Origin of the sequence: Bradyrhizobium sp. LMG 9283, assembly GCF_045571415.1 — a bacterium.
GTDB lineage: Bacteria > Pseudomonadota > Alphaproteobacteria > Rhizobiales > Xanthobacteraceae > Bradyrhizobium.
Genome location: NZ_CP120691.1, coordinates 2,277,649 through 2,507,340, shown reverse-complemented (window position 1 = coordinate 2,507,340; position 229,692 = coordinate 2,277,649). Strand labels below are relative to the sequence as shown.

The following is a 229,692-nucleotide window of genomic DNA, read 5'->3' as shown; positions in this document are numbered from 1 at the left end:
AATTGCGGTCCGAACGGACGCTGTAGAGCTGCACGGCAAGCAGCCAGCCGCGATCGAAATCGCCGCCGAAGGCGCGCTCCGGCGCCACGATCATCGGCACCTCTTCGGTCACACCCCCGGCATCTGTCAGCGTCAGGCGGTGATAGCCGAGTGGCAGGCCGGCGGGCCAGGCAATGACAGGCTCGCGCGTCTCGCCCCGGGCGATCACATTGCCGTTGCCGAAGATTTTCCATTGGAGCGGTGGCGCGCCGATAGAAGCCAATTCCGTGCGCGGATGTCCCAGCGCACGCACCACGACCGGCCCGCTGGCGAAGCGGTAAATCCGCTTCTCCGGCAGTGCCTCGAGGATGGATTTGAGCGCCTCGGGCGCGGTGACCCGCAGCTTGCCGAGGGCGTCGATGAATTCGGATTGAACGCCCTTGATCCGGGCTTGAGCTAAAAGATCCATTCGGCACGCAGCTTGCAGGCCATTGTTTGGCCAGGGGCATCGATTTTAACGAGGGCGCGGAAGAGGTTAGTCAATGGTAACTCGCGAACTGCGCTTGCCGTTCCCAGGGGAACCAATGACACACAAGCGGCTTTCTATCATGGTACCAAGCGTGGGTTCCCGACAAGGGAAACGGGCTCCTGCTTTCTTGTCAATGGCATCACCGTGAACAAGACAATTCAAACTGTCGAAAGTGCCGCAGTCGGCAGCGCTTTCCTGATCGAGGACGTCTATCCCTTGATCGACGGCGGTCGCTTCGCCGTGAAGCGGATCGCGGGCGAACCGGTCGAGATCTGGGCCGACATCTACCGCGACGGCGACGCCGTGATCGCGGCCGCGCTGATCTGGCGAGGAGAGCAGGACCGCGAATGGCGCAGCGAGCCGATGACCCATCACGGCAATGACCGCTGGTGCGGCGCGTTCACGCCCGTTGAGCCCGGCCAATATGTCTACGCGATCGAAGCCTGGACCGACGAGTTCGCCACCTGGTCGCACGCGGTCGCGCGCAAGCGGCGCACCGGGGCCGATGTCAGCCTCGATGCGATCGAGGGCGCCGGCCTTTTGACCAAGGCGCATGGCGCGCGGCAGGACGCAGCAGCGGTCATCATCAGGCAGTGCGAGGACTATCTGAGGAACGGCGACGTCGCCTCGCTGCTCGCAGCCGAGCTAGGCACAGCCATGGCCGAGAGCCAGTCGCGGCCCGACCTTACCCGCTCGCCACTCTTCCCGCTGAGCATAGACCGCGACAAGGCGCGCTTTAGCGCCTGGTATCAGATGATGCCGCGCAGCCAGAGCGCATTACCAGGCCGGCATGGCACGCTGCGCGACTGCATCGCGCGCGTGCCTGACATCGCTGCCATGGGCTTTGACGTGCTCTACTTCACGCCGATCCACCCGATCGGTCACACAAGCCGCAAGGGCCGCAACGACGCGCCGGTGGCAAATGAGGGCGAGCCCGGCTCGCCCTATGCGATCGGCTCGGCTGAGGGCGGCCACGATGCGCTGCATCCCGAGCTCGGCACAATCGAGGACTTTCGCGCGCTGGTCGCCACATGTCTTGAGTACGGGCTCGAACTCGCGCTGGATTTCGCGGTACAGTGCTCACCGGACCATCCCTGGCTGACGCAGCATCCGGAATGGTTCAAATGGCGGCCGGACCGCTCGGTACGGACGGCGGACGGCCCTTATTCCGACATCGTCATCCCCGATTTCGCCTCGGTGGATCGCGCCGGCCTGTGGAATGCGTTTCGCGATGCCATGCTGTTCTGGATCGACCATGGTGTCACCATCTTCGCGATCGACAATCACGATACCGCGCCGCTTCCGTTCTGGGAGTGGCTGATCCGCGACATCCGCCGCCAGCATCCGGAGGTGATCCTGTTCTCCAAGACCTATGCACGGCCGAAGCTGATGAAAGGCCTCGCCAAGCTCGGCTTTGCGCAGTCGTTCACCTATTTCCCCTGGCGCACGGAAAGGTGGGAGCTGGAGCAATATCTCGGCGAGCTGACGCGCTATCCCGAGCGCGATTTCTATCGTCCGAACCTGTTCGTCAACACGGCCGACCTGCTGCCCTATCATCTCCAGAGCGGAGAGGCCTGGGCATTCAAGTCGCGCATCGCGCTGGCGGCGACGCTCTCGGGCAATTACGGCATCTTTGGCGGATTCGAGCTCCTCGAGCATGACGCAATTCCAGGCCGCGAAGAATATCTGGATTCCGAAAAGTATCAGATCAAGCAGCGCGACTGGGACAAGCCCGGCAACATCAAGACCTACATCGCCGCACTCAATCGCATCCGCACCGAGAACGCGGCGCTCCGGCAGACTGTCAATTTGCGCTTTCTCGGCGTCGAGGATGGCGAAACCATTGCCTTCGTGAAGCAGACGGACGAGCCCGCCAATGCCGTCATCATCGTGATCGCGCTGTCGCGCCACGTGCGCGAATTCTGGCTGCCGCTCGGCGACGTCACCATTGACGGCGGCGGGCAGCGACACCATGTGACGACACTCGAGAATCTCCTCACCGGAGAACGGTCCCGCATCGAATGGGGCGGAATCAGATTGCGTATCGATCCAGAGCGCGATCCGGCGCTTCTGTTCCGCGGCCTGGCGTAAGGGTTCACGCCATGAATGTCCTGTCTTCCGTCGATGCCAAAAAAGCCGAGGCTGCCGAGGTCGTGGATGAGCTCTGGTACAAGGACGCCATTATCTACCAGCTCCACGTCAAGGCCTTTGCCGACAGCAACAATGACGGCATCGGCGACTTCGCCGGGCTGACCGAGAAGCTGCCCTATCTCCAGGAGCTCGGCGTCACCGCGCTGTGGCTGCTGCCGTTCTATCCCTCGCCCGGCCGCGACGATGGCTACGACATCGCCGACTACGGTTCGGTCAACCCCGATTTCGGGACGATGAAGGATTTCAAGCGCTTCATCCAGGAGGCGCAGAAGCGCGGCCTGCGCGTCATCACCGAGCTCGTCGTCAACCACACGTCGGACCAGCACAAATGGTTCAAGCGTGCGCGGCGCAGCCATCCTGGCTCCAGCGCGCGCAACTGGTACGTCTGGAGCGACACCGACCAGAAGTACCAGGGCACCCGCATCATCTTCACCGACACCGAGAAGTCGAACTGGACCTGGGATCCCGAGGCCGGCGCGTTCTACTGGCACCGCTTCTTCTCGCACCAGCCCGACCTGAATTTCGACAATCCGCGCGTGGTGAGCGCCATCATCCAGGTGATGAAGCGCTGGCTGGATGCCGGCGTCGACGGCTTCCGGCTCGACGCCATTCCCTATCTCTGCGAGCGCGAGGGCACCTCGAACGAGAACCTGCCGGAGACGCATGCGGTCATCAAGCGCCTGCGCCAGGAGCTCGACGCGTATTCGAAGGGCAAGCTGCTGCTGGCCGAGGCCAATCAATGGCCGGAGGACGTGCAGGAATATTTCGGCCGCGGCGACGAGTGCCACATGGCCTACCATTTTCCGCTGATGCCGCGCATCTACATGGCGATCGCTCAGGAGGATCGCTTCCCGATCACCGACATCCTGCGCCAGACGCCGGACATCCCGGCGAGCTGCCAATGGGCGCTGTTCCTGCGTAACCACGACGAGCTCACGCTGGAGATGGTCACCGACGTCGAGCGCGACTATCTCTGGACCACTTACGCCAACGATCCCCGCGCCCGCATCAATGTCGGGATCCGCCGGCGCCTTGCGCCGCTGATGGACAACGACCGCCGCAAGATCGAGCTGATGAACTCGCTGCTGCTGTCGTTCCCCGGCACGCCGATCATCTATTACGGCGACGAAATCGGGATGGGCGATAACATCTATCTCGGCGATCGCAACGGCGTCCGCACGCCGATGCAATGGAGCCCCGACCGCAATGGCGGTTTCTCGCGCTGCGACCCGGCCCGTCTCTACGCGCCGCTGATCATGGATCCGGTCTACGGCTATGAATCCGTGAACGTGGAGGCGCAATCGCGCAGCCTGTCCTCGCTGCTCAGTGCCACCAAGCGGCTGATCTCGGTGCGCAAGTCGACGCTCGCCTTCGGCCGCGGCACCATGACCTTCATCCGCCCGGCCAACCGCGCCGTGCTCGCCTATGTCCGGCAGTACCGTGACGAGGTGATCCTCTGCGTCGCCAATCTCTCGCGTGCCGCGCAGGCGACCGAGCTCGACCTGTCGCCCTGGAAGGACCGTCTCCCGCAGGAGATGCTCGGCCGCACCCGCTTCCCCGCGATCGGCGAGCTGCCTTACATGATCACGCTGGGGCCCTATGGCTTCTACTGGTTCCAGCTTCTGGAGCGCGACAAGTCCGAGCCGGTGAAGCCGCGCGCGGTGCCGGAATTCGAGACGCTGGTGGTGCCGGTGAACTCGAATTGGGTGTCGCTTGCCCGCGAGCGCGGCGTGTTCGAGCGCGACGTGCTGCCGGGATTTTTGTCACGGACGCGGTGGTTCCCCGAGCACAATCCCAAGCAGATCAAGACCGCGCTGACCTCGGCGGTACCGTTCTGCGACATCGGCGACAATCGCCCCTGGATCGCGTTCTTCGAGACCAAGCAGGGAGACGCCACCACCCGCTACGTAATGCCGCTACAAATCGAGTGGGTGCGTTTCGACCGCGAGCGCTTCAACCCGAAAGCGCTGGCCGCCGTGCGCCAGGGCGCGCGCGAAGGCACGCTGCTCGATGTCGCGACCGAGCAGATCTTCATCGGCCTGTTCCTGCGCAATCTGTCGCAGAATCTCGTGGTGGAAGAGAACAATCTGCGGCTGGAGTTCAAGCCCACCAGCCGCTTCGCCGACTACACCATCAAGGAGCCCGGGCGCATCCGCGCGATCGAGCAGTCGAACAGCACCGCGCTGGTCGACAACCAGTACGTCGCCAAGATCTATCGTCGGCTCGAAAGCGGCATCAGCCCCGAGCTCGAGATCGGCCACTATCTCACCGAGGTCGCGCGCTTCGCCAACACACCGGCGCTGCTCGGCAGCGTCGAGCTGGTCGACGGTGACCAGCGCAGCGCGCTCGGCGTGCTGCATGCCTTTGTCGAGAACCAGGGCGACGGTTGGACTGTGACCACGGGCTATCTTGATCGTTATATCGACGAGCAGCGCGTGGCGCCGGCCGATAAGATGCCACGCGAAACCCAGGAGCAGGCGCCGTATCTACATTTCATCGCGCAGATCGGCCGGCGGCTCGCCGAGCTGCATGTCGCACTCGCCGCGGCAAAACCGGACGAGCTCGCTCCTGAGCCGATCGATTCCGCATACATCGCGCGCCTCGTATCCGACCTCAAGGCTCGCGCCGAGCAGGTTTTCCAACGGCTGGCCGACAGCCGCCACGGCCTGCCGGAGGCGGAACGGCCGCTGATCGATCAGCTTACGGAGACGCGTGCGAGCCTGTCCGACCGGCTGAATGCGCTATTGCCTTCCGGGACCTGTGGGTTGAACATCCGTCATCATGGCGACTTCCGCCTCGGGCAAACTCTGATCGTGAAGGACGACATCTTCATCATCGATTTCGACGGCGATCCGCGTGTGCCACTGGTCGACAAGCGGCGCAAGGCTCCGGCCGCCCGCGACGTCGCGGGCCTGATCCACTCGATTGATGGTTCGGTTAGCGCGGCCCTCAGTCGTGCGCTCACGGGCGCCTCCGACGAACAGGGCCGGCTCGCGGCCGCGCTCGAGGAATGGCGCGAGCGCGCCACTGCGACCTTCCTGTCCGCCTACCGCGAAGCCATGACCGATCGGAGGCTGTGGCCGGAAGATCGGCAATCCACGGAAGGCCTGTTAAGGTTTTTCCTGCTTGATCAAGCATTCGATGAAGTAGAGTACGAGCTGTCCCACCGGCCTGAAGGGCTCCATGCGCCGCTGACCGGACTGCTTCGCATTCTGTCCAGTGCCGAGAGCGAAGCCCATGCCTAAACTGCCTGCCGAGGCCTATGCGATCATTGAGGGCCGCCACTCCGATCCCTTCCACTATCTCGGGCTGCATCCCGAGGGCGGCAAAAGCGTGGTGCGCGCGTTTGTGCCCGAGGCCACCAACGTCGAGGCGGTCGGCGAGCATGGCGAGGTCGCTCCGCTCGACCGCGTACACGATTCCGGCCTGTTCATCGGCGCCCTGCCCAATGGCTCGAAGAACTACCAACTGCGCGCAACCTTCGGCAACAGCGTCGTCGAGTTCGAGGATGCCTACCGCTTTCCGCCGATCCTGACCGATTTCGATCTCTACCTGCTCGGCGAAGGCACCCACCAGCGCCTCTATGACAAGCTCGGCGCGCATCCGATGCGGCTCGAGGGCATCGACGGCATCGGCTTCGTGGTGCTGGCGCCAAATGCACGGCGCGTATCGGTGGTCGGTGACTTCAACTTCTGGGATGGACGGCGTCACCCGATGCGGGTGCGCGGCAGCGGCTATTGGGAATTATTCATTCCGCATGCGAAGGCCGGCGATCACTACAAGTTCGAAATCATCGGCCCGCACGGCCATCTGCTGCCGCTGAAATCCGATCCGCTGGCATTTGCCAGCGAGCTGCGGCCGAAGACGGCTTCGATCGTGTTCGACGAGGCGCGTCTGCCGCGGCCGCGGCCGGCGCCAGACGGCATCAATGCCCTGTCGGCGCCGATGTCGATCTATGAGGTCCATCTCGGCTCGTGGCGGCGCAAGGGCAACAATGAATGGCTGACCTATCGCGAGCTGGCCGAGCAGCTGCCGGCCTACGCCCGCGACATGGGATTCACCCATCTCGAATTCTTGCCCGTGAGCGAGCATCCGTTCGACGGCTCCTGGGGCTACCAGCCGACCGGCCTCTACGCGCCAACCAGCCGCTTCGGCACACCCGACGATTTTGCGGCACTGGTCGATGCCTGCCACCGCGAAGGCCTCGGCGTGCTGCTGGACTGGGTGCCGGGTCATTTCCCTGACGATCCGCACGGGCTCGGCCATTTCGACGGCACCTCGCTCTACGAGCACGCCAATCCGCTGCAGGGGCGCCACCTCGACTGGGGCACGCTGATCTACAATTACGGCCGCACCGAAGTGACGAACTTCCTGGTGTCGAATGCGCTGTTCTGGATGGAGCGTTACGCGATCGACGGCCTGCGCGTCGACGCGGTGGCGTCCATGCTCTATCTCGACTACAGCCGGCCGCCCGACGCGTGGATTCCGAACCAGTATGGCGGGCGGGAGAACATCGAAGCGATCAACTTCCTGCGCCGTTTCAACACGGAAGTGTTCGCGCGCTTCCCGCAGGCGACCACGGCGGCCGAGGAGTCCACTGCCTGGCCTCAGGTCTCACGCCCGGTCGAATTCGGCGGGCTCGGCTTCGGCTACAAATGGAACATGGGCTGGATGCACGACACGCTGAGCTACATCAGCAAGGATCCGATCTACCGCAAGCACCACCACGGCGAGATCCTGTTCGGCCTGCACTACGCGTTCTCGGAGAACTTCATCCTGCCGCTGTCGCATGACGAGGTCGTGCACGGCAAACGTTCGATCCTCGGCCGCATGCCCGGCGACGAGTGGCAGCGCTTCGCCAATTTGCGCGCCTATTACAGCTTCATGTTCGGCCATCCCGGCAAGAAGCTGCTGTTCATGGGCGGGGAATTCGCGCAGAGCAGCGAATGGAATCACGACCAGTCGCTCGACTGGCACCTGCTCGAATACAAGGTCCATTCCGGCGTCCAGGCGCTGATCCGTGATCTCAACCGGCTCTATCGCGCGGTGCCGGCGCTACATCAGATGGATTGCGACCAGGCCGGCTTCGAATGGCTGATCACCGATGATGCCAACCGCAACGTGTTCGCCTGGTTGCGCAAGGGATTCGACGAGAACGCACGGTGTCTCGTCATCGTCAACTTCTCGCCGAACGTTTACCAGAACTATCGCGTTCGCGTTCCCTTCGGCGGCAAGTGGAAGGAAGTGCTGAACTCGGACTCCGCCCACTATGGCGGCAGCAACGTCGGCAACATCGGCGAAGTTCATGCCGAGCGCGGCGAGCTCCGCCTCACCATTCCGCCGCTCGCGGCGATCTTCCTCGTTCCGGAAAGCTGATCGATGCGCCTGACCGCCGGATCGCCCGCACGGCTCGGCGCAAGCTGGGACGGACGCGGCACCAATTTCGCGCTGTTCTCCGCCAACGCGCAGAAGGTCGAGCTCTGCCTGTTCGACGCGCAAGGCCGCCGCGAGCTCGAGCGTATCGAGCTGCCTGAGAAGACCGAGGATGTCTGGCACGGCTATCTCAATGACGTCTCGCCCGGCCAGCTCTACGGCTATCGCGTGCACGGCCCCTACGAGCCCGAGCACGGCCATCGCTTTAACGCCAACAAGCTGCTGCTCGACCCCTATGCCAAGCGGCTCGCCGGGCGGCTGGTCTGGAGCGATGCGCATTTTGCCTATCGCACCGGCTCACCGCGCGAAGACCTGTCCTTTGACCGGCGCGACAATGCGCGCGGCATGCCGAAGGCCGTCGTGGTCGACGAGACCTTCAACTGGGGCCGCCGCGAGATCCGTCCCAACATCTCCTGGGAGGACACCATCATCTACGAGGCCCACGTCAAGGGTCTGACCCAGAAGCGCGACGACGTGCCGCCGAATTTGCGCGGCACCTATGGCGGCCTGTCCTCGCCGGCGATGATCGAGCACCTGAAGAGGCTCGGCGTCACCACGGTCGAGCTGTTGCCGATCCACAGCTTCGTCGACGACCGCATCCTGGTCGAAAAGAAGCTCGCCAATTACTGGGGCTACAACACGCTGTCCTTCTTCGCGCCCGAGCCGCGCTACGCCCAGGACAATGCGCTCGATTCCTTCCGCACCACGATAGCGCGGCTGCACGATGCCGGCATCGAGGTGATGCTCGACGTCGTCTACAACCATACCGCCGAGGGCAACCATCTCGGGCCGACGCTGTGCTATCGCGGTATCGACAACGCCTCCTATTACTGGCTGAACCGCGAGAACCCGCGCTATTACGACGACTTCACCGGCTGCGGCTCGTCGGTGAACCTCACCCACCCGCGTGTGCTGCAGATGGTGATGGATTCCCTGCGCTACTGGGTCGAGGTCTGCCACGTCGACGGCTTCCGTTTCGACCTCGCCACCACGCTGGCACGCGGGCCAAACGGCTTTGATCGCGGCAGCTCGTTCCTGACCGCGGTCCGGCAGGACCCGGTGCTCGCGGCCGTCAAGCTCGTCGCCGAGCCGTGGGACCTCGGCCTCGGCGGCTACCAGGTCGGCGCCTTCCCTTCGCAATGGTCGGAATGGAATGACCGCTATCGCAGCGCCATGCGCCGCTACTGGAGCGGCGAAGGCAGCCTGATCGGCGATATCTCCAGCCGTATGACTGCGTCGTCCGACCTGTTCAACCACGACGGACGGCGGCCGCGCGCCAGCATCAACCACATCACCGTCCACGACGGCTTCACGCTCGCCGACCTCTTCAGCTACAACGAGAAGCACAACGAGGCCAATGGCGAGGACAATCGCGACGGCTCCAACGACAATCACAGCAACAATTGCGGTGTCGAGGGGCCGACCGACGATCCCAACATCATCAGCCTGCGCCGGCAGTTGCGCAAGAACGTGCTGGCCTGCCTGATGCTGGCGCAGGGCGTTCCGCTGATCCTCGCCGGCGACGAGGTCGGCAACTCGCAATCCGGCAATAACAACGCCTATTGCCAGGACAACGAAGTCGGCTGGGTCGGCTGGGACAATCTCGGCAAGGAGGGCGACGACATGGTCGATTTCGTCGCCTATCTCGCCGATATCCGCCGCCGGTTCGCGCAGCTGCGCAGCCATCGCTGGCTTGATGGCCGGCCCAAAGATGGCGTCTCCTACGGTGCGCTGTGGCTAACGCCTGCCGGCGACGAGATGACGGAGAGCGACTGGAATTTTCCGGAAGGCAGATTCCTCTCCTATGTGATGGGCCCGATGGAACCGGGCGGGGCTGCGATCTTTATCGTCCTGAACGCCGCCCCCGAAGAGATCGCATTCAAATTGCCCAGAATGGCCGAATACAAGAGCTGGCAGCAGATCCTGAACACGACCGATGCCAAGCTGAATACGATCGACTTCCTGCCCGGGAGCGACAGCAAGGCGCCGCCGCGCTCCGTGCTCGCCTTCGCGGGTGCGCTATGAGGGCATCCTTCGGGGCGAGGCCAACGAAGGACGGCGTGTCGTTCCGGCTATGGGCGCCCGCCGCGCGCCGTGTCGACCTCTTGCTCGACCGCAGGCGCGCGATGCAGCGCCGGCAGGATGGCTGGTACGTCGCCGACATCGCCGGCCTCACCGCCGGCAGCCCCTACAAGTTCAGGATCGACGACGAGATCGACGTGCCGGATCCTGCTTCGGCTTTCCAGCCCGAGGACGTGTTCGGCCCGAGCGAGGTGATCGATCACGACGCCTTCGTGTGGCGCGCACGCGAATGGCGAGGCCGTCCGTGGGAAGAGACGGTGCTGATCGAGACCCATGTCGGCACCTTCACAGCCGAAGGCACCTACCGCGCCATGATCGACAAGCTCGATCATCTCACGGCGACCGGCATCACTGCGCTGGAATTGATGCCGCTGGCCGATTTCGCAGGACGCCGCGGCTGGGGCTATGACGGCGTGCTGTGGTATGCGCCCGACAGCACCTATGGCCGACCCGAAGACCTGAAGACGCTGATCGACGAGGCCCATCTGCGCGGGCTGATGGTGTTCCTCGACGTGGTCTACAATCATTTCGGCCCCGAAGGAAATTATCTCGGCCGCTATGCGCCGACCTTCTTCACCGATGCGCACACGCCATGGGGCAGCGCGATCGATTATCGCGTGCCGCAGGTGCGCGCGTTTGCGGTCGAGAACGCGCTGTCCTGGCTCAGCGACTACCGCTTCGACGGCCTCAGGCTCGATGCCGCCAACCACATCATGGCTGTCCCGGGCGAGCAGTCCATGCTGCAAGACCTTAGCGTCGCCGCCGGCGAGCTCGCCAAGGCCACGGGACGCCACATCCATCTCGTGCTGGAGAACGGCGACAACCGCGCCAGCCTGCTCGACGCTGCGCAGGACCCGCCGAACGGCAAATATCGCGGACAGTGGAACGACGATTATCATCACGTCTGGCACGTGATGCTGACGGGCGAGCATGCCGGCTACTATGGCGATTACCAGACGCCGCGCATGGATCTTGCGCGCGCGCTGGCCTCCGGCTTCGTCTACCAGGGCGAGATCTCAGAGTTCTGGGGCAAGAAGCCGCGCGGCGAGCCGAGCGGCACGCTGCCGCCGGCGACGTTCGTCAATTTCCTGCAGAACCACGACCAGATCGGCAACCGTCCGCTTGGCGAGCGGCTGGAAAGCCTGGCATCGCCGAAACAGATCGAGGCCGCGCTCGCGGTCACCCTGCTCGCGCCGATGGTGCCGATGCTGTTTCAGGGTGAGGAATGGGGCTCCACGGTCCCCTTCCCGTTCTTCTGCGATTTCCAGGGCGGACTGGCCGATGCCGTGCGCAAGGGGCGCCATCAGGAATATGCCTGGGCTTACGAAAAATACGGCGACGAGGTGCCCGATCCGCTCGATCCGGCAACGCTGCAATCGGCCGTGCTCGACTGGACCGGCCGCACGCCGCAGCAGGCCGAGCGGCTTGCGCTGGTGAAGGACCTGCTCGCGCTCCGTCATAAGGAGATCATGCCGCGGCTGAAGGGCGCGAGCTTCGGTGACGCCGAGGCGGCCGACAACGGCCTGCTCACCGCGCATTGGCGCATGGGCGACGGCACGACGTTGCGCCTCGTCGCCAATCTCTCGGACCACGAGATCACCTCCACCGTCAGTACGGGCGCGCCGATCTGGGGCGGCGCGGCCGGCGATCGGCTTCCGCCCTGGTCGGTAGTCTGGCGTCTCGGAGGTTGACATGCCTCCCGCCATTCCGCTCGCGACCTACCGGCTTCAGCTCACGGCGGATTTCGACTTCGACAAGGCTGCCGCGGTCGTGCCTTACCTGAAAGCGTTGGGGATCACGCATCTCTACGCCTCGCCGGTGATGAAGGCGCGAAAGGGCTCGACCCATGGCTACGACACGGTCGATCACAGCCAGTTCAATCCGGAGCTGGGCGGCGAGGCCGGCTTTGCGCGGCTGAGCGAGGTGCTTCAGCAGCACGATCTCGGGCTGATCATCGATTTCGTGCCCAACCATGTCGGCGTGCACTTTGCCGACAATCCCTGGTGGCTCGACGTGCTCGAATGGGGCCAGGCCTCGCCGCACGCGGCCTCATTCGACATCGACTGGGAGCAACTGGCCTACCGCGCCCGCGGCGGCGTGCTGCTGCCGATCCTCGGCACATCCTACGGCGAGGCGCTGGAGCGCGGCGACATCGAGCTGCGCTACGATCCGGACGAGGGAAGTCTCTCCGCCTGGTATTTCGAGCATCGCCTACCCGTCGCCCCGGAGCGTTATGGCGAGCTGCTGCGGGTGGTCGTCAAGGAGGCGGACGCGGCGGAGACGGAGCCGGGCAAGCGCCTGCTCGCGCTCGCGGCGCGCTACACCGGACTGCGCCGCCCCAATCGCAAGGAAGCTCCCACCTTCAAGACCGAACTCAAGGAGATCGCAGGCGCCGCCGACATCATTACTGGCGGCCTTGCCGCCTATCGCGCCGGCAAGGACCGCCCGGCACAGACGCTGACGCTGCATCATCTCCTGGAGCGCCAGCACTATAAGCTCGGGCACTGGCGGCTTGCCTCCAGCGACATCAACTATCGTCGCTTCTTCGACATCAATGGCCTCGCCGGCCTTCGCGTCGAGGACGCGAGCACATTTGCCGCCACGCATAGGCTGGTGAAGCAACTCATCGCCGAGGACAAATTACAGGGGATCCGGCTCGATCACATCGATGGCCTGCGTGACCCCGCACAATATTGCCAGCGGCTGCGCCGGCTGGTGCGCGACGCCCAAGGTAACGCAAAGCCGTTCTATACGGTGATCGAGAAGATCCTGTGCGAGCACGAGCGTCTGCCGCATTTCGCGGGCATCCAGGGCACCACCGGCTACGAGTGGATGAACGTCATTACCCATGTGCTGGTCGATCCCAAAGGCCTGGAAGCGCTCGACGAGACCTGGCGGCAGATCAGCAACCGGCCGCCGCGGCTTGCGCCCTACGTCAAGGAGGCGAAGCGTCGGGTGCTGGAGACCTTGCTCACCAGCGAGTTCACCGTGCTGACGCGCCTGCTCGCGCGCATCGCCAACGGGCATTATTCGACACGCGACTTCTCAGCCGACAGCCTACGACAGGCGCTCGAGCTTTATGTGCTGCATTTCCCGGTCTATCGCACCTACCTGACGCACAGCGGCCCTACCGCGCACGACCGCAAGCTGATCGAGGACACCATCGCACACGCCCGCCGGGAGTGGTTTGCCGCCGACGACGGCATTTTCGACTTCCTGCGCGATGCCTTGACCATGGACCTGCTCAAGCCCGGCCGTCCCCGGCACAGCGCCCCGCGCGTGCGCCGCTTCGCGCTGAAGGTGCAGCAGTTCACCGGGCCGATGATGGCGAAGTCGCTGGAGGACACGGCGTTCTATCAATTCCACCGGCTGCTTGCGCTGAACGAGGTCGGCGGCGATCCCGCGAGCACCGGCCTCACCATTCCCGCCTTCCACCAGGCCATGCAGGCGCGCGCCAGGGAGTGGCCGCAAGGCATGACTGCGACGGCCACCCACGACACCAAGCGCGGTGAGGATGCCCGCACGCGCATTGCGGCGCTGAGCGAGATTCCCGGCGAATGGACCAGCGCGGTGGCGCGCTGGAAAGTGTTCAACGCGCCGCATCTCACACTGCACGGCAATTTCCGCGCACCGTCAGCGACGTTCGAGTACATGCTCTACCAGACCTTGCTCGGCGCCTGGCCGCTGCAAGAGTCGATCGATGCCGCCTTCGTCGAGCGCATCCAGGCCTATGCCCTCAAGGCCGCACGCGAGGGCAAGGAGGAGACGAGCTGGCTCAATCCGCATGAAGCGTATGAGAACGGCATCCGCGACTTCATCGGGAAGATCCTCGACCCCGCTCAATCCGGAGAATTCCTGGAGGCGTTGCAAACGCTGGCTCGCCGCGTCGCACTGCTCGGCACGTTGAACTCGCTGGGCCAGCTCACGCTCAAGGCGACGCTGCCGGGCGTGCCGGACTTCTACCAAGGCACCGAATTTTGGGACCTGTCGCTGGTCGATCCCGACAACCGCCGCCCCGTCGACTTCGCCGCGCGCCACGCGGCGCTGACATCATTGGAAGCGCCGGACTGGAACGGCCTGATCGAGAGCTGGCCGGACGGCCGGCTCAAGCTGGCCTGGACGCGGCATCTCCTCAAGGTGCGGAACGAGCTCGCCGACGTCTTCGCGCAAGGCGACTACCAGCCGCTGGAAGTACGGGGCGCACATGCCGACCATGTCATCGCCTTCGCCCGGCGCCACGGCCGCGCAGCCGCGATTGTCGTGGTCGGGCGTCAGTTCGCGCCGTTCACGCAAGCGGGCCGGGAATGGCCCGCAATGGAGGAGATTGACGCGACGATCGACATCACAGGCTATACCGTGCCCAGCCTTGCGGGGAACGATTTGCCGCTCGCACAGGCTTTCCGCGACTTTCCTGCTTCAGCCATCGCGGCCCGAACGGCGAACGCCATCAGGCCCTCGCGGCAACGCGTGCACGCCTGAAGTTACTTTCCCCCGTCTTTGGTCAACAGCAATTGGCCGCGCTTCCTGATCGTCGCCTGCGCCATCTCGGCAAAGCGCTGCAACAGCCAGGGCAGCACCACCTCGACCCGGACCTGATCGTCGGCCACGTCGATCTGACCGGTCGCGACCTGCCCCAGCGCACGGATGCGGAAGTTCATGCTGTCGCCGCTCCAGCGTTCCTCCTCGACCTGCATCACGGGAATGCTTGCTGCGGCGCGGCCAAGCCCGGCCTTGAGCCGGCGCACCGCCTCCTCGCGGCCGAGACGATGCGGAATTGAGACGACAAGCGGCGCTGACATGGTCCTAACCCTGCTGACTGATCCTCACCTACTCATGGCCGACGGAAAGGCAAAGGTTCCATGCGAGTTGATCCTGTGACCGCCCTTTCGTAGCCGGAACTATAAAACCTGCGGCAAGTTGCTCTCGCACGAGGGGACAGGTGCAAACGACCCTTTCATCAAAGGGCTGAGGAGATTCGCATGTCAATCGGCACGATCATTCTGATCATTCTGGTCATCGCCCTGCTGGGCGGCTTCAGCGGCATCGGCGGCGGTCCGTTCTATGGCACCGGCTATTATGGCGGCGGCGGCCTCGGACTTCTCATCATCATTCTGCTGATCCTGCTGCTGATGGGGCGGATCTAATCGGGGCGTCATTCCGGGGCGCGCACGCGCGAACCCGGAATCTCGCGCCACAAACCTCTGGATTCCGGGTCTGCGCTTCGCGCAACCCGGAATGACGTTTGGAAAGCACCTACCTCACCTTCGCCGCCAGCTTCTTCATCGCCGCTTTGATCGACGCGGCGGCATCGTCATAACCCTCCCATGCTTTCGATCTCGGCAGCAGGCCCGGCACGGTCCGCAGCGTATACTTCTTCGGATCGAGATCGCTCTTCACCTGCGTCCAGGTCAGCGGCATCGACACCGTGGCCCCGACGCGTGCCCGCGGCGAGAGCGGGGCAACCGCGGTCGACATGCGATCGTTGCGGAGATAATCCAGGAAGATCTTTCTCTTGCGCAGCTTCTTCGACATGTTGAGCAGATAGCGTTCGGGATCGTCATTGGCCATCCACTGGCAGACGCCTTGTGCAAATGCCTTGGCTTCCTTCCAGCTCACCTTGTCGCGGGCGCCGTGGAGCAGCGGCACCACCACGTGGAGGCCCTTGCCGCCCGTGGTCTTGCAGAAGCTGTCCATGCCGACATCGCTCAGCCGCTGCCGCATCTCCTTGGCCGCCTCGACGACGTCGGCGAAGTCCACGTCGGGCGCGGGATCGAGATCGAACACCAGCCGGCCCGGCGTGTCGTAGGCATAAGGCGCGCAGTTCCAGGGATGCAGCTCGACGCCGCCGATCTGCGCCACCGCGGCGAGCCCCTCGATCCGATCGATCTGAAGATACGGCTTGCGGTCGCCGGAGACTCGCGCGAGCTCCAGAAGGTTCGACTGCCCCTGCATGGCGTGGCGCTGGAAGAAGCATTCGCCCTTGATGCCGTCGGGAGCACGGATCAGCGAACACGGCCGGCCCTTGAGGTGCACGATCATCCATTCGCCGACGGCTTCGAGATAGCGGGCAAGATCCAATTTGGTGACGGGCTCGCCATTGCCGTCGTCGGGCCAGAGCTCCTTGTCCGGCTTGGAGATGACGACACCCATGACCTCGGCATTTTGAGCGGCCTGCTTCGATTGTCCGCCCGCCTTCGCGCGCGCCGGCTTCTTGGCCGAGGGTTCGGCGAGCTCGGTGTCGACCGGCGTCTCCGCCTCGACCTCCTCGGCCGGCTTATCCTGCCGCAATCCCTTGAATGCCGCCTGGCGGATATTGCCGTCGGCGGTAAAGCCGGCGAACTCGATCTCGGCGACGAGCTCCGGCTTCAGCCAGTGCATGTCGCGGGTCTTCTTCGGAGCGTTCTTGCCGCCGAAGGGGCTTTCCTTCGCCGCCATCGCCTTCAGTGCAGGCATGATGCGCTTGACCTTGTCCGCGCCAAAGCCGGTGCCGACCATGCCGACGAAGGCAAGATGATCGCCACGCTGCACGCCAGCCATGAGCGAGCGGAGTTTGCCGTTGGTGGTCTTGTAGCCGCCGATCACCACCTCGTGGCCGGCGCGACATTTCGACTTGACCCAGCTCTCGGTGCGGCCGGAACGATACGTGGCATCCAGCTTCTTCGACACCACGCCTTCGAGCTCGAGCTTGCAGGCAGATTTCAGCACGGCATCGCCGCCACTCTCGAAATGCTCGACATAGCGGATCTGGCTCGATTTCCGCTTGCGCGACTCCAGCAGCTCCCTCAGCCGGGCCTTGCGTTCGCCGAGCGGCAGACGGCGGTAATCCTGATGCTCCGCGAAAAGCAGGTCGAAGGCAAAGAAGATCAGCTCGTCGGTCTTGCCATCGGACAGCGCAGCTTGCAGCGAGGAAAAGTTCGGCGCGCCGTTGTGGTCGAGCGCGACGATCTCGCCGTCGATCATCACGTCCGGCAGCGCTGCCGCTTCCTTGGCAATGGAGGCGAACTTGCCGGTCCAGTCGAGACCCTTGCGTGTCTTCAGCGTCGCCTCGCCGTCCTCGACCCGGAGCTGCACCCGGTAGCCGTCGAACTTGATCTCATGGCACCAGCCCTCGCCGGCCGGCGGCCGCTCGACCAGCGTGCAGAGCTGCGGCGGAACGAAGTCCGGCATCTCCGCAACCTTCTTGGCGTTCGTCGCAGTCGTGGCGCTCTTCTTCGCCGCTTTGCCGCCTTTCAACGCCGTTCGCGGCGCCGGCTTCACCGTGCGCCCCTTCGTCTCCTCGGCACGGTTGGACTGCCAGACTGCATCGGCCTTGCCCTTGAGGCCCTTGGCCAGCATGAACGGCTTGGGCGCGCGGCCTTTGCCTTCGGCGATCTGCTCCATCGCGCGGCCGGAGGCGACGGACTTGTCCTGCTCGAGAATGTCGTTGTCCGCGCCTTCGCGGACATATTCGTCGCGATGCTTGATCAGGAGCCAGTTGGTGCGCTTCTCGCCGCCGCGGTTGCGCATGCGCACCAGGACCCAACTGCCATGCAGCTTGTCGCCGTGGAGCGTGAACTTGAGGTCACCCTTCTTGAAGCCGGCCTCCGGATCGTCCGATTCCCAATAGCCTCGATCCCACAGCATCACGGTGCCGCCGCCATATTGGCCTTCGGGAATCGTGCCCTCGAAATCACCATAGTCGAGCGGATGATCCTCGACCTCGACCGCGAGGCGCTTGTCGTGCGGATCGAGCGAGGGCCCTTTCGTCACCGCCCAGGACTTGAACACGCCGTCGAGTTCGAGCCGGAGATCGTAATGCAGGCGCGTCGCGTCGTGCTTCTGGATCACGAAGCGCCGTTGTTTCGAGGGGGCCACTGCGGTCTTGCCCGATGGCTCGGGCGTCTTCTCGAAGTCACGCTTCTGTCGGTAAGTGGAGAGTTTTTGCAGCACGACCGGTCCCGCTTCTCTTTCGGCGTTCAAGCCTATCACGGCCAAAGTCCCGCCCGGAACCAAAACCCTATCGAACGGTTGGGGTTCCAAAACACCTTGAAAACGCTGGAGAATGGAATGGCCCCGCGCGCCTATTGGAAGGGAACGCTGAAACTGTCGCTGGTGAGCTGTCCGGTGGTGCTCTACCCGGCGGCAACCGCCGCGGAGAAGACGCGGTTTCATCTCATCAACCGCGAGACCGGGAACCGGCTCAAGCAGCAGATGATCGATTCCGAGACCGGCGACGTCGTCGAGAGCGATCAGAAGGGGCGTGGTTACGAGCTGAGCAAGGGCAAATATGTCGAGATCGAACCGGAGGAGCTCGAGGCGGTCCAGATCGAGAGCAATCACACCATCGACATCGAGAGCTTCGTGCCTCGCGAGGAGATCGACAAGCGCTACCTCAACCACCCCTACTACATCGCACCCGACGGCAAGGCCGCGGTCGACGCCTTCGCGGTGATCCGCGACGCCATGAAGGATGAGGACCGCGTGGCGCTGGCCAAGATCGTTCTCACCAATCGCGAGCATGTCATGGCAATCGAGCCGCTCGGCAAGGGCCTTCTCGGCACCACGCTGCGCTTCCCTTACGAGCTGCGCGACGAGGACCAGTTCTTCGACGACATCAAGAGCCCGAAGATCACCAAGGACATGATCGAGCTCGCCGGTCACATCCTGCAGACAAAGGCGGCTCATTTCGACCCCAGCAAATTCAAGGACGAATACGAGGACGCGCTGAAGGCACTGGTGAAGCGCAAGGCCAGCGGCAAGAAGATCGAACTGCCGGAGCCCGAGGAGCGACCGAGCAACGTCATCAGCCTAATGGACGCGCTGAAGCAGAGCCTGAAGGGACGCGGCGGCAAGAAGACGGCGGCGAAGTCACATGCGCGGCGTGCGACGGGACGGCACCGAGCCGCGAAGAAGACGCACCGGACAGCGGCGAGGCACAGGAAGGCCGGCTGACTCACTCCGTCATTGCGAGCGTAGCGAAGATTCCATGGGGAGTGGATAGCGACCGGGTCTGAGGCCAGACTGAGGTTGCTGAAGAACTCAACCTGGAGACAACGATGTTGCTCGATCATCTTTCCGACGGACTGGCCGCTATCCGGACGCAGATTGGCGCAATTTTTGTGTCATTGGAACTGAGCCGTTCGACATGGCTGGTTACATCGCTGTCGCCCGGCAAGGGCGAGAAGATGTCCAAACACAGCGTGAAGGCCGGCGCTATTGCGGAGCTTTTGAAGCTCTTTGCAGCGCTGAAGCGTAAGGCCCAGGCGCGAACGGGCGAGAGTTATCCGATCATCACCATCCAGGAGGCGGGGCTGGATGGGTTCTGGCTTCACCGCACTCTGCAGTCGGAGGGCGTCGAGAGCTACGTGGTCGATCCGGCCTCGATCGCGACGCCGCGCCGACGCCGGCGGGCCAAGACGGACCGGTTGGACGGCGAGACGCTGTTGCGGTCGCTTCTGGCCTACAAGCGCGGCGAGCCACGGGTCTGCGCGATGGTCGTTGCCCCCTCTCCGGAAGAAGAGGACCGCCGCAGGCTTTGCCGGGAGCGGCGGACCTTGATCGCGGAGCGGATCGTGCATGTGAACCGGATCAAGGGTGTTCTGTTTGCGCAAGGGATATTCGACTACGTGCCGCTGCGGCGCGATCGACGGACGCGGCTCGAGGCCTTGCGCACGGGGGACGGGCGGCTGCTGCCGGCGCATTTGAAGGCGCAGATCAGCCGCGAGCTCGACCGGCTCGAACTTCTGCTCGACCAGATCGCGGCGGTAGAGCGCGAGCAGGATGCATTGCTGGCTGCAAGCCGACCAGCAGGCGAGAAGGCTGCATCGAACCCGGTCGCGATGCTGCTCGACTTGAAGGGCCTGGGCCCGAACTTTGCTGCCATTCTCTGGTCGGAGGCCTTCCACCGTCAGTTCACCAACCGCCGCCAGGTTGCGTCCTATGCCGGTCTTGCGGCCACGCCATGGCGCAGTGGCGGCATTGAGCGTGAGCAGGGCGTGTCGAAGGCCGGCAATCCGCGCCTGAGAACCACGATGATCCAGCTCGCCTGGCTGTGGATACGTCACCAGCCTCAATCGGCTCTGACCCAGTGGTTCAAGGCCAACAGCCAGCGCGGCCGCAAGCGCACAATCGTGGCGCTGGCGCGCAAGCTGCTCGTGGCCCTGTGGAAATACGTGACCGCCGGCGTCGTGATCGAGGGAGCCGTGGTGAAGCCCGGCGCCTGACACCACGCCTCTCAGCCTCAAAACCAATCCGCCGAGGTTGATCAGCCTCGGCCGATCCGGGTGGACGAACCGATGGATTGCATGGCTTCAAACGCCGTAACGAAGAAGGGTCTCGTCCTCTCGAGCCTGCCCGCCGCAAGCGGAATGTTGGTGCAGTCGCCACCGCGCAACGACCGAATGTGAGTTTGATCTGGCATGCAAACCAGATTGCCAAAACCGGCTCGACCCTTGGATCGCCAACCATAGGAGTAGTTCACGCCGCACTTCCCGACCTAACGAGCCTGAAGGCGTGCTCGCTCAGGTCAAGACCAAGCCGCTTCGCGGCGGCCCTCACGGGCCGGTCTTGACCTGATCTGCGCGCGCCATCCGAAAAGTTCCGCGGTCGGGACGAAGAGCTGGCCTGCAATCGAACAAAGAGCTGACCATAAACCTTGACACATCAAATCCCCATGTGAGCAATCCAGAATCTTTCCGCGGAGAGACTCTGGATTGCTCCGCTACGCTCGCAATGACGATATGGTACAGGATCACGACAACGATAGTCGTCGTAGCAACCATTTTGCGCTCTCCGGATCGCCAGAATCTGGCATGATGACGCCGGGCTCGCGTCCGTCAAGGCGTGGCCTGGCGGCAGATCGGGTGGGGTTGAGGCGAGCGACGGCTGCGTCAGCCCACGATGGCGCGATGCGTACGGCAATCGGGAGTGAAATTGACCATCGCTGCCTACGAGGCAAGCAACCGGGCTCGCGCCGCGGTCACGATGCCCGATTGAGGCCAGCTATCCCGCGGAAAAGGCCTGCCCGATCTGGCGCAGTTTCATGGAACCGTGTAGAGCGGTTTCATGAGCACCAGCAACGTCAACGTCGTCGCCCATCCCCTGGTCCAGCACAAGCTCTCCCTGATGCGGGAGAAGGACCGCTCGACCAAGAGCTTTCGCGAGATCCTGAACGAGATCGGGATGCTGCTCTGCTACGAGGTGACGCGTGACCTGCCGCTGGAGCTGGTCGAGATCGAAACGCCGATCGCGCCGATGCAGGCGCCGAAGATCGCCGGCAAGAAGCTCACGCTGGCGCCGATCCTGCGCGCCGGCGTCGGCTTCCTCGACGGCATGCTCGCCTTGATGCCTTCCGCGCGCATCGCCCATATCGGGCTCTACCGCGACCCCGAGACGTTGCAGGCCGTGGAATATTACTTCAAGGCGCCGCAGGACCTGTCCGACCGCACCGTGATCCTGATGGACCCGATGCTCGCGACCGGCAACTCGGCCTGCGCCGGCGCCTCCCTGCTCAAGGCGCGCGGCGCCCGCGACATCCGCTTCGTCTGCCTTCTGGCCGCGCCCGAGGGCATCGCCCAGTTCCAGAGCGAGCATCCCGACGTGCCGATCTGGACCGCCGCGATCGACGAGCGGCTCAACGACCATGGCTACATCGTGCCGGGTCTCGGCGATGCCGGCGACCGGATGTTCGGCACCAAGTAGACAGGTTTGCGCGAGCGCGTTACTCCAGTTGGCATGAGCGCCAACGCTTTTTCGCTGCAAACGCTGATCCGGATCGAGACCGCCGCCGATCCTGCCTTCGTATTCGGCGGCACGCCCGTCTCTCGCGCGGAATTCTCGGCAAAGATCGAGCAGACCGCCGCCTGGCTTGCCGCGCAGGGCATCGGCAAGGGCGACGTGGTCGCGGTCTGGCTGGTCAACCGGGTCGAATGGCTCGCGCTGCTGTTCGCCGCCGCACGGCTCGGCGCAGTCGTCGCCGCCGTCAATACGCGCTACCGCAGCGCGGAAGTCGCGCATCTGCTTCGCGTGTCCGGTGCGAAGCTCATGGTGGTCGAGGCCGCATTCCGCTCGATCGATTTTGCCGCCATCCTCGCCGACGTCGCCAAGGCCGAGGTGCCTGCACTGCAACAGCTTGCCGTGGTCGGCGCGGATGCGATCCCGGCACACTGGACCTGCGTGCGGTTCGATGCGTTTGAGAAGCCCTATCCACCGGCTCCGCCGACTCAGGGTGACGTCGACTTGCCGGTGCTGCTCTACACGACGTCAGGTACGACCAAAGGGCCGAAGCTGGTTGCGCATTCGCAGCGGACGCTGGTCACGCACGCGGCCTCAGTCGCCAAGGCGCTGAAACTCTCAACGCAGCATCATTCATTGCTGGCCATGCTGCCGTTCTGCGGCACGTTTGGCATGACGAGTCTGCTCGGCTTCATCGCAGCCGGCGCGACCATCCATGTGCTCGACGCCTTCGAAGCGGCGCCGGCCCTGAGGATTCTCAACGCGTGCAGGATCACGCATTCTTTCGGTTCCGACGAGATGTTCCGCCGTATCCTTGCGCTCACCGATGCGCCACGCCCATTTCCGCATCTCGAAGTCTGCGGCTTCGCAGCGTTCCAGCCCGGCTGGCGCGAGCTGGCAGTGGAGGCAGAGGCGCGCGGCATGAAGCTGTTCGGCCTCTACGGTTCGAGCGAGGTGCAGGCGCTGTTCTCGATCGGCCGCACCAGTGATGCCTTTGCCGATCGCATCGAGGGCGGCGGCTGGCCGATGTCGCCTGACGCGAAAGTCCGCGTGCGCGATGTCGAGACCGGCGAGCTTGCGCCCCAAGGCGTCTCCGGCGAGATCGAGATCAGCGCGCCATCGCGCTTTCTCGGCTATTTCAACAATCCCGCGGCAACGCGTGAAGCGATCACCGCCGACGGGTTCTTCCGCACCGGCGACATCGGCCGGCTGCGCGGCGACGGCTCGTTCGTCTACGAGACGCGCGCCGGCGATGCGATGCGGCTCGGCGGCTTCCTGGTTGCGCCCGGCGAAATCGAGGACGAGCTCAAATCCTGCACCGGTGTCGCCGACGCCCAGGTCGTCGCGGTCGATCTCAAGGGTCAGGCACGTTGCGTCGCCTTCGTGATCCCGACTGGAGAGCCACCGCGACAGGAGGCGCTGACCGCTCATCTGCGCGAACGGCTCGCCGGCTACAAGGTGCCGGCGCGGATCTATGTGGTGGACGCCTTCCCCGTCACCGACAGCGCCAACGGCGTCAAGATCCAACGCGCCAGGCTTCGTGCCATGGCGATGGAACGGATCGCCGCCGAATAGGCAGCTTATTTGGTTTGCGCCACAAGACTCGTTCAGTAGGACTTCGCGAGCCCCAGCACCTTTTCCGCGATGAAGCTGAGCGCGAGCTGCGGGCTGACTGGCGCTATGCGCGGGATCAGCACCTCGCGCAAATAGCGCTCGACGTGGAATTCCTTGGCGTAGCCGAAGCCGCCATGGGTCATCACCGCCTGCTCGCAGGCCGAGAAGCCCGCTTCGCCCGCCAGATATTTTGCGGCATTGGCCGCGGCGCCGCACGGCATGCCCTTGTCGTACTGCCAGGCCGCCGACATTACCATCAGCCAGGCCGCCTCGAGCTCGACCCAGTTCACCGCGAGCGGATGCTGGATGCCCTGGTTCTTGCCGATCGGGCGGTTGAACACGGTGCGCGTCTTGGCGTATTCGGTCGCGCGCGATAGCGCGAGCTTGCCGAGGCCGACGGCTTCCGCCGCGATCAGGATGCGCTCCGGATTCATGCCTTCGAGGATGTACTGGAAGCCCTTGCCCTCCTCGCCGATCCGATCCTCCATCGGAATTTCAAAATCCTCGAAGAACAACTCGTTGGAATCGACGATCTTGCGGCCCATTTTTTCGATCTCGTGGACCTTGATCCTGTTGCGATCGAAATCGGTGTAGAACAGGCTTAGACCGTGGGTTGGCGAACGCACCTCTTCCAGAGGCGTGGTGCGCGCCAGCAACAGGATCTTGTGCGCGACCTGCGCGGTCGAGATCCACACCTTCTGGCCATTGACGATATAGCGGTCGTTCTTGGCCACCGCGCGCGTCTTGAGCTGCGTGGTGTTGAGACCGGTATTCGGCTCGGTGACAGCAAAGCACGCCTTCTCGCGTCCCTGGACCATCGGCGGCAGCATCCGCCTGCGCTGCTCCTTGGTGCCGAACACGACGACGGGATTGAGGCCGAACACGTTGATGTGCACGGCGGAGGCGCCGGACATGCCGGCGCCGGACTCCGCGATGGTGCGCATCATGATCGCAGCTTCGGTGATGCCGAGGCCGGAGCCGCCATATTCTTCGGGCACGCAGATGCCGAGCCAGCCGGCGTCTGCCAGCGCCTTGTGGAAGTCGTGCGGGAAGCCGCCGTCGTGGTCCTTCTTCAGCCAGTAGGCATCCGGAAAGCCTTCGCAGATCTTGGCGATGGCGTCGCGAATGGCTTCCTGCTGATCGGTGAGCGCGAAATCCATGTGCCTGATCTCCTCCTTGGGAGCCGCGACCGCGCCATCTCCCTTCCCTTCGCGTTCCCCACGCAAAGGCCGTCGCCGCTTGCTGCGTCCGGACGTGCCCTCGCCCGCGTTCTTAGCTCGAAAAACCGCGCACAGATACGTGAATTTGTCCGCGAAGTGTGTCTACCATGCATAGGGTCATGCGGCGCGACGGTGCGAGCGCGCCGTTATTTCGCAGGGAGGAAACCGCGATGGCCGGACTTTATTTCGAGGACTTTTCCGTAGGCCAGGAGTTCAGGCACCCTCTGACACGGACCGTCACGGAGATGGACAACACCATGTTCAGCCTGCTGACGCTCAATCCGCAGCCGCTGCACATCGACGCGCATTTCGCTGAAAAGACCGAGTTCGGCCAGCGCATTTTCAACAGCCTTTACACCCTCGGCATCATGATCGGCATGACGGTCTATGATACGACGCTGGGAACCACCGTTGCCAATCTCGGCATGACCGACGTCACCTTTCCAAAGCCGGTCTTCCATGGCGACACGTTGCGGGCCACGACAAAGGTGCTCTCGGTGCGGGAATCCAAATCGCGGCCCAAGGCCGGCATCGTCGAGTTCGAGCACCACGCCTTGAACCAGAACGACGAGATCGTCGGCAAATGCCGCCGCATGGCGATGATGCACAAGAGGCCGGTCTGATGCGTTCGATGCTGTTCGTGCCGGGCGATTCCCCGCGCAAATTCGAGAAGGCGAGCGAAGGCAAGGCCGACGCGCTGATCATCGACCTCGAGGACTCCGTCGTCACCGAGAAAAAGGCGGACGCGCGCGGGCTGACACTTGCGATGCTGAAGAGCCGTCCCGGCCCACACCAGCTCTACGTCCGCGTCAATGCGCTGGATACCGGCATGACGCTGGCCGATCTCGCGGCGGTGATGCCGGGCAGGCCCGATGGCATCGTGCTGCCGAAATCGCAAGGCGGCGATGACGTGCGGCAGGTCGCGACCTGGCTCGAAGCGCTCGAGGCGGCAGCCGGCATCGAGGTTGGCGCGACCCGCATCGTCTGCGTGGCGACCGAAACGGCCAGTTCGATCTTCGGGCTCGGCAGTTACAAGGGCTGCTCCCCTCGCCTCGCCGGGCTGATGTGGGGCGCGGAGGATCTTTCAGCCTCGCTCGGCGCCACCGAGAAAGCCTCCGGCGGCGTGTTCCACAGTCCCTATCGCCTCGCGCGCGATCTCTGCCTGATGGCCGCCGCCGCGGCCGAGATCGCGCCGATCGACACGGTCTACACCGACATCGACAATCTGGCCGGCCTCGAGCAGGAAACGCGCGCCGCGCGGCGCGACGGCTTTTCGGCCAAGGCGCTGATCCATCCCAAGCACGTCGACATCGTCAACGCGGCTTTCGAGCCGACGGATGCCGAACGCAGATGGGCGGAGAAGGTGATCGCGGCGTTCGCGAGCAATCCGAATTCCGGCACGCTGCGGCTCGATGGCCAGATGATCGACAAGCCGCACCTTCGCGCCGCGAAGAAGATTCTCGGCCAGCTCTAGATCGGGACTCAAGCCTTGCCAGTTCAGGCCCCAGCTTGAAGCTGTCAGCCGCTAGTCGAATCCCTGAACGGGCGGCGTCGAGGTCTGCGCCGGGACGGCAGGCGCGGCTTGAACCGGCGGGGCCGGATTGCCGGCAGCTCGCATCTGGCCGTTGGCTGCCATCGCCTCGCGCGTGCGCGACGGGCCGCCGGTCGCGGCGGCGCGGCGCGGCGGCTGCCGGTGCCTTGCCGAATGCGAACCTCTCATGCCCCAGGAGCGGGCGATCGAAGGTCCGGCCGTGTAGCCGATCAAGGCTCCGGCGACCGCACCGACGGGGCCCAGCACGACCGCGCCCGATACCGCGCCGAGCGCCGCATCGCCCGCGCGCTCCTGCGCAACGGCGCTCGCGGGCACGCAGGCCAGCATTGCGATAGCAGTGATCAGAGCTTTGTTCATCGGAGCGCCTCCCTCACGGGAATTCACTCGTTCTCAAATATGGCCGCACGAGGTTCACTTACCGGCCAACAAAAGGCAATCGACCCGCGGAACCCGGCCATGGCAGGGCTCCGCCACTGGCGGTTGCGGCAGCGGCGTGGCAACTACACGATCTTGATCGACATGTCGGGCAGGCCCTCAAGCTTGCAGAGCAGCACGTCGCCCTTCACCACGGGGCCGACATTCTCCGGCGTGCCGGAATAGATGATGTCGCCGGCTTTCAGCTCGAACGCTTCCGACAACTTCGCGATCTGCTCGGCCACGCTCCAGATCATTTTGCTGAGATCCGAGTTCTGCCGCACCGTGCCGTTGACGGCCAGCGAGATCGCACCCTTCTCGAAATGACCAGTCTTGCTCGCCGGGTGGATCGGGCCGAGCACAGCAGCATGATCAAAGCTCTTGCCGATCTCCCAAGGCTTCTTCTCCGCGGCCATGCCGTTCTGGAGATCGCGCCGGGTCATGTCGAGGCCGAGGGCGTAACCATAGACGTGGTCGAGCGCCTTATCGACCGGGATATTGGTGCCGCCGGACTTCAGCGCGGCGACCAGCTCGACCTCGTGATGATAGTTCTTGGTCAGCGACGGATAGGGATGATCGGCGACCTCGCCGATCGCGACGTTCTGGATCGCGTCGGTCGGCTTCTGGAAGAAGAACGGCGGCTCGCGGTTCGGATCCGAGCCGCGCTCGATCGCATGTGCCGCATAGTTGCGCCCGATGCAGTAGATGCGGCGGACCTGAAACACCTGGCTCTCGCCGACGATCGGGATCGTGACCATCGGCACCGGGAAGATCGGCTTCGGTCCGGCCTGCGCTGCGGCCGGTGCGACCTCGGCCAGCGAAGCTGCGGTGGCTGCCGCCGCGGTTGCAAGCAGGTCCCGTCGCGTCGGTGAGATCGTTCTCATGTCAGGTGCTTCCTTCCTTGTCCTTGGGTAGCGTCAAGCGCTCCGATCTGGCTGATAGTCGATCTTCAGCCTGCCAGCAACAAGGACGGGCGCGGCACGGGCTTCGAACATCTTGACACCGTCCACCCGCCGCATATTTTTTTGCCGAGAAGAGACTTTCTCACCCTCGGAAAAAAGGACTTAACGCGACCGTCTGGAGAGACGATGATGCTCGATGAGAATCTGGCCCGCATTCGTGCGCACCGCAACAACATCCACCGTTACCGGCGCCTGCTGAAGACCAGCCTGTCGCAGCTCGAGCGCCATTTCATCGAGAGACGCCTCGCAGAAGAGCAATCGGCGCTCGATGGCCTGACCGCAGCGACCTTTCCTGTCAGCTTCCGCGCCTCCAGAGCGCCGGCCGATGCCACGGGGGTGGCGCAATGAACAGTCAGCGAGACCTGCTCATTCGAGGCAGCGAGAAGGTCATCGGCCATTACGAGCTGCTTCTTGCCAGCGCGAAGAACGAGCATGAGCGCGAGCTCTATCGCCAACGCATCGAACGCGAGCGGCGGCTGATCCGGGACCTGCAAGGCGGGCTGGATCACCGCGCGGCCTGAGCCGGATAGTCATGCGGTCTGCAACAATTGCAGGGACGCCCCACGCTTCCGCGGATCGCCCTGCATTCGGTTCAGCGAACGAGGCGATTGGGGCCAGCGAGCGCACTGCTCGGTTCGCTCGCCGGCGCTACTCTCACATTGGCAGTGAATGGGGCACCGTTGCGCAGCAGAGTGAGCTTCACATCCTCGCCGACGCGCGCAAGGCCGATCGTGTTGCGGAGCTGGGCGGCGGTGCGTATCGGGCGGTCGTCGGCTCCGGTCACGATATCACCCTTGCGCAAGCCGGCCTTCTCTGCGGGCGAATCCGCGGCGATCTCGGCGATGACGGCGCCTTGATTCAATCCCTTGTTGACTGACGGATGCAGATCCTTGAGCGAAATGCCGATGCGACCGCGCTCGACGCGCCCCCTGGCGATGATCTGCTCCATCACCTTGCGCGCCATATTGACCGGAATGGCAAAGCCGATGCCGACATTGCCGCCGGCAGGTGAGATGATAGCCGAGTTGATGCCGACGAGTTCGCCGCGCAGGCTGACCAGCGCCCCACCGGAATTGCCGGGATTGATCGCCGCATCGGTCTGGATGAAATCCTCATAGCCCTGCTTGCCGAGGCCGGTGCGTCCCAGCGCGCTGACGAGCCCTGATGTCACGGTCTGGCCGAGGCCGAAAGGATTGCCGATCGCAAGCACGAAATCACCGACCTCGAGCCCGTCGCTGTCCCCCAAGGGAAGCGCTTTGAGCCCGGCCGGGCTCTGGACCTGGAGCACCGCGACATCCGTGGACGGATCACGGCCGATGACCTTGGCGGAAAACTGCCGGCCGTCCTTGGTCGTGATCTGAACGGCGGAGGTGCCTTCGACCACGTGATTGTTGGTCAGCACATAGCCGCGCTGGGCGTCGACGATGACCCCGGAGCCGGTCGCATTGACCTCCTTCTCGATCTGCCGGGGAACGTCGAAGAATTCGCGGAACAGCGGATCGCGATAGAGCGGGTTGTCCTCGCGCACGCGGCCATGCACGGAAATGTTGACCACGGCGGGCGTGACCTGACGCACCAGCGGCGCCAGGGTCGGCACCGAGCCACCGGTCTTCAGATCCGGAATCTGGCCGGCGGCAGGCTGCGACGCTGTGAGCGTCAGCACCAGCAAGGCCACGAAAAGCAGACGCACAGCATTCATCATCGTCACCCTGCCGCTTTGTGTTGTGTGGATATTCGAGACCTTGGTGGCTTCAGCCTTCGTCGCGTGGCGCGACGATCCAGCCCTGCAAGGCTAGATACGGAACGGCCCAGGCTGCCGAGGATTGGCCGAGCAGCACGAGTCCGAGAACGGTGGGCGTGAACATCATGCGGCCCGCCTTTCAGCGGCGGCCCATGGCCGCCGCAGCCGCATCGGCACGCCGCCGCCCCGCGGCGGCTCGTCATTGTCATTGTCACCGTCGAGCTTGCGCAGGGCGGTCAGAATATCGACGAGCCGGACGGTGTGGCTCATGCCGGGGATCTCGCGCAGGGCCGGACAGGATTCGACCGCGTACATGTCGGATGCCCAGGACGACAGGATGATGCGCTTCTCCGGGGTGGAGAGCTCTTCGGCATCCAGGACTTCGGCAGGCGAGTTGTAATGGGCCGCGGGGTGAAACAGCGGATTGAGAGTGCCGACATTGGTATTCACGTTGGTCATTGGCGGTGCCTCCCTCAAACTCCTTTCCAAAGGGACGGGGTTGTTGACTACGGAACGGCGGCGCCAATCGCCGCCGTCCCGCTTGACACTATTGCGTATTGATCGCGATGCGCTTGACGCCTTCGCGCGCCTTCTCCGATTTCGGCAGCGACACGGTCAGGACGCCGTTCTTGAACGACGCCTCGGCCTTGTCCTCCTCGACGCCCTCCAGCGGGATCTGCCGCTCGAAGGCGCCGTAATAGCGCTCGGTGAAGTACCTGCCTTCGCCGTTGCGCTCCGACTTCTTCTCGCCGCGGACGGTCAGGACGCCATTGGCGATCTCGACCTGGACGTCCTTCTCCGTCAGGCCGGGAAGCTCGGCCGAGACCGTCAGCGTCTTGTCGGTCTCGCTGAGCTCGACCTTCGGCCAGCCGAAACGTCCTTCCATCAGCGGCGACAGGCTGGTCCCGCCGAAGCCACGGAAGACGTCCTCGAACAGGCGGTTCATCTCGCGGTGAAGCGTCAGGAAGGGATCGAAAGTATCGCGCACCGGCGCAAGCTCCTGGTTTCTCGACCAGGGAATGAGATCACGAAAAGCCATGGTTCTCTCCTTCATGCATCGGGAGCGCGGCCCGCGCATCCGCGCGCCGCGTTCCGCCATTGGATCGATCGAGCGCTCAGGCTGCCTTCTTCTGCTCGATCTGCGATGCCGCAGGAGCGCCGCCCGCAATGGGAATCCGGCGCGGCTTCATGGTTTCCGGAACCTCGCGGACGAGGTCGATGATCAGGAGCCCGTCCTGGAACGAGGCCTGCTTCACCTGGACGTAATCGGCGAGGTTGAACACACGCCGGAACGGACGTGCGGCGATGCCCTGGTACAGGTATTCGCGTGCAGCGGTCTCGGGCTTCTTGCCCTCGATGGTGAGCGCGTTCTGCTCGGCGGTCACAGTGATATCGCTGGCGCCGAAGCCTGCCACCGCAAGGCTGATCCGGTAGTGGTCTTCGCCGGAGCGCTCGATGTTGTAGGGGGGATAGTGGTCCTCGGTCGCCTGGCGCAGCGTGCTGTCGACGAGGTCGGCCAGATGATCGAAGCCGATGGTGGAGCGCCACAGGGGCGCGAAGTCGAAACTGGTCCTCATAACCAAGTCCTCCTAAGAGCAAGATGGATACGAAGGAGCGCAAGGCGGGGATTCAGACGGGTCCGAAAGACCAGCCCGGCGCCCGTGCCGGACCCGGTTTTGGCATCCGGCACACCGCTCTCGCGGCGAAAAACGACATAGAAAACCGGTGATTGGTTTCAAGAGGGGCTGCTGAAATTTTTTTGTCCCTACCCGGGTTAATGGTGTGCCCCCGCTACGGCGGCCGGCTCCTGAGGCGGCACCGGCGGCGGGTGGTCCGGCGGCGTCCATGATGGGGTAAAATACAGATAGTTTTGTCGATCTGGATAAAGGCCAGGGTTGCCACTATGCATCTGGACCGGCGGCGCATGACGAAACACCCGGCCACACACGAGAGGCTGGGATCCCGAACGCGTCGGGCCGATCGCGTGGCGCGCATGACGACGATCGCGCTGCTCGCGACCGCAACGATGTGCGCGGCGCACGCCGGCGACATTGCCATCTCGCCCACCGATCTGAAAGCGATCGCAACGATCGACGCACGCTTTCAATCCTACAATATCGAGATGGTGGAGGTGACCGGCGGACGGTTCTGGAAGCCTTATCCGCCAACGGGACGTGCTTTCGACGAACGGGATCGTTACAGCGCGAGACCGCCGATCGATCTTGCCAATCCGCGACTGCGCCTGCTCGCCGCGGCGTTGTCGCCGGCCTATCTGCGCGTGAGCGGCACCTGGGCCAATGCAACGTTCTTTGCCGAGGCGCCGGGAAAGCCGCCGCCTGGGTTCAACTCGGTGCTCAGCCGTGCGCAGTGGCGCGGCGTCGTGGAGTTCGCGCGTGCGGTCGATGCGGAGATTGTCACCTCCTTTGCGATCAGTCCCGGCAGCCGCGATGCCAACGGCCTATGGAAGCCGGATCAAGCGCAGCAGCTGGTCGACACCACGCGCGCGCTGGGTGGCCGTATCGCCGCCGCCGAATTCATGAATGAGCCGACGCTTGCAGCGACGGGCGGCGCGCCGGCGGGATATGATGCGACCGCCTATGGCCGCGACTTCAAGATCTTTCGCGACTGGATGCGGCGCGCCGCACCTGAGACGCTGATCCTCGGTCCCGGCTCGGTCGGCGACGCACCATCGCCATCCGGCTCAGGCATCACCACACGCGACCTGCTTGCCGCCTCCGGTCCCGGCGTCGATCGTTTCTCCTATCACCATTACAACACGATCTCGCCGCGCTGCGGTGGGCACGAAGATCCGGCGCAGGCCCTTTCGGAGGACTGGCTGGCGCGCACGGATGCGACACTCAGGACCTACCAGGCCCAGCGCGACGCATTCGAGCCAGGCAAGCCGATCTGGCTGACCGAGACGGCTGATGCAGCCTGCGGCGGCGGCCGATGGGACCAGACCTTTCTCGACAGCTTCCGCTATCTCGACCAGCTCGGACGCTTGGCCAAGGCCGGCGTCCAGGTGGTGATGCACAACACGCTGGCCGCCAGCGATTACGGCCTGCTTGACGAGACAACGTTCCGGCCGCGGCCGAGCTATTGGGCCGCGCTGCTCTGGCGCCGGCTGATGGGAACGATTGTGCTCGACGCAGGCAAGGCTGCTCCGCGCGACCTCCATCTCTATGCGCATTGCCATCCAGCCATTGCAGGTGCGGTGTCGCTGCTCGCCATCAATACGTCGTACCGCACGTCACACGCGCTGACGCTGTCGGGATCCGCCGAACGGTACACTCTGCACGCGGCGCGGTTGCAGGGCACGATTGTGTGGTTGAACGGCAAGAGGCTCGCGCTGGCCACCGATGGCCAGCTGCCCCGGCTCGAGGCACGCGCAACACCACCGGGACCAATTCGGCTTGCTCCGGCGACCATCACCTTCCTGGTGTCTCCGAACGCCGCAAACCCCGCTTGCTTGTCCCGGCGCTCAGGATCTTAACGAGTCCCGCGCCGTCTCCGGCGCCATCAGGGTCGCGATGATCGTGACGATCGACAGCGCGACGATGTAGACCGACACCGCCCAGTACGAGCCGGCCCATGCCAGTAGCGCAGCCGCGATCAGCGGCGAGAAGCCGCCGCTCAGCGCCGCCGCGACATTGGCGCCGAGCGAAGCGCCGCTGTAGCGCACCTGGGTGCGGAACAGCTCCGGCATGAACGCGGCCTTCGGCCCGAACAGCAGCGCATGGGTGAGCGTCATCGTGACGACGAGCGCGAGCCTGATCAGCGCCGGCTCCTTGGTGTCGAGGAACCAGAACAGCGGAAAGGCGAGCGCCACCGAGAACACGCCGCCGGCGAGATACAGCGCCTTGCGTCCGAAGATGTCGGACAGCCAGCCGGCAAGCGGCAAGGTCGCGAACTCGACGATCGCAGCATACACCACGGCATCCAGGATCACCTGCCGCGGCAGACCGAGCTTTGTCGTCGCGTAAACCACTGTGAACACGGTGAGGAGATAAGCGAGCCCGACCTCCGACACCGTGATGCCGATCGCGAGCAGAAAGCTGCCCCAGTCGCGGCGCAACACCTCGAGGGCCGGCTGCGCCAGCACCTCCTTGCGTTCGACGATCTCCTTGAAGTGAGGCGTCTCCTCGAGCTTGAGCCGCACGATAAAGCCGACGCCGACCAGCAGAATGCTGATCAGGAACGGTACGCGCCAGCCCCAGCTGAGGAAGTCCGCCTCGGGCAGCTTCGTCATCAGGCCGAAGATGCCGGTCGATGCGGCGACGCCGACGGGGAAGCCAACCTGCACCAGGCTGCCGTAGAAGCCGCGGCGATTGCCGGCGTGCTCGATCACCATCACGACCGCGCCGCTCCACTCGCCCCCCAGCCCAATGCCCTGAACGAAACGAAGGATAACGAGCAGGATCGGGGCCCAGACGCCGATCTGATTGTAGGTCGGCAGGCAGCCGATCAGGAACGTGCCGAGTCCCATCGCGATCATGGTCGCAACCAGCATGGTCTTGCGGCCGAGCCGGTCGCCGTAATGCCCGATGATCGCGCCGCCGATCGGCCGCGCGACGAAGCCGACCGCGTAGGTCGAGAACGCCGCCAGCGTGCCGACGAAGGGATCGAAACTCGGGAAGAACAGCTTGTTGAAGACCAGTGCTGCCGCCGTGCCGTAGATCAGGAAATCGTACCACTCGATGGCGGTGCCGAGCGCGCTCGCCCACACCACATGCGTCGTCGTCGACTTCCCCGCGGCCGCGGAGACCCCCGTTGCTGTCGTCATGCCCTGCCCCACAGATTCCGGAGAACATCATGGCCAATCGCGCCCGGGCTTGCAACCTGCAGGCGTACCGACGCTGCGGACTACGTTGCGAGATTTTCGCGCCGATGCCTCAACACCCATCATTGCGAGGAGCCCTTGCGACGAAGCAATTCAGAATGCCGCCGCGGAGGGATTCTGGATTGCTTCGCTTCGCTCGCAATGACGGGTGTTGAGGCATTTGCGCTACTTACGCGGCATCGCCCAACGATCGTGGAACCCATTCCGCCCCTTATTAGCCATTGACAAACTGATTCGCTATTATCTAATTACCCCAACTTAACAATCGCCGCACAAAACGGCCAACGAGAGAGGGAACGACAATGAAAGGGCTTTTGGCCTGCGCCATGCTCACGGCCATGACTTCGGCAGCCATGAGTTCGGCAGCGACCGCACAAGTCTCCGACGACGTGGTGCGGATCGGCGTGCTGACGGATCTGTCGAGCTGGGGCCGCGACAATAGCGGGCCGGGCTCGGTCGAGGCGGCCAAGATGGCCGTGGAGGAATTCGGGCCGACCGTGCTCGGCAAGCCGATCGAGATCATCAGCGCCGACCATCAGATGAAGACCGATGTCGGCGTTCAGATCGTCCGCGGCTGGTTCGACAACGGCAAGGTCGATGCCGTCGTGGACATCCCCAATTCCGGTATCGCCATCGCCGTGCACAACATGGTGCGCGAGCGCAATAAGATCGCCCTGCTCTCGGGCCCCGGCGCGAGCTCGCTGACCGACGAGCTGTGCAGCCCCAACACCGTGCATTTCACCTACGACACCTATGCGCTGTCGAAGGTGACGGCCTCGGCCGTCATCAAGGAAGGCGGCAAGTCCTGGTACTTCATCACGGCAGACTATGCCTTCGGCCAGCAGCTCGAGAAGGATGCCACGCGCTTCATCAACGAGATGGGCGGCAAGGTGCTCGGCGGCGTCAAGCACCCGACCAACACCGCCGACTTCTCCTCCTTCGCGCTGCAGGCCCAGAGCTCGAAATCCGACGTCGTCGCCTTCGCCAACGCGGGCCAGGACACCGACAACGCCATCAAGCAGTCCGGCGAGTTCGGCCTCGTCCAGGGCGGCCAAAAGCTCGTCGGCCTCTTGATGTTCGACACCGACGTGCACGCGATCGGGCTGAAGGCCGCGCAGGGCACCTACATGACCACGGCATCGTATTGGAACATGGACGAGGCCACCCGCGCCTGGTCGAAGAAGTTCTACGAGCGCACCAAGGTGATGCCGACCATGATCCAGACCGGCGTCTACGGCTCGGTGCTGCATTACCTGAAAGGCATCAAGGCCGCCGGCACCGATGATCCGGCCAAGGTGATGGCCAAGATGCGCGAGCTGCCGATCGAGGATATCTTCGTCCATGGCGGCAAGTTGCGCGAGGACGGCCGCGTCATCCGCGACATGTATCTCGCCAAGGTGAAGAAGCCCGAGCAGTCCAAGGCGCCGTGGGACTATCTGGACATCGTCAAGACCGTGAAGGGCGAAGACGCCTTCCGCCCGGTCTCCGAATCCAAATGTCCGCTGCTGAAGAAGTGAGGTGAGCGATGACCGGCACCGAGCACAGCGCAATTGAGACTTACGAGTGCGATGTGCTCGTGGCCGGATCGGGTTGCTCCGGCATGTCGGCCGCGATCACCGCGCGCTACCGCGGGCTCGATGTGCTGATCGTCGAGAAGGAGCCGCGCTTCGGCGGCACCACCGCGCGCTCCGGCGGCTGGCTCTGGATTCCCGGCACCTCGCTGGCGCGGGCCTACGGCATCGCGGAGACGCCGGAGCAGGCCCGTACCTATCTTCGCCACGAGGCCGGCAACAATTATGACGCCGCGCGAGTCGATGCCTTCCTGAGCGCCGGCCCCGAGGCGATCGATTTCTTCACCACCAAGACGGCGCTGCGCTTCGACATGCCGCTGGTGTTTCCCGATTATCACGCCGAAGCGCCCGGCGGCGCGCAGGGCGGCCGCTCCATGGTGACGCGCCCGTTCGACGGCCGCGAGCTCGGCGACCTCATCGAGACCCTCGGCATGCCGCTGCCCGAGCTGACCGTGTTCGGCATGATGCTGGGAAGCGGCAAGGAAATCATTCACTTCATGCGGGTGACGAAGTCGCTGACCTCGGCAGCGTATGTCGCCAAGCGGCTGTCACGGCATCTGATGGACGTACTGCGCTACGGCCGCGGCATGACGCTGACCAACGGCAATGCGCTCGCAGGACGGCTCGCGAAATCCGCGCTCGACCTCAAGATTCCGATGTGGCTGTCCTCACCGGTGCGCGAGCTGACGGTCGAGAACGGCGCGGTGACTGGCGCGATCGTTTCGCGCGAGGGGCGCGAAGTGCGCGTTCGTGCAAGGCAAGGCGTCGTGCTCGCCTGCGGCGGTTTTCCGCACGATCTGGAGCGGCGCAAGAAGATGTTCCCGCACGCCCTGACCGGCAATGAGCACTATTCGCCCGGGCCCGCGGGCAATACCGGCGATGGCCTGCGCCTTGCGGAAAGCGCCGGTGGGCGCATCGAGGATCGCCTGCCGAATGCGGCAGCCTGGGTGCCGGTCTCGCTGACCACGCACAAGGACGGCTCGAAGGGCGTGATGCCGCATTTCATCGACCGCGCCAAGCCCGGCGTGATTGCGGTGATGCGCGACGGCAAGCGTTTTGCCAATGAAGGCAATTCCTATCACGACTTCGTCCAGGCCATGGTGAAGGCGGCCAAGCCCGGCGAGGAGATCGCCGCCTTCCTGGTCTGCGACCACAAGACGCTGCGGAAGTATGGCCTCGGCTGCGTGCCGCCTTTCCCGATGCCGCTGGGTCATCATTTGAAGACCGGCTATCTCATGCGCGGCGATACGCTGGAAGCGCTGGCGGCGAAAGCCGGCATCGACGCCAAGGCATTCGCCGAAACGATCAAGCAGTTCAATGCGGCCGCGCCGCTGGGACACGACGCCGCCTTCGGCAAGGGCTCAAAAGCCTATAACCGCTACCAGGGCGATGCGCTGCACGGCCCAAATCCCTGCGTCGCACCGATCGAGAACGGTCCGTTCTACGCCATCAAGATGGTGATCGGCGATCTCGGCACCTATGCCGGCATCGTCACCGACGAGAACGCGCGGGCGCTGGACGCCGAAGGCCGGGTGATTCCCGGCCTCTATGCCGCCGGCAACGACATGGCAAGCATCATGGGCGGCGCCTATCCCGGGGCCGGCATCACCCTTGGGCCGGCGCTGACCTTCGGCTACATTGCCGGACGACATCTTGCCGACAGCGCGGCCAAGCGCGACGCGGCGTAAGCAAAACGCCAGGAGGCGCATGAAGAGAGAGAGCCGCGGCATCCAGTCGATCGAGGTCGGCGGAGAATTGCTCCGCGCGCTCGCCAGGAGCGGCGAGCCGATGATGCTGCGCGATCTCGCCCGCGAGGCCGGCATGACCCCGGCCAAGGCGCATCCCTATCTCGCCAGTTTTTCACGCATCGGACTGATCGAGCAGGACGAGACCACCGGTCGCTACGAAATCGGCGCGCTGGCGCTTGAGCTCGGCCTGATCAGCCTGCGGCGGCTGTCCGGCGTGCGCATCGCACGTCCGAAGATCGCTGGCCTCGCGAGCCAGATCGGCCACGCCGTCTCGCTCGCGGTCTGGGGCACGCACGGCCCGACCGTGGTGCAGCTCGAAGAGCCGGCCCAGCCGGTGCACATCGTGATGCGCGTCGGCTCGGTGATGGCGCTGCTGGAGACTGCAACCGGCCGCGCGTTCGCGGCGTTCCTGCCGGAGAAGACAATCAGCGCCGCACTCGAAAGCGGCCTCGACCGTCACGGCGTCGGCTACAATCCAAAGCGCGCCGTGAAAGGCGCGAAGGTCGCCGAGATGCTCGCCGAGGTGCGCAAGCACGGCCTCGCCCGCGCGCTCGGCGATCCCCTGCCCGGCGTCAATGCGTTCTCCGCGCCGGTGTTCGATCATTCCGGCCACGTCGCGCTGGTCATCACCGCGATGGGGCCGGAAGGAACATTCGACGCACGCTGGGACAGCCCGATCGCGCATGCGCTGCGCGACTGCGCCAGCGGCATCTCGAAGCGGCTCGGCCACGGGATGACGGTTGCGGCGGAGTGATTGGCAGACTGCCCGCACAAACAGCGCTGTCATGCCCCGCAAAGGCGGGGCATCCAGTACGCCGCGGCGGATGTGGCGGGAGCGAGCTCTTTAGCGCCGGCCTCTGGAATACTGGATCGCCCGCCTTCGCGGGCCATGACAGGGGAGTGTGGGACGACGTTCCGCCCCCTACTTCTCCTTCACCGGCACCGTGTAATTCAGGATCAATCGGCCGCCATCCGGATAGATCGTCTGTCCGGTGATGTAGGACGCATCGTCGCTGGCAAGGAACGCCACCACGGACGCCACCTCGCTCGGCTCACCGCCGCGGCCCGCCGGCGTGCGTGACATCACGGTCTTGCGGGCCTCCTCCGAAGTGTAGATGGACGACGCCACCATGTCGGTCAGGATCGTGCCCGGCCCGACGGCGACGACGCGGATGTTGTGCGGGGCCAGTGCAACGGCCGCGACGGAGGTGAGCTGCTTCATGCCGCCCTTGGAGATGGCATAGGTCGCAAGCGTCGGGATCGCCAGCAGCGCGTTCACCGAGGACATGTTGATGATGACCCCGCCGCCGCCTTGCGCGATCATCTGCCTGGCCGCCGCCTGGACGCCGAAGAACGCGCCTTTCAGGTTGATGCCGATGATCTCATCGAATTCCTCCTCGGTAATCTCGAGGATGTCCCGGTTTCGGGCGACGCCGGCGTTATTGACCATGATGTCGAGCCGGCCGAACTCCTTCACGGCGGTGGCGACGAGCTGATCGACATCGGCGCGCCTGGCGACGTTGCCGGCGACGATGCGCAAGGCATCCGGCCGGCCAAGTTCGGCGGCCGTGGCAGCGAGGCCGTCGGCATCGACGTCCGAGATGACGACCTTGACGCCGTCATCGAGCAGCCGCTTTGCGCACGCCTTGCCGATGCCACGCGCCGCGCCGGTGATGGCGGCGACCTTGCCGGATAATTTCATCGGTTCACTCCGGAGTTGGATCCTCTCGCGTCCTGTTCACGCAAAGACGCGCGGGCGCAGTCCAGCATGAAACCAGGTGATCATGGAATAGATGTCGTAGACCGGCAAGCCAACCTCAGCCTGCAAGGCCGCGGCATAGGGCGGCATGTTGGTGCATTCGAGCACGATAGCGCCGACATCCGGATTCTTGGCGACGAGCTCCTTGCCGGCCTCGACCACGTCGCGCTCGGCTTGCGCGATGTCCATGTCGTCCTTCTCGGCCTTGATCAGGACACGAAAGAACTCCTTGCCGTTCTCGGTGCCGACCAGCGGCGTGTCGAGCGGCACGCCGGCGCCTTCGAGATGGGCCGGCGTCAGCGTCGAGCCCGACACAGTGACGAGACCAACGCGCTTGCCCGGCGGCAGGGTCGCCTGCACCCACGGCACCTGCATCAGCGAGGAGGTCGCGACGGGAACGCCGACAGCCGCCGCGATCTCCTTCTGGAACAACGAGAGAAAGCCGCAATTGGTGGTGATGGCCTCGGCCCCCAACCACACCAGGTCCTTCGCCGCGTCGATGAAGTCGGGCAGCAGGCCGGCCGCGCCCTTCAGCACCACTTTCTCGGGCGAAGCGCCGCTCACCACGCGATAGAGCACGGGGAATGGCCAGGTCGTGCCGTTGCCCATGTCACCGGGAATGCGGGGAAAGCGTGCTTCCAGCATCAGGATGCCGAGCGGCGCGCCGTAGACGGCCTTGCCGCCGCGGGCGATGCGGGAGGACGAATTGACTGAACTGGTCATGCTGCGACCTCAGAGGAAACGTTCGGGTGCGAAGGGGCCGAGCGGAATCTCGGGCGTCTTGCCGCTGACAAGCTGGGCCACGAGCCGGCCGGTACGGGCCGAGCCGACCAGGCCGACATGCCCGTGGCCGAAAGCATAGACGATGTCGCGGGAGGCGCGCGCATAGCCGATGCAGGGACGTCCGTCCGGCATGCTCGGGCGATGGCCGAACCAGGTTTTGATGCGCGAGGCCGGGATGTCCTTCGGCAGCTTCGGGAACATCCCGAGCAGGTGGTTGCGCAGGATCTCGGCCCGCTTCCAGTTCGGTGCGGCCTCGAGGCCGGCGATCTCGACCGTGCCGGCGGCGCGCAGGCCCTTGTTGGTCCAGTTCACCACCATCTTGGCGTCGGATGCCATCATCGAGCTGCGCGGACCTACTTCGGGATTCTCAATCATGACGTGATAGCCGCGCTCGGTCTCGAGCGGGAGGGAATCGCCGACCGATGCGGTGAGCTGCTTCGAGCGGGCACCAGCCGCGACCACCGCAGCATCGCAGGCAATCTCGCCGGTCTCGGTGAGAACAGCTTCGAGCTTGTCGCCGGACAGCTTCAGACCGGTCGCGTTGGCCCGCACGTGCTTCGCGCCACTGGCAATCGCATGATTGGCGAGCGCGGCAACGTAAGCCCCGGGATCGCGGCAGCGCCCGGCCTCCTCCACCACCACGCCAAAGGTGTAGCGCGGATGCAGGTCCGGCTCGCGCTGGCGCATCTCGTCGGCGTTGAGCTCCAGCCATTCGACACCGACCTTCTTGCGCAGGCGCCAGCCGAGATCATTGTCGAAATTGCCGCGCGAGGTGAACACATGCATCACGCCGTTGCGCTCGATCAGTTCGGGCACGCCGGCTTCTTCCGCGAGCTTGCGGTGCAGCAGCGGCGCGTCCTTGAGGAGGCCGCGCAGCGCAAACGCCGTCGTCTCGACCCGCGCCTCGGTCCAGCCGGACAGCAGGTACTTGACCAGCCAGGGCAGCGCCTTCGGCAAATACGACCAGCGGATCGCGAGCGGGCCGAGCGGGTCCATCAGATAACCCGGCACCTTCTTCCAGACGCCGGGCTCCGCCGGCGGGATCACCGAATGCGAGGACAGCCAGCCGGCATTGCCATAGCTCGCCGCCTGTTCGCCGCCGGGCTCGCCCGGATCGATCAGCGTGACGCGATGGCCCTCGCGCAACGCCTCGATGGCGCTGATCACGCCGACCGCGCCGGCTCCGATGATCGCAACGTGGCGACCGGCCGCCATCGCTTTAAGCCTTCACCGCCGGCGTGAAATCCTTGCCGACCGAGATCGCGCGCGGATCGATGATGCAGTGGAGGATCGACGGCTTGCCCGAAGCCAGCGCGCGCTCGAAGGCGGGTGCGAACTCCTCGGTGCGCTCGACACGTTCGCCATGGCCGCCGAACGCTTTCGCATACATCGCGAAATCCGGGTTCTTGAGCTGGGTGCCGACGACGCGGCCGGGATAGTCGCGCTCCTGGTGCATGCGGATGGTGCCATACTGCGAATTGTCGATGATGATGACGATCAGCGGCGCGTCATATTGCACGGCGGTGGCGAATTCCTGGCCGTTCATCAGGAAGCAGCCGTCACCGGCAAAGGCGACGACAACACGATCCGGATATTGCCGCTTGGCGAGCACGCCAGCGGGCACGCCGTAACCCATCGAGCCCGAGGTCGGCGCGAGCTGGGCGGCAAAGCTGTGGAAGCGGTGATGGCGATGGATCCAGCCGGCATAATTGCCGGCGCCGTTGCAGACGATCGCGTCCTTCGGCAGGCGGTCGCGCAGCCAGGTCATCACCTGGCCGTACTGGAACGAGCCCGGCAGCTCGCGCGCCTTCTCGGTCCAGGCCAGGTAATCGGCATGCGCCTTGGCCGCCTCGCCCTTCCAGGCCACGGTTCCAGCCGGCTTCAGCGTCTCGACGGCGGCGGCGAAGGCAGTCGGCGTCGCCTGGATCGCCAGCGCCGGCTGATAGACGCGGCCGAGCTCTTCCGCGCCCGGATGCACGTGGATCAGCTTCTGCCGCGGAGTGGGAATGTCGAGCAGCGTATAGGACGAGGACGGCATCTCCGACATGCGGCCGCCGATGAGCAGGATGACATCGGCCCCCTCGATGCGCGCCTTCAGACCCGGGCTCGGCCCGATGCCGAGGTCGCCGGCATAGTGCGAATGGTCGGCGTCGATCAGCGAGGCCCGGCGGAACGAGGTCGCAACCGGCAGGTCGAACCGCTCGGCGAAGCGCGCGATGCTCTTGGTCGCCTCATCGGTCCAGCGCGAGCCGCCGAGAATGACGAGCGGCGTCTTGGCGCTCGCAAGCATCGCACCAACGCGTTCGATGTCGGCAGGCGCCGGCCAGCTCACGGCGGGCTCGATGCGCATGGCATCGGCAACGGCGGCGGTCTCGGTCAGCATGTTCTCCGGCAGCGCGATCACCACGGGACCGGGGCGGCCCTGCATGGCTACGCGGAAAGCGCGCGCGACCAGCTCCGGAATGCGGTCGGGGCGATCGATCTCGACCGCCCATTTCGCCATGGAGCCGAACACCGCTTTGTAGTCGAGCTCCTGGAACGCCTCGCGCTCGCGCATGCCGGTGTCGACCTGGCCGACGAACAGGATCATCGGCGTCGAATCCTGCATCGCGATGTGCACGCCGTGGCTGGAATTGGTGGCGCCGGGGCCGCGGGTGACGAAGCAGATTCCGGGCCGCCCCGTGAGCTTGCCATAGGCCTCCGCCATCATCGCAGCGCCGCCTTCGGCACGGCAGATCACGACATCGATCGGGCTGTCATGCAGCGCATCGAGGGCCGCCAGATAGCTCTCACCCGGCACGCAGGTGACGCGCTCGACGCCTTGGGCGACGAGCTGATCGATCAGGATCTGGCCCCCGGTGCGGGTGTTGCGAATGGTCATATCGGCTCCCTCAAGGCTTTGGCGATGCGCGTTATTCGGGCAATGGGGTAGGACAGGCCGAAAGGTCGCGCAAGATCGAAAGGCCGCTCGCAGCCTGCGCAGGCGTCATGCCGGTCCGTGCCGTTTGCACTACCGCCCGTGCGGCCACCGCCGCCCGGACCGGACCAGTGGATAGATGCTGAAGAGCTTCAAGATCGTCGTGATGGCGAGCTTCGACGTCTTCCACTACGATCGGTCAAATTGACTTGCCTGGAGCACCGGAATGCAAACCATCGGTCTGATCGGGGGCATGAGCTGGGAGAGCACCGCGCTCTACTACAAGCTCATCAATGAGCGGGTGCGCGACCGCATCGGAAAGCTGCATTCCGCCCCGCTGCTGATGTATTCCTACGATTTCCAGGGGATCAAGGACATGCAGTACGCCGGCCGCTGGCAGGAGGCGGCGGCCAGCCTGGCGGAGGTGGCCCGGCGCCTCGAAAGCGCCGGGGCGCGAGCGATCGTGCTGTGCACGAATACGATGCACAAATTGGCCCCCGAGATTATCTCGAGCGTGACCGTGCCGTTCATTCACATCGGCGACGCGACGGCGCAGCGGATTCGGGCCAAGGGATACCGGCGGGTCGGGCTGCTCGGCACCAAGTTCACGATGGAGGAAGACTTCTACATCGACCGGCTGCGCGCACACGATCTCGACGTCCTGATTCCGCCCGCGGACGAGCGCGCCGAGGTGAACCGCATCATTTATGACGAGCTGTGCCTCGGGATTGTCGCCGCGCCATCGCGCCGTCGCTACCAGGAGGTGATGGCGGCGCTCGTCGCCGCCAGCGCGGAGTGCATCATCCTCGGCTGCACCGAGATCACGATGCTGGTCGGCTCGGACGACACATCGGTCGAAACGTTCGACACCACGGCAATTCACGCCGAGACGGCGGCTGATTTCGCGATCGGATGATTTGGCCTCCCGGTTCAGCCCGTTGCCGGGATCGAGGTCCCCGGTAACGCGGGCTATCCTCACCCGCTCCGCTTCTGCCGTGTGCTTGCCAGCAGCACCAGCATGAAGGAGGCCGCCGTCATCAGCGTCGAGATCGCGGCGATGGTCGGGTCAATCTCGTCGCGGAGCGCGGTGAACATGCGCTTGGTCAGCGGCTGGTACTGTCCGCCGGAGATGAACAGCGCGACGATGGTCTCGTCCATCGCCGAGATGAAGGCGAAGATGCCGCCGGCGATCACGCTGGATTTGATTTGCGGCAGCGTCACCGCGAAGAAGCTGCGCAGGCGGTTCATGCCGAGACTGCGCGCCACCATCTCCTGCGCGGGGTCGAAGCTCTGCAGGCCCGCCAGCACGGAGATGACGACATAGGGCAAGCCCAGCATCACATTGGCGAGCACGAGGCCGGACATGGTCGCGACCAGGCCGATCTTTGCGTAGACGAAGAAGATGCCGACCGCGGTGATGATGATCGGCACCACCAGCGGCAGCAGCAGCGCCATGTGGACGATGCGCATGATGCGCAGCCTGGATTGGCTGATGGCATAGGCGGCGGCTACCCCAAGCGGGGTCGCAATCACGACGGTCAGCAGCGCGACCGTCAGCGTCACCCGCGTCGCCTGCATCCAGGCGGCGTTTGAGAAATATTGCTGGTACCAGCGCAGCGAGAAGGACGGCGGCGGGAAGGTCAGGAACCGCGCGCTGGAGAACGAGATCGGCGCGATGATCAGGACGGGCAGGATCAGATAGACCGGCACCAGCGCGCTGATCACGTAGAGAGCCATCCGGGCGGGCGAGGTGCGCATCATTTCTGCCCCAACACACGATCGAGCGAGATGAAGCGGCTGACGACGAAGAAGATCAGGAGCACGCTCAGGAGCAGCACCACCGCGACCGCGCTGGCGGCCCCGAACTGGTTGTAGAGCTCGACATTGCGGCTCACCAGCATGGACACCATCACGGTGCGTCCGCCGCCGAGCAATTCTGGGGTGATATAGAAGCCGAGGCAGAGCACGAACACCATGGTGCACCCGGCGAGCACGCCCGGCAGCGACAGCGGCAGGAACACGCGAAAGAATGTCAGCGATGGGCTCGCACCCAGGCTGGCGCCGGCCTGCATGAGATCGCCGGGAATCTTCTGCATGGTGGCATAGAGCGGCAGCACCATGAAGGGCAGCAGGATGTGCACGGTCGCGACCACCGTGCCGAACGTATTATGGACCAGCGCGAGCGGCTCGGAGATCACATCCAGATAGCGCAGGAACTGGTTGATCACGCCGGTGCGCTGCAGCAGCGCCAGCCAGGCATAGGCGCGCACCAGCACGCTGGTCCAGAACGGCAGCACGACCAGCGACAGGATGAGGATACTCCACCCCTTCGGCACCGAATTGGCGAGATAGGCCACGGGATAGCCGAGCAGCAGCGCGATCAGAGTGACCGCGAGGCTGATCTCGAAGGTCAGTGCAAAGCTGCGCCAGTAGACATCTTCGGTGAAGACGCGGCGATAGTTCTCCAGCGTGAAGCCGTCATGATAAATCGACTGCCAGGCGAGCCAGCCGACCGGCAGCACGATCAGGGCCAGGATCACCAGCAGCGCCGGCGACACCAATGCCAGCATCAGGCCGTGCTCGCGGCGCTGATGCTTTTGGGAGGGATCTGGCAGGGATGTCGTCAACGCTGCCTCGCTCACTTCTGCATGAACGACGCCCAGCGCTTCTCGGCGGCTTCTCCGGCCGGCGAGGACCACCAGGCGTAGGACATCAGCGCCTGCTTGGCCGCATTGGCCGGCTCGCTTGGCAATTGCGCGGCGCGCTCGGGCTTGATCACGTTGGTCTCGAACGCCTTGGGGTTACCCGGACCGTAGTCGATGTGCAGCGGCAGGTTGGCCTGGTGCGCGGGATCGACGGCTTCGTTGAGGAACTTCACCGCGGTTTCCAGATTCGGCGCGCCCTTGAGGATGCACAGCGAGGTGCTCTGCAGAATGCCCTGGTTGTAGGTGTAAGCGACCTTGGCGCCCTCCTTGGCGACCGCGCTGACGCGGCCGTTCCAGGCCATCTCCATGTCGACCTCACCGTCATTGAGGAGCTGCGCCGATTGCGCGCCCGAGGTCCACCACACCGTGATGTGCGGCTTGATCTCTTCCAGCTTCTTGAAAGCGCGGTCGACATCGAGCGGATAGAGCTTGTCGGGCGCGACGCCGTCGGCCATCAGCGCCGCTTCGAGCGTGGCGATCGGGTGGTTCCGCAGCGCCCGGCGCCCGGGGAATTTCTTGACGTCCCAGAAATCCGCCCAGCTGTTCGGCGCGTCCTTCGGGAACGTCTTCTGGCTGTAGGCCAGCACGCTGGAATAGAATTCGTAGGACACCGAATAGGGGCTGCGATACGCCTCGGGCATCGCCGCAGCGTTGGGGATCTTCGAGAAGTCGAGCTTCTCGATCAGCCCCTGCTCGCCGCCGCGCAGGCAATAGCCGGTCGGGGTGTCGACGACATCCCAGATCGGCTTGCCGCTGCCGACCTGGGTCTTGATCGCGGGCCAGGCATCGGGAATGGAGTCCTGGTTGATGGTGATGCCGAGCTTCTTGGCGGAAGGATCGAGGATCGCCACCGTCTGTGCCTGCTGATAGGCGCCGCCCTGCGAGACGAAGGTGATCTGCTCGGCGGCATCAGCCGCGCTGGTCAATCCGATTGCGCCCAGCAGCGCGCAGCTCAGTCCAAAATTGCGCTTCATATTCATCCTCGCCTCCTCCATCGCCAATTGATCTCACCGACCGATCGCATCGAGAAACTGGTACCAGCCAGCAACCAGGCGCACGGCGGGCTCACGCAGCGGATAGAACGGAATGGATTTCATGCGCCTGACATCGAGCAGGCCGACGTCGGGCGTCTCGCCGCGCACGAAGGCGGCGAGATAGCGGCCCATCAGGCTCGACATCGCAACGCCGGCGCCGTTGTAGCCAAGTGAAACCAGCGTGCGGTCGTCGAGCCGGCCGACATGCGGCACCGAGTCCAGCGTCATCGCGACGAGGCCCGACCATTTGTAAGCGAGCGGGATATCGGCCAAGTCAGGGAAGATACCGACCATTGCCTTGCGCAACGCGTCGAATGCCGCTTGCGAATCCTGCTTGCCGAAGGCGCCGCGGCCACCGAAGATGACGCGGTTCTCGACCATGCGGAACCAGCGCATCATGCGCTTGGTCTCGGTATAGGTGCGCCCCGTCGGCATCAGTCTTCCCGCGAGATTGCCGGGGAGCCGATCCGTCGCGACCATTGCGCTGCGGAACGGGATCAGCGTGCGCTGCAGATGCGCGGTCGCACTGGTCAGATCCGAATAGCTGTTGGTGGCGATGATCGCCTGTTTTGCGCGCACCGCGCCTTGCGGCGTCTCGGCGACGATGCCGTCCTTCTCGCGCCGAAGCTTGACGACCGGCGACTGTTGGAAGACGGGCACGCCGCGACGCGCGACGCCATCGGCAAGCCCACGCAGATAGTTCAGCGGATGGATGCCGCCCGAGCCGGGATTGAGCACACCGCCGACGAAGATGTCGGAGCCGGTCTCGTCACGCACTTGGCCCTTGTCGAGAATACGGACCTCGGCGGAGCCCATCTCGCGCGTCATCCAGTTGGCTTCGTCGATCGCGGCCTTCAGCGTCGTCTCGTTGTGGGCAGCCTTGACCTGACCGGTGCGTGTGAGGTTTGCGCTGGTGATGCCGAACTCGGAGACGAGCTCCTCGACCATGTCGGTCGATTCATGCGCGATCTCGTACATGCGCCGCGCCATGGCGCGGCCATGCGCGGCGTCGATCTCGCGGAACGACAGACGGAATTTCGCGGTGATCACCCCGCCATTGCGCCCGCTCGCGCCCCAGCCGGGACGGTTCGCTTCGAGCACGACGGGGCTGAGCCCGCTCTTGGCGATGTGGTGCGCGGCGGAGAGGCCCGTATAGCCGGCCCCGATGATCACCACATCCGCCTGTTGCTCGCCCGATAGCACGGGATAGTCGCGCGCCGGCACCGCCGTGGCTTCCCACAGCGAATTGGCCGATGGCAGCGCGCTCCAGTCCCGTGTCATGCCGCCGCTCCTCCGTTACACCGCCGGGCCGATCGCGGCGTCGGCGAGCGCTTTCAGCGTCGGATAGTGGAAGTCCGGCTTGGTCAGCGTCTCCACGGCGGGCGTGCCGCCGAAGCCGGCGATGCCCTGGCGACGCTCGATCCAGCACACCTTGTAGCCGAGCTTCCGCGCGATCCCGATGTCGTGGTACTGGCTCTGCGCCACGTGCAGGATGTCGGACTGCTTGTAGCCGAAGGCGGACTGGCGCCCTTTGTTGTAGGCGAAGAATTCCGGACTCGGCTTGGCTACGCCGGTGTCGTCGGCGCAGACAGTGTCGTCGAAGGGATCGCCGAGCGCATGCGCGTAACAAGAGAGCGCGACGCGGTCGGCGTTGGTCATCGCAACCAGGCGGAATTTCGTCCGCAGACGCTTGAGCGCCTCGATCGAATCCGGGAACGGCCCCCAGCGCAGCACCGCGAGCTGGAACGCGTCGCAGGAGGCATCATCGGCCGGCAGCCCGAGCTCCTTGGCGAGATAGCGGTAGACGTGGAACATCACCTCGCTCGAGCGCTCGTAATGCTTGTCGCGCCCACGCTTGTAGGATTCGAAGATCTGGTCGTCGCTGAGCTCGGCCGGCGTTTTGCCGGAGATCCTGCGCACCGCGGAGAGCACGCCGGTCTCGAAGTCGATCAAGGTGCCGACGACGTCGAAAGTGAGAACCTTGAAATTGCTGAACGCGGCTTGGGTCGACATTTTGGTTTCTTCTCTCGGGTTGGATGAGGCTGAAGTTCAGTCCCCTACCCTGGGGACGACAATCGTGTCCTCGGGGTGGAGCGTCACGGTGAGGCTGCCGCCGAGCGGTGGAATGCGGCTATAGGCCTGGTGGTAGGCCGGCTGGCGCAGGCTGAGCACGATGCCGTCGGCGAGCGCGAGGAAGATGCGCAGGCTCTCGCCCTGATAAACGACGTCGGTGACCGTTCCGGTCAGCCGGTTGCAGGCGGCATCCTGCGCGCCGTCGTCGATCAGCAGTTTTTCGCTGTGCACAGCGAGCATCAAGGCGTCGCCATCGGGAATGGCGCGCGCGCTGCGCAGTAAGGCATTGCCGAGCCCGACGCTGGAGGCATCGACGCGGCGGACAGGCAGCATCGTGGCTTCGCCAATGAAGCTCGCGACGAAGGAATCGGCGGGATGATCGTGCAGCCGCTCCGGCTCGTCGATCTGGATCAGCCTTCCGTCCCTCATCACCGCAACGCGGTCGCTCATGGTCAGCGCCTCGCGCTGGTCATGGGTGACATAGATGATGGTGGCCTGGATGCGCTTGTGCAGCGCGCGCAGCTCGATCTGCATGGATTCGCGCAGCTGCTTGTCGAGCGCGGAGAGTGGCTCGTCCATCAGGATCAGGCGCGGCTCGAAGATCATGGCGCGTGCGAGGGCCACGCGCTGGCGCTGACCGCCGGAGAGCTGCGCGATGCCGCGCTCCTCATAGCCGGCGAGGCCGACCATGCTGAGCGCCGCGCGCACCTTGTCGGGCCAGGAGGATTTCGGCAGGCGCCGCGCGCGCAAGGGAAAGGCGACGTTCTCGCCGACGCTCATATGCGGGAACAGCGCGTAGTTCTGGAAGACCACGCCGATGTCGCGCTTGTGCGGCGGCATCCAGGTGACGTCGCGGCCACCGAAGAGAATCGTGCCCGACGTCGGCAGGATGAAACCCCCGAGAATGCCGAGCAGCGTGGTCTTGCCGGAGCCGGAGGGGCCGAGCAGTGAGACGAATTCACCGGCGCGGACAGTAAGCGAAACGTCGTCGAGGGCGCGAACGGCGCCATAGGCCTTGCTGGCGGACCTGATCTCGACGCTTTCCGCTCGCTTATCCAACGATCGTCCTCGCCATGTCCCTAGCTGGCGTGCCTCACTGCGCGCCATAAGCCTGCTTTATAGACAGGGATTTGGAGCACTCACGGCCGAAGCGTGCGCTGCACCAAATGTTCTCTCGAAGGTCCTGTCTTTAGGCTGTCGTGCTCATGACACCAGACTTGCCAAAACTCGGCAATTGCCAAATTCTCACCGCGCTCATAACATGAGGTTATGCCCGAGCTCCGCCGCATGCTGCCGTCCAGCAACGCCCTGTTCGTCTTCGACGCAGCGGCGCGCAATGGCAGCTTCACGGCGGCGGCCGCCGAGTTGAACGTGACGCAGCCGGCGGTGAGCCGGATGCTCGGCCAGTTCGAGGAGCATCTCGGCATTCGCCTGTTCGATCGCAAGGCGGGCCGCGCCGTGCTCACCGAGGAAGGCGAGCTGCTCTATCGCCGCGTGCTCGAAGGCTTTCGCAGCATCGAGAGCGGGCTCATGGAGATCGAGCAGCGCCGCAAGGGCACCGAGACGGTGACGCTGTCGGTCTCCTCCGCCTTCACCACGCATTGGCTGATGCCGCGCATCGACAAGCTGCAGAAGCAGTTTCCGCAAGTGGATCTGCGCTTCCAGCTCATCTCAGGCGCACTGCGCGGGCCGGTGGAAAATGTCGATCTCGGCATGCGCTTTCGCGACCGCGACGAGCCGTCCTCCGGCGGCACGCTGGTCATGAAGGAAGTGATGCTGCCGATGTGCAGTCCCGGCTATCTCGGCGAGACTGATCCCGCCGAGGGCAACACCATCATCCGCCTCGCCGAGACGCCGGGCGACTGGGCCGCGGATTACGCCTCGCTTCTCACCGGACGCCGCGGTGCGGCGAAAGCGCTGAGCTTCACAGACTATGCGGTCGTGGTGCAGGCCGCGCTGCTCGGCCAGGGCATCGCGCTCGGCTGGCTGACGGTCGCCTCGCACTGGCTGCTCACAGGCGCGCTGGTGCCGGCCTCCGACACGCTCACCACCACGCGCCGCATCTGCGAATTCCTGCCGCCGCGCAACCGGCCGATGCGGCCTATTGCGACGGAGATCCGGGACTGGATCATCGCCCAGATGAAAAGCGAGATCGCCGCGATCGACCGGCTCTATCCGAAGCTGGGAGCGATGGACGCGTGCTACTAAGCAGGCGGTCTTGGGGTGAAGCCCCGCTCTATCCACGTCATTGCGAGCGCAGTGAAGCAATCCAGAGTCTTTCCGTTGAGGGATTCTGGATTGCTCGCTCCGCTCGCAATGACGATGTCGAGAGAGCTTTAGCCTCTATCGATGCTCGATCGCTCTGATGGCACCGCGCAATTCGGCGAGGCCGCGGAGGCGGCCGATCGCGGTGTAGCCGGGATTGGTGCGCTTGGTGGCGGCGAGATCATCGAGCATGCGGTGGCCGTGATCGGGGCGGAACACGATTTTCTTGTCTCGCGAGCGCCGCGCATTCTCCTTCAACAGCGCCTTGAGCACCGCGATCATGTCGACGTCGCCGTCGAGATGATCGGATTCGTAGAACGATAGGCCGTCGGCCTCGCGCTTGGTCGCACGCAAATGGGCGAACGCAATGCGCGGGCCGAAGCGTTCGGCCATCTCGGGCAGATTGTTCTCCGCGCGCACGCCGAGCGAGCCCGTGCACAGGCAGATGCCGTTCGCCTTGGACGGCACGGCATCGAACAGCGCCTGGTAGTCCTCAGCGCTGGATGCGATGCGCGGCAGACCGAACAACGGCCGTGGCGGATCGTCCGGATGTAGCGTCAGCGAGACACCGAGCTGCTCGGCGACTGGCGCGACGCGCGCGAGGAATTCGGCAAGATGCTGACGCAAAATCTTGGGGGTGATGTCACGGTAGCTCTCCAGCCGGTCGCGGAATTGCGGGATCGTCATCGGCTCCGTGGTCGAGCCCGGTAGCGCGCTGGCGATGACCATGATGAGGTAGTTGATATCCGCCTGGCTCATCTTCTCGAATAGTGCCTTCGCGCGCGCCTGCTGCTCCGGCGAATACTCCTGCACGGCTGCCGGACGCTTGAGGATATGCAGCTCGAATGCCGCGAAGCGGTCCTGGTCGAACCGCATGGCGCGGGCACCGTTCGGCAGCTCCCATTCGAGATCGGTGCGGCACCAGTCCACCACCGGCATGAAATTGTAGCAGATGATCTTGATGCCGCTGGCGGCCACCGCCTCCAGGCTCGCGATCCACGCCTCGATCGACTTGGTCGCCTTTCCGCCGAGCCGCTTGACGTCGTCAGGGATCGGAATCGATTCCACCACCGACCAGGTCAGCTGCGTTCGGCCCGGCTGCCCATTCTCGATGAAGTTCTTGCGCTCCTCGACCGCCTTGCGCGTCCAGGCCTCCCCAATCGGCACCTGATGCAGTGCCGAGACGATGTCCGTCGCCCCGGCCTGCCTGACGTCATCCAGCGAGACCGGATCATCCGGCCCGTACCAGCGCCATCCCTCCAGCATCATGGATCTCTCCTAAAGCGTTTTCGAGCGAAGTGGGTACCGGTTCGCGTGAAGAAAACGCGTCAAAACAAAAGTCAGTTCGCTGTCAGCACGACCTTGACGCTCTGCGAGCGATCGAGCGCGAGCCTGAGCGCATCGGGTGCGGTCGAGAGCGGCCGCTCGGCGGTGACGAGCGACAGCACGTCGACGCTGCCGGCTGCGATCAGTTCCACCGCATTCATGAACTCGAAGCCGAATCGGAACGAGCCGCGCAGGTCGATCTCCTTCGCCATCACCGCGTTCGACGGCGTCGGGATCTGGCCGCCCGGCAGATTGCCGATCTGCACCACGACGCCGCCGCGCCTGACGATGCCGATCGCGCTGGCAAGGCCAGCGGCCGTGCCCGAGACCTCGAAAGCAACGTCATAGGGACGCGACGCCGCCTGCGCTTTCAAGCCTTCCTCGCCAGCAGAGACGTTCTCGACGTGCGAGGCGCCGAGCCGGGTCGCAAAGGCCAGCGGCGCCGGCGCGATGTCGGCGACCGTGATGTCGGCCATGCCAGCACGGTGTGCGGCGAGCATGGTCAGGAGCCCGATCGGGCCGGCACCGAAGATGATGCCGCGCTTGCCCTCGATATTGCCGGCGCGCGCAACCGCGTGCAGGCAGACCGCGAGCGGCTCGGCGAGCGCGGCGGCCTGGTAGGAGACGTGGTCCGGAATCTTCACGCACTGCGCCGGGATTGCATCGAAATAATTGGCAAAGCCGCCTTGCATGTGCGGGGTCTTCGAGGCCGAGCCCATGAAGTAGATGTTCTCGCAAAGGTTGGGCCGGCCCTCGCGGCAGGCGACGCAGTGGCCGCACCAGCGCGACGGGTTGACGGCGACGCGGTCGCCGACCTTCAGGTTCGCGGCAGTGCCGGAGATCTCCACGACCTCGCCCGAGATCTCGTGTCCCAGCACCAGCGGCGACTTCACCACGAAATCGCCGGTGCGGGCATGGCGGAAATAGTGCATGTCCGAGCCGCAGATGCCGCCGGCGCCAAAGCGGATACGCACCATGCCATCTGCGAGCCTGTCGAGCGGATGCTCGATCATGCGCAGATCTTCGGGGCCGAACAGGGTTGCGGCGAGAGCGGTCGAGGTCATTTGGAGAGTCCCATGTATTTAGGCAGCCAGAGGGTCAGGTCGGGAATGTAGGTGATCGCGATCAGCGCCAGCAGCAGCGGCACCAGCCAGGGCAGGATCGCGACCGTCGTGCGCTCGACCGAGAGCTTTGCCACGCGGGCGAGCACGAACAGCACCATGCCGAGCGGCGGATGCAACAGGCCGATCATCAGGTTCAGCGTCATGATCAGGCCGAAATGAATGGGGTCGATGCCGAGCTTGAGCACGATCGGGAGCAGGATCGGCACCAGAATGGTGATCGCCGCCGTGGTGTCGATGAAGCAGCCGACGAACAGGATCAGGACGTTGGCGAGCGCCAGGAACACCCATTTGTTGTGGGTGATGCTGAGCATCCAGTCCGACAGCATCTGCGCGGCCTGCGACACCGTGAGCAGCCAGGCGAAGATCGAGGCGGCCGTGACGATGAACAGCACCGAGGCCGTGGTCTCGATAGTGTCGAAGGTCGCCTTGGCGACAGTCCGGAACGTCATGGTGCGGTAGCGCACGAGGCCGAGGAACAGCGACCAGATCACCGCGGCGACGGCGGCTTCCGTCGGCGTGAACCAGCCGAGCGTCATGCCGCCGATCAGGATCACCGGCGCCATCAGCGCCATCACCGCCGAGAAATCGAAGTACCAGTCGATCGCGAGCAGCGTGCCGAGGCCGATCACGACCGCCATGTTGACCGAGAGGCCGGCGAGCACCATCAGCCAGATCGCCATCGGGAACGACAGCACGATGACGATCTCGAGACCGGCCGAGCCGAGTTGCGGCCAGGAGAACGGCGTGTCGCTACCCCATTTATTCTTGTGCGCGAAGTAGGTGACGGTCGCCATCATGAACAGCGTCAGGACCACGCCCGGAATGACGCCGCCGAGGAACAGCGCGCCGATCGAGACGTTCGCCATCATGCCGTAGATCACGAATGGCAGCGACGGCGGGATGATCGGCCCGAGCGTCGCCGAGGCTGCGGTGACGCCGACCGAGAATTCGGTGGAGTAGCCGTGGTCCTTCATCGCCTTGATCTCGATGGTGCCGAGACCGGCAGCGTCCGCGATCGCGGTGCCGGACATGCCGGAGAAGATGACCGAGCCGATGATATTAACGTGACCGAGGCCGCCGCGCATCCAGCCGACCAGCGCGACGGCGAATTTGTAGATGCGCCCCGTCACGCCCGCGATGTTCATGAGATTGCCGGCCAGGATGAAGAACGGCACGGCGAGCAGCGGAAAGCTCTCGACACCGGCGATCATGCGCTGCGCCAGCGTGACGTCGGGCGTCACGCCGCTGACCAGGATGTAGAGCAGAGACGACACGGCCATGGCGATCGCCACGGGAACACCGAGCAGCATCAGGACGAGGAAGCCTCCGAGCAACAGCAGCATGATGTTATATCTCCGATCCGTCGTAGGCACCGGGACGTTCGAGGGCCGAGTAGCCCTGCCGCCAGTTTTGCGCCGCCACTTGCACGGAGCGTGCGAACATCAGCACGAAGCCGAGCAGCACGGCATAGTAGACGTAGTTCTTGGCAAAATTGATCGTGGTCATCTGCTCATCCCCGATAATCTGGATGTAGACCCAAACCAGCTTGGTGGCGTAGCCGAAGAAAGCGATCCGGATCAGGTCGATCACCGTCGACAGCGCACGTCCCACGGGTCGCGGCAGATAGCGATAGACCAAGTCGACCTGGATGTGCCGCGACAGCCGCACGCACATCGCGGCGCCGATGAAGACCACACCAATCAGGCAGTAGGTCGCGATCTCCTCGGTCCAGGCATAGCTGTCGTTGAGCACGTAACGGGTGAAGAACTGGAGGAAGACGGCAAGCGCCATCACCCAGAAGATCGCTAACGCCACCCAGTCCTCGAAAGCGTAGATGCCGAGATCGACCTTCGGCGTCGCCTCTTCCTCGAAGGTGTGGGCGATCTCGTCCGCGGTGATCTGCCGGTGTAGTTCGGCGGTCGACATGGGTTACCTCTCTTCAAATCGTCGTTCCGGGGCTCGCGAAGCGAGAACCCGGAACCTCGAGATTCTCAGTGCGCAATTGCGCACCATAGTTCGGTCCTGCGGACCGCCCCGGAATGACGGCTACGCCGTCATTTCACCGCCTGGATCCGCTCCCAGTCGGCCTTGCGATAACCGAAGGTCTCGAACGGGACGTTCTTCAGCACAGTGTCGCGGAATTCGTTCTTGTCGACCTCGGTCACCGTCAGGCCCTTGTCCTTGAAGAAGGCGACCAGCTTGGCTTCGTTCTGCTTGATTTCTCCGGTGGCCTTGGCTGCCGCCTCCTGCGCCACGTCGGTGAAGATCTTTTTGTCCTCGTCGCTGAGCTTCTTCCACAGCGCGCCGGCGATCACGGTATTGAGATGGTCGACGATGTGGCCGGTCAGCACGATGTGCTTCTGCACCTCGTAGAACTTCTTGGCCTCGATCGTGGTCAGCGGGTTCTCCTGCGCCTCGACGGTGCCGTTCTGGAGCGCCAGATAGACTTCCGCGAAGGCGATCGGCGCGGTGTTGGCGCCGCAGGCGCGCGGCATTGCGAGATAGGCCGGCACGTCGGGCACGCGCATCTTGAGGCCCTTCATGTCGGCGCAGGTCTTGATCGGCTTGTTCGACGAGGTCTGGCGCACGCCGTAATAGGTCACCGCGACGATGTGGTGGCCGCTCTTGTCCTCATAGCCCTTCGCGAGCTCCTTGAAGATGTCGCTCTTGGTGTAGGCGAGCAGATGATCGGCGTCGCGGAAAGTATAGGGATAATAGGTCACGCCGATCGGCGGAAAGCTCTTGGCCGCAAAGCTGGAGCCAGAGATGATGATGTCGACCGAGCCGAGCGACAGGCCCTGGTTGATGTCAGCTTCCTTGCCGAGCTGGGAGGCCGGATAGACCTCGATCTGGTAGCGACCGTTGGTGCGCTTGCCGATCTCCTGCGCAGCCCAGACCGATGCGGTATGGAACGGCTCCGAGGTCTCGTAGACATGGGCCCATTTGAGCTTGGTCTGCGCCATGCCCGCGCTGGTCGCTGCCAGCAGCGTGGCGGCGGAGATCGCCGCGGCAATCGTCATCTTCTTCAACATCGACTTTTCCTCCATCGTTCAAGTCTGCTTCTTGTTCGCCCCCATCCGAAGCGGATGCAGGGCGCCCAATCTCATCGCCGCCGCGCGCCGCTGCCCGCGGCTGGCTTGCTCGGCGCATGCTTCGGTTTCGACGGTTTTGCCGCCGATCGCACCGCGCGGCTTTGCCCTGAAGCCGATCCCGCCGCGGTCTCGGCGCCGAAATTTTGTGCAAAGCGTTCCTGGGATCGCGCCAGATGAGCGCGCATGGCTTCATGCGCGGCGCCGGGATCATGCGCCGCGATCGCGTCGCGCACGGCGCGATGCTCGTCGAGCGCCGTGCGCCACGTACCCGGGCTCTCGAAATAATGCGCGAGCTTCGCGAAATAAGGATTGAGACGCTGGTCGAACAGCTCGCCGACTACGCGCACCAGAACGGCATTGCCGAGACTTCCGGCGATCGCGACATGGAACGCGCGGTCGTGCACCATCGAGGCTTCGCCGGGATGCCCGACATTCTCCATCGCAACAAGGGACGCATCGATGCGGGCGAGATCGTGTTTGGTCGCGACACGCGCGGCCTGCTCGGCGATGGCGCTTTCCAGGAATTCGCGGGCGCGCAGGAGCTCGAACGGGCCCTCGATGACGGACGCTTGTGCGGGCGCGGCAACGGCGGCGGGCTCGATCACATAGATGCCGGACCCGACGCGGATACGGAGGCGGCCTTCGACCTCGAGCGCAATCAAGGCTTCGCGCACCGTCGGCCTGGAGACCTTGAGCTGCTCGGCGAGTTCGCGCTCGGTCGGCAAGCGGCTGCCGACCGCGTACTCGCCGCTGTCGATCAGGCTTCGCAATTGATCGGCGACCTGGCGATAAAGCCGTCTCGCCTCCACAGCTTCCAGCGGCACGCTGGTCCTCCCGAAAGGGTCCGCGCGAGGCACCTGTCATGCCCGCGGCCCGCCAATTTTGGAAAATTGGTCTTACCAATTGACCGGAGCATTGACCGAGGACGGGCGTCATGTCAAGCAGCGGCCAAACACAGGGAGAGACGACCATGCGGCTTGGCCGCGCCAATCTCGACCGGCTGCCGCCAGCCATCCGCCGCCCGGCCTATGATCGTTCGCGCGTCACGCTCGGCATCGTGCATCTCGGCCTCGGGGCGTTTCATCGCGCGCACCAAGCGGTTGTCATCGATGATTGCCTTGCCGCCGGCGCCACGTCCTGGGGTATCGTCGGCGCCAGCCTGCGCAGCCCGGACACGCGCGACGCCCTTGCCCCGCAGGATCATCTCTACACAATTGCCGTGCGCGCCGCCGAAGGCACCGAGCACCGCGTGATCGGCGCGCTGCTCGACAGCGTCGTCGCGCGCGAGAAGCCGTCAGCGCTGGTCGAGCGCATGGTCGATCCCGCCACCCGCATCGTGTCGCTGACGGTCACGGAGAAGGGCTATTGCCACACGCCGCAGACCGGCGACCTCGACGAGCGGCATCCGGATATCGTGCATGATCTCAACAATTTCGATGCGCCGCGCTCGGCGCCCGGCTTCATCGTCGCCGCGCTGGCACGCCGGCGTGCACAGGGGCTTTCACCGTTCACCGTGCTGTGCTGCGATAACCTCGCCGCCAACGGCCACACCGTGCAGCGGATCGTGACGCAGTTCGCTGCGCTGCGCTCAAAGGATCTCGGCAAGTGGATCGCGGATGCGGTCGCCTTCCCCTCGACCATGGTCGACCGCATCGTACCGGAGACGACGGATCGCGACCGCGATGCGGTCGAATCGGCGCTGGGCATGCGCGACGCCTGGCCGGTCATGACCGAGCCCTTCACACAATGGGTGGTCGAGGACCGCTTCACGGCGGGCCGGCCGGACCTTGCCGCTGCGGGCGTCGAGCTTGTCACTGACGTCAAGCCGTTCGAGCTGATGAAGCTGCGGCTTCTCAACGCCAGCCATTCGGCGCTCGCCTATCTCGGCTATCTCTCAGGCTACGAGACCATCGCCGACACCATGACTGATCCGCATTTTGCGCGCCTTGCCGCGCAGGTGATGGAGGAGGCGGCGGTAACGCTGACCATGCCATCGGGCGCGGATCTCGCCGCGTATCGCGCCTCGCTGCTCAAGCGCTTCGCCAATCCGGCGCTGCATCACCGCACCTGGCAGATCGCGATGGACGGCTCGCAAAAGCTGCCGCAGCGCCTGCTCGGCGCGATGCAGGATCGCCTTGCGAGGAACCTGCCGATCGCAACGCATGCGCTCGCGGTGGCCGGCTGGATGCGCTACGTCGCCGGCCTCGACGAGAAGGGCCGACCGATCGACGTGCGCGATCCACTCGCCGGCGAGTTCGCCGCGCTGGCGCGCGAGTCGGGGCCTGTTGCCGAGCGGCTCGCGCCCGCGCTGCTTAGTGTGGAAAAGGTGTTCGGCCCGCTCGGCGCCGAGCCGCGCCTGCGCGAGGCCGTCACCGCGGCGCTCGGCCGTCTCTACACGGATGGCGCGCGGCAGGCCGTGGCAACGCACGTCTTGGCATGACCACGAATCCGGCAGCGTCTTGAATGCTGCACTGCGGCCAAAATTGACGGAAGTTGCGCTTGCTTTTTGCCAGTCCTTGGCCCACCCGAGAGCGATGGGAAAGGACAGCAAGGTCATCGCCGCCAACGCGGCCTTCTACGCCGCGTTCTCAACGGGCGACTTCGCCGGCATGGAACGGATGTGGGCGGACGACGACTCCATCTCCTGCATCCACCCCGGCTGGCCGGCCATCATCGGCCGCGCCACCGTGATCGGAAGCTGGCGCGATATCCTGCAAAACCCGCAGCGACCGCAGATCGTCTGCGCCGAACCGCAGGCGATCGTCGATGGCGACAGCGCCCGCGTGCTCTGCATCGAGATCGTCGACGGCACCGCGTTGGCCGCCGCCAACCATTTCCGCCGCGTCGGCGACGACTGGCGCCTGGTGCATCATCAGTCGAGCCCGATCGCGCAGATTGTCGAGCAGGCTGAGGACGATAGAACGAGTCACCGCGTCCACTGAGCGCGGCGATCACGCGAGCGTGATCTACTGTGCATGGGGTTGTTTTTCAGTTTTTTGTTTGGCTATCCCGAGGTCCGACAGATCATCCAGCACGACCCGCGCCGCGGTGAAGTCATCGTCCCCAAAGAACATGCTGCGCGTGATCAGAACCGGGATGCCGGCGCGCGAGGCTGCGATCAGGCCGTTGGCGGAATCCTCAATTGCGACGCAGTCCGACGCACCCAGCTTCAGCCGCGCCAGGATCTCGAGATAGACATCCGGCGCAGGCTTCTTGTGCCTGACGTCATCGCCGGCGACGATCGCCTCGAAATCCGCTGCCCAGCGCTTGCCCAGCGCCCGCGAGAGCAGCGCGTCGATGTTGCCGTGCGAGGTGGTGGTCGCGATCGCAAGCCGCTGGCCCCGCGCCCTCGCCGCAGCGAGCAGATCCGCCACGCCCGGCCGCAGGGGGCAGCAGCCGGTCTCGACCAGCTCGGCATAATGCGCGGTCTTGATGCGGTGGAGCTCTGCGATGTCCATGTCCGATAATGGCGGAGCGGCCCCCAGCCTGGCGTGGTAGGCGCGCATGCGTTCCTTGCCGCCCGTCACCCGCAGCAGGTCCTTGTAGACGGCGCGGTCCCACTGCCATTCGAGACCGTGGCGGGCGAAGGCAAGGTTGAAGGCCTGCCGATGCAGCTCCTCGGTCTCGGCCAAGGTGCCGTCGACATCGAAGATCAGTGCGGCCGCATTGCGGATCAGCTCGTTGGCGTCGCATCGCGCTATCGCGGGCGCCTCCCTCTGCGTGATCGACCCGGTCGCCAACAACGCCTCCCTCCCGAGCTACCTGTGACGGACGACCATCCCGCGAAGTGGCAGGCGAGACAAATCGCAATATCTTTTGCCGGACCCAAAAATCTCTTATGAGCGAACTGCGCGCGCGACGGCGCGAACGGGAACTTTCGACCTGCACGGGAGACGCATGCGGCTCTTCATCCTCGGCCTCGGCTACAGCGCCCGGCACTTCGCCCGCAAATACGGTGACAGCTTCTCGCAGATCGCCGGCACCGTGCGCGATCCCGCGCAGCGGAACGATCTCGCCGGCCTCGAGGTGCATCCGTTTTCGGGCAGCCCTCCGTCGCGCGAGACGGTTCAACAGGTTCGCGATGCCGATGTTCTCCTGGTGTCAATCCCGCCCGGCAGCGCCGGCGATCCCGCGATCGCGGCGTTCGGCGACGTGCTCCGGCGGAGGCGCTGCAAGGTCGTCTATCTCTCGACCATCGGGGTGTACGGCGATCACGGCGGTGCATGGGTCGACGAGAGCACACCGCCGCAGGCAACCCTCGACCGCACGCGCATGCGGGTTGCTGCGGAGCAGGCCTGGATGGACACGGCGCGCGGCGATGCCGTGATCCTGCGGCTTGCGGGCATCTACGGCCCCGGCCGCAACGCGCTGGTGACGCTGCGCGCGGGAAAGGCGAGGCGCATCATCAAGCCGGGACAGGTCTTCAACCGCATCCACGTCGATGACATCGCGAGCGCGATCATGGCCGCGGTTCATCACCCGGGCGGCGGCATTTGGAACGTCTGCGACGACGAGCCCGCGCCGCCACAGGACGTGATCGCCTATGCGGCGAAGCTGATGGGCGTGTCGCCGCCGCCTGAAGAAGAGTTCGCGACTGCCGAGATGTCGGCAATAGCCCGCAGCTTCTATGCCAGCAGCGCGCGTGTCTCCAACGCGAAATTGAAGCGCGAGCTCGGCATCACGCTGGCCTGCCCCACCTATCGACACGGCCTCGACGCACTGTGGCGCGCAGGCGAAGGACGATAGGGTTGTTGCTGCGCTCCCACGCTTTCCAGACATGCCTTGCCCGCGCTTGACTTCATCCCAGCGCGGTCGTGATCTAGGCATCGAGCGAGCCACCGCACAACGAGCTCGCCGCTTGGGAGGATGCAATGAACAAGACGATCGCCATGATCGCGGCGACGGTTGCCGTCGTCACGCTCAGCGCAGCGCGCGCCGCGCCGCTGCCCGAAGCCAGTCCCGACGATGTTGGATTTTCAAAACAAGGCCTTGCGCGGCTCGACAGCTTCTTCGCACGCGAGATCGCCGCCAAGCGCGTCCCCGGCGCGGTCGTTGCGATCGCGCGAGACGGCAAGCTGGTCCATTACAAGGCCTATGGCCAGCTCGATCCGGCCAAGGACACGCCAATGCCGGTCGATGCGATCTTCGCGCTAGCCTCGATGACCAAGCCGATGGCGGCGGTCGCCGGCCTGACGCTGATGGAGCAGGGGCGGCTGCCGCTCCAGGCCAAGCTGTCTGATTACTACCCCGGCTTTGCCGACATGAAGGTCGGCGTGCCACAGGGCGACGGCTCGCTCAAGCTCGAGCCGCAGGCCTCGCCGATCTTCATCCACGATCTCTACCGGCATACGTCGGGCCTGATGTACGGCGGCCGGCCGGACTCATCGAGCCCGGTCGCGCGGCAATATCCTGATGGCTTCGCTCCCGCGATCGAAGGCGACACCCAGGCCTTCATCGACCGCATCACCAAACTGCCGCTGGCGCATCAGCCCTCGACCGAGTTCGAATACGGCTTTTCAATCGACGTGCTCGGCGCTGTCGTCGAGAAGGTGAGCGAGCAGAAGCTCGGCGACTATCTCGCCGCCAACATCTGGCAGCCGCTTGGCATGAAGGATGCGACCTTCCATCCGACGGACGCGCAGCGTCCTCGCCTCGCCCGCCCATTCGCGAACGATCCGCTGACGGGCAAGCCGCAGGCCATCAAGCTCTTGGACACCCCAACCAAGTTCGATTGCGGCGGCGCCTGCTCGTTCGCGACGGTCGGCGATTACATCCGCTTCGGGCAGATGCTGCTCAATGGCGGCGAGCTCGACGGGCAGCACATCCTCGGTCCGAAGACCGTGCATCACATGACGACCAACCATCTCGGCCCCGAGATCAAGAACAACGTGGCCAATGTCGAGCCGCATCGCGGCGGCTTCGGCTTCGGCCTTTCGGTGGCGGTCCGGACCAGTGAGGGCCTGTCGTCGGTCCCCGGCAATCCCGGCGAGTTCACCTGGAACGGCGCTTACGGAACGCAGTTCTTCTGCGATCCCAAGGAGCGTCTCGTCGTGGTGGTGGGGACAGCGGCGCCGGGTGAGCTCAGGAAATATTATCGCGAGCAGGTCCAGGACATCGTCTACGGCGCTATGACGAGGTGAGATCGAAACGGCCTGACGGTGAGAGGGCGGCCGCACTGGCCGCCCTCTTGATATCCAGCGTCAGCTCAACACGCCGTACTTCTTGAACCAGGCTTGCGCCCGCCCCCAGGCGTCTTGCGCGGCGTCCTTGCGGTAGCTGCCACGATAGTCGGCATGGAAGCCGTGCGGCGCATCGGGGTAGATCTTGAACTCGGCCGTCTTCTTGTTCTGCTCGAGCGCTGTCTTCATCTGCTCGACTTGGGCAACGGGAATGCCGGTATCGGCACCGCCATAGAGGCCGAGCACCGGCGCCTTCATCTCGGGCGCGAGCTGCATCGGGCTCTTCGGCCACAGCGGATTGGCAGGGTCGACCAATGTACCATAGAAGGCAACGCCAGCCTTGAGAGCGCCGCTGTGGGCGGCGTACTCCCAGACCGTGCGACCGCCCCGGCAGAAACCGATAATGCCGAGCCTGGTGGCGTCACCGCCCTGCGATCCTGCCCACGCCACGGTCGCATCGAAATCCGACAACAGCTCAGCGTCCGGCTTCGCATTCACCACCGGCAGCAGATCCTTGACGTCCGAGACCTTGGTCAGATCGACGCCCTTGCGGAAATAATAGTCGGGCGCGACCGCGAACGCGCCGAGCTTGGCGAGGCGCCGCGTCACGTCCTTGATGTATTCGTGCAGGCCGAAGATCTCCATCGCCACGATGATCACCGGCGCCTTGGTATTGCCGGCGGGGCGGGCGACATAGGCGGGCATCTCTTCGGAGCCGACCTTGATCTTGGTATCGCCGGCCTCAAGACCAGTGGTGTCGGTCGTGACCACCTCGGCGCGCACCGGCCCGGCCGCAAGCGTATAGCCTGCCGCCACGGCCGCGGTGGCACTCATGAATCCACGGCGCGAGACCGGGGCGCTTTTGGTCAGGCCGACGACGTCGGATGTCATGGTGGTTTCGAAGCTCATTAGCCAATTCCTTCCTGCTGATTGCCATTCCCCAGGGCGACGCATTCGCCAATAATCGCCGGCGTAACGCAAGTCACCTGCCTGCGAGCACGCTTGCTTTCACGCCAAGCCACGAGGGCCGGCCGATCACGCAAACCGCGGCTGCATGAAATCGTCGAATTCGAAGATGTTGCCGAGAGTGGCTGCCAATGCGGCACGGTTGACGTTGAACGGCGTTGGATTTCCGACGACACTTCGACTTCCCTAGATCGCGTGTGCCGGATTTAACCGTCTGGCTGCATTGCACCGCAACATCCGTTAACCGAAAAATGCGGTTCTTTCCCGGCCGGCCCGACCGTCGGACGTCGCAGGGAATGCTCTAGTTCGCGCACTCGACGGGCACAGCCGCAACAAATGGCAATCGCGGTGGCGACAACGACACATCATGTTGCTTGAGCATCGCAGATCATCGCCAATTCTCGTGCGAACCGTCGCCTTTTGATTGAAATTTTCGGAGAATCTGCGCCGCGCGATTTACTCGAACTTTCTTTGTGACACCCTAGTTCCACGGCCGGAAGTTCCATCTCCGGAAACGGAGGGCTTTCCTCCCGACGCGCGATCGGCCGCCCGGCAACGGACGAAAGAGCGCCGGGGTTTCATTCTCGTCCCACTCAGATTGCGCTGCCCAAGGCTCAAATTGAATAAACGCTTATCCGACCTGGAACTGCAATGAATTTGGCTCGTGAATCCATTGAACTGCTGGAGCAGGTCGCAAGAATCCTGTGGTTCGAAGGCACCAAGCACGGTTTGCGCGACCGCGAATGGATGGCGCTGCGATTCCTTTCCCGCGCCAATCGGTTTTCCCGAACGCCGTCGGCGCTGGCGAGCTACGTCGGCACCACGCGCGGCACCGCCTCATTCATTATCGGCGAGCTCGAGCGGCTCGGTTATCTCGAACGAAAGCGCTCGGCCACGGACAAGCGATCGGTGATGTTGAGCGTGACGCAGCAGGGCAAGAAGTTCCTGGTGCGCGACCCCGTCAACGTTCTCGTCGAGGCGATTGCCGTTCTCAACGACGACGTCAAGATCCGCTTCCGCGACACGTTCCGGCACGTGCTGGACCACTCGGATGCTGCCGAGCAGCGGCATCACACCGACGTTTGCAAGCGGTGCATCTTCCTGCGGGAAGATCGCACCACCACGGACAGCAAGACGACCGTCGAGTTCAGCTGCCGCCTGTTTCGCGCGCCAATCGCGGAGGCGGAGGTTGATCTGCTATGCACCAGCTTCGAGCATCACCGCCAATAGAAGACGGTTCGATCAAGGCGTTGCCTTGCGTGACGAATAGATGACGCCGCCGCCGGCTTCCACCACCAGGCGCCCGTTCTCGTTCCTGATCTCTTCGATCCGGCCAAGACCGGGCACCTGTTGTCCGAGCACCGCCTCGATGACGCCGTTCGGGCCTTGCAGGATCGCAATCCCCTCATAGGCTTGACGGACCGACCAGCCCTTGATCGTCTTGCGCGGCGCAGGCGCACGCTCGGGCGCAGGCACCGATCCCGTGAATTCAGGCGCTGTGACCGAGGCCATCATCGGCCCTTGCTGTGATACCGGCTGCGATTGCACGATTGCCGGCGCGGGAGCCTGGGCCTGCACCTGAGCGAGCTTGTCGAGCTTCGCCGTCGAGGACGAGCTCACCCGCTCGATCCGGTCCAGGTTCTCGGCAAACCGGCCGAAGCGATCATTCGTCACCTTGCTCGATTGATCGACCGCGGTGCGCAAGCCGTCGAGATTTTCGGACACGCCCGACACCTGCTTACGGAGTTGCGCGACGGTCTCGCGCAGAATTCTGATCTCCGCATTGGCGGCGGCGTTGTTCTGAGCGGGCTGGGTGGTGAGATAGGCGATCACGCCGGTGCAGGCGCAGACCACCAGCATGGCAGCGACCGCCAGAGTTGCGAGCGGCGCGACCCATGTCGGACGGGGTGGCGGCGGCTTCGCTACGATCACGGCCGGCTTGATCACGGCCGGCGCAGGTTTCGGGATCGCCATCTTGTCAAGGCGCGCCTTGGCGCGAATACGCTTCAGCCCCTCCAGTGCCTCTTTTGCGAGAGCTTCGTCGCTCGCCGCGGCCGATACCCGCTTTGCGCTCGCAGCCGGCTTGGTCGCTCGCGTCGTATTGTCCTTTGTATCGCTCGCCTCCGGAGCCGGCTTCGCCGCCGCGGAAGCATCCGCGTTCGCGTTGGGACGAGCTTGTCCATCGGACAACATGTGAAAATGCTCCGTTAGGTTCGATCTGTCGAACAATGACGTTATTTGCCGAAGCTTGCCTGAAACGTGCGCCTCGAAGAACTTTTCATCGTGCGCGATGCGACGCCGCATGAGTCAATCGCGTCATACACGTGGCGATAGTGCGACTCGAAAGACACACACTCGCCAAGATTTCACGAAGCTGGAATCGCCGCGTTAGCCATGAGGGAAATTGTCGCATGTGGAAAAACGAGGGGCAGGGTCAATCCGGGGTTGAAAACCCGTCAATGTGGATGACCCGAACATCACTCAAAATGGCTGTAATTGTACGGGGATGCGGAACTTTGCAACCTCCACAATGCAAAACTAGTTAAAAATCCAAATCAACTGATGCGATGGAATACATCAAGAAACAACCCAAAACGAATCAACAACATCAAACACGTTTAGCAATCGCTTTTTTGCGCACGCTTGATCGGAAATCGGCAATTGTTACGGTCCTACTCAAGTGATTCTCGCCAGTTGGCGAGGAGATCGACACAGTTCAGCAGTGTTCGGACGCGATGAGCAACTTGGCGCAACTGTTCTAGGTCGTTTCTCAATCCGCTCCGCGAGGTGATCCGTAAGACACCCGCCGGGCCTCACGCAGTAAGCGTTTCAGTATCGAGTCGAAGTAGCAGGCCTGCAAGTCGCAGGCACTGAATGCGTAGGGCTGCCCGCGAATATCGAAATCATAACAACGGTTCGCGGGAAGGAATGTCGTCAAACAGCATCGTTGCCGAGCCGGGGCATCACAACAAACTAACCGGCCGCAACAAGTGCGAAACAGGGGCGAAAGACTGATGTATATTATCGTTGATGATCGCGAGAGCGTCGCGAACAGCTACGTCGGAGGGCTCGTTCGCGAAGGCGTATCGTCGATCGGCTTCTCCTCCGGAGAATTCTGGGACTGGCTGCAATCTGCGAGTGAATCGGATCTGGCGGCGGTGGACGCCTTTCTCCTCGGGGATTGCGACGCTCGCGGAAGCCTGCCGCGGGCGATGCGCAAGCGCTCCTCGGCTCCCATCATCGCCATGAGCGGCCAAAAGATGCTCAAGAACACGTTGGAGCTGTTCGAATCGGGCGTCGACGACGTCGTACACGTGCCGATTCACCTGCGCGAGATCCTCGCCCGAACGGCCGCAATCGCGCGCCGCCGGGTGGGCGAGCTACCGAGGCCCTGCGAGAGCAGGATCCAGGTCTTCTTCAACGGCCGTGCCCCCGAAATCGCGGGCCACGCCCTCACCCTGCCCCGCCGCGAACTACGCATTCTCGAATATATGGTTGCCAACCACGGCAAGTGGATCACCAAGACACAGATCTTCAACGCGGTCTACGGCATCTTCGAGTCCACCTTCGACGAGAGCGTGATCGAGAGTCACGTCAGCAAGCTGCGCAAGAAGCTCCGCGACCGCCTCGGCTTCGACGCGATCGTGGCCCGGCGTTACGTCGGATACCGCCTCAACATCCCGGCTGGCGAGACCCTCGACGAGCCGGTGCAGGAGCTCGACGAGGTCGGCATCCTCCTGAACAGGGCGCACGCAGCCCCGGCGGCATACCCAGCCGGAAACTGACGGCAAGACACTGCCACGACACCGGCAACGGCCTCCGCGAGCATCTTCGCAGAGGCCGTTGTAGTTTCAGCGGCAGAGACCGCCAGGACATATGCCTACATCGGCTACGGAACCGCGGTGGCGCCAGATGGCCATTGAGCACGATCCTTCCGGAAACACCGTTCCTAACGGCCTGCTCTACGGCTTCTGCTGGAATTCTTCCTTGGACACGTAGTTGAAGTCCTCGACCAGGACGTCCTGGACGACATCAGCCTGCATCCGTTCGTTGACGCGCTGCTTGATCGCCGTCGTCAGGATGGAGAGGTCGTAACGAGCGAGCTTCCTGAAGTCGAGACGCTCGTCAGCATAGATCCTGCGGAAGGCCTCGTCGACGACGAACGGCTCCGGCGGAACGTTCAGCTGGTGCATGGTCCGCGCCTCCATAGTGTAGACGAAGCGCGCGACGATGTAGCCCTGCACATTGCCGTTCTCGACCATGGGCACGCTCAGGGCTCGCGTCTTCTGATATTGCAGCCCGTCGAGATATTCGTCCTTCGCCGGCAGCAGGCTGCCGTTCTCCTTCCAATAGGCGACGGCATAGCTCGTGCCCGCGGTGAGGATGCATACCCAGAGCCCGGCCAGCACCAGTCTGATCATTTTCCATCCTGCGCTGCGCGACCGGTATAGGTGCCGTCCGACTCGGCTTCCCTGATCGCCTTGACGATGATGCTCGCGACCTCACGCACTGCGTCGTAGTGCATTTCCAGGATGGAACGATTCCGCTCGAGCTTCTCCCGTAACCGCTGAATCTCCTCAGTGATCTCGACTTCGCCGCCAAGGTGCATCCGTGCCCGCATCAGGCGGACGAACTCGAGCATGCTCCGGCTCTTCCGGGCACTGAAGTCGTCGAAATCGATCTTCTGCCCCGTCGTGAGCGCGACCGTCTCCTCCTCGACGACACTGGCGAGCCGGCGGATTGCGGCCAGGAGGCCACGCACCTCGTCCGATCTCACCGCATCCGCGGCGTCGGCCATCGCCTCGCCGCTCGCGATCGGCAGCAGGACGGGCAGCAGCGCATTCCTTCCGGCTGCTTCCGTCGTCATCACCTCGGTATCCGCGACCGCCTGGTCTATCGCCATGGCCGCTGCGCCTTCTAGTACCTGCATCGGAAATTCACCCCTCAACTTCTGTCACTCGTTCGCGGATCATCATCCGGCCTTCCCCGCAGCGTCAGGTCCGGCCGGATGTGCGCCGGCGAGCTGCTTGGCGATGCCAATGCCTTTGCCCTTTGCCAGCTGGTTGCCAAGCTGCTCTGCCAGCATCGACTTCCAGACGCCGCCAGCCGTGCCCTTGCCGAAGATCTCCTCCGACTCCTTCGGCAACATCGCCTCGACGAAGGTCTGGAGGATGAAGGCTTCGAACTTCCGGTAGACTTCGCCGGATGCCGGCGCCTTGATCACCTGCACCGGCGCCCCGTTCACTGCACCAGACTGCGCTTCCACGACATTCGCTGCGGATTGATCGACAGCCGCCGCGGCCTTGCCGACCTCCGCGTCCATCGTCGCGGCGAAATCGGCGTCCGACGATTTCAGCGCGTCGAGCTTCGCGGCCGCCGCGCGCTGCGTCACGGGATCGGCGGCTTCGAGAACATCGAGAACGAGGTCGGGCGTCGCTGTCACGATCATGTCTTGTTCCGGTTGGCTGGATGTGGCATCCACGCGCGCACGGTAAGGCTCGTTCCCGTCATCTCCTCGAGCGAGCGCTTCTCGGCGTCGCGAAGCTTGTCTGCGAGCGCGGCTTTCGCGACCTCCTCGAGCTGTTTCACGCGGCGGGTCTCGAGGCGAACCTGGTCGAGCTGCCGCGAGGCCTGCTCCTTCACGGCGCGCGCGCCGACGCTCGTCCTGTTGAGCCGCCGGGCGATCGATTCGCTCGACGATCCTGCCGGCGGCCTTCCATCGTTCAGGGCGCCCACCAGCCATTCCTGCTCGTCCTGAAGGCTGCGCTCCTGCTGCCGCAATTGCGCGAGCTGCCATTCGGACAGCCGGAGCTGGAGTTTCACCAGGGAGACCATCCGGCCGAGCTTGTCCGCGCGCGACGTCATGACCAGTCACTCCGCCAGCCATGACGAGACGCCGAGCATGAACTGCGTCAGGAGCTCGTCGCTGGTGAGGTAGAGCAGCAGGAAGCCGCCGAACAGCACGAAGGGCACCGAGATGAAATAGACCGGAATTGCCGGCGTCAGCTTGTTGATCAGGCCGACCGCCAGGTTGACGATCACCGAATAGACGATGAAGGGGCTCGTGATCCGCAGCGTCAGCACGAACGCTTCGGACAGACGGCCGACGAGCAGGTCGAGCGCCATGCTGCCGCCGAGTTTGTTGCCGGGATGCCAGACGTCGTAGGAGTTCATCAGCCCGCGCAGCACCTGCCAATGCTGGTCGGTCATGAAGAACAGCGTGGTGACGCCCGCCATGATCAGCGGCACCAGGGCCGGCGCCGGATCGGTGTCGCCGACCGGTGTGCCCGGGATGTTGCTCAGCCCGATCGCGCTCGCCATCGCAGTCGCCATGGTCTGGAGGGCGAGGAAGAACACGCGTCCGCCGAGCCCGATGACGCTGCCAACCACGAATTCGGAGCAAATCAGGAGCGCCAGCGTCAGCGGCGCCGCGTTGTCCGTGAGCGGTTTCAGGACCGAGACGAGGATCGGCGTCAGCGCAAACGTCGTGACCAGCGCGACGAACAGGCGCACCTGGGGCGGAACGTTGACACTGGAATAGCCGGGCACCAACATCAGGCAGGCGCCGATGCGGCAGAACACGATGAACGTCACCAGCACGCTGTCGGCGAGCCCAGAGATCACGATATGGCTCCGAGTGCCCTGATCTCGGCGCTGCGCGCGACTTCGACATGCGACAGGATCGGGAGGGTCGGAAACACCCGCTCCAGGATCATCCGAACATAAGGACGGGCTTCGGGGGTCACCGCCAGCACCACGCTGGTGCCGCTCTCGGTGAACTTGCGGATCGCGGCGCTGGCTTCGGTCGCGAACTGCTCGATCAGGCGCGGGTCGGCGTCGAACTCGACGACGTCGCCCTTGGCATCGCGCTTCAGGCTCTGGTGGAACGCCAAGTCCCAGCGGTTGCCGAGACGAACCACGTTGAGCACGCCATTGTCGGAGAGGTCGCCGCAGATCTGCTGGGCAAGACGCGTCCGCACGTGCTCTGCAACCTGCTCCGAGCGGCGCACATGGGGCGCGATCTCGGCGATCGCCTCGAGGATCAGATGGAGGTTGCGGATCGACACGCGCTCGGCCAGCAGGATCTTCAGGATCGCCAGCAGGCCCGAATAGGAGATCTGCGAGGGGCAGAGATCCTCGACGAGGCGCTTGTATTCGGGATCGAGCCGGTCGAGCAGCGCGCGCATGTCCTTGTAGGACAGGAGCTGGGCAAGATTTGCCCTGATCACCTCGCTCAAATGCGTGAGTAGCACCGACAGATTGTCGACTGGCTTGCAGCCCTGACGCTTGACCTCGTCGGTGAAAGCTTCCGTCACCCACAACGCCTTCATGCCGAAGGCGGGTTCGATCACCTCGTCGCCCGGCACGTCGGGCTTGCCGTCCCTGTCGACCAGCACCAGCACCTCGCCGAGCCTGAGCTCGCCATGGGCGACGCGCGTGTCGTGAATCCGGATCTGGTAGCTCTTGGGATCGATCGACAGATTGTCGCTGAGTTTGATCTCGGGAATGACGAAGCCGTACTGCTTGGCGAACTTCTTGCGGATCTTGGCCACACGGTGGGCAAGCTCGGTGCGCGAGCCCAGGAGATGGACCGAAAGGTGGCCGCCGAGCGCCAGTTCGATCTCGGCGGTCTTGAGCTGCTCCTTGACGGATTCCTTGGCCTCGGCGTGGGCGCGCTCGTCGGCCTTGCGCGCATCCTCCTTCTGCTTCAGCGCGGCCTGCCGCTTCGGCAGCGAATAGCCGACGAAGGCCATGACACCCCCAAGCAGCACGAAGGGCGCCATCGGCAGTCCCGGCATCAGGGCGAGCACGAACATCATCAGCGCGGCAGCCGACACCGCGCGCGGATAGCCGCCGAGCTGCCGCAGCACCGCCTGCTCCGCCGAGCCCCTGGTGCCGCCCTTGGAGACCAAGAGGCCCGCCGACAGCGAGACGATCAACGCCGGCATCTGCGACACCAGACCATCGCCGACGGAGAGCTTGGTGTAGACGTCGGCGGCGCGGGACAGGGTCAATCCGTGATGGGTGACGCCGATGACGATGCCGCCGAAGATGTTGATCGCGGTAATGATGAGGCCGGCGATGGCGTCGCCGCGGACGAACTTCGAGGCGCCGTCCATGGCACCGAAGAACGCGCTCTCCTCTTCGAGCTCGCGCCGCCGGCGCTGGGCTTCCTTGTCGTCGATCAGGCCCGCGGACAGGTCCGCGTCGATTGCCATCTGCTTGCCGGGAATGGCGTCCAACGTGAAACGGGCGCCGACTTCGGCGATACGCGTCGCACCCTTGGTGATCACGACGAAATTCACCGTAACCAGAATCGCGAAGATGATCAGGCCGATGACGAAGTCACCGCCCATGACGAACTTCGAGAAGCCGGCAACGACATGGCCTGCGGCCTGTTCGCCCTCCCCGCCTCGCGACAGGATCAGGCGCGTCGTCGCGATGTTCAGCGCCAGGCGCAGGATCGTCGCGATCAGCAGCACGGTCGGGAAGGCCGAGAAGTCGAGCGGCCGCTGAATCCACAGCGCGACCATCAGGATCAGCGCCGAAAGTGCGATCGAGACCGCGAGACCGAGGTCGATCAGGATCGGAGGAATCGGCAGGAATAGGATCGTGAGCATGGTCACGATGCCGCCAGCGAAAAAGGCATCCGCCCCGAGGCGGCGCGGATTGGGCAGGCTAGCAGCTAACGTATCGGCCATGGGTCACCGGCAGAGGGTCCGCCCGTAATCTGCCGCGCAAAGCTTACGCGGGGGTGGTGCCGGGGCTATCCGGATCAGAAGCCGTGCTCGATCCGCGAATAGACCATCTCGGTGAAGGTCGACAGATGCGCGCCGATGAAGGAGCCGGAGACGGCAACGACCAGGAGAATGACGATGATCTTCGGAACGAAGGTCAGCGTCACCTCCTGGATCTGGGTCAGAGCCTGGATCAGCGCGATGACGGTGCCGACCAGCATCGCGGCGCCGACCGCAGGCCCGGAGGCGACGATGATGGTCCAGATCGCCGCCTGAACGATATCGAGGGCGTCCCGCTCGTTCATGACTGGCTGATCGTGAGCCCCGGTCCGACCGCGACCTTCGTGCCGTCCTGAAGGGTGGCGATGGAGCCGTCGCTGTTGATGGAGACAGAGGCGATCTTGCCGCTGAAACTGGCACCGGTCGAGTCGGTGAAGCTGACTGTCTTCCCGATCAGCCCGTTGGCCTGCGACAAGGATTGCGAAGACAGCAGCGCATCCAGCTTCGAATTCGTCTGCATCGCCTGCTCGACCGTCGAGAGCTGGGCGAACTGGCTCATATATTGCGAGGTATCCATCGGATTGGTCGGATCCTGGTTCTTCATCTCGGCGACGAGGAGCTGAAGAAACGTGTTGTAGTCCACGCTGTTGCTCGACGTCGCCGAGGTGGTCCCTGTCGACGACTTGCCGGTCGTGTCGGTCGCGCTGGTGACGTTCATCTAGCCTCTCCGCTGTCAGGCAGCCTCGAATGGGGAAATGGTGGCGGCGCCGGCCAGGATGACCTGCTCCACCGGGAACAGGGCCCGAATCCGCTTGAGTGCCTCGAAGTAGCGGGTCGCCCCGACCAATTCGTCGATCGCGCCGAGTCCATCCAGCATCTCGCGGTTCTCGCACACCGCACACAGGGCCGCGTGATGCTGCGCGTAGAGCGCCGCAGCGTCGCGGACGTCGGTCGGGTTCATCAGCATGAGCTGGACGATGAAATAGAGCTGTCGCAGCGCCGTGGTGGCGTCGGAAGCCTGCATGACCTGCGCTTCAAGCAGGAACATCACGTCGTTTACGAGCTCGACGGAGACCTTGCGGTCCACGCGGAGCACCGCGCCGTTGATGTAGATCCGTTCGCCCGCCCGCAAGGAGATCTTCATTAAAGCGCGTCTCGGATCAGGCGGTTGATTTCGATGAGCTGCACCACGTCGTTCGACCGCTGTTCGCGGAGACGATCGGCCTCCTTGACGATCCACAAGCCGATCGAGATGATGTCGGCGCGCAGCTTGTCCGGGAGCCCGTTTTCCGGGTGCGCGAGATCCTCGATGAAGATCGTCCACAGTCGCCGCACATAGAGCAGGCTCTCGACCAGGTCCTCGAGGCTGAAACGCCCCTTTTGGATCCGTTCGAGCCGGTCGATGCCGAGGCTGAGCGCCTGCCGCTCGCGGCTTCGCGCCTCATAGCCACTTTCGTCAACGACCGCTTCATAGGCTTCAAACGTCATCAGGACCACTCTTCGCAGGAGACCGAACAACTAGACAAGGTGACGAACCCCGGCTCAGAGATAATTGATGAGGCTGATCTTCTGGAGCTGCGAGGTGAGCGCCAGGGCCGTCTGGATCTGGGTCTGCAGGGTGTTGACCCGGACCGAGGCTTCGGTCGGGTCGACCTTCTCGATACCGACGATCTGATTGTTCAGAATGTCCTGCTGCGTCTTGAGCTTCGTGGTTGCGGTGGTGATCCGCTGCTGGACCGTGCCGACGGTGCCGCCGAGCGCAGCGAGGTCGCTGATGGCGTTACCGACGAGCCCGATGGCCTTGTCCACGACGACCTGAAACGTCTCTTGGCTCAGGTTTACATTCCCGAGATCGGCCATCATGGTGTAGGCCTCGGCGAGCTTGCGGAAGCCGGTCTGGTTGGCGCTAACGGACGTATCGGCGATCTCGGTCGTGGAGATACGGCTTTGCATGGTCTGGTCGGTAGCCGATGACCAGTTGGTGTTCCAAGCCGGGCTCGCAAACTCGGCATCGAAGGTGGTGTCGAGAAAGGTCTGCATCTGAGCCGGCGTAATGGTGCCCACGCTGGGCGACGATTGCGAGAAGCCGAAGGCCGCGAGAAAATCGGCGTCGACCTGGTTCTTGCTGGCCGAGCCCGCGGTGTAAGCCGTGATGGGCGCGTTCTGCGTGTTGATGCCCGAGAACAGATACGAGCCGTTATAGGAGACGTTCAGCGCGCCGATCAGATCCTGGAGATTGGAGGCCGCAGGCGGCAGGATGACCCGCCCGCCACCGTCGGTGCTGCGGGCCGCGATCAGGTCCTTGAGGAAGTCCGTCGCGGTCTTGCTGAGCTGGGTGATCCGGTTCTGCGTCACGTCCAGGCGTCCCGAGACGAGCCCGTTGGTATCGACGAGCTGATCGGCGAAGCTGAAGTCGGCCCGCAGCGTGAGGTCGCTTCCCGTCGTGGCACCGAGCTCGAGACCGACGTCGGCGAAGCGGCCGGTGGTCGCCTCCGTCGAGGCCTTGCTCAGCGCCGCCTGGTTGCTCGTGATCGAAGACCTCAACGACGAGGACAACATCAGGGTGGAAATGTAGTTTGCGCTCATCATGACTTAATTCCCCACGGCAGCCAGCAGGCTCTGCAGCATTTCATCGACGGTCGAGATGATCTTCGACGACGCCGAATAGGTGCGCTCGACCTGGAGCATCAACGCCATCTCGTCGTCCATGTTGACGCCGTTGACGTTCGACAACGCCGTGACGCTGCGGTTGAGCAGCGTGGTCTGGTACTCGGAGTTGTCGTTGGCGGTCTTGCGCTGATTTTCAATCCAGCTCGCCGACGACGACGCGAAATCGATCAAGCTGCCACTCGGCTTGCCTTGCGTGGTTGCATCGAACGGCTGCGACGCATCCATGCCGCCGATGAGCTGCTGTAGCCGGGCCGAATAGCCGCCGTTGCCGGCGGTATTGTATTGATAAGCGGGGTTGCCGCTGATCGCGCCGTCGCGCAGCAGATTCGGGTTGCCGCCGAGAGCCGGGTCGACCGACGCAGCGACCGAGATCGTGCCGGCGAGGCCCACCGAGACGGTTGCGCTCGCGGGCATCGCCGGCGCGCCGGGATAGGTGAAGAGACCGGGGACGTCGGGCAGCGCCGCGGCCGTTTGATCGCTTTCCCTGAAAGTATTGATCAGACCGCGCGCGATTTCGTCGAGCTGGCTCTGATAGGTGACGGTGTCCTGGTCACGCAGCTGGGCGAGACCGGCGAGCTTGCCCGACTTCAGCAGCATAACAGAATTGGCGCCTGTCACAGGGACGCCGTCGATGTAGACGGCATTGCCCGTGGTACCGGCGGTGTAGGCATCCGTCGGTGCAAAGCTCACCGTACGCGCCGTCTTGTCGAACAGCACGACGCCACTGTCGGTGTAGAGCGCGGCGTCGCCGTTGGGGCGGATCGACATCGAGACGCCGACCTCCTGGGACAGCTTCGATACGATGTTGTCACGCTGGTCGAGATAGTCGGTGATGTCGTCGCCGGAGATCGTGCCCTTCACGATTGCAGTGTTCACGGTCTGGAACTGGGAGAGCAACTGGTTGATGTTCTGAACCGACGTTTTCATGTCGGCATCCGCGCCCTCACGGACGGACTGCACGGTCCGGGTCGCCTGGTTGAGCGCGATCGCCATGTCCTTGGCGGACGTGACGGCCGCCTGCGCCAGCGTGGCGTTGTCCGGGGCGTTGGCATATTTCTGCAACGCCTGCTTGAGCGCATTGAGCTGCGCCGTCGGCGACTGATCGAGCTCGGGATCGTCCACGGTCGATGCGGCGATCTTCTGGAGACCGTCGTAGATCACGCTTTGCTTGGCGGACGCCGAGGTCGCGATCAGGACGTTGGTGAACAGGCCACCGCTCGCGGCGCGCTGGATCGCCGCGACATAGACGCCAGCATTCGGCAGATTGTCCAGCACCGCGATCTTGCGCGAATAGCCGGTAGCGCTGGCACCGGCGATGTTGCGCGAGATCGTCGAGGACTGAATGCCCGACGCCATGAGCGAAGCGCGAGCGGAGTCGAGAGCGGCGGTAAGGGACATGGTTTGCTCTTGCCCGGAATGGGCGCTGAAGAACTCAGCGCTTCAGGTTGACGACGACGTCGAGCAGATCGGCACCGGTCTGGAATGATTTCGAGTTGGCGGTGAAGCCGCGCTGGGCCTCGATCATACCGGTGAGTTCGTCCGCGAGGTCGACGTTGGAGTCCTCGAGAGAACCGGATTGGACGGTGCCGAGCCCGGCTCTGCCGGCGTTCGCGACCTCTGCGTTCCCGGAATTCATATTGGTGGAGTAGACATTGCCCGGTTCAGGCGTGAGATTGTCGGGGCTCGCCACGTCCGCAACGGCGATCGTGAACAGCGACAGCTGCTGGCCATTCTTGAGGATGGCCGTGACGTACCCATTCTCATCGATGTCGACTTTGTCGATGGCCGACGGAACACTGCCGTTGACCGTCGCCTTGAAGCTGAAATCCGTACCAACTTGCGTCATGTTGGACAGATCGAGGGTCACGGTCGCGCCGTTGAGGACGGGTATCGCGAGAGTTGTCGGGCTTGCGGCGGCCAACGCACCTTTTCCTGCCGTTGTCGTGTCGAAGGTATAGGTGGTGGCGGCTCCGAGCGCGGTACCCGTCGCCGAGTCATAGGCTTGAATCTGCCAGGTATCCGATCCGGCGGCCGTTGCAGTGTGGGACATATAGAGATCGACTGTGACCGCCTGGCCGATATTGTCGTAAGCGACGATCGAGCTCTTCGAGGAATATGAGGCCGGACCCGGTGGACCAGCAATGACAGCCGCTTTTGGATCCAGATTGCCGGTCGTCAGCGTTCCCGCCGTCGAAGCGACGGGCTGCTGCGACACCTGCGCAATGTTCACGATTTGCAACCCGCCGAGGGTATTTTGCGAGATATCCACCTTGCCCGGCTTGCCCAGGAGGTAATAACCGGCAGCATTCACCAGATTACCCTGGGAGTCCGGCACGAACGACCCGGCGCGCGTCAGATATTGCTGCGTGTTGTTGGCATTCGACACCACGAAGAAGCCGTTGCCTTGGATCGAGAGATCCGTAGTGGACGTGGTGAACTGCGTATGTCCGGCGTCGCTGATGGCGTAGCGGACAGTGGTCTCGACGGCGCCGGAATCGTAATTGCCGGAACCGCTCTTCAGGATCAGCGAGGAGAATTCGGTCGAAGCCCGCTTGTAGCCGGTCGTGTTGACGTTGGCGATGTTGTCCGAGACCGTCGACAGCTTGTTGGACTGCGCGGACATGCCGGAAACACCGGTGCGCATAACACCATACAGGCTCATGAATTGGGCTCCTTTGGTAGGTTGCAGCTAGAATGGGGGGTCTTGCTTGTGCGGGGCTGATGATTGGAAGCGATGCACAACTTCATGTTGTCAGGTCGCTTTCGGCTGACAGAACGAGCGCGCCTTGTCGGTCCACGCGCCGAAGCCGCTCGAGACGAGATGAGCGACGATGTGACAGACATAGCGCTTCTGCGCCGGCTGGTTGTTGGGGCCCGCATTGTAGCGGGCGACTGCCATGGTCCAGCTGCCCTCGCGCTGCTTCAGCTCCTTGAGGAAGCGCGCCGCATAGTCGACGTTCCTGGCGGGATCGAACATTGCCCGTACCGAAGCGAACTTGTCGCCGTGATAATAGTGATTGATTTGCATGCAACCGAGGTCGATCAACTTGATCCCCTTGCTGCGCATCGTCTCGAAATTAGCGATTGCGTCATCCATGTCCTTGGCGAACACGGTCTGGCTGTCGGCGCCGAGGGCATACGGATGGAGCGCACCGCGCCGACCGGTCTCGGTGAGGCCGACCGCATAGAGAATGCCGAGCGGAATCCCGTGCTGCTGGGCCGCGCGCGCCATCTCGCGCTCGCAGGGGCGCGCAATTTGGGCGGCCGCCTGGGCTGCGCTCGCATTAGAGATAAACAGGGCCGCGCCGATGATGCGGCCCCACGTCCTGATCATGACGCGTCTCCTGATTGAACTGGCGGTCCTGGCGGGCCTGCTTCGCGCCGCCGTCGGATTGCCCCGACGACGAGCTGGCACCGCCGAACGCGCCTTGCGACTGTGGCGAGGACTGTTGCTGACCCGAGAGCTGCGGCTGCGATTGGCCGGAGCCGCTCTGGAATCCGTCGAGCGAGCCGTGCTGGACGGGCGCGACGTCCGCGACATAGCCCGCCGACTGCATGAGATCGCGGATCTGGTCGCGCTGCTGGTCGAGCATCAGGCTCGTATCCTTGCGCTCGGCCGCAAGCTGGACGGACACTTCGGTGCCGACGAGCCGGAGGCGCACGGTGACGTTGCCGAGCGCGGGTGGCTCGAGATTGACGGTCAGGATCTTGAGCGGCTGATCCGGCGCATTGGTCTGGGACGCCGCGAGATCCGGCACCGCGGATGCCGCCGGTGCCGAGGACTCCTTCAACTCGGCGACGACTGCATTGGCGACCTGTTGCGGAGCATTGAACTGCGCCGGCGGCAGATGGGTCTCCTGCTGGACCACGGTGACCTTGGTCGCCTCGGGCAATGCGTCGCGCCCTGCGGCCTTGGCAGCGCGCTCGACATTTGCCGTGACCGCCTCGAAGCCCACTGACGCGGGCATTGCGCTCGAAACCTCCGAGCCTTGCGTCGGTGCCGACCGCGCCGCGGCCATGGTTTGCGAGGCCGCAGCCTGCGAGCGCGCGGCGGCGGGAGCGACGCTGGACGGAGCGGTGTCGACCGTCGCTGCCTTCGCCGCGCCCGTGGCGGGAGCCTCGCGCTTCGCCGTGGAGGACCGCTCGTCGCGCGCGGGCGCGTCCTTGTCGGCAGACTGCAATTGCATCTGCGTCTTCACGGCAGGCGTGGCAGCGATCTCCTGCCCGACCACGACGGCGATGACCGATTGATCCTGGACGTCTGCCCCGGCGGCATGATCCACCGGACGCAGTTTCTCCGACCTGTCGGCTTTCTTGTCGGAGGACTCCTCGGTGGATTCTGGTCCCTTGGACGCCGCGATACGTTCGCGCACCGTCGCGTCCTTCTCCGTCGGGTGGGCCAGACGCGTGCGCAGCGTTCCGGTCTTCGCCGTCGCTTCACTGCCATCGTCGCTCAGCGCCTGCTTTGCGAGATTCGAGACGGTGTGGAGCAGATCGTTGAACGACGAACTTGCCTGCGATTTGGTCCCGGCGCTCTTTGCGGAACGCGACGTCCCACGCATGTTGAGGCTCTCGGCGAGGCCCGAGAAGAGCTGTCCGGAGGTTCCACTGAGCTTGGTCATGGACGGCGGTCCCTGGTCAGGAGTTCGAGTTCGCCGAGCTGCTTCTGCGCGCGCGCGAGCGTCGCGGTCGATGACGCCAGATCGAGTCGCGCCGGCGTTGCCGGAGGCTTGTCGGCCGCGCCGGCGGGTCCGCCCGCGAACGGCTTGCGGACGTCGAGCGCGAGTTGCACCGTGGCATTCAGGAGGGGAACGTCGCGCTCGGGCAGCTTCGACCGGTCGAGCGCCTTCAGCTCGGCGAGGCCGCCGTCATATTCGTCGGTGAACGCCCGCGAGGCGCCGCGGAAGAAATGGGCCCGCTCGCGATCCGCCGAGGCGTCTGCGCTGAGCGTCAGCGCCCGCTCGCCGGCAAGCCGGGTCACGGCCAGCCGTCCCCGCACCATCGCGGCGCGCGCGATCACGAGGTACAGCTTGAGGCGGCTCGCGCGATCGATCTGCTCCAGCAGGGCTGTGATCCGCGCGAAGCGATGCTCGTCGAGTGCCAGGCTCGATTGCGTCAGTCCCGTGGAGAAGCGCTGCCAGAAATCGGCCGCATAGATCGAGTTGCGGTAATGGCGGATATAGGCCAGCGTCAGGAACTCGAACTTCTCGAAATCCTCCGTCTGCCCCACCAGCAGGATCTCGCGCCGCAGCGCCGCCTCCTCGACGAGCGTGCCGGGCATCAGCAGGCGCGCGTCATCCAGACGTTCGATCGCGAGCGATGCCTCAGCACGCGCGAACAGCGCGCCCTGCACGAGGGCGACCTGTCCGCCCAAGCCCGAGGAGATCGTCCGTGGCTTGACATCCTTGAGCAGCTCTCGCGCTTCGTCCTGACGACCCTCGACATAGGCGAGCGCACCGTTAAGCAGCCGCTCGTCGACGTTCATCTTGTCGCGCGGCAGCTTGCGGACGACTTGCGGCGCACCGCCGCTGAGCAGGTAGATGACCACGGCCTGGCTGTTCTGCGGATTGCTCCACACGGCAGGATCGGCAGCAAGAAACTTCTCGCCGATCTGCCGGATCAGCGCGATGTGACTGCTATGCGCGGCCGTGTCGCCGTTGGCGATGCCGTCCTGCACCGCCTGTAACGCACGGACGAGCTCATAGGGTTCGCCGGACCCGGGCGCAGCTTGAGCAAACGCGTTCGCCGCCGTGAACGGCAGCAGCAGCAAGGCGGCGCGGCGCAGCAGCCTGATCAAGGGCGTTTCTCCCGGATCAGGATCTCGATCCGGCGGTTCTGTGCGGCCGCCGGATCGTTCGGAAGCTTCGGTCGCCGATCGGCGTAACCTTCGACATGCTCGATCCGCCGCGCATCGACGCCGGAGCGGACCAGCATGTAATAGGCCATCTGCGCACGGGCGGTCGACAGCCGCCAATTGTCGTAGGTCTCCGAACGATACGGCCGATTGTCGGTATGGCCGCGGACGATGATCATGCCCTGGCGCTTCGTCAGCAGCGGCCCGATCTTGTCGATCACGCGGATCAGCTCGGGCCGCGGCTCGGCCGAGCCGACCGCGAACATGCCGAAGCTTGCATCGTCGGTCAGGCTGACCAGGAGTCCTTCCTCGACCTGGCGCACCTCGGCCGCCGGTCCCGCCCCTGCTTTGATGTCCGACAGCGCTTCCGCGATCGCGGACTGAAGCTGCTTGAGAGTCGGCTGCTGCGTTTGCGCCGCATCGCGCGGTTCGGACTCCTTCGCCGTATCGTTGGGACGCGCCTGCGGGAAGGCATTGGCCTGAACGCCAGCTTGGCCGTTGCCCTCGCGCGAGGATTGCGTCGCTGCAGGGCCGGGCGGCAGCAGGGGCGACAGGCTCGCGGACGGGCTATCTGCGTTCGGAGCCACGCTTCCGCCGGCATCATCCGTCTTGGTCCGGCGCGCCTGCGGCTCGCCGGGATTTAGCCCGGCTGCGCCGTCTCGTGCGGAGGCATTCGGCTTGGGCTCGCCCTCGATGAAGCGATCGGCGTCCTTGGACGCCTGCGGCGCCAGCTTCCAATAGCCGGGATCGAAGGGATCGCGGTAGGCGTCGCCACCCTTGAGGCCCTCCTCTTCGGCGGACGTCAGAGCGCCGGCGCGCCGCTGGCCCGTGGATTGGTTCGCGCTGTTGGCGATCTCGATGAGCGTCGCATAGGGATCGCGGAACAAGACCTTCTCCTCATAGGAGGCCGGCTTCTCCGCGGTTGGAGAGTCACCGCGACGTTCTTCGTTCGGCCCGGCCGGCTGACGCTTGCCATCCTGGCCTTCGAGCGACGACGGCTCCTTCTTGGAGAGATCCTTGAGGCCCTTCGGGGCAGGTGCGTTCTCCGCGAGCTTGATCGGGTTGAAATAGCTCGCGACCACCTGCTTCTGGTCCTGGTTCAGCGCATTGAGCAGCCACATGACCAGGAAGAATGCCATCATCGCGGTCATGAAGTCCGCATAGGCGATCTTCCAAACGCCGCCGTGATGCGCCTCCTCGGCGAAGGCGCTGCGCCGGCGGACGATCACGATCTCATGCTTGACCTCTTCCATGGCGGACTACCGGCGCGCTTCCTTGAGGCGTTCACTCCAGGCGGAGATCTGCGTCTCGATCACGGTCTGGTCGACCATGACGCGGACCTCGGAGGTGTCGGCGGCCTCGTATACGATGCCCGTTCGCCTGGACGCCTCGAGCTGCGTCTTCACGAGGTCGAGCAGCTCGCTCGGGCCAGTGACCTTGAACACCGGCACCGGAGAATTGCCGGTCAGCACCGCGACCTGCTCGACCAGCGATCCGATCGCCTTGTCGCGCACCGCCTCAGTGAGGAACGGCAGCAATATCCGCGCAACGGAGCTTGCGATGTTGGTCTCGATCTCGCGGCAGGCCGCCTCGAAGCCGCTGACGATCGCGGCCGCCTGCTGGTCCGACCATTTGGCCCGCTCCTCGCCGAGCCGGATCGCGCTGCGAACACGCTCCTCGGCGAGCTTGGCTTCGCCTTCCGCGACGCCGGCCGCATGGCCGCGCCGATAGGCATCGTCCAGGAGATTGACCGCCGGAGCTTCCGTCACGGGTGCCGCAGGCGTCGCCTGAGGCTGCGGCTGCGGTTGGGTCTGAGGCTGCGGTTGAGACTGCGGCTCACGCCGGGCTTCCTTCGGCCTGGTCAGCACGTCCTGAATTTTCGGCGGCGGAGGCGGCGGCGACTTGACGCGGCCATTCGCATCGAACTGCGTCAGGAGTTTTCCGATTGACGCGTTCATGCCGCCTCCTCGCGCCGCATCCAATCCTTAAGGATAGCCGCCGCCTGCATCTGATCGAGCCGGACGATCTGCTCCAGCCGCTTCTGCGGCGTTCGCTGCATCTTGCCTTCAAGGTCTTCGACGAGGTTGAGCTCCGCTTCCTCGCTGTCAGCCAACGCAAGGGCCGCCGAAGCCTCGAGTTGGGCGGCCTCAGCCGCCTCGGCCTGCTCCTGCTCCGCGCGATGGGTCAGAATGCCGTTGACCGCGGGCCGAAGCCCGAACCAGACCAGCATCGAAGCAACGGCCAGGATCGTCACCGCATTGATGACGCTGCCGAGCTGCTTGTTGATCATCTCGACGAAGCTGATCGGGGGCACCGGCGCCAGCTCACGGGAGCCCTCGATGAAATCGACCGCCGTCACCTGGATCTGATCCCCGCGCGCCTTGTCCAGTCCGCCCGCCGTCGCCGCGAGCTGACTGATCTCGGCGAGCTTGCTGTCGACGATGGCCTGGTTGCTCTTGTCGCCGAGATCGGCGACCAGCCGCGCGCGGTTGACCAGGACGGCGATGAACAGCTTCTTGACCGAATATCCATCGCTCACCGTCGTCGTGGTCTTGGACGAGACCTCGAAGTTGGTGACGTCCTCGCGACGGGTCTTGTCCTCGCTGGAGTTCTTGCCGCCCCCGGCGTTCACCTGCTGATCGGGGAGATTTTGCTGCACCGTGGTCGGCGTCGAACGGTCGGCGTTCTGCGACGATTCCTTCTCGCGCACGTTCCGCACCGAGCGCTCGGCGCGGTTCTCGGGATCGTAGACCGTCTCGTTGATCTGCCGCTTGTCGGTGGACAGCTGCGGCGCGACGCTCACCTCGAAATTGTCGAGGCCGAGATACGGCGTCAGCGCCTTGCGGATGTTCTCCTGCACCATGCCGCTGACCGTCTTCTGCAGGCTCGCCATCTTGGTCGGCGCGGCGCTCGCCTCGTCCTCTTCGGCGAGCAGCATCGAGCCGTCGGCATCCAGCACCGTCACCTTGTCGCGGCTCATGCCGGGGATGGCGGCGGCGACGAGATGACGGATCGACTGCGCGGTGCGCGCCTCGATCGCGCCGTCGGTGCGCAGCACGACCGACGCCGAAGGCGGCTGCTGCGTCGCGCGGAACGAGCCGCGCACCGGCAGCACGATATGCACCCGCGCTGCCTTCACGCCCTTCATCAGTTGGACCGTGCGCGCAATCTCGCCTTCCAGCGCCCGGAGCTTGGTGACCTCCTGCATGAACGAGGTCAGGCCGAGCGAGCCGATCTTGTCGAAGAGCTCGTAACCGGAATTGGCGCTGGTCGGCAGCCCCTTCTCGGCGAGCAGCATCCGCGCCTGCATGGTCTGGCTTGGGCGCACCGAGACGGCATCGCCAGCGGAATTGACGTCGAAGGTGATGTTCTGCTCGCGCAGCGCCGCGCCTATGCGCGTCACGTCTTCGCGGGTGAGCCCGGTATAGAGCGTCTCGAACTCAGGCCGGCTGAGGTAATAGGTGCCGCCGACGACGGTGACGAGAACTGCAAAGCCGATCAGCCCCAAGGCCATCAGACGCCGCGGCCCAAGCTCCAGCAGATTGTTGAGCAGTTGCTGTACCTGCGCACGACTGAGCATATGACCTCGTACCAATGCGAATGTAGAGGACACTCAGCTGCCAACCTTGTCTGAAGGTTGCGCGAAGACACGATTGTGTCGGTTCGCTGGCAAGGCGTTGCAATTTTACAAGAACTTTGGCGACGCAATCAGTTTGGCGGCCACAAGCGGCCGCTCGGACGCATGGCAGCGCGATCGGCTGCGGCGTGTCGCACGAAGTCTGGCGTCGGGAGGTCGATTGCCGGCACGTCCTGTGCCGTCGCGTCCGCCGATCATGGCGGGGACCGTGCTCCCTGAGGGAGCACGGTCGTTTCGAAAGCGCCGCTTAGCCGCGGAACAGCGACAGGATGCTCTGGCTGTTCTGGTTGGCGATCGAGAGCGCCTGAACGCCGAGCTGCTGCTGGGTCTGCAAAGCCTGGAGGCGGGTCGATTCCGCGTTCATGTCGGCGTCGACGAGCTGACCGACGCCGCGGTCAACCGAGTCCATCAGGGTCTTGACGAACTCCGTGTTGGTCGAGATGCGGTTCTTGACGGCACCGAGATCGGCAGCGGCAGAGCTCACCGAGTTGATCGCGGCGGTGACCTGCGCGATGTAGCCATCGAGCGTGGTCTGGTCAGCGGCCGAGTCGGTCAGGGCGGAGATGTTGATCGTGTTGACCGACGCACTGCCGCTCACGGTGTCCAGAATACCGGTCTGCGTGGTGGAGTAGAGCGTGTAGTTGGCGGTCGTCACGGTGATGGAGCCGATCGTGGGCGTGCCGCCAACACGCGAATACGACGAGACGAGATTGAAGCTCGTCGGGGTGGTACCCGTCGTCGTGCTCAGCCAGTTGATACCGTTGAAGGTGGCCGAGTTGGCCTTGAGCTTCATGTCCTGCTGGATCTGGGTGATGTCCGCCTGAATCTTGGTGCGGTCGATACCCGCGGTCTTGGCTTCGACCAGCAGCGCCTGGAGCTTGGTCAGGCCGGATTCCTTGTCGCCGATCACCGAGGTCAGAGCGGTGTATTCGGTGTCGACGGTCGCGGCCGACAGACCGAGCGAGTCGGAGACCGCGGAGAGCGCGGCGTTGTCAGAGCGCATCGACGTCGCGATCGACCAGTAGGCGGCGTTGTCCGAAGCAGTGGACACGCGCTGACCGGTGGAGATCCGGTTCTGCGTGGTGGCGAGTTGCGCGCTGACGGACCGCAGGGTCTGGAGCGCGGTCATGGCGGAGGAGTTGGTAAGAAGGCTAGAACCCATTTTGATGTCCCTTTGAAGATTGAATTGAGCTTGGGGGACATACCGGACTTGCACCGGTACGACAGGGCGGCGTCATGCCTTTGGGCTCCCGCGAGCGCGGGTTCAAGACCCAATCTGTCGTAACGGCGAGGTTAGCGAGCGAAGCTTGTGCGAGGCTTGTGGCTCTGTGCTCCACTTGCAACAGGTAACCGAAATGAAGGCGTGCGCGCGGCGTCACGCCAAACGAAAGGGCCGCGCTTCGCGGGAAGCGCGGCCCTCCTCCGATGATTAAAGTCTTAGCGGAACAGCGACAGGATGCTCTGGCTGCTGTTGTTGGCGATCGAAAGCGCCTGAACGCCGAGCTGCTGCTGGACCTGAAGGGCAGCCAGGCGGGTGGATTCCGCATTCATGTCCGCGTCGACGAGCTGGCCGACACCGCGATCAACCGAGTCCATCAGCGACTTCACGAACTCCGTGTTGGTCGAAATACGGTTCTTGACGGCGCCGAGGTTGGCGGCAGACGCGGCCACCGAATTGATGGCAGTCGTGACCTGCGCGATGTAGCCATCGAGCGTGGTCTGGTCAGCTGCCGAGTCGGTCAGCGCGGAGATGTTGATCGTGTCGACCGACGCACTGCCGCTCACGGTGTCCAGAATGCCGGTCTGCGTGCTGGAGTAGAGCGTGTAGTTGGCGGTCGTCACGGTGATGGAGCCGATCGTGGGCGTGCCGCCGACGCGAGAATAGGACGACACGAGGCTGAAGCTCGTCGGTGTGGTGCCGGTCGTCGTGCTCAGCCAGTTGATGCCGTTGAAGGTCGCGGCATTGGCCGTGCTCTTCATCTGTTGCTGGATCTGGGTAACGTCCGCCTGGATCTTGGTGCGGTCGATACCCGCGGTCTTGGCTTGGACCAGCAGCGACTGCAGCTTGGTCAGACCGGAGTCCTTGTCACCGATGACCGTGGTCAGAGCGGTATATTCGGTGTCGACGGTCGCGGCCGACAGACCGAGCGAGTCGGAGACCGCGGAGAGCGCGGCGTTGTCGGCGCGCATCGAGGTGGCGATCGACCAATAGGCGGCGTTGTCCGAAGCGGTGGCCACGCGCTGACCGGTGGAGATCCGGTTCTGCGTGGTAGAGAGTTGCGAACTCACAGACCGCAGGGTCTGGAGTGCGGTCATGGCAGTCGAGTTCGTAAGCAGGCTTGACATTGCGAATGTCCCTTTTTTGTACGCGATACATTTTCACGAGGGGACATACCGGGCTTTCACCGGTACGGAGGGACGGCATCATGCCTTTGGACTGATGTGGGTGGGGTCCAACCCGCCGTGCCGCATTGCTAGCACGCCGAATCTTGCTTCCAGATTAAGGCCGACTTGAATTCAGTAGTAAAATCATATGGTTAACATTACTTGCCGCTAACCATAACCAGCGTGTAGCGCTTAACCATATTCAGCCGGCCAGCGATCTCGGTCGGTCACGAGAACGACCGCACCAGTCCGGAGGCGAGCAGATTCCAGCCGTCGATCAGCACGAAGAACAGCATCTTGAAGGGCAGCGCGAGGATCGTCGGCGGCATCATCATCATGCCCATCGACATGGTCAGCGTCGCCACGATCATGTCGATTACCAGGAACGGCAGGATGATCAGGAATCCGATCTCGAACGAGCGCCTGAGTTCGGAGATCATGAAGGCCGGAATGATGACGCGCAAATCGATCCGCTTGTCGTCGAACTTCTTGCGGAAGCTCTCCGCGGCGAGCGCTTCGAAGGTCTGGAGATCCTTGTCGCGGACGTGGGCCAGCATGAACTCGCGGAACGGATCGGTGATCTTCAGATAGGCTTCTTCTTCCGAGATCTCGTTCTTCATCAGCGGCTGGACGCCGCTCTCCCAGGCCCTGTCGAAGGTCGGCGCCATGACGTAGAAGGTCATGAACAACGCGAGACTGATCAGCACCAGGTTCGCAGGCGTGGTCTGGAGGCCGAGACCGGCGCGCAGGAATGACAACGCGACCGCAAAGCGCGTGAAGCTCGTCACCATGATGAGCAGCCCAGGCGCCACCGACAGCACCGTGATCAGTGCCATCAGCTGGATGATCCGACCGCTGGTCGAGCCGTTTCCGGGCGGCAACAGGGAATTCAGGTCTGGAATCTGGGCCAACGCCACTTCGGGCAGCACGACCAGGATCAACGCGAGCAGCAGGATTCTCACTCTCACTGGATCACCAGCGTCTCGATGATCAGTTCGCGGACCTTGCCCGAGGAGCGGATGTTGGCACGCTCGGTCAGGTCGTCGCGCAGGTGCTGGAGCCCGCGCGAGCCCTCGAACTGCGCAACCGTCGTCGACCGCAAATAGGTGACGATGTCCTCGCTGATGTGGGCGGCCAGAATACCGGCATCCTCGTCGCTCATGCTGTCGGTCACCATGGAGGCTTCGATGCGCGCCCAGTTGTTGGCCGGCGCGGCGAGATTGGTCACGATCGGAGATAGTTTCCGGAGCCGCGCGCTGCCGGCGTAGCTCGACGCGATCGGCGGCGACGCAGCGCTCTTCTTGGCATCGGCAACGCGCTCGGCGGCCGCGATCAGATGCAGGCCGGCAAAGGCGCCCGCGCCGATCGCAATCAGGGTCAGCACGGCGATGGCGGCGATCAGGCGCATGGCATCCCCTGCCGTCGCGGTGCGACCCGATCAGTGCGAGCGTCAGAATGGTGCCACGGCGTCATAGATCCGGTGTCCCCATCCAGGCTGCTGTACATCCGACAGATTTCCGCGCCCGCCATAGGACACGCGCGCCTCTGCGATCTTGTCGTAGGTGATCGTGTTTGCTCGCGAGATGTCGCGCGGACGCACGATGCCGCCGACGTTGAGCACGCGCATCTCCGTGTTGACGCGAAATTCCTGCGATCCGCTGATCATCATGTTGCCGTTCGGCAGCACGTCGGTGACAATGGCCGCGATCGACAGCTTGATGTCCTCGGCGCGGTCGATCTGGCCGTTGCCCTTGATCTGGGTGTTGGTGCTGAGGTTGGCGTTGGCCTGGCCCTTGTCGCTCCATCCGGCGACGTCCATCAGCCAGTCGAGCCCGAACTTGATCTGGGAATCGCGCGAGCGGCCGGTCTTGTTGTCGAGCTTGGCCTTATCCTGCATCGAGATGATCACCGTCACAACGTCGCCGGTGCGCCGGGCGCGGGGATCGCGGTAGAGATCGGTGCCGTCATCCCAGGTCGAGCGATAGCTGACAGGCGTACGCATGCGCGGCGTCACCGGGATCGGATCGGCCTGCGTCCTCAAGCCGCTGCCGACGGGCGACATTTGCGGACCGGTCAGGACTTCAGCCGGATCGTGAAAGCATCCGGCCAGGAACACGGACGCCGCCAGGAGCGAGAGGATGAGGATCGGCTTGTTCATCTATTTGGTCTTTCCGTCATCCACGCGGCGCATGCCGCCGAGCAAATCGGCGAGGTGCGCCGCGCGTGCCGTATCCATCTCATTGAAGATCGCGCTCGAGCTCCTCGGGCTGAGCTTGGCGAGCACGGCGGCGGCGGTCTCGTCGGTCATGCCGGCGATCTGGGTCGCCGCAGCTTCGGGCTTCATGCGCGAATAGATCTCGACCACACTCGCCTCGGCCTTCTTCAGGAAGTCGTCCCGCAGCGCCATCCACTTTTCGTACTCGGCGCGCTTGGACTCAACTTCCGCGATGCGCTCGCGGAGCAGGCTCTCGGCCTTCTCCAGCTCCTTGAGCTGCCAGGCCAGCCTTGCGTCGACGGCGGGATCGGCGACGTTGCTGCAGAACAGGGCGATTTCGTTGTCCGGGGCCGGCGCAGCCTGCGGCGGCGCAGGTTTCGGCGGCGCCGTGACGCTGCCGGGCTTGGCCGAACGTGCCGGTGTGGGCGTAGGCGCGGGTGTCGGCGTCTCGGCAGCCGGCACCGCACCGGTGATCGCGGGACCTGAATCTTCGGCCGCCCATGCCGTCGCCCGGATCGAAGCATTGTCGCCTGGTATCGCGGTGGCCGGCGGCTGCGGCTTCTGCGGTCCGCCCGCGCGGGCACGCGCGAACGAGAGCAGGTTGAGCGGCTTCGACGGCTTGGCCTCCTCCAGCGCCAGCGCGGGCGATGCGATCGCGAGCACAGAGGCCGCGGCCAGCAGGAGGAGTTTGGCTTTGTGATCCAGCTTCAGCATCGGGCCGCGCGCGATTCTCGCTTCAGACCTCAGCATTGAGCGACCAAGCTTGCACGACGCTTATGCATCATTGCACGATGACGTCGGCCTGGAGCGCCCCTGCCGTCTTGATCGCCTGAAGGATCGCGATGATTCCCGATGGCTTCAGGCCGATCTGATTCAGCCCTCGCACCAGGCGCTGGAGATCGACCCCGCTCAGGATCGCCACCTGCGATCCCGCCTCGTTGGCCTCGACCACCGTTTGCGGAACGACCACCGTCTGCCCTCGCGAAAACGGCGCCGGCTGCGACACAACCGGCATCTCCGTGACACGAACCGTCAGATTGCCGTGGGTCACTGCGACGGTCGATATTCGGACGTCGCGCCCGATCACGACCGTGCCGGTGCGCTCGTTGATGACGACCCGCGCCGGCGTGTCCGGCTCGACCACCAATTCGCCGATCTCAGCGAGGAAGCGGACTGGGCCGATATTGCGCGGCTTCGACAGCACGATGGTGCGGTAGTCGCGCTCGAAGGCGATCTGCGCGCGATAGCGACCGCCGGCATAACGGTTGATGGCGTCGAGGATCCGCGTTGCGGTGACGAAGTCCGGGTTCTTCAGCTGCAGCACCAGGAACTCCATCTCGTGGAGGCTTCCCTGCACCTCGCGTTCGACCAGCGCACCGTTCGGGATGCGCCCAGCCGTCGGGGTGCCCTGGCTGACGTTCTGCGCCTGGCCTCCGACGCTGTAACCGGCGACCGTGATCGCGCCCTGCGCCACCGCGTAGACGGCGCCGTCCGCCGCGCGCAACGACGTCATGACCAGCGTGCCGCCGAGGAGCGACGTCGCATCGCCGAGCGACGACACGGTGACGTCCATGCGCTCGCCGGGCCCGATCGAGGGCGGCAGGTCCGCAGTCACCATCACCGCAGCGACGTTGCGCGTGCGCAGCGTCGTCGGACGCGGGGGGTTGTTGGTGCTCGTGGTCTCGTTCCTGACGTTGATGCCCATGTTCTCGAGCATCGATTGCAGGGACTGTTCCGTGAACGGAGCGTTGCGAAGCGTATCGCCCGTGCCGTTCAAGCCGATGACGAGGCCGTAGCCGACGATCTGGTTCTCGCGCAAACCCTTGATGTCGGCGATGTCCTTGATGCGGACCGCGGCTTGGGCGCCGGCAGCCGACACGAGCAGGATGAGCGCAAGCAGGAGCCTGGTCATGACCCGTCCACGACCTTGACGGTGCCGTCCGGCTGGACGACGCCCCTGATGATCACCCCGGTGTCCGTATTGCGCACCGGGATCAGCGCGCCGGCCGCACCCGACTGCATCGCCGCGCCGTAAGTGACGATGGACAGGCCGCTGTCCTCGACCACCACCTTGACCATGGCGCCGCGGGCGACGGTCCAGGGGTCCTCCACGGCATTGGTTGGAATGGGCTGGCCCGGCAACAGCGCGCGCCGCGCCATGCGGCCGACCAGGACCTGACGCCCTTCGATGAACATGGCGACGCCGAGCAAGCTCGGCGCGAAGGCGCGCTCGGTGATCATCTCCTCCCGGATCAGCTCGCCGGCGCGGATCGAGACCGCCGGCACGGGAAGCCGCTTCTCCTCGGCCGCAGCGACGCGCGCCGCGACGAGAACCAGCAGCACGGCGGCCAACCCGCGCATGATCAGACCCACCCTGTTCAACATCGAGACACCGGAACTAGCGCATGCCCTTCGAGACCGTCTGGGCCATTTCATCCGAGGCCTGAATGACCTTGGCGTTCATTTCGTAGGCGCGCTGCGCCGAGATCAATTCGGTGATCTCCTTAACCGGATCGACGTTCGAGGCTTCGAGCCATTTCTGGTTGATCTTGCCGTAGCCGGCATCGCCCGGCAGACCGACGACCGGCGTGCCGGATGCCGTGGTCTCGCGATAGAGATTTCCGCCCAGCGGCTCGAGGCCGGCTTCGTTGGCGAAGTTGGCGAGGTTGAGTTGGCCGATCTGCCGCGGATTCACTTCCGTGTCGAGCTTGGCAAACACCTGGCCGGTCTGGTTGACCGTGACCTCGACCGTCCCCTGCGGAATGGTGATCGCGGGATCCAGCAGATAGCCGTCGGTGGTGACGAGCTGGCTGTTGGCGTTGACGTTGAACGAGCCCGCACGGGTGTATTGCACCTCGTTGTTGGGTCCGAGCACCTGAAACCAGCCGCGGCCGTTGATCGCGAGGTCGTAGGGATTGCCGGTCTGCGTCAGGGCCCCCTGGATGTGGAGCTTGCGGATCGCCGCTGACTTGACGCCGAGGCCGAGATTGGCGCCCTCCGGAATCGGCGAGGAGCCGTTGGTATTCGCGACACCCTGCATGCGGTCCATCTGATAGAACAGATCGGTGAACTCCGCGCGCGCACGCTTGTACGATGTCGAGTTGATGTTGGCGATGTTGTTCGCGATGACTTCGATGTTGGTTTGCTGGGCATTCATGCCCGTGGCCGCAATGGCGAGCGATTTCACGATTGTCACTCCCTCAGATCAAATCGACATCCGAACGACTTCTTGGTAGGCCTGCACGACCTTGTCGCGAACCGCGACCGCCGTTTGCAGGGCCTGCTCGGCCGACATCAGCGCCTCCACGACGCGGCGCGTCGATTCCTTGCCCTGCATCGCCGAGATCGACGCCGCTTCGCCCGCCTTCAGCGTCCCGATGGCATCAGTCGTCACCTGCTTCATCACCGATTCGAAGCCGACGTCGTCACTGCTCTGGATCGCGGTGGTCGCCGCCGGCGAGATGGCCTGCGTCTCGGTGGCGCGGGCCGTCGCCTGGCCGGCGGATATTGCCGTGGATGAAATCGCCTCAAGCATTGTCAGCTCCTCAAGAGGTCGATGGTCATGCCGAGCATTGACCTCACCTGCTTCACGACCTGGAGATTGGCTTCATAGGACCGGTTTACCTCCCGCATGTCGGCCATCTCGATCATCATGTTCACGTTCGGCAGCTTGACGTAGCCGGCCTTGTCGGCAGCGGGATGTCCCGGATCGTACTCCACGCGATACGGCGTGGTGTCGACCCCGATCTCCTTGACCTTCGCGAGCTGCGCTCCCGAGGCTCGGTCCATCGCGGCGTCGAAAGTGATGGTCTTGCGCTGATACGGATCGGCGCCGGCGGTGCGTCCTGTCGAGGTGGCGTTCGCGAGATTCTCCGAGACGATGCGCATGCGCGTCGACTGCGCTTCGAGCCCGGAGCTCGCGACCGTCAGGGAGGCGCTCAATGAGTCCAGCACGTCAGCTCACCTCAGGCCTTTGCACTCGACAGAACCATGCGGTGGAACGACCGCACGATCGCCGCGTTCATCGAATAGTCGCGATTGACGTCGCTGCCCTTGATCATTTCCTGCTCGAGGCTGACGGAATTGCCGGAGTGAACCACTTCCCAGCTGTCCTTCTTCGCGGTCGCCCGCGTGTCGGTCTCGGTTGCGGACAATTGCATGTGCGATGGCGACGTCGTCGCAAGCCTGACCGGCATGCCGTCGAGCACCTTGTTGAACGGCTCGACGTCGCGTGCCCGAAAGCCCGGCGTGTTGGCGTTGGCAACGTTGGTGGCGATGGTCGACTGGCGGAGTTCGAGATACCGCGCCTGCGACGATGCGAGTTCGAAGAGATAAAGCGGTCCCACGACGGCTCCATTCTGATCCATTCGGAGCAAGCCTAGGGCGTTAAGCTTTCGTCAAGCTGTTGCGCGAAGCGCCATCCTCGGAAATCTACTGGACCTTCTCGGGCCGCGGCGTCTGCTTGGATTGGAGGAAGTAGATGATCTCGGCGACGGGCCGGAAGAATTCCGCCGGAATCACCTGATCGACCTGGACCGCCTCGTAGAGCGCGCGCGCCAACGCCTTGTTTTCGATGACGGGAATTCGGTTCTGTTCGGCGACTTCACGGATCTTCAGCGCGATCACGTCCATGCCCTTGGCCACGACGAGCGGCGCCGCGTTTTCCTCGCGCTTGTAGCGCAGCGCTATCGCGAAATGTGTCGGGTTCGCAATCACCAGCGTCGCACGCGCGGCGGAGGCGATCATGCGTTGGCGCGAGCGGTCACGCGCCAGCGAGCGCAGGCGCGCCTTGATCAGCGGATCGCCTTCCGCCTGCTTGTGCTCGTCCTTGATCTCCTGCTTGGTCATGCGCAGCTCGCGCCGCCAGTGGAAGCGCGCCCAGGCGAGATCGATCGCTACCAGGACGATCGTCGCGATGCAGATCGCCGAGACTATGCGCATCGCGATATTGAGAATCATCTCCGGCAACGCGACCGGATCGGTGTACATCGCCTCGAAGGCTCTCGCCTCGGACGAGCGCAGCACGAAGGCGACGACGGCGGTCACCGCCACAAGCTTGAACAGCGACTTGGCGAACTCGATCAGGCCCTGCGTCCCGAACAACCGGCTCCAGCCGCTCACCGGGGAGATTCGCGACAAGTCCGGCTTGATGCGCTCGAGCACCAGGCGCGGCGCGTTTTGCAGCATCGAGGCGGCGAGCCCGAACACCACCAGGATGACGATCAGCGGCACCAGGAAGCGCAGTGCCTGGAGCCCGACCACAGTGAGCAGGTTCTGCGCGTCCGCGCCGGTAGAGAGCGGGAAGCCCTCGGGCTCGTCGAGGAGGCTCTTCAGCGTCGGCGTCAGTTGCTGCACGCCCTGACCGATCAGGAACGCCTGGATCACCATCAGCGCGGCCATCGAGGCGAAAATGGAAGCCTCCCGAGAGACCGGAATCTTGCCCTGTTCGAGCGCATCGCGGACTTTCTTCTCGGTCGGCTCTTCTGTCTTGCTCTCCTGATCGGATGTTTCTGCCATGCCCGTTCAGCGGTCAGCGGAAGACCAGCTCATCCTCCTGCTCGGGGTTGAGCTCGATTTCGCCCTTCTCCGCCAGCTCGAGCGCAAGGTCGGTGATCACGCGGCGCGCCTCCAGCACGTCGCGCTGGTTCGACGGCTCGCCGATGGCGAGCTCGTGCTCGACGACGCGGCGGACGCGCGAGGCGACCGAGGACAGGATCAGCTCGCGGAAATGCTTGTCGGTGCCCTTCAGCGCGACCACGATGCGATCGGTTGGCACCTGGTCGAAGATCATGGTGCGCGCCTTTGGCGTCAGGTTGGTCACGTCGTCGAAGGTGAACAGCAGCTCCTTCAGCACTTCGGCCGACTTTGGCCGCTTCTCCGACAGGCTCTTGAGCATGTCCTCGATATGGCCGCGCTCCATCTTGTTGATGATATCGGCGACACGGGCGTAGGTGTCGGCGCCGAGATTGCGGGCAAAATTGAGCGTCAGGTCCTCGTGCAGCGTCTTCTCGAGAACCTTCATCGCGTCGTCGACGATCGGCTTGAGGCTGAGCACGCGCCGCATCAGTTCGTTGCGCAGGCTCGAGGGCAGCTGGCTCATCACCTTGGCAGCGCAGGCCGGCTTGACCTTGGACAGGATCAGCGCCGCGGTCTGCGGATGCTCCTTGGACAGGTAGCTCGCCAGCGAGTTCTCGGACACCGACGAGACGCGGTCCCACACCGACCGGCTCGAATTGCCGAGTAGATCCGACATGATCTGCGAGACCTGGTCGGCCGGCAGCACGTCGCCGAGCACGGCTTCCAGACCACCGAGCGTGCCGAGAATATTCGCGCCCATCGAGAACTGCTGGGCGAACTCCTCGACGATTCCCTCGAGCTCCTGCGCGGTGATCGGCCGCAGCTCCGCCGCCGCCTTGGTGACGATGCGGATTTCCTGCGGCTCGAACTGCTGCAGCACGCTTGCCGCCGCCTGTCGGCCCATCGCCAGCAGGAGCGCGGCGACCTTTTCCGTGCCGCCCAGCGTGGTAACGCCTCGCTGCTTGACGGGAGCGATGCCGACCGGTGCCGCCATGGTCAGGTATCACCCTGCCCCAGCGGCCCGACGATCTCCGTGAGCGAGACGCCGAAGCGGGAATTGTCCTCTTCGACGACGACCACCTCGCCGCGGGCGACGATGCGGCCGTTGACGACGACGTCGACGGGCTCACCGACCCGGTGATCGAGCGGAACCACCGCGCCGCGTCCGAGCTTCATCAGGTTTGCGACCGGAATAGTGGCCGATCCCAGCACCACCTGCATGGTGACGGGAATGCGCAGGATGGCGTCGACATTGGCGAACTTGCCGGTCTCCTCGGCCGTGCGCTGGGCGATCTCCGCCAGCCGTTCGAGCGGAGACGTCTCGGCCTCTGCCGATGCAGGTGCAGACTCATAGTCGAAGGATTGCGCCATTGGGTATCGCCTCTTGGTATTTCCGCTCCCGGAGCGCCGCGGCGTTCCGATTGTGCTCGCTTTGCCGGTTCGGGCTTCAGTGCTTGTTCAGGTCGGCGCCGCCTGCGGTCGCGGCAGGTGCGAGCCCGCTCCGCGCATCGAGCGCCGCGATCGCCTCATGGGCCTGATCGATCTTCGCGCTCAGCACGTTGGCGAGCCGTCCGAGATTTGCGGTGGAATCGTGTGCCGCGGTGATGACCGTGTCGAAGGCGCCCGCCGTCTCGTGCACGATGGTCGAGAATTCGCCCTGATAGCTGCGCAACCGCGCCAGCTCGCGGTGCATCCTGGTCACCCGCAAGCTGGTGAAAGCGAGCGCAACCAGCAACACGACATCAACGAGATAGGATATCATCGACGAACTCCCGCTTCTGATCGACGGGATCTGCCACCTGCATGGCGTAATAGCCATCAAGCTGGCCGATCTGGCACCAGAACAGCACCTGATTGTTGCTTTCGAGACGGGCCAGCGTGCGCGGCGTCGCCTCCAGCTCGAGCACCTGCCCGACCTCGAACTTCACGACGTCACCGAGCGTCACCATCTTCTCGTCGAGCACCGCGCTGAGCGTCACCTCGGTCCGCTGGACCTCGCTCTCCATCTGTTCGCGCCAGCGTGGGTCGGCCGCGCGACCGTCGCTGACGACGACATGAGCGAGCTTCTGACGGAGCGGATTGAGCGCGGAGTGCGGAATGATGAGGAACATCTGACCGCCGCGGTAGAGCGCCTGCAGCATGATGTTTGCGCAGATCGACATGTTGCCGCTCCGCCCGATCGCCAAGGACGCCATCGCCGTCTCGACCCGCTCCACGCGAAAGGTGACGTTCGAAGTGCCGGCGAAGGCGGATTGCAGCGCCTTGGCGAACCGCTCGAACAACGCCTGCACCAGGCGGAGTTCGATGTTCGAGAACGAGCGCTCGACGTCGAGCGGCGGCTCGGCGCCGTCGGAGCCGAACATCGCCTCGACCATCGTGAACACGAAGTCACGATCGAGCATGATGATGACGCGGGAGTCCCACTGCTCGGCATAGAGCACCGCCGCGACCGCATTGGCCTCGTAGTCCTTGATGATGTCGCCGACCCGGTCGTTGGTGATGCCGTTGACCGAGAAATAGCAGGGCGTTCCAGCCATCGGCTGCAGGCTGTCGGTGCACGATGCGGCCATGCGATCGAAGATCACATTGAGCATCGGCATGCGTTCGATGGAGATACCCGCCGCATCGAGCAGGTAGTTCGGCAGCTGCTTCCGCTGGTCGACCTCGACGTCTTCCATCATCATGCGCGCGCCGCCTTGGGTTCGGCCTCGGTCACGACGGCCTTGGGACCTGCGATGGTCTCATTCTCGACGACGTCGATCGAGGGCCGCTCGGTGCTCGCGATCATCTTGCGGCCGTGCTCGACGGCGATTTGCGGCATAGCGCCGTTCATGAACGCCAACAGCGTCTGCTTGACGATGATGTAGGGCCTGCATTTCTTCTCGCGCGTCATCTTGATCTTGAGCGCAAAGGGCGAAATGATGCCGTAGGACAGGAAGATGCCGGCGAAGGTGCCGACCAGCGCGGCGCCGATGAAGCCGCCCAGCAGCTTCGGCGACTGGTCGAGCGCGCCCATTGCCTTGATGACGCCGAGCACGGCGGCGACGATGCCGAGCGCCGGCATCGCCTCGGACACCGTCACCAGCGCATGATAAGGCGCCAGCTTGCCCTTCACGATGGTGTGGATCTCCTCGTCCATCAACGCCTCGATCTCGTGCGTGCGCGCGTTGCCCATGATGATGAGACGGACATAGTCGCAGATGAACTGGAGCAGCGACGGGTCGCCGAGCACACTGGGGAACGCCTCTCAACGACGATGCGTCGATATGTGTGGATGATCCTCGGGCCTGCATTTCTTCTCGCGCGTCATCTTGATCTTGAGCGCAAAGGGCGAAATGATGCCGTAGGACAGGAAGATGCCGGCGAAGGTGCCGACCAGCGCGGCGCCGATGAAGCCGCCCAGCAGCTTCGGCGACTGGTCGAGCGCGCCCATTGCCTTGATGACGCCGAGCACGGCGGCGACGATGCCGAGCGCCGGCATCGCCTCGGACACCGTCACCAGCGCATGATAAGGCGCCAGCTTGCCCTTCACGATGGTGTGGATCTCCTCGTCCATCAACGCCTCGATCTCGTGCGTGCGCGCGTTGCCCATGATGATGAGACGGACATAGTCGCAGATGAACTGGAGCAGCGACGGGTCGCCGAGCACACTGGGGAACGCCTTGAAGATCTCGGACGACGAGGGATCGTCGATATGCGCCTCCACCTCGTTGCGGCCCTTGCCGCGCAGCTCACGCATCAGGGCGTGCAGCGCCCCCAGCAGGTCGAGGTAATAGCGCTGCCCCGGCACCGCGTTGGTGATTGCCTGCATGCAGGCGACACCGCTATCTACGACCGTCTTCCACGGATTGGCCAGGATGAAGGTGCCGACCGCGGTGCCTACGATGATGACGAATTCCCACGGCTGCATGAGCACGGCCAGATGCCCGCCCATGGCGGCAAAGCCGCCGAGCAGCGCCGCTACCGTGATGAAAATCCCCACGAAACTGCCCAACGCGCCGCTCCATCGCCGATCCCACCGGGAATATCTATTTGGCGACGCTTGCGCGAGGCTGGTTTCCTCGTCGTCAGCCCCGCGCAAGCAATGCGCGGCAGCTTGAAGCGGTGCCGCAACAGCGGCTAGAGGGGCGCGTGTCATGCTATCCACCATCGCGGACTACACCAGGCTGACCCAGGACATGGGCAAGTCACTGACGCAGGTCGCGAAGCAGCCGGATGTCAGCCGCGAGACTGATTATTTCCTCAGCCATATCGGCAACGTGAAGACGATCGACGATTTCCTGAAGGACTATCGTCTCTACTCCTACGCCATGAAGGCCTATGGCCTCAGCGACATGACCTATGCCAAGGCGTTCATGCGCAAGGTGCTGACCGAGGGGGTTACGAGCAAGGACGCCTTCGCCAACAAGCTCACCGACGTCCGCTATAGGCAGTTCGCCACCGCCTTCAATTTCGCCGCCCTCGGCGACAAGGCGACCCAGACCGCCGCAGCCACGACCGGCACGGCAACCCAATACGTCACGCAGACGATGGAGGAGAAGGCCGGCGATCAGAACGAAGGTCTGCGATTGGCGCTGTATTTCACCCGCAAGGCTTCCACGATCACCACCGCGTACCAGATTCTCGCGGACAAGGCGCTGACGCAGGTGGTTCAGACCGCGCTCGGTCTGCCGGCGACGATCAGCTCGGCCGACATCGACGCCCAGGCCAAGATGATCGCGAGCAAGATCAACCTCACCGACTTCCAGGACCCGGCCAAGGTGACCAAGTTCGTGCAGCGCTTTGCGGCGATGTGGGATGCGACCCAGGCCCAGAGCGACGACTCGACCAATCCCGCGCTGGTGCTGATCGCGGGCGCCGCGACGTCGATCAGCATGGATACCAACGTGCTCACGACGCTTCAGAACATCAAGTTCAACAGGTAAGTCATGCAATCGGCTCTCTATGTGGGATTGTCGGCGCAGGTCGCCCTCGAAAAGCGCCTCCAGACGATCGCCAACAACGTCGCCAACGTCAACACGGCGGCGTTCCGCACCGACGTGGTGAAGTTCGAGACCGTGCTGTCCAAGGCAGGTCCGACCCCGGTGGCGTTCTCCTCGCCCGGCGACAACATCATCTCGCGCCAGGCCGGCAACATCACCGAGACCGGCAACCCGCTCGATGTCGCCGTGATCGGACAGGGCTGGATCGCCTTCGCCGGTCCGAACGGCACGGTCTATACGCGCGACGGCCGCCTCCAGATCGCTCCCAACGGCGATCTTCAGACCGTCAGCGGGTTTCCCGTGGTCGATTCCGGCGGCGCGCAGATCACGCTCGACCCGAACGGCGGACCGATCTCGATCGCGCGCAGCGGCGCGATCACCCAGGACAATAACGAGATCGGCACCATCGGCCTGTTCAGCATTCCGGCCGATGCCAATCTCGAACGTTACGGCAATTCCGGCGTGACGCCCGACCGGCCAGCGACGGCCATCGCCGATTTCTCCCGGGACGGCTTCAAGCAGGGCTACGTCGAAGGGTCCGGCGCCAATCCGATGATGGAATTGACCAAGCTGATGGCGGCCTCGCGTGCTTTCGACGGCACCAACTCGATGATCGAGGGCACCGAGAGCTCGCTCCAGAACGCGATCCGCACGCTCGGCGAACCTGGCAAGTAGGCTGCGCCTCGCGCGCATTGAGATTGAGGTTGGACGGTTTCCTTGAACGCTCTTCGGCAACTCGAGTGGGCGCTGCTGGAGCTTCAGCAGAGCACTCCCCTGGCAAGCGTCAGCGGCGCGATCTCCGAGATCGCGCCGACGCATTTCCGCGTCTCCGGCCTGTCGCGCTTCGTCAGGCTCGGCGAGCTCATCGGCGTCAATTCGGCCGGCAAGCGCCAGATCGGCGAGGTGGTGCGGATCGACAGCGACGGCATCATTGCCAAGCCGTTTGACCGGCAGTTTGCCGGCGGGCTCGGCTCGGTCGCCTACCGGATGCCGCCTCTGTCCTTCGCGCCCGATCCGAGCTGGAGGGGCCGCGTTATCAACGCGCTCGGCGCGCCGCTGGACGGACAGGAGCCCCTCACCCAGGGATCCCAGGCAGTCTCGGCGGAGGCGGAGGCGCCGTCGGCCATGAAGCGCGCACGCGTGCACAAGCCGCTGCGCACCGGCGTGCGCGTCATCGACCTGTTCGCGCCGATCTGCGCCGGCCAGCGCGTCGGCATCTTTGCCGGATCCGGCGTCGGCAAATCGACACTGCTTGCGATGCTCGCCCGCAGCCAGGGTTTCGACACCGTCGTGCTTGCCCTGGTCGGCGAGCGCGGCCGCGAGGTGCGCGAGTTCATCGAGGACGTGCTGGGCACCGACCGTCATCGCGCTGTCACAATCGTGTCGACGGGCGACGAAAGCCCGATGATGCGGCGGCTGGCGCCGAAGACGGCCATGGCGGTCGCCGAATATTTCCGCGACCGGGGCGAATCGGTGCTGCTCATGGTCGATTCGATCACCCGCTTCGCCCATGCCGCTCGCGAGGTCGCGCTTGCCGCCGGCGAGCCCGCGGTCGCGCGCGGTTACGCGCCGACGGTGTTCACGGATCTGCCGCGCCTGCTGGAGCGCGCCGGGCCCGGCGAGGAGGGATCCGGCACGATCACCGGGATCTTCTCCGTGCTGGTCGACGGCGACGATCACAACGAGCCGATCGCCGATACCATCCGCAGCACGCTCGACGGGCACATCGTGCTCTCCAGGCACATCGCCGACCAGGCTCGCTATCCGGCCGTGGACGTCCTGGCCTCGGTCTCCCGGCTCGCCCATAACGTCTGGGACCCCGAGGAGCGCGAATTAGTGAGCAAGCTGCGCGCCATGATCGCGAAATACGAGGACACGCGCGACCTTCGCCTGATGGGCGGATATCAGTCGGGGCGTGATTCGGGCCTCGACCAAGCGGTCGAGATGGTTCCGAGAATCTACAGCGCGATGCGGCAAGGCGCTTCGGCCCCGCCGAGCGCCGATCCATTCCGCGAGCTGCGGGACATGCTCAAGGGCGATTAGCAGGGGGCGAGGGTGAGACGACGCGAGAGGCGTCTGCCGCCCGTCCTGCTCGTGGTTTTCGACAGCAGATTGCGCATGTCGCCACGCTTCCAGCGCATGCGCGCGCACGTCCGTCACCGATTTCCGCCGTGAGCGCATCCGCCGTGCGGATGAGCGCAACGCGCGGCCGCGGTGTAAGCGTTCGAGCGGACAATTTCGCGCGCACGGCGACGACAACCGGCACGTGCAATTCCTGTGAGTTCCCCTCACGATTCTCCGGCAGAACGTACAAGTTGTGGATGACGTGCCGGCAAACACCATCGTCGTGCACAAGCTTCGATCAATTTGCGTCAACGACAGCCAACAACGTGCCGTGCAAACAAACCTTCGTACAGTTGAGCGCATGCTGCTCGTCAGGCAGCCTATTGCGTTCACCATCATGTGTCCCGACGCGCGAGATTGTCTTTGAACGTTACATTCGCTTGCGACGACATCCAGTCTCCGCGAGGGTCTCTACTTGATTTTGTTGAGAAGCTCATTCATCGTTTCCGCGGAACACAAAAAACGTCTGCGTGTGACTTGAACTTTGGGGCTTCGGTTGAACTACTCCGATCCACCGTCTGCCGGCGACGGCAACCCGGGCTCCCGCGCGACGATGGCGCTGCGGGCATGTCATCGGCGACGCAGCCTCTCCCGCTGGACGATGCGACGGCCAAGGTGCGACGCGTCGCGGCCCGTGCCTTTGCACGAGAGTTCGACATGACATGCTGGTCGGACACTCAGGGCGCAAAGCGGCTTCGGGACGCCGCAGACGAAGCTTCGGGGACGAGGTAGATTCATGCCATTGGCGCGAGAAGCCGTCGAGCTGCTGGTTCAGGCGGCGAGGGCTTGGTATTTCGAAGGCGATCAGCATGGGTTGCGCGATCGGGAGTGGATGGCGCTGCGCTTTCTCGGCCGCGCCAACAGGTTTTCGCGCACTCCGTCCGCGCTGGCCGGCTTTATCGGCGCCACCCGAGCGACTGCATCGCAGATCGTGAAGACTCTGGAGAGCAAGTCCTTTCTGGTGCGAAAGCCGTCGCACGAGGACAAGCGCTCCGTCGTCCTGCACGTCACGCCCCAGGGCGAGAAATGCCTGAGCCAGCACGACCCGATCAACCACGTGGTGAATGCGGTGACGGCACTCGGGACCGAGGAGTGTATCAGGCTGCGCGACTCTCTCCGCGAGATCCTCAATCATCTCGACGCGGCCCATCAGCGACTCGATGCCAGCATCTGCCGGGACTGCATGTTTCTCGCAGAGCGCGGCCCGGGCACCGGCAAAGGACGTGGAAACGCCGAATTCATGTGCCGGCTCTATCGTGCTCCGATCTCGCTCGCGGAGACCGAACTGCTCTGCACCAGTTTCGAGCGCACGCGTGACCGGCCCAAGATCGAGCAGCATCTCGACCGCGCGCGCGTGGCGAGCCAGGGGTGAGGCGGGCGCTCGCAATGACGGAGCAAGAGGCATCGGCGCTGCTTTGCTCCCCGATCCACGTTTGAATCGCAGACACGCCTTCCCATTCTCGCGGCTGATTTCGCCCGAGCTTTGCTTGGTCGCTCCACCCTCTCGATCCAAGAGGGCGCAGGAAAGGCCGGGTGCCGGCTGGCACCCACGGTCCGCTGTGCGCGTGTAGCGCAAAAGGATTTGCACAGCGGCATACAGGTGAAGCCGTACACACGGCCTTCCCTGCGCAGTGGTCGGACGGCTTATGCCGCGCTCTTGTGTCTGCAAATTGTGCCAAAAAACGCCAACGGGCGGTTCTGACCAACCGCCCGTCGCTGGATCTGAGCCCGACCGTGCTCAAAGGCCTTGAGAGCCTGTCCGGGAGCGTGGGACAGATCCGGTGTCTTCCTCAACCCGAACAGTTGCATGGGCTTCGAGCCCGAACCGAGCAAGGAAGGGAGTGGATGATGGCACAAAACGGTGGCGTTGTCGTCGGGATCGATGTGGCCAAGGACAAGGTGGATGCATGCATCCGCGCGGTGTCGCAACGGCAGACGTTTCCTAGCACTGCAGAAGGACGGCGCGGTCTGATCCGCTGGCTGCGCAAATACAAGGTTGCCAAGGCGGTCATGGAGGCATCTGGCGGTTACGAGCGAGAGTGGGCTAAGGCGCTGCGTCAGGCCGACATCGAAGCCCGGATCGTCGACCCCAAGCGCGTGCGTGATTTCGCTCGATCAGCCGGACAACTCGCCAAGAACGATGCGATCGATGCGGAGATGATCGCCTGGTTTGCCGAGACCTTCACCGATGCTCCAGATCAGGCCCATGACACGGCCCGCGAGAATCTGGTGCAGGTCGTAAAAGCGCGCCAGAGCCTGCTCGATCTGCAGACGAGCCTGAAAAATAGGGGCGAGCATGCCGCCCCCAAAATCGTCCAGCAGATGCAGGCTCGGTTGTTAAAGCAGATCGCAGACGAAGTTGCCAAGCTCGAGGTTGCGATCGCCGCAATGATCAAGGCCGCGCCACATTTGGCCGAACTTGCCGAGATCATCGAGAGCGTGCCAGGGCTCGGCAAGATCACATCCGCCGGTCTGGTCGCCGCGATGCCGGAACTTGGCCAGGTGAGCAACAGGATCGCCGCTGCGCTGTTGGGAGCAGCTCCTTACGATGACGACAGCGGGAAGCGACGCGGTGATCGCCATGTAAAAGGTGGACGCCGAAAGGTTCGCAATCTCTTCTACATGGCTTGCCTCGGCGCTGCGACGCGGCACAACCCTGTGATCATGGCCTTCTATGATCGTCTGATCGCTAAAGGGAAGGAGCCGAAGGTTGCGCTGATCGCCTGCATGCGCAAGCTCATCGGCATTCTCAACACCATGATCGCCCGGCGCCAGAAATGGGATGCTCGCCGCTACGAACTGAGCGAACCCGCTCGGCCTCAGCCGAGCGCATGCACCGCCTGAAGACCGGTGAGCGGGCGGGGTCAAGGCCGTCAGCCGCCGAAGGCGGGGCGCACAGCGCCAGCCTTGAGCCCGCTCGATCACCGGTCTACTTCAACACAGTTGCTCCCGGGAGCCGAGTTCCTTCTGGCCTCCCTCACCCCGCGAATTGACGATGCCGTCCGCCCGGTTGGGCTCGCGCGCATCTTCGAAGGGCTTGACCGTAGCAACGACGGCCAGGACCACACGGTTTTGCCGTACGCGCGGCTCGCATGTTCGCCGCAGGGTTTTCCCGCGCTGTCGACGTCACGGGAAAAATGCTGGCGAGACGAACCTTTCAGCGCCGCTCGTCCGCACGCGGCTGCGAGCTCACAGGGACTACCCGCCCTGCCCGCCCCCTTCGTGCCGACGCTGCCGCGTCCACCGCAACCCGACTCGCGACACGTGACGACACAAGATCGCCCCTCAAGACTGAGCCGGGATGGGCACCACATACGACAAATCCGAATTTTTGTAAAGTCGAATATTTTGGCGGGGACGGATTGACAACGCCCCATGTGCAAACATCCAGGTGTTTTGCCCGTCGGGCGCAGTAGCCCGATGGAGCGCTGTCCGGGATCTCACCCCATTCTACAGCGCCCCGGATTACGCTTCCGCTCCGTCTGTACGAGGGGCGTCGGATATCACGCAGAATGCGCATCGGGATAGGGGGAAGCCTCGCGGCTTCTCCCCTCCCACACCACCGGACATACGGGTCCGTATCCGGCGGTTCGGTAGATTATGCTGGTTGCTGTGCCGCGACGGAAGCCAAGCCGAGTGCCCTGAAGAACGCGATTGGCATGGCGATGGTGAGCGCGGGGCTGTTCGCGAGCCGCCAGGGGCCATGTGGGTTGCCGACGGTTTGTGCCGCCAGATTCCGGCCGACGCCGCGACGTCGCAACTCGGCGAAGCGGGTGCTCCCACGCTTCCATTGCTTCCAGGCGATGGCGCGCAACCGCCGCCTAGTCCACTCATCAAGTGCCTGCAACACCGACGGCGTTTGGCAGAAGCCAAAGTAGCCGCGCCATCCCTTGAGATAGACCGACAGCTCTTTGACGATCTGCGCGAGGCTTCGGCCGCACGTGCGCCGCGTCAGCTCCCGGACTTTCGCTTTGAAGCGGGTGAGTGCCTGGGGCGCGATGCGCCGCCGCGGCTCTGTCCCGCCGGTGAAGCTGAAGCCAAGGAACTTGCGAACGCTCGGTTTGGCAACCGCGCTCTTGGCCTTGTTGATCTTGAGCTTGAGGCGCTTTTCCAGGAACTTCTCGATGCCCGCCAACACCCGCTCGCCCGCCTTCTGACTGCGCACATAGATGTTGCAGTCGTCGGCGTAGCGTCCGAAGCGATGGCCGCGCTTCTCCAGTTCCTTGTCCAGTACATCCAGCATCAGATTCGACAATAGCGGCGAGAGCGGGCCGCCCTGCGGCGTGCCCTCGTCCGTCGAACTGACCAGCCCTCCTTCCATCACACCCGCATTCAGGAACGCGCGGATGAGCTTCAGGAGGCGCTTGTCAGTGACCCGCTTCGCGACCAGCCCCATCAGGATGTCGTGGTTGACCCGGTCGAAGAACTTCTCCAGATCGATGTCCACGACAACGGCGTGCCCGGACGCGATATACGCCTGCGCCCGTTCCACCGCCTGATGTGCCGAGCGGCTCGGCCGGAAGCCGAAGCTCGCCTCGGAGAACGTCCCGTCCCAATCCGCCTGCAGCACCTGCAGCACCGCTTGCTGGATGAAGCGGTCGAGCACCGTCGGGATGCCGAGCGGCCGCAGGCCACCCGACGCCTTCGGTATCTCCACCCGCCGCACCGGTTGTGGCTTGTAGGTCCCGTCAAGCAACTGGGCGCGGATCGCGAGCCAGTGCTCCTTCAGGTGGGCCGGCAACTCGCCGACAGTCATCCCGTCGACGCCCGCCGTCCCCTTGTTGCGCGTCACTTGCGCCAACGCATTCTTCAGATTCTCACGCTCGACCACTGCTTCCATCGTCGGCCCTGCGACCGCCGGGCGTTCAAGACTGGTCTTCGCCGCGCTTGCTTCGATCTCTCGGGCGGCGGCGCTTTGGGCTTCACCCTCCGCGCCGGTGCCCGAGTTCAGTTCGACCTGACTTTTCTGTCGCATGGCTCGCGCGAGATGGACTGCTCTACTAACCACTTCCACCGTTCGGGCCTTCGGCGGCGCGCCGCCGCCTACTATGCCCTCGGCTGACTTCTGCGCTGCGGTCAGGCCGCCTTACGGCCGCCTCAGTCCCGTTACCGGGACACAGCGCAGACCTCCCGAGGTAAGACCGACCGCCTTCACCGCACGCCCGCCGGATTTACCACCCCGACCTTTGATGACCATGGACTTCGCAATCATGTGCTTGCTCGTCCGGCCGGGTAGGCCTCATTATCCGGTTCTTGTCCATCGGGTCGCGGCTTTGCCCCGCGCTGTCTTCAGACCCCATCTCGCGATGACGCCCTTGCGCTTCGCTAATCCTTCGCCGTCATCAGGCTGGATAGAGGACTTCCACCTCCAAGCTGTCGTTCATACTCGGCACACACAAAAAACACCCGGCGGTTTCCCGCCGGGTGTAAGGCCGTGTCGCAGTTCGGCAGATCCGGCGGATTGTCATCGTCGCAAACCGCCGCGCGACGCGCCGCTCCAGCTGCTTGCCTCTCCAGCGAGCAAGAGCGATCCGATTTTGCCGAATTATTCGGATCGAGATTCTCGGCGTTGTGACCGAAACGACCGTGCCTTGCCGTCCTGACTTTTGCGAGCCTTGCCGCGGCGCGATCCTATTGAGCTCCTCGTCAAAATGCGAACGAAGTGGGAATATCCCCGGCCTTGTATGCATTATCCCAGTTGCCATCCTCGCGCACTTCGCTTTACATGCGGCCAACCCGCCCTCGGACCACCGCCGAGGCCCAAAATCACATGACCGCTCTGAGGGACGAAACATGGCGCGTAACATTTTGATTCTTGGGGCTTCCTACGGCTCGCTGCTGGGCACGAAGCTGCTGATGGCGGGTCATAACGTGACCCTGGTCTGCCGCGCCAAGACCGCGGAGCTGATCAATCGCGACGGTACCGAGGTGCGCATCAAGTTGCGCGACGAGGCGGTGCATCGGGCCATCTTCTCGAGCAACCTGCCCGGCAAGCTCGATGCGGTCACGCCGGCCAATGTCGACCTCTCCCGTTACGATCTGGTCGGCCTCGCGATGCAGGAGCCGCAATACACTAACCACACCGTGCGCGTTCTCATGGTCAAGATCGCCGCGGCAAAACTGCCGTGCCTGTCGATCATGAACATGCCGCCGCTGCCCTATCTGAAGCGGATTCCGGCGCTCGCGGACATGGATCTCGAGGAGGCCTACACCAATGCGCAGGTGTGGGAGCGGTTCGAGCCGGGGCTGGTGACGCTGTGCTCGCCCGACCCGCAGGCCTTCCGTCCGCCGGAAGAAGCCGCCAACGTGCTTCACGTCGGCCTTCCCACCAACTTCAAGGCATCGGTCTTTGCCGACGAGAAGCACAACAAGCTGCTGCGCGAGCTCGAATCCGATATCGACGCGGTGACGCTCGACGGCCACGACGTGCCGGTGAAACTGAAAGTGTTCGACTCATTGTTCGTGCCGCTGGCGAAATGGTCGATGCTCCTCACCGGCAATTACCGTTGCATCACGCCCAATGAGCCGCAGTCGATCCGCGACGCCGTGCATGGCGACCTCAAGCGCTCGCAGACGATCTACGACCATGTCGACGCGATTGCCCGCCGCCTTGGCGCCGATCCGCAGGACCAGGTGCCGTTCGCGAAATATGCCAAGGCCGCAGAGAGCCTGCTCAAGCCATCCTCGGCGGCGCGCGCGGTCGCGAGCGGCGCGCCCTTCATCGAGCGCGTCGACCTTCTGGTGAAGCTGATCTCGCATCAACTCGGCGTGCCCAACGCCGAGATCGACCGCACCGTCGACACCGTGGACCAGAAGCTGAACGAGAAGATCGTGCAGGGCGGATCCGGCGCGCAGTGACTTCGCGCCAAGCGCTCGGAAATCATTGAAGCCAGACCAGGCCGGTCGCCACGACAGCATGACCGCGCCAGTGCGCGTGACCAGGTCGCGATGTCCGAGCCGGCGCGCGCCATTGTTCCCGGTGTGGCGCGAACTCAACGATAGTTCTCGGGTCACGCGATCGGGTCGCGCTCACGCGCGGACCGCTGATATCACGACTGCGTGAGACGACGGCATGCCGGCCGTCATATCCCGGCGCTTCGCGGGCAAAGCAGGCCGATTCGACCTGAATGCGCTCCTCCTCATGTGCAGGCCCTTCATTCGCGCAAACGTTGCATGCGCGCCGGACGGGTCCAGCTTCTTGCCGGCAGAGAGATGAGCAACATATCTTTTTAAGTCAGGTGTTTAATCACCTATTTGCCGGTCTGTTGTCCGGCGCGATCGCAATGCACGGCTGAAAGAACAACAACAATGGATCAGGCGATGCTGAGCGTCGTCCGCGCGGTGGAGGCAGGCGCGACGACGATGAAGGGCGTGATCGACGCCACCGGACTATCCCGTCTCAAGATCGAACGCGCATTGAGCGCGCTGGAGAAGCAGAAGCTGCTGGTCCGTGACGGCCAGGGCTTTCGCGCGACCGGTCTGCCGAAGGCGGTGCGTCCCGCCCGGCAGTGCGGCTCATGCAATGCCTGCTGCGATATCCTCGAAGTGGCCGCGGTCGACAAGCCGGTGAACCAGCTCTGCCGGCATTGGCAGAAAGGGACCGGATGCACCATTTACGACCGTCGCCCGCAGATGTGCCGATCGTTCGCCTGCGCCTGGCTGCAGGGCCATCTCGATGACGACTGGTTTCCCGAGAAAGCCGGCCTCGTGGTGCATTTCAGCCAGGACGCCGTCAATGTCACCGTCGATGACGATGGCCCGGACCGCTGGCGCGAGGAGCCGTATTTCAGCAAGCTCGCCGAATGGTCGCTGAACGGCATCAGGCGGATCGGAAACCGGGGCTATGCCACCCTCGTCGTCTCCGGCACTGAGCGCTTCCTGCTGCTTGGACGCACCATCGTTCCCGAGCCGACGCCGTTCGGCACCGCGTTCCTGCCGCTCACGGCGGATACCTTCCGGTTCTGGCGGGCGACATCGCCGGAGCATCTGCAGCGCTTGCACGAGCGAAACGCGGAGATTGAGCGGATCAGGCAGGAATTCGGCTCCTGCGCGGTCCCCGAGAACGAGGACGACGATCCGCATGCGCCCTATCGGCCCGCACTTCTACGGCAATCGAATCTCGCCTGAACGCGTCCGTGGGCAACACGGCACGATTCGTCCCGGGCCGCTCGACGCGCCGCGGCGGGATTGATAAGCCCCTGTCCGCGAATGACGGGGACTTGAGTCGGGGACATGACGGTTGCGATCGAGATGGGGCAGACCACGGCAGGCGCCGCGGCGGCCATGGACCTCGAGGAACTGCTGGCGACCCGCCTCCTGGTGCAGGGCAATTCGGGCTCCGGCAAGTCGCATCTGCTGCGGCGGCTGTTGGAGCAGAGTGCGCCCTGGGTGCAGCAGGCCATCATCGACCCCGAAGGCGATTTCGTCACGCTGGCCGAGCGCTTCGGCCATCTCGTGATCGAGGCCGAGGATCACACCGAGCGCGGACTTCAGGTCGCCGGCGAACGCGCGCGGCTGCACCGCGTCTCCACCGTGCTCAATCTCGAAGGGCTGGATGCCGAGAATCAGATGCGCCGCGCCGCGGCCTTTCTCGGCGGGATGTTCGACGTCGACCGCGACCATTGGTATCCGATGCTCGTGGTCGTCGACGAGGCGCAGCTGTTCGCGCCGGCGGTCGCGGGCGAGGTGTCCGACGAGGCGCGCAAGCTATCGCTCGGTGCGATGACCAACTTGATGTGCCGCGGCCGCAAGCGTGGCCTCGCCGGCATCATCGCGACCCAGCGGCTGGCGAAGCTTGCGAAGAACGTAGCGGCGGAAGCCTCCAACTTCCTGATGGGCCGCACCTTCCTCGACATCGACATGGCGCGCGCGGCCGATCTGCTCGGCATGGAGCGACGGCAGGCGGAGGCCTTTCGCGATCTCGAGCGCGGCCAGTTCATGGCGCTGGGACCGGCCCTGTCGCGCCGGCCGCTGCGTCTGAATATCGGCCCGACCGAGACCAGCCCACGCAATTCGACGCCGCGGCTGATGCCGCTGCCGGAAGCGACGCTGGAGGATGCGCGCGCGGTTATCCTGGCCGCGCCGCCGCCCGATGCCACCCGGCCGCAGCGCCGGCCCGCGCCGGATCTGCTGGAGCAGCTTCGCGCGGCGAAGGCGGCCGCGATGCCGGAGATCCGGCCCGAGGTGGTCGAGGTGCCCATCAGCGCCGAAGAGCTCGCCGAGCGGCGTGAGCGCGTCGATCGTACGCTGCGGGCCGTGCTCGCCGAGCCCGACGCCGGCTTCCGCGCCATCGGCGTGCTCTATCAGGAATTCGTGGTCCGCTGCCGCATCGAGGGCCTCGGCGCGGCGGTGCCCGATCTCAACGAATTCCGCCGCATGCTGACGCATGCGCGCGCCGGGCTCGGCACTGATCTCGCCGACGACGACGCCTGGCAGGAGGTGACGCTGCGCGCCTCGATCCTGCCCGACGACATGCAGGGCGTGTTCATGATGATCGCGCGCGCGGCGAAAGAAGGCTGGCCCTGCCCAGGCGATGCCGCGATCGCCCGCGCCTATGGCTCGCATTCCTTGCGCCGGGCGCAGCGCCTGCTCGGCTATATGGAGGAGCAGGGCCTGATCGTGGTCCAGTTCGACGGCGGCGGCCGCAGATTCGTGACGCTGGTGGAGCTTGCCTGGGCGACTGCGCCGGGCGATCCCAATGCCGACGAGCTGCCGGCCGAGCCGGCGCAGAGCGCGGTTTCGGCTTGAAACGCTAGGCAGCCTCGGAGCCGCCGAGATAGGCGTCGCGCACCCGTGGATCGTCCTTCAGCGCGCGCGCCGGGCCGGATAGCACGATCTTGCCGGTCTGCAGCACATAGGCTTCGTGCGCAATCTCGAGCGCAAGGCTGGCGTTCTGCTCGACCATGAACACCGACACGCCCTCCTGGTTGATGGTGCGGATCAGCTCCAGCACGCGATCGACATAGAGCGGCGACAGACCCATGGTCGGCTCGTCCATCACGATCATTCTGGGGCGGCTCATCAGCGCGCGCGCCATGGCGACCATCTGCTGCTCGCCACCGGACAAGGACCCGGCGCGCTGCGACAGCCGCTGGCCGAGCTTCGGAAACAGCGTCAGCATCCTGTCGAGATCCTGCGCCACCGCGTCGCGGTCGTTGCGCACGAAGGCGCCCATCAAGATGTTCTCGCGAACGCTCATGTCCGCGAACAGCCGCCGCGCCTCCGGCACCGAGGCGATGCCGCGGCGGACGATCTGTGGCGTGGAGAGCCCGATCAGCGAGGCGCCGTCAAACGTCACCTCGCCCGAACGCGGCTTCACCAAGCCCAGGATGATCTTCATCGTCGTCGACTTGCCGCTGGCATTGCCGCCGAGCAGGCAGACGATGTGGCCGCGCGCGACCGTGATCGATAGGTCGAAATGCACCTGGGCCTGGCCGTAGAAGGTGTTGACGCCGGACAGCGCCAGCAGCGGTTCGGGTGCGCTCGTCGTCATGCCGCGCTCTCCTGCTCCGTCATACCCGACAGGCCGTGGCCGAGATAGGCCTCGATCACCTTGGGATCGCTCCGCACCACCTCGCCCGGCCCTTCCGCGATCTTCTTGCCCTCGTCCATGACGATGACGCGGTCGGACAGGCGCATCACCATCTCCAGCTTGTGCTCGATCAGGAGGATGGTCAGCCCTTCGGCCTTGAGCTCGGCGACGAGCGCCTGCATTTCCGCGGTTTCGGTCGGGTTCATGCCGGCGGTCGGCTCATCCAGCAGCAACAGGCGCGGCTTCAGCGCCAGCGCACGCGCGATTTCGACGCGGCGGCGGTTGGCGTAGGACAGGCTATAGGCCGGCTGGTCGATCCGCGGCAGCAGCCGCTCGCCGAAGCGGGCGAGGATGGCATTCACTTCCTCGCGCAGCCGCTCCTCCTCGGCCTTGACGCTGGCCGGGCGCAGCAGTGCCAGGCCCAGTTCGAGCAGCGGACCGATCACCGGCACGGCCGGCTTCACGGCACGCAGCCGCGTATGCGCGCCGATCAGGACGTTGTCCATCACGCTGAGATTGCCGAACACGCGACCGAGCTGGAAGGTGCGCGCGATGCCTTCGGCCGCGAGCCGTTCCGGCGACAGGCCGGTGATGTCCCGGCCTTCGAAGCGTACGGCGCCTCCATCGGGCCGATCGAGACCGGTCACGAGATTGAACAGCGTCGTCTTGCCAGCGCCATTCGGGCCGATGATGCTGATGAGCTCGCCCTTGGCGAGATCGAGATCGATGGCATCGACCGCGGTGAGGCCGCCGAAACGGCGCGTCAGCCCGCGCAGGGACAACATGGGCATGTGCTGCTCTGCCATCAGATCGTCCCCAGCAGGCCCTGCGGCCTGAACCGCACCAGCAGCAGCAGCACGATGCCGTAGATCAGGATGCGATACTCCGCCGCGATCCGGAAGACCTCGGGCAGGCCGACCAGCGCCACCGATCCGACAATCGCGCCGACGACATTGCCGAGGCCGCCGAGGATGACGACAGTCAGCGCCAGGATGGATTGCTGCGTATTGAAGGTCTCGTGGTTGATGTAGGAATAGAGATGCGCGGCGATGCCGCCGCTGACGCCGGCGGCGAAACCGCCGAAGATGAAGGCGAGCGACTTGTAGCGGTTGAGGCTGAGACCATAAGCGCGTGCGGCGATGTCGTCATCGCGGATGGCACGGAAGCTGCGGCCGAGATGCGAGCCGAGCAGCCGCCCCTGCAGCAGGGCCAGCACGACCATCACCGCAAGGCTGAACCAGTACACCGAGGACGGACTGATCAGGTCATAGCCGAATAGCGACAGCGGCGGGATCCCGGAGATGCCGATCGGACCGCGCGTCACGCCTTCCCAGTTCAGGATCACCAGCGACACGATCTCGCCGATGGCGAGGGTGGCGATCGACACATAGTGGCCGCGCAGGCGGAAGGACGGCGAGATCAACAGCGTGCCCAGCGCAGCGCTCATCAACCCGCCGCCGATGATCGCGAGGCCAGCCGGAACGCCGAGGGTGAGCGACAGCAGCGCCGACGTATAGGCGCCAATGGCGAGCAGCGCGGCATGTCCGAGCGAGACCTGCCCCATCGTGCCCGCGACCAGCGTCAGGCTGAGCGCGAGCATGCCGAGCAGCCAAGCGTTGATCAGGGTCTGAAGCACGTAGAAGGACACCGGGAAGAACGGCAGGACCGCGAAGATCGCGGCGGCGATGGCCAAGGCCCAGCGCGGAATGCGCACCGGGCGGCTCGGCGCAATAAAGGTGCCGGTGAGCGGCTCCGGCGGCGCCTGCCGCGCGCTGGCGAACAAGCCGTTCGGGCGCAGCACCAGCACGACAACCAGCAGCAGGAACGCGAACAAATTGCGATAGCTGGTGCCGAACACGGCGACGCCGTAGCTTTCCACCAATCCTAACAACAGGCTGCCGATCACCGCGCCCGGCACGTTGCCGGCGCCGCCGACCACTTCGGCAACGACGCCCTTGAGTGTCGCCTGCAGGCTCATCGCGGTGTCGATCTGGTTGTAGTACATGCCGACCAGCATGCCGGAGACGCCGCCGAGCGCAGCGGCAATGCCGAACACCGCCTGATTAACGCGATTGACATCGACGCCCATCTGCATCGCGGCGTCGCGGTCCTGCGAGGCGGCGCGCACCGCCCAGCCGAGCTTGCTATAGCGCAGGAACACGAACAGCAGTAGCGCGCTGCTGATGCCGACACCGGCGATGAGCAGATCGAGCGGTCCGATCGTGCCGCCGCCGAGCTGGAAGCGAACATCGGGCAACTGGCTCGGCAGCGCGCGCGGGTTGGGCGAGAAGGTCAGCATCACCAGCTGGTCGAGCACGAAACTGATGCCGATCGTCGCCAGCAGCGGCGCGATGCGCACCGAGTTCTGCAGCGGACGCAGGCCGAACCGCTCGATGATCAAGCCGACCACCGCCGCAGCCGCCGCGACCACGATGATGGTGAGCGGCAGCGGCGTATGCAACTGCACCACCGCGACCCAGCCGATGTAGGCGCCGACGAGATAGATCGAGCCTTGTGCGAAGTTGATCAGCCGGCTGACGCCGAAGATCAGCGCGAGCCCGACCGCGACGAGGGCGTAGACATTGCCGACGATCAGCCCGTTGATCGTGTAGTCGAGCCAGGAAGACAAACGTTGATCCCCGCGTAGGAAGGAAGGCGGCCGGAGCGGTTGCTCCGGCCATCATCTCAGGTCGGCTTGCCGTCCCAGAGCGCGAACTGACCCTTGCGCACGACGAGCTCGGCGTTCATCGCGCCCTTGACGCGGCGGCTCTCGACGTCGAACGTCGCCGAACCGAAGATGACGCTGGAGACATCCTTCACCTTGGCGAAGGCGTCTCGGATGGCGCGCCGGTCGGTGCCGCCGATCTTGAGGACGGCAGCGGCCATGTTCATCGCATCATAGGAATAGGCGTTGAAGGCGTCGGGCTCCTGCCCGTTGTACTTGGCCTTGAAGCCGGCGATGAATTTCTTCACCTCGGGCCTGGGATCCTCGGGGAAATAACGCGTGCCGAGATGGACGTCCTCGACCGCCTCGCCGCCGAGCTCCAGGAATTTAGGTGAGTAGACCGAGCTTGCGGCGCAGATCGTCTGCTTCAGTCCGACCTGACGGGCCTGGCGCGCGATCAGCGCGCCGTCCGAATAATAGGAGATCAGGATCAGCCCGTCCGGATTGGCGTCGCGGACGCGCACAAGAGTCGAGCGAAAATCGCGCTCCTCGGCGATATAGCCTTCGGTGACCGCGATCTCCGCGCCGTACTCCTTCGCGGCCTTGACGAAATAGTCGCGGCTGGTGCGGCCCCAATCGGTGTTGAGGTGCAGCACCGCGAGTTTCTTCAGGCCGAGCCGCTTCACGGCATAGGACGCCAGCAGCGGCTGCTCGTCCGCCTGGCTGACGGACGTGCTCCACATGAAGTCGCCGCCCTTGGTGAAGTCAGGATGCGAATTGGTGAAGCCGAATTGCACGAGGCTGCCGCGCTGATAGATTGGGGATGCCGCCATCGAGGCGGGACTGGAGAAATCCCCGAGCTCCATGACGATGCGGGGATCGGAGACAAATTTCTGGGCGATCGCCACCGACTGGCGCGGATCGCTCTGGCTGTCCTCGAACTGGTAGGCGAGCTTACGGCCGTTGATGCCCCCGGCGGCGTGGATCTCGTCGAGCGCGAGATCAAAGCCCTGCTTCCATTGGGCGCCATATTGCGCGTTCGGTCCCGTGAGGGGACCGCTGACGCCGAGCAGGATCGGCTCGGCGGATTGCGCGAAGGCGGCGCGCGAGAAGGTTGCGCTGGCCATCATGGCGGCAAGCGAGCCTTTGACCAGGGTACGGCGATCGATGTTGCTCATGCACGGCTCCATCCATTCATTGTTGAAACAAGCAGCAATTCTTGTGCCGGTGAGATGGCCTATTTCGAGGGCTCGCCGAGCGACAGCATCAGCCGGTTCGCCCAGTTGAAGAACGAGGCGCCGTTGATGACGTCGACGATCTCGGCATCGTCGAGGCCGGCGCGGCGGAGCTCCGCGATGTTGTCGGGGCCGAATGCGATCGGCGTCTCGGCCAGTGCCACCGAGGCCTTGACCACCGCATTCCAGCGCTCGCCGAGATCGGCTCCGACGCCTTCGTCGAGCAGGCGCTGCACGTCATCGCGGCGCTTGGAATAGGTGCTGGCAAAACGCGCATGCACGGAGGCGCAATAGATGCAGCCGTTGTAACGCGAGGTCGCAGCCGCTGCGAGCTCGCGCTCGGCGCGCGGCAGGCCGTCGGCGGTGTTGTAGAAGATGTCCTTGTCGGTCTTGGTGCGGGCTTCAAGGACTTCGGGATCGCGCACCAGAAGGCGGAAATATTCCGACTTGGCGCGGGCTCGATCGACGAGGCCGGCGAAGTGCCGCTCGGTCAGCTCGGCCTCGGGCAGCGGGTCGATCCACGAGGCCCAGCCGAGTTCGTCCTGGGTGAAGACGACGGGCGGATTGACAGCGCTCATGATGCAACCTCTTACGCGCTTGCCGCTGCGAGCGTACGCAAGCCGCTGACGACGCGGACTTGAAACGACAGGAACGCAACGAGCTGGGAGAACGTGACGATGCCGGTGGTCGACCAGCCGGCGGCCAGCAGCGCCTTCATATCGGCGGATGCGGCATCGCGCGGGTGGAGCACCAGGAGATGCGCATGCTCAAGCGCCGCAACCAGCCGAGTGCCGAGCTCATGCTTGCGCTCCGCACTGACGCGATAGATCAGGCCGGCCTTGTTCTCGACCGACAGCGGTCCGGGCGGAAAAGCGCCAAAGGGGCCCGAGGTCTTGCCGCGCTCGATTTCAGTCTGGATCGGCTCGACCAGAGCCGCTCCATCCGCATTCGCTGCAAGCTTCTCGCGATAGAAGGCGGCGACGGGGGACTCGCCATGAAGTCCCGTCACGAAGGCCGCGACCGCAGCGCGTTCGGCGAGCGAAAAATCGCCGGCGTCGATCGGCTCGAACAGCGAGAGATAGCTCTTCTGCGCATTCTCGCGCGCCTGCAGCCGCCGTGCGCGGATCGCGTCCAGCGCCGATCCCGGCTCGATCCCGGCGAGCGTGTCGATGATGTCATTCGTACTCATCATTCAGCCTCATGCAATTCCGTAAAGTCGCGGCTAGCCCGCCAGCGCCACATCGGGTGCGGCCGTCCTGATCCAGCCCAGCGCCGGCGCCACCTTCTCGGCGACCAGCTCGATCGAGCGCAGAACGTAGGGATGCGGCGCATCGACCGAATGCACCTGGAAGACGAGATCGGTCACCCGCTCCAGCGTGGCATCAGTGCGGAGCGAGGCGATCACCTCGTCGGCCGCGCCGACATGGGTGTCGAACGCCGTGATCATCTCCTCCAGCGTCTCGCCCGGCGGAAGGTGACCACCTTTCATGAATTGCGGCAGGGCGCGGCGCAGTCCGATATCGGCAAGGCGCATCGCCTCGCGATGGTCGTCGGCGACGAAGACGCTGCGCGAGGCCATGATGCGCGGCTCGCAGCCCGGCGGCAGCGCTGCGAGATAGGCGTCGATGATCGGGTTCTGGATCTCGGCGAGCGTCGCGCTCGGCGCGTCCTTGGATCGCGGTTGGGTACGCGAGAGCAAGAGACCATCACCGGCCTTGCCGGCCCGAGCGCCGCCGGCCACCGAGAAGGTCGCCTGCCAAATGCGCTTGTCCAATTGCGGTCGCTGCGGATAGAGCGTGTCGCCGCCGTTGAGCGGCTTGCCGGTCAGCGCCTTGCGGACGATGTCCAGATTGCGCGCAAAGATCTCGTTGCGCAGGGCGCTGTCGAGGCCGAAGGCGGCAAAGGCGGACGGATTGCCGCCGGTGCCGACGCCGAGCTCGAAGCGGCCGTTGCAGAGGAGATCGAGCACCGCGGCATCCTCCGCCACCCGCACCGCATTCTCCAGCGGCAGCGTCACGATGCCGGTGCCGAGGCGAATGCGCGAGGTTTGGGCTGCGACGTAACCGAGGAAGGTGAAGGGCGACGGCAGGCCGCCTTCGCGCTCGTGGAAATGATGCTGCGCGATCCACGCGGAATCGAGGCCGACCTTCTCGGCGCGGACGATCTGCTCGGCCGCGAAGCGATATCGCTCGGCGGCCGGGGCCTCGTCGAGCAGCCGCGTGAAGAAGCCCAGGCGTTTCAGGTTTACAAAGCGTTTCATACGACCCCTGTCGGGCGAGGATTGCCACGGACCGATGATGTCGGTTGCCGCAGCTCCAGACAAGCGGGCATTGCGCAACGCTGCCCGCCGGATCGCCCTTACATGGACTTTACGCGAGCAGACTGCCTACCAGCTCGGCAGCACCGCGCCCTTGAACTTGGTCAGGACGAACTCCTTGACCTCGGCCGTGTGGTAGCTGTCGACGAGGATCTTGACCCAGGGCTTGTCCTTGTCGACGGTGCGCACGGCGATCAGGTTGACGTAGGGCCCCTTCGGGTCCTCGCGCAGGATCGGGTCCTTGACGGGATCGAGGCCGGCCTGGGTTGCATAATTGGTGTTGATCGCGGCAGCGTCGACGTCGTCGAGCGCGCGCGGCGCCTGCGCCGCGTCAACCTCGATGAACTTCAGCTTCTTGGGATTTTCGGTGATGTCGAGCACCGTCGGCTTGAAGCCGACACCGTCCTTCAGCTTGATCACGCCCTTGTCGCGCAGCAGCAGCAGCACGCGGCCGCCATTGGTCGGGTCGTTCGGGATCGAGACCTTGCCGCCCTCGGGAATATCGGCGAAGGCCTTGTGCTTCTTCGAATAGACGCCGATCGGGAAATTGACGGTCAGGCCGACGGACTCGATCTTGTAGCCGCGATCGGCCTTCTGGTTGTCCAGGTAAGGCTGGTTCTGGAATGAATTGGCCTGGATCTCGCCGGCATCGAGCGCGGCGTTCGGCACCACGTAATCGGAGAACTCGAGCAGCTGGATGTCGAGCCCCTGCTTGGCGGCGATCGGCTTCACGGCCTCGAGGATCTGCGCATGCGGCCCCGGCGTCACGCCGATCTTGATGGTCTCGGCCGCGGCTGCGGCCGACCATGCGGCCAGCACGGCGGAGAGAATCAGGGGGAGGCGAAACGACATCTTGGTCTCCATGGAATCTGCGGCAACGATTGGAACCGTATTCCCTTTCTGCGCTGCGAAATCAATGAAATGGAAATCCATATTGGCCGGCCACCGCGGGCAACCCTTCTCCAATCGACCTCAATCGGGAAACGAATGCAGAGCCGTGGCAACGTGCACCACGAGCGTGACGGCAACGCGGCAAAGCGGCGCAGCCCCCCGCGCACAGGTCGCGGAGCGTCCGCCCGTCTTTGACTCCACCACGCCCGACGTGCTGAGTTAGAGCGCACTGAGCCGGCGACGACGTTTCTTCGCGAGGTGGAGGTCATCCGATGGACGAGAACGAGATCCGCAATCTGGTCGCGGAGGTGAAGCAAGGCACGCTGTCGCGACGCTCGTTCATCAGGACAATGGCCGCGCTCGGAATCGCGGCGCCGATCGCGAGCCAGATCCTGGTCTGGCACGATGTGGCGATGGCGGATGCCACGCTGCCGTATAAGCCGACGAGGGCGGGCGGCGGCGGCACGCTCAAGATCCTGCTCTGGCAGGCACCCACCCTGCTCAATCCGCATTTCGCGCTCGGCACCAAGGACCAGATCGCCTCGCGCATCTTCTTCGAGCCGCTCGCCGGCTGGGACAAGGGGGGCAATCTCATCCCCTGCCTTGCCGCCGAGGCTCCGACCAAGGCGAACGGCGGTCTCGCCGCCGACGGCATGAGCGTGATCTGGAAGCTCAAGCGGGGCGTCAAGTGGCACGACGGCAAGCCCTTCACCGCCGACGACGTCGTCTTCACCTGGCAGTATGCTGCCGACCTCGCGACCGCGGCCTACACCACGGGCTCCTACAAGGACATCAAAGTCGAGAAGATCGATGACCATGCCGTCAAGGTGATCTTCAAGGCGCCGACGCCGTTCTGGGCCGACCCGTTCGTCGGCTCGGTCGGCCAGATCCTGCCAAAGCATCATTTCGGCGACTATGTCGGTGCCAAGTCGCGCGAAGCGCCGGGCAATCTGAAGCCGGTCGGCACCGGTCCGTACAAATTCGTCGAGTTCAAGCCGGGCGACATGATCCGCGCCGAGCGCAATCCCGACTATCACATCAAGAACCAGCCGCATTTCGACACGCTTGAGGTCAAGGGCGGCGGCGACGCCGTGTCCGCGGCGCGCGCGGTGCTGCAGACCGGCGAATACGATTTTGCCTGGAACATGCAGGTGGAGGAAGAGGTCCTCAAGCGCATGGAGGCGGGCGGCAAAGGAAAGCTGGAAATCACGCCTTCCGGCAATGTCGAGTTCGTCATCCTCAACACGACGGACCCGTGGACCGAGGTCGACGGCGAGCGTTCGAGCGTCAAGACCAAGCACCCGACGCTGTCCGACCCCGCCGTTCGCCGCGCGATCAATCTCTTGATCGACCGTGATTCGATCCAGAAGTTCATCTACGGACGCGGCGCCGTCGCCACCGCGAGCTTCGTCAACGCGCCCAAGCAGTTCAAGTCGCCCAAGCTGAAATACGCGTTCGACATCGACAAGGCCAACAAGATCCTGGACGAGGCCGGCTGGACAAGGGGCGCGGACGGCATCCGCGAGAAGGACGGCAAGAGGCTCAAATACGTATTCCAGACCTCGACCAACGCCCCGCGCCAGAAGACGCAGGCCATCATCAAGCAGGCCTGCCAGAAGGCCGGCATCGAGATCGAGATCAAGGCGGTCACCGCATCGGTGTTCTTCTCCTCCGATGTCGGCAATCCCGACACCTATTCGAAATTCTATGCCGACATGGAGATGTACAATACGACGCAGCCGCAGCCCGATCCGGAGCGCTTGCTCAACCAGTGCGTCTCATGGGAGATCGCCACCAAGGACAACAAATGGCTCGGCCGCAACAATTCGCGCTATTCCGATCCCGAAGCCGACAAGGCCTACAAGGCGGCGCAGAACGAGCTCGATCCGGTCAAGCGCGCCGCGCTGCTGATGAAGGTCGACGAGATCTTCTGCGAGGCCCACGTGTTCCTGCCGCTGCTCTCGCGCCACATCGTCAACGCAGGCGCCAACAACCTGATGATCGACATCTCGGGCTGGGACACCATCACGTGGAATCTGGCGGCGTGGCATCGGAGCTGAGGGGCTCGTGAGCGCGCTTTTCGTTGCAGCGCAGCGCGAGCTTCAGAACGAGGCACCGAATCTCTTCCACTGTGTGCTCCAGATCACAGCAGAATCACGCACCATCTCCTACAAGGACCGGGCATGGCCGCAAACAAGGTAACGGCGGTACGCACGAGGCTGGGAAGACGATCAACAGCTACGGACTTTTCGAAGCCGCCAGGGTGAAGAACCCGGCGGCTTTTTTCCTTGCTTGCGCGCCCCCCCTGCGAGGCGGCGTGCAGCGGACGCCGATACCACCCGGCCTATGAAGCGCCCGAGCCCTTTCGCTCCTCGCGGTCATCCTCGATCTGACGTTCGGCTTCGAGCCAGAAGTCCAGCTCCCGATTGCTGGGTCGGCCGGCCTGCTCCCAGAGCTCATAGGCGCGCGTGCGCACCTTGCCACGGCGCATCATGCGAAGCAGCTTTCGTTTCAGCTCCTCGGCGAAGCTCCTGAAGCGTTGTCCGGTGGTTTCGTCATTGACGAGCGAGGCCGCTCGCGTTGCGAGTTCGATCTGATGCTCTAGCTTCTTCTGCTCGTCCACCGCCGAAACTGCCGTGGGAAGGATTGTTGTCAGAGCCGTGCAGACACTCAATTCCCTTCCTGGATGGTCCGTTCCCTGAAGGTGCAGCGCGTCGGAAGTTACCACCCTTCGCAACCTCGCTTGAACCGAAGCAGCCGGCGCCGCTAGTGCAACGTCGTGTCCGCTTCGACGATCACCACTCTGATTTCGGGGTCTTCGGCCGTGTTGCAGGTGCAGGGCATGCCCTCGCCGCAGCGGCAGCCGCCCAGCTTCTCACTCCAGACCCTGAGCGGATGGTTTTCGCAGACCCATCCGAGACCCTGGCAGAATGGGCACGTCTTGTCGGTCACAGCGTATCCGGCGTCCGCATCGTGTTCGACTTGTTCTCGTTGCGCAGCTCTTGCTCGGCCGCGTGCCAAAACTCCTCCTCGCGCCCTTCGGGCTTGCCGGCCTGCTCCCACAATCGGTGCGCGCGTTCTCTGATGTCTTGCTCGGTCGGCTCGGACAATGGCACCTCCTGCATGGGGAGCACGGCCCCACCTTGGGGGTATGGGGGGCTTGGAGGGGGGCCGTGCAGGCCAGCCATCGGCGGCGACGCTGGCCCACGGAGTCAATCTTCGACCATAGGCAAGAGTTCCTGCGCGCCCGGCGTTAGACCCAGTACAGCGCAGACAATCCATCGGGTTCGGCCATTGGAATCGGAAGCCCTTTGGGAAGACAGAAGAGCTCTTCAACCCGCTCATAGCGTTGTTTCCGAGCCGAGGAGAAGAGTTCCTCTTCAGGAGCCGCCAATCTCATCTTTGGAACGCGCGACCACCGCATCTGTTGAGATTGCAGTCGCAAGAGGCCCGCATTAGCGAGACTTGCCAGCAATGCGCGGCATAGGAGGCAACCATGAAAAAGATCAGCGATGTAATGACGCGCGACGCGAAACTCGTAAACCCAAACGACACGATCCAGGACGCGGCAAAGCTGATGAAGGAATGCGATTGTGGCGTATTGCCCGTGGGTGACGGTGACCGCCTCGTGGGCATGATCACAGACCGCGATATTGCGGTGCGCTGCATCGCGGACGGCAAAGGGCCGAACAGCAAGGTCCGTGACGCGATGAGCCAAGAGGTGAAGTACTGCTTCGAAGACGAGGACATAGCTCACGTCTGCACGAACATGAGTGAGATCCAGGTACGGCGATTGCCCGTGGTGGACCGGAACAAGCGCCTGGTCGGGATCGTGTCGCTTAGCGATTTGGTGCGCCAGTCGGCAGGGACTGCCAAAGCGCTGCATGGAATCGCGCGGCCGAGCCAACAGCACAACCAGAGCTCGCCTGCCGCCTGAGCAGAATCGATTCCGCGCAGATCACGGACGCCGAGGACACAAATGTCGTCGAGGAATAGGATCCGGCGCGCGACCAGTGGATTGGCAAAGGACGCGCACCGATCCGACGCAGCGGAATGGCCGGCGCTGTAGCAAACGGCAAGATTTACGTCGCGGGAGGTGAATATCAGGACTGGGAAGGTGCAAAGGCCTTCTGGGCTGTTCAAAGCTACGATCAAGAATCTTCGCTCGCTCCAATCGCGACAAGGACGCGCTCCGTACGCATGGTCAGGCTGCCAATTGCAGGACCTTATCTTCAATCGACCGACGCGAGATGCCGTACCTGTCGAGTAATTCGTCTTTCGTGCCGGAGCGCGGCAGTCGTGCAATCCCCAGCCGATGCACCGGCGCGGTCGAGCCGACCGCGGCCGACACGGCATCGCCCAGTCCGCCATCGATCGCGTGGTCCTCGACGACAATCAGCCCCTCGGTCTCGCGAGCGGCTGCGGACAGTGTGACGACATCGATGGGCTTCACCGAGTAGGCGTCAATCACGCGGATCGAAATCCCACGTGCGTCGAGCATGTCGGAAGCGGCCAACGCTTCATGTACGGTAATCCCGGCCGCGACCACAGTGAGGCGGTCTTGCAGCGACGAGCGCAACACCTTGGCTCCGCCGATTGGAAACTCCTCCGCATTGGAGTAGATCACCGGCGTCTTCGGCCGCGTCGTCCGGATATAGACGATCCCGTCGGTGCGCGCCGCCGTTGCAGTCAGCCGCTCGGCACTTACCGCGTCTGCCGGATACAAGACCGTACTCTCGATCAGAGCACGGAACATGGCGAGGTCCTCAAGGCCCATCTGCGATGGGCCGTCCTCGCCGATCGACACGCCGGCATGGCTGCCGCACAGCACGAGATGGGCGGGCCGTGAATACTGCGCCATGCGGATGAAGTCATAAGCGCGCGTGAGGAAGCACGCGAACGTTGCTGCACATGGGATCTTGCCTGCCGCTGCGAGGCCGAGAGCGACGCCGACCATGTTCTGCTCGGCGATGAAACTCTCGAAGAAGCGTTCCGGGTATCGGGCTGCGAACGCCTCCGTTCCGGTGGAGTTCTTCACGTCGCCATCAAGCGCCACCACCGCAGGTTCCTCACCGCCCAGCCTCTCCAGCGCGCGTCCAAACGCCTCGCGGGTCGCCACCTTGTCGCCCAACCGATAGGCGAGCGCGGAGCGTGGTGCGGCGACGCGCTGCGGGCTTGCCACTTGGCCGACCCGACGCGCCTCGAGCGCCGGCGGAGGCGGCGCATCACCTAGTTCTTCGAGCGCCCGCGACATCTGTTCGCGATCGAGCGGTTTGCCGTGCCATCCATCCGCGCCTTCCAGGAACGAGACCCCCTTGCCCTTGATCGTACGCGCGAGGATCGCCGTCGGGCCGCCATCATGCGCAGCCCGCAGAGCCGCGAGGATCGCTGTCATATCGTGACCATCGATCTCGATCGTACGCCAGCCGAAGCTCGCGAACCGGCGCGCGAATACCCGGGTGTCGTGGTGATAGGGCGCCGCCTCGCTCTGGCCGAGACCGTTGACGTCGACGATCGCCATCACGTTCGCAAGACCATTGAGCGAAGCAAACTGCGCGGCCTCCCACACCGACCCTTCCGAGCATTCGCCATCGCCAAGCAGACAGAACACGCGAGCGTCGATGCGATCCAGGCGGTTCGCCGCTGCGAGCCCGTTGGCGGCCGCAAGCCCTTGTCCGAGCGATCCGGTCGCGACCCTGACCCACGGATTGAGCGGGGTCGGATGGCCTTCCAGCGTGCTGTCGATCCGCCGCAGCGCCAGCGGATCCTCGCTGATAGCGCCGGCTTCGTGCAACGCCGCCCACAGGATCGGCGCCGCATGGCCCTTCGACAGAACGAATGTGTCGACGTTGCGCGCGGCAGGATCGTGCGGATCCCAGCGCATCTCGCGGAAGAACAGCGCCGCCACGATGTCGGCGCAGGACATGCAAGAGGTGGGATGACCCGAGCCCGCTTCCGTCGTCATGCGGATCACCAGTTGCCGCAGACGCCGGGCCTCTGCCCGCAGATCGTCCACGTCACGGAAGGCCACGGCGCGCTCACCCTTGGCAGCGAACTGCTTGAGCAGCGAATCGAACGGATCGATGAACTTCTGGACCGCGTCGTTCTCGAGCTGGGCCGTGACCAGATCTAACGACACGCCGAGCCGCGCCAGGTCTTCCATGATGCGCCGCGCGCTCTGCACGCCGTGCGTAATTGTGGCTTCTACGGTGCCGTGGTCGCGGAACGCGGCGATGGTCTTGCGCGTCATCGTATTGATGGTCATCGGGCCGATCAATGGCTCGACATACATGAGGTCCGGATAGTCCGGATTCTTGGTGCTGGTGCTCGCCCATAGCATTCGCTGGACCCGCGCGCCTTTCTCGGCGAGCGCCATCCAGCGATTGCTCGCCACGATATGGTTGAATGTCTGATAGGCGAGCTTGGCGTTGGCGATCGCGACCTTGCCCAGGAGACCGCGCGGATCAGGATCGGGAGGTGGGCGATCCGGCACGATGCGCTGTCCCAAAAGCCGATCGACGAGCACATCGATGCGACTGAGGAAGAAGCTTGCGACCGAGGCGATGCGTTCGATCGGCCGGCCGGCTTCGAGCCGCCGTTCGAGCGCTCGCAGGTAGGCCTCAGCCACCGCCTCATAGCGGGCGATCGAGAACAGCAGAGTGATGTTGATGTTGATGCCTTCGAACAGCAGCTGCTCGATGGCAGGAACCCCTGCCGAAGTACCGGGAATCTTGATGAACAGGTTGGGCCGGTCCACCAGTGTCCATAGCCTCCGCGCCTCCTCGATCGACGCCTCTGTGTCGTGAGCGAGATGGGGCGAGACTTCGAGACTTACGAAGCCGTCGACCCCGGCGGTCTCCTCGTAAACCGGACGCAGGATATCGCAGGCGTTCCGGACGTCCGTGGCAATCAGCTCTTCGTAGATACCCGCCGGGGACCGGCCCGCCATCGCCGCGCGAGCGATGTCCTGATCGTAATCCGCGCCTTCGGCGACCGCCTTCTCGAAGATGGCGGGGTTCGAGGTGATGCCACGCAGGCCTTCCTCGGTAACCCGTCGCGCCAGATCGCCGCTATCGATCATTTGCCGGGTGAGATCATCCATCCAGCAGCTCTGACCTTGCGCCAAGAGTTCGACTGTCCGGTTCATATGCGATCTCCCTCGTTCGAGTACCTGAAGAGCCGACCACGCACCGCCTTTATTGCGATTCGCCCTTGATCAGCGGACCGATGGGATGCTCGCGCGGCGGCATCTTGAGCTGGCGGAAGATGTCGGCATTGCGGGCCGTCCGTGTTCGGTCGCGATATCGATCCCATAGGCGCTCGGGATCGACGCGCGCACCGATCAGGATGAACTCGGGTCTTCATAGTCGAGCAGATGCGGGTCTTCCGATGCCTCCGCCTTCGGGTCGCCGCGCCTGCGTCGCACAGGAACCATGTCGCCAATCGTGCTTCTGCCCTGCACCCGGCTCAACGGAATGCAAACGCGCGCGTTCCCGAGTTCCGGCTGGAACACGATGCGACCGTACAATTCCTCGCAAAAAAGGGCCGGAGGAGGCTGCGGGAGCTGTAGGAACGACCGAGGCTTAGGCCGCGTTTCCGGTCCGACGCCCCCATTGGACATTGGACCGGATCAAGTTTGCAACGTTCCACAGCAGAGCTTCGCACGAGATCGATCAATAGTGTCGTGAAAGGAGATTGCCATGCCACAGATCCAGCTCGGCCAGCACCCGGTCACGCAAATTACGATCATCGAAGCCGAACCGGAGAAGCAGGCCGAAGCCCTATCGCTCATGAGGGAGCGAGCTCGCTTCATGCAGCGTCAGCCGGGGTTCATTTCCGTCAGCCTGCATCGCAGCCTCGATGGGCGTCGTATCGTGAATTACATTCAATGGGAAAGCCGTGATCTTCTACGGGCGGCGCACCAGTCACCTGAATTTCGCAAGGCCTGGAGTCAGTTCGGAAGCCTCACCGACGATATCGATCCTCATCTGTACGAGGTCGCCGACGTTCTCGCGAAGAGCGAGTGAAGCCGGCGCTCGATGAGCCCAAGAGTGAAACGCCCTCACTCCGCACGTAATGGAACCGGAGCAGCACGGGGCTGTTAGGCGCTCATGAATATCCGACGCGCTGTTTCGATGACGGCACGTCCTGCCTTGATGGCGGGACTATTTGTACTTGCGCTGTCGCCACTATCTGCCCGCGCTCAAGAGGGCTCGGTTCTGACCTATCACGGCGACAACGGCCGAAGCGGCCAGTACGTCGTTCCTGCGCTCTCCTGGGAGAAAGCCAGATCGGTTCAGCTGGATCGCGCGTTCAATGCCCGTGTCGCGGGCTCGATGTACGCTCAGCCGCTGTACTGGCATCCTCCTGGCGCGAGCACCGGGATGCTCCTCGTGGCCACCGAGGACGACGTCGTCCAGGCCTTCGACGCGACGACCGGCAAGGAATTGTGGAAGCGCGTGGTTGGCCGTCCGGTGCGCCGTTCGTCGCTGCCGTGCGGGAATATCGACCCTCTCGGCATCACCGGGACGCCCGTGATCGACCCGACAACCCAGGCCATCTATTTCGATGCTGCCGTGGAGCGGGGAAGCGGCCCGCGCCATGAGGTGTTCGCGCTTTCGATAAAGGATGGCAGCGTTCTCCCGGGCTGGCCGATCGATGTGACCGACCTTCTGCACAAGGCAGGACGACATTTCGATCCGAAAGTTCAGAACCAGCGCGCGGCACTCACGCTGCTCGACGGCACTGTCTATGTCGCCTTTAGCGGCCATTTTGGTGATTGCGGAAACTTCCGCGGCTGGGTGGTCGGACTCTCCCTTCGCGAGCCCGGCAAGCACGTCAGCTTCGAAACGCGTGCGCGAGGCGGCGGCATCTGGGCGCCAGGCGGCCTCAGCGTCTCCGGGCGTGACATCTACTTTGCGACCGGAAATACACTCGGCGCGCAGACCTGGAGCGACGGCGAAGCCGTGTTTCGCCTTGGACCCGACCTGCGCCGCAGTGACGACAAGAAGGACTATTTTGCGCCATCGGATTGGAAGACACTCGATGCCGGCGATGTGGATCTCGGAGGCAGCAATCCGATTCCTCTCGACGTTCCCGGCGCGGACGGTCGCCGCGCGCTGATCCTGGCGCTGGGGAAGGATGGCAAGGCTTATCTTCTCGATCGAACTGGTCTCGGCGGCGTGGGCGGCCAGCTGGCTGCCGCGACAGTATCCCAGTCGTCGATCGTCACCTCGCCGGCGGCTTACCGCGTCGGCGATGATATCTTTGTTGCCTTCCAGGCCTCCGGAGCGCGTTACCCGCAATCCGGCCGAGGTCACGATCTGACGGTCTTGAAGATCGCACCAGGCTCCCCGCCGGCGATTGCCACGGCCTGGTGCGGCGCGCTCCGCGGCCGTGGCTCCCCCATTGTGACCACCACGGACGGCCATTCCAATCCGATCGTGTGGATGCTTGGCGCCGAAGGCGACAACCGGCTCCACGCCTTCCGCGGCGATACCGGCGAACCGATCTTTGTCAGCGAGCCCTTGAGCGGCCTCCGACGCTTCCAGACGCTGATCGCGACGCAGGACCGCCTCTATGTGGGCGCCGACGGGCGCATTTACGCCTTTCTCTTTGAAGGCAATCCGCACGCGCCGGCCGGCCGTTGATCGAAGTCACGCCCACGCCGCTGACGAGAACGCCGCCACGGCAACGCGGCCGGCAAGCCTTCGCATTCTCGCGGCGCAATCCGCCCGAGCTTTGCTTCGTCGCTCCACCCTCTGAAAGCCAAGAGCAACTGGGTCGGAGTAGACCGGCGATCAGACGGGCTCAAGGCTGGTGCTGGCGCACCCCCGCCTTCGGCGGCTGACGGCCTTGACCCCGTCTGCACGCCGGTCTTTGGGCTTGGCATGCGCTCGGCCGAGGTCCGAGCACGAGAAGGCGCGCTCGTCAGGCCAACCTGTATTTCTTCGGATCCCACGTCTCGCCGCGAGCGATCATGGTGTTGAGGATGACGATCAGCTTGCGCATGCAGGCGACGATCGCGACCTTTGGCGGCTTGCCCTTGGCAATCAGGCGCTCATAGAAGGCCTTGAACACCGGGTTGTTCAGCGTCGCGGCGCCGATGCAGGGCATGTAGAGGGCGTTCCGCACCCAGCGGCGACCACCCTTGATGCAGCGTTCACCTCGACGTTTGCCGCTATCGTCGTCATAAGGAGCAACGCCCACCAACGCGACGACAACTTCGTCGCTCACCTGCCCCAACTCCGGTAGGCCTCCAAGCAGCGCCATTGCGGTCCCCTCAGCAAAGCCTGGTACGCTCTGGATGATCTCGGCGCGTTTGGCAAAGTCCGGCGTTGTCTTGATCGTCGCCGCGATCGCGGTATCGATCGCGGCGATTTCGTCAGCCAGCTTCTGAAGAAGACGCGCGCGAGCCTTCCGAACAAGGGCCGGCGCCTCATGCTCGTTCTGCATTTCCAGGCGAGCCCTGACGTCGATCAGGCCTTGGCGTCCCTTCACCAGTGCCTTCATCTCCTCGTGAGCGGGATCGTCGACTTGGCTGGGAGCCTCGCTGAATGTCTCGGCGAACCAGGAGATCATCTCTGCGTCGATCTTGTCATTTTTAGCAAGGCGTCCCGCCGATTCCGCAAAGTGGCGAACCCGTTTGGGATCGACGATCCGTACTTCCAGCCCGGCTTGGCGCAACGCCTTGGCCCATACCCGCTCGTAGCCGCCGCTTGCCTCCATCACTGCCTTGCCGACCCGATGCTTGCGAAGCCATGCAATCAAGCTCCGTCGCCCCGCCGCGGTTGTCGGGCAAGTCTTCCGCTCCGTTACGGTCCGAATGCACGCATCAATCTTGTCTTTGGCGACATCGATGCCGACGACAACCAGATCGTCTTGTGTCATCATCCACTCCCTTCCTTGCCTGGTACGGGCTCGCAGCCCTTGCAACTGTTCGGGTTGAGGAAGACACCGGAGCTGTCCCTTGCTCTTTAACAGGCTCTGTCGCCTTTGGGCGCAACGGGCTCAGTTCCGGCAACGGGCGGTTCTGATCCAACCGCCCGTTGCCACATTCTGGCAGATTTCGGGGACACAAGGGCGCAGGGAAGGTCGGGTGCTGACCTCGCACCCGCGGTCTGCTGCGCAAAGGGCACGCGCAAAAAGACCGCACAGCAGCATACAGGTGGTGCCAATCACTCGGCCTTCCCTGCGCGATGGTCGGACGGCTTATGCCGCGCTCTTGTGTCTGCAAATTGTGCCAAAAAACGCCAACGGGCGGTTCTGACCAACCGCCCGTCGCTGGATCTGAGCCCGACCGTGCTCAAAGGCCTTGAGAGCCTGTCCGGGAGCGTGGGACAGATCCGGTGTCTTCCTCAACCCGAACAGTTGCATGGGCTTCGAGCCCGAACCGAGCAAGGAAGGGAGTGGATGATGGCACAAAACGGTGGCGTTGTCGTCGGGATCGATGTGGCCAAGGACAAGGTGGATGCATGCATCCGCGCGGTGTCGCAACGGCAGACGTTTCCTAGCACTGCAGAAGGACGGCGCGGTCTGATCCGCTGGCTGCGCAAATACAAGGTTGCCAAGGCGGTCATGGAGGCATCTGGCGGTTACGAGCGAGAGTGGGCTAAGGCGCTGCGTCAGGCCGACATCGAAGCCCGGATCGTCGACCCCAAGCGCGTGCGTGATTTCGCTCGATCAGCCGGACAACTCGCCAAGAACGATGCGATCGATGCGGAGATGATCGCCTGGTTTGCCGAGACCTTCACCGATGCTCCAGATCAGGCCCATGACACGGCCCGCGAGAATCTGGTGCAGGTCGTAAAAGCGCGCCAGAGCCTGCTCGATCTGCAGACGAGCCTGAAAAATAGGGGCGAGCATGCCGCCCCCAAAATCGTCCAGCAGATGCAGGCTCGGTTGTTAAAGCAGATCGCAGACGAAGTTGCCAAGCTCGAGGTTGCGATCGCCGCAATGATCAAGGCCGCGCCACATTTGGCCGAACTTGCCGAGATCATCGAGAGCGTGCCAGGGCTCGGCAAGATCACATCCGCCGGTCTGGTCGCCGCGATGCCGGAACTTGGCCAGGTGAGCAACAGGATCGCCGCTGCGCTGTTGGGAGCAGCTCCTTACGATGACGACAGCGGGAAGCGACGCGGTGATCGCCATGTAAAAGGTGGACGCCGAAAGGTTCGCAATCTCTTCTACATGGCTTGCCTCGGCGCTGCGACGCGGCACAACCCTGTGATCATGGCCTTCTATGATCGTCTGATCGCTAAAGGGAAGGAGCCGAAGGTTGCGCTGACCGCCTGCATGCGCAAGCTCATCGGCATTCTCAACACCATGATCGCCCGGCGCCAGAAATGGGATGCTCGCCGCTACGAACTGAGCGAACCCGCTCGGCCTCAGCCGAGCGCATGCACCGCCTGAAGACCGGTGAGCGGGCGGGGTCAAGGCCGTCAGCCGCCGAAGGCGGGGCGCACAGCGCCAGCCTTGAGCCCGCTCGATCACCGGTCTACTTCAACACAGTTGCTCCCGGGAGCCGAGTTCCTTCTGGCCTCCCTCGCGCTTGCGAAAGTCACCGGCACCGCGCCGGTTGACGCGACTGCCGCCTTCGCAAGAGCTTGACCGTAGCAACGACGGCCAGGACCACACGGTTTTGCCGTACGCACGGTTCGCCATTTCGCCGCAGTTTTCCCAGCCCTGTCGACGGAGCCGGAAACTTACAGGCGAGACGAGCCTGACAGCGCCGTTCGTCCGCACGCAGTTTCGGGCTCACGGAGAGCAATCCGCCCTACCCTTGACATCTCGTACACGACGCTGCTGCGTCCACCGCAAGCCGGCTCGCGACAATGACGACCTCATGATCGCCCCTCAAGGATGAGCCGGGATGGGCAAGAGATACGCTATTTCCGAATTTCGGTAAAGTGGAATATTTTTGCGGAGAGGGGTTGACGGAGGGCGAAACAGGCTGCTTGAAACATTTCTGGATTGCTTCGCTTCGCTCGCAATGACGGGGCAAGGCGCGAAGCCCTCATCTGCCAACGAGCATTCACTAAATCCTGCTGCACCCCATGAGTCGGCGGCAGCGCATGCGCGACTGGCGCTGCAGCAGCGAGCAGCTCGTTCGTCTCGAGCGACCAACCTTTGGGTGGTGCGCCTCACGGACAGCGCTTCGAAGTTCTATGTTATTGACATCGCTATATAAACGCCGAATTGACGATCAACGACATGGCAGAATATCTCTTCGGAGCAGAGATCCCGGGCTTTGCGCAGGAGTCGGAAAATTGTGCTCCGGAGCGCCGCGTTGCGCCAAGAGCTGGCCTCGGCCGGGGCCCTTTGACCCGCTGCTGACCTGAACCAAGATATACTACGGGACGCAGGCCTTCCGCGACGCGCGTTCGGCCAAGCGCAAACCCAGGCAGAAGATTTGTCGAACATCAATCTCAAGCTTCTCCATACCTTCCTGCTCGCAGCTGAGCACGAAAGCTTCCGGAAAGCGGCGGAGGAATCGAACCGATCGCCGTCCGCGATAAGCATGCAGATCCGCGACCTGGAGGAGCAGATCGGCGTTCTCCTTTTTCGCAGAACGCCGCAGAAGGTGCTGCTCACGCCCGAGGGCCGGATCCTGTTCGAGCAGGCGAAGCGCGCGCTTCAGGAAGTGCAGTCCGGGCTCGACCTGTTGACGGAATCAGCGCAATCCCGCAGCCGCCACATTCGAATGGCCTGCGTTCCGACACTTGCGTCCGGATGGCTTCCCAACATCCTGGCGACATTCAAGGTCCGCCATCCGCGGAGCCAGGTGCAGCTCATGGAGCTCTCCACGGCACCGATGCTCGAGCTGCTGAAACGTCAGGATGTCGAGTTCGGCATTGGCCCGGAGGTCCCCGACATGGCGGATTACGAATTCGAGCCGATCCTCGAGGATCCGCTTTTTGCATGCGTACCGCCGGTGTTCGACGAGGGGCAATCGAGCGTCAGCTTCACCGATCTCGTCGAAAAGCCGGCTATCCTGCTGTCGAAGACGACTGCAGTCCGAGGGTTGATCGACGAGACGCTGGAGACGCTTGCCGTCCGCCTCGATGTGCAGTTCGAAGTCCAAGCCGCCACGACGGCGGTGGCACTGGCCGCCTCCGGCCTGGGTATCGCGATCGTACCGCGGGTCGCGCTGGTCCAGGCGGGCGTGCAGCAGTTTCGTGTGGTTCCGATCTCCGATCAGATCAAGCTTCGCCGGATCGGCTTGATCACCACCCGCAGCTCGGTCAGGCGCCCGAACACCGAGCAGCTGATCTCGTTGATCCGCTCAAGTCTTTCCCAGCTGCGCTGACGTCCTCGGCTCAGAGCAACTTCAAGAGCGCATCGACGACCTGATCGGTGCTCGCACGACCGCCGATGTCGCGCGTCCTCAGCGAAGCGTCCTCTAGCCCGGTGCATACGGCAGCCTCGATCCTGTCCGCACCAAGGCGCAGCCGGTTATCCCGATAGCGCTGATCCAGACGCCGCAGCATCAGGATCGACGCCAGGATCGTTCCATAGGGATTCGCAAGTCCCTTCCTCGCGATGTCGGGAGCCGAGCCGTGCGAGGCCTGGAAGAAGCCAACCCCGTCGCCGACTTCTTCGGACGGAGCCATGCCCATGCCGCCGACCGTCGCCGCACCGAGATCGGAAATGATGTCGCCGAACATGTTCTCGGTGACGATGACGTCGAAGTGGGACGGCTTGTTGACGAGATGAACCGTCATCGCATCAACGAGAACGTGCTCGGCTTCGATATCGGGATAGTCCTTGGCCACCTCATCGAAGACCGCGCGGAAGAACGCATACGTCCGCAGCACATTGGCCTTGTCGCAGCACGTCACACGACGCCGTCCGTCCTTCGGCGAGCCGTTCCTCGTTCTGGCAAGCTCGAACGCGAAGCGGACGATGCGCTCGATACCCTTCCGGGTCTGGACCAGCGTGTCGACGGCGACTTCCTCCCTCAGCAGCGCGCCCGCGCCGCGCGCGGCGTAGAGACCTTCGCTGTTCTCCCGGACGATAACGTAATCGATCGAGCCCGGGCGCCCGAGCGGGGACGGTACCCCCTTGTAGAGCTTGATGGGCCGCACATTGGCGAACAGGTCCAGCTTGAAGCGAAGCTGCAAGGTGAAATCGAGACCCGCTTCTGTCCCGTCGGGATGGACGACACCGGGAATACCGGCGGCACCGTGAAGGATCGCGTCGGCTGCGCGGCAGCCCTCAAAGGAGCTGACCGGAAACGAATCCCCCGTCTCGAGAAAATGAGTGGCGCCTGCCGGATATTCCTCGAACTGGAGCGTGCCGGCCTGGACACCGGCTTGCAGCAACGCAAGCGCTGCACCGGCCACTTCCGGTCCGATACCGTCTCCGTGCACGACCGCAATTCTGTAATTGTCCTTCATGATACTCGCTCGGTGAGTTGAACCTTGTGATGGTCACGCCATTTCCCCCACGACGGCGCGCACACGGCATCGCACGCCGGCATGCCGTCGCTTGGATGAAACGCTCGATGGGTATGTCTCGTCGCGACTGACCGCGAACGCGACAGAGTCCGGGTCAGTCCAGCTTGATCCAGACCCCCTTCGTGTTCAGATATTCGTCGAGCTGCTCGGTGCCGCCTTCACGGCCGTATCCACTCATCTTGTAGCCGCCGAAGGGCAATGCAGGGTCGATGGCGTGATAGGTGTTCACCCAGACCGAACCAGCGCGCAGACTACGCGAGACGATGTGGGCCTTGCTCACGTCGCGCGTGAAGACACCCGCCGCAAGCCCGTATGGCGTCGCGTTGGCTCGTTCCACGGCTTCATCGAGTGTGTCGAACGGCAGCGCGGAAATGACCGGACCAAAGATTTCATCCCGGGCGATCTGCATCTTGTCGGAGACGTCCGCGAACACGGTCGGCTCGACGAAATTGCCCTTCGCGAAACTCCCCTCCCTCAGTCTCCGGCCTCCGGTCACGACCTTCGCGCCCTCATCGCGTCCGCTGTTCAGGAAGCCCTCGACCTTGTCGAGCTGTCGCTCGGAAACGAGGGGGCCAATCTCAGTCGTGGGATCCGCGCCATCTCCGATTTTCAGGGCCGAGGCAAACTTCCCAAGCCGTTCGACCAATTCGTCGTGGATCGCTCGCTCGACGAACAAGCGGGATCCGGCAATACAGATCTGGCCCGAATTGGCAAACGCGGCCATTGCCGCAATGGGGACTGCCTTGTCGATATCCGCATCGGCGCAGACGATGACGGGTGACTTTCCGCCAAGCTCGAGCGACACCCGCTTCAGGTTGCCGGCAGAGGCGCGGATGATCGCCTGTCCGGTTGCGGTGGATCCCGTGAAGACGATCTTGTCGACACCGAGATGTTCGGCCAGAGGCGCACCCGCCTCCGACCCGGTCCCGGTCACGACGTTGACGACGCCTGGAGGTACACCTGCCTCGTTCATCAAATCCGCGATCAGGAGCGGCGTCAGCGGTGCCTCTTCGGATGGTTTGAGCACGATCGTGCAACCGGTCGCAAGCGCCGGCCCGATCTTCCAGACCGACGCTGCCGTCGGCGCGTTCCACGGAATGATCGCGCCGACGACCCCGACCGGCTCCTTGCGCGTGAACGAGACGATGTCGCCCGGAAGCGAATTGTCGATCGTCTGGCCGTGAATCGCGGTCGCCATGCCGGCGTAGTATCTGAGCATGCCGAGCACGCGGAGCTTGTTCGCCCGCGTCCTGACGATCGGCATGCCCATGTCGGCGGTGTCGGACTGGCTGATCTCCTCCCAATGCTTCTCGAACAGATCGGCGATACGCAGGAGCAGAGCCTGCCGCTCGAACGGCTTGAACCGGCTCCAAGGTCCCACGAAAGCGCGGCGGGCGGCGCTGACGGCGGCATCGATGTCGCCGGCATCCCCACGCGGGACACGACCAATCACCTCACCGGTCGCAGGATTGCGCGTCTCGAACACTTTCCCCGAGCGGGCTTCCACCCATGCGCCATCGATGAACATCTTGCGCGCTCGGCCGTCCACGGGAAATCGGATATCGGCTTTCGTCATTGGACTTGCTTTCCTTGTCTCAACAGTGATTCCGCCTAGGCGGCCGACTTCGTCTTGCGAAGTAGCCGCGCCAGGTCCGAAATATAGGATTGGCCGTGGCCGCTCTCGACCACAGCCGCAATGGCAGCGCCAACACCGTCGGCGATCGCTTTGGATGCTCCGGAGCTGCCCGCCATCGTCTGGTAGTAGGAGATGTCCTTTAGCGCATTGCCGATGAAGAATGGAACGGCGCCGCCGTCGCCCGTCACGATCGCCGGCGCCATGCGCTGGAGCGCAACGCCCGCCCCGCCGCCCTTGGCGAGAACATCCACGAAGATCGCCGGATCGACGCCTGCCTCGGCGGCCTGCGCCGCAGCCTCGCCGAGCAGCGCCATGAAGCCGATCGACACGTAGTTGTGGAGCAGCTTGAGCCGATGGCCAAAGCTCACCGGGCCGACATGTTCGACACTTTCGGTGAAGGATGCGAGGACTGCCCGGACGCTCCGAAGGTCCGCTTCGTCGCCGCCAACCAGCAGGTTCAGCGTACCTTCTTCCGCGTGCTTGGCGGTACGTGTCATGGGCGCATCGAGAAAGCGTCCCCCCGCCGCTTCAACCGCGGCGGCCATCCGCAGGGTTGAGTCCGGCAGCGCCGTCGAACAGTCGACAATGATGGTCCCCCTGCGTAGGCGAGACAGAACGCCCGTCTCACCGGTGAGGATTGCTTCGACCTGGGGAGAACCCGTCACGCATAGGATGATCATATCCGAGGCGTCCGCGACGTCGCCGGGAGTCTCGCAGGCCGTAGCGCCGAGGCCGATGAGATCGTCCACGGGCTGATTTCCGGGATGATCGAGAAAAGCCAGAGGAAAGCCGCCGCGCGCAGCGACGTTCTTTGCGATACCATGGCCCATCAGCCCGACACCAATAATTCCGACTCTCATCGCAGCACTCTCATTCATCGGTTCAAGCAAGCCCTAGTGAACGGCAGCGTACATGATCTGCTGCTCGGTCGCCTCTGACGCCTTGATCTCCTCGACGATCTTTCCGCGCTTGGCGACCAGGATACGATCCGAGCGAGCCAGCACTTCCGGCAGGTAGGAGGAGATCACGACGACAGCCAGACCTAAAGGCGCGACGGAGTCGTCGTGCTCTCGCGCCGAAGGGACCGCTCGCAACTATCGTTTCCTCGCGTGCAACAGGCTTTCTTCTTGCTGGCACAAGATGAGCGGCGCCTCCCTGCTTCATGCAAGGCGCTTTTTCTGATCCCCTGTTTTGTTTTTCTGATCTACCGGCGCGGGCGCTCTGGTGCGATCGAGCTATGTCGGCATCATCGGCAAGAAGACTGCCTTCTGACAAGCCGCACTCCTGCAAGCATTAGGAAGACATCAAGCCGGGTGGCGTCTTCTCATGGCCGCGCACGCATTTGACTAAACCTGCACCGAGGTCAGCTTCTTCAGGCATCGCAGCGCAAACGATGACCGGCTGTGCCGGATGCCCGGGATGCGATAGAGCTTTTCGCGCAGGAAGCGTTCATAGCCGGCGGTGCTCTCGACCGCGACCTTCACGACGTAATCGTAGTCGCCCGTGGTGAGATAGGCCTCGATCACCTCCGGCAAGCTCGTGAGCAGTTGACCAAAACGCTCGAGCATCTCTTCGTCATGGCGGTCGAGGGTCAGCTCGATGATGACGGTTTCAGGCAAGCCGAGCTTGTCCTGATTGAGCAGCGCGACATAGCCATCGATATAGCCCTGCGTCTCCAGGCGCTTCAACCTGTTCCAGCAGGGCGTGGTCGAGAGCCCGATCTTGTCGGCGAGTTGCGCCGTCGTCAGGCGCGCATCCTGCTGCAAGGCGCGCAGGATCTTGCGATCGATCTCGTCGAGCCGAAGCGCATCCTTGCGCGGTGCCTTGACTGGTCCTGTGGCACGTCCGACCGGCGCCATACCGAGAACTCCGTTCTGGGATTGCGGTCGAGACGTAGAAAATCCATACCGCAAAACTAGGCTACACCCAGATTAAAAGAACAACAATCCTGAATTTTGCCAGTACGATATGCCAATAAAATGAGACATATGCGGTGTTTCTTCTCGAACTTCAGACCAACGATATGCACGCCGCACTCGGCCGCCTGCTCGACCAGACGCGCGTCGCGGGGCTTCGGCTTGCTGCCGTCAGCGCACGAGCAGACGCGAGCGAATGCCGTATCTCGGCTTCCATAGATATCGACGACCGCGACATCATCGACCGGCTCGTTCGGCGCGTTGGCGCGTTGTTCTGCATTGATGCGATCGAGGTGAGGGGTGAATGCCAATGCCCGACCAAAACCTCACAGATGACACCATGAGCTCGCGGCGCGAACCAGTTCGGCCGCCGGAGCCTGTGCCCCTGAAGCTGCACGTACCGGAACCGGCGGTGCGCCCGGGCGGAAAACCCGATTTCTCGAACATCCGCATTCCGCGCGCCGGCCAGGTCGATCGTCCCAACGTCGACGTGGACGCCGAGGCGATACGCGACCTCGCCTTTTCCGTGATCCGTGTGCTCAATCGCGACGGCGAAGCCGTCGGCCCCTGGGCCGGCGCGCTCTCGGAGAGCGAATTGCTCGAGGGCTTGCGCCACATGATGACGTTGCGTGCCTTCGATGCACGCATGCAGATGGCGCAGCGTCAGGGCAAGACGTCGTTCTATATGCAGCATATGGGCGAAGAGGCCGTGAGCTGCGCCTTCCGCAAGGCGCTGCTTCCGGGCGACATGAATTTCCCGACCTATCGTCAGGCAGGACTTTTGATCGCCAGCGGCTATTCCCTGGTCGAGATGGCCTGCCAGATCTACTCCAACACGCACGATCCCCTGAAGGGACGCCAGCTGCCCGTGATGTATTCCTCCCGGGAGCACGGCTTCTTCTCAATCTCCGGCAATCTCGCCACCCAGTACATCCAGGCGGTCGGCTGGGCGATGGCGTCTGCAATCAAGAACGATACCAAGATCGCCGTCGCCTGGATCGGCGATGGCGCAACCGCCGAATCCGACTTCCACGCCGCCCTCGCGTTTGCTTCGACCTATCGGGCGCCGGTCGTGCTCAACATCGTCAACAATCAATGGGCCATTTCGACCTTCCAGGGCATCGCGCGCGGTGGGTCCGGCACGTTCGCAGCGCGCGGTCTCGGCTTCGGCATTCCGTCGCTGCGCGTCGACGGCAACGATTACCTCGCGGTCCACGCGGTGGCGAAATGGGCCTGCGAGCGCGCCCGCCGCAATCTCGGCCCGACCCTGATCGAGCACGTGACGTATCGCGTCGGTGCGCATTCCACCTCGGACGATCCCGCAGGCTATCGGCCGAAGATGGAATCGGAGGCATGGCCGCTGGGAGATCCCGTCATCAGGCTGAAGAACCATTTGATCGTACGCGGCGTTTGGTCGGAAGAGCGGCAAAAGCAGGCCGAGGCCGAGATCATGGACACCGTGATCGCGGCGCAGAAGGAGGCCGAGAGCCACGGCACGCTGCATTCCCCTCAGCATGCCTCGGCGCGCGACATGTTCGAAGGCGTGTTCGCCGAGATGCCGCCGCATCTACGCCGGCAACGCCAGGAAGCCGGAGTCTGAGCGATGCCGCGCAAAACCATGATCGAAGCAATCCGCGACGCCATGGATGTGATGATGTCGCGCGACAGTGACGTCGTCGTGTTTGGCGAGGACGTCGGCTATTTCGGCGGCGTGTTTCGCGCGACCCAGGGCCTGCAAGCGAAATACGGAACCAGCCGCTGCTTCGATACCCCGATCAGCGAGCTCGGAATCGTCGGCATCGCCGTTGGCATGGCGGCTTACGGCCTGAAACCCTGTGTCGAGATCCAGTTCGCCGATTACATGTACCCGGCCTACGATCAGATCGTCTCCGAGGCCGCGCGGCTGCGCTATCGCTCCAACGGCCAGTTCACCTGCCCGCTCGTGGTGCGCATGCCGACCGGCGGCGGCATTTTTGGCGGGCAGACGCACAGCCAGAGCCCCGAAGCGCTGTTCACCCATGTCTGCGGTATCAAAACGGTGGTGCCGTCGAACCCGCGCGACGCCAAGGGTCTCCTGATATCGGCGATCGAGGACCCCGATCCTGTGATCTTTCTCGAACCGAAGCGACTCTATAATGGTCCGTTCGACGGCCATCACGACCGGCCGGTGACGCCCTGGTCGAAGCACGATCTCGGTGAGGTCGAGGACGGGCACTTTGCCATTCCCCTCGGCAGCGCCGCGATCCGCAGGCAAGGCCAGGCCGTCACCATCCTTGCCTACGGTACGATGGTTCATGTCGCGGAGACGGCCGCGGCGGAAGCCGATATCGACGCCGAGATCATCGATCTGCGCACCCTGCTGCCGCTCGATCTCGACGCCATCGAAACGTCGGTCAAGAAGACCGGACGCTGCGTGATCGTGCATGAGGCAACGCTTACATCCGGCTTTGGTGCAGAGCTCTGCGCGCTGGTGCAAACGCGGTGTTTCTATCACCTGGAGGCACCGATTGTTCGCGTTGCCGGCTGGGATACACCCTACCCGCACGCGCAGGAATGGGACTACTTCCCGGGACCGGCGCGGATCGGCCGCGCGCTGATCGAAACGCTGGAGGCCTGAGATGGCCGAGCGCGTGGTCAAGCTGCCCGACGTCGGCGAAGGCATCGCCGAAGCCGAGCTCGTCGAATGGCACGTAAAAGTTGGCGACGTCGTGCGTGAGGACGCCGTGCTCGGCGCCGTCATGACCGACAAGGCGACGGTGGAGATCCCTTCGCCCACCGACGGACGCGTCATCTGGCTCGCCGGCAAGGTAGGCGACCTGCTCGCCATCGGCTCGGACTTCGTTCGGCTGGAGGTGGACAACAAGAGCGAGTCGGCGTCGGCGAAGCTCGCATCGCCTGCAGCAAGCGCTTCGGCCAAGACGCCTGGTCATGCCGCGAGCGCTCCGCGCCTGTCCACGAACGTGCCGCCCGAGGCCGTGAAATCGCACTCCTCCGCAACGCGTCCACACCATACAGGCGACCGGCCGTTGGCCGCTCCTGCCGTCCGGCTTCGTGCACGTGAAGCAGGCATCGACTTGCGGCAGATATCCGGCTCGGGGCCGGCTGGGCGGATCACCCACGATGACCTCGACGCCCAGCTCGCGCGCGGCCGCGCCGGGACGGCGGCGACGCCCTATCCGGCGCAAACCGCGGTCACCGACATCAAGATCGTCGGCTTGCGTCGCAAGATCGCCGAAAAGATGTCGATTGCGAGCTCGCGCATTCCGCACATCACCTATGTCGAAGAGGTCGACGTCACTTCGCTCGAGGATTTGCGCAGGAAGATCAACGGCCAGAAGCGGCCGGGCAAGCCGAAGCTGACATTGTTGCCGTTCCTGATGCGCGCCATGGTGCGCGCGATCGCCGAGCAGCCGCATCTCAATGCCCATTTCGACGATGAAGACGGGATCGTGCACCAGCACGCCGGCGTTCATATCGGGATCGCCACGCAGACGCCGGCCGGCCTGATGGTCCCGGTCGTCCGGCATACCGAAGCGCGCGGCATCTGGGATTGCGCCACCGAGATTGCGCGTCTCGCCGAAGGGGCTCGCAATGGCAACGCCACGCGCGACGAACTTACCGGCTCGACCATCACGATCACCTCGCTCGGCGCGCTGGGCGGGCTTGTGACGACGCCCATCATCAATCATCCGGAGGTCGCGATCATTGGAGTCAACCGGATCGCCATCCGGCCGCATTGGGACGGCACGGCCTTCGTGCCGCGCCGGATCATGAACCTGTCATCCAGCTTCGATCATCGCGTGATCGACGGTTTTGATGCCGCCCAGTTCGTGCAACGCATCAAGCTGCTGCTGGAAACGCCGGCCATGATCTTCATTGATTGATAGTGCGATGAATGAAATTACCTGCAAGCTCCTTGTCATCGGCGCTGGTCCCGGCGGCTATACCTGCGCGATCCGCGCCGGCCAGCTCGGCATCGATACGATCATCGTCGAAGCCGAAAAGCCGGGCGGCACCTGTCTCAATGTCGGCTGCATTCCCTCCAAGGCTCTGATCCATGCGGCCGGCGAGTATGAAACGATCGCAGCTGCCGCCGAGCACAAGAGTGCGCTCGGAATTTCCACGGCAAAGCCGTCGCTCGATTTCGCCAGGACCATCGCCTGGAAGGACGGGATCGTCCGGCGCCTCAATGGCGGCGTGGCCGGCCTCCTGAAGAAAGCGGGCGTCAGGCTCATAGCCAGGCATGCCCGTTTTCGCGATGGCAAGTCCGTCGAGGTCGAAACACAATCCGGCGCGCAGATGATCCATGCCGAAACGGTGGTGATCGCGACCGGCTCCGAGCCCGTCGCGCTTCCGCACATGCCATTCGGAGGCCGCGTGATCTCGTCGACCGAGGCGCTGGCGCTCACCGAGATCCCGAAGAAGCTGGTCGTGGTCGGCGGCGGCTACATTGGCCTCGAGCTCGGTACGGCCTTTGCGAAATTGGGCGCGGCCGTCACGGTCGTCGAGGCCGAGCCACGCATTCTGCCGCAATATGATGGGGAACTGAGCGCGCCTGTCGAAAGGCGCCTCAGCGCGCTCGGAGTCACCATCCTGACAGGCGCGAAGGCGAAAGCGCTGGTCGCTGACGGTACCGCGCTCGCGATCGAGACCGCCGGCGGCGAGCAGAGGACGCTGGATGCCGACAAGATCCTCGTTACGGTCGGCCGACGGCCGGCGACATCCGGCTTTGACCTCGAGACTCTCGATCTCGACATGACCGGACCTTTCATCCGGATCGACCACCGCTGCCGCAGCTCGATGCACGGCATCTTCGCGATCGGCGATGTCACGGGAGAACCGATGCTGGCACATCGCGCGATGGCGCAGGGCGAAATGGTCGCGGAGATCGTCGCCGGCCACCGCCGCGCCTGGGACCGGGTTTCGATCCCGGCGATCTGCTTCACCGATCCCGAGATCGTCGCGGTCGGCCTGTGCCCCAACGAGGCGAGCGGCAAGGGCTTCGATGTCCAGACGGATCTCTTTCCGTTCAAGGCCAACGGTCGCGCGCTGACACTGGAGCGAGAGGACGGCTTCATCCGGACCGTGGCACGTGCTGACAACCATCTTCTGCTTGGAATTCAGGGAGTCGGAGCCGGCATCGCCGAACTTTCAGCGGCGTTCAGCCTTGCGCTGGAGATGGGTGCACGCCTCGAGGACATCGCGATGACCATCCACGCGCATCCGACCCAAAGCGAAGCCTTTCACGAGGCATCGCTGAAATCGCTGGGACACGCAATTCATATCTAAAATATGGCGGGAACCATTCCGGCCTGCACTCCTCCCGCTGGACCCCGCCGCGAATGGCGGGGTTTTTGTTTTGGGATTGAACCCGCGCTTCGATCGGCCCGCCCAGACTGATGTCGGGCAAATCCGTGCTTATAGGCTAGCGCATGCCACACCAGGACCCACGGCATGAAACGATGCGTGTCCGCCATTGCTGCACTGCCCGGATCGACGGGCTATTTGGCTTGGAACGCCCTCAGCTGCTTATTGAGGTAGACGTGAGGTGCTGTGAAGAACCATCGACCATCGTCCGCCAAGCTTCTCGAAGACATTCGTCGTCAGCGCAGCAAAAACTGCGGCATCGCCATTCTTCAATTTGCCAGTGACTGTCTCGACGCCCACGATCCAAGCAACGTTCTGGTTGATTCTGATTTGCGGCTCCTTCATTGACACCGAGATTTCCGCAAAGCGGTCAAATGTCGCCTGCCAGCTCGCCTTGACAGCGGTCCAACCGACGATCGGGGCCTTGCTCGCCGGGTGAATTGCGATGACGTACGGTTCTTTGGCCCAGACCTTATCCATCGCATCGATATCGCGCGCAGACAGTGCTCGATCGAATTCGCGATTGGCAGCCTCTATGGCCGCCTTGTCCGATGCCGGTTCTGCGCGAATACCGCGAGCGGAGCAATAGAACGCGCCGACGATCATTGCTGCGGCGGCGATCCGGAGTGCGTGACGAGCCATGGCCAACGTCCTCTCTGTATCGAGTATCGGCCATTTTCATGCGTCGTCTTGCTTCCAACAAGGTCAGTTTGCTACCATTCGATTATCAAAAACGGACACCGCACGTGAGACGTGAGATTGGTCGACGAGCCATTGCAGGGGTTGGCTATTTCAACAGCCGTTTCCCTACGTTGGGAATAGAGCCGCTCACGTTGTCTGACCTCTTTACGCGCGTGCCGGCCAGTCACTTTGCCCAGCCGCAGCGACCGGCATTTCACCTGCTGATGCTGTTCTCCTCCGGAACGACGACGCACTACCTCGATTTCGAACGATTGCAATGTTCGGCCCGGACGCTCGTGCACGTTCGACCCGGTCAGGTCCAGCAGTTCATACCCGGCGCACGAGCGCAGGCGACGATACTTCTTTTTACACCCGAATTTGTCCTGCCGGACGAGAACGCAGCCCATTCGCAGATGCTCGGATCGGTGCTCGAACGCGCCGCGCCGAACGGCCTACTTAAGCTTGATGTGGATTCATTCGCGAGCGTTCAGTCGGGCCTTGTCACGATAGGCGATGAGTACAGAAGGACGGACGGATCCTCCGTCGGCGCGCGAATACTGCAACATCTGCTGCACGCTCTGCTGCTGCGTATCGTTTACTGCTCGGATCGAGGTGAAGTCCCATCGATGTCAAACTATCGGCATGTCGTCCGGCGATTTCTTGCAGATGTCGAGACCGGGTTCGCTCAGAGCCGTCGCGTCGAGGACTACGCCACCAGGTTGCATTATTCGACGAAGGCGTTGCGGCGTGCATGCCTCGAGATTCGTGGATTGCCGCCCAAGATAATCATCGAGAACCGCGTGATTCTGGAAGCGAAGCGGCTCCTTGCGCACACCTCATGGCCGGTCGATTCTATCGCCGCGACGGTAGGCTTCGCCGATGCAACCAATTTTGTGAAGTTCTTTCGTCAACACGCCAATGTCACCCCATCGGAATTCCGAAAACGAGTTTCCAACGCCCGCCGGTAGCAGGCTTGCGCTGCCGGTCATCCAGACCGGCGACCTCGTGGTCAATCTCGACCCCAAGACAAGGCCTCTCATCGATTCCTGCGGGCGGCGGGTGACGAAGTGCAAGGACTCGCCGCCCGCAGAAAAAATGAACCCGCGCAGAAAAAACCGAATTCCGGATAGCGCCGGCGGATTCGCTCCCGATGAATAAAGAATCAATGACCTTTCTTCCTCTTCGATTCACCCATCGACGGCATTGGCAAATTAGTCGGCTAAGCCAAAAATGCGATGGTCCCGTGAAGTGCGTGCTCGGGATCGACCATCTTGGCAATCAACTGTCTTGCCGCTTTGCCACGCGGAGCCCAAATCGCTCCAGCGCGGTCGTAATGCCGTCCGCATGAAACGGCTTGGCTAGGACTTGGAGGCGCGTATCCTGCGGCAATCGCTCGCAGATAGTATCGCTTCCGTAACCGGTTGCCAGAACAATCGGCAGATCGGGTTTCGACGCTCTGATTTCTCTGACGAGGTGATCGCCCGGCTGGTCGGGTAGGCCAAGATCAATGATCGCCGCGGCAAATTCCTCGCCGGTATTGCGAAACTTTTTCAAGGCTTCCTCGAAGCTCGCAGCTTCCACCGTCAGGCACCCACGTTCGGCGAGTGCTTCGACAACGAGCATTCGCACCAACAATTCGTCTTCGACGACCAGAATGCGCATCGGACCTTCAGGAGCGGGACTGCGATCCAGCGCGTCACGAATCCGTACTGCGAGCGTTGCGAAGGTGAATGGCTTGCTGAGCAGATCGACTCCGGGATCGAGCCGCCCATCGTGAATCAGCGCGCTCGCCGCGTAGGCCGTGGTTATGACGACCTTTAGCGACGGGCGGATTTTTCGCGCGCGCTCGGCCAACATCCGCCCGTCAATCCCGCCGGGAAGACCAAGATCGGTGAACAACAGGCGAATGCCTGTCTCGTGTTCGAGGATTTGCAAAGCCGAAGTGGCATCGATCGCTTCAAGAACGTGATAGCCAAGTTCACGCAGGCTGTTGCCTGCGTAATTGCGGACATCACCATCGTCCTCGACCAGAAGGATGGACTCATCGGGCTTGGCGTGCGGGATCTTCCTCCCGGCGGTTGACGGTTCTGTGGGCTGTGGGTCCCCTGCGTGCTGCGTCTCTTGCGCCCTCGGCAGGTAAAGCTTAGCCGTGGTGCCAAACCCCGGCTCGCTGTAGAGCTTCACGTGTCCGCCGCTTTGCGTGACGAAGCCATACACCTGACTCAAGCCTAGCCCCGTCCCGCGTCCGCCCTTGGTGGTGAAGAATGGCTCGAACACTTGCTTGAGGACGGCGGGTGGCATGCCCGTTCCGGTATCCGAGACCGAAACGAGCACATAGTTCCCGTGCTTCACGTCGTTGTTGGCAGCCGCATAAGCCCCATCCAACTCGGCATTGCCGGTCTCGATGGTAAATTCACCGCCAGAGGCCATTGCGTCGCGAGCGTTCACCGCAAGATTGAGGATGGCGGCCTCCAGTTCGGTGGGGTCAACCTCTGTTGGCCACAGATCAGGCGCAAGCGCTGCCCGGACTCTGATCTCTTCTCCCAGTGTGCGCTGAAGGAGATCCGACATTCCGGACACAAGAGCATTGATATCGACAGTTCTGGGGTCCAGCGGCTTGCGCCGGGCAAACGCCAGCAGACGCTCCGTGAGCCCGGCAGCACGGCGCGCACCGCGCGTGGCATTGTCGAGCGCGCGCAGCAAAGCGGTCTCGGCAAGCGCCGATTGCCGCCGGGCATTCTCCAGGTTGCCTAGCACCACAGTCAGGAGGTTGTTGAAATCATGGGCGATGCCGGCAGTCAGCCGGCCAACCGCTTCCATTTTGGCGGAGTGCCGCAGGCGCTCCTCCATGGCCTTGCGCCCGGACACGTCACGGATGCTGGCAAGGCGGGCTGGCCGATGGTTCCAGGTCGTATCCACGACCCGGATCTCGGCATCGACCTGATCGCCACCAGGTCGGTGGATCGCAATTTCAGTGGTCTCGTCGACCAGAAAGGGGATGCCAATCGGAGAGCCCACCAGAGAATCTGAGGGTCTGCCGAAAATCTTCTCCGCCGCGGGATTGGCAAACAGGACGGTACCCTCCTCATCGACCACAAGAATGCCGTCGGCATTCTTCTCGACGAGGAACTTGATTTCCGTTTGAACGATGCTATTGCCCGAGGTGGTACTTGGCATGGTACTTGGCATGATCATCGCAACGGCCTCGCATACGGCGGTCCTCCCTGCTGCGCGTCACAGCGTGAAATCATTGTCCGAGCCGGTGAAGACGTTAGGCGCATCTTTGAAGGGACCGCCGAGATGCATGCCACTGCCATTGATCGTGAACTGCCGGATTTCCTTGGCGTGTTCGCTGCCGCGCATCTTCAGGACCATCAGGCCGCGGTGCATTGTGTCCTGCTCCTGGATGTAGCGCAGCAGGATTATCGAGTCGGTCAGCGTCGAGATATGTTGTTCGCTCGCGCTCTCGCCGCCGATCAATGACTTGCTGGTGGCGGTGCAAAGACCGGCGATCTCGCGCTTCTTGATAAATGACGTAAGGCTGATCAAAAATTCGCGAAAGCCCGTATCCGGCGCGATACGCTCCAAAGCCGACAGGCTATCGATCGCAATCCTGTTGGGTTGGAATTCGTCGACGAGGCTTTCGATGGTCAGCAGATGATCGGGTAATCCCTGAGCCTCAGGATAGAGGCAGATGATCTTCAGCCTCCCCTCTTCTTCCATTTTGGCGAAGTCCACGCCCCACCCGCTGGCGTTGCGAAACAGCTGGCCTCTGCTCTCCTCGTAGCCGAATAAAATGGCCTTCTCACCCGCGGCGACCCCACCTGCCAAGAAGTTCGTCACCAGAAGGGTCTTGCCGGTGCCGGTGGCACCGCTCACGAGCGTCACGCTATCGCGAAAGAACCCGCCGCCGCACATTTCATCGATTGCCGGGTTACCGCTGGTCACACGTACCACGCTCGATTGCTGCTCGAGCCGGAGCGATGACAGCGGAACGGCGACGACACCTTGATTAGCAACCAGCGTGAAGGGCGCCTCGCCCTCGGCGTGATGGCTGCCGCGCATCTTGAGCACCTCGATCGTGCGTCGGCGCTTCTCGCGATGGAGGACATTGCGCAGAATGACGACGTTGTCGGCGACGAATTCCTCCAGCCGATGGCGCGTGATCTCGCCGTACTCACTGTTCCGCTCGGCCGTCATGAGCACGGTGAGGCCGGATTTCTTTAGGGCACTGCTGATGTGGAACAGCTCACGGCGTAGAATCTTAGGGTCGCCGATGAAATGGTCGAAGAGCTGCGTCAGTGAGTCGAGCACTACACGTCTGGCGTTGACCGTCTTGACTGCGTGCTGGACTCGGGCGAGCAGGCCTGCCAAATCGAAATCACCAACCACCAATTCGTCGCTTGCGGGCGGGCTGGCATCGACAAAGGCCAGGGTGCCGTCCTTGCGCCATCTCCGAAGGTCCCATCCAAAGCTGCGCATGTTGGCTTCGATATCCTGGGGCGGCTCCTCGAACGTGACGAGGACACCGTTCTCGCCGAACATCGTAATTCCCTGGGCGAGAAACTGCGTGGCGAAAACGGTCTTGCCACTCCCGGGTGTTCCGCCGACGACCGTCGTCCGGGCACGCGGCAATCCGCCCATAACCAGATCATCGAATGCCTTGACGCCTGTCTTTACTCGTTCAAGAGCATCTGCAGTATCGATGTCGCGCGTCGTCATGCGGCATCCCCTTTCATTTCGATTCCGAGAAACATAAGAATTCTCTTGGAGTCGCCGAGATCGCCAACGATTCTTCGGCGGCGACCCGAATGCTCGTAGCAAAGGGTTGGCGTGGCGAGGATGCTTTCTTTCTCAGCAAGCGCTGGGTCGGCGAGCACGTCGATGACCTCGACATGGTCTGCCTCCGCCTTCATCAGCGTCCGGAGATGCTTGAGATTCTGTTCAGCCTGACGCGAGCTTGGGGAATTCCCGGCGATGTAAAGTCGCAGGATGGAGCGGGTAGCCAGGGGGATTGCCTTGTCAGGTTGCGCCATCGCAGCGGGCCGGTATGCCGCCTCCACCGGCGGCCTTCGGCCGGCAACGGAGGGGCGGGTTAATCGGTATCAAGGAACTACGTGGCGAGTTCCGCTGCAAGAGAGCGAGAAATACTAACTCCCTAGTAGGTCGATTATTCTGCCGACTGACCCTTGCCGTCAGTGGTGGGCCCGCGCTGCCGCCTGGGCGCGACTACATTGAGGCCGGTGATCCCACGTTCACGTGCCCAGATGATTGCGGCACTGCGCCTGTTCACCCCGATCTTGCGGTAGAGCGAGGCGATATGATTGCGCACAGTGTTCGGGGAAAGGCGCAAGATCCTGCTCATCTCTGCATCGCTGATGCCTTCGCAGATGAGACCGAGAACCTCGCGCTCGCGGTCACTGAGCGCATCGATGCCATCATCCGATGCTTCGGAGGAGCGATTGCCCTGGCGCAGTGATTTCAGCTTCTCGATGATGACGCGTGCGAACCATGAGGTATCGGCCATAGCGGCTTGGATCGCTGCGATGAGATCGCGTTCCGAGTCTCCTTGCTCGGCGGATTCTTGAATCGCGCACAAGACCGTCCGCTGACCGTTAATCGTCACCGCAACCGGCGACATGAAACAGTCGAGTGCAGACGCGTCAGGTCGACGTATGGGCAGGGTGAGGTCCAGCAATCCGCCGTTCACGCTGCGGCGCGTCTTGTCGTCCATCCACGTGACGTGGCCCTGGAAATCCACGAGGATCATGCCGCCTCTTAGCGCAGAGACAATACGGCCCAATCGGTCATTCTCGCGCACGCGAACCTCCATCAGTTGGTCCATGCAGGCCCCTTATGTTGATGAGGTGATGCTGTGTGGGAAGATGGTCTAATAACGCGTGTTGGCGGGTATAGTTCCCCGCAACTAAGTGGCCGGTAAGAACACACTATTTTGAGATCGGAGCAGGTCATTCTTCCTTAATAGCGATAACTTGGCTCGACATTCGAGGTCGTACAACACTCACGCACGGGCATCCCAATGCCGCGAAATTCTGGTTCGGAATACCAGCTGCCCGTGTCGTATTGTGTCTGACCGTATCGCGCTTGATCTGGTACCGTCGCGCGCCGCGGCTAACTCTCACAACTGGGTATCCGCAAAAACTACAGATCGCGTTAGGGAACATTGACGAAGGAGTGATAGCTGGCGACGAGGCTGCTCGGTCCGCTGTTCGTCTCGCACTTTCAGTTCATCGCGATGGAGCGGAAAGCGCCACCGAGTCGGCGGCATCGCCGCTCACCGCTAATCAAAGCCACCAGGTGCCGAACAAAATTGTCAGCGTTGTCGACAGGTACCTTCCTTGAAATACGCCCATAAACCAAACGTGATGTCGTGGCGACGCGCCCGCTGTGCAACGATCAAATTGGCGACTGATCCCACCAGCGTTAGGTTGCCGACAAGGGCGGAAGCCATAGCAACAAGAAGCCATGCCCGAGTCGGATCCTGCAGGTTAGCAACGAAGGGCTTTAGGACCAGGACGGCAGGCACGCTGCTGACGAGGTTTGACAGACCGGCAGTGACCAGCGACAGAACTGGCGCCGCGTCGAGGTGAAGCTGGCCGGTTTGTTGGACGATGAGCAGCCCGACGAACCCTATGGCAACGCAATTGGCGCCAGTGGCTTGAACCGCTACCGCCAGGCGAACAAAATCAAAGAAGACCGTAGCTTGGCGAAGAAAATCGTAGGATTGGTAGCGGGGGAGGGACGCGCTACCACACTCCCAAAAACCGTAATTCCTTTGAAAATACAATACCTTGCCTGACTTTTGGAGTTCGAGTCGGGAGCGATACATCTCACCGGGATGTATCACCCCCGGCCGGGCTTCTCAGAAAGGCAACGACATGGCCCGCCCGGCCTATCTCCACCGCCGTCCGGACGGCCGGTACTGCATCCAGATAAGACTGGGGAAACGCGCCCAAGAAATCTATGGCCGTTCCCTGCTCCGTGTCAGCCTTCGGACAGCGAATTTCCAAGAGGCGCGGAGAAGACTGGTGGTTAACCTGGGATGGGCGGTGGAGATCGTCGAAGCTCCCGACTTGGAAGCGTTGGCGAGCATCTTTGACCGCCGCCTGAAAGCCTATGTCGCGGTCGGTGTCCCTGGTGACGAACGGGAGCTGTCTGGCCGGCAGGCATTCGAGTTCCAGGTTCGGCATTTTCTCGCCCGGGCCCGGGAGCGCGGCTTTTTCTATGCTGTTCTTTTTCCGGGACTCGCGAGGAATTGGGTCGATTTCGTCGACCAGAATAAAGCCGCGGAAGCCGAATTATTAAAGCGCACGGCATCCCGCCTGAAATCGCCCAGCCCCGCCGCAGCCCGGTTAGACATGGCGGAGCAGATTGGCGGCCTGGAGATTTTGCCATCATCTCCCGTTTTGGCGCCATTCGACCCCATCGCTCTGGCCAAAGACCTCGTGACCGAATTTGCCAAGCATCTCGGGAATTCGATAACGGCACCGGCCGAAAAAGCCGTTCACGAGCCAGATTTTGCAGCTGCCGAGCTAGACGCAGCTGTACCCGTTGCTTCCTCAAAGAGGATGTCGGACGTCCTGGTGGAATTCCTGCGGCCTGAGGGCCGCAAGCGCCAGCACAAGATGAAGGGACGCAGCGAGGCCGAAGCGATCATACAGTTCGCGATCGACCTGCTCGGCGACCCGGTTATGCATCACGTCACGGCGGAGCAATGGAAGCAGCTTGACGAAGCCCTTACAGACATTCCTAACCGCGACAACATCCCTGCGGACGATTCAAAAACTCTATTCCAGCGCTACAAATACGCGCAGACCCACGGTTGGTCCGGACTCGTGCGCCTGACAACCAAGACGATCAAGAGCCGCTATTGGGGTGGCCTCTACAAGTTCATCGATTGGTCAATTCAAGAGAAGCATTGCTCAGGTCCGCGGCCCAATTTCGAATGTATCGACCCAGAAAACCTGGCATCTCTGCCGCGTGACGCTTTCGATGACGAAGAACTGCTCACGCTCATCGAGCAGCCGTTGTTCACCGGATGCAGGAACCGCACTCACGTCTGGCAGCCAGGCGGATATTTGGTGCAGTCGCACCTGTACTGGGGATTTCTTATTTGCATCCTAACCGGCATGAGGCCCGGCGAGGTCGGTCAACTCAAATGTGCCGACATCCGCAGCGACGGCAAATTCTACTACTTCGACTTGCGGCCGTTCGATGCACGCAACGGACGGATCGCGGTCAAGGACCTGCGCAATCTCAAAACGAACTCCGCAGGCTGCGTTATCCCGATTCATCCGCTGCTTATCGAGCTAGGCCTGCTAGATCGGATGCAGGATCTGATGGACGGGCAAGAAGAGCGGCTATTTCCCGAATGGGAGCACTACACCCGAAAGGACGGCACGATCCGCTGGTCCCAGCCACTCAGCAAAGCATGGCAGTACGTTAAGGCGAAGCTGAAGCCGAAGCTGGATCGCGCTGACCTTACTTTATATTCCACGAGACACCTGATGGCAGACTGGCTCGACAATGAGGCGATCGCGCAGCGCACACGCGATCGCATTCTTGGGCACGCAAGCGACGTCCGTGGACGCTATGGAAGAAAAGGCATTCTCGATCCGGAAATGGCCGCAATGATTGAGAAGCTCGAGCCGCCGGTGGTCAAGCAAATGAGGGAGATCTTGCTCGCAGCGAAGGGCCGCGCCGATGCTGGCGGGCTCATCGTGCTGACGACGTATTGAGGACGGGTACACTAAAATTTCCGGACAACAGATAAATCAGCGTGGCGGGCAAATTCTGTGGCTGCTGCCCGACGTCGCTCATCGCCTTCGCATACCTACTCACGTTGATAGAGAACGCCGGGCGCGCTGTTGCCGACGGCGGCAAATCCGGACGATCCGTTCGTGATGGCGCCGCGCCGCATCGAGTTCGACAGCGGCCGCATGCTCCAAACCCAGATCATTGTCCAGAAGAGCTCAATCCTGTTGCCCTATCGCGCGGCCGTCAACTGCGCGCTCGAACGCCGCCACCGCGAGGTGCGCAAGCTGTGGCATGACATGCTCCGAAGCGTCGCGACCGCCATCGCTAGTTCAAATGACGAGAAGCCTTGATGCAAATCAAAGGACCGCGGTGAAGGCGGGCAAACATCCCGCTGCTACCTTTCCGTGATCCGATCGGAGTACCGACCATGAAGGCTGTTTCCGTCGAAGAAGCCGTTGCGATGATCCCGGCGGGCGCCAGCATCATGGTTGGCGGACTCATGGGAGTCGGGACTCCGGAGCGGCTGCTCGACGAAGTCGTTCGCCAGAATAAGGCAGGCCTGACTTTGGTCTTGAATGACGCGGCGACGCCCGGCAAGGGTGTCGGCAAACTGTTCGATCAGGCACTGGTGTCGAAGCTGACCGCACCTCATATCGGCCTCAATCCGAAGGCGCAGCAGCAGATGCTGGCGAACCAAATCGCCGTCGACCTGTTCCGCAGGGCACCTTCGTCGAACGCATTCGCGCAGGCGGATGCGGTCTCGGTGGCGTGCTGACGCCGGTGAGGCGTCAGGCGTTCATCGTTAGGTTGCTTTTTGAGGTTCTCGAGCTCGTGGGGATCCGCGCAGCACCCGCCGAAAACCGGATACAGAATGGCGGTAGCTCGATCGGTTGCCATTGCCGAGCCCGGATCGCGAAACAGCTTCCGCCGTTCGTGCATTCCTAACGTATGGCATTATTATCGCTCGCGAGCGCATTGAGACAGACTGAGGTTCTGGTTTTCCTTGAAGCTGGAGCACTAGAATGATTCCTCGATCACGCAGATATCAGCCGGAATACGATTCAATCGCGAATAGATCACGTATGGGCATGGCCCTTCTGGCCGCACTCACTCTCGCGGCGCTCCCGACTGTCGCGCCCGGCGCCGATAAGCCGGCGCTGAGCCCGGACACAGCAACACCGCTCGTAACGACTTCACGCATCTCTGCGACGGTCGAGTTCGGGCTGCCGGCTCTCGCTGCGGCGATCGAGCGGGATATTCCAAAGCGGCTTGCCACCATCGACGAACGCGTCAACTGCGTTCATCGTCGTGTATTTATCTTCCGCGTCAACGCCAATTGCGATGTCTGGGGCTTCGTCGACCGGACTAGCCCGGTCTCGCTGTATGGCCGGGGCGACCGCGTCTTCGGAGCGGTCTCCATATATGGCGCCGCCGAAGGCCAAGGAGCCAATCGTTTCACGGCGCGCATTCGCGGCGACACCGAGGCGCGCGCGACGATCGAGGTTGAAGCGCGCCCCGAGCTGCGGAGGGATGGGTCGCTGCAGCTAAACATCAGCGACTCCTTCCACTGGAGCGAACATCCCTACCTTCACGTGCTCGGCCGCGAGTTTGACCTGGCGCCCTATGTCGAGCCCAACATCCGGACGCAACTTGGCCGCATCCGGTCGCGCGCGCTGGCGGCGGCGCGCGCACTCGACCTGCACGGCAAAGCCGAGATGGCGTGGCGTCACGCGTTTGAACCCATCAAACTCGCGGAGGATCCACCGGCCTGGCTGCAGCTGACCCCGCAGAGCGCGGCTTTCGCCGGAGTCCGCGCCGACGCCAAGCTGTTGTGGGGATCGCTTGAACTTACCGGCTCCGCGGAAACCGTGATAGGGCAGCAGCCGCCGGCTGTCACGCCGACAGGACTGCCTCCGCTCGGCACTGCGGTGGCGGAGCCGGGAACTTTCGACGTCATTCTTCCCTTCCGCATCAACTACGACACACTCAAGGACAAAATCAGCCAGGCGATGGCAGCCGCGCCGGCCCAGGACACTTCCGTGCGCGAGGTTCAGGTTTATCCGTCATCGGGTAAACTCGTGATCGGCGTGCGCCTGGCACAGAGTTCGGACACCGATTCTAGCGCAGGCCAATGGACCTATTTCTCCGCCTCGCCAAAAATCGATACTGACGCCAGGGCCTTCAGTCTCGGCGAAATCGACCTGACAACTTCGTCAGATGACAGCCAGATTCGATCCGCCGTGCAACAGCTGGCGGCGCAACTGAAGAATGTCGCTAATCTCGACTACCGCATCTCCTATCAGAACCTACTCATGGCGGCGAACGAGCGCCTGACGCGCCCACTGAAGGATGGCTTTCGCATGGAGGCGCGCCTCGACTCGGCAAGGCTCGAGAAAGTGCAGTTGTTGAGCGAAGGAATCGTGATTGCTCTTCATGCCAGCGGCAGTCTGAAGATACTTTACGGCTTGTAAGCACGTGAGCTGGACCATGCGGTACTTCAATTTCGTCGGCCGCTGGCGGCACAAACGGATGTCAAATGCGCTCGTCGCCGCAGCGATCTCTGGCCTGGCGCGGATAGCGTCGGCCCAGACGGCATTTTATGATGCGCCGGAATCATTGCTCGCTGGTGCGCCGGGCACCCTGGTGCGGCAGGAGCCGATGGACGGCGCTCCGCTCGGCGCCTCCACCTATCGCGTGCTTTATCGGTCGACGGGGCTGAACCGCCGGCCGGTCTTTGTGTCCGGCGTCGTTATCGTCCCGCAAGGTGCGCCCCCGCCCGGCGGTCGTGCGATCGTTGCTTGGGCGCATCCTACATCGGGCACCGTCCCGCGCTGCGCGCCGTCGCTCGCGATTTTTCTGTTTCAGCAGATCCAGGGCCTTCGCTCGATGATCGCCCGTGGCTTCGTCGTGGTGGCGACCGATTATCCGGGGCTCGGCACGCCGGGCCCGCATCCTTATCTGGTGGGTGAGAGCGAAGGTCGCGCCGTGATCGATATCGTGCGCGCCGCACGCTCCCTTCCCCGGGTAGGCGGGGGCAAGGACTTCATCGTATGGGGACATTCGCAAGGCGGCCAAGCCGCGCTCTTCGCTGGGATGATGGCAAACGTTTACGCCCCTGAGCTGAAGCTTCTCGGCGTCGCGGCGGCGGCGCCAGCGACGGATCTTGCGAAGCTGATGAGTGACGATATCAACTCGATCGGTGGCAAGAACATCACGGCGATGACGCTATGGTCGTGGCACCGCGTCTATGGAGCCGCCATCGACAATGTCGTCGATCCGCGCGCCATGCCTGCCATTGACAGGCTGGCGCAAGAATGCATCGAAGGGCCTTTCGACCTGATCGTCAGGCAAAGAACAGGGAGGCCGCTCGAGCAATATTTCCTGATGGTGCAAGATCCGACCAAGGCCGAACCTTGGCGCTCGCTTCTTGAACAGAACAGCACTGGTGTGCTCTCGCCTGAGATCCCCATCTTTCTGGCGCAGGGGACCAGCGACCAGATCATCCAGCCGGCGGTTACCCAGGCCTACATGGACAGGCTGTGCAAGGCGGGCAGCAAGGTCAGGATGATCATGCTGCCCGGTATCGGCCATGGACGCGCCGCGCAAGCGAGCACGATGGCGGCGGTGAACTGGATCACTGACCGCTTCGCCCGGAAAACACCTCCGGACGACTGCGTCAGATAGGCCACCTTCGCTTCGCGAGCGAAGGTTGGTGGGACCGGCAGAACTCGAACCAGCAACCAGACCTTATGCGCGGGAGGGGACAAGGCCCAAGCTGGCGGTGTATTCACACGTCGTGTGCCAAACGCCATCGAGCAAGATCTGATTCCACCAACGCGGAAGACCTTTGGGCCCAGTGGAGCTTGGTGAAGATCTGATGGTGATCGAGGTCGGAGAGAAGGTTGAGGTCCGAAGACCCGCGAAACCTTGATCTTACCGTGAGAGATGCCGTGGTCGAAGCGCTCGAGCCAATTTTCTGTGCCGCATCAGTCCGGGCCGGTGTTCCTGCGCATGGACTTCCCGCCGATGATCCCGGCGCTGCGCTCGGGGCGCTTCGATGCCATCAACACCGGCCTGTTCTGGACCGAGGAGCGCTCCAAGATGCTTTACCTCGTGCCTTATGCCCAGCAGGCGATCAGCATCTACACCGATCCCTCCTCCAGCCTGAAGCTGGAGAAATTCGAGGACCTCGCCGGCCGCGTGGTCGGTGTGGAATCGGCGACCTACACCGAGCGCAAGGCGCGCGAGTTCAGCACGGCGATGGAAGCCAAGGGCCTCAAGCCGATCGAGCTGCGCACCTTCACCACCGTCACCGCCACCTCTGCGGCGCTGCGCGCTGGACAGCTCGAGGCCGCGCTCAACATCAACGAGACCGCCAATTCGCTGGAGCAAAAGGGCATCGCGAAGATCTGGGTCCGTGACATCGCGGGCACCGACATCACCTTCGCCTTTCGTGACAAGCTGCTGGCCCAGGCCGTTGCCGAGGCGCTGACGGCGATCCGCACTGATGGCACCTATGACAAGCTGTTCGACAAGTTCGGCATGACCAAGCTGAAGGCGACGACGTTTGCGATCCGTGGGGATGGGCCGACGAACTGACAGGCCTGCGTCGCCTTGATAGCAACGATATTCCAAGGAGTTATCGTCTCCTTACGAGGAACTACAGCGGGACCAGGTGCACGCGTGTGCACTCCAACCGGGATGCGCGTTCAGACCGCAGCGCCGGGCGCTGCCGTTCGGTGGCCATTAGCACGGAACTTGCATAAATTCTGGGCGACATGGACGCCGCATGAACCTCATCAGCCTCGACATCCGCATGCTCCGGTCGCTGATCTCGGTGGTCGAGACCGGAAGTATCACCGAGACCGCGCGCCGGCTGGGCCGTACCCAGCCGGCGATCACGCTGCAATTGCAGCGGCTGGAGGAGCTGACCGGCAAGCAATTGTTCGAGCATGGCGGCCGCAGGCTGACGCTGACCGACGACGGCACCACCGTTCTCACCTACGCCAAGTCCATCCTGCGGTTGCATGACGAGCTGATCTCGCAACTGGCGTCGCAGGAGATCGAGGGCCAGGTCGTGCTCGGCACGCCCGACCTCTATGCGGCGTTCATGCTGCCGTCGATCCTCAGCGTGTTCCGAAAATCCTTTCCGCGCGTGCAGGTCGAGCTCAACTGCGCGCTGTCGACGCCTCTGGTCGGCCTCGTCAAGCGCGGCGATGTCGACATTGCGCTCGTCACCCGCATGAATGATTTCACCGGCGGCCAGGTGGTGCGGCGCGAGCAACTGGTGTGGATGACCGGCGAGCAGTCTGCCGCGCATCAGGAGCGTCCGATTCCGCTGGCGCTCCTGCCGCCCGGCAACATCTATCGCGACTATGCCATCGACACGCTGGAGCGCGCGAATTTGCGCTGGCGTATCGCCTGCGTCAGCGAAAGCGTCGGCGGCCTTCAGGCCGCGGCCTTCGCCGGCATGGCCGTCACCGTGCTCGGCCGCAGCGCGCTGGTGCCGGCGATGCGCGAGATCGGGCCGAACGAAGGCCTCCCCCCGCTGCCGAAGATCGAGCTCTTGCTCTACAAATCGAGCGGCGCGACCTCGAAAGCAGCGACCGCACTGCATGATTATCTCGCACACTATCTGCGGCTCGATGAAGAGTTAAGCGGTCGCGACGCGCCGATCGAGCTGTAGCTCACCCCTTCCGGCGTAGCGCCAGCTGCGGCCAGAATTTTGCCCAGGGTTGTGCCGCTTCGAAGGCGGCCGCGATGCGGAAGATGGTGGGCTCGTCGAGCCATGGCGCGACGATCTGAAGCCCGATCGGCATTCCGTCGCGGTCGAAGCCGCACGGCAGCGTCGCCGCCGGAAGGCCGGCAAGATTGATCGGCCAGGTGAATGGCGACCAGCCGAGATGCGGGTCGACCTCGCGGCCGTCGATGTTTCCGACGCCGATCTGGCCGGCCCCGAACGCGGTCACCGAGACGGTCGGCGTCACCAGCGCATCGACGCGCTCGAACAGTTTGACGAAGGCGTTGCGCGCCTGCCCACGGCGATAGCCAGCTTCGACGTAGTCCGTGCCGCTATAGCGCCGGCCGACGCCGACGACATCGCGATAGGCGGCCTCCGAACCGGCGAGATCGGCCGTGGTCTTGCCCGCAACGGCCGCCGCCTGCTCGGTGAAGGCGATCGGCTTCAGCGTATGCTCCAGAATGCCGGGATCGAGCGTGGGACCATCCATGGTGACCTGCGCGCCGCAGGAATCGAGAATGGCGAGAGCCTTGCCGAATGCCGCCGTCACGTCAGGACTGACTGCGGCGTAACCGAGATCGACGCTGGCGGCGATGCGAATGCCGTTCAGCGCTGCGGCGTCGGTATCGAAGCGGCGGGATGGCACGGGAAGGCTTGCGGCATCGCGCATGTCGTAGCCGGCGATGATCTCCAGCGTCAGCGCAGCGTCTGCCACCGTACGTGTGATCGGCCCGGTATGCGCGAGCGAGGCCCAGGACGGCGGCGAGAAACCGGGCGAGCGCGGGACCAGCCCGAAGGTCGGCTTGAGACCGAACACGCCGCAGAACGACGACGGCACGCGGATCGAGCCGACGCCATCGGTGCCGATCGCGATCGGGCCACAGCCGGCCGCAACGCCTGCCGCCGCGCCGCCGCTCGATCCGCCGCTGGTGCGGCCGGGATTCCAGGGATTTCGCGTGGTGCCGGTAACCGGGCTGTCTGCCGTGAGCTTGTAGCCGGACTCGCAGGTGGTGGTTTTGCAGGTGATGATGGCGCCGGATGCTTTCAACGCGGAGACCACGGCGGCATCGACCTCGGGCACGAACGCCTGGTTCATCGGCGAGCCGGCATAGGCCGGCACGCCCGCGACGAAGACGAGATCCTTGATCGTGACGGGCACGCCGGCCAGCGGCCCCATGACCTCGCCCGCGCGCATCTCCTTCGTGAGACGATCAGCCTCCGCCCTCGCCTGCTCGTACATCGGGGTCACGATAGCGTTGCAGGCTTCGTTCGTCACCTCCAGCGCGGCGATGGTGTCGTCGACGACATCGCGCGGCGTGAATGCCTTGCGCCTATAACCGGCCACGATCTCGGTTGCAGAGAGCGCGCCAAGGCCAGTCGGCGCCGGCGGGAAGGCCGTTCGGCCGGAACCATCAGTCATCATGAACCCTAAGAGAGCTAGCTGAGCGCCGCTTCGACGGCGCGTTTGGCCATGACCGTGACGAGATGCGCACGGTAGTCGGCTTCGGCATGGATGTCGGAGGTGAGGCCGTCGGTGTCGATCTTGATCGCCGCGATCGCGGACGGATCGAAATGACCCGACAGCGCCGCCTCCATCGGCGGCACGCGGAAAACGCCGGGCCCGGCGCCAGTGACCGCGACGCGAACGCCATCGGCAAATTTCGCGACGAACACACCGACCAGCGCGTAACGCGACGCGGGGGCCTTGAACTTCGCGTACCCCGCCTTGGCCGGCACGGGAAAGCGGATCGCGGTGATGATCTCTCCACTCTCAAGCGCGGTCTCGAACAGGCCAAGGAAGAACTTGTCGGCCGCGATCTCGCGCTTGCTGGTGATAATGGTGGCGCCGAGACCGAGCACGCCAGCGGGATAATCCGCGGCCGGATCGTTGTTTGCGACCGAACCGCCGATGGTGCCGCGACTGCGCACGGCGGGATCGCCGATCATCGAGGCCAGCGCGGCGAGGCCGGCAATCTTCGTCTGCACCAGCTTCGAGTCCGCCACCACTGCATGGGGTGTCATGGCGCCGATGGTGATGGTGAGGCCGTCATCGGCTATGCCCTTGAGGCTTCCGAGCTTCGACAGATCGACCAGCGCGGATGGACTGGCCAGCCGTTGCTTCAGCGTCGGGATCAGCGTCATGCCGCCGGCGACGAGCTTGCTGTCCTCGATCGAGGTCAGGAGCTTGGCCGCATCGGGGATCTGGTCCGGTTGGTGATAGGCAAACGGTTTCATTGTTGTCCTCCCTATTCCGCAGCAACCGGCAGCGACGCGTTCTGCAGCAGGCGCCAGATCCGGTTCGGGGTCGCCGGCATGTCGACATGGGTGACGCCGAGATGAGACAGCGCATCGACCACCGCATTGATGACGGCCGCCGGCGAACCGATGGTGCCGACCTCTCCGCAGCCTTTCACGCCCATCGGCGTGTGCGTGCACAGCGTCGAGTGGGTCGCAACCTTCATCATCGGGAGATGGTCGGCGCGCGGCATGCAGTAGTCCATCAGCGAGCCCGACAGCAACTGGCCGGAGCCTTCGTCATAGACCGCGTTCTCGAACAGCGCCTGGCCGACGCCCTGCACGATACCGCCATGCAGCTGGCCCTCGACGATCATCGGGTTGATGACCGTGCCGACGTCGTCCACCGCCGTATATTTCACCAGCGTCACCGTACCCGTCTCGGGATCGACCTCGACCTCGGCGATGTGGCAGCCGCCGGGATAGGTGAAGTTGACGGGGTCGTAATAGGCCTGCTCCTCAAGCCCCGGCTCCAGCATCTCGAGCGGATAATTGTGCGGTACGTAAGCTGCGCCCGCGATCTCCTCGAACGTCTTGATGCGGTCCGTGCCGGCAACGGAAAACTTGCCGGCCTCGAACTGGATATCGGCTTCAGACACTTCAAGCAGATGCGCCGCGATCTTCTTGCCCTTGACGATCACCTTGTCGGTCGCCTTCGACAGCGCAGCGCCGCCGACGACCAGCGAGCGCGAGCCATAGGTGCCCATGCCGAACTGGACGCGGTCGGTATCGCCGAACACGATGTCGACGTTCTCGAACGCGACGCCGAGCTTGTCCGAGACGATCTGCGCGAAGGTGGTCTCGTGGCCCTGGCCGTGATTGTGGGTGCCGATCATGACCGTCACCTGGCCGGTCGGATGCACCCGCACCGTGGCGCTTTCATAGAGGCCACCGCGCGCACCGAGCCGTCCTGCGAAGCGCGACGGCGCAAGGCCGCAGGCCTCGACATAGGTGGAGTAGCCGAGCCCGCGGAATTTGCCTTTGCGGGCGGACGCCGCTTTGCGCCCGCCGAAATTCTTGACATCGGCCGCGACCAGCGCGCCGTCGAGACAGCCCACGGGATCGCCGGAATCGTACTGCACCAGCACCGGCGTCTGATAGGGATAGGCCTCCTTCGGGATCATGTTGCGGCGGCGGATCTCGACGCGGTCGATTCCCATCTCGCTGGCGGCGACATCGACGATGCGCTCCAGCACGAAGGTCGCCTCGGGCCGGCCGGCGCCACGATAGGCGTCGACGGGCACGGTGTTGGTGAAGACCACCTTCACATTGCAATAGATCGCGGGCGTGGTGTAGACGCCGCCAAGCAGCGGGCCATAGAGATTGGTCGGGATGTTCGGCCCGAAGGTCGAGAGATAACCGCCCATATTGGCGAGCGTGTTGACGCGGAAGGCGAGGAACTTTCCGGTTTCATCCAGCGCCAGCTCGGCTTCGGTGACGTGATCGCGGCCGTGGCGATCGGAGACATAGCCCTCCGAACGACTCGCCACCCATTTGACCGGCCGCCTCACGCGCTTGGCGGCCCAGGTGATCACGGCCTCCTCACCGTAGTGGAACTGCTTGACGCCGAACCCACCGCCGACATCGGGCGCGACCACGCGCAGCTTGTGCTGCGGAATGTTCAGCACCAGCGCGCCCATCAGGAAGCGCACGACATGCGGGAACTGGCTTGTGGTCCACAGCGTGTAGCGATCCGTGCCCGGCTCGTATTCGGCGATGGCCGCGCGCGGCTCCATGGGGTTGCCGATCAGGCGATTGTTGACGAGGCTCAGCCTCGCGACATGCGCCGCCCTCTTGAACGCGGATTCGACCGCGGCCTTGTCGCCGAGCTGCCAGTCGCAGCAAATGTTGTTCGGCACGTCGTCGAACAATTGCGGCGCGTCGGGCCTGACGGCTTCGAGGACGCCGACCACGGAGGGCAGCACCTGGTAATCAACCTTGAGCAAGTCAGCCGCCGCATTGGCCTGCTCCGGAGTTTCTGCGATGACGAAGGCCACCATATCGCCGACGAACCGCACCTTGTCCTGCGCCAGCATCGGAAACGGCGGCTCCTTCATCGGCGCGCCCTTGGCATCGGTGATGCCCCAGCCGCAGGGCAGCGAGCCCAGCCCATCGTCGGCGACATCGTCGCCGGTCAGGACCGCAATGACGCCGGGCGAAGCCAGCGCGGCGCTCTTGTCAATGCCGCGCAGCACCGCGTGGCCGTGCGGCGAGCGCACGAACACGCCGGCGGCCATGCCGGGGCGCTTGATGTCGGAGACGTAATTGCCACGGCCGGTGAGAAACCGCTGGTCCTCTTTCCGCTTTGGCGCGGCGCCGATCCCGATCACATTGCCCATGGTCACTCTCCCTTGGCGGCGTGCATGGCGGCAGCGCCGGCCATGACCGAGATGACGATGTTCTGGTAGCCGGTGCAGCGGCAGATATTGCCTTCGAGGCCGTGGCGGACATCGGCTTCCGTCAGATCCGGCTTTTCGGTCGCAAGCGCGACGGCCGTCATCAGCATGCCCGGTGTGCAGAAGCCGCACTGCAGCCCGTGATGCTCGCGGAAGGCCTCCTGCATCGGATGCATTTGGTTCGAGCCGGGGGCGCCCGTCAGGCCCTCAATCGTGAGCAATGTCGCACCGTCGAGCGCGGGCGCGAGCAGCGTGCAGCTCTTCACCGGCAGGCCGTTCAGATGCACGACGCAGGCCCCGCACTGGCTGGTGTCGCAGCCGATATGGGTGCCGGTGAGATGGAGCTGCTCGCGCAGGAGCTCGGCGACGAGTGTTGCCGGCTCGACGTTCACAGTTGTTGGCCGTCCGTTGAGGGTGAAGGATATCTGCACGGTCATGCTCCTGTGCGCGACGGGTCTTTAGGCGAGTGGAAGTGCGCTGCCGGTGGCCCATGTGGCCATCACGACGTCGCCGACAGTAAAGGGATCTGCAAAGAAGGTCTTTTCCGGCACGTAGGCGACGAATTCGTCATCCGGCACGGTGTCGAGCATGACCTTGACGAAATAGCCCTGGTATTCGATCGCGAGCACCCGGCTCGGCAGCGACGTGGTGCAACCCGGCGGCAGCTCCTTGCCGGGCCTCACCAGCGCGACGTCGTCGCGTCGCACGGCGATATCGACCTTGTCGCCGACGCTGACGGTCGGGCGGGCCTGAAGCGGCACCTCGATGCCATCAGGCGCGGCCTGCGCCAGCGTGAAGCTCGCACCGTTCACCTTCTCCACCCTGCCCGAGAGCACGTTCTGACCGCCCATGAACTCGGCGACATAGCGGTCATGCGGATGGGCATAGACCTCGCGTGCCGGTCCGGCCTGCTTGATCCTGCCCTGCTCCATCACCACGACGAGATCCGCAAGCGCGATCGCCTCGAGCTGGGTGTGGGTGACGTGAATGAAGGTGATGCCGAGCTCCTGCTGCATCCGCCTGAGCTCCTGGCGCATCTGGACGCGGAGCTGCTCATCGAGCGCCGACAGCGGCTCGTCGAGCAAGAGCACGCGCGGCTCGGTGATGGCGGCGCGCGCCAGCGCCACGCGCTGCTGCTGGCCGCCGGAAAGCTGGGCCGGCAGGCGGTCGGCGAAGCTCGTCAGCCGGACCTTTTCGATCATGGCATCCGCCGCGCGCAAACGATCCGCCTTGGACTGGCCGCGCACGCGCAGCGCAAAGGCGATGTTCTCTCGGACCGTCAGATGCGGAAACAGCGCGTAGGACTGGAACATCATCGCGGTGCGGCGCTGCACCGGCGCGAGGCCGACGACGTTCTGCCCGCCGATCACGATCTCGCCCGCGGTCGGATCCTCATGGCCGGCAATCATGCGCAGGATCGTGGTCTTGCCGCAGCCGGAGGGGCCGATGAAGCAGCAATAGGCCCCATCGGCGATCTTGAGATTGACGCCGTCAACGACATTCGTGACGCCGTCAAAGCTCTTGCAGACGCCTGCCAGCTCGATATCGCCGCGATCGTTCTTCATTCCTATCCCTTTGCCCGGCTGCCGCGCTTCTTCTGGATCAGCACGATGGTGCCGAGGCTGGCACCGATCACGATGAAGGAGACGATGGTGGTCACCGTGCCCAGCGCGTAAAGCGAGGGCGATGTGACGTTCAGCGTCATGCTCCAGATTTCCAGCGGCAGCGTGTTCAGCGAGCCTGCGGTCTGAAGACTGCGGGCGAACTCGTCATAGGACAGTGTGAAGCCGAACAGCGCGACGGCGATGAGGCCGGGAGCCAGAACCGGGATCATCACCAGCCAGATCGATTGCCAGCGGCTGGCGCCGAGATCGTAGGCCGCCTCCTCCCACGCATGGTTGAAGCGCGACATCACCGCGAACATCACGAGCACCCCAAACGGCAGCGTCCAGGACAGCTGCGCGCCGAGCGCCGAGGTGTACCAGCTGGCATTCAGCCCGAGCGCTTGGAACAACAGGCCCGTACCGAGGCCGAGCACGAGGCCGGGCGCAACGAGGCTGCCGATCATCATGTAGAAGACGAACGTGTCGCCGCGAAAGCGCTTGCGGAAGCCGAGGCCGGCGAGGAACGACACCACGACCGTAATGATGGTGACGATCACGGCGAGCTTGATGGAGCGGTCGAACGAGCCTTTGACGTCGCCGGTGCGCACCTGGGTGAAGAGATCGACGAACCAGTGTATCGACTGGCCCTTCATCGGGAAGACGAGGCCGCCGCGGATGTCCTGGAACGACAGGATGTAGATGCAGAACATCGGGCCGTAGAGCGCGAGCACGTAGAACGTGAACAGCGCCGCCAGCACATAGAACGTCCAGGGACGCCCATCCTTGCTGGGCGCGATCGCCTTGGTGGCTGCAGGCGCAATCGTCTTGGTCGTTTCGATCTTGCGCATGTCGGCGAGAACCGCGCTCATCGCGTGATCTCCTGCCTGACATCGACGGTGCGCAGGATCAGCGAGACGATCGCGACCAGCACCAGCGTCAGCAGCACGGCGCTCGCCGCGGCGGTCGGATATTGCAGCACGCCGACGTCCTCGTAGAAGGCGCTGACCACCGAGGCGGAGCCGCCGCCGGACATCACCTTGACCACGAAGAAATCGCCCATGACGATCGACACTACGAAGATGGTGCCGAGCGCGATGCCGCTCTTGGACATCGGCACCACGATCAGGCGCATGATGTCGAAACGGCTGGCGCCGGCGTCGATCGCGGCCTCGATCAGCTTCTTGTCGATCCGCGCCATGGAATTGAAGATCGGCACGATCATGAAGATCGTGAGCTGGTGGACATAGGCGATGACCACCGCAAGGTCGGAGAACAGCAGCACCTCCAGCGGCTGGCGGATCACGCCCATCGCCAGCAGAGCCTGGTTGATCAGGCCTTCCTTGCCGAGCAGCGGGATCCACGAAATCATCCGGATGATGTTCGAGGTCCAGAACGGCACCGTGCAGAGTAGAAACAGGCCGATCGCCAGCAATTGGTTGCGGACGTGGAAGACCAGGAAATAGGCAACGAAGAAGCCGATGATCAGGGTGAAGATCCAAGTCAGCACCGTGAACTTGATGGTCGCCAGATACAGCTTCAGCGTCAGTACCGAGTGCAGCACCTCGACGTAGCTCGCTAGCGTGAAGCCCGGCGTCAGGCCGCCAAAGCCATCGGTGGCGAAGAAGCTCGCCGCCAGCACCACCAGGATCGGTGCCACGAAGAACGGCACGAGCACCAGGACCAGCGGCGAGACGTAGAGCCAGCCGGCCAGATTGGATCGCGACGGAGTTGGACTTTGAGCTGGACTTGGCTGCATGTCAGCGAATGCCTCGACGTCGATCTCATCCGCCGGCGCGTCGCCGCGCCGGCGCCTTTCGTCAGGGAAAGCAGGTTTCAGGCCACCTTGAAATCATTCCAGCGCTTGTTCATGTAGGCGGCTTCGTCCATCAGCGTGTTCCAGCACGAGATGTTCTTGACGCGGTCGAGGAACGAGCCGCCGTCTCGCTTGGTGCCGGCCTTCTCCATCGCAACGCCATAGGGGTCGCTGACCACCTCTGGCGCGGGCTGGCCCTCGTACCAGAATGCCCATTCCGCCGGCGTGAGGAATTTCTTCGCAGTCGAGGGCACCGGGCTGTAATAGCCGTAGCGTGCGACGAAGCCGCCCTGCCAGCCCGAGAGGTACCAGTTGAGATATTCGTAGGCAGCATCCAGCTTCTTGCCGGAAAGGTGCTTCATCAGGCCCATGCCGTTGCACCAGCCGCGGTAGCCTTCCTTGCCGTTCTTGACGTTGACGGGCGCGTAGACGCAGGGAATTTCCTTGACGCGGACGGCGGCCACCGCCGGCGACCACATCGACTGGATGATCACCTCGCCCGCCGCCATCAGCTGCACCGACTGGTCGAACGTGGTCCAGGTCGCGCGGAACTGGCCCTGCTTCTTCAGCTCGATCAGCTTGTTGCAGGTGAAGTCGATCTCCTCCTTGGTCATGTTGCCTTTGTTGCCGTACTTGATCAGCCCGGCGCTCTCGAAACAGAGTGCGGCGTCCATGATGCCGATCGCGGGCACGTCGAGGATCGCAGCCTTGCCCTTGAACTTCGGGTCGATCAGGTCCTTCCACTCCGTGACTTCATGGCCGACGAGATCGGGGCGATACCCGATGGAGTCGGCATTATAGACCTGCGGCAGGAACGTCGCCCATTCGGTGACGCCGTCATTGAGATCGGTCGCATCGGGCTTGGCGATGTACATGGCTTCATAGGGCGAGATGCCCTGCCGCGGGATCTTGTGGCCGTCGATCTCGCCCTTGGTGAAGATCGGCAGGATATTGTCGAACTCATTGATCTTCTTGACCTCGATGCCCTGGATCACGCCGCGCTTGGCCGCAAGCTTGGCCTGCCAGCCCTCGAGGTCGGCAATGTCGACCGTGTTAGGCTGGCTTATGAAGCGATTGATCGCGGCGGAGGTGTCGAGGTTCTGCATCGTCACCTTGAAGCCGAGGTCCTTGGCGGCCTGATCGCCGATCGCCTTCACCACCGAATAGGAGACGCCGACATGGCGCAGCTCAATTTCCTTGATCCCCTGCGACCAGATGGTCGGGAATCCGTGGATCGCATCCGCCCCAGCGGCCGCGCCTGCAATCGCTGCGACACCCTTCAACAGCGTGCGGCGGCTCAGCTTTTTTGCCTCCCCCGGCTTCGTTCCAGGGTGGCCGACACCAGCATTCCCCTTATTCCTGTCAAGCATGGCAACCCTCGTTGGTTACAATGAGCGGCCGCAACGACCTTCAGCGATCCGTGCGGATGTGATCAGTTGCGCTTGAGGCTATTGACGGGATTTTGCGAAGTAAAATTGGAAGTAGAAATTCGCGACATAAGCGCGACTAATGGCTCAACTCTCTGCATTTCATCTCGGCACGCAGCTTAGGAAAGCGGCAGACGGTATACCTGGCACGACGAATGCAAACTTGATGGAGTGTTCACGACGCACCTGATTTGATGCGTAATCGCCGCAGCATCCGCATGCTCCGACACGAGCCCGTTCACGTCGCGGCTTCACGCATCATCGCCTTCAGCATTTCCGAGAGCACGCTGGCGATCGCGCTCGTCCCGCGCTCGTGGCCGATCAGCATGAGCGTCTGCGTCTCGTGCGCCAATTCGCGCACCGGCACATAGACCAGACGGCCGACGCGCCGCTCGAACTCGATATCGAACGGCGTCAGATAGGTAATGCCATTATCGAGAATGGCGGCATGGCGCATGATTTCGATGGCGTTGGTCTCGATAATCGGCAACGGTTCCAGCGAAGCTTTCGCAAATGCCGAATCCAGGTAAGGCCGGATCACCGTCGACCCGTCGGCAATCACCAGCGGATAGTCGACGCAGTCACTGAGTCGGATCTGACTGCGCCTGGCGAGCGGATGGTTCGGCGCCATCACCGCGCCGAGCTTGCCGGCGGCCCGGGCCAGCACCTTGAGATGACTGCCGCGGGTGAAGTCGAAGCCGATACCGAGGTCGGCTTCTCCGCTGGCGACCGCGGACTGAATGTCCTCGCCTGTGGTCAGCAGCGTCAGGCAGAGCTGCACCCGAGGATTAGAGACACGAAACTGCTTGACGGTTCCGGGCACGAGGTTCGAGGCGAGACCGCTCATCATCGCCACGGTGATCTCACCACGGCGCAAACCCTTCAATTCCTCGATCTTGCTTTGCGCGCGGGTCAATTCCTTCAGGGTCTGGCGAATATGGCCGACCAGCACCTCACCCGCCGCAGTCAGAATCAGCTTGCGCGGGAGCCTTTGGAAAATGGGCGTGCCGAGGTCGGTCTCAAGCGCAAGAATCTGACGGCTGATGGCGGAGGCCGCGACATTGAGATGGCTCGCAGCCTTGCGGATCGATCCGGTGCGCGCCACCTCGTCCACGTAAGTCAACAGGCGGCCCGTGCAGCATCCCCTTGCTCCTACTTGAAAAAAGTCCCCGTTCCGGAGGATGCTGTTACGTTGCCTGAAAGGCAACAGTGTTTGCGAAATAAAGCGCTTTTGCGCAAGCCTTTAGGCGTGCTGAATGGGTCATGGCTCGTCACGCGTACGCCCTACGCTGTCGAACCGACTGCAACCAGGAATCTCCTCTATGGCGTTCAGCGTCGAAAACCTCGCTCAGTCCAAGGCCTTCCGCATCTCGCCGACGGACACCAACTATTTCGTGATGCTGTTCGATCATGAGAGTGACCGGATCGACAATATCTTCGTCATCGAGATATTCCGGCCGGGCGGCGCGACGCCCCCCAATGAACATGCGGCTGCGCACGAATTCTTCCATGTGCTGCACGGCGAAGGCATCGCGCGCTGCGACGGCAAGACGCTGCCGATCAGAAAGGGCGACTCGCTGCTGCTGCATCCCGGCTCAGAGCACGTGATCGAGAACACCGGGGCCGGCAAGCTGTATTGCCTGACGGTAATGACACCGAACGAAGGCTTTGCCGAATTGATCCGCGGCGGCGAACCGGTCGACCTCGAGGCCGACGACATCGCCGTGCTGCAGGGACGCGACGTGGCGGTTCAACGATGACCGATATCCGCCTCCAACGGGTCGATGATCCGGTCGATGACCTCCTGCCGCTCGGCGCCAGCGCGCGCAACCGCTGGTCGGTCTCGGCAAGCCAGGCAAACCTCGTGCGGCCGCCGGTCGAGCCGCAGCCGGTGACGATCGATGCCGGCGCCAAGCTCGTGACCTTCGATCTCGCGCGCACCGCCATCATCGTCATCGACATGCAGAACGACTTCTGCCATCCGGACGGCTGGCTTGGCCACATCGGTGTCGACGTGACGCCGGCACGCGCGCCGATCGCGCCCCTGCAACGGCTGTTGCCGGTGCTGCGCGGCCTCGACGTGCCGGTGATCTGGCTCAATTGGGGCAACCGGCCGGATCGGCTCAACCTCAGCCCGGCTCTGCTGCATGTCTACAAGCCGTCCGGCACAGGCGTCGGCCTCGGTGACCGGCTGCCGGGCTCCGGTGCGCGGGTACTGGAACGCGGCAGTTGGTCGGCCTCGATCGTCGAGGAGCTGACCGTCGAGCCCAATGACATCCATGTCGCCAAGTATCGCATGTCAGGCTTCCAGGATACCGAACTCGATAGCATCCTGCGCAACCTCAATGTCACGACGCTGTTGTTCGCCGGAGTCAATGCCGACCAGTGCGTGCTCTGCACGCTGCAGGATGCCAACTTCCACGGCTACGACTGCATGCTGCTGCGCGACTGCGCCGCCACCACGTCGCCTGACTACTGCATGGCTGCGACCGTCTACAACGTAAACCAATGCTTCGGCTTCGTGCTGGAGTCTCCCGTCCTTACCGCCGCCCTCGCCCGTCGCGGGCCGCGATCGCCGAGGTAAGCGCGCCATGAACGATCTCACACTCTTTGACCCCTCGTCCAACCGCCATCCATCGACGGACAGGCTGGCAACGCTGCTCGCCGACCTCAGCGATATCCCCGTCGTGACCGATCCCACGATCGTGCGCCGACGCTCGCGCGATTTCTTCTGGTACAGCCCGGTCCTCAACGATCAGCTCAACGACAAGTCGGCCGATCTGATCGTCGCGCCACGCGACGAGACCGATATTGTTCGCGTCGTCGTGGCCTGCGTACGTCACCGTGTGCCACTGACCGTCCATCTTGCACGCGGGCCGGCGACTACATACGCCTACCTGCATTTTGCGCCGACTGGTGAGACACTCTTTCGCTGCATGGTATTGAAAGCGGCGCCTGCTCGATCGTCGCTGTCTGGACAATTTGTGAGGTCAGCAGCTGTCTGTGCCGGGCGTGCTGATCCTCGAACTATTGCGGGCTGAGATAACCGAGAGCGGAGTGCAATCGGCGCTTATTGTAAACTTCGTCGATGAAGCGGGGAAGGTTCTCGATAACGTCCTCGAACGTTTTGTACGCCATTGGATATACAGCCTCGACCTTCATGGTTTTCATGAAGCTCTCGGCCTTGGCGTTGTCGTACGGATTGCCGCGCCGACCTAATCGAGCCGACAAGCGCGTGCGCCGTCAGTGTGTCGCGATAGCGCTCGGAGGCGTATTGCGAACTCGATCCGAATGATGCACGCATCCAGCTGACGGGCGTCGTCGCTCGATCGCGGCCGCGAGGGCGGCGATTCAGCCGCGCATGGCTCGACCGGCTGATCGCATAACCGACCACCCGGCGCGACCACGCCTCGAGAATGACGGCGACGTAGACGAAGCCGACCACGATCGCGACGCAGGTAATGTCGGCGACCCACAGTTGATCGGGTCCGTCACGATCATGTCCTTCGCTCGGTTGGGGAAGATCGGCTGGTCGTTGATCGCTATCAGTCGTTGCAACATGGCGGCTGACGCTTGAACTCGATGCTGTGAATGCGGTGCTTGGCCATGGGCTTTCGCCCTTCGAAAGCCCGGCATAGCCGTCAACTCTTAAATTCGCCTCTGTCCGGCCCCAGGGCCCACTCCAGATTGACACATCGGAACTGGCGTGAACGCCGGAGCGGGGTCTCAAGAGCAACCATGCGGGATCGTCACGACGCGCTGCCCGGATGGGCTGGCACCGTGAAGTAGAAAGTCGCGCCATGGGGCGCATTGGAGGTCACCCACAAGCGCCCGGCATGCGCTTCGATGATCGAGCGGCAGATCGACAGTCCCATCCCCAGACCGCCAGGTTTCGTCGTGTAGAAGGGGTCGAAGATGCGCTTGAGAGCGTCCGGGGCCAACCCTGGTCCCGAATCCTTCACCGCGACGATGATGCCGTCAGATTCCGCCCGAGCGGTCGTAATGAGCACGCTTCGCGATCCCCTCGCGACCGTGCCCATGGCTTGGATGGCATTGACCATCAGGTTGAGGATCACTTGCTGCAATTGGACGCGATCACCTTCGACGAGTGGCAAACCGTCTCCGAGTTCCGTCTGCATCGCGACGTCGTTCTTCACCGTTTCGCTGCGGACGAGCTCGATCACGTCCCGGATCGCCTCGTTGATATCCAGGCGATCCTTCAGTGGCGGTGCTTTTTTGATGAGATCACGGATCCGCCCGATGATGTCGCGGGCTCGATCAGTGTCGTTCACAACATAACCGAGCATGTCCCTGGCTCTCCCAACAGCCGGCGGGTCTCTGTCCAAGAAATGCAGGGCGGCATCGGCATTCATCGATGCGCCAGCGATCGGCTGGCTTACTTCATGGGCGATCGAGGCCGTGAGCTCACCCATGGTGGCGAGGCGGTTCGCATGCGCCAATTCGCTTTGCACCTCCCGCAAGGTCTGTTCGGCCTGCTTGCGCGCGGTGGTGTCCCGTCCGACGCCGCGGTAACCGATGAAGCGCCCTGCATTGTCGAGGACCGGCAGTCCCGAGATGGACACGTAGCGTTTGCCGCCGTCAGGCGTAGGCCGCGCCAGCTCGAAATCACGGAACGGCAGGTGGGCATCGAGCGTCTCCCGGTGCTTGCGCCAGGCCTCCGCGTCAGGCTCCAAATAGGGCACTTCCCACCACGTCTTCCCAATTTCAGAGCCAGGCGCCGGCGCGTCGGCAAGACCTTGGCCGAACTCCTGGCGGGTGAAGCGATGCTGCGCATCGGATTCCCAGTAGACGTCGAAAGAGAATTGTACAAGGGTGCGAAAGCGCTCCTCGCTCTGCCGCAGTGCTTCTTCCGACCGCTTGCGCTCCGTCAGGTCGACGACAAAAGAGACGCCGTAATCTCGTCGCTCGTCGAATGCAGCCATGCCGATCAACACGGGCACGCGGCTGCCGTCCTTGCGGAAATATTCCTTCTCGAACGGCTGCACGCTCCCCATCATCTTTAGCTCCGGAATCCACAATCGCACGTGGCGGTCGAGCCACTCCGGCGGTGTAAGGTCAGTCCAGCGCAGGCGGCCCGAAATGAGATCCTCGCGATCGTATCCTACGATGCGGAGAAACGCATCATTCGCCTCCAGAATCCGACCTCCAAGCTCCCAGATGATAATCCCGATGATGTTGGCCTCGACCAGGCGCCGAATCCTAGCCTCGCGTTCTGCGAGATCCTGATACAAGTGAGCATTCTCCAGCGCGATTGCCGCCTGCGAGGCGAGCAGCTTTAGCACCGCGATCCGACCCGGCGCGAAGACATGCGCAGCCAGATTGTTTTCCAGGTACAGCACGCCGATGAAATTGGCATGGGCGATCACCGGCAGGCCGAGAACAGAGCGTGCTTGGCGCTGAATGATGTAGGTATCCGCTGAAAACGGTTTCTGGGCTGCGGCATCATCGAGAATGATGCTCTCCCGCGTACGCAAGATGTAGTGGAGGATCGCCTCCGGCAGGAGCGCTGCAGTCACGGGCTCGTCGCGCAGCTGCACGACGACCGTGTCGCCGTCGGTGGTCGCTTCGGCGGCAATTCGCAACTCAGTCCCGTGCGACAGAACCAATACGCCGCGCTCGGCGCCCGCGTGCTCGATAGCGGTGCGCATGACGGTGGTGAGCAGCTTCTCCCGGACGATTGCGCCCGAGACCGCTTGCGACATTTTGATGACGGTGGCGAGGTCGAGCTGCTCCAGGGGGGTCCCGATCGTGCTCGTCGGGCCGGGCGCCGCTGTTTCCTCCGCCAGGTGGGCATAGATGCGGTCGAGTTGCCGCACCTTGCCATCAGCCCCCCACTGCAAATAAGCACGCCGAGCGTCGGCCAGGTATGCACGAGCGATTCTCTCAAACCCGCGGGCCGCGTAGAAACGTGCGGCGAGTTCGTTGGCAAGCGCGTCGTTTTGAAGAAAGCCATTGGCGCGGGCGGAGCGGATAGCGTGTTCATAGAGGCGCTCGGCATCGAGCTCGCGGCCCTCCAAGCGGGCGACCTCCGCCTCGACAAGCGCAGCGCGATTCTCGAAATTCTCCGGACAATTCTTTGCCCAGATTTGGATCTGTCGCCGGTGCGCCGCCAGTGCCGCGAGGTACTCCCGGTGCTGAGCAGGCGCCGCGGAGGCGCAGGCCATCGCGAGGGACAATGCACCATAGAATTCGTATTCGGCAGTTTCGAGCTGCGATATAGACGTCCACAGCAACCGCTGCGCCCTTTGTGAGGCCTCAATCGCAGCCGCGTAGTCGCCTGCAAAAAAGCGCGCCTGCTGCTTTCGGATCCAATACCAGCAGTCCGCTCGCATGAGGTTGGCATTCTCGGCGAACCGGCGCTCCGTCCGAAGCTCCTCAAACTGCTCATCGTCGAAGGAGCCGAACTTCGACGTCAGCCCCCGCAGGGTCCGGATGAGCTGCAGTTGGCTGACGACGACGTCAACGACCAGCCCGAACTGTGCCGTTTTCGCAAACGCGAGACCACTCTCGACTTCGCGTTGCACCTCGGCGAGCGGGTCACCAGCCGCGAGCAGATTCGAATTCAGATTGACGCGGGCGTACGCGGCGAACGTGAGGTCGCCGGTTTTGTTTGCGACGTCGAAAGCCCGAAGCAGCGCATCACGCGCACTCCGGACATGCCGCGTCCATGGCGCGAGGTGCGCTCCGAAGAGCATGTAGGTCTGCGCATGAAATCGCGTCAATCCGCGCCCTTCGACCAATTCATATCCTAGCAGACCAAATCGAAATCCCGCCTCGTAGTCGCCGAAGCGAGGACCGGCAATCATCCCAAGCCTCATATAGGCAACGCACGAGGCATCGCAGTTTCCGTGCTCAAGGCTGAGATTAACTGCTCGACAAACGGTCAAGGAAAAGAGGTTCAAATCCGTGAATAGTGCAGGCGGCAGCAGCCTGGTCAGCACGCCCAGAGTCGCGAGAGACACCGGATCACTCATTAAGGGCAGATCGATCAGAGCTTCGATACGGCGCCCGCCGAGTTGGGACCGGACGCGGTCGTATTCACTTCGCGCCTCCTCCTCCGTGGGATGGGGCGGCCAGTCGATTGTAAGGTGGCGGAGGTAATCAAGAGCGACAGCAATTGCATCGCTACTCCGATCGAGCCTCGTGTACAGGTCGATGCGCAGGCATGAGACCGTGGCTAACTCGACAGGGCCGGCCGCACGGGCTGAGAGAGCCATTAGGCGTCGCTCCGCTTCCGCCAGCGCACCGGTCAGAAACTCGCATTCTGCCCGGTTGATCTCCAGTGAGAAGGCAAGTTCATGCCTGCTCTCCCAGCAATCCTCCGGTAACAGGGCCGCGCCGGCATTGAGATAAGTCAGTGCCGAGTCATAGGCAGTAGACGCTTTGGCGCGCTTGGCTGCGAGCAGGTTGAGCTCGGTCAGCTTCGCTTGTTCGTCTCGTGAGGTGATCAACGCAACGCCGCGGTTGAGCTGATTGACCATGTCGAAGATCACGTCCCCGTGCTGCTCTGTGGGAGTATTCGCCGCGAGCAGCCGGCCGATGGTGAGATGGGCTTCCGCACGCTCGGCTTCCGGTTTGCTTGAATAGGCGGCTTCCTGCACCCGGTCGTGGGTGAATCTGTAGTAGCCTTGCCGTCGCTCGACCAGCTCCTCGTGCGCGGCTTCCCACAGCGCTGCGTCGACTTCAGCCGCCGATTTTCCCAGAACAAGGGCCAACAGCGTGATCGTGGCGGTGTTACCGAGACAGGCGAACTGCTGCAACGCTGCCTGCGTGTTGGCCGGAAGGCGCGCGAGTTTGCCGACCATGAGGTCCACCACATTGTCGGTATAGCCCTTGGCGCGAATGAGATCGAGATCCCACGTCCAGCACGACGACGCATGATCGAACACAAGCAAACGCTTCTCGACGAGCTCGTAAAGAAACTGGATCGCGAAGAACGGATTGCCGCCCGCTTTCTCCTGCACTAACTGCACCAGGGACGCGGCATAACTCGGCTCGCAACGCAACGAGTCGGCGATCAGCTGCCCGACATGCTCGGTGGCAAGCGGCGCCAGCGCGATCTCCTCAACGATGCCGCTGCGGTTCTTGATGGCGGCGATCTTGCGCCGGAGAGGATGCGCGGCGTCGACCTCGTTATCGCGGTAAGCGCCGATCATCAGCAGATGGCTCACATCCGCCTGAGTCAGCAGATCCTCGAGCAGGTCCAGCGTCGCCGAGTCGAGCCATTGCAGGTCGTCGAGGAATAGCGCCAGCGGATGCTCCGGTCGCGCGAACACGCCGATGAACTGCCGCACCACTTGGTGGAAGCGCCTTTGCGCATCCTGCAGAGCCAGGTCGGGTACCGGCGGCGGCTCGCCGATGATGAGCCTTAGCTCGGGGACGAGGTCCACCAATAGCCCGCCGTTCGGGCCTAACGCCTTGTGCAGGGCATCGCGCCAGGGCGCCAGCTCGACGTCGCTCTTCGCCAGAAGGCCCCGGAGCAGGCTGCGGAACGCCTGCGCCAGTGTGGCATAGGGAATGTCGCGCTTGTATTGGTCGAATTTGCCGTCGGCGAACAGGCCGCGCGAGGGCACCAGCACCTTGTGCAGCTCGTTGACGACAGCTGACTTGCCGATGCCGGCGTATCCCGAGACCAACACCAGCTCAGGCGTGCCGCTCTGGACCATGCGGTCGAAGGCCGCGAGCAAGACTTCGATGTCTTGCGCGCGCCCATAGAGCGTCTCGGGGATGAGCAGCCGGTCCGGGATGTCGCGCTCGCCCAGGGGGAAGTCGTCGATCCCCTGCCGAGCCTCCCAGGCGGCGAGGCAGCGCCGGAGATCGCTCTCCAGACCGGCCGCGGTCTGATAGCGCTCCTCGGCGGTCTTGGCGAGCAGCTTCATGATAATGGCCGAAAGGAGATTGGGCACTTGCTTCCGACGCTCGGCGGGCGGCACAGGTCTCCTGGCGATATGGCAGTGCACCCATTCCATCGGATCGGCTGCGGTAAACGGGGGCGCGCCGGCGAGCATCTGATAGAAGGTGACGCCCAGCGCGTATAGATCACTGCGCGCGTCGATCGAGCGGTTCATTCGTCCGGTCTGCTCGGGTGCCATATAGGCGAGGGTGCCGGCGATGGTTTCAGGTGGTTCGGGTGATTGGCGCTCGCGCGGGAGTCGGGAGGCAATGCCGAAACCCGTGAGTTTGACTTCGCCGGTCGCGCGATTGACGATGATGTTGTGCGGCTTGATGTCTTTGTGCACGAGCCCACGCTGATGGACCTTGCCAAGAGCCGCCGTGATGTGGACGGCGAGATGCAAGAAAGTTCCCACTTGCATGGGCGCTTGGACCTGGCGCTCCAGCGGCTCGCCGCCGGGATCCTCGAGCAGCAGCACGGGCCGGCCGCCCTCACTGACAAGTTCGAGAGGCCACAAGGCCCACGCGCTGTCGAGTTCGTCCTTTAGAGCATATTCGTGAGCCAGACGATCCCGGCTCGTTGATGGGGCGTGCTCGGCGGGAAGCACGGCCAGCACAGTTTTGCGGCCACCATCGGAGCCATGGCGCGATGTCCGGCAAAAGATGCGGTCGTCGTCCTCCCATAACACCTGGAAGTCGCTGTCCATGCGCGCCGAACCGAAAGACTGGGTTCAACTGCTGGCCTCTACGGCACCCGATGTCGGGTGGCTAGATACCTGTTGAGCTCGTTGAATAAAATCGAGCTTGCCACAGATGGAGCGGTGTGGCCAGCCGAGCTAAGCTGGACTACCAACGGAGCGGTCCTGAATTCTCCCTGCCGATCAGGTGCGGCGAGGTCCTACCGACCGGAATGAACGAGATCGATCCCGATCGCGGCGTCGGTCGTGGTCGGCGGCCAATTCCGACGGGGCAGACGAACGGGCTACTTCAAGTAGCCTACATAGTAGATACCAATCACGTTTCTCGACGCATCCAGTATCGGTTTGTACCCAGTGACGTAGGGTTTGCCGAGGATGTCTACTTCCCCATAGAAGGCTTCGCCTTTCCTGATCGCCTCAATGGCTTTGCCTTTCGGATCCAGGACTGTTCCAATCGCTCGTGAGCCATCATCTTTCTTCACATTGGTGGCGACGCGGATGTACTCGTCACCACTCCTGACGAAGATGGTAGCCGTCCCCTGAGCCTGCTTTACGACGCCATCAACGACCTCGAAATTGTTGTTCATCTTGGTTGAGCCAAAATAGATGGCGGGTGCCGGCTTGCCGCCGACAGCCTCTGTCCCTTCGATCTTAGGTGGACCTAGTTTATTAGCCGCCGACTCCAGGAGCTCCATCGCGGCCTTGACCTTCGCATCCTGAGCCTGACCAACGTCCGGCAACAACACAATGGCCCCGATGATCCACGCGATTGCCCAGATGCCGTTTGCAATTTGCTTGAGGTTCATGGCCCCTCTCCAAATTAAAAGCCTGCATGCGCCAACGGTGGTCTCCGAACCTTCGGCGACGGCGCGCAGGATCATGCTGCGGCGGTTTTTGGGTCCACCGACATTCGATGACCTCGCACTGGTAAGTGTGCGGCGTCTCGACCAAGTCCGGCATACTCGTGGACAGGCCCTTTGATCACTCGAATGTACGCCTCTAGATTTTAGAAGAGGCACGCAGGCCATATCCCGCGCGTAGGGCAGCTTACTGCTAAAAACACAGCGTGGCCCACTCCCATTTTTGGACAGCATTTCTGCCTGTAAGAAGATCGTTCAGCGAGCCGGCCCCGGGGCGGTCGTATCTATGCCCATGTCGCAGTTGGGTAAAGCGGGCGTAAGCTTTGCCGCAGCGGGGCGTCCGATTTCTTCGGAAGCTGCCGTCATTCAGATATCAGTTCTTATGGAAGAAGCCGGCCATTGGCTGACGTTGTCTGCTGAGTACTATTCGCTCTACCGTCGAAAGCAGACCCCGTCCGCGCAAAGGCAAAGGTCAGCTCCGGGGCCAAAAGGCGACGTCCACTGCTTAGTCATCGGCCGAAAGCGGCATCGAGAAACTTGAACGTGGGCAACATTTGCGTGGCCATGAAGGCTGGATCTTCGTGTCCCGCACCTGGCAAAATCGTGAGGGAGGATTTTATCCCCTTCTTGAGCAGTTCATCGTTGAGCCGGATCGCGTCTCCGACGGGGACGCTGGAATCGGCATCGCCATTTGCGATCAAGATTGGCGGGACGATTTTTGCCGCCGAAATGTAATGGGCGAGACTCAAACTGCTGACCTCAATCGCCCCGTACCAGACGACGGCGGCCTGGACGGCGGCGGTGCTGTCTAAACCACCAACGGCCGGATCGTCGAAGACAGTCGGCTCGTCCCCCGTAACAGCCAGCATCGCGGCGATGAAGCCTCCCGCTGAATTGCCCCAGACCGCGAATTTTCCGGGATCAAGCCCGTACTTCTCTGCGTTAGCACGAAGGAAGCGCACGGCGGCCTTGCCGTCCTGAACCGCGGGAAGGGCGAAGGCGACAAACGCATCGCCGGGACGACGAACCAGGCGATAGTTGAGACTCACGACCGCATAGCCCTTGCGGGTCAGCGCGGCGACGTCTGGGACTTGGATTTGATAAGGCCCGTCTGCCCCCATTGGTTTGGGTGCCGGGCCAAACTTGCGCCGAGGCATGGAGCGCTTGTCACCGACACGGAACCCGCCGCCGTGAATCCAGATCACCAACGGTGCCGGCCCGCTTTTCTCCGCAGGCAGATATAGATCGAGCTTCTGTAAACGCGCTGGCTTCGTTTGCGATGCGCTGGGCCGGAGCACCTTGAAGAATAGGGTTTCCAAACAATGGGTTAGCCCTCCAGCGTTGCGACAACACTTGGCGATCAGATAGGGAACAAAGAGAAAACAGGGGCACGCAAGGGTCGCGTGTGTCCCGAAGTCCTCCCGAAGCTCGGAGCGACCTGGTTCCCGGGCTTGAAAACTCAATTTCTCGTCCGACACGCTTGCGCACTCCTCGGCAGCACACCAAGGGCTCCCGCTATGCGACCTCTAAGCTTATCGGTCGGTGGCCGACCCCAAGCATTCGGTAGAGCGTCGGACCGCCCTCGCCGTCGCGAGGCCTCAGCGCAACACAGACTCGGCGCAAGCAGGATCAGCGTGCCGTGCAAAGCGATAGCGAGTTCAGCAGCTCACGAGTTGCAGCTACATTTCGGCAAAGCGGAGGCGGCGATATCGACTAGTGGCGTTGGCGCGCGTGCCCATCACCTCATCTTACATCGTTCTGAGGTCGAGTGGCACCATCTCGACTTCAGCTTTTTTCGCGAGAGCCCGAACGTGCCGCGAGGCGTTCACGCCTCCGTCAGGCAGCTCGCGGCCGACATCCGCACCTTCATCGACCTGCACAACAAAAACCCGAAGCCCTTATGGACCAAGTCCGCAGATCAGATCTTGGCTTGCGTCACACGCTTCTGTCACAAAGCTCAGCAAACACTATCTGGCGAACTTTAGATTCGCGTGACTAGTAGATCAAGGATTCAGCAGGAACGATCTTGTCACAACAAATGCCGGATAAGGCGAAGGCATCCACATCAACAACAGATTGGTCGGGACCAGAGCCGGAGCGACTCCATTAGCGCGATTTCGCCGACGGCGGTGCAGCGAACAGTGCGGCGACATCCACGCCGAGCGCGAAAGCGATCTTGTCCAACGATTCCAATGTCGGGTTCGCGGTCGCGAGCTCGAGAGCGCTGATCAGCCCCTGACGCAAACCGGTCTCGTCGGCGAGATCGTACTGGGACCACGATCGCTCCAGACGAAGTCGTCGAAGATTGCGTGCAAGGAACCGCCTGGTATGTGCCGGATTACGCCGCCTCATCCGGCAGGATGATGCATTGTCTCGATCCGAACAAAACACGCTATAACGTGTTAAACACCTTAAAACGTGTCCCGATCACAAGAAGCGGCAGCCGACGGCCGGTTCGCGAACACCCTCGGGCCCCGCCCTAGAATACTTGGCCCCGCGCTAGCAGAGGCCCAATAACGGCCGAAAGAATCGACGCACCAAATACGGCGATCCTGCCGGGAAAGTCGGTGGCGCTTGGAAACGCCTCAGCGCAACGCAGACTCGGCGAAAGTAGGATCAGCGTGCTGTGCAAGCGATAGTGAGTTCAGCGACTCACAACTTCTGGCTACGTTAGGCAAAGCGGAACCAGCATATCGACTAGTGGCGTCGGCGCGCATGCGTCCCAGGTCGGGCCTAAGCCACGCTTCTTCCGGAACGCGCGGGGGCCATCGCCTGCTCGGTCCGCCTTCGCTCGCCGTTTCACAGAAACTTCCAACAAGGTCGCGCTTCAGACGCTTCGACAACAAGAGAGTAGCCAAGCCGATTACAACTGAACTGTCGTATGCGGTGAGGCCGTCGCTCGTCGTTAGGCTAGCGGCAGGACCTAGATCGATCCCGAAACGATACTAGAGATGTCGTTTCTCGTTCAATCCGAGTCTGCCTGTCGGAACAGGGCAGACATTTCAAACGGCGATTTCCGCTTCCATCGGAGTCAATGCTGGTTCCAGCGGAGTCGATTGGCCACGATTACGCTTCCATTAGAGTCCCTTGGCGCGGATGCTTCGTCCGTGGTTGTGCATTATAGTTGACAATTTCGGGCGGGTTGTGTACTACAATACACATGCTCGAAGTCCGCCAGACAGACACCTTTGCGAGTTGGCTCCGGGCGCTCAAAGACGCAAACGCCGTTGCGCGGATTGCCACCCGCATCCGCCGCCTCGAACTCGGCAACCTGGGCGATGTGAAACCGGTTGGCGAAGGCGTCAGCGAGCTGCGGATCGACTACGGGCCAGGGTATCGCATTTACTTCATTCAGCAGGGCAATACCGTGGTGATCCTGCTTTGCGGCGGCGACAAGCGGACCCAGAACAAGGACATCAGGACCGCCAAGCGGATGGCGAAGGAGGTTTGATATGCCACTTAAGACAACCAAGTTCGACGTTCAGGACTATCTGAAGACGCCTGATCAGCAGGCAGCCTATCTGGAAGCAGCGCTTGATAGCGACGATCCTTCGTTCATTGCAGTCGCTATCGGAGATCTAGCTAAGGCTCGGGGAGTTTCAAAATTCTCTCGCGAAACTGGACTGAGCCGCGAAGCGATCTACAAGACGTTTCGCGCGGGCGGCAATCCAACGCTCGATACGCTGAGCAAGGCGACGGTCGTTCTTGGCTACAAGCTAGCTCTTGTACCGAGAAGTCGGACGGTTGGCTCGTCGTCAGATAGCCGCCCGCGCGGTAAGCGCGCTACTGGCGCCAAGGCAAAAAAACTTGCTTGAGGCGCGGTCCCGACCTGGCGGGATGCGGCTGCTGAGAGGAAGTCTTGATCTGGTCCTAATGTCAGCCGCGGGGCACGGCGGCGGGACCGCCTTGTGTGCCCGCGGCCATCCCAGTGCACGAAGCCGGCGGGATGCCGCGCGCCCTCTTGGACGAATGTCCCCAGCAGGATCGAGGACGGATGGTCGAAGGCCTCACGTCCCTTGAGGAAACGCCTCAGGTCATCGGCGTCGACCCAGGCTGCCGAGCCGTGAAGGGGCGGAGGCTCTCGCAACAGGCGATCCCGTTCCTCGGTCTCCACCTTGCGCTTCCGCGCCCGTTCAAGGATGGCATCGTAGCTGCGGCCGGACGCGATGGCGGCGGCGACCGCCTCGGCGATCTCGGCGTCGTACTCTTCTTCGATCTGGCGGCGAACCCGGTCCGCCTTGATGTGGCGATCAGGCTTCCACCCCGCCCGGCCCCAGTTGCCGGCGGAGCGGAAAATGCCCAGCTCCTTCGAGAAGTCGAACGGTTTACTCAACGCCACGCCCACAACCCCGGGCTGAGCCTAGCCATAACCCTCTGGCCACACAACTGTAAAGTGTGCCAGTATTTTGCGGGTTCGGGGCCCAGAACAGCGCACTTACGCATCGCCGCCAACATGTACGCATTGGTTTTTGGAGGTGGCGGCGACGCGTGCGCTCGGTTTTCCAGCCAACGCGTGCCGCGTTGGGGAAAACCGGCGAGTGCGCCAGGGAGACCCCCGGACCCCGGCGCGCCCCAAGAGGGGGCGCGCTTCAACCGTGCGGGACTTCAATGCCTAAGAAGCATCTAGTCGTTGGCGTGGATTGGTATGGGCCTTATGACCTCAAGACTGCTCACAAGGTCGCGAAGGACTACGGGAAGGGAGGTCTTTATCTCTGCCTAGGGAAACTGAAAGGTCAGCACAGCCGTCGGCTTCAATATGTTGGCAAGAGCAACAACGGGCTGGCTTCGCGACTAAACGAGGATCACCACAAACTCAGCGAGGTGCAACGAGAGCGCAAGCTCTGGCTTGGCGTCGTCGGCACAGGCGGGGTCCCCGGCAAACGAAAGCTCCTGACACCGCAGGCCCTGCATCTTGCCGAATGGGCCATAGCGCACTTCCTGGACCTACGGCTGAACGATCGTCTTCGGTTGAGACGTCCACCAGAGCCAGTGACCGTCCTCAGCCGGTGGTGGCACTCCGACTACGAAACGCCACACCTCCACCGACCCCACCCGGGATGGCCGGACCTGATCGACTATCTGGGCCCTTACTATCGGGCGCGGCTGGTGTGGTTTGGCCAACGTCAGAAGGTTATTCCCCCGGCCCAATTGTGAGACGGCATGGCCCTCTACCATCTGCACGTCAAGAACATCAGCAGGCGCGACGGCCGATCGGCCGTCGCCGCGGCGGCCTACCGCGCCGGCGAGACCATGCCGAACGAGGCTGAAGAAAAGGACAGCGCTTTCGGCGGGCGCCACGACGTGGTGTTCGCCGAGATCAAGTTGCCGGCGGAAACCCCCGCCTGGATGGTGGATCGCGCGAAGCTCGCGTTGGAGGCGCGCGATCCCGAACACGTCGGTCAGGTGCTTCGCACCCTGACCGAGGAGGTGAGACGAGGGGCGGGACTCCGGGAAGCGAGACTGGAAGACGCCCTACCCAACTGGCGTGAGCTTCATGCTTCCATGGTCGTGCGTTTGCGCGCCGCCGGTTACGACACCAGCCATCCGCTGCTCGATTGGCCGACCGTGGAGAAGGCTTTGCGTCAGTTCGATGCCGACCTGATCTGCCTCAGGCTCGATGAGGCGGAGCGCCCGGCCCTCGAGCCGGTGCCCGATCCCGAAGGCCGCCCCATTGATCCGCGCACGCTCGAAGAAGCGGAGGATCGCCTGCTCAGCGAGCAGGAGCGCGAGACGGAGATCAGCTCGACGCCGCGGCCTGAGCAGATGCCGGCCGACGCACGAGAACGGGCGCAGGCGGCGGAGCGACAGAACGCCTTGGATGTGCCCGACGACCGGGCATCGGACTACCGGCTCGCCCCACACGAGAACCGGCTGGACTGGCTGGATGACGTGAGAACCGAACCTTCGGCGTTCTCACATGAGCAGATGGAGGACCGGCTCGACTGGCTGCTCCCGAAAAAGCGTGAACGGGAAGACACCGAACGCGATCTTGATCGGGAGCGCGATCGCTGATCTTTCACGCAAGGATTATTTACCATGAAGTTGATACTTATTCTTTTTTTATTCGTTGCGACGATCGGCCTGACGCTGCTGCTCAAGTATAGAGTTAGCCCGCAATATGGTCTGGACGTCGTGACACGCTTTGTCGAAAGGCTGAACTACATCCCGTCACAGAAACCGGCTCTGCTGTCGCGTGATAGCTTCGCGCGCTGGCTCGCCGATCCGGCCCTCGCGTCCGCCAAGGACGGCTACGCGGTCCCGGTGCTGTTTCCGTTCGATCTGCTGTTCATGATCTGCCTTGCCGCCCTGCTCGGCATGGCCTCTGCCTTTGTCGCCGGGCATCTCTCTTTCCTCTCCGGCGTTCCTGCGTGGATCTGGTGGCTGCTGCCCTTGGCCTACCTTGCGGCCGACCTAGCCGAGGATGGTCTTCTCTTCCTCATCCTCAGGGACAGCGCGCCGCTAACCGAGCCAACCTTCAGCTTGCTCCGAAAGCTGACGGCCGCGAAGCTGGCGACCGTCAGTCTCGCCATGGGCGAAATCGCTTTCCTGTTGGCACTCAAGATACTTGTACACTTTTATCCTGCGGAATGAAGGGCTGCTGCCTTTCACCCCACCATCGATTTGAAACGGAAGTTGCCGATGGCCGATGCCAGACCAAAAAACATTATCCTGCTGTTGGACGGTACTTGGAATGATGCGGATTCGGGTGACGCCAATACCAACATTGTCCGGCTACGAGAATTAATCGCAAGAGAAACGGGACCGACCACATCCAACGTCGTGCTCTACCAACGAGGTGTAGGCACAGGCTTCCTCGATCGCCTGAACGGCGGCGCGTTCGGCGCCGGCCTCGCCCAGAACGTGCGCAACGCGTATCGCTTCCTGTGCGCCAATTTCCAGCCTGGGGACCGCACATTCGTCTTCGGGTTCTCCCGTGGGGCGTACACCGCCCGCTCATTAGCTGGCTTGGTCGGCCTCGTCGGCATTATAAAAGCCGATCGACTGAACGCTCAAACTGAATCTCGCGCTTGGGCTTACTACAAGACCGGGCCTGTCGCGCGACTATCCGGCGTGGGTCAGGAAATCAAGCAGGACGTCCATCAAATCGAACGACCGCTCTTTGAGTGCTTGGCGGTTTTCGATACCGTCGGTTCGCTGGGTATTCCGTTCCAGGTTTTCTGGCGCTTCAACCGCGAGCTCTATCAATTCCACGATGTCACGCTCTCTGACGTCGCCAAGGTTAACTTGCAGGCCTTGGCGATCGATGAACACCGCTGGCCATTCGAAGCCACCCCCTGGCGACGGTCCAAGTTCGAAGCACTGGCCAATATCACGGAGCAATGCTGGTTTGCCGGCTGCCATAGCGACGTTGGTGGAGGCAACGTCGACATCGGCGCGAGGGGTACACGATCGTCCCCCATTATCCAGCTCGACGACCTGCCCCTCCGATGGATGCTGCAACGCATCAAGAAGCTCTGCAAAGGCTTTCCTGTCCTACCTTCGCTCGTAGATCACCGCCCAGGCGCAGTGGCAGCACAGGTAGAAGCGCGCCGCAGAAGCTATCGGCTGTACCCATTCTCCTATCGCTCTATCGCAAACTGCGAGGTTGCCCATCTTACCGGATGGAATGTCAATGTTGGCCGAGACAGATACGGCACGCCTGACAACGAACGAGTTCATATCTCGGTACTCGAGCGGTATGGCAAGACCGTCCAGATGGGCCAAAGGCGCGAGAGATACTTCCCGCTGAACTTGTACGCGGCACTCAACATGAACCGCAGTTTCCCCGTGGTGGACTGGAACGGCGATCTCGTTCCGAATCCCCAAGCATACATCGATCAAGCAGTTAACTTGGTGTGAGCATCTCCATGCAGCTTACTCTTGCTCTTCTTTTGGTCGTGATCATCCTCGGAGGCTTGTTCTTCTGGACCTGGTCCCGTGTGCCCCAAAGCCGAGTACCTCCACATCTGACGGGGGATGACCTCAAGCGATTGAAAACAGAGGATCGGCTTCGACAAACGCATTACCAGCTTCTTGCGGGAGGCGCGCTGGTACTGACTTTCTGCATGACGGTGATTCAGGCCGCTACGAACTACAATCAGTGGAAGGCCGATCACGACATTCGTCTCCGGCAAGCCGGTATCAACCAGCGATCAGAGGCCTTAAAAGCGCTTTCGGCCGGCACAGACGCGCTGGTCCGGGGCCCGGCTTACTTCCAACTGAAACAGCTTGCCGACAACTATCCGGAAGAAGGAGATCTTGTCCTCGGCGTCTTGGTCAATGCAGTGCAAGTGCTAACTACGCGATCACAGGCTCCTGAGAAGCTCTCTATCGAATGCAACGGCGAGGGTGCAGAAATCCGGGATCGAGAGCCAGCAAGCCTTGAAGTGCAGCTATCGATGAAAATTGTAGGACACAGCGGCATGGCGCGGCTGCGCAACTCCGAATTCATGGGATCAGCTTGTCGCAACAAAAGAGGATCTACCCCCTTTACCGAAGTCATTCTTTCCCACCTGCGACTTGATAACCTTGAGCTGGGCAGTGTCGATCTTTCGTGTACCGACCTATCGCAATCAAGCTTCAGGCGTGTGAGCTTCGCAAGAGCCGACTTGCGAGGGACCGATTTTTCGGGATCCAGCTTCGACGATTGGCGCAACATAGGCTTCTCAGACCATCTCGCCGCCGCGAATGTCTCTTCTACAGGAGGTGCAAAATGGCTGCACGACAGTGAACAATCTTGGCGCCGAGATCGGTGTTGGATCGCTAACTTTCGGGGCGCTGATTTGACTGGCGCCTCCTTCGAAGGCGCAGGGCTCGCCGGCGTGGATTTCGCCGGTGCCAGACTCGCGGGTACCAGGTTTGAAAGAGCCAATGTTAGCCGAGCCAACTTTCGACAGACAAACGTTACACAAGCTCAACTATCGGCAGCTTGTGCGGACGATCCGCCCCTGTTTGACAGCAGCAATCCTATCAGCGTTCCTCCTTGCAGATGAGAACAACGGTGCCAACAACGGAGCCAGGGTTGACGACATCGCTAGCAAGAACGCTGGCCATTCACCTTCGCATAAGTCTCCGCCGCGTCCGTCGCTTCTCACCTCCTCACAGGTGCGACGATATCCCTGAGCCGTCTGGCTTCTGAACATACCCGGAGGATCTTTATCAGCCTGCGTACTGATCCCCCCATGGTCGCCCACCTCCCTACGACCGTTCTTGCCGTGAGTTAGTCCCGCAGCGCAACCGCGCAAGACATCCAGCCGTCTCCCCGGGGGGCCCTCGGCTGGCCCCTCCGTTGCGCGGCTGCCTCGATCTGCCGGCCTCTGGAAAACTCCCGACCGGTCGCGAAGGGCGTGGCCGGAAAACCAACGTACGCATACGAACGAAGGCCGCCTGATTGACGCATGCGCGCGAGCACGGCGAGTTCTACGATGGCGTTGCGTGAAGGGTCAGGCGGCTTGCTGATTGGCGGACTTGCCGGCATGGTGCAGGAGCTTCCATTCCCAGGGCAGCAGTTCGCGCAGACGCGAGGTGGGAAGATCAGCGATCCGGGCGAGGACGTCGGCGAGCCAAGCCTTGGGATCGACGTCGTTGAGGCGACAGGTCGTGATCATCGTCAGCATGATAGCTGCACGATCGGCGCCACGCTGGCTGCCAGCGAAGGTCCAGTTGCGCCTTCCCAAGGCAATGCCTCTCAATGCACGCTCAGCGCAATTGTTGGTCAAGCAGATCCTGCCATCGTCGAGGAAGCGGACGAAGTCGTCCCAGCGCTTAAGCATGTAGTTCATGGGCTTCAGGACCTCGGCGGAGCGCGAGAGGCTTTCTCGCTCGCGGAGCAGCCAGTCGTGCATGTCGTCGAGCAGCGGCTTGCTCCGCTCCTGGCGCACGGCACGCCGCTCGTCGGCGCTACGGCCGTTGATGGCGCGCTCGATCTCGAACAACGCATCCAGACGCCTGACCGCCTCCAGCGCGATCGGAGAGAGCGGTTTGCCCTTGCCTTCCCGGGCGGCTTTCTCGATGTCAGCCAGCTCGAAGAATCCCCGCCGCGCATGGGCCAGGCAAAATGCCGGCGTGATCGGCATTGCTTTCCTTTTTGGGTCGAACAACGGCTCGAAGCCGCCATAGCAATCCGCCTGCAGAATGCCGACGAAGGCGGCCAGATGCCTCTGAGGATTTTCGCCCCGTCGATTGCCCGAGGCATAATAGACCGCCGCCGGCGGCGCAGGCCCGGCGAACGGCCGGTCATCCCGCACATACGTCCAGATCCGGCCGGTCGTGCATTTGCCCTTCGCCAGGACGCGGATGGTGGTGTCGTCGCCATGAAGGCGCTCGGCCGCGAGCACATGACGCTCGATCAGCTGGAACAGCGGCATGACGGCGAAGGTTCCGTGGCCGACCTGGTCGGCCAGCGTCGACAGCGGCAGATCGATCCTCTCGGCCTTGAAGCGCACGCTCTGGCGGTTGAGCGGGATATGCATGCCGAATTTGTCGAACAAAATCGTCGCCAGCAATTGTGGGCCGATGAAGCCGCGGGGCGTCGCATGGAACGGTGCCGGCGGCTGGCTGATCTTCTCGCAATCGCGGCAGGTGAACTTCTCGCGTACCGTCTCGATGACCTTAAAGCGACGCGGAATCTCCTCCAGCGTCTTGGTCACATCCTCGCCGACCTTCGCCAGCCGCGATCCGCCGCGCAGGCGCAGGTCGTTGGAGCCTTGATGACGACGCGCTCACGTTCGATGTCGTCCGGCCACGGTTTGCGCACCGGCCGCTTGCGCGTGAAGGCGCTCACGCTCTGGGTTTTTGCCGCGGCAGCCTGCGCAGCCAGCTCATTCTCGGTCGCCGTGGTGGCGAGTTCTTCGAGCTCCAATTCCAACTGCTCGAGTAGCCGCGCCGTGCGCTCGGAGCGCTGCCCGTGCAGTTCGCGTTTGAGCTTCTCGCTCCGTAGCTCAAGATGAGCGATCAGCACCTCGCTGTCCGACAGCTCCGCCCGCGCGTTGGCGGCATCCGCGACTGCCACATCGCGCTCAGCCTGCAACGCCTCGCGCTCGGCCAGCAGCGCAAGGTAGGCGCTTGCGAGATCCGACGGAAGATCGTCCGGCTTCGATGTCATGAAGCCATTGAATCAGATCGAGCATCAGATTCAAACCCAAAACGATTATCCGACCCGCGTCGGGCGCTGGGTTTCTTGCGGATTGCGCCAATCGATCCCGGACAGCAGGTAGCTCAACTGCGCCAGCGAGATCGTTACCGCTTCACCGGCAACCGATGGCCAGATAAACTTTCCTCTCTCGAGTTTTTTGTGAACAAGCAGGCTCCCTGACCATCGTGCCAGATCACCTTCACAAGATCGCTGCGGCGACCACGGAAGACAAACAAATGACCGCTAAGCGGTTCTTTGTGCAGCACCTCCTGCACTTGGAGGGCCAGCGATGGAAAGCCTCCGCGCATATCCGTGTAGCCTGTAGCCAGCCACACTCGCACATTCCCTGGTACAGAAATCATCGGCGTCCAAGCACATCGAGGACCCGCGCCAACGCCTCCGGATCGACGTGCGCATCCACCCGGATGCACCGTCGGTTGCCGAGATCGATCTCTATCAATCCAGTACGCGCAGCTGCCGCCGAACGAACTCGGCCATCAACCGTAGGCAAAAGCTTCGGAGTTTCTTCAGCCGAGGCTGCTACGGCGGCGATCTGCACCGGCGTAAAAGATGGTGCAACTTGTTCCGATGTCCGTGCTTGGCGACGCCAGGTAAACACCAGGCTGGCCGCTACTCCGTTGCGCCGCGCAACCTCAGTTACCTTCGCGCCCGGTGCCAGCGTCTCCTCGACAATCCGTGCCTTGTCTAGCCCGCCCAAAACCTCGACCCGCATCGCCTGATGACCTTAAAGCTAGACTTAAGGTCACACGCTTCGCGAATTACCACCCGTCACGCAAGACGGTCCTCGTCGGAGGCGTACAAACCAACGGGAGATACAAACATGAAACGTAGGCAGAAAAGCATCCGCCCCCACGGGTTTTCGTTGTGGATGGCGAAGGCGACAACGCCTTCTGGACCAAGATCGGCGCCGCCTGGGAGCACGAGGATCGCAAGGGCTTCGACATCCTACTGACCGCGATGCCGCTGAACGGCCGCCTCGTGATCCGCGAGCCGAGGCCGCAAGACGCTGAGGCGGAGCGCTAAGCCCCCGTTGCGGCGCGATATCAACAACAGAAGTAATGACGATGAAAGAGTACATCTACCAACCCCCGGATGACGTCCAAGAATGGGAGTGCATCTGCGGAAATACCACCTGCCGCGCTGGCTTTACCAGCTGCGACGGCTCCGGAAACGAAATGCGGCCTACCTTGGATAGCGAATGGCAAGAGCTTTATCTTTGTCTGAACTGCGGCCGTACCATTGACCAGAACACCCTGGAGGTGGTCGGCCGGAACCCCAATCCGATCTTGTTGTAGCCGGCGGGCCTGAACGCAAGCCGGGCGCGTAGCCCGGCTTTTGGCATTTGAGGATCTTTCAAGCGCTGCGGGTGCCCATGCGTACCGCAGCACATCATGTAGGCAGACTTATATCGGTAAGAACACCGTAAACAGGCAAGGCGGTTGGTCGAGGCTGGAGCTGAACCGCTTACCTCATTGCTGAGGCGTGCGGGGTGAGGCTCTGCGGGAGCTACTTAAGCAACTGCAGCAGCGGCAGGAGAAACGGCTTGATCTCGTTCCAGACGGAGGAGACCGCTTGAAAAGAACCGGGGTCCTTCGCGACGGCCGCCGTACCGAGCGATACCATCACCGCGAGAACCACCAACGAAAGCAGGACGATCTTGAACGAAGGCTTGCCGTCGCTGGTGGACTTCCTGGCACTGCCTTCGTAGCTGAAAAGCTTTTCCGAGTCGGACCTTCAATTTCCAGGTCTTGTTGGTCATGAGTCTGTACCCTGGGGGATCAACCCCCGTTCATGCCTTGCGGCATCAATTTGTCGAGCTCCGGAATAAGAAGCAGGACGAAGAAACGGCGGAGGTTTCCCTCCATCCGGTGCCTTGCCTATTCACGATGTCAGACAGCCACGACCAGGCTGCGCGAGCAGCCGATACATATATGGCTCAAGAGCGGCGGGATTTCCACTGGCGACAGCGTGAACGCGGCCGCCGTGCCAACGGAGCAACGCACGCGATGTTCGCTCGGACTTTCTGCGAGCTCGGGCCGGACGAGGATGGCAGCGGGGGGTCCGGGGGGAGCAGCCCCGGCCATTTGTCGGATGACTGATGTCAGTTGTCGGACGGCCGTTGCGGCAAGTCGGGCTGGCGTTCTTCGGCAAGCCACGGTGATCGCCCCGCCGACTTCTGCCGCTCGCCGTTGGAGGTGACCTCCGCAATCAGGTCACGGCCCCAGAGCGGCGCGTCGAGAATGGTCCAGGCGGCGTTGAAGGATCGTTGGTTCGCGTTGGGCATGCGGCCCTCAAAATCAAAGGCTGAACAGACAAAACCAATCTGAGTAGTCTGTCTGGAGGCTCCGGCTGGGCATAGCTCCACGATCGTCACGCCATGTTCGCGGGATGGAACGCCACCGCTTGTACCGCTGACGCGCTGCTGCGCTGCACGCAACCTGTGGATCAAACTATCCCAGGTTGAAATCTGCCACGCTAATGTTACGGTTAGGGCATTTCATCCAGCTCATTTCAGGCAAGCATTCATGGCCAGCCCGAAGATCATTATCCTGTCCGACGGCACCGGCAACGCGGCCTCCAGCGTCTGGCGCACGAACGTTTGGCGCATCTTCCAGGCGCTCGACCTGCAGGGCAACACCCAGGCCGCCAAATACGATGACGGCGTCGGCACCTCCTCCTTCGTCCCGCTCGCGGTCCTCGGCGGCGCCTTCGGCTTCGGTCTCAAGCGCAATATCCTCGACGCCTACAAGTTCATCTGCCGCAATTACGATCACCAGAACGGATCCAAACTTTACCTGTTCGGCTTCAGCCGCGGCGCGTTCACCGTCCGGGTCCTTGCGGCTTTGATCCTCCAGCAGGGCTTGGTGATCGCCGATACCGAGTCTGAACTGCACGACGGTGCGGTCAAGGCATACCGGGCCTATCGCGCAAAGGGCTATCACTCGATCTGGCGGATCGAGTTGCTCTTCCGCGCACTCCGCGATTACATCCTCGTGCCGATCCTGGACCTGCTGCAGGGCAACAAGTCCTATGCGAAGATCGTCCGCAAGGATGTCCCTGCGATCGAATTCATCGGGGTGTGGGACACCGTCGCGGCCTACGGCCTGCCGGTGGACGAGATGACGCGGGGCATCAGCAACTGGGTCTGGCCGCTCGAGCTTCCGGACCGCGTCCTCAGTTCGCGCGTGAAATGCGCCAGGCATGCGCTGGCGCTGGATGACGAGCGCACCACGTTCCACCCTGTCCTTTGGACCGAGGAAGGAGAATCCAAGCCGCCCGTCCCCACCACCATCGATGACGAGCGCCTGGTCCAGGTCTGGTTCGTCGGCATGCACGCCAACGTCGGCGGTGGCTATCCTGACGATGCGGTGGCATTCGTGCCGCTGGCTTGGCTTGTGGACGAGTCCATCAAGCGCGGCCTGATCTTCAAGAATGCGCCCTTCGCCGATCCCGACTCCACCAAGTGGATCAGTTCGTCGCAGGACAAGGACGGTCGCCTTTATGACTCAAGATCGGGTCTTGGCTCCTACTATCGCTACGGGCCACGCAAGGTCGCCGACCTCTGCAATGACCCCTATGCCGGTGTGTCCGTCGCGCTGCCCAAAATCCACGAAAGCGTTTTCGACCGCATCGACAGCGGCTGCAACGCCTATGCGCCAATCGGACTGCCGCCCGAATACCTGGTCGTCTCCCGCAACGGCAAGCTCACGCCTCTGAGCCAGGGGACGTTTGAAACCGCCACCGGCGCCCCGGCGCGGTACGCGGCGCAGGAGAAGCTCTGGAATTTCGTATGGATGCGGCGCATCGCCTACTTCGCGACGCTTGCCGCCACGCTGCACCTCGTCACGTTCTGGTGGTTTCATCCGCTGCACAAGGAGCATGAATTCGAGAGCCCGATCCGGATGGTATCCGAGGCCATCCGGGCCCTTGAATCCTTCCTGCCGCGCGTCTTCCACTGGTGGACCGACTGGTACGCCGCCAACCCCGAATGGCTCGTCGGTGGCGTCGTCGCCGTCGCCGCGCTCGTGTGGTGGGGTAATTCGCTGAGCAGCCGCATTCGCGACGGCATGCGGATCACCTGGCAGAACCGCGCAGCACCGGTGCCGCTGGCCGGCACGGTTCATGATGCGGTTTACGCGTTCCGCACCCACCCCATCTACCTGTTCATTCTGAACCTCGGCCGACGGCACGTGGTGCCCTTCCTGCTGGCAGTCGTGATGGTCTGGTACGGCGCGACAGCCATGAGCCATCTCGTCTTCAATGCTGCAGACTCCATGGGTGCGTTCTGCACACCGAGCGAAAAGCCGAAGCCGGTGGACACGGGCGCACCGCAACAAGCCTTAGAGTTCGATACCTCGTCGGTATGCGCTGCCACCGGCCTGACGGTGCGCGCGGGCTTCCGCTACGAGATCATCGTCACGATGAACGAGAGTGCACCGTGGGAGGATGACGGCAGGCCCACCACCCCAGCCGGCTATCGCTCGTCGACCATGAAGGGCTTCGAAAAGGCCAAGGGTTACGCGACGATCCTGCTTCGCCGCATTCTCTTCCGTCCCTGGTACAGGCTGATCGCCCGCGTCGGTGATACCGGCGTGGACGAGTATTTCCTCGATCCCATCCCGGTGACCAACTCAAATCCGCAGGCCTACCGGGACACGTTCAAGCCTAATCGCAGCGGCGAGGTCTTTCTGTACGTGAACGATGCGGTGATCGGACTGCCTTGGGTCTATGACTGGTTCTACGGGCCGCCACATCACCGCGGCAAAGCGAAAGTGACCGTAAGGATGCTCTAGGCTAATGCTGGAAGAGAACGAGATCACGCGGGCGCTCGCCCGTCAGCGCGTTACCATTGTCGATTACCCGGACGGCCGGCTGGCGATCCGGCATCGGGGGCGCGACCTGCCGTACCGCAGTTCGACAAGTTGCGGAAGGTCGATCAGGCGGCAATCGTTGAGAACAAGCGGCTGGGTGAAGTGCTGGCGTATATCGCCGAACAGCAGCAACTCCGCGATGAAGGTCGCAGTCAGAAAGCGCCCCGGCGCCGTGGCCAGGCTGCTCGGCACATGTTCAAGGCAACATAGTTCCTGCCCCGGCCCCAACCCGCAAATGCCACCGTGCTCGGAGCCGTCAATGACGGCCCTTTGGGCCGCCGCCTCCGGCGGTCTTCGATCATTGACCGCTCCTGCGCGCGGCGGCGCGCTGGGAGGCGTCGGGACGAAGGGCGTCCCGACCAATCGACCGCCTCCGGCGGATCGAACAAAGGGCTGCTGAGGGCCCCCTCGTCGCTATTCAAGCCTGCCCTATACCCCTCGCTTAAGCGGCGGCGGTGTCATTTCTACTTTGCGGCATGGTGCCATTTCGCCATTTCTACCTTGCCCCAACAATATAAATTGCGCGAAGTAACAAGTACTTACGATGTATGCACGCTGAAATCCGGCGGGAAGAGCCAAGCCTTCGAAGACGCCGGATACGCCCCGTTGTAGATGTGCACATGCGTGTCGCAGGCGCCGGGCGGGGCCTGCAGGTTTGGATTTCGCGTGTGGGCAGCATGCAATTGCGCCAAAGATGATGCATTCTGTTGGTAGGCAGCGCGACTGCTTCGCGAGCTGATGCGCTACCCGCAAGCCTCGCCGAGTGCCCCCTTAAGCACGGAATTCGCAAGGTCGGCCAGGCCACTACAGAGTTAACGGCCGCCGCCGGTAGTATCGCTACGACGCGAGGAACGCATCGATGCGATCGCACACGACACGATCCCCCGCGATATCGGTCGCGATCCGCTCGTAGAGACCGGCTGCGCCCTTGTAAATCAGTGCTTCCGGAAACTCCTCACCGATGAACTCGGAGATCGCGTGCATCTCCTCGACCCAGCGATAAGCCTTCGGATACATGTCCGGCAGCGTCTTGGCGAAGCGGGTCAACAGCTGGGGCTGGCTTGATGCCAGCTCTGCCTTTAGCGCGGGACCAGCGCCCGCCCGCTCGGCGGCAAGCACCATCGCGCTCGCGATGGCCACCAGCCCCTTGGAAATTCCGGCGTAGGACAGCTTCAACGCCGAGGCCGCGCCGATTGGACCGTCGACGATGCGGATGTCGAGACCATAGTCGGCCAATCCCTTGAGATCGGATGCTCCCTCACCCGAAAAATAGAACGCGGGTCCGGGATCGTCGGTTTTCGGCGGAAAGCCGATGATGGCCCCGTCGATGAGGCGCGCGCCGGTGCGCCGGAACAACCGATCGATGCCTGCCATGGTCGAAACGCCGACGGCGTTGCAATCGACGAAGAGCGGCGCATGGCCGGCGCGTCCAAGTCGCGCAGCGAATCGCTCGGCGAGCGCGTTTGCCTCGGTTGGCGGCACGATCGACAGGATCACGCTGGCCTCCTCCACCAGGCGCTGATCGTCGGCATGCTGCATACCCGCCGCCTCCGCACGCTGCCGGCTGGTGGCACCGCGCCCTTCGAGCGAGGTGAGGACCTTGACGCCGTGCCGGGTCAGGCGCGCCGCGATGGCGCTTCCCATTGCACCAGGTGCGATGATCGCGATCGTGGGTGTCATGCTGCTCTCCCTTTGGTGGCTGGGCTCAACGCCAGGCGACGGCCTGGACGACAATGGAAATGCTGACCGCCGACAGCGTCGTCGCCAGCGCGAAGGAACGCGCCGCATCTTCGGCGTGCCGGCCAAAATGCGCCGCCAGGACATAGACGTTGATGCCGGGCGGCAGCGCGGCTGTCATCGTCGCGATCAGGATCTGCTCCCGCGGCAGACCGATCGCTTGCGCGATCGACCAGATCAGCAGCGGATGAACGACGAGCTTGAGCACGACCGACGCCACCGGCGCCGCGAAACTGGTCGGCAGCGGCACGCGCGCCACCGCGGCCCCGAGTGCGATCAAGGACAATGCCGGCGCTGCGGCCGCGAGCATGCCGATGACGTTATCGAGCATTTCAGGCACAGCGAGCCCGGTCCGGCGCCAGACAAGACCCGCCGCCAGAGCCAGCGTCATCGGATTGCTGATGGCGGCGATCAGGGGCTTCGAGCCGCCCCCTGCACTGCTGCCGAATGCGAGCAAGAGCGTGGCCACCGGAATCAGGACGAGCGTGTGAATAGCGATGATCTGGCTCAGCAATGCGACGCCCTGATCCCCGAGCAGGGCCTGGGCAATGGGAACGCCGATCAACGAGGAGTTCGAATAGATCACGCCCATGCCGAACACCACGCACTCGGCAAAGCTCAACCCGAGCGCCGTACGTCCGTAGATGAAGGCGATGACCAGCAGCGCCGCACAGCCCAGCAGATAGATCAGTGCGATCTCGCCGCCGTTCGATACCTGCGCGCCTGCCGCCAGCGAACGAAAAAGCAGTGCCGGGATCGCGAAGCAGGCGACCAGCTTCAGGAGCCCGGCATTGGCCTCGGCCGAGAGCAGCCCGCTCCGGGCCGCGGCAAAGCCCAGCGCGAGCAGCGCGAAGATCGGCACGAGGACGGTCAGCGTCATCACGACTCTCCGTGGATTGGCGTAGTCGGAATCGCGCCAGCCCGGCCCGGCGCGATGCCGATCATGCCGCCGCGCGCATCAACGGCGCGCGCCGCTCGGTGATCTCCGATGGATCGGTCTGCACCGTCACGCCGTGGCGATCCAGCATGTCGGCCGCCACGGTGCAGAGCTCGACATTGGTGGTCGGCTTGATCTTGCCGTCATCGCCGAGCAGGAACGGGGTATCTTCCATGCCGACGCGCACAACATCTACCTCGCTGTCGTCCTGGGCGGCATAACCGATCACCCGGCGCACGGCGTCGAGTGGACGTCCGGCCAGCGGCCCGACATCCATCACCCGGACCTCGCGGGCGGCATGATGCGGCAGAATCGCGGCACCGACCGTGATCGAGACTTTTCGTTTGCGCACGCCTTCGGGCGTATCGCGCTCGAGCGATTTGGCCATGGCGACGACGGACCGGAATTGATCATAGGTCTCCGGAAACGGCAGCTTCGGCGAGAAGCCGAACAGCAGGGTGACGTTGAGTTGATCGGCTCCGGCCAACCTGATGTCAGGCCGCGCGATCGCCATGCGCGACATTGCATAGCTGCGCATCGTCTGAACCCATTCGATCTCGTCGAGCAGATGTAGCCGCCTGCGCGCTGCCACCGCCTGCCCATAAGCCGCGAGCTGGATCGCCGGCGAAGAGCGGCCGTAATTGTTACCGTTCGCCGTCGAGTTGGTGTTCATCTTCACCTCCTCCTGACGGGTCGACGGCTGATAGCGCTCGACCTCGCGCAGGAAGAGATCGCTGTCGACAAGCTCACGCGTCAGCGGACCGATGCGATCCTCTAGGTCGCAGACGATCTGCAATTCGATGGCGGCCTGCATCGTGATAAAATGCGCTCCGCCCGCCCCGAGTGACAGGCCGGCGTGGCTGACCCGCTCCCATTCGCCATGCGCGCTGATCCGCTGGATGACCTCCCGGCCGTTCCGGCTGGCACCGAAGCTGATCAGCATGTCGGGCGACATACGCTGCACCAGCAGGCTGATGCGGCGGTAGATGTCGTTGTCCGTGGTCTGCTCGCGGGTCAGCGGATTGCGGCCATGATAGTGGTAGTAGCGGCAGCCGAGCGTGGTCAGTTCCTCGATCTCTTGCGCGATCTCCTCCTCGGTGATCGCGATGTCGACACCGGTGCAGATGCGATCGAGCACGGCATCGCCGGACGCATGATGGTTGAGCGGCGTGTATTTCGCACCGGTCGAGCAGCATCCAAGTATCAGAGTCTTCGGCATTCTCGTCCTCTTGCTTGTTTGAAGGTATCTGGTCGTTGCTTGGTCCGGCTTCAGGCAAAGGGGTGGCGCGTCCGGCGTCGGGATATGCGCCGGCTATGCGTTCGATCGGTCTTTGGCGATTGGCTACTTCAGGCTTTGCAGGTAGCTCACGAGGTCCTTGCTCTCCTCGGGCGTGGCAAGCCCCCCGAAAGGCATGCGATTGCCGGGAACGACATCCTGGGGATCGGACAGGTATCGCGCCAGCGTCTCTTCGCTCCACACGATGCCGCTACGCTGCATCGCGCGGGAATAACGGAAATTCTGCATCTGCCCGGCCTTGCGTCCGACGACGCCGTGAAGCGACGGGCCCTGCTCGGTGCCGTCGCCGGTCGCGCCGTGGCAGGCCGCACATTGTTCGAACAGGGCTTTACCGGCAGTGATATCGGCCACCGCCATCGGGGCGCTTGCCGTCACTCCGAACAGCAGCGCAGCGAGACCAAGTCGGGAGATCAAGAGTGTTGTCACAGTTGCACCATCGGAGAGGGAGATTTCAGATAGGTCTTCACCAGTGCATCTGCGCACCAATAGGCGGTGGCCGCGGCCGCGGCGGTCGGATTGTAGCCGGCGTTCTGCGGGAAGACCGACGATCCCAGCACGAACAGATTGTGCGCGTCCCAGCTCTGGAGATAACGGTTCACCGCGCTGTCCACGGGCGTACGCCCCATGATCGTGCCGCCGCTATTGTGACTTGATTGATAGGAGACGACGTTGAAATCGCCCTTGCGCGGCTGCGGCGCGACGATGGTCGCATTCATCGCGCGACCGATCTCGGTAGCTTTGGCGAGTAGATAATCGGCCATCGCACGATCGTTCTGCGTGAAGTTGAACGTCATCCGCAGCAGCGGCTGACCGAACATGTCGCGATAGGTCGGATCGAGATCCATCGAATTGGTGCGCGATGCGTAGTTCATGCCCTCGCACAGCACCATCGCGGTCTTGCGGTACCATTTCGCGGTTTCCCGTTTCCAGGCCGCGCCCCATGCAGGCGTTCCGGGCGGGGTCGGGCGGAATGAAATCGGCCGGCCGTTGGTGCTGTTCAACGAGATGTAGCCGCCGCCGAGGAATTCGAGATTGGCGTGATCGAAATTGTCGCCGTTGAAATCGTCCACGACCATGCCAAGACCCCCGGCCCCCATGAAGGGGTTCAACTCCTCGTCCTTGAAGAAGAGCTGGAGCGTCGGCTGGATCTGGTAGCAGTAGTTCTTGCCGACCACGCCGGTGCCGGTGCGGGGGTCGTAGGGCTGGCCGATCCCCGACAGCAGCATCAGGCGGGTGTTGCCAAACACCCAGGCCGAGAGAATGACGATCTCCGCCGGCTGGTCGTAGGTCTCGCCCGACCGCAGGTCGATGTAGCGCACTCCGGTCGCCCGTCGCGTCTGCGCATCGTAGAGCACGCGCGTCGCATAGGCGTTCGTTACCTTGCGGAAGCCGGACGCCTTGCCGAGCGCGGGCGCCAGCGTGCTCAACGGCGTCGCTTTGGCGTTCGCTTCGCATCCAAACCGATCGCAATGGCCGCAATACTGACAAGCCCCGAGTTGGGCCCCTTCCGGGTTACGATAGGGTGCGCTGGAGTTGGACGCCGGCGCCGGAAACGGATGCAGGCCGAGCTCGGTCGCCGCGCGCCGGAACAGCTCGTTGGCATGAGACGAGACCAATGGCGCGTTCGGATATTCACCGCTGCGCGGCCCTTCGAAGGGATTCCCGCCCGCCTGAATCTTACCCCCGATGTTGCCGGCCTTGCCCGACACGCCGCAGATGGCCTCGAACCGCGCATAGTGCGGCTCCAGCTCATCATAGGTGACGCCCCAGTCCTGGATCGTCATGTCGTCGGGAATACGCCCACGACCGTATCGTTCGGTCAGATGCGTTCGGAGACTATGGTCCGACGGAAGGTAGCGAAACGTATTGCCGTTCCAGTGCGTGCCCATGCCGCCGACGCCGTCACCGGGCAGGAAGGCCCCGAAGCGCCGCACCGGCCTCGCCTCGTCGTCGAGGCGATGGCGCAGCGTGACCGTCTCCATCTTCGGATCCTGCATCAGCTCCTGGCGAACGGAGTAGCGCAGTTCGTCGCGGATCGCCGGCAATGCGAAGTCGGCGGCGGGGTCGCGATCCGGTCCGCGCTCCAGCGCCACCACTTCGAGGCCGGCGCGGGTCAGCTCGCGCGCCATGATCGCACCCGTCCATCCGAGGCCGACAATCACGGCATCCGTCGCCTTCAAGACTTTTGCCATGATGCGCTCCGCTTTACCGACCGATCAGAGGAAATCGGCAATCGATCGGGGCTCGGCTTCATAGCGCCGCCCCCGATGCTCCTTGATTGCCTTTGCGTAGGTCGCCGGCAGGCCCGGATAGCCGATCATCCGCCACGAGGCCTTGCCGCGGTTGCCGCCATAGATCGGGTCCGAGAAGAAGCCTTCCATCGAGAGCTGCAGCAGCCCAGCAAAGAACGCGCGTGCATCGATGCGCGGAAGAGCGACCTTGCCGCCTTCGACGTCCAGCAGCAGCGCCTCCAGCATGGGCGGCGACAGCTGGCTGACCCGGGCGCCGCGCTGCGCCGCCGCCCATGCGTCGAGCTCGGCGATGCCGAGCCGGATAAATGCCAGCGGTGCGAGCGGCGACTGCGATCCGAATTGCGGCTGTCCGCTGCTCGGCTGAAAGGGCCCTTCCTGATAAAGCCGCGCGCCGGCACCATAGGCGCCGGCAAGCTGCCGATCGATGAAGGTGACGACACCGCACTCAGAGCCGGATGGCGACAGGTCATCGGCCGGAATGAGGACATCGACGACGGCCGCCAGAAATTCCGCTTCACCCGGCGTCAGAGCATAAAGAGGTTCTACGGTCGCGTCGGAGGCCACAGGGAGGCTGGCCTTCGTGCTCGCATCCGCCGCGGGCGCGGCGGCGGCTCCGCCGGGTACGAGCGCAAGAACGCCACCTGATGAGATGAAGCCACGTCGGTCGAGCATCGCGCCAGCCCCTTTGCTGCAATTGCGATGGTCGAATTATTGCGGCGCGAAATACTTTGTCCAATTCCGAAGACGAATTCGGCCATGACAACTTCGCATCATGCCGATATTCGCTCATATCCGCGGCATGAGGTGGTGCAAGCTGCCATCATAACAAGCAAACGTTGTCACGTGAACGACGCAGCCGACCACTGTCCGTCGCCTGCCGACGACAACAAAGCGTTAGACAAACGTTCGACTGAATGTGCGGGGCAGACGCGCCGGTCACTGCCGAATCGTCTGCGAATCCTCAGTGTGAATCGTCGTGGCGATGTCAGGAGGAAAAGCAGCGGGCGCCAGCAGAGCTCCGAGACCTTCGGTCGTCAACCGGGACCAGAGCTCCTCGGCCTTCTTCGCTAGCCGCTGCGCAGGACGATAGAGCCGAATATCGAGATCGATGGCGAGTTGCGGATCGCCGGTTCGCACCAGCTTGCCGCGAATGATGTCGTTATGCGTGGTCGTCAGCGGCAGCCAGGCGACGCCCAGGCCCGCAAGGGCCATTGTCCTCAGGCCATCGGCCAGGGAGTTGTCGTAGAGGCTATGGAGCTGAACCAGGTTCTGCCGGCGCGCAATGAGGTCTTCGACTGCCCAGCCGAGCGAGCATTCCGGGCTATAGGCGAGATAGGATGTGGAGAGCCGCGGATTGAGGTCGAGCCGGTGCAGAGGCTTGCCGTCGGCCGCCGGCGCCGACAGAGGAATGAGCCGCTCCTTGCCGATCGAGATCGATGCGCAGCGCTCGATCGCCAATGGCCGGCCCGCACCGCGCAGAATCGCCCCTTCTGCATCGACAAGACAGACCACGAAGTCGACCGCTCCGTCTTCAAACAGATTGGCGCAGCCCGGCAGATTGTCGGAGGTAACGGACAGGCGGGTGGAGCCGAGCTTCGCCTGGATGGCCAGAAGCCAGCGCGGAAAGAAGGTGACCGACAGAATATGCGGCGCCGCGAAGCGAATGCTTCGCAAGCGCTCGTTCTGGTCTTCGCGAATCGTGCGACGGATGCCGTTCAGGCGGCCGAGCGCTTCGTTGGCAACATCCAGCAGCTTGTGGCCGGCCTCGGTGAGTTCGAGCGGGGCATGGCGGCGGTCGATCAGGGCCGCGCCCGCCCAGTTCTCCAGCGACTGGATGCGGCGGCTGAGGCCTGACTGCGTCACATTACGGAGTTCGGCAGCCTTGGTGATGTTACGCGTCTCGGCGACCACGATGAAGTCTTCGAGCCAACGTATATCGAGCATTGCACCTCTCCAGTCGAGGCGGCCGCTCACCGCCTCATCAGGATGATGACACGTCGCCCTCGCGATGCATCATGCGAATTTCGCATCGCAGGCCGAGCGATCGGCATTGGCCGAGCCGCTTTGCCACGGTTAATCTTCCCTTGATCCTGGCGCTGTCGATTTCGGCCGAGCCGGGTGTTGATTTCATCTGGGACATCTCTTGGGACTTCCCGATCGCCCGCCGGCCGTGCTGCCGCCGCGGCGAGCGGCGACGTGCGGCCATCATTCTTGAGGAGACCTCCATGCAAGGGCGAAGCTTTTGGTGTTGCTCGATTGTCGGCCTATGGGGCGCGATCGCCCTGGCGGCCCAGGCCCACGCGGCCGGTCCTGGCGACAGTCCGATCCTGAAACGAATCGCCGCGCGCAACGCGATTACCATCGGGCATCGCGAAGCGTCCGCCCCCTACTCGTTCATCGACCGTGACCAGAAGGTCGAAGGCTATTCCATCGACCTCTGCATGAAGGTCGTAGAGGCCGTGAAGGCCCGGCTTGAGATGCCAAGCCTCGAGGTCAAATACGTGCCGATCAACACCACCAACCGCATTGCGCTGGTCGCCAATGGCACCATCGACCTGGAATGCGGGACGACCACCAACACCCTGTCCCGGCAGGAGCAGGTGGAATTCTCGCCGATCTTCTACATCACGGGCACCCAGGTCCTGGTCAAGACCGACAACGCCGCCAAAGAGATCGAAGACCTCAAGGGCAAGCGCGTTGCCGTGCTTCAGGGATCGAGCAACGAGCAGTCCCTGCGGATGCTGAACGATACCGAAAAGCTCGGCATTGAGCTCGTCTATGCCAAGGATCTCGGCGAAGGGGCTTTGCTCGTCGCCAGTGGCCGGGTGGACGGCTTTGCGGCCGATGGCGGCCAGATCAAGGTCTACGCCGCGACCAAGGCGCAGCCGAAGGGAGCGCTCAAGGTCATCGGGCGCCTGCTGACCTACGATCCCTATTCCGCCATGATGCAGCGCGGGGACCCGGAATTCGCCCTGCTCGTGAAGCGCGCCTTCGCCGACACGTTCCGCTCGCCCGAGGCCGAGAAGCTCTACACGAAATGGTTCGGCCCGTTCGGCATCGAGATCGAGCCCGAGCTCAAGACCGCCTTCGCGATCCAGGCCCTGCCGCAATGACCTATCGCTGGGACTGGAGCGTGCTGGTCTCCGAGCCCTATCTCGGCTGGCTGCTGGCAGGGCTGGGATGGACCCTGCTCGTCGCGGGCGCGGCCTGGGTGCTGGCGTTGCTGGTCGGGGTGACGGTCGGCGTCCTCCGGACCCTGCCCGGCCGTGGGCCACGACTGATCGGAACGGCCTATGTCGAGACGTTCCGCAATGTCCCGCTGCTGCTGCAATTGTTCGTCTGGTATTTCGTGCTCCCGGAAGTGCTGCCGGCGCCGATCGGCAACTGGATCAAGCGCGACCTGCCGCTGCCGGAATATTGGACCGCCGTCATCGGCCTCGGCCTATTCACGGCGGCGCGCGTCGCCGAGCAGACCCGCGCCGGAATCCAGGCGATCGGGCGCGGCCAGACGATGGCCGCAGCGGCGAGCGGGCTGACGCTCGTGCAGAGCTATCGCTACATCCTGCTGCCGATTGCGGCGCGGAACGTCCTGCCGCCGCTGACATCCGAATTTCTCAACGTGGTCAAGAACTCCTCGCTCGCGCTGACGATCGGCCTGCTCGAGCTCACCGGTCAGAGCCGCCAGATCGAGAGCGCGACGTTTCACGGCATCGAGGCCTTCACCGCGGCGACGCTGACCTATGTCGTTTTGACGACAGCGGTGATCGCCGCGCTGCGTGCCGTCGAGCGCTTTGTCGCCATTCCCGGTTTGATGGGACGGACCTGATTGATGAACGATCTCGATCCCGATCTCTTCAAGGCCGTGGCGCCGTTTCTCTGGGACGGGCTGCTGACGAGCTTCGGCCTGTTGCTGCTGGCGATGGCGGGCGGAGGGCTGCTCGGCACCATCCTCGCGGTCATGCGTATCGCCGGATCACGGCCGATCGCCGCCATCGCGGCAGGCTATGTGAACGGGCTGCGCTCGGTGCCCCTGATCATGGTGATCTTCTGGTTCTATCTCCTGGTGCCGCTGGTGATCGGACGCCCGATCGGCGCGTTCACCTCGGCGCTCATCGCCTTCGTCATCTTCGAGGCCGCCTATTATGCCGAGATCATCCGCGCCGGCATCCAGAGCGTGCCGAAGCAGCAGCTCGCCGCCGCCCTCGCATCCGGACTCGGCCCGTTTCAAGCCTACCGCTTCGTGGTCCTGCCGCAGGCGATCCGGAAGATGCTGCCAATCCTGTTGTCGCAGAGCATCGCCCTGTTTCAGGATACTTCGCTGGTCTATGTCGTCGGCCTGCACGACTTCATGACGGCAATCTCGGTGACCGCGAATCGGGAAGGACATCTGGTGGACTTCTATCTGTTCGCAGTCCTCGTCTATTTCACGCTCTGTTTCGCAGCCTCCCAATCGATCCAGTTTCTCAACAGGTCGCCGGTGAGTCCATGAGCATCTCTGCCCTCCGCAAGGTATCCCCGATCGCAGCCGCATCCGTCGAGCAGCCCGCGACGATCGAGATTATCGGAATTTCCAAGAATTACGGCGCGCTGGAAGTCTTGAACGACTGCTCCATGAGCATTCGGAAAGGCGAGGCTATCGTGGTTTGCGGACCGTCGGGATCGGGCAAGTCAACCCTGCTGAAATGCGTCAACGGCCTCGAGACCTTCCAGAGCGGGACGATCGTGGTCGACGGCGTGCCCGTGGGCGACCGCCGTAGCGACCTCACCCGGCTCCGAAGCCGGATCGGCATGGTGTTCCAGCACTTCGAGCTCTATCCGCATTTGTCGGTGCTCGAGAACATCACGCTGGCACAGGTCAAGGTGCTGCGCCGGTCGAAGGTCGAGGCCAGCGAAAAAGCCATGATGCTGCTCCGCCGCGTCGGCCTGGACGACAAGGCCGGTTGCCATCCGGCCCAGCTCTCGGGTGGCCAGCAGCAACGCGTCGCCATCGCCCGCGCGCTGGCCATGGATCCGATCGCGATGTTGTTCGACGAGCCGACGTCGGCGCTCGACCCTGAAATGATCAAGGATGTGCTCGATGTCATGACCGAGCTCGCGCGCGACGGCATGACCATGATGGTCGTGACCCACGAGATGGGGTTTGCGCGCCATGTTGCCGGTCGTGTCGTGTTCATGGACGGCGGGCGTATCCTGGAGGATGCTCCGAGCTCCGTCTTCTTCGCGCAGCCTTCGACCGAGCGCGCACGCATTTTCCTGTCCAAGATATTGCGCCAATGAGATTCCAATCATGATCCCGAGAAGCACGCAGCGGTTTTCGGTCGCAACAGGCGCCAGAGGCGTCTGCACGGAGACCATGCTCGAACAATAATCCGGAGCTGATGACGATTTCGATCTCATCGCTCCGGCCGCGGTCGCCAATGACACGCCGGCACAACACCAAGGAGAGAAACGACCATGCGCATCGCCCCTTCCCGCGACCATTTCGACGCAGCCGCGTTTCGCGCCGACACGCCCGGCGCGGCAACGGTGGTTCATCTGAATGCGGCCGGCGCCGGACTGCCACCACGCATCGTGACCGAGACGGTCATGCGTCACCTCGCCGAGGAGGCAAGTGTCGGCCCGCACTGGGCGGCCGCGCGGGCGCAGGACGACCTCCAAGCCGTCCGTGCTGTCGCCGCCGAACTCCTGCAATGCCGCCCGCACAATGTCGCATTCGGAGGCAGCGCCGGCACGATGTGGGCCATGGCGTTCCTGGCCATGCCGATAAAGCGGGGGGCGCGCGTTCTGGTTGCGCGTTCGGAATGGGCCGGCAACGTGCTCAATCTGATAAAGCGGCGTCTGATCGACGGCATCGCGATCGACATCATGCCGGTCGACGAGCGCACCGGACGCATCGATGTCGAGCGCGTCGGCGAACTGCTCGACGAGCGGACGGCGGCGATCTGCCTCCCGGTGGTGGCGAGCGGATCGGGCGTCCGGCAGCCCGTGGAGCTCATCGCCGCGCTGCCGCGGCCGGAGGGGTGCCTTTTATTTGTCGACGGCGCGCAGGCTGTTGGACGATTGCCTGCGGGGATGGCAAGTACCGGTGCCGATGTGCTGGTGGCGCCAAGCCGCAAATGGCTGCGTGGTCCGCGCGGCGAAGCGATCATGGCGCTCTCTGATCGTGCCCTGGAGCGGCTTGGTGATCCTCCGGTTCTGAGCCAAGTCGGCTCCAACTGGACATCGATCGACAGCTACGCCACACGGGCCGATGCGCGACGTTTCGAAACTTACGAATTTTCGGTCGCCGGCAGGCTCGGGCTGGGCGCGGCAATGACGCGTGCCCTGGAATGCGGGATCGAGAACATCGACGACGTGATCCGCGCACGCCTTGTCCGCCTCCGTGCAGGGCTGACGGCCATTTCTGGGGTGACCGTGTTCGAGGAGGATGCAGCGAATGCCGCGTTCCTCACTTTCACGGCCAGCGCTATCGTGCCGGTCGAGCTAAACGATCGTCTCGCCGAGGCCAATATCGCCGCCGCAGTGGTCGATCGCGATTACGCGCGGGCGGACCTGGAGGCGAGGTGCCTCGACGCCATCAACCGCGTTGCCCCTCACGTCTACACCAGCGAGGAGGATATCGATCGCTTTCTCTACACCGTATCCGCCGCCTCGCGCCAGGCGCGCTGGCGCAACGCAAGCTGACGCTTAGGCGCTGAAAGTTCCTTCACTCCGTTGGGCGGTGTTGTTTCCAACTCTCGCCACCGGTAGGCCAGCGTCATGCCCGAACGCTGTGCAGGAAATTCGCGACCTCGTCCTTGAGCCGTGTCGAATCGCGCGACAAAAGCTGGGCAGATGAGAGGAGCTGAATCGATGCGCTACCCGTTTCGACCGCGCTCCGCTGCACCGCAGTGACCCCGGCGCTGACATCTCCGGTGCCTTGGGCGGCCTGTTGGATGTTCCGAGCGATTTCCCGTGTTGCCGCGCCCTGCTGCTCCACTGCGGCGGAAACGGCCGTGGCAATTTCCGACATTTTGGAGATGGTGCCACTGATATCCTTGATGGCTGCGACCGACTTCCCGGTTGCATCTTGCATGCCGTGAACCTGCTGACTGATCTCGTCAGTCGCCTTTGCGGTCTGTTCCGCCAACGCCTTGACCTCGCTAGCCACCACCGCGAAGCCCCGTCCAGCTACGCCCGCGCGCGCCGCCTCGATCGTTGCGTTCAGCGCCAGGAGGTTGGTTTGGCTTGCAATGTTATTGATGAGATCGACCACGTCGCCGATCCGCGCCGCTGCCTGTGTGAGGCGCCCCATCTGCTCGCTCGTGATCCCGGCCTGTCGCACCGCCTCGTCAGCGATGCGTGAGGATTCGTGCACTTGGCGGCCGACTTCTCCGACAGAGGCAGCCAGTTCTTCAGAGGCAGACGCGACGGACTGGACATTTGCGGTCGCCCCTTCGGAGGCGGTTGCTACGCCGGTCGCGACACCTTGGGTGCGTTCGGCCGCCTCCCTCAGCGTGCTCGCCGATGCCTCGAGCTGAGTCGAGGCCGAAGACACTGTCTGGACGATTTCGCCCACCGCACTCTCGAACGCTCCGGCCAGGCGATGCATTTCGCGCCGCTGCATATCGGCCTGCTGCTTCTCCTGCTCCGCCCTGGCGTCCTCAGCCTGCTTTTTGGCGATCAACGCCTCCTTGAACACTTGCAGCGCATCGGCCATCTGACCGATCTCGGTGTGCTCGCCTTTGTGAGTTACTTCTGCCGACAGTTCACCGGCACTCAGGGCCTGCATCGGCGAAATGATTGCGGCGATACCTCGTGAGACGTTCCGCACCAGGAAAAAGGCGACGAGGGTGCTGAGGGTACCGACGACTGTCGTGAGCGCCACTAGGGTGTTGAAGGCCCGACCGTAGGCGGCCGCAGCCTCCGTTCCCGCCTCTCCCGCGCCCTTGTTGTTGAGGTCTATATCCTTGGCTAGGATCTTGTCTGCCTTCAGACTGATGGGAGTTACGACCTTAGCATTGAACTCTTTGGCTTCTTGAGGGACGCGGCCCGCCGCGGCGCGCGACAGCCGCAGAACCTCTTGCGCGCCCTTCATGTATTCGTCCCAGAGACCGCGCCATTCGTCATAAAGCGCACGCTCCTGGAAACTGGAGATAAGCCTCTCATAGGCTGCAATATTCTGCAGATGTTTTTGGGAGATTTCTTCGATCCGCTTGTCAAAAGCCGCTTTTTCCTCCCTATCGTCGAACAAGAGATGCTGACGCAAAGCGGATCGGTGAGAAATAGCTGTTGCCTGCAACTCGCCGAGCGCGCGAACACTCGGGAGCCAGCTGGTTGCGATGTCGACGGTCGCTGCGTTCATCACATGCATTTCCCATATCGCGAATGCACTGGTGGCGACCAAGGCGAGAATCAAGCTGCCGACGACAGCGGCAATCTTGGCTCGTATCGATATCTGGGAAAACATGACATAGCTCCGAAAGGATCAAACTGATGATGCCCTCGGTCGCGTCGCATCTGACGGATGGTCGTCTCTTCTCCCCGGACTAAGACCGATTCCGACAGTCCCATGCCCAGGGAACATCGTACCGATCTTCAGTTAAACAATTGCTACCTGCTGTCGCTGTTTGACAGACTTAGGACAACCTTTGCGTGGGGTCTGCTTCTCAGATCCGAATCGGATCTCACGTGAGTGCCGTCGTGGGATTGGCCGGAGGAGCGATCGAGTAGTTCCCCGCCGTCTCCCTGATCCAGGCGTTCAATGCGCCTCACGTGTAGTCCCACATCGTATCATCCGCGAAGCCGGGCTTCCCTCGGCGTCTGCAACCTCGTAGGCACGGCGAATTGCCTTTGGAGCGTGCTCGGTATTCTCAACGGGTGAGCAATCTCTATAGTCTCACCGAGGGCCAAGCCGCGATTATCGCGCTAATGCTGAGCAGCAAAAATGATCCAATATCGCTCACGAGGCGATCCTCCGATTGACCGAGAGTCATCGAATGGTTGTCGGAGCTAATCGTAGAGCGCCAGCGACTTTTCCAGCGAAGGAGTCGCGGTTTAGTTGCTGAGGGCGATAGAAGGGATGTAGAGTCATTTGTTCTACAGCGCATCGAGCGGCGCAGGTATTGAAGCGCTTCGCTACCAGCAAGCCGTCGGTGGGGTTCTTGGTGTTGTCGAGCGTGTTGTAGTTCAGCGTGTAGCCGAGCGCCGACGTCTAGGTCGCTCCGTTCGTCAGCTCCTTCCGGACCGGGAGGCTCGACTCGCCGTCGCCATAGCAGCCATAGCCATAGACGCCCGAATCCGTCGAATTGGTCGGATCTACGCCACCCAGGACGTTCTTGATGTAGGCCGGTGTCGGATTGAAGGCCAGCGACCTGTTCGATGCGTTGTTGTTACAGTTGTTGTAAGCGCTGGCGAGCGTGATGCTCTGCTGATAGAGCGAGTAGCGGAGCTGGAGCGAGAGGTCCTCGCGCAGCGCAAAGCCCAGGCGCGGCGAGAAGCCGAGCGTCGTCACGCCGTAGCTCGTATAGCTGTTCGACAATTGCTGGCGCCAATAGGTGTCAAATCCGAGCGCCAGCCGGTAGTCGAGCAGATAAGGCTCGACGAAGGATAGCGAAATGCCGCGCGAATACTGGCCGTAGCTGACGGACGCTTTGGCGTAGAGGCCCCTGCCGAGCAGGTTGCGCTCGGAGACCGAGACCTCTGCCAGCGCGCCGTCGGTCGTGGAATAGCCGCCGGAGATGGAGAAGTCGCCGGTCGACTTCTCTTCCATGTCGACGACAAGGATGACGCGGTCGCTGGACGAACCCGGCTCGCTGACGATCTTGACGCTCTTGAAATAGTCGAGGTTCTTCAGCCGCCGCTCGGCGCGGTCGACCAGCGCGCGGCTATAGGCATCTCCTTCCGAGATGTCGAACTCGCGGCGGATGACCAATCTGCCGGTCGGAGATTTCACCATGGCCATCGAGAAGCTCGAATGGTACGCCTTGCGCTGGAAAGCAGAGGTGTTTCACAAGGTAATGAAGTCTGGCTGCCGCGCCGAAGAGACGAGGCTTGAGACCGCCGAGCGGCTGACCAAGTTCCTCGCCCTCATCGCGATGGTCAGCTGGCGCATCTTCTTCCTCACCATGTCCGCACGAGCGAAGCCCGACGCTGCGCCGGAGACAGTCCTCACCTCAACCGAAATCGCGACGCTAGATGCCATCGACGCGGCGCGGTCCAAGCCGCGCATCTTGCGCAAGACCCTCGCCACCTACTTGCTCCAGATTGCCATGCTGGGCGGCTACCTCGCGCGCAACCACGATCCGCCGCCAGGAAACATGGTGGTGTGGCGAGGCCTAACACGCCTCAATGACATCGCCTTCGGCCTCTCAATCAGAACTCGTCGACGATGTGGGTAATTGAAAGCTTGACCGGACGGATACCCTCAGCTGGCGCGCGGGCACTCAAGGGGCATGTGTGGACGGCCGCGGGCGGAGCCGCCCACAGCCTCAATAGTGGAGGTCACTACATGACGACATGGGGGACTCCAACACGACATCCTGCCACTTGCACTTCATTGGCGTAGCGCCCGTCGTCCGTTGAAATCAAACGCTATCACGTCGAATCACGGGCCGAGCATAGCGTCAGCGTCTTCAGCAGCTTCAACCGCACTAACTCCTATTGATCAAGTTAGTTGCAAGAACAGGCCTAGGTAGCGAGCTTTCAAGGGATGCTGCAGTCCTAATTTCCCGGGCGGCTCGCGAGTTGGGGAACGAACATGTCGCTCCATTTCGCCGGCTTCAGTTTGATCGACCCGGCTCGGTGCATGAATTCAGAGAACTGCATCATACCTGTAGGTGTCGCTGAGAAGCGCGTATCCGGATCCTCGATCATTTCTTGAATTTCGACGGGGTCGACCTTGATCTTCGAACTCCTGGCGTAGATCTCGGCAGCCAGCTTTTTGTCCTTGGCGATGAGAGCTGTCGCGTCATCCATTGCATCAATGAAGGCCTGGGTCATCTTCGGATTGGCGTCTACGAACCTTTTCGGAGCGAAAGCGACGTCAAGGGTGATGTTGCCGAGATAGTCGACCGAATTCAACACACGATGGATTCCGGGCGCCTTCGCTTCGATGTATTGGAATGGTGGCGAAGTGAAATGCGAGTTAATCTCGGTCTTGCCGCTGAGCAGCGCTGTTAGGGCTTCGGGGTGGGGCAAGCTCACGGTCATCGGGTCCATCTTGGCAAAGTTCGTATCCCCAAACTCCTTCGCCGCAATCATCTGAAGCACCACGGCGGCGAGAGACGTCTTGATACCTGGCAGCGCGATCTTATCTTTGCTGGTAAAGTCCTTCAGCGACTTGATTTCTGGCTTGTTGGTGTTGAGCCATAGCGAGGTCGAGCTCATACCGGATACACCGACCACCTCGACATTCGGGATGCCCTTGGCCTTGGCCCAGAGTGTGATGAATCCGGGGGCCCCAGTGCCCGCGAAATCGAGCGTACCGGCCATCATCGCGTCGTTTATAACGTTGCCGCCATCCAGCATGAGCCACGTCACCTTTATGTCGCCGAGCCCGGCCGTCTTGGCCCTCTTCTCCAGGAGTTGCTGATCCTGCATAACGATCAGCGGCAAATAGAGGATACCGAACCCCTTGGATACGCGGACCTCGCTTACTTCTGCGCGGGTGATGCCCGAACAAAATATTACGCAGAGAGCCGCGACAGCAAGCGCGCCTATAAAGCGGTCCTTCGATGACATCTGGTATCCTCCCGTGGTGTTTCCATTCGACTTTTATTGATGACAAGCTTCAGTGCTGCATGCCCCAGCGTCGGATCGTCTTGCGCTCGATCGTCGCGAAGATGACATTCTCGACGAAGAGCCCAATCAGGATCACCGTGAACAGTCCCGCGAAAACATTCGCCGTCTCGAGCTGATTCCGGTTCTCATAGATGAACCAACCGAGGCCACCTGCCCCCGACGAGACGCCGAACACGAGTTCGGCCGCGATCAGTGTGCGCCAAGCAAAGGCCCAGCCGACCTTGAGACCCGTCAGGATCGCAGGGAACGCTGCAGGGATGAGGATCAGACGTACCAGCTTGAGGCCGCGCAATCCATAATTCTGGCCGACCATGCGCAGCGTGTTGGAAACCGAGCGGAAGCCGGCATGGGTGTTCAGCGCGATCGCCCAGAGCACGGAATGCACTAGAACGAAGATCACGCTACCCAAGCCGAGGCCGAACCAGATTAGCGCAAGCGGCAGCAGCGCAATCGCCGGCAGCGGATTGAACATCGAGGTCAGCGTCTCAAGCAAGTCGGCGCCGATCCGGGAGCCGATCGCCAGCGTCGTCAGCAACGCAGCGAAGCCGATGCCGATACCGTACCCGATCACCAGAGTCTGGAGCGAGACCAGCATGCGCTGCGGAATGACGCCGCTGGCAATATTGCTGACGGATGCCTCGACGGTCTGGCCAAAGGTTGGAAACAGCAGCGGGTTGCCGAGCCAGCGGCCATACGCCTCCCATGCGATGGCAAGCCCGGCAAGGATCAAGGTCTTGCGGACGAAACCATAGCTATAGACACGCTCGGTGACGCCAATTGACTTGGCGATGACCGGTGCGTCGCTAGAATGGACTTCGTGAACAATTTCGGGGCGGAAAGTAAGAAGATCGGTCATGTTGGTCACTCCCCTCAATACGCTGCGAACAGCATATCGTTGATGCGGGTCTCGAGCGCCGCCTGCGTGCCAGTGCCCAATTCCTGCGGCGGTACGCTGTTGAGCTCCGCCTTGACCTCGCCGGGATGAGGCGACAGCAGCAAAATGCGCGTGCCGACGCGGATCGCTTCCTCGATCGAATGCGTGACGAACAGCACTGTGAAACGCGTGTCATCCCAGAGCCGCAGCAGTTCATCCTGCATCTTACGACGCGTCAGCGCGTCGAGCGCAGCGAAAGGCTCGTCCATGAGCAGCACGTCGGGCTCCATCGCCATGCCACGCGCGATGGCGACGCGCTGCTTCATACCGCCCGACAGCATGTGAGGATAACTGTCGATGAATTTCGTCAGCCCGACCTTGTCGATATAGGACTCTGCGCGATCTTCCGCCTCAGTAGCAGTTGCCCGCCCGCTCGCGGTCAATGCGAACACGACATTCTCTCGCACCGTCTTCCATGGGAGGAGCTGGTCAAACTCCTGGAACACCATCATCCGGTCTGGACCGGGATCGGTCACCTCGCGGCCCTTCAAGCTGATATGTCCTTCGACCGGCCTGAGATAACCACCGATCGACTTCAGTAAGGTCGACTTGCCGCAGCCGGACGGGCCGAGCAGCACAAATCGGTCCGACGAATACACGTCGAAGGAGACGCGCCGCGTCGCAGTAATGATGGCGCCGGGGGTTTTGTATTGCAGCGTGACGCCGGCAACCGAAAGCAACGGGGAAACCGTGCCGGTATTGAAGGGGGCGTTCATGAACCCTTTCCTCTATGCGTTTCCTCGCGCGCTGTGGCGCTTGATGTGCTATTAAACCGCGAAACTGACTTTTACCTGACTCCAGTACGAGTGCTCCCAGGTGCGCATACTCGTGGTTGAAGACACCAGCGATATCGCCGAGGCGGTGGTGGCACGTCTCGAAACGGCGGGTCACGCCGTCGATTGGGGTGCCGATGGCAGCGCAGCTACAGAGCTGCTTGCTGTGCAGACTTACGACCTGATTATCCTCGACCTTAATCTTCCGGACGAAGACGGTTTGTCGGTGCTCAAGGGATTGCGAAAGCGTCGCATCAAGACGCCCGTCCTAGTCATCACGGCACGTTCTGCGGTAGACGAGCGCATCGGCGCGCTCGATCTTGGGGCCGACGACTACCTCACGAAGCCATTCGACTACCGGGAACTGGAGGCGCGAGCGCGCGCCTTGCTGCGTCGCAGCATTGGCCTTTCGGATAACCTATTGCGCGTCGGGCCGTTAACGATCGACCGAGCGGGACGGGTTGCGAGCATCGAAGACAAGCCGCTCAATCTGACGCGCCGCGAATTGACGGTACTTGAAATCCTAGCCGTAAGACCGGATCGTATCGTTCCGAAGGAGGAGCTCGTCGAGCAGCTCTTCAACTTCGATCAAGGACCCAACGCGAATGCCGTCGAGCAGTTCGTGGCGCGTTTGCGCCGGAAGCTCGCTGATGCACCCATCGAGATCAGGACTATGCGTGGTTTGGGCTATCAGCTTGTCGCGACGTGACCTGCAGCTTTCGCTCCGCACCCGTATCATAGCGCTGCTTTCGGTGGTGCTTGCCGCTGGTGCCGTCATCCTCGGTTTTGCAGCCTGGAAATACGCTTCGGTAGCTGCGCAGCAGGCCTACGACCGCCTTCTAAGCGGAGCAACGATCCAGATCGCGGAAAACGTCTACGTACAAGGCGGCGTCGTCGCTCTCGACCCTCCGGTTGCCGCCATCGCGACGCTCTCGGCCTATGATATGGTCTTCTATAAGGTCGTGGATCCACGCGGAATTGTCGTGGCTGGGTATGGGGATTTGGCTTCCACAGCCACTGAGTCTGCGGCAAGAAGCGGCGTCGTACTGGAGGATGGTGTCTATCAAGGGCAGATCGTACGAGTTGCGACGATGGCCCGTCATATCGAATACCCTGCTCAGGCGGGATGGGCAACGATCGTGGTCGCCCAGACAACGGACGCGTCGTCGGCCCTCGCGCGCGAACTGACGCTAAAGGCGCTGACCGTCATCGCGGCCATGAGCGCGCTGGCTGTGCTCGCAGCAAGCTTCGCCATCGGTTTCGCCCTGAAGCCGCTCACCAAGATTGAAAGCGAGATTGCGAACCGGCGCGCGGACGATCTTAGCCCCATCCATGCAGAACCACCCTTCGAAATTCGTAGCCTCGTGTTCGCCATCGATGGCTTCATGCAGCGCCTTGCGGACAGAATGAGTTTGATGCAGCGCTTTATCGCAGATGCCAGCCATCAGATTCGTACGCCGCTTGCAGCGCTCGATGCACAGGTAGAATTGCTCTCCAGTACGAAGTCGCCGCAGCGGCGCGCGGAATATCTGGCTCGAATCCGCGACTGGACGACGCAATTGGCGCGTTTGACGAATCAACTGCTTGACCATGCGATGGTCATCCATCGCGCCGACGCGGCGCTAGCCGCGCCTGTCGGGCTCAACGAGTTGGCAAGGTCAGTGCTTGCAAACGCCGTCCCGCTGTCGCTGTCGCGCGAGGTCGAAATCGCCTTCGAGCCGGCGGATCCGACACCGGTTATCATGGGCGATGCGATCAGCATACGCGAGGCGCTCGGCAATCTGATCCACAATGCGCTCGTCCATGGTGCGCGGAGCCGACTGACCGTTGCCGTCGGCCAAAATGGAAACTCTGCCTGGATCGAAGTACGGGACGACGGTACCGTCTTTGATCCGACGACAGCCGAGCAACTCGTTGCTCCCTTCGCAAAGGGTGAGAGCTCGTCCGGCTCGGGGCTCGGGCTCTCGATAGCCAACCAAGTTGCCCGAGCTCATGGCGGCTCGCTCAACTTCGCACGCTCCGATGGCTTCACCACTGTGCGTTTGTCGATCAGACGAGACGCAGTTTAGCATAACACCAAGACCGCGTGCGAACGTAGCAGAAGATGGAGACGCCATCCGCTATTGTTCTTACAGTTAAACGGGCCATGGGATCTAAGGGCCTCTCATGTCCGCAGTGCCCAAGAGCAGGGCAACATCCGCTGTAGCTGAAATCGCCTGAGAGACGCAAGCCTCGGTAAGGCCGCAGCTTCCTGCCAATATTGCTTGGCTACAGTTGCCTTGATGCCCTCGTGGGCATCGGAAACGACCAGCTTGACGCCGCGCAGGCTCCGCGTCGGTCGAGGTGGCGGAGGCTGAAGGACGGTCGCGGTGGGCTGCCGGTGGTGCTTTGGCCATACTAAACTTTGCGAACCGTTCGATTCTTGCGCCCGAAGGCCGGCGCAGCTGGCGGCGGTAACGCTGTTCCGGCCGCAACCACCAGCAGATCCGCTCTCCCCTTCAAATAGACGTCGTACATCGCCTATCGCCGCCTGTCTTCGAACGCTCCAGTCCAGCCTCTTGGTTGCCTTGGCAACGTCGTCCAAACAAGATCGTGGACGACATGAACACTCCCGCCGCCGTCGCTAGTTCTTTTCCCCGGTCATCAGAGGCGCTTCCCTGGACGATGACCTGCCTTCTGTCTTGATGTACGACCAGCGCTCCTGCTGTAAGAATCCCGTACGATATAGGCGAGAACACGGTGTCAATCGGCGTTCAAATTTGGCTCTGACTCACTTTTGATGCAGTTCGAGTGATGTTTGGCGCATTGATTGGGGGAGAATCAGCGCCATGCAGCAAGCACTCCACCGCTCCAGTCTGGTGCCGCGTGGGTTTGTTGTAGAGAGTGCGTGCTACGAGGGTGATAAGGCCGTCATTACGGTCCGGTCGTCCGGAAGTGTTGGCCTGTGTCCATCGTGCGGGACAGTATCGCGGCGTATCCATAGTCGGTATCGACGGCGCGTGACCGATCTGCCGCTGTCCGGGCGGGTCGTGGAGCTCCTGGTGATCGCCCGGCGCTTCCGTTGCGACGCCGTCCTGTGCGGACGCCAGATCTTCACTGAGCGTTTCGCCGACGGGCTATTGGCTCCATCGGCGCGACGGACGACGCGGCTCGACTGCATCGTTCCACCACCTCGGTCTAGCGCTCGGCGGACGACCGGCCGCTGGCTTTGCGAAGCGGCTGATGCTGCCAGTGAGCAACGACACGCTGCTGCGGGTGGTCAGGCGCCGTAGCCGCCCGCCGGCAGATCGGCTCGCCATCGTTGGCATTGATGACTGGGCCTGGCGGCGCAACCATCGCTACGCCAGCATCATCTGCAATCTGGAGAGACGCCGGGTTGTCACGCTCCTGCCGGATCGTGAGCCCGCGACCGCACAGGCCTGGTTTGCCGCTCATCCGACTATTGGGGTTGTCGCCCGTGATCGTGGCGGAGGGTATGGCGAAGCGGCGGCCAGGGCTTTGCCGCAGGCGGTGCAGGTCGCAGATCGCTGGCATCTGATGGAGAATGCCAGCCGGGCCTTTCTCGACGCTGTCCGCAAATCGATGCGCCAGATACGCAGCGTCATCGGTGCCACAACGATCAATCCTGAGCTGCTGACAGCCGCGGAGCGCCTCCAGTATGAAGGCTATCTGCGCCGCGAGGACACCAATGCGGCCATCCTCGCCCTGTCGAAGAATGGCATGCCCATCAAGCAGATCGTGCGCCAGACTGGCCATAGCAGGAAGCTGGTACGGCAGGTGGTCCGCGGCGAACGCAACGATGTCTTCCGAACCCGGCAGAGTTCGCTGGACCTGCATCTGCCATGGCTTGATGATCAATGGGCCTCCGGCTGCCGAAATGGTGCCGAACTCTGGCGACGCTTAACGGCGCGTGGCTTCAGGGGCTCGCTCCGCGTCGTAAGCGAGTGGGCGACCCGCAGACGACGGGCTGAAAAGACCGACGCCCAGTCGGCCAGAACGATCGCACGCCTTATGACGGTCGGACGGGACCTGCTCTCGAAAGCAGAGACCGTCACGGTCGCGGCGATTGAAGCCGGCGTACCCACCCTCGTCGAGGCGCGCGAGATCATCGCCGACTTCCACTTGATGATCCGGCGCAAGGCTGAGGAGGCACTCACCCCATGGATCGAACGCGCCCGGGCCAGTATCGTGGCCTCGTTCGCCAGCGGCGTCGCGAAAGACGAGGTGGCTGTCCGGGCAGCAATTACGCTGCCCTGGTCCAACGGGCAGACTGAAGGTCAGATCACGCGCCTTAAGCTCGTCAGACGTCAAATGTACGGGCGCGGAAAAATCGATTTGCTTCAGGCCAGACTAATCGGCGCAGAATAGGCGATGCCAAGGCGCCCGTTGCCTTGGTTCTACCTGCGGAAGGCATCCAGGCATGGGATCGCGAAGGAGAAGCTTTGTACGATCCCGACGGCCTCGCTGCCTTCGTCAACGAAAATGCGTTCTGCCATTACCCCACCTGTCGAACTTCATGAAATCAAGGCGCACATCAACAGCGCCGCCTTTATCGAGCGCGTGCTGCAGATCTTCGATCGTTGGGTTGAAGCTGGCATTGTGCCTGCCGGCCGAACCAACGCGGCTGCTTGAGAATGTCGGGTCCCAAAGCGCTCGTGCTGGATTTCGGCGGGGTCATCTCAAAGACCCTTTTTGAAACGCACGACGCGACCGAGCGGGCGCTCGGGCTGGCTCCTTGCACATTGAAATGGCTGGGCCCCTTTGCTCCTCACACCGACCCGTTATGGGTTTCAATGCAGCGTGGCGAGATTTCGGAGCGGCAATACTGGCTTACGCGGAGTCGAGAGGTCGGACGTCTTCTCGGCGAAGATTGGCTGGACATGGAGACTCTCGTACGGCGAGCACGCAGCGTAGACCCTTCCAGCATCGTTCGACCTGAGGCAGACCGGGCCATTCGATTGGCACATCAGTCCGGATGCAAACTCGCGATTCTCTCCAACGAACTCGATCTGTTCTACGGAACGAGCCTTAGGCGGCAACTCCCGATCCTGCAGTACTTCGATACGATCGTCGATGCGACCTACACCAAGATCCTGAAGCCTGATCCCCGCGCTTACCAGATGGTGCTTGGCGAACTACAGTTGGACGCCGAAGAATGCGTCTTCGTTGATGACCAACATCGGAACATCGCGGGGGCTGCAGGCTGCAGGATGCGCACCGTGCAGTTCGATGTTCGCGACCCCTCAAGCTCTTTTGAAGAAGCTTTGCGTCATTTCGGCCTGAAGTCCAGTCCGCCGGAGCCGTGAAACATATGCATGACAGAAATTTCCTGATCGAGAACAACGCGAGGTCAATCTGGCATCCAATGGCTCATCCCGCGGAGATGCGGGAGCGCCCACCACGCATTATTATGAAGGGCGAAGGCGCCTATGTCACCGACATCGACGGGAACGAGGTCCTTGATGCGGTAGGAGGTTTGTGGAACGTGAACCTCGGGTACAGCTGCGATCCGATCAAAAGGGCTATTCGAGAACAGCTCGACGTCCTTCCCTACTATTCGGGTTTCCGCGGCACCTCGACGGGCCCGTCGATCGAGCTCGCTTACGAACTAGTGGAATGGTTCAAGCCAGACGGTATGGCGCGCGCATTCTTCACATCGGGCGGCTCGGATTCGGTGGAGACCGCACTTCGCCTCAGCAGACAATATTGGAAAATCAAGGGCCAACCGGAACGTAGCAAGTTCTTGGCGCTGAAGAAGGGCTATCACGGGACCCATTTCGGCGCGGCGTCCGTTAATGGCAACTTGGATCAAAATGCGAAGAGTTCAAGCTGAGCAAATCTTGTCCGCCATGTCTTAATAACCGGACTCGTGGAGCGACGTCCCACTTCGGGGAAGGGCCAGATCCGGGACGCCAAAGGTGGCGGAGCGGCGGCACTTCAACAATCTAGGTTGCAAGCCGTTGACAGGAATTTGTTCCGATCAGAAACTCGGATCGAAACGGAGACGGCTATGATCCAACAGCTGCGCATCTATGAAATCTTCGAAGATAACAAGGTAGCGTTCCACGCCCGCTTCCGCGACCATGCCGTACGCATCATGCAAACCAGATACGGTTTTCACATCGTGGCAATGTGGGAAACAAGGTTCGGCAACAGGACCGAATTTGCCTATCTGTTGGAATGGCCAAATGAGGCCGCAAAGACCGCCGCATGGTCAGCCTTCATGGCCGACACCGAATGGTCGGAAATCAAGCGGGCGACCCATGCCGAGCACGGGCCGATGGTTGGACAGATTGAGGACCGCTTGCTTGTGCCGACAGACTATTCGCATGCCAAGGGGCGGAGCCTCTTGTGAGCATCCTGAACACAACAGTTCGCCTGTGAGATCTCCCCCTCAATGCTGGACGCCTCGACGGCTGGCACATTGTTCGGCTCCGGGTCAGAAGCGTCGGTTTGGCTGCCAGCGCGCGATGTCCGGTCTGGCCCCGACTACGGTCGTGCTGAACATCGCCTCCACCTTCGCTTACGGGCCACAAGGCGACATCACTCCATCGGTGTGCTAAGCAGAATCGCTTAACAGAGACGAAGTTGCGATGTCGTTAGCCTCGAACGCGATCGCTTTAATTTGGCCGCTGGGCACAATGGGTCTAGGCGTTGCGGACGCTTGGTTCATCCGGCAGATGCGCCGAAATCTGGCGCCCGGATTGGCTCAATTCAAGGGCTATTCAGATTGGCGCCTCGAGGGGCGCCGCCCCGCCCTTTGGCGCGACCCGTCCGCCTACAGCGAACAAGGCAGAAGATATCGACGCTGCGCCATCGTGATCGAAGTCTTGTTTCTTCCTTGGTTCTTCGGAGGACTTTTGGTGTGGGCGCCAAGATGAGGGCCCCAACACTAGCGGCCAGTGGTCGTCGCGGGTTTTTCTCCTCGGGCACCACCACCGGTGCAGGCGGGATCGAAATGTTGAAGTACGGCTGCCATAACCAAGAATAACAGCCCGCACCCCACAAAGGCTGACAGCCCTGCGCGGGACTGATATGTTGAGATCATGGATGCTTCGGGCTCGTCGTATCCGAGCTGCTTGATCCAGACTTCACGCGCTCGTCGCTGAACACCCCCCATGCCGTTCGAACGAACAAACATGTAAGTCGATCCCCTTCTCCAGACCGCCACCTGTCTTTTCGCAATTTCGATACTCAGATAAAATGACGCGAACGAAATGCCGATTACCAAAAATGCGGTTATCACGCCTATTAGAATACGAAACATCTGAAGATTCCCCGGGAGAAAGGGATGACTAGGGAGGATCAGTTAGCAAAGCTGGCACGGCGGGCCGATGAGCAACAACTGTTGGCCCAGCAAGAACGTAGATTTCATGAATTGCAGGACAGTTACTATCTGCACTATGCGATCGGCGACACCCATTTAGGGATACTGTTCGCCGCTTTCAAATTGATGACCATCCCGTATTCCCAAATCCTCGAAATGGAAGTTGCATCGATTTTTGACCGACGACCGGCGCAACTTGATCTAAGCAATGGTGTTCGACAGATGTGCAGGATCAAGAAATCCCGCGGTTGGTTCCGGTACGTCATAGTTACTCCAAGAGAGCCCGAGCTTCGACTGGATGCTTTTCACAAGTTTCGATCGCGGACTAACCCGATCAACATGACCACCCCTCCGTTGCCGCAGTTCCTCAGCCCTCATGACAATTCCCAGTGACGGGTGGGTCAAAGACTGCCTCGGGCAGCGCGGCTTGCGCGATCAGCTTGCCTCCCGAAACCAGACCTCGCGGCACTCTGAGCTAAGGTCGGCTACGGCCCGGAAGAAGGCTTTCGTTATTTCAATGAGATTGCGAATAGTCCAATCGGAAAGATCCAAAAGACGAAAACCATTTCGACCCTCATCATCCAGGCGCGGTATTTTTGCCCTTCATTGTTGAACAGCGTCTTATCCACCTGTCCTGCAAATTTGCGGGAGAACGTTACATCTTTCCGTTCGACACCGGGAGCCAAGTTTTTTAGGGCGTGTGTTCCGAGATAAAGCTCAAGTCCAGCAAAGACCACTGCACCAACGACCCAGACATAGACCACCATCGGATCAACTCCCTCTGCGATCTAGTCTAACGTGCCGCTATGCTTGCGGGCCCAATGGGCGTATCACTCAAACCTTACGCCAACCTGTATCGATGACAGTGAAGTCACTCGCGGAAAAAGCAGGAAAGCCTGTTGGCCTGGGCAGGGCCGGCGGGTGAATTGCCAGGCGACAAACGCCGCTAGTTCGGCCCTCTTCTGCCTCCGTCAGTTCGGCTCCTCCCCGCTTTCCCCTGAGTTCCATTCGGATGATGAACTCGTTGTGACGCTCCTCGCTCGCCGATTACTTTGTCGCCAATCATACGCAGGTTGACAGCTCGTCGAGCTAGGTTCTTTATTTCGGACACGGGGATGTGCGATCTCCCGAGAGGCGACATGCCCAAGAATCGCGTCCTGATCACCAAGGGCGCAGCATGTCCCCGCCAACCGCACCATCCTTCCAGTAACCTCCGATTGTTAGCGGAGCTGGTGCCGCCGCGCTCTGGCGTGCACATCGAGGCTTCACCTGAAGCAGGGTCATACCAAGGAGAACGATCATGGGAACACGGATCATCTTGTCCACCGTCATGGCGATTGCGAGCGGGCTGCTGCCGGCCGCGCACGCTCTGACCCAGGAGGAACTGGTCGCCCGTCTCCAGGCTGCCGGCTACTCGCAAATCCGGGACATCAAGTCGACCGCTGAAGGCACGACGGCTAGGGCCGCGAAGAACGGCACGGACGTGCGGCTCCTCATCGACAGCAGCGGCCAGGTTAAAGAGCAGAAATGAAACGCCGAGGCCCGGGATCTCGCAACACATGCTCAAGGGAACTGATCCATGCAAAAATTTATCTCCGCGCTGATCGGCATCGGTGCCTGCCTCTTCGCGAGCGCTCACGCGCAGGGCATTGATTGGCAAAAGGTCGACGAGACGCTGGGCCGCAAACCAGCCCTTGCGGACGATGTCCATCGCTACGGCTTTCCACGCACCGATCTCACCGTGACTTTGGACGGAGTCACGATCAAGCCAGCGCTGGCGCTTGGCGGCTGGGTCGTATTCAAGCCCATGGCGGCGCGATGGTCATGGGCGACCTCGTGCTCTTGGAGACCGAGGTCAATCCCGTAATGGCGAAGATGATTGCGAGCGGCCTCGAGATCACCGCCGTGCACAACCATCTCTTGCGAGCAAGCCCGGCGACCTTCTACATGCACGTCGCCGGAAACGGCGATCCCGTCAAGCTGGCGTCTGCCATCCACGATGCGGGCGAGAGCAAAACGCCAATGACGGCTGCCGCGCCGGCCAGTCCGCCCCCTGCAATCGACCTCGATACCGCCAAGCTCGATCAGATCGTCGGCGTCAATGGCCAGGCCAACGGCGGCGTCTACCAATTCAACGTGAAACGGCGCGATGCCATCTCGGAAGACGGCATGCTGCTGACGCCGGTCGGCGCGATGGGCGTCGCGACCGCCATCAACTTCCAGCCGACCGGGGGCGGAAAGGCGGCTGTCACGGGTGATTTCGTCCTGACCAGTGGCGAGGTGAATCCGGTTATCGCAGCGCTGCGGACGCACGGCATCGAGGTGACGGCATTGCACAGCCACATGCTGAATGAACAGCCGCGTCTCTTCTTCATGCATTTCTGGACGAACGACGACGCCATCAAGCTCGCTAACGGCTTGCGCGCCGCGCTCGACAAAACGGCAAGCACGAAAAGCTGACGTATCGACACCGTGCCACCCAAACAAGCCCGCCCCCCTTTCGGGAGCGGGCGGGTAGCTCAATAGAATATCTTCAGGTCGAAGCCGTGCACCTTGCAGAAGGCCTATCTGCTTCCGTGGGATGACGAGATCGACCCCAAGCGAGACCCTGATGGCCGGCAGCAAAGATATCGCCGGCAGCTGGAGCTTCGATACAAGGTCTTCGGGGTTGATCCCGAGAAAAAATATTGAGCGATGGACATGCCAGTCTATGACAAACGCGCGGCGCGGCAGGTCAGCTACGGCACGTCGCGCTTTCGCGTTTTCATCCATCCGATTATAGCGGGCGGCACACCGAACCCAATGATGACCAAGATCACGGCCCAATTGCGTGGGAGATAGCCTTCAAGGACAAGTATTCGAGCCGCACCGCCCGACACGAAAAATCCGGCAGCCGCGGCAGTCCACTGTAAAGGCGTGAGATCGAGTCCTTTGTTGATCGGCAGGCTCACGGATGCCACTCTTGGGTTGCACCTTAGACGAGAGTTACATGCGCAATTAGGACTTGCGCTGCTAGGAATGTCAAACGTTCGGAATGTCCTCTCTAGCTCAAAGGCGGCTTAGGACGACATGGTTCATCGTTTGATGATCGTGAGGCAAGGTGATGTGGGCAGAACTCTCAAAAGCGTCGTTCATTAGTATTCCAATAGTTGGAACTCTATCTGGGCTGCTATGCATGCGAGCGGCTATTCGACGTACAGGTTAGTCGGAAGTCACTTGGATGGAGCGAATTTTCCATGGTTCTACACCGCGCTGCAAAGCCCTTGGTACGCAAAGCAATTTTGGGGACAGGATGATATTGCTAAGGCGCTCCCTGATGACTTGAAGACCATAGTCACTCGCGCGAGAATCCGGATTAATTTCGGAATGGCTACTGCGAATATCGGCAGGGAGAAAGAAAATGACGTTCTTAGAAACAGTTAGACGGAAACCACCCGGAAATTTCCGGGTGGTTTCCACGCCGGAGGTGTCATGAAGCACTCCGGGACGCCGAAAAATCCAGGACGCAAAGCCGGTCGAGACGGACCGACCAGCAAGAGTGGAGGCGGCGGAATGCACATTAGGATGTGTATTTCAGCCGGCCCTGCTAAGCGTGACAACAGCGGACCCCACGGCGTCGTCGTGGGGTCAGCAAATCCGATAGGCAGAAGGCGCGGTTGCAAGATGGCCCTACGCGGCCGACCCAAAAAAGGCCAACCGACTTCACGCCGCGCGCCGTTCCGCTGGATTCAAGTCCGCCAAGGCCGCGGCACTCGCTCACGGCTGGAGCGAACCAACCTATCGGGCGCACGAGACCGGCAACCGCTACATCGATACCAGTTGGGAGGAGGTCTACGCCACGGCGTTCGGTGTGGATCTCGACTGGTTGCGGAGTGGTTGCGGCGAAGGCCCGGCGACCGATCCGGTCCGGGAGGCTCGCTTCCGGGCTCGAGTCGAGCGTGAGGGCAACCGAGCGAAAAAGGATGCACAGGAGGTAAGCCGGCGCTTGCGAGTCGCACGCCGCGTTGCAGGCTTTACGTCGGTCAGCATTGCCGCCAATGCACTGAAGCTCAAGAGGAGTACATTGTCCGCACACGAGGTCGGGCAGAATGTCCTGTCGGCCGACGTTGCACGCCTTTACGCCATGGCGTTCGGTTGCAGCGCGAATTGGCTGATGACGGGAGAAGGTCCGTCGGGATTGCCGGCCGCGGCCGATGCCCAACTCGAATCCTTGCTCTCGCTGCACTCTCGGCTGGAAAGCCACCGTTGCAGACGTCTTTGTCGGTCTGAGGCAAGCTCTTGATGCTCTCCCGTTGAGCTTTCTTCGCTGGACTATCCAAAGCCCCGCACGAAACGTGAGGTTTCGTTCGAGACCGTTCCCGAGATTTCCCCAATCGAACTCTTCAAAGCCAAGACAGAAGGAAAGACGCCGCCCGGCCTCCCAGGGCGTGAGTTCGGCTTTCCAGTCGGTTTCCTGAGCACCACCTTCGGGTGTGCGCCAGCCACGGGAGCCATTGTAACCGCTGGTCCTGACGTAAAAGTCCGTCATTACCTTTTGATCGATCGCGCGTTCACCGCCAACCGAGCAGATCGATTCCTGCTCGTCCGTAAAGACGGTCGTACAAGGGTGTTACGCGGTGATGACGATCAAATGCCGAGCCACAATTCAGAATGGATCGTGGTCGGAAAAATCTGTGCGGTCTTGGGACAGATCGAACAAGAAACGACAGATTTGTCATCTCTCGCTCCATCGGAGTCTGCGCGCGGAAAAGGGTAGGCCGTTCAGGCGGCGATTTCCGCTTCCATCGGAGTCGATGCTGGTTCGATCGGAGTCAGTCGACTGCGATTACGCCTCGTTTGGAGTGCTTAGGCCATCGGTCTTTCGCGACGAGGCAGTCAGGCGGGGGAGGCTGCGCTCAGCGCGCTACGCGCAGAGATCGAGTTCTTGCCCGACAGGCAACGCCGCGCCTCCACCGAAATCAGAACCCGAGCTTCAAGGTCGGATCGACGCAGCCCTTCATTTTTACCGATTTCTCTCCGAAACCGTCTTGCATGCCGTCCACATCTGGCTTGGTCAGGGCGTCAATCATCTTGATGTACTCGACGCCGCTGGGGGTCGCATGTAATGCCGGTCTCTCATCCACGTCACGGACAGTGGCATAGCCCGCCTCGATAAGCTCGGCGGCGGGCACGATATCGGCGGCACTGACCCACAAACCGATTTCGGAGTCCGCATGACCCATTGCCTTCCGCAACATCAGGAAGGCGGCGTCGGTTAATTGGATAGGTTTGGTGGCCATGGTCAATTGAAATATAGCAGGCTCGAAAAACAACCTATTCGGAATATTTTGTGTGGGAAGGCGTGAGCGGCCCGCCTCGTTCTTCGTTAGGTCTCACCTTGGCTTTGCGCCCGTTCTTCGCTCCCGGCGATAGTCATCGATTTCATCCACCAAGCTCGCGACTTCCCTGATCCCTACGGCAAGAAAATCCTTGGTGGGAAGACGTGGCAATCCGCCGCCAGGCAGAGGATAACGGGTCGAAGTGGCGTACGCACTGAACCGGTCGAACGCCGCCAGGTCAGGGCGGAGGACGTGATCGGCGGGCAGCAGTGCCGCGAGGGCACCGATCTGGTGAGTTACCCCAGATGGGATGCCTTCAACGTCGAGCACTGCTTTTGCAAGCTTTTCCGCCGCCTGTTGCAAATGAAACGCGGCATTTCCAGGATCCCTAGTGGAGACCAGCCTGGCGAGTTCGAGGTCGCGGCGCGCAAGGGCAATAAAGCTTTCGGCCCTGTCGCTCATGTCTTCGACCTGCCGCGGCGTTGCTCGCGAGCACGGTAGATTTCTCGCCCCTGCGTCACGGCGGCGTGCACCAGTGAGGTGGGATCGTCCCTGTCTTTTGCGAAATTGGACCACGAGCAGGGCACGATGTCGCAAGCCAATCCGCATGCGACTACCGGGGCTGCAACGGCGAAGTGCGAGTATGACTCCTCCGGCAGTCCATCCGGCAGGACAACCAACAAATCGAAATCGCTGGCGGGCCTGGCTTCGCCCCGCGCGCGGCTGCCGAAGAACCATAGGGACAGTGGGCGCAGGTCAGCAACCAAGCGGTCGCGAAGGAAAGCGATTGCCGCTTCCTCATCGCGGAAGGGACCCACCGGCCTCGCCCGCGGGTTTTCCAGGAACCGACGCAGCTCCATCCCGCCTTCTTCTTGCCGTAGCAAAGCAGCGACTTTTTGAAGGATTTCCCGATGCTCCGGTTTCGCTCGTATGGACTGGACTGATAGGGCCATTGGGTTTCCGTAATACGTTATGCCCTCCAATGTAATACGGATAAATTGCTCCTTCAAGCTCTTCGCGACCGCGAGTTGGAGGGCCAACTTAGCCATGCTGGCGGGCAGAGCTTGCTGAAGCACCGCAGCCGCGTATAGGGGACTTTCTCAGCCAGTTTTAGACGCCCGTTGGACCCCGCCGTGCGACCCCGTGGCAGGGGCAGCGGCTGGGGCCGGGGCGGTCCGGTAGACCTTGCGCGTTGGTCGCCGGGAGCCGAGATTTGGTGAGTGGAGATGGTTCGATGAGCGCGATGCCGTTTTCAGACCTGCGGCCGACCGTGGTGATGGCCGACCCGTCGCCCCTGATCCACCTAGCGGCGGTCGGTCAGCTCGACCTGTTGTTCGAGTACGGGCATGTCGTGCTCGCGGACATCGTGCGGCTCGAGACTTAGCTCGACCAGAGCAAACCGTTCGCACCGGAGATATCGGCCTGGATCGAGGCAAACCGCGGATCGCGTCTTTCGCTTGCCGACACCGATCTCGGTCCGGTCTACGAGCTCGCGATCAAGACCGGGGTGCGGCCGCCGCGCAACTCGGAAGAGCGAGCCATCGTCGACTGGCTCGCCGACAACATCGTGCACCAAGGCGGCCCGGCGCTCATCATCTACGAGAACGGCAAGATCCCGAACATGCTGCGGCGGGAGGGTCTTCCCGAGGACGTCGTGGTAATGACCAGCCGGTACTTCCTGCGACTCTCGCAGGAGCGCGGGCTGCTCGCGGACGCGGAGGCTACGTGGACTAGGATCGCCGAGATCGACACTCGGTCCAACCCGCAGGCCGAAGCAACACTGATCCAGAGGAGCATCTGATGGACGACCGGTTGACTTCCATCCTCCGCCGCTACTCGCATGGCGAGATATCGGCAGAGCGGGCGGCCGACGAGATGGGGGCCACCTACAACGTCGCCGACGTCTACGTGCTGTCGAGAGAAGCCCGGCTGCCACTGCCTGACCCTGACGGACCGTTCGAACGGGCGCAATTTGAGAGGGCGAAGCGCCTATTTACCGGTGTGCCTAGAGATCAGAGAAGCACGCGTAACTGCGGACTCAATTCGCGCCAGCCGATGCGCTTCAGCAGGCGTGGAGCTCGCCGGACGTTGATCGATGGGTGCATGCCCGAGAAGGGCCTAGGCCTATTCTCCAAT

207 protein-coding genes and 10 pseudogenes (2 of these 217 cut by a window edge) are annotated in these 229,692 nt (G+C 63.1%); 87 read left to right on the top strand and 130 right to left on the bottom strand.

Annotated elements, in window-relative coordinates; all coding sequences use genetic code 11:
• Positions 1–448: the 5' end (the start) of a 4-alpha-glucanotransferase gene (gene malQ / locus P6U29_RS11660; RefSeq protein ID WP_407117733.1), read on the bottom strand. Its footprint begins 1,514 nt before the window's first position; the window shows 448 of its 1,962 coding nt (coding positions 1–448); its start codon is at positions 446–448; its stop codon lies beyond the left edge, outside the window.
• Between the two features lie 204 nt (positions 449–652).
• On the opposite strand from malQ, the gene P6U29_RS11655 reads away from it, so the two are divergent.
• Genes P6U29_RS11655 through treY form a run of 6 tightly spaced genes read left to right on the top strand, consistent with a single transcriptional unit; the run spans position 653 to position 14,653 of the window.
• Positions 653–2,599: a maltotransferase domain-containing protein gene (locus P6U29_RS11655; RefSeq protein ID WP_407117732.1), complete on the top strand. Its 1,947-nt coding sequence runs from the start codon at positions 653–655 to the stop codon at positions 2,597–2,599.
• Between the two features lie 11 nt (positions 2,600–2,610).
• Positions 2,611–5,904 carry a maltose alpha-D-glucosyltransferase gene (treS, locus tag P6U29_RS11650; RefSeq protein WP_407117731.1) on the top strand — a complete coding sequence of 1,098 codons (3,294 nt, stop codon included), beginning with the start codon at positions 2,611–2,613 and terminating at the stop codon, positions 5,902–5,904.
• Positions 5,897–8,035, top strand: a complete 2,139-nt coding sequence (gene glgB, locus P6U29_RS11645; protein WP_407117730.1) for a 1,4-alpha-glucan branching protein GlgB — start codon at positions 5,897–5,899, stop codon at positions 8,033–8,035. The genes treS and glgB overlap by 8 nt, the downstream gene beginning before the upstream one ends.
• Before the next feature lie 3 nt (positions 8,036–8,038).
• Positions 8,039–10,117 carry a glycogen debranching protein GlgX gene (gene glgX / locus P6U29_RS11640; protein ID WP_407117729.1) on the top strand — a complete coding sequence of 693 codons (2,079 nt, stop codon included), beginning with the start codon at positions 8,039–8,041 and terminating at the stop codon, positions 10,115–10,117.
• The gene (gene treZ, locus P6U29_RS11635; RefSeq protein ID WP_407117728.1) at positions 10,114–11,865 is read left to right on the top strand and encodes a malto-oligosyltrehalose trehalohydrolase; all 1,752 of its coding nucleotides are present in this window, start codon (positions 10,114–10,116) and stop codon (positions 11,863–11,865) included. Before glgX ends, treZ begins: the two co-directional genes overlap by 4 nt.
• 1 nt (position 11,866) lies before the next feature.
• Positions 11,867–14,653 carry a malto-oligosyltrehalose synthase gene (gene treY, locus P6U29_RS11630; RefSeq protein ID WP_407117727.1) on the top strand — a complete coding sequence of 929 codons (2,787 nt, stop codon included), beginning with the start codon at positions 11,867–11,869 and terminating at the stop codon, positions 14,651–14,653.
• 2 nt (positions 14,654–14,655) lie between these two features.
• On the opposite strand, the gene P6U29_RS11625 is transcribed toward treY, so the two are convergent.
• Entirely contained in the window at positions 14,656–14,973 is a 318-nt protein-coding gene (locus P6U29_RS11625; RefSeq protein ID WP_122401835.1) for a polyhydroxyalkanoic acid system family protein, read from the bottom strand.
• Positions 14,974–15,153: 180 nt separating this feature from the next.
• On the opposite strand from P6U29_RS11625, the gene P6U29_RS11620 reads away from it, so the two are divergent.
• On the top strand, positions 15,154–15,318 hold the full coding sequence (locus P6U29_RS11620) for a DUF3309 family protein (protein ID WP_092237569.1): 165 nt from the start codon (positions 15,154–15,156) through the stop codon (positions 15,316–15,318).
• 109 nt (positions 15,319–15,427) lie between these two features.
• On the opposite strand, the gene ligD is transcribed toward P6U29_RS11620, so the two are convergent.
• Positions 15,428–18,103, bottom strand: a complete 2,676-nt coding sequence (gene ligD, locus P6U29_RS11615) for a DNA ligase D (protein ID WP_407119294.1) — start codon at positions 18,101–18,103, stop codon at positions 15,428–15,430.
• Positions 18,104–18,220: 117 nt separating this feature from the next.
• Here ligD and P6U29_RS11610 point away from each other — a divergent pair, with 117 nt between their 5' ends.
• The 4 genes from P6U29_RS11610 (at position 18,221) to P6U29_RS11595 (ending at position 23,461) form a co-directional block, all read left to right on the top strand.
• Positions 18,221–19,105: a Ku protein gene (locus tag P6U29_RS11610; RefSeq protein ID WP_407117726.1), complete on the top strand. Its 885-nt coding sequence runs from the start codon at positions 18,221–18,223 to the stop codon at positions 19,103–19,105.
• 104 nt (positions 19,106–19,209) lie between these two features.
• Complete coding sequence (locus P6U29_RS11605) at positions 19,210–20,376, top strand: IS110 family transposase (RefSeq protein WP_407112656.1); 1,167 nt, start codon at positions 19,210–19,212, stop codon at positions 20,374–20,376.
• A gap of 841 nt (positions 20,377–21,217) precedes the next feature.
• Positions 21,218–21,853, top strand: coding sequence for a uracil phosphoribosyltransferase (upp, locus tag P6U29_RS11600; RefSeq protein ID WP_407117725.1), 636 nt, complete (start codon positions 21,218–21,220; stop codon positions 21,851–21,853).
• Between the two features lie 33 nt (positions 21,854–21,886).
• The gene (locus P6U29_RS11595) at positions 21,887–23,461 is read left to right on the top strand and encodes an AMP-binding protein (protein WP_407117723.1); all 1,575 of its coding nucleotides are present in this window, start codon (positions 21,887–21,889) and stop codon (positions 23,459–23,461) included.
• A 32-nt stretch (positions 23,462–23,493) separates the two neighbouring features.
• Here the strand turns inward: P6U29_RS11595 and P6U29_RS11590 are convergent, their stop codons facing one another.
• Positions 23,494–24,660 carry an acyl-CoA dehydrogenase family protein gene (locus tag P6U29_RS11590; RefSeq protein WP_407117722.1) on the bottom strand — a complete coding sequence of 389 codons (1,167 nt, stop codon included), beginning with the start codon at positions 24,658–24,660 and terminating at the stop codon, positions 23,494–23,496.
• A gap of 230 nt (positions 24,661–24,890) precedes the next feature.
• Between P6U29_RS11590 and P6U29_RS11585 the strand changes: the two genes are divergently transcribed.
• Both P6U29_RS11585 and P6U29_RS11580 read left to right on the top strand, forming a co-directional pair.
• The gene (locus P6U29_RS11585) at positions 24,891–25,343 is read left to right on the top strand and encodes a MaoC family dehydratase (protein ID WP_100231998.1); all 453 of its coding nucleotides are present in this window, start codon (positions 24,891–24,893) and stop codon (positions 25,341–25,343) included.
• The gene (locus P6U29_RS11580; RefSeq protein WP_407117721.1) at positions 25,343–26,194 is read left to right on the top strand and encodes an HpcH/HpaI aldolase/citrate lyase family protein; all 852 of its coding nucleotides are present in this window, start codon (positions 25,343–25,345) and stop codon (positions 26,192–26,194) included. The genes P6U29_RS11585 and P6U29_RS11580 overlap by 1 nt, the downstream gene beginning before the upstream one ends.
• A gap of 51 nt (positions 26,195–26,245) precedes the next feature.
• Here P6U29_RS11580 and P6U29_RS11575 read toward each other — a convergent pair whose 3' ends face one another.
• Together P6U29_RS11575 and P6U29_RS11570 are read right to left on the bottom strand one after the other, a co-directional pair.
• Positions 26,246–26,629, bottom strand: coding sequence for a hypothetical protein (locus P6U29_RS11575; RefSeq protein WP_407117720.1), 384 nt, complete (start codon positions 26,627–26,629; stop codon positions 26,246–26,248).
• Positions 26,630–26,772: 143 nt separating this feature from the next.
• Complete coding sequence (locus P6U29_RS11570) at positions 26,773–27,570, bottom strand: fumarylacetoacetate hydrolase family protein (RefSeq protein WP_407117719.1); 798 nt, start codon at positions 27,568–27,570, stop codon at positions 26,773–26,775.
• Between the two features lie 204 nt (positions 27,571–27,774).
• Here P6U29_RS11570 and P6U29_RS11565 point away from each other — a divergent pair, with 204 nt between their 5' ends.
• Together P6U29_RS11565 and P6U29_RS11560 are read left to right on the top strand one after the other, a co-directional pair.
• On the top strand, positions 27,775–27,996 hold the full coding sequence (locus tag P6U29_RS11565; protein ID WP_407117718.1) for a hypothetical protein: 222 nt from the start codon (positions 27,775–27,777) through the stop codon (positions 27,994–27,996).
• The gene (locus tag P6U29_RS11560; protein WP_407117717.1) at positions 27,993–28,169 is read left to right on the top strand and encodes a hypothetical protein; all 177 of its coding nucleotides are present in this window, start codon (positions 27,993–27,995) and stop codon (positions 28,167–28,169) included. The genes P6U29_RS11565 and P6U29_RS11560 overlap by 4 nt, the downstream gene beginning before the upstream one ends.
• Before the next feature lie 71 nt (positions 28,170–28,240).
• Here P6U29_RS11560 and P6U29_RS11555 read toward each other — a convergent pair whose 3' ends face one another.
• The 4 genes from P6U29_RS11555 to P6U29_RS11540 all read right to left on the bottom strand — a co-directional run bounded on the left by P6U29_RS11555 (position 28,241) and on the right by P6U29_RS11540 (position 30,966).
• Positions 28,241–29,347 (bottom strand): trypsin-like peptidase domain-containing protein, encoded by a 1,107-nt coding sequence (locus P6U29_RS11555; RefSeq protein WP_407117716.1) that lies wholly within the window; start codon positions 29,345–29,347, stop codon positions 28,241–28,243.
• Between the two features lie 165 nt (positions 29,348–29,512).
• Positions 29,513–29,848: a hypothetical protein gene (locus tag P6U29_RS11550; protein ID WP_407117715.1), complete on the bottom strand. Its 336-nt coding sequence runs from the start codon at positions 29,846–29,848 to the stop codon at positions 29,513–29,515.
• Positions 29,849–29,936: 88 nt separating this feature from the next.
• A complete protein-coding gene (locus tag P6U29_RS11545) occupies positions 29,937–30,428 on the bottom strand; it encodes an Hsp20/alpha crystallin family protein (RefSeq protein WP_407117714.1) in 492 nt (163 codons plus the stop codon).
• A 76-nt stretch (positions 30,429–30,504) separates the two neighbouring features.
• The gene (locus P6U29_RS11540) at positions 30,505–30,966 is read right to left on the bottom strand and encodes an Hsp20 family protein (protein WP_407117713.1); all 462 of its coding nucleotides are present in this window, start codon (positions 30,964–30,966) and stop codon (positions 30,505–30,507) included.
• Positions 30,967–31,382: 416 nt separating this feature from the next.
• Between P6U29_RS11540 and P6U29_RS11535 the strand changes: the two genes are divergently transcribed.
• Positions 31,383–32,882 (top strand): hypothetical protein, encoded by a 1,500-nt coding sequence (locus tag P6U29_RS11535; RefSeq protein WP_407117712.1) that lies wholly within the window; start codon positions 31,383–31,385, stop codon positions 32,880–32,882.
• Here the strand turns inward: P6U29_RS11535 and P6U29_RS11530 are convergent.
• Complete coding sequence (locus P6U29_RS11530; protein ID WP_407117711.1) at positions 32,871–34,172, bottom strand: MFS transporter; 1,302 nt, start codon at positions 34,170–34,172, stop codon at positions 32,871–32,873. The genes P6U29_RS11535 and P6U29_RS11530 overlap by 12 nt on opposite strands.
• A gap of 359 nt (positions 34,173–34,531) precedes the next feature.
• Here P6U29_RS11530 and P6U29_RS11525 point away from each other — a divergent pair, with 359 nt between their 5' ends.
• Genes P6U29_RS11525 through P6U29_RS11515 form a run of 3 tightly spaced genes read left to right on the top strand, consistent with a single transcriptional unit; the run spans position 34,532 to position 38,302 of the window.
• Complete coding sequence (locus tag P6U29_RS11525) at positions 34,532–35,746, top strand: ABC transporter substrate-binding protein (protein WP_407117710.1); 1,215 nt, start codon at positions 34,532–34,534, stop codon at positions 35,744–35,746.
• 8 nt (positions 35,747–35,754) lie between these two features.
• Positions 35,755–37,488: an FAD-dependent oxidoreductase gene (locus P6U29_RS11520; protein WP_407117709.1), complete on the top strand. Its 1,734-nt coding sequence runs from the start codon at positions 35,755–35,757 to the stop codon at positions 37,486–37,488.
• Between the two features lie 19 nt (positions 37,489–37,507).
• Complete coding sequence (locus P6U29_RS11515; RefSeq protein ID WP_407117708.1) at positions 37,508–38,302, top strand: IclR family transcriptional regulator; 795 nt, start codon at positions 37,508–37,510, stop codon at positions 38,300–38,302.
• Positions 38,303–38,470: 168 nt separating this feature from the next.
• Here P6U29_RS11515 and P6U29_RS11510 read toward each other — a convergent pair whose 3' ends face one another.
• The 4 genes from P6U29_RS11510 to P6U29_RS11495 are packed head-to-tail and all read right to left on the bottom strand — an operon-like array spanning position 38,471 to position 42,971.
• Positions 38,471–39,250 carry an SDR family NAD(P)-dependent oxidoreductase gene (locus tag P6U29_RS11510; RefSeq protein WP_407117707.1) on the bottom strand — a complete coding sequence of 260 codons (780 nt, stop codon included), beginning with the start codon at positions 39,248–39,250 and terminating at the stop codon, positions 38,471–38,473.
• 36 nt (positions 39,251–39,286) lie between these two features.
• On the bottom strand, positions 39,287–40,030 hold the full coding sequence (locus P6U29_RS11505) for an aspartate/glutamate racemase family protein (RefSeq protein WP_407117706.1): 744 nt from the start codon (positions 40,028–40,030) through the stop codon (positions 39,287–39,289).
• Positions 40,031–40,039: 9 nt separating this feature from the next.
• On the bottom strand, positions 40,040–41,305 hold the full coding sequence (locus tag P6U29_RS11500; protein WP_407117705.1) for an NAD(P)/FAD-dependent oxidoreductase: 1,266 nt from the start codon (positions 41,303–41,305) through the stop codon (positions 40,040–40,042).
• A 4-nt stretch (positions 41,306–41,309) separates the two neighbouring features.
• Positions 41,310–42,971: a thiamine pyrophosphate-binding protein gene (locus tag P6U29_RS11495; protein WP_407117704.1), complete on the bottom strand. Its 1,662-nt coding sequence runs from the start codon at positions 42,969–42,971 to the stop codon at positions 41,310–41,312.
• Positions 42,972–43,233: 262 nt separating this feature from the next.
• Between P6U29_RS11495 and P6U29_RS11490 the strand changes: the two genes are divergently transcribed.
• On the top strand, positions 43,234–43,923 hold the full coding sequence (locus P6U29_RS11490; protein ID WP_407117703.1) for an aspartate/glutamate racemase family protein: 690 nt from the start codon (positions 43,234–43,236) through the stop codon (positions 43,921–43,923).
• Positions 43,924–43,982: 59 nt separating this feature from the next.
• Here P6U29_RS11490 and P6U29_RS11485 read toward each other — a convergent pair whose 3' ends face one another.
• The 6 genes from P6U29_RS11485 to P6U29_RS11460 all read right to left on the bottom strand — a co-directional run bounded on the left by P6U29_RS11485 (position 43,983) and on the right by P6U29_RS11460 (position 49,878).
• A complete protein-coding gene (locus P6U29_RS11485) occupies positions 43,983–44,768 on the bottom strand; it encodes an ABC transporter permease (RefSeq protein ID WP_407117702.1) in 786 nt (261 codons plus the stop codon).
• Positions 44,765–45,577 carry an ABC transporter permease gene (locus P6U29_RS11480; protein WP_407119293.1) on the bottom strand — a complete coding sequence of 271 codons (813 nt, stop codon included), beginning with the start codon at positions 45,575–45,577 and terminating at the stop codon, positions 44,765–44,767. Before P6U29_RS11480 ends, P6U29_RS11485 begins: the two co-directional genes overlap by 4 nt.
• Positions 45,578–45,645: 68 nt before the next feature.
• On the bottom strand, positions 45,646–46,692 hold the full coding sequence (locus tag P6U29_RS11475) for an ABC transporter substrate-binding protein (RefSeq protein ID WP_407117701.1): 1,047 nt from the start codon (positions 46,690–46,692) through the stop codon (positions 45,646–45,648).
• A 27-nt stretch (positions 46,693–46,719) separates the two neighbouring features.
• Positions 46,720–48,027 (bottom strand): NAD(P)/FAD-dependent oxidoreductase, encoded by a 1,308-nt coding sequence (locus P6U29_RS11470; protein WP_407117700.1) that lies wholly within the window; start codon positions 48,025–48,027, stop codon positions 46,720–46,722.
• Positions 48,028–48,042: 15 nt separating this feature from the next.
• The gene (locus P6U29_RS11465; RefSeq protein WP_407117699.1) at positions 48,043–48,759 is read right to left on the bottom strand and encodes an HAD family hydrolase; all 717 of its coding nucleotides are present in this window, start codon (positions 48,757–48,759) and stop codon (positions 48,043–48,045) included.
• Positions 48,760–48,795: 36 nt separating this feature from the next.
• The gene (locus P6U29_RS11460; RefSeq protein WP_407117698.1) at positions 48,796–49,878 is read right to left on the bottom strand and encodes an ABC transporter ATP-binding protein; all 1,083 of its coding nucleotides are present in this window, start codon (positions 49,876–49,878) and stop codon (positions 48,796–48,798) included.
• 210 nt (positions 49,879–50,088) lie between these two features.
• On the opposite strand from P6U29_RS11460, the gene P6U29_RS11455 reads away from it, so the two are divergent.
• Positions 50,089–51,027: a LysR family transcriptional regulator gene (locus P6U29_RS11455; protein WP_407117697.1), complete on the top strand. Its 939-nt coding sequence runs from the start codon at positions 50,089–50,091 to the stop codon at positions 51,025–51,027.
• Between the two features lie 135 nt (positions 51,028–51,162).
• Here P6U29_RS11455 and uxuA read toward each other — a convergent pair whose 3' ends face one another.
• From uxuA to P6U29_RS11425, 6 genes are all read right to left on the bottom strand, one after another.
• Positions 51,163–52,353: a mannonate dehydratase gene (gene uxuA / locus P6U29_RS11450; RefSeq protein ID WP_407117696.1), complete on the bottom strand. Its 1,191-nt coding sequence runs from the start codon at positions 52,351–52,353 to the stop codon at positions 51,163–51,165.
• A 71-nt stretch (positions 52,354–52,424) separates the two neighbouring features.
• A complete protein-coding gene (locus P6U29_RS11445; protein ID WP_407117695.1) occupies positions 52,425–53,474 on the bottom strand; it encodes an L-idonate 5-dehydrogenase in 1,050 nt (349 codons plus the stop codon).
• Positions 53,471–54,877 carry a TRAP transporter large permease gene (locus P6U29_RS11440; protein ID WP_407117694.1) on the bottom strand — a complete coding sequence of 469 codons (1,407 nt, stop codon included), beginning with the start codon at positions 54,875–54,877 and terminating at the stop codon, positions 53,471–53,473. Before P6U29_RS11440 ends, P6U29_RS11445 begins: the two co-directional genes overlap by 4 nt.
• A gap of 4 nt (positions 54,878–54,881) precedes the next feature.
• Positions 54,882–55,460, bottom strand: coding sequence for a TRAP transporter small permease (locus P6U29_RS11435; RefSeq protein WP_407117693.1), 579 nt, complete (start codon positions 55,458–55,460; stop codon positions 54,882–54,884).
• A gap of 128 nt (positions 55,461–55,588) precedes the next feature.
• Positions 55,589–56,554, bottom strand: coding sequence for a sialic acid TRAP transporter substrate-binding protein SiaP (locus P6U29_RS11430; RefSeq protein WP_407119292.1), 966 nt, complete (start codon positions 56,552–56,554; stop codon positions 55,589–55,591).
• Between the two features lie 83 nt (positions 56,555–56,637).
• The gene (locus tag P6U29_RS11425; RefSeq protein ID WP_407117692.1) at positions 56,638–57,450 is read right to left on the bottom strand and encodes a FadR/GntR family transcriptional regulator; all 813 of its coding nucleotides are present in this window, start codon (positions 57,448–57,450) and stop codon (positions 56,638–56,640) included.
• A gap of 146 nt (positions 57,451–57,596) precedes the next feature.
• On the opposite strand from P6U29_RS11425, the gene P6U29_RS11420 reads away from it, so the two are divergent.
• On the top strand, positions 57,597–59,066 hold the full coding sequence (locus P6U29_RS11420) for a mannitol dehydrogenase family protein (RefSeq protein ID WP_407117691.1): 1,470 nt from the start codon (positions 57,597–57,599) through the stop codon (positions 59,064–59,066).
• 94 nt (positions 59,067–59,160) lie between these two features.
• On the top strand, positions 59,161–59,568 hold the full coding sequence (locus P6U29_RS11415; protein ID WP_100232019.1) for a nuclear transport factor 2 family protein: 408 nt from the start codon (positions 59,161–59,163) through the stop codon (positions 59,566–59,568).
• 24 nt (positions 59,569–59,592) lie between these two features.
• Here the strand turns inward: P6U29_RS11415 and P6U29_RS11410 are convergent, their stop codons facing one another.
• Positions 59,593–60,366: an HAD family hydrolase gene (locus P6U29_RS11410; RefSeq protein ID WP_407117690.1), complete on the bottom strand. Its 774-nt coding sequence runs from the start codon at positions 60,364–60,366 to the stop codon at positions 59,593–59,595.
• A 157-nt stretch (positions 60,367–60,523) separates the two neighbouring features.
• Between P6U29_RS11410 and P6U29_RS11405 the strand changes: the two genes are divergently transcribed.
• Together P6U29_RS11405 and P6U29_RS11400 are read left to right on the top strand one after the other, a co-directional pair.
• On the top strand, positions 60,524–61,372 hold the full coding sequence (locus tag P6U29_RS11405; RefSeq protein ID WP_407117689.1) for an SDR family oxidoreductase: 849 nt from the start codon (positions 60,524–60,526) through the stop codon (positions 61,370–61,372).
• A gap of 125 nt (positions 61,373–61,497) precedes the next feature.
• The gene (locus P6U29_RS11400; protein WP_407117688.1) at positions 61,498–62,766 is read left to right on the top strand and encodes a serine hydrolase domain-containing protein; all 1,269 of its coding nucleotides are present in this window, start codon (positions 61,498–61,500) and stop codon (positions 62,764–62,766) included.
• A gap of 60 nt (positions 62,767–62,826) precedes the next feature.
• Here the strand turns inward: P6U29_RS11400 and P6U29_RS11395 are convergent, their stop codons facing one another.
• The gene (locus P6U29_RS11395; protein ID WP_407117687.1) at positions 62,827–63,714 is read right to left on the bottom strand and encodes a dienelactone hydrolase family protein; all 888 of its coding nucleotides are present in this window, start codon (positions 63,712–63,714) and stop codon (positions 62,827–62,829) included.
• A gap of 708 nt (positions 63,715–64,422) precedes the next feature.
• On the opposite strand from P6U29_RS11395, the gene P6U29_RS11390 reads away from it, so the two are divergent.
• Positions 64,423–65,001: a MarR family winged helix-turn-helix transcriptional regulator gene (locus P6U29_RS11390; RefSeq protein ID WP_407117686.1), complete on the top strand. Its 579-nt coding sequence runs from the start codon at positions 64,423–64,425 to the stop codon at positions 64,999–65,001.
• A gap of 12 nt (positions 65,002–65,013) precedes the next feature.
• Here the strand turns inward: P6U29_RS11390 and P6U29_RS11385 are convergent, their stop codons facing one another.
• Positions 65,014–65,964, bottom strand: a complete 951-nt coding sequence (locus tag P6U29_RS11385) for a hypothetical protein (RefSeq protein ID WP_407117685.1) — start codon at positions 65,962–65,964, stop codon at positions 65,014–65,016.
• A gap of 821 nt (positions 65,965–66,785) precedes the next feature.
• Between P6U29_RS11385 and P6U29_RS11380 the strand changes: the two genes are divergently transcribed.
• Positions 66,786–67,556: a response regulator transcription factor gene (locus P6U29_RS11380; RefSeq protein ID WP_407117684.1), complete on the top strand. Its 771-nt coding sequence runs from the start codon at positions 66,786–66,788 to the stop codon at positions 67,554–67,556.
• A 177-nt stretch (positions 67,557–67,733) separates the two neighbouring features.
• Here the strand turns inward: P6U29_RS11380 and P6U29_RS11375 are convergent, their stop codons facing one another.
• The 38 genes and pseudogenes from P6U29_RS11375 to P6U29_RS11190 form a co-directional block, all read right to left on the bottom strand.
• Positions 67,734–68,192, bottom strand: coding sequence for a hypothetical protein (locus P6U29_RS11375; RefSeq protein WP_407117683.1), 459 nt, complete (start codon positions 68,190–68,192; stop codon positions 67,734–67,736).
• Positions 68,189–68,701: a flagellar biosynthesis protein FlgN gene (locus tag P6U29_RS11370; RefSeq protein ID WP_407117682.1), complete on the bottom strand. Its 513-nt coding sequence runs from the start codon at positions 68,699–68,701 to the stop codon at positions 68,189–68,191. The genes P6U29_RS11375 and P6U29_RS11370 overlap by 4 nt, the downstream gene beginning before the upstream one ends.
• Before the next feature lie 42 nt (positions 68,702–68,743).
• Positions 68,744–69,220, bottom strand: coding sequence for a rod-binding protein (locus tag P6U29_RS11365; RefSeq protein ID WP_407117681.1), 477 nt, complete (start codon positions 69,218–69,220; stop codon positions 68,744–68,746).
• Positions 69,217–69,636, bottom strand: coding sequence for a hypothetical protein (locus P6U29_RS11360; protein ID WP_407117680.1), 420 nt, complete (start codon positions 69,634–69,636; stop codon positions 69,217–69,219). The genes P6U29_RS11365 and P6U29_RS11360 overlap by 4 nt, the downstream gene beginning before the upstream one ends.
• Positions 69,637–69,642: 6 nt before the next feature.
• Positions 69,643–70,395, bottom strand: coding sequence for a flagellar biosynthesis protein FliR (fliR, locus tag P6U29_RS11355; protein WP_407117679.1), 753 nt, complete (start codon positions 70,393–70,395; stop codon positions 69,643–69,645).
• Positions 70,392–72,473 (bottom strand): flagellar biosynthesis protein FlhA, encoded by a 2,082-nt coding sequence (gene flhA / locus P6U29_RS11350; protein WP_407117677.1) that lies wholly within the window; start codon positions 72,471–72,473, stop codon positions 70,392–70,394. The genes fliR and flhA overlap by 4 nt, the downstream gene beginning before the upstream one ends.
• Positions 72,474–72,547: 74 nt before the next feature.
• A complete protein-coding gene (gene fliQ / locus P6U29_RS11345; RefSeq protein ID WP_027572776.1) occupies positions 72,548–72,814 on the bottom strand; it encodes a flagellar biosynthesis protein FliQ in 267 nt (88 codons plus the stop codon).
• On the bottom strand, positions 72,811–73,227 hold the full coding sequence (gene flgD / locus P6U29_RS11340; RefSeq protein ID WP_407117675.1) for a flagellar hook assembly protein FlgD: 417 nt from the start codon (positions 73,225–73,227) through the stop codon (positions 72,811–72,813). The genes fliQ and flgD overlap by 4 nt, the downstream gene beginning before the upstream one ends.
• 15 nt (positions 73,228–73,242) lie before the next feature.
• The gene (gene flbT, locus P6U29_RS11335) at positions 73,243–73,653 is read right to left on the bottom strand and encodes a flagellar biosynthesis repressor FlbT (protein ID WP_407117674.1); all 411 of its coding nucleotides are present in this window, start codon (positions 73,651–73,653) and stop codon (positions 73,243–73,245) included.
• The gene (gene flaF, locus P6U29_RS11330; RefSeq protein WP_407117673.1) at positions 73,653–73,997 is read right to left on the bottom strand and encodes a flagellar biosynthesis regulator FlaF; all 345 of its coding nucleotides are present in this window, start codon (positions 73,995–73,997) and stop codon (positions 73,653–73,655) included. Before flaF ends, flbT begins: the two co-directional genes overlap by 1 nt.
• A 54-nt stretch (positions 73,998–74,051) precedes the next feature.
• Positions 74,052–75,098, bottom strand: a complete 1,047-nt coding sequence (locus P6U29_RS11325; RefSeq protein ID WP_407117672.1) for a flagellar hook-associated family protein — start codon at positions 75,096–75,098, stop codon at positions 74,052–74,054.
• Between the two features lie 3 nt (positions 75,099–75,101).
• Positions 75,102–76,577, bottom strand: a complete 1,476-nt coding sequence (gene flgK, locus P6U29_RS11320) for a flagellar hook-associated protein FlgK (protein WP_407117671.1) — start codon at positions 76,575–76,577, stop codon at positions 75,102–75,104.
• A 34-nt stretch (positions 76,578–76,611) separates the two neighbouring features.
• Positions 76,612–77,841, bottom strand: coding sequence for a flagellar hook protein FlgE (locus tag P6U29_RS11315; RefSeq protein WP_407117669.1), 1,230 nt, complete (start codon positions 77,839–77,841; stop codon positions 76,612–76,614).
• Between the two features lie 90 nt (positions 77,842–77,931).
• Positions 77,932–78,513 (bottom strand): transglycosylase SLT domain-containing protein, encoded by a 582-nt coding sequence (locus tag P6U29_RS11310; RefSeq protein WP_407117667.1) that lies wholly within the window; start codon positions 78,511–78,513, stop codon positions 77,932–77,934.
• Complete coding sequence (locus P6U29_RS11305) at positions 78,464–79,801, bottom strand: flagellar hook-length control protein FliK (RefSeq protein WP_407117666.1); 1,338 nt, start codon at positions 79,799–79,801, stop codon at positions 78,464–78,466. The genes P6U29_RS11310 and P6U29_RS11305 overlap by 50 nt, the downstream gene beginning before the upstream one ends.
• Positions 79,798–80,976: a chemotaxis protein gene (locus tag P6U29_RS11300; RefSeq protein WP_407117664.1), complete on the bottom strand. Its 1,179-nt coding sequence runs from the start codon at positions 80,974–80,976 to the stop codon at positions 79,798–79,800. The genes P6U29_RS11305 and P6U29_RS11300 overlap by 4 nt, the downstream gene beginning before the upstream one ends.
• On the bottom strand, positions 80,973–82,286 hold the full coding sequence (locus tag P6U29_RS11295) for a MotB family protein (RefSeq protein WP_407117663.1): 1,314 nt from the start codon (positions 82,284–82,286) through the stop codon (positions 80,973–80,975). The genes P6U29_RS11300 and P6U29_RS11295 overlap by 4 nt, the downstream gene beginning before the upstream one ends.
• A 6-nt stretch (positions 82,287–82,292) precedes the next feature.
• Complete coding sequence (locus P6U29_RS11290; protein ID WP_407117662.1) at positions 82,293–82,991, bottom strand: hypothetical protein; 699 nt, start codon at positions 82,989–82,991, stop codon at positions 82,293–82,295.
• Positions 82,988–84,613: a flagellar basal-body MS-ring/collar protein FliF gene (gene fliF / locus P6U29_RS11285; RefSeq protein ID WP_407117661.1), complete on the bottom strand. Its 1,626-nt coding sequence runs from the start codon at positions 84,611–84,613 to the stop codon at positions 82,988–82,990. The genes P6U29_RS11290 and fliF overlap by 4 nt, the downstream gene beginning before the upstream one ends.
• A gap of 304 nt (positions 84,614–84,917) precedes the next feature.
• The gene (locus P6U29_RS11280) at positions 84,918–85,832 is read right to left on the bottom strand and encodes a flagellin (protein WP_407117659.1); all 915 of its coding nucleotides are present in this window, start codon (positions 85,830–85,832) and stop codon (positions 84,918–84,920) included.
• 275 nt (positions 85,833–86,107) lie between these two features.
• Positions 86,108–87,016, bottom strand: a complete 909-nt coding sequence (locus P6U29_RS11275) for a flagellin (RefSeq protein ID WP_027572790.1) — start codon at positions 87,014–87,016, stop codon at positions 86,108–86,110.
• Between the two features lie 266 nt (positions 87,017–87,282).
• Complete coding sequence (gene fliP, locus P6U29_RS11270) at positions 87,283–88,023, bottom strand: flagellar type III secretion system pore protein FliP (RefSeq protein ID WP_407117658.1); 741 nt, start codon at positions 88,021–88,023, stop codon at positions 87,283–87,285.
• Positions 88,020–88,463: a flagellar basal body-associated FliL family protein gene (locus tag P6U29_RS11265; protein WP_407117656.1), complete on the bottom strand. Its 444-nt coding sequence runs from the start codon at positions 88,461–88,463 to the stop codon at positions 88,020–88,022. The genes fliP and P6U29_RS11265 overlap by 4 nt, the downstream gene beginning before the upstream one ends.
• A gap of 42 nt (positions 88,464–88,505) precedes the next feature.
• Positions 88,506–89,213, bottom strand: a complete 708-nt coding sequence (gene flgH / locus P6U29_RS11260; RefSeq protein ID WP_407117655.1) for a flagellar basal body L-ring protein FlgH — start codon at positions 89,211–89,213, stop codon at positions 88,506–88,508.
• Positions 89,214–89,984 (bottom strand): MotE family protein, encoded by a 771-nt coding sequence (locus P6U29_RS11255; protein WP_407117654.1) that lies wholly within the window; start codon positions 89,982–89,984, stop codon positions 89,214–89,216.
• Positions 89,985–90,051: 67 nt separating this feature from the next.
• Complete coding sequence (gene flgI, locus P6U29_RS11250) at positions 90,052–91,182, bottom strand: flagellar basal body P-ring protein FlgI (RefSeq protein ID WP_407117652.1); 1,131 nt, start codon at positions 91,180–91,182, stop codon at positions 90,052–90,054.
• Positions 91,179–91,655 (bottom strand): flagellar basal body P-ring formation chaperone FlgA, encoded by a 477-nt coding sequence (gene flgA, locus P6U29_RS11245; protein ID WP_407117650.1) that lies wholly within the window; start codon positions 91,653–91,655, stop codon positions 91,179–91,181. The genes flgI and flgA overlap by 4 nt, the downstream gene beginning before the upstream one ends.
• A gap of 13 nt (positions 91,656–91,668) precedes the next feature.
• Positions 91,669–92,457: a flagellar basal-body rod protein FlgG gene (flgG, locus tag P6U29_RS11240; RefSeq protein ID WP_407117648.1), complete on the bottom strand. Its 789-nt coding sequence runs from the start codon at positions 92,455–92,457 to the stop codon at positions 91,669–91,671.
• Positions 92,458–92,475: 18 nt separating this feature from the next.
• On the bottom strand, positions 92,476–92,805 hold the full coding sequence (locus P6U29_RS11235; RefSeq protein ID WP_407117647.1) for a flagellar hook-basal body complex protein FliE: 330 nt from the start codon (positions 92,803–92,805) through the stop codon (positions 92,476–92,478).
• Positions 92,806–92,807: 2 nt separating this feature from the next.
• On the bottom strand, positions 92,808–93,224 hold the full coding sequence (flgC, locus tag P6U29_RS11230) for a flagellar basal body rod protein FlgC (protein ID WP_018641261.1): 417 nt from the start codon (positions 93,222–93,224) through the stop codon (positions 92,808–92,810).
• Positions 93,225–93,235: 11 nt separating this feature from the next.
• Positions 93,236–93,637 carry a flagellar basal body rod protein FlgB gene (gene flgB, locus P6U29_RS11225; protein ID WP_407117646.1) on the bottom strand — a complete coding sequence of 134 codons (402 nt, stop codon included), beginning with the start codon at positions 93,635–93,637 and terminating at the stop codon, positions 93,236–93,238.
• A 64-nt stretch (positions 93,638–93,701) separates the two neighbouring features.
• Positions 93,702–94,787, bottom strand: a complete 1,086-nt coding sequence (flhB, locus tag P6U29_RS11220) for a flagellar biosynthesis protein FlhB (RefSeq protein WP_407117644.1) — start codon at positions 94,785–94,787, stop codon at positions 93,702–93,704.
• 13 nt (positions 94,788–94,800) lie between these two features.
• On the bottom strand, positions 94,801–95,841 hold the full coding sequence (locus P6U29_RS11215) for a flagellar motor switch protein FliG (RefSeq protein WP_407117643.1): 1,041 nt from the start codon (positions 95,839–95,841) through the stop codon (positions 94,801–94,803).
• A gap of 2 nt (positions 95,842–95,843) precedes the next feature.
• Complete coding sequence (gene fliN / locus P6U29_RS11210) at positions 95,844–96,218, bottom strand: flagellar motor switch protein FliN (RefSeq protein WP_027572802.1); 375 nt, start codon at positions 96,216–96,218, stop codon at positions 95,844–95,846.
• A 76-nt stretch (positions 96,219–96,294) separates the two neighbouring features.
• Positions 96,295–96,609 carry a hypothetical protein gene (locus P6U29_RS11205; RefSeq protein WP_407117642.1) on the bottom strand — a complete coding sequence of 105 codons (315 nt, stop codon included), beginning with the start codon at positions 96,607–96,609 and terminating at the stop codon, positions 96,295–96,297.
• Positions 96,590–97,531, bottom strand: coding sequence for a flagellar motor switch protein FliM (locus P6U29_RS11200; RefSeq protein ID WP_407117640.1), 942 nt, complete (start codon positions 97,529–97,531; stop codon positions 96,590–96,592). The genes P6U29_RS11205 and P6U29_RS11200 overlap by 20 nt, the downstream gene beginning before the upstream one ends.
• A pseudogene (locus P6U29_RS11195) lies at positions 97,528–98,094 on the bottom strand (MotA/TolQ/ExbB proton channel family protein); the annotation flags it as partial. The gene P6U29_RS11200 and the pseudogene P6U29_RS11195, both read right to left, overlap by 4 nt.
• Positions 98,095–98,841, bottom strand: coding sequence for a motility-associated protein (locus P6U29_RS11190; protein WP_407117639.1), 747 nt, complete (start codon positions 98,839–98,841; stop codon positions 98,095–98,097).
• Positions 98,842–98,983: 142 nt separating this feature from the next.
• Between P6U29_RS11190 and P6U29_RS11185 the strand changes: the two genes are divergently transcribed.
• From P6U29_RS11185 to P6U29_RS11165, 5 genes are all read left to right on the top strand, one after another.
• A complete protein-coding gene (locus P6U29_RS11185) occupies positions 98,984–99,772 on the top strand; it encodes a DUF1217 domain-containing protein (RefSeq protein ID WP_407117638.1) in 789 nt (262 codons plus the stop codon).
• A 3-nt stretch (positions 99,773–99,775) separates the two neighbouring features.
• Complete coding sequence (flgF, locus tag P6U29_RS11180) at positions 99,776–100,504, top strand: flagellar basal-body rod protein FlgF (protein ID WP_407117637.1); 729 nt, start codon at positions 99,776–99,778, stop codon at positions 100,502–100,504.
• Positions 100,505–100,546: 42 nt separating this feature from the next.
• On the top strand, positions 100,547–101,872 hold the full coding sequence (fliI, locus tag P6U29_RS11175) for a flagellar protein export ATPase FliI (RefSeq protein WP_407117636.1): 1,326 nt from the start codon (positions 100,547–100,549) through the stop codon (positions 101,870–101,872).
• 817 nt (positions 101,873–102,689) lie between these two features.
• On the top strand, positions 102,690–103,325 hold the full coding sequence (locus P6U29_RS11170; protein WP_407117635.1) for a MarR family winged helix-turn-helix transcriptional regulator: 636 nt from the start codon (positions 102,690–102,692) through the stop codon (positions 103,323–103,325).
• Between the two features lie 473 nt (positions 103,326–103,798).
• On the top strand, positions 103,799–104,797 hold the full coding sequence (locus P6U29_RS11165) for an IS110 family transposase (RefSeq protein ID WP_407115512.1): 999 nt from the start codon (positions 103,799–103,801) through the stop codon (positions 104,795–104,797).
• Positions 104,798–105,551: 754 nt separating this feature from the next.
• Here P6U29_RS11165 and ltrA read toward each other — a convergent pair.
• On the bottom strand, positions 105,552–106,928 hold the full coding sequence (ltrA, locus tag P6U29_RS11160) for a group II intron reverse transcriptase/maturase (RefSeq protein ID WP_407115831.1): 1,377 nt from the start codon (positions 106,926–106,928) through the stop codon (positions 105,552–105,554).
• An 818-nt stretch (positions 106,929–107,746) separates the two neighbouring features.
• Here ltrA and P6U29_RS11155 point away from each other — a divergent pair.
• From P6U29_RS11155 to P6U29_RS11145, 3 genes are all read left to right on the top strand, one after another.
• On the top strand, positions 107,747–108,811 hold the full coding sequence (locus P6U29_RS11155; protein WP_407117634.1) for a ketopantoate reductase family protein: 1,065 nt from the start codon (positions 107,747–107,749) through the stop codon (positions 108,809–108,811).
• Between the two features lie 450 nt (positions 108,812–109,261).
• Positions 109,262–110,080 carry a YkgJ family cysteine cluster protein gene (locus P6U29_RS11150; protein WP_407117632.1) on the top strand — a complete coding sequence of 273 codons (819 nt, stop codon included), beginning with the start codon at positions 109,262–109,264 and terminating at the stop codon, positions 110,078–110,080.
• Positions 110,081–110,185: 105 nt separating this feature from the next.
• Complete coding sequence (locus tag P6U29_RS11145; RefSeq protein WP_407117631.1) at positions 110,186–111,700, top strand: helicase HerA domain-containing protein; 1,515 nt, start codon at positions 110,186–110,188, stop codon at positions 111,698–111,700.
• A gap of 4 nt (positions 111,701–111,704) precedes the next feature.
• Here P6U29_RS11145 and P6U29_RS11140 read toward each other — a convergent pair whose 3' ends face one another.
• The 8 genes from P6U29_RS11140 to P6U29_RS11105 form a co-directional block, all read right to left on the bottom strand.
• The gene (locus P6U29_RS11140) at positions 111,705–112,445 is read right to left on the bottom strand and encodes an ABC transporter ATP-binding protein (RefSeq protein ID WP_407117630.1); all 741 of its coding nucleotides are present in this window, start codon (positions 112,443–112,445) and stop codon (positions 111,705–111,707) included.
• Positions 112,442–113,290 carry an ABC transporter ATP-binding protein gene (locus P6U29_RS11135; RefSeq protein WP_407117629.1) on the bottom strand — a complete coding sequence of 283 codons (849 nt, stop codon included), beginning with the start codon at positions 113,288–113,290 and terminating at the stop codon, positions 112,442–112,444. Before P6U29_RS11135 ends, P6U29_RS11140 begins: the two co-directional genes overlap by 4 nt.
• Entirely contained in the window at positions 113,290–115,113 is a 1,824-nt protein-coding gene (locus P6U29_RS11130; protein WP_407117628.1) for an ABC transporter permease, read from the bottom strand. The genes P6U29_RS11135 and P6U29_RS11130 overlap by 1 nt, the downstream gene beginning before the upstream one ends.
• Positions 115,114–115,169: 56 nt before the next feature.
• Complete coding sequence (locus P6U29_RS11125) at positions 115,170–116,327, bottom strand: ABC transporter substrate-binding protein (RefSeq protein ID WP_407117627.1); 1,158 nt, start codon at positions 116,325–116,327, stop codon at positions 115,170–115,172.
• Positions 116,328–116,386: 59 nt separating this feature from the next.
• The gene (locus P6U29_RS11120; RefSeq protein ID WP_407117626.1) at positions 116,387–116,962 is read right to left on the bottom strand and encodes an alkylhydroperoxidase domain protein; all 576 of its coding nucleotides are present in this window, start codon (positions 116,960–116,962) and stop codon (positions 116,387–116,389) included.
• A gap of 11 nt (positions 116,963–116,973) precedes the next feature.
• Positions 116,974–117,573, bottom strand: coding sequence for a CMD domain protein (locus P6U29_RS11115; protein ID WP_407119291.1), 600 nt, complete (start codon positions 117,571–117,573; stop codon positions 116,974–116,976).
• 33 nt (positions 117,574–117,606) lie between these two features.
• Complete coding sequence (locus P6U29_RS11110) at positions 117,607–118,644, bottom strand: putative FMN-dependent luciferase-like monooxygenase (RefSeq protein ID WP_407117625.1); 1,038 nt, start codon at positions 118,642–118,644, stop codon at positions 117,607–117,609.
• A 126-nt stretch (positions 118,645–118,770) separates the two neighbouring features.
• A complete protein-coding gene (locus P6U29_RS11105; RefSeq protein WP_407117624.1) occupies positions 118,771–119,565 on the bottom strand; it encodes a MetQ/NlpA family ABC transporter substrate-binding protein in 795 nt (264 codons plus the stop codon).
• 299 nt (positions 119,566–119,864) lie between these two features.
• Here P6U29_RS11105 and P6U29_RS11100 point away from each other — a divergent pair, with 299 nt between their 5' ends.
• A complete protein-coding gene (locus tag P6U29_RS11100; RefSeq protein WP_407117623.1) occupies positions 119,865–121,652 on the top strand; it encodes a peptide ABC transporter substrate-binding protein in 1,788 nt (595 codons plus the stop codon).
• Positions 121,653–121,936: 284 nt separating this feature from the next.
• Here P6U29_RS11100 and P6U29_RS11095 read toward each other — a convergent pair whose 3' ends face one another.
• From P6U29_RS11095 to P6U29_RS11085, 3 genes are all read right to left on the bottom strand, one after another.
• Positions 121,937–122,215, bottom strand: coding sequence for a DUF2934 domain-containing protein (locus tag P6U29_RS11095; RefSeq protein ID WP_407117622.1), 279 nt, complete (start codon positions 122,213–122,215; stop codon positions 121,937–121,939).
• A gap of 143 nt (positions 122,216–122,358) precedes the next feature.
• Complete coding sequence (locus P6U29_RS11090) at positions 122,359–122,544, bottom strand: hypothetical protein (RefSeq protein ID WP_407117621.1); 186 nt, start codon at positions 122,542–122,544, stop codon at positions 122,359–122,361.
• Positions 122,541–122,702: a DUF2934 domain-containing protein gene (locus tag P6U29_RS11085; protein WP_407117620.1), complete on the bottom strand. Its 162-nt coding sequence runs from the start codon at positions 122,700–122,702 to the stop codon at positions 122,541–122,543. Before P6U29_RS11085 ends, P6U29_RS11090 begins: the two co-directional genes overlap by 4 nt.
• A 386-nt stretch (positions 122,703–123,088) precedes the next feature.
• Between P6U29_RS11085 and P6U29_RS11080 the strand changes: the two genes are divergently transcribed.
• The gene (locus P6U29_RS11080) at positions 123,089–123,529 is read left to right on the top strand and encodes a CBS domain-containing protein (protein ID WP_407117619.1); all 441 of its coding nucleotides are present in this window, start codon (positions 123,089–123,091) and stop codon (positions 123,527–123,529) included.
• Between the two features lie 267 nt (positions 123,530–123,796).
• On the opposite strand, the gene P6U29_RS11075 is transcribed toward P6U29_RS11080, so the two are convergent.
• Positions 123,797–126,739: a transketolase gene (locus P6U29_RS11075; protein ID WP_407117618.1), complete on the bottom strand. Its 2,943-nt coding sequence runs from the start codon at positions 126,737–126,739 to the stop codon at positions 123,797–123,799.
• A gap of 553 nt (positions 126,740–127,292) precedes the next feature.
• On the opposite strand from P6U29_RS11075, the gene P6U29_RS11070 reads away from it, so the two are divergent.
• Positions 127,293–127,619, top strand: a complete 327-nt coding sequence (locus P6U29_RS11070; protein ID WP_407117617.1) for an antibiotic biosynthesis monooxygenase family protein — start codon at positions 127,293–127,295, stop codon at positions 127,617–127,619.
• 108 nt (positions 127,620–127,727) lie between these two features.
• Positions 127,728–129,242 carry a PQQ-binding-like beta-propeller repeat protein gene (locus tag P6U29_RS11065; protein WP_407117616.1) on the top strand — a complete coding sequence of 505 codons (1,515 nt, stop codon included), beginning with the start codon at positions 127,728–127,730 and terminating at the stop codon, positions 129,240–129,242.
• 280 nt (positions 129,243–129,522) lie between these two features.
• Here P6U29_RS11065 and P6U29_RS11060 read toward each other — a convergent pair whose 3' ends face one another.
• The gene (locus P6U29_RS11060) at positions 129,523–130,485 is read right to left on the bottom strand and encodes an IS110 family transposase (protein ID WP_407112966.1); all 963 of its coding nucleotides are present in this window, start codon (positions 130,483–130,485) and stop codon (positions 129,523–129,525) included.
• A gap of 519 nt (positions 130,486–131,004) precedes the next feature.
• Between P6U29_RS11060 and P6U29_RS11055 the strand changes: the two genes are divergently transcribed.
• Positions 131,005–132,003 (top strand): IS110 family transposase, encoded by a 999-nt coding sequence (locus P6U29_RS11055; protein WP_407114091.1) that lies wholly within the window; start codon positions 131,005–131,007, stop codon positions 132,001–132,003.
• Between the two features lie 1,000 nt (positions 132,004–133,003).
• Positions 133,004–133,900, top strand: coding sequence for a LysR family transcriptional regulator (locus tag P6U29_RS11050; RefSeq protein ID WP_407117614.1), 897 nt, complete (start codon positions 133,004–133,006; stop codon positions 133,898–133,900).
• 10 nt (positions 133,901–133,910) lie between these two features.
• On the opposite strand, the gene P6U29_RS11045 is transcribed toward P6U29_RS11050, so the two are convergent.
• The 6 genes and pseudogenes from P6U29_RS11045 to P6U29_RS11020 all read right to left on the bottom strand — a co-directional run bounded on the left by P6U29_RS11045 (position 133,911) and on the right by P6U29_RS11020 (position 138,913).
• Positions 133,911–134,990: an isocitrate/isopropylmalate dehydrogenase family protein gene (locus tag P6U29_RS11045; protein ID WP_407117613.1), complete on the bottom strand. Its 1,080-nt coding sequence runs from the start codon at positions 134,988–134,990 to the stop codon at positions 133,911–133,913.
• A gap of 154 nt (positions 134,991–135,144) precedes the next feature.
• Positions 135,145–136,626, bottom strand: a complete 1,482-nt coding sequence (locus tag P6U29_RS11040; protein WP_407117612.1) for an aldehyde dehydrogenase family protein — start codon at positions 136,624–136,626, stop codon at positions 135,145–135,147.
• Positions 136,627–136,661: 35 nt separating this feature from the next.
• Positions 136,662–137,546 carry an NAD(P)-dependent oxidoreductase gene (locus P6U29_RS11035; RefSeq protein WP_407117611.1) on the bottom strand — a complete coding sequence of 295 codons (885 nt, stop codon included), beginning with the start codon at positions 137,544–137,546 and terminating at the stop codon, positions 136,662–136,664.
• Positions 137,547–137,579: 33 nt separating this feature from the next.
• A pseudogene (locus tag P6U29_RS11030) lies at positions 137,580–137,738 on the bottom strand (sugar ABC transporter ATP-binding protein); the annotation flags it as partial.
• A gap of 294 nt (positions 137,739–138,032) precedes the next feature.
• A complete protein-coding gene (locus tag P6U29_RS11025) occupies positions 138,033–138,545 on the bottom strand; it encodes an Lrp/AsnC family transcriptional regulator (protein WP_407117610.1) in 513 nt (170 codons plus the stop codon).
• Between the two features lie 56 nt (positions 138,546–138,601).
• Complete coding sequence (locus P6U29_RS11020) at positions 138,602–138,913, bottom strand: hypothetical protein (protein ID WP_407117609.1); 312 nt, start codon at positions 138,911–138,913, stop codon at positions 138,602–138,604.
• A 29-nt stretch (positions 138,914–138,942) separates the two neighbouring features.
• Between P6U29_RS11020 and P6U29_RS11015 the strand changes: the two genes are divergently transcribed.
• Genes P6U29_RS11015 through lpdA form a run of 4 tightly spaced genes read left to right on the top strand, consistent with a single transcriptional unit; the run spans position 138,943 to position 143,891 of the window.
• Positions 138,943–140,202, top strand: coding sequence for a 3-methyl-2-oxobutanoate dehydrogenase (2-methylpropanoyl-transferring) subunit alpha (locus tag P6U29_RS11015; protein ID WP_407119290.1), 1,260 nt, complete (start codon positions 138,943–138,945; stop codon positions 140,200–140,202).
• A 3-nt stretch (positions 140,203–140,205) separates the two neighbouring features.
• Positions 140,206–141,219 (top strand): alpha-ketoacid dehydrogenase subunit beta, encoded by a 1,014-nt coding sequence (locus P6U29_RS11010; RefSeq protein ID WP_407117608.1) that lies wholly within the window; start codon positions 140,206–140,208, stop codon positions 141,217–141,219.
• A 1-nt stretch (position 141,220) separates the two neighbouring features.
• Entirely contained in the window at positions 141,221–142,486 is a 1,266-nt protein-coding gene (locus P6U29_RS11005) for a dihydrolipoamide acetyltransferase family protein (protein ID WP_407117607.1), read from the top strand.
• Positions 142,487–142,493: 7 nt separating this feature from the next.
• Positions 142,494–143,891: a dihydrolipoyl dehydrogenase gene (lpdA, locus tag P6U29_RS11000; protein WP_407117606.1), complete on the top strand. Its 1,398-nt coding sequence runs from the start codon at positions 142,494–142,496 to the stop codon at positions 143,889–143,891.
• Positions 143,892–144,131: 240 nt separating this feature from the next.
• Here the strand turns inward: lpdA and P6U29_RS10995 are convergent, their stop codons facing one another.
• The gene (locus P6U29_RS10995; RefSeq protein ID WP_407117605.1) at positions 144,132–144,611 is read right to left on the bottom strand and encodes a YybH family protein; all 480 of its coding nucleotides are present in this window, start codon (positions 144,609–144,611) and stop codon (positions 144,132–144,134) included.
• A 38-nt stretch (positions 144,612–144,649) separates the two neighbouring features.
• On the opposite strand from P6U29_RS10995, the gene P6U29_RS10990 reads away from it, so the two are divergent.
• The gene (locus tag P6U29_RS10990) at positions 144,650–145,618 is read left to right on the top strand and encodes a helix-turn-helix transcriptional regulator (protein ID WP_407117604.1); all 969 of its coding nucleotides are present in this window, start codon (positions 144,650–144,652) and stop codon (positions 145,616–145,618) included.
• Positions 145,619–145,928: 310 nt separating this feature from the next.
• Here the strand turns inward: P6U29_RS10990 and P6U29_RS10985 are convergent, their stop codons facing one another.
• The 5 genes from P6U29_RS10985 to P6U29_RS10965 form a co-directional block, all read right to left on the bottom strand.
• Complete coding sequence (locus P6U29_RS10985) at positions 145,929–147,845, bottom strand: response regulator (RefSeq protein WP_407117603.1); 1,917 nt, start codon at positions 147,843–147,845, stop codon at positions 145,929–145,931.
• Between the two features lie 39 nt (positions 147,846–147,884).
• Complete coding sequence (kaiC, locus tag P6U29_RS10980; RefSeq protein WP_407117602.1) at positions 147,885–149,372, bottom strand: circadian clock protein KaiC; 1,488 nt, start codon at positions 149,370–149,372, stop codon at positions 147,885–147,887.
• Entirely contained in the window at positions 149,369–149,713 is a 345-nt protein-coding gene (locus P6U29_RS10975; RefSeq protein WP_407117601.1) for a circadian clock KaiB family protein, read from the bottom strand. Before P6U29_RS10975 ends, kaiC begins: the two co-directional genes overlap by 4 nt.
• A gap of 107 nt (positions 149,714–149,820) precedes the next feature.
• Positions 149,821–150,495, bottom strand: a complete 675-nt coding sequence (locus P6U29_RS10970) for a response regulator transcription factor (RefSeq protein WP_407117600.1) — start codon at positions 150,493–150,495, stop codon at positions 149,821–149,823.
• 489 nt (positions 150,496–150,984) lie between these two features.
• Positions 150,985–151,500, bottom strand: a complete 516-nt coding sequence (locus P6U29_RS10965; RefSeq protein ID WP_407117599.1) for a hypothetical protein — start codon at positions 151,498–151,500, stop codon at positions 150,985–150,987.
• Positions 151,501–151,549: 49 nt separating this feature from the next.
• On the opposite strand from P6U29_RS10965, the gene P6U29_RS10960 reads away from it, so the two are divergent.
• The 7 genes and pseudogenes from P6U29_RS10960 (at position 151,550) to P6U29_RS10930 (ending at position 159,114) form a co-directional block, all read left to right on the top strand.
• Positions 151,550–153,409, top strand: coding sequence for a DUF6538 domain-containing protein (locus P6U29_RS10960; protein WP_407117598.1), 1,860 nt, complete (start codon positions 151,550–151,552; stop codon positions 153,407–153,409).
• 129 nt (positions 153,410–153,538) lie between these two features.
• A complete protein-coding gene (locus P6U29_RS10955) occupies positions 153,539–153,778 on the top strand; it encodes a hypothetical protein (RefSeq protein ID WP_407117597.1) in 240 nt (79 codons plus the stop codon).
• 77 nt (positions 153,779–153,855) lie between these two features.
• Positions 153,856–154,208 (top strand): annotated as a pseudogene (locus tag P6U29_RS10950) (CoA transferase subunit A); the annotation flags it as partial.
• 308 nt (positions 154,209–154,516) lie between these two features.
• A complete protein-coding gene (locus tag P6U29_RS10945) occupies positions 154,517–155,899 on the top strand; it encodes a DUF4403 family protein (protein WP_407117596.1) in 1,383 nt (460 codons plus the stop codon).
• Between the two features lie 4 nt (positions 155,900–155,903).
• Positions 155,904–157,112 (top strand): alpha/beta fold hydrolase, encoded by a 1,209-nt coding sequence (locus P6U29_RS10940; protein WP_407117595.1) that lies wholly within the window; start codon positions 155,904–155,906, stop codon positions 157,110–157,112.
• Between the two features lie 294 nt (positions 157,113–157,406).
• Positions 157,407–158,027, top strand: a complete 621-nt coding sequence (locus tag P6U29_RS10935) for a transporter substrate-binding domain-containing protein (protein ID WP_407117594.1) — start codon at positions 157,407–157,409, stop codon at positions 158,025–158,027.
• A gap of 190 nt (positions 158,028–158,217) precedes the next feature.
• Positions 158,218–159,114 (top strand): LysR substrate-binding domain-containing protein, encoded by an 897-nt coding sequence (locus tag P6U29_RS10930; RefSeq protein WP_407117593.1) that lies wholly within the window; start codon positions 158,218–158,220, stop codon positions 159,112–159,114.
• A 1-nt stretch (position 159,115) separates the two neighbouring features.
• Here the strand turns inward: P6U29_RS10930 and P6U29_RS10925 are convergent, their stop codons facing one another.
• The 9 genes from P6U29_RS10925 to P6U29_RS10885 form a co-directional block, all read right to left on the bottom strand.
• Positions 159,116–160,588, bottom strand: a complete 1,473-nt coding sequence (locus P6U29_RS10925; protein ID WP_407117592.1) for an amidase — start codon at positions 160,586–160,588, stop codon at positions 159,116–159,118.
• A gap of 17 nt (positions 160,589–160,605) precedes the next feature.
• Positions 160,606–161,403, bottom strand: coding sequence for an FAD binding domain-containing protein (locus P6U29_RS10920; RefSeq protein ID WP_407117591.1), 798 nt, complete (start codon positions 161,401–161,403; stop codon positions 160,606–160,608).
• Between the two features lie 11 nt (positions 161,404–161,414).
• The gene (locus P6U29_RS10915) at positions 161,415–163,802 is read right to left on the bottom strand and encodes a xanthine dehydrogenase family protein molybdopterin-binding subunit (RefSeq protein WP_407117590.1); all 2,388 of its coding nucleotides are present in this window, start codon (positions 163,800–163,802) and stop codon (positions 161,415–161,417) included.
• 2 nt (positions 163,803–163,804) lie between these two features.
• Positions 163,805–164,296: a (2Fe-2S)-binding protein gene (locus P6U29_RS10910; protein ID WP_407117589.1), complete on the bottom strand. Its 492-nt coding sequence runs from the start codon at positions 164,294–164,296 to the stop codon at positions 163,805–163,807.
• Positions 164,297–164,317: 21 nt separating this feature from the next.
• The gene (locus tag P6U29_RS10905; RefSeq protein ID WP_407117588.1) at positions 164,318–165,424 is read right to left on the bottom strand and encodes an ABC transporter ATP-binding protein; all 1,107 of its coding nucleotides are present in this window, start codon (positions 165,422–165,424) and stop codon (positions 164,318–164,320) included.
• Between the two features lie 2 nt (positions 165,425–165,426).
• Positions 165,427–166,332 carry an ABC transporter permease gene (locus P6U29_RS10900; RefSeq protein WP_407117587.1) on the bottom strand — a complete coding sequence of 302 codons (906 nt, stop codon included), beginning with the start codon at positions 166,330–166,332 and terminating at the stop codon, positions 165,427–165,429.
• Entirely contained in the window at positions 166,329–167,219 is an 891-nt protein-coding gene (locus tag P6U29_RS10895; RefSeq protein ID WP_407117586.1) for an ABC transporter permease, read from the bottom strand. The genes P6U29_RS10900 and P6U29_RS10895 overlap by 4 nt, the downstream gene beginning before the upstream one ends.
• A gap of 77 nt (positions 167,220–167,296) precedes the next feature.
• On the bottom strand, positions 167,297–168,646 hold the full coding sequence (locus tag P6U29_RS10890; protein ID WP_407117585.1) for a PotD/PotF family extracellular solute-binding protein: 1,350 nt from the start codon (positions 168,644–168,646) through the stop codon (positions 167,297–167,299).
• Between the two features lie 295 nt (positions 168,647–168,941).
• Positions 168,942–169,817, bottom strand: coding sequence for a LysR family transcriptional regulator (locus P6U29_RS10885; RefSeq protein WP_407119289.1), 876 nt, complete (start codon positions 169,815–169,817; stop codon positions 168,942–168,944).
• A gap of 208 nt (positions 169,818–170,025) precedes the next feature.
• Here P6U29_RS10885 and P6U29_RS10880 point away from each other — a divergent pair, with 208 nt between their 5' ends.
• Genes P6U29_RS10880 through P6U29_RS10870 form a run of 3 tightly spaced genes read left to right on the top strand, consistent with a single transcriptional unit; the run spans position 170,026 to position 171,744 of the window.
• A complete protein-coding gene (locus tag P6U29_RS10880; RefSeq protein ID WP_407117584.1) occupies positions 170,026–170,463 on the top strand; it encodes a cupin domain-containing protein in 438 nt (145 codons plus the stop codon).
• Complete coding sequence (locus P6U29_RS10875; protein ID WP_407117583.1) at positions 170,460–171,287, top strand: cysteine hydrolase family protein; 828 nt, start codon at positions 170,460–170,462, stop codon at positions 171,285–171,287. The genes P6U29_RS10880 and P6U29_RS10875 overlap by 4 nt, the downstream gene beginning before the upstream one ends.
• A gap of 7 nt (positions 171,288–171,294) precedes the next feature.
• Entirely contained in the window at positions 171,295–171,744 is a 450-nt protein-coding gene (locus tag P6U29_RS10870; protein WP_407117582.1) for a hypothetical protein, read from the top strand.
• Here the strand turns inward: P6U29_RS10870 and P6U29_RS10865 are convergent.
• The 4 genes from P6U29_RS10865 to P6U29_RS10850 all read right to left on the bottom strand — a co-directional run bounded on the left by P6U29_RS10865 (position 171,731) and on the right by P6U29_RS10850 (position 180,652).
• Positions 171,731–171,874 (bottom strand): integrase core domain-containing protein, encoded by a 144-nt coding sequence (locus P6U29_RS10865; protein ID WP_407117581.1) that lies wholly within the window; start codon positions 171,872–171,874, stop codon positions 171,731–171,733. The two genes, P6U29_RS10870 and P6U29_RS10865, sit on opposite strands and share 14 nt — an antisense overlap.
• 578 nt (positions 171,875–172,452) lie before the next feature.
• A complete protein-coding gene (locus tag P6U29_RS10860; protein ID WP_407117580.1) occupies positions 172,453–178,323 on the bottom strand; it encodes an AAA family ATPase in 5,871 nt (1,956 codons plus the stop codon).
• Positions 178,324–178,598: 275 nt separating this feature from the next.
• Positions 178,599–179,120, bottom strand: coding sequence for a Cache 3/Cache 2 fusion domain-containing protein (locus P6U29_RS10855; protein WP_407117579.1), 522 nt, complete (start codon positions 179,118–179,120; stop codon positions 178,599–178,601).
• A gap of 563 nt (positions 179,121–179,683) precedes the next feature.
• Positions 179,684–180,652: a prolyl oligopeptidase family serine peptidase gene (locus P6U29_RS10850; protein ID WP_407117578.1), complete on the bottom strand. Its 969-nt coding sequence runs from the start codon at positions 180,650–180,652 to the stop codon at positions 179,684–179,686.
• Between the two features lie 336 nt (positions 180,653–180,988).
• On the opposite strand from P6U29_RS10850, the pseudogene P6U29_RS10845 reads away from it, so the two are divergent.
• Positions 180,989–181,159: pseudogene (locus P6U29_RS10845) on the top strand (IS630 family transposase); the annotation flags it as partial.
• Positions 181,160–181,280: 121 nt separating this feature from the next.
• Here P6U29_RS10845 and P6U29_RS10840 read toward each other — a convergent pair.
• Positions 181,281–181,526 carry a helix-turn-helix domain-containing protein gene (locus P6U29_RS10840; RefSeq protein WP_260374767.1) on the bottom strand — a complete coding sequence of 82 codons (246 nt, stop codon included), beginning with the start codon at positions 181,524–181,526 and terminating at the stop codon, positions 181,281–181,283.
• 808 nt (positions 181,527–182,334) lie between these two features.
• On the opposite strand from P6U29_RS10840, the gene P6U29_RS10835 reads away from it, so the two are divergent.
• The 7 genes from P6U29_RS10835 to P6U29_RS10805 all read left to right on the top strand — a co-directional run bounded on the left by P6U29_RS10835 (position 182,335) and on the right by P6U29_RS10805 (position 188,167).
• Positions 182,335–182,625, top strand: coding sequence for a type II toxin-antitoxin system RelE/ParE family toxin (locus P6U29_RS10835; protein ID WP_407117577.1), 291 nt, complete (start codon positions 182,335–182,337; stop codon positions 182,623–182,625).
• Between the two features lies 1 nt (position 182,626).
• Positions 182,627–182,989, top strand: coding sequence for an addiction module antidote protein (locus tag P6U29_RS10830; protein WP_407117576.1), 363 nt, complete (start codon positions 182,627–182,629; stop codon positions 182,987–182,989).
• Positions 182,990–183,782: 793 nt separating this feature from the next.
• Positions 183,783–184,328, top strand: a complete 546-nt coding sequence (locus tag P6U29_RS10825; protein WP_407117575.1) for a hypothetical protein — start codon at positions 183,783–183,785, stop codon at positions 184,326–184,328.
• Positions 184,329–184,334: 6 nt separating this feature from the next.
• Complete coding sequence (locus P6U29_RS10820; protein ID WP_407117574.1) at positions 184,335–185,186, top strand: MobA/MobL family protein; 852 nt, start codon at positions 184,335–184,337, stop codon at positions 185,184–185,186.
• A gap of 24 nt (positions 185,187–185,210) precedes the next feature.
• Positions 185,211–185,765 carry a hypothetical protein gene (locus tag P6U29_RS10815; RefSeq protein WP_407117573.1) on the top strand — a complete coding sequence of 185 codons (555 nt, stop codon included), beginning with the start codon at positions 185,211–185,213 and terminating at the stop codon, positions 185,763–185,765.
• A gap of 48 nt (positions 185,766–185,813) precedes the next feature.
• Positions 185,814–187,034 (top strand): T6SS phospholipase effector Tle1-like catalytic domain-containing protein, encoded by a 1,221-nt coding sequence (locus P6U29_RS10810; protein ID WP_407117572.1) that lies wholly within the window; start codon positions 185,814–185,816, stop codon positions 187,032–187,034.
• An 8-nt stretch (positions 187,035–187,042) separates the two neighbouring features.
• Positions 187,043–188,167, top strand: coding sequence for a pentapeptide repeat-containing protein (locus tag P6U29_RS10805; protein WP_407117571.1), 1,125 nt, complete (start codon positions 187,043–187,045; stop codon positions 188,165–188,167).
• Positions 188,168–188,617: 450 nt separating this feature from the next.
• On the opposite strand, the gene tnpC is transcribed toward P6U29_RS10805, so the two are convergent.
• The 3 genes and pseudogenes from tnpC to tnpA form a co-directional block, all read right to left on the bottom strand.
• Positions 188,618–190,278 (bottom strand): IS66 family transposase gene (gene tnpC / locus P6U29_RS10800; RefSeq protein WP_407117570.1). Its coding sequence is split into 2 segments (ribosomal slippage): positions 188,618–189,858 and positions 189,858–190,278, totalling 1,662 coding nucleotides; the frame shifts between segments, so codons are not numbered across the junction.
• 45 nt (positions 190,279–190,323) lie between these two features.
• A pseudogene (tnpB, locus tag P6U29_RS10795) lies at positions 190,324–190,616 on the bottom strand (IS66 family insertion sequence element accessory protein TnpB).
• Between the two features lie 50 nt (positions 190,617–190,666).
• On the bottom strand, positions 190,667–191,041 hold the full coding sequence (gene tnpA, locus P6U29_RS10790; protein ID WP_407117569.1) for an IS66-like element accessory protein TnpA: 375 nt from the start codon (positions 191,039–191,041) through the stop codon (positions 190,667–190,669).
• A 152-nt stretch (positions 191,042–191,193) separates the two neighbouring features.
• On the opposite strand from tnpA, the gene P6U29_RS10785 reads away from it, so the two are divergent.
• On the top strand, positions 191,194–191,352 hold the full coding sequence (locus P6U29_RS10785) for a hypothetical protein (protein ID WP_407117568.1): 159 nt from the start codon (positions 191,194–191,196) through the stop codon (positions 191,350–191,352).
• Positions 191,353–191,393: 41 nt separating this feature from the next.
• A complete protein-coding gene (locus P6U29_RS10780; protein WP_407117567.1) occupies positions 191,394–191,624 on the top strand; it encodes a hypothetical protein in 231 nt (76 codons plus the stop codon).
• Between the two features lie 806 nt (positions 191,625–192,430).
• Here P6U29_RS10780 and P6U29_RS10775 read toward each other — a convergent pair.
• Positions 192,431–192,613 (bottom strand): hypothetical protein, encoded by a 183-nt coding sequence (locus tag P6U29_RS10775; RefSeq protein WP_407117566.1) that lies wholly within the window; start codon positions 192,611–192,613, stop codon positions 192,431–192,433.
• A gap of 241 nt (positions 192,614–192,854) precedes the next feature.
• Here P6U29_RS10775 and P6U29_RS10770 point away from each other — a divergent pair, with 241 nt between their 5' ends.
• Both P6U29_RS10770 and P6U29_RS10765 read left to right on the top strand, forming a co-directional pair.
• Positions 192,855–195,122: a DUF2235 domain-containing protein gene (locus tag P6U29_RS10770; RefSeq protein WP_407117565.1), complete on the top strand. Its 2,268-nt coding sequence runs from the start codon at positions 192,855–192,857 to the stop codon at positions 195,120–195,122.
• A gap of 25 nt (positions 195,123–195,147) precedes the next feature.
• A pseudogene (locus tag P6U29_RS10765) lies at positions 195,148–195,410 on the top strand (ISNCY family transposase); the annotation flags it as partial.
• Positions 195,411–196,037: 627 nt separating this feature from the next.
• Here the strand turns inward: P6U29_RS10765 and P6U29_RS10760 are convergent.
• The 7 genes from P6U29_RS10760 to P6U29_RS10730 all read right to left on the bottom strand — a co-directional run bounded on the left by P6U29_RS10760 (position 196,038) and on the right by P6U29_RS10730 (position 203,367).
• Positions 196,038–196,880 (bottom strand): DUF1932 domain-containing protein, encoded by an 843-nt coding sequence (locus P6U29_RS10760; RefSeq protein ID WP_407117564.1) that lies wholly within the window; start codon positions 196,878–196,880, stop codon positions 196,038–196,040.
• Between the two features lie 25 nt (positions 196,881–196,905).
• Complete coding sequence (locus P6U29_RS10755; RefSeq protein ID WP_407117563.1) at positions 196,906–197,817, bottom strand: AEC family transporter; 912 nt, start codon at positions 197,815–197,817, stop codon at positions 196,906–196,908.
• A 61-nt stretch (positions 197,818–197,878) separates the two neighbouring features.
• Positions 197,879–199,093, bottom strand: a complete 1,215-nt coding sequence (locus P6U29_RS10750) for a hypothetical protein (protein WP_407117562.1) — start codon at positions 199,091–199,093, stop codon at positions 197,879–197,881.
• Positions 199,094–199,216: 123 nt separating this feature from the next.
• Complete coding sequence (locus P6U29_RS10745; protein WP_407117561.1) at positions 199,217–199,585, bottom strand: c-type cytochrome; 369 nt, start codon at positions 199,583–199,585, stop codon at positions 199,217–199,219.
• An 8-nt stretch (positions 199,586–199,593) separates the two neighbouring features.
• Entirely contained in the window at positions 199,594–201,363 is a 1,770-nt protein-coding gene (locus P6U29_RS10740) for a GMC family oxidoreductase (protein WP_407117560.1), read from the bottom strand.
• A gap of 24 nt (positions 201,364–201,387) precedes the next feature.
• The gene (locus P6U29_RS10735; RefSeq protein ID WP_407117559.1) at positions 201,388–201,987 is read right to left on the bottom strand and encodes a gluconate 2-dehydrogenase subunit 3 family protein; all 600 of its coding nucleotides are present in this window, start codon (positions 201,985–201,987) and stop codon (positions 201,388–201,390) included.
• Between the two features lie 372 nt (positions 201,988–202,359).
• Positions 202,360–203,367 (bottom strand): LysR family transcriptional regulator, encoded by a 1,008-nt coding sequence (locus tag P6U29_RS10730; RefSeq protein WP_407117557.1) that lies wholly within the window; start codon positions 203,365–203,367, stop codon positions 202,360–202,362.
• Between the two features lie 71 nt (positions 203,368–203,438).
• Between P6U29_RS10730 and P6U29_RS10725 the strand changes: the two genes are divergently transcribed.
• From P6U29_RS10725 to P6U29_RS10705, 5 genes are all read left to right on the top strand, one after another.
• A complete protein-coding gene (locus tag P6U29_RS10725) occupies positions 203,439–204,536 on the top strand; it encodes an amino acid ABC transporter substrate-binding protein (protein ID WP_407117556.1) in 1,098 nt (365 codons plus the stop codon).
• Positions 204,533–205,249, top strand: a complete 717-nt coding sequence (locus tag P6U29_RS10720) for an amino acid ABC transporter permease (RefSeq protein ID WP_407117555.1) — start codon at positions 204,533–204,535, stop codon at positions 205,247–205,249. The genes P6U29_RS10725 and P6U29_RS10720 overlap by 4 nt, the downstream gene beginning before the upstream one ends.
• Positions 205,250–205,912 carry an amino acid ABC transporter permease gene (locus P6U29_RS10715; protein WP_407117554.1) on the top strand — a complete coding sequence of 221 codons (663 nt, stop codon included), beginning with the start codon at positions 205,250–205,252 and terminating at the stop codon, positions 205,910–205,912.
• The gene (locus tag P6U29_RS10710) at positions 205,909–206,700 is read left to right on the top strand and encodes an amino acid ABC transporter ATP-binding protein (RefSeq protein WP_407117553.1); all 792 of its coding nucleotides are present in this window, start codon (positions 205,909–205,911) and stop codon (positions 206,698–206,700) included. The genes P6U29_RS10715 and P6U29_RS10710 overlap by 4 nt, the downstream gene beginning before the upstream one ends.
• Positions 206,701–206,877: 177 nt before the next feature.
• Positions 206,878–208,107: an aminotransferase class V-fold PLP-dependent enzyme gene (locus P6U29_RS10705; protein ID WP_407117552.1), complete on the top strand. Its 1,230-nt coding sequence runs from the start codon at positions 206,878–206,880 to the stop codon at positions 208,105–208,107.
• Between the two features lie 73 nt (positions 208,108–208,180).
• Here the strand turns inward: P6U29_RS10705 and P6U29_RS10700 are convergent, their stop codons facing one another.
• The gene (locus P6U29_RS10700) at positions 208,181–209,872 is read right to left on the bottom strand and encodes a methyl-accepting chemotaxis protein (RefSeq protein WP_407117551.1); all 1,692 of its coding nucleotides are present in this window, start codon (positions 209,870–209,872) and stop codon (positions 208,181–208,183) included.
• A gap of 669 nt (positions 209,873–210,541) precedes the next feature.
• Positions 210,542–211,333, bottom strand: a pseudogene (locus P6U29_RS10695) (BamA/TamA family outer membrane protein); the annotation flags it as partial.
• Positions 211,334–211,358: 25 nt separating this feature from the next.
• On the opposite strand from P6U29_RS10695, the gene P6U29_RS10690 reads away from it, so the two are divergent.
• Positions 211,359–211,802 (top strand): hypothetical protein, encoded by a 444-nt coding sequence (locus P6U29_RS10690; RefSeq protein ID WP_407117550.1) that lies wholly within the window; start codon positions 211,359–211,361, stop codon positions 211,800–211,802.
• A 322-nt stretch (positions 211,803–212,124) separates the two neighbouring features.
• Here the strand turns inward: P6U29_RS10690 and P6U29_RS10685 are convergent, their stop codons facing one another.
• The 3 genes from P6U29_RS10685 to P6U29_RS10675 are packed head-to-tail and all read right to left on the bottom strand — an operon-like array spanning position 212,125 to position 214,854.
• Positions 212,125–213,144: an ABC transporter substrate-binding protein gene (locus tag P6U29_RS10685; protein WP_407117549.1), complete on the bottom strand. Its 1,020-nt coding sequence runs from the start codon at positions 213,142–213,144 to the stop codon at positions 212,125–212,127.
• Positions 213,145–213,193: 49 nt separating this feature from the next.
• A complete protein-coding gene (locus tag P6U29_RS10680; RefSeq protein WP_407117548.1) occupies positions 213,194–214,060 on the bottom strand; it encodes an ABC transporter permease in 867 nt (288 codons plus the stop codon).
• 14 nt (positions 214,061–214,074) lie between these two features.
• Positions 214,075–214,854, bottom strand: a complete 780-nt coding sequence (locus P6U29_RS10675) for an ABC transporter ATP-binding protein (protein ID WP_407117547.1) — start codon at positions 214,852–214,854, stop codon at positions 214,075–214,077.
• Between the two features lie 100 nt (positions 214,855–214,954).
• On the opposite strand from P6U29_RS10675, the gene P6U29_RS10670 reads away from it, so the two are divergent.
• The 7 genes and pseudogenes from P6U29_RS10670 to P6U29_RS10640 all read left to right on the top strand — a co-directional run bounded on the left by P6U29_RS10670 (position 214,955) and on the right by P6U29_RS10640 (position 221,266).
• On the top strand, positions 214,955–215,620 hold the full coding sequence (locus tag P6U29_RS10670) for a response regulator transcription factor (protein ID WP_407117546.1): 666 nt from the start codon (positions 214,955–214,957) through the stop codon (positions 215,618–215,620).
• Positions 215,589–216,980: a sensor histidine kinase gene (locus tag P6U29_RS10665; protein WP_407117545.1), complete on the top strand. Its 1,392-nt coding sequence runs from the start codon at positions 215,589–215,591 to the stop codon at positions 216,978–216,980. Before P6U29_RS10670 ends, P6U29_RS10665 begins: the two co-directional genes overlap by 32 nt.
• A 759-nt stretch (positions 216,981–217,739) precedes the next feature.
• Positions 217,740–219,279: pseudogene (locus P6U29_RS10660) on the top strand (ISL3 family transposase).
• A gap of 114 nt (positions 219,280–219,393) precedes the next feature.
• Entirely contained in the window at positions 219,394–219,543 is a 150-nt protein-coding gene (locus P6U29_RS10655; RefSeq protein WP_407117544.1) for a hypothetical protein, read from the top strand.
• 2 nt (positions 219,544–219,545) lie between these two features.
• The gene (locus tag P6U29_RS10650) at positions 219,546–220,217 is read left to right on the top strand and encodes an HAD family hydrolase (RefSeq protein ID WP_407117543.1); all 672 of its coding nucleotides are present in this window, start codon (positions 219,546–219,548) and stop codon (positions 220,215–220,217) included.
• 5 nt (positions 220,218–220,222) lie between these two features.
• Positions 220,223–220,714, top strand: a pseudogene (locus P6U29_RS10645) (aminotransferase class III-fold pyridoxal phosphate-dependent enzyme); the annotation flags it as partial.
• 207 nt (positions 220,715–220,921) lie between these two features.
• Positions 220,922–221,266 carry an NIPSNAP family protein gene (locus P6U29_RS10640; protein ID WP_407117542.1) on the top strand — a complete coding sequence of 115 codons (345 nt, stop codon included), beginning with the start codon at positions 220,922–220,924 and terminating at the stop codon, positions 221,264–221,266.
• Between the two features lie 537 nt (positions 221,267–221,803).
• On the opposite strand, the gene P6U29_RS10635 is transcribed toward P6U29_RS10640, so the two are convergent.
• Positions 221,804–222,178 carry a hypothetical protein gene (locus P6U29_RS10635; protein ID WP_407117541.1) on the bottom strand — a complete coding sequence of 125 codons (375 nt, stop codon included), beginning with the start codon at positions 222,176–222,178 and terminating at the stop codon, positions 221,804–221,806.
• A 24-nt stretch (positions 222,179–222,202) separates the two neighbouring features.
• On the opposite strand from P6U29_RS10635, the gene P6U29_RS10630 reads away from it, so the two are divergent.
• Positions 222,203–222,631: a hypothetical protein gene (locus tag P6U29_RS10630; protein WP_407117540.1), complete on the top strand. Its 429-nt coding sequence runs from the start codon at positions 222,203–222,205 to the stop codon at positions 222,629–222,631.
• 116 nt (positions 222,632–222,747) lie between these two features.
• On the opposite strand, the gene P6U29_RS10625 is transcribed toward P6U29_RS10630, so the two are convergent.
• A complete protein-coding gene (locus P6U29_RS10625; RefSeq protein WP_407117539.1) occupies positions 222,748–223,005 on the bottom strand; it encodes a hypothetical protein in 258 nt (85 codons plus the stop codon).
• Between the two features lie 533 nt (positions 223,006–223,538).
• Between P6U29_RS10625 and P6U29_RS10620 the strand changes: the two genes are divergently transcribed.
• Positions 223,539–223,769, top strand: coding sequence for a hypothetical protein (locus P6U29_RS10620; RefSeq protein ID WP_407117538.1), 231 nt, complete (start codon positions 223,539–223,541; stop codon positions 223,767–223,769).
• A 48-nt stretch (positions 223,770–223,817) separates the two neighbouring features.
• Positions 223,818–224,698, top strand: a pseudogene (locus tag P6U29_RS10615) (DUF1259 domain-containing protein).
• Between the two features lie 278 nt (positions 224,699–224,976).
• Here the strand turns inward: P6U29_RS10615 and P6U29_RS10610 are convergent.
• The 4 genes from P6U29_RS10610 to P6U29_RS10595 all read right to left on the bottom strand — a co-directional run bounded on the left by P6U29_RS10610 (position 224,977) and on the right by P6U29_RS10595 (position 228,596).
• On the bottom strand, positions 224,977–225,189 hold the full coding sequence (locus P6U29_RS10610; RefSeq protein ID WP_407117537.1) for a hypothetical protein: 213 nt from the start codon (positions 225,187–225,189) through the stop codon (positions 224,977–224,979).
• Between the two features lie 2,007 nt (positions 225,190–227,196).
• Complete coding sequence (locus P6U29_RS10605; protein WP_407117536.1) at positions 227,197–227,517, bottom strand: hypothetical protein; 321 nt, start codon at positions 227,515–227,517, stop codon at positions 227,197–227,199.
• A 93-nt stretch (positions 227,518–227,610) separates the two neighbouring features.
• Entirely contained in the window at positions 227,611–228,018 is a 408-nt protein-coding gene (locus P6U29_RS10600; RefSeq protein ID WP_407117535.1) for a HEPN domain-containing protein, read from the bottom strand.
• Positions 228,015–228,596, bottom strand: a complete 582-nt coding sequence (locus P6U29_RS10595; RefSeq protein WP_407117534.1) for a nucleotidyltransferase domain-containing protein — start codon at positions 228,594–228,596, stop codon at positions 228,015–228,017. The genes P6U29_RS10600 and P6U29_RS10595 overlap by 4 nt, the downstream gene beginning before the upstream one ends.
• Positions 228,597–228,790: 194 nt before the next feature.
• On the opposite strand from P6U29_RS10595, the gene P6U29_RS10590 reads away from it, so the two are divergent.
• The 3 genes from P6U29_RS10590 to P6U29_RS10580 all read left to right on the top strand — a co-directional run.
• On the top strand, positions 228,791–228,940 hold the full coding sequence (locus tag P6U29_RS10590; RefSeq protein ID WP_407117533.1) for a hypothetical protein: 150 nt from the start codon (positions 228,791–228,793) through the stop codon (positions 228,938–228,940).
• 123 nt (positions 228,941–229,063) lie between these two features.
• Positions 229,064–229,357: a hypothetical protein gene (locus P6U29_RS10585; RefSeq protein ID WP_407117532.1), complete on the top strand. Its 294-nt coding sequence runs from the start codon at positions 229,064–229,066 to the stop codon at positions 229,355–229,357.
• Positions 229,357–229,692: the 5' portion of a hypothetical protein gene (locus P6U29_RS10580; protein ID WP_407117531.1), read on the top strand. Its footprint extends 114 nt past the window's final position; only the first 336 of its 450 coding nucleotides appear in the window; its start codon is at positions 229,357–229,359; its stop codon lies off the right edge, out of view. Before P6U29_RS10585 ends, P6U29_RS10580 begins: the two co-directional genes overlap by 1 nt.

Excerpts from the sequence above, each read along its gene's own strand:
- treS (WP_407117731.1), top strand. The coding sequence starts at position 2,611 with ATGAATGTCCTGTCTTCCGTCGATGCCAAAAAAGCCGAGGCTGCCGAG.
- glgB (WP_407117730.1), top strand. The coding sequence starts at position 5,897 with ATGCCTAAACTGCCTGCCGAGGCCTATGCGATCATTGAGGGCCGCCAC.
- glgX (WP_407117729.1), top strand. The coding sequence starts at position 8,039 with ATGCGCCTGACCGCCGGATCGCCCGCACGGCTCGGCGCAAGCTGGGAC.
- treZ (WP_407117728.1), top strand. The coding sequence starts at position 10,114 with ATGAGGGCATCCTTCGGGGCGAGGCCAACGAAGGACGGCGTGTCGTTC.
- treY (WP_407117727.1), top strand. The coding sequence starts at position 11,867 with ATGCCTCCCGCCATTCCGCTCGCGACCTACCGGCTTCAGCTCACGGCG.
- P6U29_RS11625 (WP_122401835.1), bottom strand. The coding sequence starts at position 14,973 with ATGTCAGCGCCGCTTGTCGTCTCAATTCCGCATCGTCTCGGCCGCGAG.
- P6U29_RS11620 (WP_092237569.1), top strand. The coding sequence starts at position 15,154 with ATGTCAATCGGCACGATCATTCTGATCATTCTGGTCATCGCCCTGCTG.
- P6U29_RS11610 (WP_407117726.1), top strand. The coding sequence starts at position 18,221 with ATGGCCCCGCGCGCCTATTGGAAGGGAACGCTGAAACTGTCGCTGGTG.
- P6U29_RS11605 (WP_407112656.1), top strand. The coding sequence starts at position 19,210 with ATGTTGCTCGATCATCTTTCCGACGGACTGGCCGCTATCCGGACGCAG.
- upp (WP_407117725.1), top strand. The coding sequence starts at position 21,218 with ATGAGCACCAGCAACGTCAACGTCGTCGCCCATCCCCTGGTCCAGCAC.
- P6U29_RS11595 (WP_407117723.1), top strand. The coding sequence starts at position 21,887 with ATGAGCGCCAACGCTTTTTCGCTGCAAACGCTGATCCGGATCGAGACC.
- P6U29_RS11590 (WP_407117722.1), bottom strand. The coding sequence starts at position 24,660 with ATGGATTTCGCGCTCACCGATCAGCAGGAAGCCATTCGCGACGCCATC.
- P6U29_RS11585 (WP_100231998.1), top strand. The coding sequence starts at position 24,891 with ATGGCCGGACTTTATTTCGAGGACTTTTCCGTAGGCCAGGAGTTCAGG.
- P6U29_RS11580 (WP_407117721.1), top strand. The coding sequence starts at position 25,343 with ATGCGTTCGATGCTGTTCGTGCCGGGCGATTCCCCGCGCAAATTCGAG.
- P6U29_RS11575 (WP_407117720.1), bottom strand. The coding sequence starts at position 26,629 with ATGAACAAAGCTCTGATCACTGCTATCGCAATGCTGGCCTGCGTGCCC.
- P6U29_RS11570 (WP_407117719.1), bottom strand. The coding sequence starts at position 27,570 with ATGAGAACGATCTCACCGACGCGACGGGACCTGCTTGCAACCGCGGCG.
- P6U29_RS11565 (WP_407117718.1), top strand. The coding sequence starts at position 27,775 with ATGATGCTCGATGAGAATCTGGCCCGCATTCGTGCGCACCGCAACAAC.
- P6U29_RS11560 (WP_407117717.1), top strand. The coding sequence starts at position 27,993 with ATGAACAGTCAGCGAGACCTGCTCATTCGAGGCAGCGAGAAGGTCATC.
- P6U29_RS11555 (WP_407117716.1), bottom strand. The coding sequence starts at position 29,347 with ATGAATGCTGTGCGTCTGCTTTTCGTGGCCTTGCTGGTGCTGACGCTC.
- P6U29_RS11550 (WP_407117715.1), bottom strand. The coding sequence starts at position 29,848 with ATGACCAACGTGAATACCAATGTCGGCACTCTCAATCCGCTGTTTCAC.
- P6U29_RS11545 (WP_407117714.1), bottom strand. The coding sequence starts at position 30,428 with ATGGCTTTTCGTGATCTCATTCCCTGGTCGAGAAACCAGGAGCTTGCG.
- P6U29_RS11540 (WP_407117713.1), bottom strand. The coding sequence starts at position 30,966 with ATGAGGACCAGTTTCGACTTCGCGCCCCTGTGGCGCTCCACCATCGGC.
- P6U29_RS11535 (WP_407117712.1), top strand. The coding sequence starts at position 31,383 with ATGACGACGATCGCGCTGCTCGCGACCGCAACGATGTGCGCGGCGCAC.
- P6U29_RS11530 (WP_407117711.1), bottom strand. The coding sequence starts at position 34,172 with ATGACGACAGCAACGGGGGTCTCCGCGGCCGCGGGGAAGTCGACGACG.
- P6U29_RS11525 (WP_407117710.1), top strand. The coding sequence starts at position 34,532 with ATGAAAGGGCTTTTGGCCTGCGCCATGCTCACGGCCATGACTTCGGCA.
- P6U29_RS11520 (WP_407117709.1), top strand. The coding sequence starts at position 35,755 with ATGACCGGCACCGAGCACAGCGCAATTGAGACTTACGAGTGCGATGTG.
- P6U29_RS11515 (WP_407117708.1), top strand. The coding sequence starts at position 37,508 with ATGAAGAGAGAGAGCCGCGGCATCCAGTCGATCGAGGTCGGCGGAGAA.
- P6U29_RS11510 (WP_407117707.1), bottom strand. The coding sequence starts at position 39,250 with ATGAAATTATCCGGCAAGGTCGCCGCCATCACCGGCGCGGCGCGTGGC.
- P6U29_RS11505 (WP_407117706.1), bottom strand. The coding sequence starts at position 40,030 with ATGACCAGTTCAGTCAATTCGTCCTCCCGCATCGCCCGCGGCGGCAAG.
- P6U29_RS11500 (WP_407117705.1), bottom strand. The coding sequence starts at position 41,305 with ATGGCGGCCGGTCGCCACGTTGCGATCATCGGAGCCGGCGCGGTCGGC.
- P6U29_RS11495 (WP_407117704.1), bottom strand. The coding sequence starts at position 42,971 with ATGACCATTCGCAACACCCGCACCGGGGGCCAGATCCTGATCGATCAG.
- P6U29_RS11490 (WP_407117703.1), top strand. The coding sequence starts at position 43,234 with ATGCAAACCATCGGTCTGATCGGGGGCATGAGCTGGGAGAGCACCGCG.
- P6U29_RS11485 (WP_407117702.1), bottom strand. The coding sequence starts at position 44,768 with ATGATGCGCACCTCGCCCGCCCGGATGGCTCTCTACGTGATCAGCGCG.
- P6U29_RS11480 (WP_407119293.1), bottom strand. The coding sequence starts at position 45,577 with ATGCTGGCATTGGTGTCGCCGGCGCTGCTGGTGATCCTGGCCCTGATC.
- P6U29_RS11475 (WP_407117701.1), bottom strand. The coding sequence starts at position 46,692 with ATGAATATGAAGCGCAATTTTGGACTGAGCTGCGCGCTGCTGGGCGCA.
- P6U29_RS11470 (WP_407117700.1), bottom strand. The coding sequence starts at position 48,027 with ATGACACGGGACTGGAGCGCGCTGCCATCGGCCAATTCGCTGTGGGAA.
- P6U29_RS11465 (WP_407117699.1), bottom strand. The coding sequence starts at position 48,759 with ATGTCGACCCAAGCCGCGTTCAGCAATTTCAAGGTTCTCACTTTCGAC.
- P6U29_RS11455 (WP_407117697.1), top strand. The coding sequence starts at position 50,089 with ATGCCCGAGCTCCGCCGCATGCTGCCGTCCAGCAACGCCCTGTTCGTC.
- uxuA (WP_407117696.1), bottom strand. The coding sequence starts at position 52,353 with ATGATGCTGGAGGGATGGCGCTGGTACGGGCCGGATGATCCGGTCTCG.
- P6U29_RS11445 (WP_407117695.1), bottom strand. The coding sequence starts at position 53,474 with ATGACCTCGACCGCTCTCGCCGCAACCCTGTTCGGCCCCGAAGATCTG.
- P6U29_RS11440 (WP_407117694.1), bottom strand. The coding sequence starts at position 54,877 with ATGCTGCTGTTGCTCGGAGGCTTCCTCGTCCTGATGCTGCTCGGTGTT.
- P6U29_RS11435 (WP_407117693.1), bottom strand. The coding sequence starts at position 55,460 with ATGTCGACCGCCGAACTACACCGGCAGATCACCGCGGACGAGATCGCC.
- P6U29_RS11430 (WP_407119292.1), bottom strand. The coding sequence starts at position 56,554 with ATGACGATTGCCGCGGCGATCTCCGCCGCCACGCTGCTGGCAGCGACC.
- P6U29_RS11420 (WP_407117691.1), top strand. The coding sequence starts at position 57,597 with ATGCGGCTTGGCCGCGCCAATCTCGACCGGCTGCCGCCAGCCATCCGC.
- P6U29_RS11415 (WP_100232019.1), top strand. The coding sequence starts at position 59,161 with ATGGGAAAGGACAGCAAGGTCATCGCCGCCAACGCGGCCTTCTACGCC.
- P6U29_RS11405 (WP_407117689.1), top strand. The coding sequence starts at position 60,524 with ATGCGGCTCTTCATCCTCGGCCTCGGCTACAGCGCCCGGCACTTCGCC.
- P6U29_RS11400 (WP_407117688.1), top strand. The coding sequence starts at position 61,498 with ATGAACAAGACGATCGCCATGATCGCGGCGACGGTTGCCGTCGTCACG.
- P6U29_RS11395 (WP_407117687.1), bottom strand. The coding sequence starts at position 63,714 with ATGAGCTTCGAAACCACCATGACATCCGACGTCGTCGGCCTGACCAAA.
- P6U29_RS11390 (WP_407117686.1), top strand. The coding sequence starts at position 64,423 with ATGAATTTGGCTCGTGAATCCATTGAACTGCTGGAGCAGGTCGCAAGA.
- P6U29_RS11385 (WP_407117685.1), bottom strand. The coding sequence starts at position 65,964 with ATGTTGTCCGATGGACAAGCTCGTCCCAACGCGAACGCGGATGCTTCC.
- P6U29_RS11380 (WP_407117684.1), top strand. The coding sequence starts at position 66,786 with ATGTATATTATCGTTGATGATCGCGAGAGCGTCGCGAACAGCTACGTC.
- P6U29_RS11375 (WP_407117683.1), bottom strand. The coding sequence starts at position 68,192 with ATGATCAGACTGGTGCTGGCCGGGCTCTGGGTATGCATCCTCACCGCG.
- P6U29_RS11370 (WP_407117682.1), bottom strand. The coding sequence starts at position 68,701 with ATGCAGGTACTAGAAGGCGCAGCGGCCATGGCGATAGACCAGGCGGTC.
- P6U29_RS11365 (WP_407117681.1), bottom strand. The coding sequence starts at position 69,220 with ATGATCGTGACAGCGACGCCCGACCTCGTTCTCGATGTTCTCGAAGCC.
- P6U29_RS11360 (WP_407117680.1), bottom strand. The coding sequence starts at position 69,636 with ATGACGTCGCGCGCGGACAAGCTCGGCCGGATGGTCTCCCTGGTGAAA.
- flhA (WP_407117677.1), bottom strand. The coding sequence starts at position 72,473 with ATGGCCGATACGTTAGCTGCTAGCCTGCCCAATCCGCGCCGCCTCGGG.
- fliQ (WP_027572776.1), bottom strand. The coding sequence starts at position 72,814 with ATGAACGAGCGGGACGCCCTCGATATCGTTCAGGCGGCGATCTGGACC.
- flgD (WP_407117675.1), bottom strand. The coding sequence starts at position 73,227 with ATGAACGTCACCAGCGCGACCGACACGACCGGCAAGTCGTCGACAGGG.
- flbT (WP_407117674.1), bottom strand. The coding sequence starts at position 73,653 with ATGAAGATCTCCTTGCGGGCGGGCGAACGGATCTACATCAACGGCGCG.
- flaF (WP_407117673.1), bottom strand. The coding sequence starts at position 73,997 with ATGACGTTTGAAGCCTATGAAGCGGTCGTTGACGAAAGTGGCTATGAG.
- P6U29_RS11325 (WP_407117672.1), bottom strand. The coding sequence starts at position 75,098 with ATGATGAGCGCAAACTACATTTCCACCCTGATGTTGTCCTCGTCGTTG.
- flgK (WP_407117671.1), bottom strand. The coding sequence starts at position 76,577 with ATGTCCCTTACCGCCGCTCTCGACTCCGCTCGCGCTTCGCTCATGGCG.
- P6U29_RS11315 (WP_407117669.1), bottom strand. The coding sequence starts at position 77,841 with ATGAGCCTGTATGGTGTTATGCGCACCGGTGTTTCCGGCATGTCCGCG.
- P6U29_RS11310 (WP_407117667.1), bottom strand. The coding sequence starts at position 78,513 with ATGATCAGGACGTGGGGCCGCATCATCGGCGCGGCCCTGTTTATCTCT.
- P6U29_RS11305 (WP_407117666.1), bottom strand. The coding sequence starts at position 79,801 with ATGACCAAGCTCAGTGGAACCTCCGGACAGCTCTTCTCGGGCCTCGCC.
- P6U29_RS11295 (WP_407117663.1), bottom strand. The coding sequence starts at position 82,286 with ATGGAAGAGGTCAAGCATGAGATCGTGATCGTCCGCCGGCGCAGCGCC.
- P6U29_RS11290 (WP_407117662.1), bottom strand. The coding sequence starts at position 82,991 with ATGAACGCGTCAATCGGAAAACTCCTGACGCAGTTCGATGCGAATGGC.
- fliF (WP_407117661.1), bottom strand. The coding sequence starts at position 84,613 with ATGCTCAGTCGTGCGCAGGTACAGCAACTGCTCAACAATCTGCTGGAG.
- P6U29_RS11280 (WP_407117659.1), bottom strand. The coding sequence starts at position 85,832 with ATGGGTTCTAGCCTTCTTACCAACTCCTCCGCCATGACCGCGCTCCAG.
- P6U29_RS11275 (WP_027572790.1), bottom strand. The coding sequence starts at position 87,016 with ATGTCAAGCCTGCTTACGAACTCGACTGCCATGACCGCACTCCAGACC.
- P6U29_RS11265 (WP_407117656.1), bottom strand. The coding sequence starts at position 88,463 with ATGCGCCTGATCGCCGCCATCGCCGTGCTGACCCTGATTGCGATCGGC.
- flgH (WP_407117655.1), bottom strand. The coding sequence starts at position 89,213 with ATGAACAAGCCGATCCTCATCCTCTCGCTCCTGGCGGCGTCCGTGTTC.
- P6U29_RS11255 (WP_407117654.1), bottom strand. The coding sequence starts at position 89,984 with ATGCTGAAGCTGGATCACAAAGCCAAACTCCTCCTGCTGGCCGCGGCC.
- flgI (WP_407117652.1), bottom strand. The coding sequence starts at position 91,182 with ATGACCAGGCTCCTGCTTGCGCTCATCCTGCTCGTGTCGGCTGCCGGC.
- flgA (WP_407117650.1), bottom strand. The coding sequence starts at position 91,655 with ATGTTGAACAGGGTGGGTCTGATCATGCGCGGGTTGGCCGCCGTGCTG.
- P6U29_RS11235 (WP_407117647.1), bottom strand. The coding sequence starts at position 92,805 with ATGCTTGAGGCGATTTCATCCACGGCAATATCCGCCGGCCAGGCGACG.
- flgB (WP_407117646.1), bottom strand. The coding sequence starts at position 93,637 with ATGGATCAGAATGGAGCCGTCGTGGGACCGCTTTATCTCTTCGAACTC.
- flhB (WP_407117644.1), bottom strand. The coding sequence starts at position 94,787 with ATGGCAGAAACATCCGATCAGGAGAGCAAGACAGAAGAGCCGACCGAG.
- P6U29_RS11215 (WP_407117643.1), bottom strand. The coding sequence starts at position 95,841 with ATGGCGGCACCGGTCGGCATCGCTCCCGTCAAGCAGCGAGGCGTTACC.
- fliN (WP_027572802.1), bottom strand. The coding sequence starts at position 96,218 with ATGGCGCAATCCTTCGACTATGAGTCTGCACCTGCATCGGCAGAGGCC.
- P6U29_RS11205 (WP_407117642.1), bottom strand. The coding sequence starts at position 96,609 with ATGATATCCTATCTCGTTGATGTCGTGTTGCTGGTTGCGCTCGCTTTC.
- P6U29_RS11200 (WP_407117640.1), bottom strand. The coding sequence starts at position 97,531 with ATGATGATGGAAGACGTCGAGGTCGACCAGCGGAAGCAGCTGCCGAAC.
- P6U29_RS11185 (WP_407117638.1), top strand. The coding sequence starts at position 98,984 with ATGCTATCCACCATCGCGGACTACACCAGGCTGACCCAGGACATGGGC.
- flgF (WP_407117637.1), top strand. The coding sequence starts at position 99,776 with ATGCAATCGGCTCTCTATGTGGGATTGTCGGCGCAGGTCGCCCTCGAA.
- P6U29_RS11170 (WP_407117635.1), top strand. The coding sequence starts at position 102,690 with ATGCCATTGGCGCGAGAAGCCGTCGAGCTGCTGGTTCAGGCGGCGAGG.
- P6U29_RS11165 (WP_407115512.1), top strand. The coding sequence starts at position 103,799 with ATGATGGCACAAAACGGTGGCGTTGTCGTCGGGATCGATGTGGCCAAG.
- ltrA (WP_407115831.1), bottom strand. The coding sequence starts at position 106,928 with ATGCGACAGAAAAGTCAGGTCGAACTGAACTCGGGCACCGGCGCGGAG.
- P6U29_RS11155 (WP_407117634.1), top strand. The coding sequence starts at position 107,747 with ATGGCGCGTAACATTTTGATTCTTGGGGCTTCCTACGGCTCGCTGCTG.
- P6U29_RS11150 (WP_407117632.1), top strand. The coding sequence starts at position 109,262 with ATGGATCAGGCGATGCTGAGCGTCGTCCGCGCGGTGGAGGCAGGCGCG.
- P6U29_RS11145 (WP_407117631.1), top strand. The coding sequence starts at position 110,186 with ATGACGGTTGCGATCGAGATGGGGCAGACCACGGCAGGCGCCGCGGCG.
- P6U29_RS11140 (WP_407117630.1), bottom strand. The coding sequence starts at position 112,445 with ATGACGACGAGCGCACCCGAACCGCTGCTGGCGCTGTCCGGCGTCAAC.
- P6U29_RS11135 (WP_407117629.1), bottom strand. The coding sequence starts at position 113,290 with ATGGCAGAGCAGCACATGCCCATGTTGTCCCTGCGCGGGCTGACGCGC.
- P6U29_RS11125 (WP_407117627.1), bottom strand. The coding sequence starts at position 116,327 with ATGAGCAACATCGATCGCCGTACCCTGGTCAAAGGCTCGCTTGCCGCC.
- P6U29_RS11120 (WP_407117626.1), bottom strand. The coding sequence starts at position 116,962 with ATGAGCGCTGTCAATCCGCCCGTCGTCTTCACCCAGGACGAACTCGGC.
- P6U29_RS11115 (WP_407119291.1), bottom strand. The coding sequence starts at position 117,573 with ATGAGTACGAATGACATCATCGACACGCTCGCCGGGATCGAGCCGGGA.
- P6U29_RS11110 (WP_407117625.1), bottom strand. The coding sequence starts at position 118,644 with ATGAAACGCTTTGTAAACCTGAAACGCCTGGGCTTCTTCACGCGGCTG.
- P6U29_RS11105 (WP_407117624.1), bottom strand. The coding sequence starts at position 119,565 with ATGGAGACCAAGATGTCGTTTCGCCTCCCCCTGATTCTCTCCGCCGTG.
- P6U29_RS11100 (WP_407117623.1), top strand. The coding sequence starts at position 119,865 with ATGGACGAGAACGAGATCCGCAATCTGGTCGCGGAGGTGAAGCAAGGC.
- P6U29_RS11080 (WP_407117619.1), top strand. The coding sequence starts at position 123,089 with ATGAAAAAGATCAGCGATGTAATGACGCGCGACGCGAAACTCGTAAAC.
- P6U29_RS11075 (WP_407117618.1), bottom strand. The coding sequence starts at position 126,739 with ATGAACCGGACAGTCGAACTCTTGGCGCAAGGTCAGAGCTGCTGGATG.
- P6U29_RS11070 (WP_407117617.1), top strand. The coding sequence starts at position 127,293 with ATGCCACAGATCCAGCTCGGCCAGCACCCGGTCACGCAAATTACGATC.
- P6U29_RS11065 (WP_407117616.1), top strand. The coding sequence starts at position 127,728 with ATGACGGCACGTCCTGCCTTGATGGCGGGACTATTTGTACTTGCGCTG.
- P6U29_RS11060 (WP_407112966.1), bottom strand. The coding sequence starts at position 130,485 with ATGATGACACAAGACGATCTGGTTGTCGTCGGCATCGATGTCGCCAAA.
- P6U29_RS11055 (WP_407114091.1), top strand. The coding sequence starts at position 131,005 with ATGATGGCACAAAACGGTGGCGTTGTCGTCGGGATCGATGTGGCCAAG.
- P6U29_RS11045 (WP_407117613.1), bottom strand. The coding sequence starts at position 134,990 with ATGAAGGACAATTACAGAATTGCGGTCGTGCACGGAGACGGTATCGGA.
- P6U29_RS11040 (WP_407117612.1), bottom strand. The coding sequence starts at position 136,626 with ATGACGAAAGCCGATATCCGATTTCCCGTGGACGGCCGAGCGCGCAAG.
- P6U29_RS11035 (WP_407117611.1), bottom strand. The coding sequence starts at position 137,546 with ATGAGAGTCGGAATTATTGGTGTCGGGCTGATGGGCCATGGTATCGCA.
- P6U29_RS11025 (WP_407117610.1), bottom strand. The coding sequence starts at position 138,545 with ATGGCGCCGGTCGGACGTGCCACAGGACCAGTCAAGGCACCGCGCAAG.
- P6U29_RS11015 (WP_407119290.1), top strand. The coding sequence starts at position 138,943 with ATGAGCTCGCGGCGCGAACCAGTTCGGCCGCCGGAGCCTGTGCCCCTG.
- P6U29_RS11010 (WP_407117608.1), top strand. The coding sequence starts at position 140,206 with ATGCCGCGCAAAACCATGATCGAAGCAATCCGCGACGCCATGGATGTG.
- P6U29_RS11005 (WP_407117607.1), top strand. The coding sequence starts at position 141,221 with ATGGCCGAGCGCGTGGTCAAGCTGCCCGACGTCGGCGAAGGCATCGCC.
- lpdA (WP_407117606.1), top strand. The coding sequence starts at position 142,494 with ATGAATGAAATTACCTGCAAGCTCCTTGTCATCGGCGCTGGTCCCGGC.
- P6U29_RS10995 (WP_407117605.1), bottom strand. The coding sequence starts at position 144,611 with ATGGCTCGTCACGCACTCCGGATCGCCGCCGCAGCAATGATCGTCGGC.
- P6U29_RS10990 (WP_407117604.1), top strand. The coding sequence starts at position 144,650 with ATGCGTCGTCTTGCTTCCAACAAGGTCAGTTTGCTACCATTCGATTAT.
- P6U29_RS10985 (WP_407117603.1), bottom strand. The coding sequence starts at position 147,845 with ATGATCATGCCAAGTACCATGCCAAGTACCACCTCGGGCAATAGCATC.
- kaiC (WP_407117602.1), bottom strand. The coding sequence starts at position 149,372 with ATGACGACGCGCGACATCGATACTGCAGATGCTCTTGAACGAGTAAAG.
- P6U29_RS10970 (WP_407117600.1), bottom strand. The coding sequence starts at position 150,495 with ATGGACCAACTGATGGAGGTTCGCGTGCGCGAGAATGACCGATTGGGC.
- P6U29_RS10965 (WP_407117599.1), bottom strand. The coding sequence starts at position 151,500 with ATGTATCGCTCCCGACTCGAACTCCAAAAGTCAGGCAAGGTATTGTAT.
- P6U29_RS10960 (WP_407117598.1), top strand. The coding sequence starts at position 151,550 with ATGGCCCGCCCGGCCTATCTCCACCGCCGTCCGGACGGCCGGTACTGC.
- P6U29_RS10945 (WP_407117596.1), top strand. The coding sequence starts at position 154,517 with ATGGCCCTTCTGGCCGCACTCACTCTCGCGGCGCTCCCGACTGTCGCG.
- P6U29_RS10930 (WP_407117593.1), top strand. The coding sequence starts at position 158,218 with ATGAACCTCATCAGCCTCGACATCCGCATGCTCCGGTCGCTGATCTCG.
- P6U29_RS10925 (WP_407117592.1), bottom strand. The coding sequence starts at position 160,588 with ATGACTGATGGTTCCGGCCGAACGGCCTTCCCGCCGGCGCCGACTGGC.
- P6U29_RS10920 (WP_407117591.1), bottom strand. The coding sequence starts at position 161,403 with ATGAAACCGTTTGCCTATCACCAACCGGACCAGATCCCCGATGCGGCC.
- P6U29_RS10915 (WP_407117590.1), bottom strand. The coding sequence starts at position 163,802 with ATGGGCAATGTGATCGGGATCGGCGCCGCGCCAAAGCGGAAAGAGGAC.
- P6U29_RS10910 (WP_407117589.1), bottom strand. The coding sequence starts at position 164,296 with ATGACCGTGCAGATATCCTTCACCCTCAACGGACGGCCAACAACTGTG.
- P6U29_RS10905 (WP_407117588.1), bottom strand. The coding sequence starts at position 165,424 with ATGAAGAACGATCGCGGCGATATCGAGCTGGCAGGCGTCTGCAAGAGC.
- P6U29_RS10900 (WP_407117587.1), bottom strand. The coding sequence starts at position 166,332 with ATGAGCGCGGTTCTCGCCGACATGCGCAAGATCGAAACGACCAAGACG.
- P6U29_RS10895 (WP_407117586.1), bottom strand. The coding sequence starts at position 167,219 with ATGCAGCCAAGTCCAGCTCAAAGTCCAACTCCGTCGCGATCCAATCTG.
- P6U29_RS10890 (WP_407117585.1), bottom strand. The coding sequence starts at position 168,646 with ATGCTTGACAGGAATAAGGGGAATGCTGGTGTCGGCCACCCTGGAACG.
- P6U29_RS10880 (WP_407117584.1), top strand. The coding sequence starts at position 170,026 with ATGGCGTTCAGCGTCGAAAACCTCGCTCAGTCCAAGGCCTTCCGCATC.
- P6U29_RS10875 (WP_407117583.1), top strand. The coding sequence starts at position 170,460 with ATGACCGATATCCGCCTCCAACGGGTCGATGATCCGGTCGATGACCTC.
- P6U29_RS10870 (WP_407117582.1), top strand. The coding sequence starts at position 171,295 with ATGAACGATCTCACACTCTTTGACCCCTCGTCCAACCGCCATCCATCG.
- P6U29_RS10865 (WP_407117581.1), bottom strand. The coding sequence starts at position 171,874 with ATGAAAACCATGAAGGTCGAGGCTGTATATCCAATGGCGTACAAAACG.
- P6U29_RS10860 (WP_407117580.1), bottom strand. The coding sequence starts at position 178,323 with ATGGACAGCGACTTCCAGGTGTTATGGGAGGACGACGACCGCATCTTT.
- P6U29_RS10855 (WP_407117579.1), bottom strand. The coding sequence starts at position 179,120 with ATGAACCTCAAGCAAATTGCAAACGGCATCTGGGCAATCGCGTGGATC.
- P6U29_RS10840 (WP_260374767.1), bottom strand. The coding sequence starts at position 181,526 with ATGAGGCGGCGTAATCCGGCACATACCAGGCGGTTCCTTGCACGCAAT.
- P6U29_RS10835 (WP_407117577.1), top strand. The coding sequence starts at position 182,335 with ATGCTCGAAGTCCGCCAGACAGACACCTTTGCGAGTTGGCTCCGGGCG.
- P6U29_RS10830 (WP_407117576.1), top strand. The coding sequence starts at position 182,627 with ATGCCACTTAAGACAACCAAGTTCGACGTTCAGGACTATCTGAAGACG.
- P6U29_RS10825 (WP_407117575.1), top strand. The coding sequence starts at position 183,783 with ATGCCTAAGAAGCATCTAGTCGTTGGCGTGGATTGGTATGGGCCTTAT.
- P6U29_RS10820 (WP_407117574.1), top strand. The coding sequence starts at position 184,335 with ATGGCCCTCTACCATCTGCACGTCAAGAACATCAGCAGGCGCGACGGC.
- P6U29_RS10815 (WP_407117573.1), top strand. The coding sequence starts at position 185,211 with ATGAAGTTGATACTTATTCTTTTTTTATTCGTTGCGACGATCGGCCTG.
- P6U29_RS10810 (WP_407117572.1), top strand. The coding sequence starts at position 185,814 with ATGGCCGATGCCAGACCAAAAAACATTATCCTGCTGTTGGACGGTACT.
- P6U29_RS10805 (WP_407117571.1), top strand. The coding sequence starts at position 187,043 with ATGCAGCTTACTCTTGCTCTTCTTTTGGTCGTGATCATCCTCGGAGGC.
- tnpA (WP_407117569.1), bottom strand. The coding sequence starts at position 191,041 with ATGCGGGTCGAGGTTTTGGGCGGGCTAGACAAGGCACGGATTGTCGAG.
- P6U29_RS10780 (WP_407117567.1), top strand. The coding sequence starts at position 191,394 with ATGAAAGAGTACATCTACCAACCCCCGGATGACGTCCAAGAATGGGAG.
- P6U29_RS10775 (WP_407117566.1), bottom strand. The coding sequence starts at position 192,613 with ATGCCCAACGCGAACCAACGATCCTTCAACGCCGCCTGGACCATTCTC.
- P6U29_RS10770 (WP_407117565.1), top strand. The coding sequence starts at position 192,855 with ATGGCCAGCCCGAAGATCATTATCCTGTCCGACGGCACCGGCAACGCG.
- P6U29_RS10760 (WP_407117564.1), bottom strand. The coding sequence starts at position 196,880 with ATGACACCCACGATCGCGATCATCGCACCTGGTGCAATGGGAAGCGCC.
- P6U29_RS10755 (WP_407117563.1), bottom strand. The coding sequence starts at position 197,817 with ATGACGCTGACCGTCCTCGTGCCGATCTTCGCGCTGCTCGCGCTGGGC.
- P6U29_RS10750 (WP_407117562.1), bottom strand. The coding sequence starts at position 199,093 with ATGCCGAAGACTCTGATACTTGGATGCTGCTCGACCGGTGCGAAATAC.
- P6U29_RS10740 (WP_407117560.1), bottom strand. The coding sequence starts at position 201,363 with ATGGCAAAAGTCTTGAAGGCGACGGATGCCGTGATTGTCGGCCTCGGA.
- P6U29_RS10730 (WP_407117557.1), bottom strand. The coding sequence starts at position 203,367 with ATGCTCGATATACGTTGGCTCGAAGACTTCATCGTGGTCGCCGAGACG.
- P6U29_RS10725 (WP_407117556.1), top strand. The coding sequence starts at position 203,439 with ATGCGAATTTCGCATCGCAGGCCGAGCGATCGGCATTGGCCGAGCCGC.
- P6U29_RS10720 (WP_407117555.1), top strand. The coding sequence starts at position 204,533 with ATGACCTATCGCTGGGACTGGAGCGTGCTGGTCTCCGAGCCCTATCTC.
- P6U29_RS10710 (WP_407117553.1), top strand. The coding sequence starts at position 205,909 with ATGAGCATCTCTGCCCTCCGCAAGGTATCCCCGATCGCAGCCGCATCC.
- P6U29_RS10705 (WP_407117552.1), top strand. The coding sequence starts at position 206,878 with ATGCGCATCGCCCCTTCCCGCGACCATTTCGACGCAGCCGCGTTTCGC.
- P6U29_RS10700 (WP_407117551.1), bottom strand. The coding sequence starts at position 209,872 with ATGTTTTCCCAGATATCGATACGAGCCAAGATTGCCGCTGTCGTCGGC.
- P6U29_RS10690 (WP_407117550.1), top strand. The coding sequence starts at position 211,359 with ATGGCCATCGAGAAGCTCGAATGGTACGCCTTGCGCTGGAAAGCAGAG.
- P6U29_RS10685 (WP_407117549.1), bottom strand. The coding sequence starts at position 213,144 with ATGTCATCGAAGGACCGCTTTATAGGCGCGCTTGCTGTCGCGGCTCTC.
- P6U29_RS10680 (WP_407117548.1), bottom strand. The coding sequence starts at position 214,060 with ATGACCGATCTTCTTACTTTCCGCCCCGAAATTGTTCACGAAGTCCAT.
- P6U29_RS10675 (WP_407117547.1), bottom strand. The coding sequence starts at position 214,854 with ATGAACGCCCCCTTCAATACCGGCACGGTTTCCCCGTTGCTTTCGGTT.
- P6U29_RS10655 (WP_407117544.1), top strand. The coding sequence starts at position 219,394 with ATGCGTTCTGCCATTACCCCACCTGTCGAACTTCATGAAATCAAGGCG.
- P6U29_RS10650 (WP_407117543.1), top strand. The coding sequence starts at position 219,546 with ATGTCGGGTCCCAAAGCGCTCGTGCTGGATTTCGGCGGGGTCATCTCA.
- P6U29_RS10640 (WP_407117542.1), top strand. The coding sequence starts at position 220,922 with ATGATCCAACAGCTGCGCATCTATGAAATCTTCGAAGATAACAAGGTA.
- P6U29_RS10635 (WP_407117541.1), bottom strand. The coding sequence starts at position 222,178 with ATGTTTCGTATTCTAATAGGCGTGATAACCGCATTTTTGGTAATCGGC.
- P6U29_RS10630 (WP_407117540.1), top strand. The coding sequence starts at position 222,203 with ATGACTAGGGAGGATCAGTTAGCAAAGCTGGCACGGCGGGCCGATGAG.
- P6U29_RS10625 (WP_407117539.1), bottom strand. The coding sequence starts at position 223,005 with ATGGTGGTCTATGTCTGGGTCGTTGGTGCAGTGGTCTTTGCTGGACTT.
- P6U29_RS10620 (WP_407117538.1), top strand. The coding sequence starts at position 223,539 with ATGGGAACACGGATCATCTTGTCCACCGTCATGGCGATTGCGAGCGGG.
- P6U29_RS10605 (WP_407117536.1), bottom strand. The coding sequence starts at position 227,517 with ATGGCCACCAAACCTATCCAATTAACCGACGCCGCCTTCCTGATGTTG.
- P6U29_RS10600 (WP_407117535.1), bottom strand. The coding sequence starts at position 228,018 with ATGAGCGACAGGGCCGAAAGCTTTATTGCCCTTGCGCGCCGCGACCTC.
- P6U29_RS10590 (WP_407117533.1), top strand. The coding sequence starts at position 228,791 with ATGAGCGCGATGCCGTTTTCAGACCTGCGGCCGACCGTGGTGATGGCC.